The sequence below is a fragment of the Bradyrhizobium japonicum USDA 6 genome (assembly GCF_000284375.1).
Lineage (GTDB): Bacteria > Pseudomonadota > Alphaproteobacteria > Rhizobiales > Xanthobacteraceae > Bradyrhizobium > Bradyrhizobium japonicum.
The window spans coordinates 4,175,043-4,393,737 of the sequence record NC_017249.1; the positions used below are offsets into that span (position 1 = coordinate 4,175,043).

The window sequence follows — 218,695 nt, forward strand, 5'->3', positions numbered from 1 at the left end:
CAAGATTCGCGAGAACGGCCTGCCGCCCTGGCTCGCCGACCGGCTGTCGCAGGGACGCTAGAGGCCGATGCCGCAACCCCTGGTCAAATCAGGCGCCGAGATCGACGGCTACACCATCGGCGACTGCGTCCATGCCGGCGGCATGGCGACGCTATGGACCGTCACCCATCCCGGCATCGACGTGCCGCTGCTGATGAAGATTCCGCGGGTGTCGGAGGGCGAGGACCCCGCCGCGATCGTCTCGTTCGAGATGGAGATGATGATCCTGCCGCGGTTCGCCGGGCCGCACGTGCCCTCGTGTTTCGGCACCGGCGACTTCGCGCACCAGGCCTACGCCGTGATCGAACGCATTCCCGGGACCACGCTCTACAAGCGGCTGCCCGACCTGCCGCTCCCATATGAGGAGGCGCGGCAGCTCGTCGCGAAGATCGCCGCCGCACTGGCCGATCTGCACCGGCAGAACGTGATCCATCACGACATCAAGCCGAGCAGCATCATGTTCCGCGATAGCGGCGAGGCGGTCCTGATCGACTACGGCCTGTCGCACCACAACCATCTGCCGGACCTGTTGCAGGAAGAATTCCGCCTGCCATACGGCACCGCGCCCTACATGGCGCCCGAGCGGCTGTTGGGGGTACGCGACGATCCGCGCAGCGATCTGTTTTCGCTAGGCGTGCTGCTCTATTTCTTCACCACCGGCGAGCGTCCCTTCGGCGAGGGCGAGACGCTGCGCGCGATGCGTCGCAGGCTGTGGCGCGATCCGCATCCGCCGCGCGAATTGCGCGCGGACTATCCGCCCTGGCTTCAGGAGGTGGTATTGCGGTGTCTCGAGATCGAGCCGGTGTGGCGCTATCCGACCGCGTCCCAGCTCGCCTTCGATCTCGCTCATCCGGAGCAGGTGAAGCTCACCGCGCGTTCGGAACGGCTGAAGCGCGACCCGTTAAGCGTGGCCTGGCGGCGGCGCTTCAACCTGGGCGTCATGGCGCCGCGCGCGAAATCGGACGTCGCCGCACAAATCGCCTCCAGCCCGATCCTCGCGGTCGCGCTCGATACGGTGGAAGGCGCGGGCGAGCTGAACGAGGCACTGCGCGTGACGACCGAGCGCATTCTCGCGACGCTGCCGTCGGCGCGGCTTGCCTGCGTCAACGTTCTCAAGCTCAACCGCATCGCGATCGACCGGACGCTCGACGAGCAGGGCTCCAACAAGCATATCGACCGGCTGGTCGCGCTCCGGCATTGGGCGACGCCGCTCAAGCTGGATGAGAGCCGGCTGTCGGTTCACGTGCTGGAGGCCGTCGACCCCGCCGCGGCGCTGTTGGAATTCGCCGAGGCCAATCAGGTCGACCACGTCATCATCGGCGCGCGGCAGAGCTCGTTCCGCCGCACGCTGCTCGGCAGCGTCTCGGCCAAGGTGGCCTCGGAGGCGGCCTGCACCGTCACTGTGGTACGGCCGCCGCGGATGGCTGCGGCGAAACCAGGCGCCGGCGTCGTGTGGGGCTAGGAAAGATCACGCCGCGTGGGCGGCGTGGACGGAGCGCTTGCGGCGGATCGGCCAGCAGAATTGCGGGCCGGGCTCGCCGTGATCCGCGCCGCCGCCGAAATACTGGATGATCTCGCGGCAGGGCTCGCAATTGAAGAGGTTACGCGACGCGGATGCCTTGGTCATTTCCTTCAGGCAGTTCGGGCAGTGCGGCTTCATCAGGCGTGGTCCAGAAAAGAATTCAATGCCGGCGCGGTGACCGGAGCGGGTGATCCGGGTCCGCCATCTCGGGCCCGGTGTCGTCGCGCCTCTCGCCTTCGGTGCGTTCGAGCCGACCGAAGAAATAGTCGAGGTCAGGATGCGGGCGCCGCGGGATGCGGCACCTGCGCTTCGCTTGACGCTTCACGAGCGCGATCTGCATGGGCTCAGGCCCGGTACCAGTCGCGGCGGACGATGCGGGCCGAACGTGCCGGGACCTTCACCGGTCCGGCCGACGGGCCAAACACAACAAACGCACTGAAACCAAGCCACAACGCCACGCCAGTCCAAACCAGGGTCGTCGTCATGATGTGCTCCCGCGAAAACAGGCAAGAATCACTAGCGGTGATTTGCACGAATCAGGGAAGTCCGGAGGAGTACGGATCAAGGTTGCAATTTTAGGCATTGCGCGCCGCAACACCCGCAAGATCCGCAGCCTTTCAGCGAATGTCTTGCTTGCGCTTCAGATCGCTTCGCCGCGTGCGCTTGCGGCGGCGTTGCGGATCGCGGCGATGTTTGTCTTGTACGCTTCCTGCGTGCCGCCCTTGAACACGGAGGTGCCGGCGACGAAGGCGTTGGCGCCCGCCGCGGCCAGGGGACCCGCGACATCGGGACCGACGCCGCCATCGACCTCGATGTCGATCGGACGGCCCGCCGTCATCGCGCGGATGTCGCGGATCTTGCCGATCGCGGAGGGGATGAAGGCCTGGCCGCCGAAGCCGGGATTGACCGACATCACCAGCACGAGGTCGACGAGGTCGATGACGTATTCGAGCACGCTGATCGGCGTGCCCGGGTTCAGCGAGACGCCGGCTTTCTTGCCGAGCGCGCGGATCGCCTGGAGCGAGCGGTGCAGATGGGGACCTGCTTCCGCATGCACGGTGATGTGGTCGCAGCCGGCTTTTGCGAAGGCCTCCAGATAGGGGTCGCAGGGCGAGATCATCAGATGCGCGTCGAAGATCTTCTTGGTGTGCGGGCGCATCGCCTTGATGACGTCGGGGCCGTAGGAGATGTTGGGAACGAAATGACCGTCCATCACGTCGAGATGGATCCAGTCGGCGCCGGCCGCGTCCACCGCGCGCACCTCTTCGCCGAGCTTGGAGAAGTCCGAGGCCAGGATCGAGGGCGCGATGGCCAGGGGGCGGGGAGTGAAGGCTTGGGTCATGGCGCGGTGTCCCGTGGCGGCCGTGAAAGATGATGCTCGCCTAACATGGGCCTCTCAGCCGGGCAATGCAGGGGTGGCTTGCTTCCTGTGGGCGGAAATTTCTGCCGCGACCGGCATGAATTGCCGGTGTTCCCGAGCCGCGCCCGGCGTCGCGAAGCCGGATTTCATTGAGCTTTTTGCGCTGGCACGACGCTTGCTGACATCACCGGCAGAACATTGGCTGCGGCGTGCCGCATCGGTCGGAGTTGTGCAATGTTGTTTGCCCTTGGTGCCGTATCGAGCGCGCTCGACGCAATCCAGTCGCTGACGAACTCGAAATCGTCCTCGTCGACCCAGAAGACGGGGTCTTCGCAGAACGCGCCGATCAATCCGTTCGCGATCGACAGCGGCAGCAGCACGACCAGCGGCGCGACCTCGCCGGTCAACGCGGGCAAAACTCCGCAGATCGCGCCTGAGACGATGAATGCGCTGTTCGCCGCGCAGAGCCAGTCGTCCAGCAGCACCGGCAGCACGGCCAGCTCGACCTCGTCGAGCTCGGCGTCTTCGACCCCGACGAGCCGCGACGCCGCGCTGAAGGACTTGTTCTCGCAGATCGACGGGGACGGCGACGGCAAAATCACCAAGTCCGAATTCGAGAACGCGCTGGGGGCCGGCGGCACCAACCTCGCGCAGGCCGATGATGTGTTCTCGAAGATGGATACGAATTCCGACGGCAGCGTCAGCCTGGATGAGATGTCGAAGGCGCTGAAGAGCGGCCATCACGGCCAGCATGCCCACGGTGCCGGCGGCTCCGGCGACGGATCGGATTCCTCCGCGAAGCCGAGCGGCGGATCGACCTCGACCACGACGACCGCCGCCGATGGCTCGACCACCACCACCGTCACCTATGCCGACGGCTTCAAGATGTCGACGACGGTCCCTGGCGCCTCCAGCTCCTCTCGCAATTCGGCCTACGATCTGTTCGCGCAGTTGATGCAGCGGCAAGGCGGGCAGGGCCAAGGCGCCTCAGCGACGGCCGGTTCGTCGATGTCGATGAGCGTCTGACGCCCACTCGCTGTCATGCCCCGGCTTGCCGCCTTCGCTAAAGCTTCGGCGGCCGAGCACCCTAGCGGCCCCGGCGTAGCCTTGGCGGAGCCGGGACCGACGCGCGATATGTGGTGAGAGGCGCGTGCCCCTTACGCGCCGAAGCGGTCCTTCCACGCCGGTAATGCTCCCGCAAACGGCAGCGCCGTCGCGCTGTACACGCCGCGCGCGATCGCGCGCGCGACCACGTTGGCGGCGACCGTGCCGAGCTCGGTGAGGCCGACCAGCGGCTCGATCGGCTTCTCGCAGGTCGCGGCCGCAAACAGCACGTCGCCGTCGGTCGGTGCATGCACCGGATAGATGGCGCGGGCAAATCCGGTGTGCGCGATCATCGCAAGGCGCTTGGCCTGGGCCTTGGTCAGCGTGGCGTCGGTGACGACGAGGCCGATCGTGGTGTTCTCGCGCGCGCTCGCGGCGGGGCCGCCCTTGATGCGCATCGCCAGCATGTCAGGCGTAAATTTGGGCGGCAGGCCGCGCCCGCCGAACTCGCCGTTCTCCTCGAACGGCGCCGCCCAGAACCACGGTCCGTCGCCGACGGTCGCGCTGCCGACTGCGTTGACGACCATGATGGCGGCGACCTTGATGCCGTTGGCGAGGACCGCCGAGGCCGAGCCGAGCCCGCCCTTGAAGGTCGCGGTGGTGGCCCCGAGGCCGGCGCCGACGCTGCCCAGCGCGAAGTCGTGGCCTGCGGCCACGGCTGCGGCGTAACCGAGATCGCGATAGGGGGCGAAGCGCCCCCAGGCCTTGTCGCCGCCGTTGAGCAGGTCGAACATGATCGCACCCGGCACCAGCGGGATCACCGCGCCGCGGATATTGAGACCGCGGCCGTGTTCCGCGAGCCAGGCTTGCACGCCGCCGCCGGCCTCGATCCCGAAGGCGGAGCCGCCGGACAGCGCGATCGCATCGACCCGTTCTTGTGTGCTGGCAAGATCGAGCAACGCATCCTCGCGCGTGCCGGGGCCGCCGCCGCGGACGTCGATCGCTGCGACCGCCGGGGCGTCGAAGATGATCGCTGTCGTGCCCGAGGCGACTTTCGCATCCTCGGCGTGGCCGACGCGGACGCCGGCGATATCGGTAAGCAGATTTTTCAAGGCCGGCACTCCATGCGCTTCAGGCATCAGCGATAGCGCACCGATGCGGCGCGCTCAACTCGCCAGCGCGGTCCTGAGCATCTTGGCGAGCTCGGATTTGCGGTAGGGCTTGGCCAGCAGCAGCACGCCGGAATCGAGCCGGCCGTGATGGACGATGGCGTTCTCGGTGTAGCCCGAGGTGAACAGCGTCTTCAGGTCGGGACGCCGCCGCGCCGCCTCGTCCGCGAGCTGGCGGCCGTTCATATGGCCGGGCATGATGATGTCGGTGAAGAGCAGGTCGATGCCCTTGTCGGCATCGATGATGGTGAGGGCTTCGGCCGCGTTGGCGGCTTCGAGCGCGGCATAGCCGAGGCTCTTGATCTGGGTCACGACATATTGGCGCACCAGCGCGTCGTCCTCGACGATCAGGATCTTCTCGTCGCCGCCGGCGATGGGCACGTTCTGGAGCGACTCGTACTCGGTCTCCTGCACGCCGCTCGAGCGCGGCAGGTAGATCTTCACGCTCGTGCCGTGGCCTTCCTCGCTGTAGATCTTGATGTGGCCGCCGGACTGCTTGACGAAGCCGAACACCATGCTGAGCCCGAGCCCGGTGCCCTTGCCGACCTCCTTTGTCGTGAAGAACGGGTCGAACACCCGCTCCATCAGGTCCGGTGGAATGCCGGTGCCGGTATCGCTGACCGCGATCATCACATAGCTGCCGGCGACGACGTCGGGATTCATGCTCGCATAGCCGTCGTCGAGGAAGATGTTGCGGGTCTCCAGCACCAGCGTGCCGCCGTCCGGCATGGCGTCGCGCGCGTTCAGCGCGAGATTGAGGATCGCGGTCGAAAGCTGGCCCGGGTCGACCAGCGTCGGCCAGGCATCCTCGGTGAGCTGCGGCATGATGGTGATCTGCTCGCCGAGGGTCGGGTGCAGCAGCTTGGCGGCCTCGAGCGCCAGCGCATTGACGTCGATCTCGCGCGGCTGGAGCGGCTGCTTGCGGGCAAAGGCGAGCAGGTGCTTGGTCAGTTGCGCGCCACGCTCGGCGGCGTCGTCGATCAGCTTGGTGATGGCGGCGAGCTCGGGGCGGTCGGCCACCGCGTCCGCGAGGATGCCGATCGTGCCGGTGATGACGGTCAGCACATTGTTGAAATCGTGGGCGACGCCGCCGGTCAGCTGGCCGATGGAGTCCATTTTCTGGACCTGCCTGAGCTGGGCTTCCGCGGCCTGCTTCTCGGTGAGGTCGCGGCCGATGAAGAAATGGCGCTTCACCGGTTCCGACCAGGTGCCCATCCAGTTCAGCGTCACCTCGTGACCGTCGTAGTGGTAGTAGCGCGCCTCGAAGCTGCGCTTGACCGCGCCACGCCGCGCCGCGCGCATCTCGCTTCGGGTGTTGTCGAGGTCATCGGGGTGAATGAACTCGATGGCGCTGTGCCCGATCATGTCCTCCGGCTTGTACCCGAGGATGTCCCTCACGCTCGGGCTGATCTGGATGAAGTTGCCGTAACCGTCCGTCACGAGGATCAGGTCCTGCGAGGTCTCGAAGATGCGCTGGCGCTCCTCGATCTCGCGGTTGAGGGCGGATTCCGCCCGCTTCCGCTCGGTGATGTCGCGGGCGACCTTGGAGGCGCCGATGATCTTGCCGTCGGTCGATCGCAGCGGGACCTGGCTCAGCAGGACGTCGATCGGCTGGCCGCTCTTGTGCAGCCGCACGGTCTCGTGCTGGTCGATGACCTCGCCGTTGCGGGTGCGGGCCAGCATTTCGGCGACTTCCTCGCGCTGCCCCTCGGGCATGATGATATCGACCTGTCGGCCGATCGCTTCGCTCGCGGAGTAGCCGAAGACGCGCTCGGCCGCCTTGTTCCAGGACGTGATGGTGCCGTCGAGCGACTTCGTGATGATGGCGTCGTTGGAGGACTCGACGACGGCGCTGAACAGCCGCTCGCGCTCGGCATAATAGTTCCGCTCCGAGCTCGACTGCCGCTGCAGCGCGCCGACCATGCCTGCCGTGTTCGCCTGGAGGCGCACGTTCTCGATGAGCAGCACCGCGAGCACGAAACTCGACGCACCGAGGCCATAGAGCCGGCCGGCATAGAAGCCCAGATCGAAGCGCGCGACGTTGACGATCGCCGACAGCGCGATGTCGAACAGCCAGGCGCACATCGTGACCATGAGCCAGATGTCGATCACCGTGTGCGGCTTGCGAAACCACAGCGTGACCAGCGCGGCGAAGCTCAGGGACCACACGAACGACACCACGCCGATCATGGTGGGGGTGTAGTGGCCGTCCTTGAGCAGGACCGGCAGCAGGCCGTGCTGCGCGGTCACCAGCCAGGCGAACACGGTCAGCGCGACGAACACGCCGGCGACGGAGAGTGCGATCGCGGGAGCCGTCGCGCCCGCAATCCTGTTGCCGCCGTTGCCGTCCTTGAGCCAGGCGTAGGCCAGCACGAACAGCGGGAAACCGGCGTGCCAGATCATGTACAGCCAGACGGTGGTCTGCGAGCCTGCACCGAACAATCCGGCCGGGGCGAACAGCCCGGGGAAGGTGAGGGCGTGGGTCACCGCGGCGCCCGCCGTGAACAGGTAGCCGGTCGACAGCAGCAGCAGCGCGCGGCTGCGCAGCACGGCGAACTGCGACAGCAGCAAAACGGCGGTGATGATGTCGATGACCGCGAGCGCCGACTGGTAGCTCGCCACGAAGGCCGGCACCTGTACGAGCGGCACGCCCGCAAACGGTACGGCCAGTGCGAACAGAATCGCGGAGATGCCGACGATCGCCAACGCAGCCCTGCGATCGCTTCGCGTAGCCGGCAAGGTCGACAGGAATGTGCTTCGGTCGTTAGGCGCTAGCACGTCGATCTCTCGTAAGCCGGCATGATGACCTCCTACGTCAATCTCTTCCGGCCGGGAAGCCGCTACCCGCATGGTAGCCCGCTCCGGGCGCGCATCCTGACAGAAAGCGCATGCGACTCAACCGAAGGTTACAGCTTACTTAACTTGGGGTGGGACTTGGAACGGGTAACTGGTAAGAGGTGCTTTACCGGAACGGACTCATACTGCCTTGCCGGGTACTTGCGGTGAATTGAACCAAATAATGATACGTATCCGGGAGTTGTTCCCATGCGCCGTGTCCTCGTTGTCGACGACCAGAAGGAGGTCCGCGCCATGGTCGCGATCGTGCTTCGGGTCAATCGTTTTGACGTCGTCGAGGCCGAGAGCGGCGCAGCTGGCCTGAAAGCCTTCGGCGAGGGCGCTTTCGATGCCGCGATCATCGATATTTTCCTGGCCGACACCAGCGGCGTCGACGTCATGGTGGCCATTCGCGAGCGAGTTCCCGGGTTTCCGATCGTCGCGGTCTCCGGCATGACCGCACTGGACTTCATGGGCGAGGCGCCTGGTCTGGCCGACGTGGTATGCCTGCAAAAGCCATTTCGGCCGAACGATCTCCTGCAAGCGCTCCACAAGGCCCAGGCTGCGGCGGGCGGCGAGCTCTCCGCAGCCGTGTGACCGCACGGCGAAAGAAAACGCCCCGGCGAGCCGGGGCGTTGGATTGATCTGGCTAAAAGGTCAGGCATCCTGTCTCAGGTGCCGCTGCCCTTGATCTCGGCGTAGCCGCCCTTGGCATCCCATTTGTAGACGACGTAGTCGAGCTGCTTGATGTCGCCCTTGGCGTCATACTCGATCGGCCCGATCACGGTGTCCCACTTGCCGGCCTTCATCGCCTCCATGACCTTCTTGGCGTCGGTGGTGCCGGCCTTCTTGGCCGCCTGCGACCAGACCTGCATCGCCGCATAGGTGTAGAGCGTATAGCCTTCGGGGTCGATGTTCTTGGCCTTGAAGGCGTCGACGATCTTCTTCGCGGTCGGCTTGTTGCGCGGATCGGGGCCGAAGGTGAACAGCGTGCCTTCGCCGGCGGGGCCGGTGATAGAGGCGTACTCCTTGTCGGCGAGCGCGTCGCCGGCCATCAGGATCGTCTTGAGGCCCTGGTCGCGCATCTGGCGCAGGATGAGGCCGCTCTCCTGGTGATAGCCGCCGACATAGACGAGGTCGATGTTGTCGCGCTTCAGGCGCGAGACGATCGCGTTGAAGTCCTTGTCGCCCTTGTTATAGGACTCGTACATCTTCTCGGTGACGCCGGCCTTGTTGAGCGCCTTCTTGGTCTCGTCGGCAAGACCCTTGCCGTAGGTGGTCTTGTCGTTGAGGATCGCGATGTTCTTGCCCTTGAAGTTCTTGGCGATGTATTGCGCCGCGATCAGGCCCTGCTGATCGTCGCGGCCGCAGACGCGCGCCACGTTCCAGAGCTTGCGCTCGGTGAAGAGAGGGTTGGTCGAGGCCGGGGTGATCTGGAGCACGTTGCCGTCGGCATAGGCCTCGGAGGCGGGGATCGACGACGACGAGCAATAGTGCCCGGCCACGAACGGGATTTTCGCGCCGGCGATCTTCTCGGCGATCGAGCGCGCCTGCTTCGGGTCGCAAGCGTCGTCCTCGACGGATAGCGCGAGCTTCTTGCCGTTAACGCCGCCGGCGGCGTTGATGTCAGCCACGGCCATCTCGGCGCCGTTCTTCATCTGGCGGCCGAAGGCGGACTCTCCGCCGGTCATCGGGCCTGCGACTGCGATGGTGACATCCTGCGCGAGTGCTGCGCTCGATAGCGCGATCGACGCGCCGAATGCCAGACCGATGAGCTTCAGTGATTTCATGAGATACCTCGCGGGTGGTCGCCTGTGGAAGTTGCCGGGTACGCCCGGTCTAAACCGGCGCCATTCTTGAATGAATCTCGGGAGAAGTCACCGGCAAAATACGGGCATTGGCGGAGATATCTCGCCACATTCGGCCGCACGGGCTCCGCCGTCGGGCGACCTCAGCCGTGCCGGCCGCCTTCCAGGTAGGCGGCGCGAATCTCGGGGCGCTGCAACAACTCGGCGCCGGTGCCGGCCAGCGTGATCAGGCCGTTGACCATGACGTAACCGCGATGGGCGAGCTTCAGCGCATGGTTGGCGTTCTGCTCGACGATCAGGACCGTCAGGCCGTCCTGGCGGTTCAGGGTGCGGATCGCATCGAAAATCTGGCGCGCGATCAGCGGCGCCAGCCCGAGCGAGGGCTCGTCGAGCAGAAGCAGGCGGGGGCGGCTCATCAGGGCGCGGCCGATTGCCAGCATCTGCTGCTCGCCGCCGGACAGCGTTCCACCGCGCTGGGCGTAGCGCTCCTTCAGCCGTGGGAACAGCGTGAACACGCGTTGCAGCGTGGCCTCGCGTTCGGCGTCGGTGCATCCGGTGGCATCCGCCCCCATCTGGAGGTTTTCCGCCACGCTCATGCGCGGGAAGATGCGGCGGCCTTCCGGCGATTGCGCGATGCGCAAATGGGCGATCTCATGGGTGGGAACGTCGGTGATGTCGCGGCCTTCGTACAGGATCTGGCCGGCGCGGGCGCGCGGCTTGCCGAAGATCGTCATCATCAGCGTCGACTTGCCGGCGCCGTTGGCGCCGATCAGCGCGACGATCTCGCCGGCGCTGATCTCGACATCGACGCCCTTCAGCGCCTCGATCTTGCCGTAGGCGGCGCGCAGGCCCCGGATCGACAGCAGGGGAGCGGACGACGTCACGACCCGCTCTCCATCACCGCCACGGCCTCTTCCTCGTCGGTGCCGAGATAGGCGGCGATCACCTTGGGATCGTCGCGGATCTCGCGCGGAGAGCCTTCCGCGATCTTGACGCCATGGTCCATCACGACGATGTGGTCGGAGATCTCCATCACCACCGACATGTCGTGCTCGATCAGCAGGATCGAGGTGCCGAGCTCGTCGCGGATCGAGAGCAGGAGCTCGCTCAAGGCCGCGCTCTCGCGCGCGTTGAGACCCGCGGCGGGCTCGTCCAGGCACAAAAGCGCGGGCTCGGTGCACATCGCGCGCGCAATCTCGAGCCTGCGCTGGTCGCCATAGGCGAAATTGCCGGCGGCATCGTCGGCGCGGTCGAGCAGATTGACCCGCCTCAGCCAGTCGGTGGCGAGGTCGATCGCGCGCTTTTCGGCGTCGCGGTAGCCGGGCGCGCCGATGAGGCCGAGCAAGGTGAAGCCGGAGGCGCGCATCAACGCGTTGTGCTGCGCCACCATCAGGTTTTCCAGCGCGGTCATGCCGGGAAACAGGCGGATGTTCTGGAAGGTGCGCGCCACCTTGGCCTGCTTGGCGATGCGGAAATCGTTCAGCCGCTCCAGCGCAATCACCTTGCCGTCGTCATGGGTGAGGCGAATGGCGCCGCCGCTCGGCTTGTAGAAGCCGGTGATGCAGTTGAACACGGTGGTCTTGCCGGCGCCGTTCGGTCCGATCAGCGCGGTGATCTTCTTCCGCTCGGCCGCAAACGACAGGTCCTGCACGGCGACGATGCCACCGAAGCGCATGGTCAGCCGGTCGACACCGAGAATTTTGTCGCCGCTCATCCGTGACCTTCCTTGACGAGGTCGGAGGAGATCGCCTGCGCCTTGGTCAGATACACGGTCGGCGCGCGATGGCCGATCAGGCCGCGCGGCCGCCAGATCATGATCAGCACCATGGCCATGCCGAACACCAGCATGCGGTAGGTCTCGAGGCCGCGGAACAGCTCGAAGCCGCCGATCATGGCGAGCGCGGCGAGCGCGACGCCGAGCTGCGAGCCCATGCCGCCGAGCACGACGATGGCGAGCACCAGCGCCGATTCCTGGAAGGTGAAGGATTCCGGACTGATGAAGCCCTGGCGCGTCGCGAAGAACGCACCGGCAAAGCCGCCGAACATGGCGCCGGTCGCGAACGCCGTGAGCTTGGTGGTCGTGGTGTTGATGCCGAGCGCGCGGCAGGCGACCTCGTCCTCGCGCAAGGCCTCCCAGGCGCGGCCGATGGGCAGGCGGCGCAGCCGGATCGTCACCCAGTTGGTGAGCAGCGCAAGCGCCAGGATCAGATAGAACAGAAAGACGATGCGGTGGGTCGGCGAATATTCGATGCCGAGCCTGGCGGCGAGCCCGTTGTCGCTGTTGTCGAGCGGGATGCCGAAGAAGGAGGGGCGGGGAATGCTGGAGACGCCGTTGGGGCCGCCGGTGAGGCTCTGCCAGTTGATGATGACGAGGCGGATGATTTCGCCGAAGGCGAGCGTCACGATGGCGAGATAGTCGCCGCGCAGGCGCAGCACGGGGAAGCCGAGCAGCACGCCCCAGAACGCGGCGAGGATGCCGGCGAGCGGCAGGCAGACCCAGAACGACCAGCCGAAATTGGTGGCAAGCAGCGCGTAGGAATAGGCGCCCACTGCGTAGAAAGCGACGTAGCCGAGATCGAGCAGGCCGGCGAGCCCGACCACGACGTTCAGCCCCCAGCCCAGCATCACATAGGTGAGCACGAGGATCGCGAGATCGAGGATATAGCGCTGGTCGTAGAAGATCACCGGCACAAGCACCGTGAAGATCAGAAGAACGGGCGCCAGGTAGCGGCCCAGAAACGACATGCCGCTGCGTACAGCCGGTGGCACCAGCTTGTCGGTGCCGTTGGGACCGATCCACTGTCGCAAAAGCCCTAGCACGATCGAGCCGCCGAACACGGCGGCAACGAGGGAGGCGAGCTCGCCGAAGCGGGTCCAATAGGTGAGCTGGCCGTCGGAACCCGCTTCGGTGCGGACGCCGACCATCAGCGAGAACAGCACCAGCGCGATCAGGGCGTTGACGAAGGCCGTCTTCAGCAGAGCGGGGATGTCCGTTGCAGGTTTGGCGGTATTGCTCGAGAGAACTGTCACGCGGCGACCGTCAGACTTTTTCGACTTCGGGACGGCCGAGCAGGCCGGTCGGCATGAAGATCAGCACGACGATCAGGATCGAGAACGCCGCGACGTCCTTGTACTCGACCGAGAAATAGGCCGACCAGAACGTCTCGATCAGGCCGATCGCGAGACCGCCCAGCATGGCGCCAGGCAGCGAGCCGATGCCGCCGAGCACGGCCGCGGTGAACGCCTTGATGCCGGCGACGAAGCCCATGAAGAAATCCACCAGGCCGTAATAGAGCAGGTACATCAGGCCCGCGACCGCGGCGAGTGCCGCCCCGATCACGAAGGTCATGGAGATGGTGCGGTCGACGTTGACGCCGAGCAGCGCCGCCATGGTCTGGTCCTGCTCGCAGGCGCGCATGTCGCGGCCGAGCCGGGTGCGCGACACCAGCCAGGTGAAGATCCCAAGCAGCACGATGGTGGTGAGAACCACCATGATCTGGATGTTGGAGAGCTGGATCACAAAACCGTCCGCGCTTTCGTGCAGCGTATAGCCGCCGGTGATGAAGGGCGGGATCGGCTTGACGCGGGCGCCCTGCGCGACCTGCGAGTAATTGGTCAGCACGAAGGACATGCCGATCGCCGACAGCATCGGGGCGAGGCGGAAGGAGTGACGCAGGGGCCGGTAGGCGATGCGCTCGATGGTCCAGCCGTAGAGCGCGGTGATCGCCATCGACACCAGCAGCACCACCAGCAGGATCACCGGAATCGCAGTCAGGCCGAGCGAGACCAGGATCAGGAAGGTGATCAGGGCGATGAAGCCGCCGATCATGAAGACATCGCCATGGGCGAAATTGATCATGCCGACGATGCCGTAGACCATCGTATAGCCGATGGCGATCAGGCCGTAGATCGAGCCCAGAACGAGACCGTTGATGAGCTGCTGGGCGAAATAATCCATGGGCTGCCGTTACCAAACCTGACGCGGCTCAAAGGGAGCTCTTCGAGAGAGTGTGTGATTGAGTTTCTTCTCGGGCCCCGGCAGCCCCTAAGCATTCTTCTCGTTTTGTAACAGGAGGGAACTGGCGGCTGCAACTGGCCATGCCTTGGCACAAAGGCTTGTACAGAGGTCATTTCGCTACAGATGTCATCTTCTTTGGTTCCGCAGGTGCGAGGAACCGGGTTCCGCAGAGCAACCAAATCGGATGCCGGCCGTTGCCTCCGTTCTGACGTCCAACAAGGGAGCTTTCCCCAATGACGAAGCAGCAGAACCAGAATCCGGGCCAGCAGACTCAGAACCCCGGCCAGCAGCGCCCAGGTCAACAGCCAGGTCAGCAGCAGGGCGGCGGCCAGAAACCCGGACAGCAGCAGCAGGATCCGCAGCGCCAGGGCGAGAAACCCGGCCAGCAACAGGGCGGCCAGCACGGTCAGGACAAGTAGTTTCGGAGCCAGGAGTGAAGAGGGCCCCGCCGGGAGGCGGGGCCTTTTCGTTGGGCGCGCCGCCCAGCGGGCCAGTTAAGGTAAACAAAGGGTTTAAATTGCCGCCATGGTCCGATGCGAGTTAGCTCCCCGGCAAAGCCTTCCCATGGAAGGCGCGCGGCGAGCGAAGCGGGAAGCGGCATGTTCAGGAATTGGCGGATCGGTTCGGTCAACGGCGCCCTGCTGGCGGCCTATTTCATCCCGGCCTGGACGCTGGTGGCCTTCAACATCATGGTGGCACCGGTGCACGGCCTCTACGAGCGGCCGAGTGTCGCGGTGGCGCTGTTCCTCAGCGACCATCTTCAGATGGCGGGGATGAGCACGGTGCGTGCCGCCTGGCTGCTGGCGCTGGGCCGGCTGACGGTGGTGGCGTTCTTTGCCATCTATCTCGCGCTTCTTTGCATTCCCCGCGTCCGCAAGAACGGCGGCAGCGACGAGGCGCTCGGCATTGCGCTTGCGATTGGCAGCCTCATCTCGTTTACGAGCATGTTGATGGCCTCGAAGGTCGGCGAGATGGCCGCACTCCGGCTGCATGCCACCGAGCTCCTGCTGCTGCTCGGCGCTGCCATCGTGGTGGTGATCGAACGGCCCGCGCCGGCGCCCAAGATCGTTCAGAAAACCGTCGAGACCGCCGCGCCGCTAGCTCTTGAGCAGGCCGAGCTCCTGCACAATCGCTGAGGCTTCCTTGACGGCGTGGTTCGCCGCCGGCACGCCGCAATAGATTGCCTGCTGAAGCAGGATTTCCTTGATGTCGTCGGGGGTGAAGCCGCCCTCGGCGAGCGCCGCGCGCACATGCAGGCGGAATTCGTCCCATTGCCCCAATGCGACCATGGTGCCGATCACGAGCACGCGCCGCGTGCGCTCGTCGAAATGCGGTCGCGTCCAGATCTCGCCCCAGGCATAGCGCGTGATCATGTCCTGGAAGTCGGTGTTGAAGGCATTGCGGTTCGCGATCGACTTGTCGACCCAGGCATTGCCCAGCACTTTTCGGCGCACATTCATGCCGGCATCGCGGCGCTTCTGGTCGTCCATTTGTATTTCCTCCTTCGTCATTGCGAGCGCAGCGAAGCAATCCAGAATCTTTCAGCGGAGGCAGTCTGGATTGCTTCGTCGCTACGCTCCTCGCAATGACGGCCGTGGTTAACGCTGGGTCAAAAAGCCGACCACCGCGTCGGTGAACGCGTGCGGCTGCTCGACATTGGAAATGTGGGCGGCGTCGATGATGGTCATGCTGGCGCCGGGAATGTTGGAGCGGATCAATTCACCCGCCGAGATCGGCGTAGCCATGTCGTGGCGGCCGGCGATCACCAGCGTCGGGCTCTTGATCTTGGCGAGCATCTCGCGCTGGTCGAGCGTCGACAGCGCCTCGCAGCAGGCGAGATAGCCCTCGACGGGGGAGGCGAGCAGCATCGACTTCATCTTCGCCGTGATCTGCGGCTCGCGCTCGCGGAAATCCTGGGTCAGCCAGCCCGCGATCACGGCATCGGCCACCGCGGCGATGCCGCCCTTCTTCACCACGTCGATGCGCTCCAGCCATTTGGTCGGCTCGGCGTAGTAGCAGGAGGTGTTGGCGAGGATGAGCTTGCCGAAGCGCTCCGGCGCATTGGCCCCTAACCACTGCCCGACCATGCCGCCCATCGACAGGCCGCACCAATGCACCTTCTCGATGTTGAGGTCGTCGAGGATCGCCAGCACGTCGCGGCCGAAGCGCTCCATCGTGTAGGGGCCGGGCGGAACGTTCGACTTGCCGTGGCCGCGGCGGTCGTAGCGGATGACGCGGAACACCTGCGTCAACGCCTTCATCTGCGGCTCCCACATCTGAAGCGTGCAGCCGAGCGAATTGGACAACATCAGCGTCGGCCCGCCGTCGCGGCCCTCGACGGAGACGTTGATCAGGCAACCGTCGGCATCGATCATGGGCATGCTGGGCGTCTCCGTTCTGGAGCATGATCCGGAAAAGTGTGGAGCGGCTTTCCGAAAGAGATCATGCTCAAACAATCAATCCCGCTCGAGGCTGTCGAGCAGCCGGTCGATCAGGGCTTGGGAAGCCCCTTGATAGGCCATCGGCTCGAACAATGCCGCAATTTTTTCCGGCGAAAGATGCGCCGTGACCTGCGAATCGGCCGCGAGAACCTCGCGCAGATGCTTCTTCTCGGCAACCGCGCGCTTGCTCGCGGCCTCGATCAGATGATGCGCATCGCTCTTGCCGATCTTGTCGGCCAGCGCAAACGTAACGGCTTCCGCCATGATGAGGCCGTGGGTCATATCGAGATTGCTGCGCATGCGCGCGGCATCGACGTCGAGACCCTCGGCGATGTCGAGGATGGCGGCGAGCGCGCCCGAGGCGACCAGCATCAATTGTGGCAGCGTCGGCCATTCCGCGTGCCAGGGGCCGGCGCTGCGCTCGTGGTCCTGCACCTGGGCCGCAAAAATCGTCGCGGCGAGCTGCGGCGCCATGGTCGCACATCCCAGCGCGCTCGCGGCCGCGACCGGGTTGCGTTTGTGCGGCATGGTCGAGGAGCCGCCGCGGCCTTCGCCGGCGGGCTCGAACGCTTCGCCAACATCGGTCTGCATCATCAGCGAGACGTCGCGCGCGATCTTGCCGCAGCTTCCGGCGAGAATCGCAAGGCATGATGCGGCTTCGGCGATCCGGTCGCGATGGGTGTGCCAGGGCGCCTCCGGCAGCGGCAGGTTGAGCTCCTGCGCCAATCGCTCTGCAACGACGAGCCCCTTGTCGCCGAGAGCCGCGAGCGTGCCGGCCGCGCCGCCGAATTGCAGCGCGAGGCCCTCGCGGGAGAGCCGCCGCAGGCGGCAGCGGGCGCGGGCAAGGCTTGATGCGTATTCCGCGGCCTTCAGCCCGAACGGCATCGGCAACGCGTGCTGGAGCCAGGTCCGCGCCACCATGGCGGTGTTGCGATGGCTCCGCGCCAGGGCGGCAAAGCCCTTGATGGCGCGGCTGAGATCGGCATCGAGTGCATCGATGCCGGCGCGAAGCGTGAGCATGGTCGCGGTGTCGATGACATCCTGGCTCGTTGCGCCCCAATGGACATAGCGCGCGGCCTCCGCATCGGCCTTGCCGACGTTGGCCGTGAGCGCCTTGACCAGGGGAATCGCGAGATTGCCGGATCGCGTCGCGGCCTCGCCGAGAGCGGCCATGTCAAAGCTATCAGCCTTGCACGCGGCTTCGATCGGGCCCACCGCGGATGCGGGAATCACATCCGTGGCGGCCTCGGCGCGTGCCAGGGCTGCCTCAAAATCGAGCATGTTCTGGAGGGTCGACCGGTCGTCGCAGACCACGCGCATGGATGGGCTCGACAGCATCGGCGCGAGCAGGGGGGAGAGGGCTGTGCTCATGTTGCGCGGGACCTAATCACCATGCCCCGGCTCTGCCAATCCCAAACCATCAGCGCAAAGCTTTTTGCAGTTGCGAATATGCATTGCACGTGGCCGGGGGCTGCCCTTTCCTTTGCGGCCTCCGTGCGTTACTTGAGCAGCATTATAGCGAAGCAACCGGGAGGTACCCCATGGCCATGACGATGAACGGCGAAGTCCAGCTTGCGGCGCCGCGCGAGGCCGTGTGGGAGAAGCTCAACAATCCCGAGGTGCTGAAGGCCTGCATCCCCGGCTGCGAGGAGCTGGAGAAGACCGACGACGGCGGCTTTCGCGCGACGGCGAAAATGAAGGTCGGGCCGGTGTCCGCGCGCTTCAAGGGCAAGGTCACGCTCTCCGATCTCGACCCGCCGAACGGCTACAAGATCTCCGGCGAAGGCGAGGGCGGGGTGGCCGGCTTCGCCAAGGGCGGCGCCGCGGTCAAGCTCGCGGAGAAGGACGGCGGTACGCTGCTCTCCTACGAGGTCGAGGCGCAGATCGGCGGCAAGTTGGCGCAGCTCGGCCAGCGCCTCATCAACGGCACCGCCAAGAAACTGGCCGACGAATTTTTCGCGAACTTCGCCAAGGCGGTACAGGGCTGAAGGCTATCGCCTTTCGGCATGGCGCCTTGCGTCCGGGGCGATGTTGCCCCCGGGCATAATGGCCCATATGATGGGTTGGAATAATTATAAGAACCGCTTCGACGGGACCCGTCGGGGCGCTGATAGAGAGTGCTTATGGCAAAAATCTCCCTCATCGTGAACGGCAATCCTGTCACGGCCAACGTCGATCCCCGCACCCTTCTGGTGCAGTTCCTGCGCGAGAATCTGCGCCTGACCGGCACCCATGTCGGCTGCGACACCTCGCAGTGCGGCGCCTGTGTCGTGCATCTCGACGGCAAGGCCGTGAAGTCCTGCACCACGCTGGCCGTGATGGCCGACGGTCACGAGGTCAAGACGATCGAGGGACTGGCCGCCGACGGCGCTCCGCTGCATCCGATGCAGGAGGCTTTCCGCGAGCACCATGGCCTGCAGTGCGGCTTCTGCACGCCGGGCATGATCATGACGGCGATCGACATCGTCCATCGCAAGGGCCACGAGCTCGACGACCATACGATCCGGGAAGAACTTGAGGGCAATCTCTGCCGTTGCACCGGCTACCAGAACATTGTCGCTTCGATCTCCGCCGGCGCCAAGGCGATGGCGAAATCCGATCTCGCCTAACCGCGCGCGCATTCTGCGATCAGGACATTCAGATGTACGAATTCAAATACCATCGCCCTGGGACCGTTCGCCAGGCGGCCAACCTCCTGGTGAAGAACGAAGACGCCAAGGTGATCGCCGGCGGCCACACGCTGATTCCCGTCATGAAGCAGCGTCTCGCGAGCCCGCCGCATCTGGTCGACCTCTCCCATATCGAGGGGCTCAACACGATCGAGATGAAGGGCCGCGCGCTCGTGATCGGCGCCACTGCCAGGCATGCCGAGGTCGCAAGCTCCGCGATCGTCGGTGAGGCGATCCCGGCGCTGGCCAATCTTGCCAGCCAGATTGGGGATCCCGCAGTGCGCCACAAGGGCACGATCGGCGGCTCGCTCGCCAACAACGATCCGACCGCGGACTATCCGGCCGCGGTGCTCGCGCTCGGCGCCACCATCGTCACCAACAAGCGCCGCCTCAAGGCGGAAGAGTATTTCCAGGGCCTGTTCACGACGGCGCTCGAAGCCGACGAGATCATCACCAAGGTGATGTTCCCGCTGCCGAAGAAGGCGGCCTACATCAAGTTCCGCAACCAGGCCTCGCGCTATGCGCTGGTCGGCGTGTTCGTGGCGCGGCGTCCTTCGGACGTGCGCGTCGCCGTCACCGGCGCCGGCTCCGAAGGCGTGTTCCGCGTCACCGCGTTCGAGGAAGCCCTGAAGAAGCGCTTCGCCGCGAAGGCGCTTGACGGCATCGAGGTGCCGGCGGAAGGGCTCAACAGCGACATCCACGGCAGCGCCGAATACCGTGCGCATCTCATCGGGGTGCTGACGCGGCGCGCCCTCGACGCCGCCAACGCCAAGGAGTGAGTGAACCTCACGCCTCGGCCCAAACTTGTCCCCGGTGAGGGCGTAGCGAGACTGGCTTTTTCATGACTCTCACGGCCCTGCCGGCATCGGTCGATGCGATGCTCGAACTTTTGACTTCGCGCGGTTATCTCGCGGAGCGATCGCTGGCGACGGTGACCTATCTGTCGCTGCGCATGGGCCGGCCGCTGTTCCTGGAGGGCGAGGCCGGCGTCGGCAAGACCGAGATCGCCAAGGTGCTGTCGGCGGCGCTGGGGCGGAAGCTGATCCGCCTGCAGTGCTACGAGGGCCTCGACGTCTCCTCCGCCGTCTACGAGTGGAACAGCGCCGCGCAGATGATCGCGATCCGAATGGCGGAAGCCGCCGGCGACACCGACCGCGATCAGCTCTCGTCCGATATCTTCGCCGACCGCTACATGATCAAGCGGCCGCTGCTCCAGGCGCTGGAGCCCGACGTCGCGGGACCGCCGGTGCTGCTGATCGACGAGCTCGACCGCGCCGACGAGGCGTTCGAGGCGTACCTGCTCGAAATCCTCAGCGACTTCCAGGTGACCATTCCCGAATTCGGCACCGTGAAGGCGCCGCATCCGCCGATCGTCATCATCACCTCCAACCGCACGCGCGAGATCCACGACGCGCTGAAGCGGCGCTGTCTCTATCACTGGGTCGACTATCCCGAAGCCGAGCGGGAGCTCGCGATCGTCAAGACGCGCGTGCCCGGCATCTCCGCCAAGCTGTCGCAGCAGGTCGTGCGTTTCGTCCAGGCGCTGCGCAACCAGGATTTCTACAAGTCGCCTGGCGTCGCCGAGACCATCGACTGGGCCACCGCGCTGTCGGAGCTCGACGCCCGCTCGCTGACCCCGCAAGTGGTCGGCGACACGCTGGGGGCGCTGCTCAAGTATCAGGACGACATCACCCGGATGCAGGGCGATACCTTGCAGAAGGTGTTGAAGGAAGCGACGAGCGAGAATTGATCTCGCGTCACTAGTACTCCCGTCATTCCGGGGCGACGCGCAGCGTCGAGCCCGGAATCCATAACCACGATCGGGAGTATGGATTCCGGGCTCGCGCCAAGTGGCGCGCCCCGGAATGACGAGGGGATGGATACGAGACCATGGCCATCAACCACCTGGCGCCCGAGCAAACCGAGCAGTTCGCCGACAACATCGTCGGTTTCGCCCGCGCGTTGCGTGCAGCCAGCATGCCGGTCGGGCCGGGCGCCGTCATCGATGCCATGAGCGCGCTCCAGGTGATCGACATCGGCAACCGCGCCGACGTCTTCACCACGCTGGAGGCGATCTTCGTCAAGCGCCACGAGCATGCGCTGATCTTCAGGCAGGCCTTCAACCTGTTCTTCCGCGCCTCGGAAGAGTGGAAGCACATGCTGGATTCGGTGCCGTTGCCGGAGCAGGCCAAGAAGAAGCCGCAGGCCGGCTCCCGCCGCGTGCAGGAGGCGATGTCGCAGCCGCGGATGACGGAGACGCCGCAGCACCAGGAGCAGGATTTGCGCCTGTCGGTCTCCGACAAGGAGATCCTTCAGAAGAAGGATTTTGCGCAGATGAGCGCGGCTGAGATCACCGAAGCGCTCCACGCCGTCGAGCGGATGCGCCTGCCGCAGGCCGAGCTTCTGACGCGCCGGCAGCGGCCCGATCCCCGCGGGCTTCGTCTCGATTTGCGCCGCACGCTGCGTGCGTCCTTGCGCACCGGCGGCGACATCATCGACATCCATCGCCTCGGGCGCATCGAGAAGCCGGCGCCGATCGTCGCGCTGCTCGATATCTCGGGCTCGATGAGCGAGTACACCCGCCTGTTCCTGCATTTCCTGCATGCCATCGGGGATGCGCGAAAGCGCGTCTCAGTGTTCCTGTTCGGCACCCGGCTGACCAACGTCACCCGGGCGCTGCGCCAGCGCGACCCCGATGAGGCGCTGGCGAACTGCTCGGCCTCGGTCGAGGATTGGGCCGGCGGCACCCGGATTTCGGCCTCGCTGCACAACTTCAACAAATTGTGGGCGCGGCGCGTGCTGAGCCAGGGCGCCATCGTGCTGCTGATCTCCGACGGGCTGGAGCGGGAGGCCGATTCCAGGCTCGCCTTCGAGATGGACCGGCTGCACCGGTCCTGCCGCCGGCTGATCTGGCTCAACCCGCTGCTGCGGTTCGGCGGCTTCGAGGCCAAGGCGCAGGGCATCAAAATGATGCTCCCGCACGTTGACGAATTCCGCCCGGTACATAATTTGAGTTCGATCCAGGAGCTGATCACGACGCTCTCCCGGCCGCTGCCGCCGCACCACCGCAGCCTGATCCGTTCCGCAGCTTGAGAGGTTAAGCCATGCTCGATCGCGACGAGGATATTCTGAAGGCGGCGGAGGATTGGCAGAAGGCCGGCCGGGGCGTCGCGCTGGCCACCGTTGTCGAGACCTGGGGCTCGGCGCCGCGCCCGGCGGGCTCGAGCCTCGTCATCAACGATGAGGGCACGTTCCTGGGGTCGGTCTCCGGCGGCTGCGTCGAGGGCGCCGTGGTCACCGAGGCCATGGACGTGATCCAGAGCGGCAAGCCCAGGATGCTGGAGTTCGGCGTTGCCGACGAGACAGCCTGGAATGTCGGGCTGTCCTGCGGCGGCACCATCCGCGTCTTCGTCGAGAAGGTCGGCTAGCCGTGAAGCTCGCAACCCTGCACGAACTCAACGCCGAGCGCGCCGCGCGCCGGCCGGCAATTTTGGTGACCGACACCGAGACCGGCGAGCAGCGTCTGGTGAAGGCTGCCGATTTTGCAAAAGACCCGCTGCGGGCCGAACTGGACAAGCAGCTTCGCATGGGCAAGAGCGCCAGTGTCGAAGCCGGCGGCAAGAAACTGTTCCTCAACGTCTACGCCCCGACCGCAAAGCTCGTCATCGTCGGCGCGGTCCATATCAGCCAGGCCCTGGCGCCGCTGGCGCGCTCGCTCGGTTACGACGTCACGGTGGTCGATCCCCGCACGGCATTTGCGAGCGCGGAGCGCTTCCCTGACATTCCCCTGGTCGCCGAATGGCCCGACACGGCACTGCCGCCGCTGGATGTCGATGCCTACACGGCTTTCGTCGCGGTGACGCACGATCCGAAGATCGACGATCCCGCGCTGCTGCACGCCTTCGAGCGCAACTGCTTCTATATCGGCGCGCTCGGCTCGCGAAAGACGCATGCCAAGCGCGGCGACCGGCTGCGCGCGCAGGGCGCGAAGGACAGCGATATCGCGCGCATCCACGCGCCCATTGGGCTGGCGATCGGCGCGGTCTCGCCGTCCGAGATCGCGGTGTCGATTATGGCCGAGATCACGGCGGTGCTGCGCCTGCCTCCCAAAGAAAAAGAAGAAGCGGCATGAAATTCGGACCGGCGAGCCCCAAGGATGCGATCGGCGGGGTGACCGTCCACACCCTGCGCCAGGGTCCGCTGGTGCTGAAGAAAGGCACGACGATCGGCCCGGCCGAGGTCGAGGCGTTGACGCGCGCCGGCATCAAGGACGTCGTGGTGGTGCGCATGGAGGAGGGCGACGTCTCCGAGGATGTCGCCGCCGCCAGCATCGCGCTGGCCGTCGGCGGCGAGGGCATTCATGTCGAGCGCGCCTTCACCGGCCGCGCCAATCTGTTCGCCGCACGCCCGGGCGTGCTGGTGATCGACCGCGCCGCGGTCGACCGCATCAACAACATCGACGAGGCCATCACCTTCGCGACGCTCTCCGCCTACAAGCCGGTGGTCGAGGGCGAGATGGTCGGCACCGTTAAGATCATCCCGTTCGGCGTCGAAGGCAATTTGCGCGATGCCGCGGTGAAGGCGGCGGGCAGGGACGTGCTGAAGATCGCGCCCTACGTCATCAAGCGCGTCGGCGTGGTCTCGACGCTGCTGCCGGGCCTCTCGTCGAAGGTGATCGACAAGACGCTGCGCGTCACCGCCGAGCGGCTCGCGCCGGCCGGCGCCAGCATCATCGCCGAGCGGCGGGTCCAGCACGAGGAACGGGCGCTGTCGGCCGCGATCAAGGAATTGCTCGGGCTTGGTGCGGAGCTCGTCATCGTGTTCGGGGCATCCGCGATCGCCGACCGCCGCGACGTCATTCCGGCGGCCGTCACCGGGATCGGCGGCGAGATCGAACATTTCGGCATGCCGGTCGATCCCGGCAATTTGCTGCTGATCGCGCGGGCCGGCGGGGTGCCGGTGCTGGGCGCGCCCGGCTGCGCGCGATCGCCGGTCGAGAACGGTTTTGACTGGGTGCTGATGCGGCTGCTCGCCGGCATCAAGGTAACGCGTTCCGAGTTGATGGGCATGGGCGTCGGCGGCCTCCTGATGGAGATCGTCACGCGGCCGCAGCCGCGCGCAGAACCCGCGATCGAGGGCAACAGCCAGGTCGCGGCCATCGTGCTCGCGGCGGGCCGCTCGACCCGGATGGGCGGCCCGAACAAGCTGCTCGCCGAGCTCGACGGCAAGAAGCTGGTGCGGATCGCGACCGAGCAGGCGCTGGCCTCCAAGGCCTCCGAGGTGATCGTCGTCACCGGCCACCAGACCGAGCTGGTCGAGCAGGCGCTGCAAGGCTTGAAGGTGAAATTCGTCCGCAACCCGGATTTCGCCGGCGGCATAGCGAGCTCGGTCAAGGCCGGCATCGCGGCCGTGCCTGAGGCTTGCGACGGCGCCGTGGTGTGTTTGGGCGACATGCCGCTGATCGATGCCGGCCTGATCGACCGTCTCATCGACGGCTTTGCGCCGGACCGCGGCAACCTCATCGTCGTGCCCGTCAGCGACGGGCGCCGCGGCAACCCCGTGCTGTGGTCGCGCCGCTTCTTCAAGGAATTGATGACGCTCGACGGCGACGTCGGCGCGCGCCATCTGATCGCCAAGCACACCGAAGCGGTGGCCGAAGTCCCCGTGGATGGCGAGAGCGCCTTCCTCGACATCGACACGCCGCAGGCGCTGGAAGCGGCAAGAGGGGGATGAAGGCGCCGTAGCTGCGTAGGGTGGATTAGCCCTGCGGCTGGGCGAAGCGCAGTCCGCAAGGCGTAATCCACCACTGTGTCTGTACGGAAGCAAAAGAGATGGATTACGCTTCGCTAGTCCACCCTACGGCACCTCCCAAGGCGCCGTTTTCACCCCTCGTTCACCATCTGGAAACGTCCACCGCCTAGAGTCCTCTCCACCTGCCTTGGGGGAGGGGTTTTTCCATGGCTTCGAATGTCGTCGCGCGCCGTTGCGCGATGTTTTTCTTTGCGCTGTCGGTTTGTGTCGCCGGCGCTCGCTACATCACGGATGCGCATGCTGCCGGCGCGTTTGCGGTCGGCAAGTGCGGGGCCTATGGCCAGGCTTTCGATTACGGCGCCGAGCACGAGGCCCGTGCCGCGGCACAGAAGCAGTGCAAGGGCGATTGCACGACGGTGACCATGAAGCGCGCTTGCGCCGCGATGTCGGTCGATATGGCCAACCCGTGCGGCGCCTATGGCTATGCCGTGAAGCCGAAGATCTCGGCCTCGCTCAACGCCGCCACGCGCGAGTGCTACAAATACGGCGGCAAGGAATGCGTGATCCGCGCCTGGGCCTGCGACGCTAAGGGCTGATTCCTCTTGCTGTCATTCCGGGGCGATGCGTAGCATCGTGGCACGCTCCGGAATGATAGTTGAGGAAGCTGATGCAGTTCGACACCAAGATCGCCGTCGTGATCCGCACCGATCTTCAGGCTTGGCAGAAGCTCAACGTTGCGGCCTTTCTCACCAGTGGCATCGCGGCAGCGTTTCCCGACTGTATCGGTGAGCCCTACGAGGACGCCTCAGGCACGACATATCACGCGCTGATCGGCCAGCCGATCCTGATCTACGGCGCTGACGGCCCGGCGCTGTCGCGCGCTGTCGACCGCGCGCTCACGCGCAACGTGAAGCCTGCCGTCTATACCGAGGGCATGTTCAGGACCACGCATGATGCCGCTAACCGCGAGGCGGTGAGGGCGGTCGCGCGCGCCGAGCTCAATCTGGTCGGCATCGCGATGCGCGCCGAGCGCAAGGTGATCGACAAGATCGTCGATGGCTTGAAGTTCCATAGCTGACGCGCCCGTTATCGTTGCGTCATGATGGCTTCCGCCATCGATAGACTTGCATTCCTTGACGCTGATCAAGGGGGCGCCTCCCGGCATCGCTAGTCTGCTCCAAATATTGCAACGGAGCAGACCCATGCCAACCATGAAGGCCGCAGTCGTCAAGCAATTCGGCAAGCCGCTGGTGATCGAGGACGTGGCGGTGCCGCAGCCCGGTCCCGGCGAGGTTTTGGTCGAGGTGAAAGCGTGCGGCGTCTGCCACACCGATCTGCACGCCGCTTCCGGCGACTGGCCGGTGAAGCCGACGCCGCCTTTCATTCCCGGCCATGAAGCCGCAGGTATCGTCGCCGCGCTCGGCCCTGGCGTGAAAAACCTGAAGGTTGGCGATGCTGTCGGCGTCGCCTGGCTGCATGACGCCTGTATGGCCTGCGAATATTGCGAGACCGGCTGGGAGACGCTGTGCGAGCACCAGCACAACACCGGCTACAGCGTGAACGGCGGCTTTGCAGAATATGTCATCGCCTCGGCTGTCTTTGCCGCAAAGCTGCCGCCCACCGTCGATTTCGCGGCAATCGCGCCGATCCTGTGCGCCGGCGTCACCACCTACAAGGGATTGAAGGAAACCGACGCGCGGCCCGGCGAATGGGTGGCGATCTCAGGCGTCGGCGGGCTCGGCCATGTCGCGATCCAATACGCCAAGGCGATGGGCTTCAAGGTCGCGGCGATCGATATCGCCGAGGACAAGCTTGCGCTCGCGCGCGAGACCGGCGCCGATCTCGCGGTCAACGCGCTCGCCGCTGATGCCGTAAATGAGGTCCTTACGGCGACCGGAGGCGGGGCGCACGGCGTACTGGTGACGGCGGTCTCGACCGCGGCATTTGCGCAGGCTCTAGAGATAGTGCGCCGGAAGGGCACGGTCAGCCTCGTCGGCCTGCCGCCGGGTGAATTCCCGACGCCGATCTTCGACGTCGTGCTCAAGCGTATCACCGTGCGCGGCTCCATCGTAGGCACCCGCCGGGATCTCGCCGAAGCTGTCGCATTCGCCACCGAGGGCAAGGTCAAGGCCGAGGTGACGAAGGTGCCGCTGGCGCAAATCAACGACGTCTTCGAGCGGATGAAGGCCGGCAAGATCGATGGCCGCATGGTGCTGGACTTTGGCTAGCATCTCACCCCGGCGGCATCCCCGCAAACTTCGGCAGGTCCGGGTCGAGACGATCCCAATCATGCCCGCGCGCCGCGTAAGTGACCACCTGCGGCTTGTAGCGGGCGGGCTCGTCGAGGCTTGCGGCGCGGATGGTGAAGATGTCGGGCATTGCGGCGAAGGTCATGTAGACCGGCAAGCCGCACCGCGTGCAGAAGCCGCGCGTCTTCACGTTGCCGCTGTCGCCGACCATGTCCCAGTGCTTCGCCTCGCCCGTCACCGTGACGCCGGCGCGTGCGAAGGTCATGTACGAGCCGTGGCCGCTACCGCTTTCGCGCTGGCAATCCCGGCACTGGCAGTGATTGCTGAACAGCGGCTCACCGAGAATCGAATAGCGGATCGCGCCGCAGGCGCAGCCGCCGGTAAAAGGACTGGTCATCGAAATATCTCCCACTCACTTCTCGCCACTGATCTCGTCGAGCTGGCGGACAACCTTCTTCCAGCCGCCGCTCATGACCGTGTAGGCCGATTCGTTTCTGGGCATGATGAAGCCCGCATGCACCAGGCGGATCCGCGTGCCGGCTTCGACCGGGGTGAGGGACCACGTCACGACGGTGTCGAGCGGCGCGCCGTAGCCGGTGTTGCGTTCGTCGCCGCCTTTCCAGGCATAGACGAGGCGCCGGTTAGGTACGACTTCCAGAACCCGGCAATGGATCACGCCGTCCCAATTGCCGCCCGGCGTTGTCTGGAAGGTGAAGGCCTTGCCTTCGACGGCTTCGAAGCCGGTCGGCTGCATCAGCCAGCGCGCGATCAACCGGGCGCTGGTCAGCGTCTTCCAGATCGTCTCGGGCGCGTGAGGGAAGACGTCCTCCAAAACAATGTCTTGGACGATGTCTTTTGTCTCGGCTTTGAACTCGGCTGCACTCACGGATCGATCTCCTTCAAGAGGTCACGCAGATTCTGGAAGCGCTCGCGCCAGAACACGCCGTAATGGTCCATCCAGGTGACCAGCGGCTCGAGTCCTTGCGGCGCGGCGCGGTAATAGACATTGCGGCCCTCGGCGCGCTCGGCGACGAGGCCGGCCTGCTTCAGCGACTTCAAATGCTGCGAGATCGCGCCCTGCGTCACGCCGCTGCCGCGGGTGAGCTCGGCGACGCTGATCTCCTTGCTCTCGAACACGCGCTCGAACACGGCGCGGCGGGTCGGATCGGCGAGGGCACGCATCACGGTCGTGACGGGATTTGGGGTGGCTTCGATCATGGGTGTTAGATTAGTAAGCGCTAATGCATTAGTCAATGCTAATTTATTGGCTTGAAGCAGGCTGGATCGCCGTCTTGACTGTGACTGACCAGTCAGTCATAAATTTGGAATGACAAAGAAGCCAACCAAAGCAGTCACGCCAACCGCAGCTCGCGCCGATGCGAAGGGCCGTTCGCCCGCCGACGCTGCGCCCGCTTCGAACCGTGCCACGCGTGCGGCCGAGCGCCGGTCGGCCATCGTGGAAGCGGCGATGGAGGAGTTCATCGCGCGTGGCTTTGCCGCGACGCGGCTCGACGACATCGCCAAGCGGGCGGGCGTGGCCAAGGGCACGATCTACCTGCACTTCAAGGACAAGGAATCGATGTTCGAGGAGCTGGTGCGCACGGTGATCGTGCCCGTCGTGGCCAAGCTGAATGCGCTGCCGCCGCCGACGGGCTCGGTGCGCGATCTCGTCGAGGCCTTTGCCGGTAACTTCCTCAAGGAGGTCATCGGCACGAGGCGCGGCGATCTCGTGCGATTGATCGTGGCGGAAGGGCCGCGCTTTCCGTCCGTCGCCGATTTCTATTATCGCGAGGTCGTCTCGCGCGGGATCGCCGGCATGCGCGCGCTGATCGAGCTCGGCATTGCCCGCGGCGAGATCCGCGAGAAGAACCTCGCGCGCTATCCGCAGATCCTGGTCGCACCCGCGATGATCGCGGTGATCTGGCAGAGCCTGTTTGCACGGCACGCGCCGCTCGACGCCCAGGACATGCTGCGCGTCCATCTCGATGTGATTTTTGGTGAACGGAGGACGACATGAGGTCGTCGCGGGCAATTTCTGTGTTTGCGTTGGCCGCCGTCCTTGCAACCGGCCTTGCCGGTTGCAAGGACAAGCGCGATCCCGGATTTCAGGGCTGGGTCGAGGCCGACATGATCTTCGTCAGCCCGGACGAAGCGGGCCGGGTGACGAAGCTCAATGTCCGCGAGGGCGACGAGGTGAAGGTCGGCGATGCCCTCTATTCCGTCGACGACGATCTCCAGCTTGCCGACCTCAACCAGAACAAGGCGACACTGGCCAACGCGCAGCAGACCTATGATCGCGCGGCCTCGCTGAACAAGACCGGGTCCGGCACGCAGGCCAATCTCGATTCCGCGGTGTCGTCCTTGCGTGTCGCCGAAGCGCGGGTCGCGACGTCGGAGACGCGAATGGCGCGGCGGAGGGGCTTTGCGCCCGTTGCCGGCACCATCCAGCAGATCTATTTCCGCGAGGGCGAGATGGTGGCGGCGCAGCGGCCGGTGCTCTCGATCATGCCGCCTGGCAACATGAAGCTGCGCTTCTTCGTGCCCGAAACGGAGTTGCCGAAGCTTGCGATCGGCGACACGGTGCGCATCTCTTGCGACAATTGCGCGGCGGATCTCACCGCAAAGATCTATTTCATCGCGACCTCGGCCGAATACACTCCGCCTGTCATCTACAGCCTCGATGAGCGCAACAAGCTGGTCTATTTGATCCAGGCGCGGCCCTCGCGGCCCGATGCCCTGCGGGTCGGACAGCCGATCGACGTCTATCTCAATCCAAAAACGCCGGTGGCGGACAAGCGATGAGCGGCGGCAACGGCAACGGCATCGCGATCGACGTCAAGGGCCTGACCAAGTCGTTTGGCGGCCGCGAGGTCGTGCACGATCTGTCGATGCAGGTGAAGCGCGGCTCGATCTACGGCTTCCTCGGGCCGAACGGCTCGGGCAAGACCACCACCATCCGCATCCTCTGCGGCCTGCTCACGCCCGACAGTGGCGAGGGCACCTGCCTCGGCTACGACATCCGGCGCGATGCCGAAAAGATCAAGCGCCAGGTCGGCTACATGACCCAGCGCTTCAGCCTGTACCAGGACCTCTCGGTTCGGGAGAACCTCGAATTCGTCGCGCGGCTCTATGGCCTCACTGACGCACGCGGCGCTGCGCGCGACATGATCAAGCGGCTCGGGCTGTCGGGGCGCGAGGAGCAGCTCGCGGGCGAGCTCTCCGGTGGCTGGAAGCAGCGGCTCGCGCTCGGGGCCTGCACGCTGCCCAGTCCGAAACTGCTTCTGCTGGACGAGCCGACCGCCGGCGTCGATCCCAAGGCGCGGCGCGATTTCTGGAACGAGATCCATGCGCTCGCGGCCGACGGCCTCACCGTCCTGGTCTCGACCCACTACATGGACGAGGCCGAGCGCTGCCACGAGATCGCCTACATCGCCTACGGCCATCTCCTGGCGCACGGCACGGTGGAGGAGGTGATCGCGAAGTCCGCCCTGACGACCTACACCGTGACGGGCGAGGAGCTCAACGGGCTCACGGCCGCGCTCACCGGCAAGCCCGGCGTGGACATGGTGGCACCGTTCGGCACTTCGCTGCACGTGTCCGGGCGCGACGTGGCCGCGCTCGAGGCCAGCATCGCGCCGTGGCGCGAGAAGGGCGGCCTGCACTGGCACAAATCATCGCCCTCGCTCGAAGACGTGTTCATCGAATTGATGAGCCGTTCGAAGGACAATTTCCAATGAGCGCCGCCGATCATCCCGCACCCGCGCACGAATTCCGCGAGCGCTTCGGCTTCTGGAAGCGCTCCTATGCGATGCTGGTCAAGGAGTTCATCCAGCTCAAGCGCGACCGCGTGTCGTTCGCGATGATCGTGATGCTGCCGGTGATGCAACTTCTGCTGTTCGGCTATGCCATCAACACCACGCCGCACAATCTGCCGAGCGCGGTGCTGCTCCAGGAGGATTCGGATCTTGCCCGCTCGGTGTTGAAGGCGCTGGAGAACACCGCCTATTTCCGCTTCATCTACGAGGTGCACGACGTCGACGATTTCGACAACCTGCTGAAATCGGGCAAGGTGCTGTTCGGCGTCGAGATTCCGCGCGGCTTCGAGCGCGCGGTGCGGCGCGGCGACCGGCCGGCGCTGCTGGTTGCGGCCGACGCCACCGATCCCGTTGCGGCGAGCGCCGCGCTCGGCTCGCTCGGCATGGTCGTGCAGACCGCGCTTGCGCACGATCTCTATATCGGCAATCCGCCCGAGATGCCGTTCGAGATCCGCGCGCATGCGCGCTACAATCCGGCCGCGTCGTCCAGCCTCAATATCGTGCCGGGCCTCGTCGGCACCATCCTCACCATGACCATGCTGATCTTCACCGCGCTCTCGGTCACCCGCGAGGTCGAGCGGGGCACCATGGAGAGCCTGCTGTCGATGCCGATCAAGCCGGTCGAGGTGATGTTCGGCAAGATCATTCCTTATGTGCTGGTCGGCTTCGTTCAGGCCTTCCTCATCATCGGCATCGGCGTCGGCTTGTTCGGTGTGCCCTTGCTCGGCAATCTGTTCCTGCTCGCGCTGCTGTCGACCTTGTTCATCGCTACAAATCTATCGATTGGCTACACCATCTCGACGGTGGTGCAGAACCAGCTCCAGGCCATGCAGATGGCCATGATGTTCTTCCTGCCGAGCATTCTGCTCTCCGGATTCATGTTCCCGTTCGCCGGCATGCCGGTCTGGGCGCAATATCTCGGTGAGTGCCTGCCGCTGACCCACTACTTGCGGATCGTCCGCGCCATCATGCTGAAGGGCGCGACCATGCAGAATTTGCGCTTCGACGCGTTGGCGCTGGCGATCCTGATGCTGGTCGCCATGACCATCGCGGTCACGCGCTTCCGCCGCACCCTGGATTGAGGCAGAATGCCCCGGAATCGAGGGGTGGAATGGTCAGGTTAGCCAGCAGGAAGACCCGGCAACACGCCGTGCTATCGGAGGATTTCGAGCGCGAGCTGACGCGGGAAGTGCTGCGCACCGAGCTGTTGCGCGTGCGGACACTGATCATCACCGGCTGCGTCATGATCTTGTTCCTCACCGCAACCTACCTGATCGACCCTGCTCTCGTGAACCGGGTCTGGCGCGGGACGGAGGGCCTCGTCCACGAATACATTCTCTTGGCGGGGTTCATCCTCTTCGAGGTTTGGATTCACCGTCAGATCAGGCGAAACCTCAAGCTCGATCGCGACCTGCCGGTGATCAGGCGCTATATCGGCGCTCTCATCGAAACGTCGCTGCCGACGATCATTCTGATCCTGCAGATTCGCAGCATGGGGGCGAGCCAGGCGCTCGGTTTCGTGCTGCCACTGGTTTATTTCATTTTCGTCATTCTTTCGACGCTGCGGCTCGATTTCTGGCTGTCCACCTTCACTGGATTTGTGGCCGCAGCCGAACTCTTGGCCGTCGCGCTGTATTATAATTCGGCCAACGACGCCGGCGAGCCCCTGATCTACTTTCACGTGGTGCGCAGCACCATCATCCTGATTTGCGGCGTGCTCGCGGGCGCCGTCGGCGCGCGGTTGCGGCGGCAATTTGCCGCGAGCATTGTGGCGGCCACCGCGCGCGACCGGGTGACGAACCTGTTCGGCCAGCATGTCTCGCCGCAGGTGGTGGAGCGGCTGATGGCGGCGGGACCCAGCGCGGGCGGCGACCTTCGTCGCGTCGCGGTGATGTTCGTCGATTTCCGCGGCTTCACCGCCAGCGCGCGGTTGCGCACCCCGCAGGAGGTGGTTGACCGGCTCGACGGCGCGTTCGCCGTGCTGGTCGACATCCTCGATCGTCAGGGCGGCATCGTGAACAAGTTTTTGGGCGATGGCTTCCTCGCCCTGTTCGGCGCGCCGCTGGAGGCCTCCGACGCCGCGCACCGCGCGGTTGCCGCAGGCCGCGAGATGCTGGCCGCGATGGACCGCATCAACGCACAAACGAGCTGGCCCCTGCGGATCGGCATCGGCATCCATTTCGGCGAGGTCGTTGCCGGCAATATCGGCTCGCCCCGACGCAAGGAGTACACGGTGATCGGCGATACCGTGAACTTCGCCTCGCGGCTGGAGGCACTCAACAAGGAGCTCGGCTCGCAGCTCCTGATCTCCGAGTCTGTCCGCGAGGCGCTCGGCGACGACGGTGAGGACGCCGTCGCGCTCGGCGAGGTCGCGGTCCGCGGCTACGAGCACAAGGTAGCGGTGTTTCAACTGGGGTGAGGGTGCTCGCGTTTCGTTGACGGCGCGTGATGAAATATCTCACGGCGATTTCCGCTCATGTTGTCAGGACGCCGAAACCTCTCGGCTTCCGTTTGCCACGCGGAGAGAACCCATGACCCGATTGACCCTTGTCTCGGCCGCCCTGATCGCCGCCGCCGTCTATCAAACCCAGGCCGCAGCCGCCCGCGACGTCGCCCCGCGGCGCGCTCCGCCTCAGGCGGCTGCGGATTGCGTGAGGGCTCCGGCGCAGGGCGCGTTTGCCTCTGCGCCCTACAAGCAACCGCCCTGCACGCCGAAGGCAGCGAACTAACACGCAAGGCGAGGTCGGGTTGGCAACGTCCGCCCGCCCGACCTCGCGTCGCCGGTCTCGCAATTGCGGTACCCTGGTAGCTCTTGACTCCCATCTCATCTAGTCATCTATATGACTATATGAATGCAGCTCCGCACGACGATCGCCTGCCACGCTACCAGCGCCTGCGCGACGACCTCGCCGCGCGGATCAACCGCAATGAATGGCGGCCGGGCGAGCCGATCCCGTCGGAGGCCGAGCTTGCGGCGCATTACGGCGTTGCGATCGGCACCGTGCGCAAAGCGATCGATCAGCTCGTTGCGGATGCCGTGCTGGAGCGCCAGCAGGGCCGCGGCACCTTCGTGCGCCGGGCGCGCTTCAACTCCTCGCTATTCCGCTTCTTCCGCTTCCAGTCCGAGAGCGGCGAGCGGCGCGTGCCGAAGAGCCGCATCATCCGGCGCAAGAGCGTTGCCGCGAATTCGGCCGTTGCCTCGGCGCTGCGCATCCCTGTCGGCGAGCCCGTGATCAGCCTGTCGCGTCTGCGCCTGATCGACGATGTGCCGCTGCTCGCCGAAGAAATCTGGCTCCAGCAATCGCGCTTCGCGCCGATCTTGGAGATCGACACCGCCGAATTCGGCGACCTGCTTTATCCGCTCTACGAGGAGCGCTGCGGGGAGGTGGTGGTGTCGGCCGAGGAAATTCTGACGGTCGAAACCGCCAACGAGATGCAGGCGCGCCTGCTGCGCCTCGAAGCGCACGCGCCATTGATCGTGATCGAGCGCCTCGCGCTCGATCTGGAGCGGCGGCCGATCGAATGGCGCAGGTCGCGCGGGCCGGCCGACCGGTTCCGCTACCACGCCGAGATCAGGTGAGCGCGACTTTTCAAGACATCAAGCAATAACGAGTACAAGGGTAGGAAAAATGTCAAACTGGTACAGCGAAAGCTCTCCGCTGGAGCGGCGCACGTTCTGGGCAAGCTTTGGCGGCTGGGCGCTCGATGCGCTCGACGTCCAGATGTTCGGCCTTGCCATCCCCGCGCTGATCGCCGCCTTCGGCATCAGCAAGGCCGATGCGGGTCTGCTCGGCTCGATCACGCTGTTCTTCGGCGCGTTCGGCGGCTGGATCGGTGGCGCGCTCGGCGACCGTTTCGGCCGCGTCAAGGCGCTTCAGATTACTGTTGCGACCTTTGCGCTCGCGACCTTCGCTTGCGCGTTCGCGATGACTTTCACCCAGCTCCTGATCCTGAAGGCGATCCAGGGCCTCGGCTTCGGCGCCGAATGGGCCTGCGGCGCGGTGCTGATGGCCGAGATCATCCGCCCCGAGCATCGCGGCAAGGCGCTGGGCTCGGTGCAGAGCGCCTGGGCCGTGGGGTGGGGCGCAGCCGTGCTGCTCTCGGCCCTCGTGTTCACTTATGCACCCGCCGACATCGCCTGGCGGCTGCTGTTTGCACTGGGGCTGTTGCCCGCGCTCCTCATCATCTTCATCCGCCGCGGCTTGAAGGAGCCGCCACGCGCCGTCGCAGCCGGGAAGACGCCGTTCTTCGCCACGCTCTCGGGCATCTTCCATCGCGACGTGCTGCGCTCGACGCTGATCGGAGGCCTGTTTGGCATCGGCGCCCACGGCGGCTACGCGGCCCTGACCACGTTCCTGCCGACCTTCCTGCGCGAAGTGCGGCAGTTGTCGGTGCTGGGCTCCAGCGGCTACCTCGCCGTGATCATCGTCGCCTTCTTCTGCGGCTGCGTCGCCAGCGGCATCATCAGCGACCGTATCGGCCGCAGGGCCAACGTCGCCTTCTTCGCCAGCGCCTGCATCGTCACCGTGCTGATCTACATCTTTGCGCCGCTGACCAATGGCGAGATGCTGGTGCTCGGCTTTCCGCTCGGCTTCTTCTCCGCCGGCATTCCCGCCAGCATGGCGGCGCTGTTCAGCGAACTCTATCCGGCCGGCGTGCGCGGCACCGGCGTCGGCTTCTGCTACAATTTCGGCCGCATCGTCTCCGCCGCGTTCCCGTTCCTCGTGGGCTATCTCAGCGACCATATCGGGCTCGGACCGGCGATCGGCATCGATGCGGCCTTCGCCTATTCGCTGGTGCTGATCGCGGTGGTGCTGCTGCCCGAGACCCGCGGCAAGGTTTTTGAACAAGCCGCCGCGACGCGCGCCTGACGCCGGATGGGGAGCAATCACCATGATGTCCCGCGAGCGCGGCCTGACGCGCCGCCAATTCGGCACAGGCCTTGTATCCCTCGTGGCGGCCGCGGCCGTCGCGAGCCGAGCGAAGAGTGAGGCGAGCTTGCCGACGATCGATACCCATGCCCATGTCTTCCACCGCGGCCTCAAGCTCGCGCCCGGCCGGCGCTATGCCCCCGATTATGACGCGCCGCTGGCGCTGTATCTGGAGCAGCTCGACCGCAATGGCATGAGCAATGGCGTGCTGGTGCAGCCGAGCTTTCTTGGCACCGACAATTCCTATCTGGTCGAGAGCCTGAGGACGGCCGGCGGACGCCTGCGTGGCATCGCGGTGGTCGATCCTTCCGTGACCGCGGACGAACTGCGCGCGCTCGATCGTGCCGGCGTCGTCGGCATTCGTCTCAATCTCGTCGGCCAGCCGTTGCCTGATCTCTTGGCCAGCGAATGGAAGGCGCTGCTGGCGAATCTAAAGGCCCTCGGCTGGCAGGTGGAGATCCAGCGCAATGCGGCCGATCTCGCTGTGCTCGCGCCACGGCTGCTCGATCACGGCGTCACTGTCGTGCTCGATCACTACGCGCTGCCGGATCCAAAGCTCGGCGTCGCCGATCCCGGCTTTCAGTCGGTACTGAAGTTAGAGGCGACGAAGAACGTCTGGGTGAAGATCTCGGCGCCGTATCGCAACGGCGCGGCTGGCGAGAGCTTTGCGAAGGAAACCTATCCGTTGCTGCGTAGTGCTTACGGTCTTGATCGTCTGCTGTGGGGGAGCGACTGGCCGCACACGCAGTTCGAGGCGTCGCAGGGCTATGAGAGGAACCGCCAGTTTCTCGACACGCTGATCACCGATCCCGCCGCGCGTGCGCAAGTGCTCGCATCGCCACGTTCACTCTTCCGCTTCTGAATCGTTTTCCGCGATTGCTCCGATTGCACTCAATTTTGGGGCATGACGAGCGATGTCGCCGGCTTGTAGAGTGCCGGCGATGCAGCCGAGCGCGGCTGCGATTTGCGTGAAGAGGAAATGAGCGATGCAGCGCCGCTACATCACCGTCGACGTGTTCACCGACCGCGCCTTCGGCGGCAACCAGCTCGCCGTGGTGCTCGACGCCGGCGGGCTCACGACGCAGCAGATGCAGGCGATCGCGACCGAGTTCAACTATTCCGAGACAACCTTCGTGCTGCCGCCGCGCAACCCCGGCCACGACGCGGAGGTCCGCATCTTCACGCCGGTGAGGGAGCTTCCCTTCGCGGGTCATCCCAATGTCGGCACCGCTTTCGTGCTGGCCCGGCGCAGCAATGAGCCCTGGCCGCGATTGTTGTTCGAAGAGAAAGCCGGAATCGTGCCGGTCGAGATCTGGCGGGAGCAGGGCAAGGTCGTCGGTGCCGAGCTGACTGCGCCGCAGCCGCTGGCGCGTCTTGCAAAGCTGTCCGCCGCCGATGTCGCCGCGTGCCTGTCATTGAGCGCGGACGACGTCAGGACCGATCGCCATGTGCCGGAAGTCGTCGGCGTCGGTACGCCGTTCGTGGTCGCGGAATTGCATTCGCGCGACGCGCTGCGGCGGGCGACGCCCGACGCTGCGGCGTTCGGCCGGACACTGCCACGCGATGGCGCGTTCTCGATTTATTTCTACACGCGCGATATCCCCGCGGCGCAGGCGCCTTGCGACCTCCAGGCGCGGATGTTCATGCGCGGTGCCAGCGGTTTCGCCGAGGATCCCGCCACCGGCAGCGCAACGGTCGCCGCGGCCGCGCTGCTCGCCACCCTCGATTCGCTCCGCGACGGCGAGCTGAAGCTCACCATCGGCCAGGGTTTTGACATGGGCCGGCCGAGCATCCTGCGGACGACAGTGGAAAAGGAGGGCGGGGCCCTTCTCGATGCCTATGTCGGCGGCCATTGCGTGCAGATGATGGAGGGGACGTTCGAGCTGGCGGGTGAGGGGTAGGCTCTCTCCGTCATGCCCGGGACGATCACACCTGCCGTCCCGCCAAATTCCTCACCGCCACGCCATCGCGCTCCTCGATGATTTCCGCGATCATCTGGCGGTGGCAGTGGGTGTGATCGCGTTCGTAGCAGAGCAGGCAGACCGGGCCGGCCTTCATCACCAGCGCCGAGAGCTCGTCCATCTCTTCCCTGGCCTGCGGCGTCTTCAGGTGCTTTGAATAGATATTCTCCAGCACATCGTATTGGCCGCTGCGTGCAGCGAGCCGGCCTTCCTTCGGCGTGCCTAGCGCGGCGAGATGGACATAGGCGATGCCGCGCTCATCCAGGCCCGCGGACAACTGCTTCTTCGAAAAGCCGGGCCGGCGCGATGACGTCACGGCGCGCACGTCGACCACGAGCTTGACGCCGGCCTCTTCCAGCGCGTCGAGCACCGCCTTGGGCGGCGTCTGTTCATAACCGATGGTGAAGAGCTTTTTCGCCTTTGCCATGAACCATCCTCAGCTCACCCGCGCGATCAGTTCCATGGCGCCGGCCGGTGCGCGCACCTTGCCCTCGTGGATGACATAGGCGAACACGTCGCGCGGCTCCTTCTTCGGCTTGGCCTTGTCGACCTTCGGCAGATCGTCGGGTTCACTCCCCTCGGCCCAGTCCTGAAAGCGCTTGGCCCAGGCGTCGAGCTGCTTCGGCGGATAGCAGGTCTTGATCTCGTCATTGCCCTTCTGGAGCCGTGCATAGACGAAATCGCCGGCGACGTCGGCGATCGCCGGATATTTGCCGTGCTCGGCGAACACGACAGGCGTCTCGAACTCGCGGATCAGCGCGACGAAGTCCGGCGCGCAAAAGCTGTCGTGGCGGACCTCGACGACATGGCGCAGCGCGCGCCCCTCGAGCTTGCGCGGCAGCAGCTCCAGGAACTTGCCGAAATCGGCGCCGTCGAATTTTTTCGTCGGCGCGAACTGCCACAGCACCGGTCCGAGATGGTCGCCGAGTTCCAGCACGCCGGAATCATAGAAGCGCTTGATGGAATCGCCGGCCTCGGCGAGTACGCGGCGGTTGGTGGCGAAGCGCGGTCCCTTCACCGAGAACACGAAACCATCGGGCACTTCGCTGGCCCATTTGCGAAAGCTCTCCGGCTTCTGTGAGCCGTAATAGGTGCCGTTGATCTCGATCGAGGTCAGCTTCGAGGCGGCGTAGGACAACTCCTTTGCCTGCGTGAGCTTCTCCGGGTAGAACACGCCGCGCCAGGGCTCGAAGGTCCAGCCGCCGACGCCGATGAAGATGTTGCCGGATTTTTTGGACGCGGTTTTTGCTTTGGCCACGGGAGGGTCTCGCATCGACGGGGAGGGACCTCATCCTAATCAAACCAGATGTGATTGGCCAGTTGCGCCGTCCCGTCTAAGCTCGCAGCTGGACCCGCGCAAAAAGGAGAACAAGAATGCGGATGCTGATGGTGGGAGCGGCGCTCGTCATGATGACATCTGCTGCCATGACTTGTTCTGCCATGGCCGACGATGACGACGACGCCAAGGGCGCCCAGAAGCTCGCCATGCAGGGCCGCGACGATTACTGGCATTGCCTGGCGCGGGAATACTCGCGCGACTCCAATCAGGGAATGTCGGAACAGGATTTCGGCCGCTCGGTCGCGGGCGCCTGTCCGTCGGAGCGGCAATATTACCGGGTGGCGTTGCTCGACTATCTCACCACGCAATATCCGAACATCGATGCCGGCGCCCATCTCGCCACCGCGAACAGGGCGGTCGAGTCGGCGCAGAAGGACATCGTGACGGCGTTCGTCAAGCACAGGCCGCCCGTAAAGTAGGGCCGTGGCGAATGGCCCATCGCGAAGAGGGCACGTAGGCCGGCGCTCCCCGTTCGCGATGAGCCACTCGCTATTCGTCCCTCCGCGGGGGCTCTTCCAGCTCCGCGCGCATCCATGGTATCACTGGCGGCATCTGGAACAGGGATGGGCTTCCATGTCGTCTGAGTCGCTGGGTGGCATTCTGGGCGCGATCGTCGCGGCGGTCGTGCTTGCGGTCGCCGTCGTATTGGGGCCGATCGGCCAGTACGGCAAGCCGCCCAGGCCGGCAAAGGCCGAGCCGGCTCCGGCGGCAGCGCCCGCTGTCCCGGCCGCCCCCGCACCGCGTGGGCCGGTGATCAAGGAAGTCCCGAACTAGCAAGGATCCGAAAAAGGGCTGCTATGCCCCCTTGCGAAGCGGTTTTACCGTTCTTATCTAGCGTCTAACGGCGACGTTGAGCGAAACCTCCGGCGCTGGAACGACCTTGGAATAGCTTGGGCTTGCGCCGGATGTACGCGCAGTCCGCCGTTCCGGGGTCGTTGGCATTTTTGGGCCCTTTTTGGGCCTTTCCCCACAGACCCCCGGCTCGGTAGATCTTGGCTGCGCAACGTCTTGGCAGCGCAGGACGCGGCAGATATACGCTGCCGTCATGAATGAAGCGATCAGACCGGGCTCCGGCACTCCCCCGCAGGCTCAAGAGGCGCCGGAACTGTCGGTCATCGTCCCGACGTTCAACGAGCGCGACAACGTCACGGTGCTGTACCGGCGGCTGGAGGCGACGCTCGCCAACGTCGCCTGGGAAGTCGTGTTCGTCGACGACAATTCGCCCGACGGCACCTGGGACGTCGTGCGCGCGCTGGCGCAGCGCGACAACCGCGTGCGCTGTGTCCGCCGCATCGGCCGCCGCGGCCTGTCGGGCGCCTGCATCGAGGGCATCCTGGCCTCCAGCGCGCCCTATGTGGCCGTGATCGATGCCGACCTCCAGCACGACGAGACGCAACTGCCGAAGATGCTGCTGCTGCTCGCAAGCGACCAGGCCGATCTCGTCGTCGGCAGCCGCTACATCGAGGGCTACAAGAGCGAAGGCTTCAACAAGCAGCGCGCCGGCGCAAGCGCGCTGGCGACCGAGGTCGCAAAGAAGGTGCTGCGGGTCGAGATCGCCGATCCCATGAGCGGCTTCTTCATGGTTCGCCGCGACCGTTTCGAGGAGCTCGCGCCGAAGCTCTCGGTGCACGGCTTCAAGATCCTGCTCGACCTCGTCGCGAGCGCGAACGGTGGCTTGCGAGCCGTCGAAATTCCCTACACGTTCGGTCAGCGCCAGCACGGCGAGAGCAAGCTCGATTCCATGGTCGCGCTGGACTTTCTCGGCCTGGTGCTGGCCAAGTTCACCAACGATGCGGTCTCGCTTCGCTTCATCCTGTTCGCGATGGTCGGCGGCATCGGCCTCGTGGTGCATCTGACGACGCTGTTCATCGCCCTTCAGCTGTTCAAGGCGCCGTTCGCGGAGGCGCAGGCCGCAGGCGCCGTCGTCGCCATGACCAGCAACTTCGTCCTCAACAACTTCCTCACCTATCGCGACCAGCGGCTGAAGGGCTTTGCGCTGCTGCGCGGCCTGATCGCCTTCTACATCGTGTGCAGCGTCGGCCTGCTCGCCAATGTCGGCGTCGCCTTCTCGGTCTACGACCAGGAGCCGATCTGGTGGCTGGCCGGCATGGCCGGCGCGCTGATGGGCGTGGTGTGGAACTACGCGATGTCCGGACTGTTCGTCTGGCGCAAGAAATAGCTCGACATGGGCGGGGCTGACGCGCGGATTGTCCGCAATACCGCGCTGGTGATCGTCGCGCTGGTCGGCTTGCGGCTGGTCGCGGCCGCGTTCACGCCGATCACCTTCGACGAGGCCTATTACTGGATGTGGTCGAAGAACCTCGCCGGGGGGTATTACGACCACCCACCGATGGTCGCCTACGTGATCCGCGCCGGCACCATGATCGCCGGCGACACCGAGCTCGGCGTCCGCGTGTTCTCGATCCTGCTGGCGCTGCCGATGAGCTACGCGATCTACCGCTCCGCCGCCATCCTGTTCGGCGGCGCGCGGGTGGCTGCGACCAGCGCCATCCTGCTCAACGTGACCATGATGGCCTCGGTCGGCACGCTGATCGTCACGCCCGATGCGCCGCTGCTGGTTGCCTCCAGCTTCGTGTTGTTCTTCCTCGCCAAGGTGCTGGAGACCGGCCGCGGCGTCTGGTGGCTCGCCGTCGGCGCGGCGGTCGGCGCGGCGCTGCTGTCGAAATACACCGCGATGTTCTTTGGCGCCGCGATCCTGATCTGGCTCGCGGCCGTGCCGAAACTGCGGCACTGGTTCCTCTCGCCCTGGCCCTATCTCGGCGGCCTCGTTGCGTTCGCGCTGTTCTCACCGGTGATCCTGTGGAATGCGGATCATCAATGGGTCTCGTTCGTGAAGCAGCTCGGGCGGGCGAAGATCGAGGACTTCCGTCCGGTCTTCATCGCTGAGCTGATCCCGACCCAGATCGCCTTCGCAACGCCGCTCGTCTTTATCCTCGGCGCGATGGGCCTGCACGCGCTGACCTGGCGCCGGGCCGGCGCGCTGGCCTCGCGTGTGCTGATCGAGACGCTGTTCTGGACCATCGTCGTCTATTTCGTCTGGCATTCGCTGCATGCCCGCGTCGAAGCCAACTGGTTCGCGCCGGTCTATCCGCCCTTCATCGTTGCCGCGGCTGCCGCCGCCAGTCTCGTGCCATGGCAACCGCGCGCGCGGCGTCTCGCGGATTTCTGCCTGCGCTGGGCCGCGCCCGTGGGCATCGTGATGTTTGCGGCGCTGATCGTGCAAGCCAACACCGGCTGGCTGTCGGGCTATCGCCGCGACGCGACGGTGCGCAGCGTCGGCGTCGGCTGGCACGAGCTCGCCGCCGAGATCGAAGCGGTGCGCGCGCGCAGTGGCGCGACCTGCGTGCTCGCGCAGGACTACGGCACCACGGGCTGGCTCGCCTTTTACCTGCCGCGCGGCACCTGCGTGCTGCAGCAGAACCAGCGCATCCGCTGGGTCAACATGCCCGAGCCCGATCCGAAGCTGCTTGCCGGCAAGCTGATCTCTGTCGACGAGCTGCGCCCGGACGGCCATCCCGCCCTCGACGAGCTGTTCGCGAAGGTGACGCAAATTGCGCAATTGCAGCGCAAGCGCGGGCCGCTCGTGGTCGAGACCTACGGCATTGATCTGCTCGAAGGCGCCAAGGGCGATGTGCTCGACCGCTCGCCGCCGCCGGAAGTGCGGTAGCCGGCCCCAAAATCAGTCGATCATCTCGGCCTTGGTCGCGGGCTGACCCGGCCCGTTCTGGTCGCGCCAGAACCAGACGGTCACGACGCCGGAGCGGCCGCGGACCTGGGTGAGCAGGGGACCTGACAGAATGCCGTCGGGAGCGCCGTGGAAGTCGGCCGCATCCAGCAGCGTATCGCTGAGCGCAAGCCGCGCACAGTTCTGGGCGGCAACCTCCATCAAGCGGTTTGCGACGTTGACCGTGTCGCCCGTCGCCGTGATGTGCTGGTGGCTTCCGCCGAGGCGGGAGGCGACGATCGGGCCGAAATGCGCACCGATCTTGAATCCGAGCTGGCCGCGGGTGGCGGGCGGCAGCGAAGCGATCCAGCGATCGACGCTGCGATACAGGTCGATCGAGCATTGCAGCGCGCGCGCGCCGTCGTCGGGCATTGCGCCCGGCAGGCCGAACAGGATCATGGCGCCGTCGCCGAGGAAGCCGGTGATCATGCCGCCGCTGTCGACCGCGGCCTTGTCGATCAGCGCGTGAAATGCCCTCAGCAGATGCTGCAGCTCGTCCGGATCGATCCGTTCGCTGAGCGTCGTGAAACCGGAGAGATCGATGAAGACGACCGCTGCATCCTGCCGGACCGGCTTGGACAGGAAATTGGGATCGCGCGCCAGCCATTCCTGCACCGCCGGTGCCTGGAATTGCGCGAGCGACCGGCTCTTGGCGGCGAGATATTGCGTGCGGCGGCCTCCCGCCCACAATTGCACGCCGGCAAAGACCATCACCGGCGGCACTGCCGCGGCGAGCGTGGTCGCAGCGTTGAGCCAGACGCCGTGCGTGAATGCGAACAGGTTGAGACCGGCCCAGGCGATCATCACCACGGCTGCCGCGATGATGCCGGGCGCGCTGCGCCGCCAGGCGAGCAGGCCCACCAGCAGCATCGGCAGCAGGATCGCGGTGAGCGCGTCGACGATGTGGACCTTGCGGTCGCGCACGATGCCGTCGCCGGCGACGAGGTGGGTGATCGCGGTCGAGATCACCTCGACACCGGGCATCAGGGAATCGAACGGCGTCGGATAGAAGTCGCCGCCGCCGGAGACCGACGCGCCGATCACGACGATGCGGTTCTCGATCGCCGCGCGATTGAGCGTGCCGTCGAAAATGCTCTGGGCGCTGACGGTGCGGATGGTCCGGCGCGGGCCGTAATAGGTGATCGGCAGCGCGAAGTCGGAGTCGGTCGGCACCGCGCGGTCGCCGAGCATGAGATGATCGGGCGCGATCGTCAGCGGCTTGTCGAGCGCGCGCGTCGCGACGCGCAAGGGAAACGACAGCTCGACCTTGTCGCTGGTCCGGAACAGCATCGGCACCGAAAGCGGCGAGCCCGACTGCCCCGTCGCGACGTTGACGACTCCGACCTCGGCGTGATCGGCGAAGGCGGGCAGAGGCAGCAGGAAGCGCTCGGCCTGTGGCAGCGCGGCGAGGGGACCTTGGGCGCCCGGCTCCACGGTCTCGCTGGCGGCGGGGAAGATCGCCGCGGCGGCGAGCACCATGGGACCGGTTGCGAGCGTGTTGGCCAGCGTCGCATCGCCGATCGCCGCGCTGCGGTCGACCAGCAGCAGGTCGATCCCGACGACCTTCGGCTTGAACTGCACGATGGTGTCGACGACGCGCGCGAGATCGGCGCGCGGCAGCGGATAGCTGCCGCCGCGCTTCACGACGGTGTCGTCGATCGCGACGATGGTGACGAGATCGGGCGGAGCCTGCACGCCGCGGACCTGCGTGCGCCAATCCGTCAGCGTCGCCTCGAGCCGATCGAGAAAGCGCAGATGACCGTTGGCGTGGCCGGCATAGATGCCGGCACCCCACAGCGCGGTGAGGACGAGTGCCACCAGGATCTGAACGCGTCTAGTCATTACGTACTGCAATCTTCTTTGTCGCCCGGGCGTTGTTGCGCGGGCCTTGATTGTCCAGGCCTTATTGACCCAGTCTTGCCATCAGCGCGTCGACGCGCGGCTGGCCCCAGGTCTTGACGGTCAACGGGCCGGTTGCCTCGACATCGACGCCTTGGCCCGGTCCGAGCACGACGCCGCGTCCACGAGCCCTGCGGCTCACACCGACACGGCCGTCGGCAACGAAGACCGCGGTCTTGGCCTCAGCGACATCGACGGCCCATTTGGTCCCGCGCACTGCGGCGATCGCCTGCGGCGTCAGCACCTTGAAGGGATTGCCGCCAGGCTTCTTGGGCACCTCGATCAGCAGCGCCTTGCTGCTCAACTCCACGGAGTCAATATGTCCGTCGCGGTTGGCGTCCTTAAGTTCAAATCTGGCGCCGTTTTCCGCAACGATGGTGATGCCGTTGTCGCAGCGCCAGACTTGCGTGCCCGCGGCCGATGCCGATGCCCTGCAGCCGACACTGACAGCCGGCTGTGCACTCGCTGACCCGTTCAACTGAAACAACCACGCCAGAGCGAAAATACCGGCGCCCGCGATCCCTCTCATGCCAGCCTCCGTTTGCGTGCTTGGCACAGTTCAAAGCGATGTTGATACGGTACCGTATCACACGCAGAGGCTGCTGAAAAGTGCCGCTCTCGCAGCTATTTCCTCGGTGCGGTCTTTTCCAGTCCGACGCGATCAACTTTCGGTCAGGGCGCCGTGCCGCGTGAGCACTCTGTGCGCGATGTGTGATGTGGGACGGGCTGTGCCGCCACCCTGCTGACACCCGCTCGAGAGGGCGCAGCGCGCACCAGCCTCGCGCAACGCTTCCCCGCTATTGTCCGGGTATTGAAGACCACGAAAACGACTTGGTTGGATGGCCTTAGAGAGGCCGCCTGTGACGTCCGTCGAACGCGCCGAACCGGCGGAGAATTATGGTTAACAGACGCTCCTAAGTCAGTAGTTCTGCGGGCTTTTTTCTCGAAATGGGACAGCGTTAGCGCGGTGCCTCACATCTGCCCGAACTTAATCTGCATTTAACTAAAAGTCGCCTTAATGACGCTCCGACCTCCTGCGAGATGCTGTTCCCGGATCGTGACCAGCGGCACTTCGAAGGGGGACTGAGTGACACCGTCCTGGACGCAAGGCGAATGAGTACGAGTATCGCTGCGCAGAGTAACGCGGCACGGAAGTCCAAGAATTCACTTCGGAAGCCTTCCCGGAAAATGACCACCACCAACTGGCTGGGCGCCGCGGCGATCGGCTGCGTCGTGATGGGCGCCGGCTGGACCATCTACAGCAACGTCTTCGGCGCTAGCGTCTATCCGACCGTCGGCAGCATTGGCTACGACGAGCCCGTGATCAAGCGCGCGCCCAGGGTGGCGCTGCGTGAGGCCGACGAGGCCATCAGGGACACCTTTGCGCTGCTGCCTGACCGGCTCCAGGTCGCAGCTCCGATCTCGCGCGAGATGTTCAACGAGCGCTTTGGCGCGGCCGCGACCCAGGGCGTTGCGTCGAATGCGGCGAGCGCCGCGCCCGCAACCCAGGTGGCCGTCGTCAAGGACGCCCCCAAGCAGAGCGTGATCGCGAAGGTCGCGGAAGCGCTGAAGCCGGCGGCGCCGGCCAAGATTGCTGACAAGACTGCGGACAAGACCAAGCGCGCGCCGGATGCGCAGATGCAGCTGGCTTCGGCCGATCCGGCCGAGATCGTGCCGGCGCCCGAGGCGAAGCCGAAATCGTTTGCCGATCGCGCCAAGGCCGCGGTGATGTCGATCACCGGTCCGCGCCAGTCGATGGTCGAGAAGCTTTGGGGCAAGCGCGAGCCGTCCGGCGGGCTGCTGGCCTATGCCTCGGCCGATGCCAGCGTGACCGCGTCCATCGCGCCGCGAGAGCAGAACCCCATGCTCGGCGGTTCGGCGCCCTACGAGCGCGACACCGCGGTCTACGATATCACCGCCAAGATGGTCTACCTGCCCGACGGCACCAAGCTCGAGGCGCATTCCGGCCTCGGCTCCAATCTCGACGATCCGCGCTCCTCGCGCGTCCGCATGCGCGGCGTGACGCCGCCGCACATCTACACGCTGAAGCCGCGCGAAGCGCTGTTCCATGGCGTGCCGGCGCTGCGCCTGACTCCGATCGGTGGCGAGAGTGCGATCTACGGCCGCGACGGCTTGCTCGCCCACACCTTCATGCTCGGGCCGAACGGCGATTCCAACGGCTGCGTGTCGTTCAAGGATTATTACGCGTTCCTCGACGCCTACCGCAACAAGGGCATCCGCAAGCTCGCGGTGCTGGCGCGGGTCGAGTGATCTCAGTCAATTCGCGATGGTCTCAAAGGGCCGCTCTTGCAGCGGCCCTTTTCTTTTCTTTTCTGCTTCAGCCCGGCCAGCACTGTCCGCCGCCGTCGATCCTCAGCACCTGGCCCGAGACGAAGGCGCCCATGGGACCGGCGAAGAACTCGACGACGCGCGCGACCTCGTCGACGGTCGCGATGCGGTCGAGCGTGCCGGTCTCGACCATCCTGTCGGGGTCCACCGCGCGCGTGCCTAGGAAACGGCCGGTGCGGGTATCGCCGGGTGCGATGCAGTTGACGGCGATGTCGTAAGCGCGGAGCTGGTCGGCCAGGCATCGCGTGTAGTGGGTCACGCCGGCCTTCGACACCGCATAGATCGAGCCCTGGGTGCGGCCCTTGAACGCGGCGACCGAACCGAGCGTGACGATGCGGCCGCACCGCCGCTCCATCATTCCCTTCGCGACCGCCTGGCAGGTCAGGATGGTCGAGAGCAGATTGCGCTCCAGCACCGCGCGCACATCGGCCTCCTTGATGTTCACCGCGTCGTTCGGGTCGGGCTTGCCGCCGGCGGCTGCGATATCGCCGCCGGCATTGTGCACGAGGATGTCGATCGGGCCGAGAGCTGCTTCCGTCTCGGCGATCACGCGCGCGATGTCGTCGCCCCTGGTGAGATCGCCGAGCACGCGCTGGCTGCGGACGCCGAATTGCTGGCCGATCTCTGCCGCCACCGCGGTGAGGGTGGTGCCCTCGCCATACTCCGCCGGCCCGTTCTCGCGCATGCCGTGGATGGCGACGTCGGCGCCGAGCGCGGCGAGCTTCTCCGCAAAGGCGCGGCCAAGCCCGCGTCCCGCGCCGGTCACCAGCGCGACCTTGCCTGTCAAAATCTTCGCCGTGTCATGCGATGTCATGATCTTTTTCCTGTTGTGAATGTCAGTCTGCCGCGAGATCGAGCCCGATCGCCATCGCCTGCACGAGGCACATCGGTGCGACCAGCGTGCGCAGCGCCGGCTCGGGCATGTCCTGGATCTCGAACACGACGCTTGCGCCTTCGACGATCGGGCTCAGGAGGCTGTCGGTAATGGAGATCGTGGGCACGCCTCGCGCAACGAGTTCGGGAAACAGCCGCGCCGTATCCGGATAGTAGTTCCGGAAGCTGATCGCGACCAGCGCGTCCTCCGCGGTCGCGGCATACGACTGCTCGTGGATGCTGCCGCCGGTGCCGTCGAGCAGGACGACGCGCCGTCCGAGCTTGCGCAGTACATAGGCGAGGTGGGTCGCTACCGGAAACGAGCCGCCGAGGCCGAGCAGATAGATGTCGCGCGCTTTCGCGAGGATCGCGGTCGCGGCGTCGAGCTCTCGCGCATGCACGGACTGGCTCAGCGTCACCAACGCCGATTGCGCTTCCGAGACGAAGCGCGACAGCACCGCGGCCGGCTGGCGGCCGAGCACCGACTTCTCCTCGCTCTTCATGCGGGCGAGCCGCGCCTTGTAGCTCGGCGCGACGCCGGCAACGAGCCGTGAGCGGAACACCTGCTGCATCTCGGTGAAGCCGCCGAATCCGAGCGCATGGGCGAAGCGAACGATCGCCGAGGGCGGCACGCCCGAGCGCTGCGCCACCTCCGCCACGGTGCCGAGCGCGACATCGGTCGGGTGATCGAGCACGAACTCCGCGATCTGCTGCAGCCGGCCGGACAGCGCCCGGTGCCGCTGCGCAATGGCGCCGCGCAGGTCGTCGTAGCTCATCGCGCCTTGTGCCTTGTTCATCGTCTCGGGTCTCCAGATCGGTCGCCTGTTTAACGGCATTTCACCGTTTGGATCAAATATTCCACTTTACATAATAAATGGAATGAATATTCTAATCGCAGAAAAAAGCAAAAGACTTCGAAAACGGGAGGAAACGATGAGAGGGCGTCAGATTTCACGGCGAAGCGTTCTGAAGGGCAGCTTGATGGCCAGCGTCATCGGCGGCACCGGCAGCTTCTTTGGACCGTGGAAAGAGAATCACGCGTGGGCGCAGGGCGCCAAGCCAATCAAGCTCGGCCTGACCTGCGATGCCAGCGGCCAATACGGCAACAGCGGCCAGGATGATTTCCGCGGCATCAAGATGGCGATCGACGAGTTCAACGCCAAAGGCGGCGTGCTCGGGCGTCAGATTTCGTTCATCACCGCGGATACCGAAACGACACCGGCCACAGGCAGCCGCGTCGCCGAGCGGTTCATCACCCGCGAGGACTGCACCATCCTGATCGGCGCGCTGCATTCCGGCGTCGCCAACGCGATCACCCAGGTCGCCGGCAAATACGGCGTGATCTACATGAACACCAATTCCTCCGCGCCGAGCGAGGCCGGGGAGAATTGCTCACGCGTGAAATTCGTCTGGGACGGCAACGGCACCAATTTCTCCAAGGCATCGGTCAAGAACGCGGTCGATTCCATCGGCAAGAACTGGATGCTGCTGACCAACGATTACGTCTGGGGGCACACCACGTCCGCCGCGACCAAGGCGCAGGTCGAGGCTGCCGGCGGCAAGATCATCGACAATCTCCTGGTGCCGCAAAACACCCGCGACTTCACCGCCTACCTCCTGAAGATCCAGCAGGCAAAACCCGACGTGGTCGCGACTGCGATCGGCGGCGACGACATCAAGGCGCTGCGCGAGCAGGTGGCGCAGCTCAAGCTCGACGGCAAGCCGGCCTGGATCAACAACCAGCAGGACTGGCCCGATGTCTGGGGCGCGCCCGACAGCCTGTTCGGCGTGTTCGGCACGACCTGGTATCACAAGCTGCAACTGCCCGGCGTCGCCGAGTTCGTTCGGAAATGGCAAGCCGCCAACAAGGACGGTCCGATCCCGGTGCCCGGCAACGTCTCCTACAACGGCTATATGAGCACGCGCGAATTGCTGCGTGCGATCGAGCGGGCAGGGTCGACCAACAACGTCAAAATCATCAGGGAACTCGAGAACCTCAAGGTCTCGGCGACCGATCGCATGCAGCATTTCGACGCCTACATGGATCCCATGACGCATCAGATGCAGCAGACGATCTATCTGGCGCGGCGCAACGCCAAGCCGGCTGACAGCACCGATCTGTTCGAGATCATCAGCTGGACCGAACCGAAATCAGCCGCCGATGACGCTGCGCCCGGCAAGTGCAAGCTCACGCCCTACGAGCAGGTGCCGACCGTCGACTCCTAGACGGTTCGTCACATCGCAGAACGGCGGCGCGCATGTCGCGCGCCGCGCGCCCAGGCCTTCGGGGCTCGGGTGAGCATTGCCAGTAGCGAGAGCCAAGACCTTGTTCGATCTTCTTCCGCATCTCCTTAACGGCCTGACGCTCGGCCTGTTGTTCGCGCTGATCGCGCTCGGCTTCATGCTCATTGTCGGGCTGATGGAGCAGATCAACCTCGCGCACGGCTCCCTGTTCGCGCTCGGCGCCTATGTCGCCATGCAACTGACAGGACCGCGCCCGCCATTGCCGGCCGATCTTGCGAAAGCGTGGCTCGCGCTTCCGCTGGGCTGGCGTTATGCCGCGACGCTCGTCATCGCGCCGGTGATCGTTAGTCTCGTCGGCATGCTGATCGAGCTCTGCATGCGGCGGACCTACGGCAAGGATCCGCTGTACGGACTGCTCCTGACCTTTGGCGCGGCGATGGTGATCGAGGAGTTGATCCGACTGGTTTGGGGCACGCGCGACTACGTGTTGCAGGTGCCGTCCGCCATCAACGGCGGCTTCCTGTTCGGCGATCTGATCTGGTCGACCTATCGTTTCTACGCGGCGGGGATCGCGGCCGGGATCATCGGCCTGGTCTGGCTGTTGATCGAAAAGACTTCGTTCGGCGCAACCGTCAAGGCCGGTGCCCATGACAGCGAGATCGTCCGCGCGCTCGGCATCAACCTGTCGCGCTTGCGGCTGCTGGTGTTCGTGTTCGGCACGATGCTGGCCGCGATCGCGGGCATCATCGTTGCGCCGATCTGGGGCATTCGTCCGCATATGGGCGTCGATGCCGTCATCCCCGCGTTCCTGGTGATCGTGCTCGGCGGCGTCGGCAGCTTTTGGGGCGCCGTCGTGGCGGGGCTGCTGGTTGGATTATGTGTCGGTCTTGCCGGCGCCTACGCGTCCGAATGGTCGCTGTTGTCGATGTACATCCTGCTCGTTGCCGTCGTGACGTTCCGTGCACGCGGCCTGTGGGGCAAGAAGAGCGTGCTCGAGGCCTAGGGAATGATTGTGGGATCAAATTCTTCATCCGACGCCGCGCGCCTCGTCACGCCGACGATGCTGGTGGTCGGGCTCGTGCTTGCAACGGTGCCGCTCTGGATCACGCGGATCGGGCTCTATCCCTATCTCGGGATCGAGATCCTGATCTGGTCGTTCTACGCGCTCGCTTTCAATCTGGTGCTGGGCACGGCCGGACTTCCGTCGTTCGGACATGGTGCCTATTTCGGCATCGGCGCCTATGCGTTCGGGCTCTGCCAGTTCGACATCGTCGCCAATCTCTGGATCTGTCTCGCTGCCGCGGCCGTGGTCGCGGGACTTGCCGGCGTGCTGGTGGCGCTGTTCATCTCGCACCGGCGCGGCATCTATTATGCCTTCATGACCATCGCCTTCGGCCAGATATTCTGGACGCTGGCGATCAAGTCGCACCGGATCACCGGCGGCGAGGATGGGCTGCTCAAGATCAAGCGGCTGCCGGCCGATTTCGGACTGGTGTCGTTCGATCTCACCGACAATGTCGCGTTCTACTATTTCGTGCTCGCGGTCTGCGCGGTCGGTACCGCCGTCTTGTGGCGGCTGGTGCACTCGCCCTATGGCCGCGTGGTCGCTGCGATCAGGCAGAGCGAGGTTCGCGCCGCCCATCTCGGCTATAACGTGTGGCTCTACAAGGCGTCGGTGTTCGCGCTGTCGGCGGCCGTGTCCGGCTTTGCCGGCGGACTGTTCGCGATGGCGCAGCTCGCCGCATTCCCCGACGTCATGAGCCTGCATCAATCCGGCTACGTCGTGATGATGACGCTGGTCGGTGGCGGGCTCGTCAGCTTCTGGGGGCCGGTGATCGGCGTGTTTCTCTTCCTCACCGCGCGCGATGTGATCGGTGCGCTGACCAATGCCTGGATGCTCTATTTTGGTCTGCTGTTCATTGCGATCGTGTTATTCCGCCCCGAGGGCATTGCGGGCGCGCTCTCGGCCGCCGTGCAGCAACATTCACTCAACGCGCTGCGGCGACACGGTACGTCCGCGATGCGTCTACTGGTCGGGGGCGGGCGATGAGCATGATCGAGGCCGCAGGTGTGCACGTCCGCTTCGGCGATCGCGTCGTGCTGGAAAGCGTCGATCTCGCGGTTGCCAAGGGCGAGTTTCACGGCGTGATGGGTCCCAACGGCGCGGGCAAGACCACCTTCTTCAACGTCCTCACCGGCAGGGTGAAACCGAGCCGCGGCCGAGTCCTGCTCGGCGGCGAGGATGTCACGGGATTGAGCCCGCACCGCATCGCCGCCAAGGGCATCGCCCGCTCGTTCCAGATCATGACCCTGTTCGACGAATTCTCCGCCCGCGACAACGTCATGATGGGCTTGCCCGCGTTTCGCGCCCGAGGCCTCGATATCGCCCGTGCCGCGGCCGGTGACCACAGGTTTGCCGAGCAGGCATCCGAAGCGCTCGCCGCGGTCGGGCTTGCCGACAAGGGCGATGTCCGCGCCAAGGACCTGTCCTATGGCGACCGCCGTGCGCTGGAGATCGCGGTCGCGCTGGCGCAGGCCCCGCGCGTGCTGTGCCTGGACGAGCCGACCTCCGGCCTCGGCTCCGACGGCGTGCAGCGGCTGGCAGCGCTGGTGGCGCGCCTGAAGGGCCGGCTGACCATCGTCGCCATCGAGCACGACATGGAATTCCTGTTCTCGCTCGCCGATCGCATCTCGGTCATTCATTGGGGCCAGGTGGTGGCGCGCGGCACGCCGCACGAGCTGCAGCAGAACGAATGGGTGCGTCGCTCCAATCTCGGGAAGTTCGCATGATCCTCGAAGTGGATGGGGTCGATACCTTCTACGGCGAGACCCAGGCGCTGTTCGGCGCCTCGCTCGCCATCGAGCACGCCAAGGTCTTCGCGCTGCTCGGTCCCAATGGCGCCGGCAAGACCACCATGCTCCGTTCGATTCTCGGGCTGACGCGGCCGCGCCGCGGCGTCGTTCGTTTCGATGGGCATGACGTGACGCGCGATGCGACCCACGAGATCGCGCGCGCCGGCATCGGCTGGGTGCCCGACGACCGGCGGCTGTGCCCGACCTTGTCGGTGGCGCGTAACCTCACCATCGCGCAGAAGCGCACGCGCTTCCGCAACTGGAGCGTCAAGGAGGCCGCCGCGATCTTCTCGCCGCTCGAATATCTCATGGAGCGCGACTGCGAGAACCTGTCGGGCGGCGAGATGCAGATGGTCGCGATTGCGCGCGCGCTGGTCGGCTCGCCGGGACTGGTCCTGTTCGACGAGCCGAGCCAGGGTCTTGCGCCAAAGATCGTCGGCGATGTGCTCGCGACCATATTGCGCATGAAAGAGGAGGGGATCGCCTCGCTGGTCGTGGAACAGAATGCGGAGATTGCGCTGTCGGTCGCAGACCACGCAGCGGTGATCGATCGCGGCCGGATCGTCTGGACCGGCGAGGCCAAGACCTTGCGCGATGATCGCGCCCTTCGGCAGCGCTTGCTGGGAGTACAATAAGTGGCCGCACCGCTGCTCGTTCTCGATGATGTCCGCAAGGTCTACACCAGGGGCCGCGTCATCCGCCGTCCGACGTTCACCCTTCAGGCGAACCTGTCGCTGGAGGAGCCGGGCATCGTCGGCGTGGTCGGGCCGAACGGCGCCGGCAAGACGACGCTGTTCGAGATGATGACCGGTTCCAACGCGCCGACTTCGGGGCGCGTGCTGGTCGCGGGCACCGATATCCATGGGGTCAAATATCGCGAGCGCGACCGGCTCGCGATCCACTATCACCAGTCCTATCAGGTCAGGCGGTTCCGCAAGCGCATTCCGTCCGCCCTGCTGGCGCCGTCGCCGACCCGGACGCCGCTGGTTCATTTGTTCGACGAACCGCAGTTCAACCTGCAGGACGGCTATATCGGCTTCATGCTCGATTTCTTCCGCAAGCTGCGCGACGAGGGCAGGCTGGTCATCCTTTGCATGCATCCGACAGCCAGCTGGCACCTCGACATCCTCGCCGAGATCGCCGGGCAATTCCTGTTCGTCGCCGGCGGCGGGGTGACGCGGATGGCCGACTTCCGCACGCTCGTCGCCGAGCCCCGCTTCCGCCTCTATCTCGGACCGGAGATGATGCGCGCCGCCGACGCCATTTGTCACAGCTCGACGTAAAAGGAGACTCCGTTGGCCTATTCGAACACCCAGCTTTTCATTGGCGGCAAATGGCGCCCGGCCCATTCGGGCAAAGTTATCGAGGTGCGCAATCCCGCGATCGAGGAGGTGATCGGCACCGTCGCGCATGCCGGCCAGTCCGATCTCGACGAGGCGCTCGCCGCCGCTTCCGCCGGCTTCAAGGTCTGGCGTAACGTTGCCCCCTTCGAGCGCTGCCGGATCATGCGCAAGGCCGCCGCGCTCATGCGCGAGCGCAATGACGAGATCGCGCCGCTGCTGACGATGGAGCAGGGCAAGACGCTGGGCGAGGCCAGGATGGAGGCAATGGCTGCCGCTGACGTGATCGAGTGGTTCGCGGAGGAGGCCAAGCGCGCCTATGGCCGTCTAATCCCGGCGCGTGGCCCCGGCATCTACCAGATCGCGATGAAGGAGCCGGTCGGTCCGGTCGCCGCGTTCACGCCCTGGAATTTCCCGATCAACCAGGTCGTGCGCAAGCTTTCCGCAGCGCTCGCCGCCGGCTGCTCGATCATCGTCAAGGCGCCGGAGGAGACACCAGCTTCGCCCGCGCAGCTCATCCGGGCGTTTGCGGATGCGGGCGTGCCAGATGGCGTCATCAACCTCGTCTACGGCGTGCCGTCGGAGATCTCCGAATATCTGATCCCGCATCCGGTGATCCGAAAAATCTCCTTCACCGGCTCGACCCATGTCGGCAAGCAGCTCAATGCGCTTGCCGGCCTGCACATGAAGCGCGCCACCATGGAGCTCGGCGGCCATGCGCCGGCGATCGTCTTTGGGGATGCCGACGTCGCGTCGGCCGCGAAGATCCTGGCGGCGGCGAAATATCGCAACGCCGGTCAGGTCTGTATCTCGCCGACGCGGATGCTGGTGCAGGACGATGTGTTCCGCGAATTCGTCGACAAATTCGTCGACAGCGCCAAGACGTTCAAGGTCGGCAACGGCCTCGATCCCGAGTCCAAGATGGGCTCGCTCGCCAATCCGCGCCGCGTCACCGCCATCGAGGGCATGGTGCAGGATGCCGTCGGCAAGGGCGCCAGGCTCGAGACCGGGGGTAAACGCGTCGGCAACAAGGGCCATTTCTTCGAGCCGACCGTGGTGAGCGATGTGCCGAAGGATGCGCGCGCGATGAACGAGGAGCCGTTCGGCCCGCTCGCGCTGATCTCCCGCTTCTCGTCATTCGACGACGTGGTCGAGGAGGCCAACCGGCTGCCCTTTGGCCTTGCCTCCTACGCCTTCACCCGCTCGGCCAAGACGGCGGCCGCAATCGGCTCGGCAGTCGAGGCCGGCATGATGTCGATCAACAGCTTTGGTTTGGCGCTGCCCGAAGTGCCGTTCGGCGGGATCAAGGATTCCGGTTATGGCTCGGAAGGCGGCACCGAGGCGATGGAAGGTTACTTCAACACCAAGTTCATCAGCCAGACGGGCGTGTGAGAGGGCGTCGTGCGCGAGGCCGCGCGATCGTCGCGCGGCCTAGCGCTTGACGAAAACCAGGTTGCAGGCCCGCGCCTCGTTGCGCTTGCCGCTGCCGCGGGTGCGATCGAACTGCGCATCGACCGTAAAGGCGTAAGGCGAGCCGGGCGCGAGGTTGTTGAGCGTGTAGGTGCTCGCCCCCGTCGTGCCACGTGCGCTCAAGGTCGTCTTGCCGTCCGCGGGGATCTGGCCGTCGATCTCCAGCCGGTTGACACCGCCCGGACCCTGCACCTCGGCGTGAAACACGCCATTGGTCACGGTGGCGACCAGGGGCCTGGTGAAGCCCTGCGCCTTGCCGGAAGCCGGGCAGTTCAACGTCACGTCCCAGCTGCCGTCGAAATCCTTGCTTCCCGTGGTTCTGGCATTGCCGGAAGGCGCCAGCGCCACTTTCTGCTTCAGGCCTTCAATGCGTGCCTTGGCCAGGGTGGCGAAGATGCAGTTCGGGAATCTCGCGAGATGATCCTCAAAGGCACCCAGCGTGCCGATGCCCTCAGCGGCCTTCCAGTGCGCCTCGGCGGCCGCGCAGGGATCGGCCTTCGGTGCAGCTTGGGCGGCCGCCGGCGCGACCGTGACCGGTACAGGCCCGTTCAGGTAGAACTTGCCGATGATCGACAGCGAGAGCTCCGGCAGCTGGGTCTTGCCGCTGGAGTCATAGACGTCGCTGCTGATGTCGCGAAAGACGTCGCCGATCTCCTGCGGCTCCTCGATGTGCTTGAGGAACGCGGTCGTGTAGGGGCTGTTGCGGCCGGTGCCGTCGGCGGCGACCTGTCCCGATTGCGTCGAGAACGACACGATCGTGCCGCGCGGCGCCTCGACTTTCGACAGGCCACGTCCGATCGAGGCCGCGCGGGTCGAGCCGGCAGAGCGCTTCAAGGTTTCGGCCAGCGGATTGTCGCGGCAGGAATCGAGCACGAGGATGCGGAGGTTCTTGGCCTGCTGCAGATCGTTCACGATGTCGTCGACCCGCACGAAGCGCTTGAGGTCTGCTTCATCGGTCAGCACGGCATCGACAGGCATGAGATAGTTCACGCCGTTGTACTGCATCGCATGGCCGCTGTAGTAGAACATCGCGACGTCGGCGCGGCTGGCGGCGCGCGCGAAGCGGATGGTCAGGTCCTGCATGTCGGCTTGACGCAGGTCGATACCCTGGAACACCTCGAACCCGCTGCGCTTGAGCGAGGCTGCGACGTCTTCGGCATCGTGCGACGGGTTGGGAAGCTGCGCCGTAGAGACATAAGCGCCGTTGCCGATCACCAGCGCAACCCGCGTGTCGGCCGATGCGGGGGCAGGGCTCAGCCCAAGGCTCAGCCAGAGGGCGAGGAGGGTCAGGAAAAAATGACGCAAAATTCCAGAAGGAGCACGCATGAATGCCTTCCAGGGAAATATCGAAAAATATTCCCCCAGATTAGCGCATGCCGCGTCGGCATCAATGCCCTCGCTGTGGGCCCGTCAGATTTGGCGGCCGTGACATCCTGTCACGCCGGGTTTGCCGGCACCGTCTTGCGCAGCTCCATCTCGGTCGCAATCGCGTCCCGCACGCTGGGCCGCGCCTGCATGCGCGCGAGATAGGCCGACAGGCTTGGCCATTGCGCGATGTCGACGCCCGCGGGACGGAGCAGCAGCAAGGCCCAGGTGAGGTGGGCATCCGCGACGGTGAAACGGTCGCCGACGAGGAATTCGCGGTCCGCGAGATGTGCTGATGGCACCGCCAATGTCTGCGTGATCCTTGCACGCGGCTTGGCGAGCGAGCCGTCGTCCTTGTACCAGAAGGTCGGAAACAGGAATGCCTTGTGGATCTCGGCGCCGATGAAGCTCAGCCATTCCTGCAGGCGGTAGCGGTCGGGATCGCCGAACCGGGGCGCGAGACCCGCCTCCGGCTTCGCATCGGCGATGTATTGCAGCACCGCCGCGCTTTCGGTCAGCCGGTCGCCGTTCTCCAGCACCAGGACCGGCACGGCGCCCTTCGGCGACACGCCGCGGAAATCGCTGTCGTCGTCCGCGACCGTCTTGGTCCGGAGATGCACCAGATGATAGCGCGCATCGAGGCCGGCTTCCGTCAGCGCGATGCGGCTCGCGAGCGAGCAGGCCATCGGCGAGAAATAGAGCTGCAGCATCGCGTTGCTCCGTTATTTCAGCACGTCGCCGCGCGCGATGATCGCGAAGCGGTCGGACAGCTCGGCGAGCGCAACCTCGTGGATGGTCCGGGCGTCCAGCGTGCCGCCGCGGCCGTCGGGCAGGTCGCGCGTGGCGCAGGCATCGGCGTCAACAGTCGTGCGAAAGCCGAGGTCGAGCGCGGCACGGGCGGTGGAGCTGACGCACATATGCGTCATGAAGCCGGCCAGCACGAGGTTCTTCCTGTCGGTTGCGGCAAGGCGCGCCTGCAGATCAGTGCCGGCAAATGCATTCGGCAACTCCTTCTCGATCACCAGCTCGCCGGCACGGGGGCTCAGCTCGGCGACGATGGCGCCGCGGTCGGCGCCGCGATCGAACAGGCCGCCGGCCTTGCCGCGATGGGCGATATGGATGATCGCGGCTCCGCTCTCGCGTGCCCGTGCCAGGAGCGCGGCCGCCCGCGCGATCGCAGGTCCCGCGTCGGGCAAAGCGAGGGGACCCGCGAGATATTCGTTCTGGATATCGATCAGCACCAGCGCGGCGTCGCCAAGACGCGGCGGCTTGAGATCGGCACCGGCGAGCTGCAGCAGGGTCTTTGCGGTCGTCATGGTCTGGAAATCTCCGGGGCAAAAGGCTGCACAAACATAGCTCCGGGAATGCCTGCCGATATGCAGGGATATTGCAGCGGGTGGCTGCGATATTGCAGGCTGCTCCCGGCCGGTATAACCTGACGCAATGAACTGGGACGATCTGCGCATCATCGCCGCCGTCAGGGACGAGGGCACCTACGCGGGCGCCAGCGCGCGGCTGCGCATCGACGAAACCACGGTCGGGCGCAGGCTGTCGCGCATCGAGCGTGCGCTCGGTTTGCGTCTGTTCGAGGCCGCCGACGGCGTCCGCAGGCCGACGCGGAGTTGCGAGGCGGTGCTGGCGCATGTCGAGGCGATGGCCGCACATGCCGCCGAGATCGGTCGCGTCGGCGCGAGCCTGGCAGGTCCGGTCGGCCGCCTGCGCATCGCCTCCACCAACACGTTCGCCGAGGAGGTGCTGTCGCCGCGCGCGAGTGACTTCCTGCGCGCCAATCCCGGCCTGACGCTGCAATTCCTCACCTCGAGCGAGAACGTCAAGTTCTCGCGCTGGGAGGCCGATCTCGCCATCCGGCTGCGCAAACCCGACAAGGGTGACTTCGCGATCTCCAGGCTCGGCGAGATCCGCATTTATTATTTCGAGCCTGTTGCGACCGAGGGCGAGCCGGTGCTGTGCGCCTATCCGGACGAACTCGGTGCCATTCCCGAGATGCAATTCCTGCGCATGAAGCCAGCCCGTGCGCGCTGCGTCACCGACAACGTTCGCGTCATCCGCAATCTGATCCGCGCGCATCGGGCCGCCGGCGTGTTGCCGGAGTATGTTTGCGCGGACTTGCTCGGCGATCGCCGCCTGCGTGCCACGCTGCTGCCGAAGCGGCGCGACGCCTGGCTGCTGGTGCAGAACCATCTCAAGCGCGATCCCGCGACGCGTGTCACGATCGACTGGGTGAGGGCGTGTTTTCAGGAAACGTCGCGCGGTTGACGTCACCCCGCATTGTGATCATCGCGTCACAGTGCGGAGTGCGTGACGAAAAATCTTGGCTTTCCCCCTTGTAACCCGAACGTGCTTCGTCTATTAGCGCCGTCCTTCGCTAGGCTATGGGTTCGGGCTCTCTGAGATCCCGACTGGCGCGAGCCGCTCTGCGGTTTCGTGTTCCGCCGAATGAAGGGCAAACGCAGGATGTGGCTCATGGAGAGCGTCGGGCTGAACACCCGAAGGCATCGGTTCGATTCCGATCTCTTGCCCCACGAAGGATAGCTCAGTTGGGTAGAGCAGGTGACGTTGAAATCATCGGGTCGCGGGTTCGAATCCCGCTCCAAGCGCTCCGTTTCAGCCTGAAAAGCTGATACCTCTGACGAGGACCGGACGCGCGCTTCAGTCGCAGTCCGGCCGTTTTGCCGAAAGGCTTTCCGTCCGAACTAAGACACTGTGAGACCGGCTTCGCGCCGCGGTGGATACCGCTTGCGCTGATGCCGGGTGGCTCCGCACGAACGCTCGACACGCGTCGAGCGATCGCGCGCGTGCGCCCGTCATCGCGCAAGCTCAAGCCCCGGCCCGCCGATTTCCCGGGAAGCGTCGTCCGCGTCCTCACGTCCTTTGCACACGAAACCTGTCGTCCGGCATCCGGCCGGGCGCAAACGAAGGAGGCGTGCCATGACGTCACATAAGACCTGGCATTTGCTGACGACCAATGTCACCGTGAAGGACGGTGAGCGCGCGCTACTCACGCGAAACGGCCAGCTCGAGCGTGTGCTCGCGCCTGGTCGGCATCGGCTGTTCGATCTGCGCAACGAGCTGACGGCGACCGTGTACAACGTCGTGGGGACCGAATTCCCCACGGATCGCTACGCGGTGCTGAAGGCCGCGCGGCCTGATCTCGCCGCCGAGCTGTTCGAGGCGATCGAGACCACGGCGGACGAGATCGCCATCGTCAGCCTCGACGGCCGGCCCGTGCATCTGATGACGCCCTGGCAGGTGCGCGTCTACTGGAAGGTCGCGACCCGCATCGATGTCGAGCGCATCGATGTGTCCGCCGATCCCCGGGTTGGCGCGCGGCACCTGACCATGATCGAGCGCAACCGCTCGACCGTCGTGATGGAAGCGGTGGTCGAGAACCACGAGGCGGGCCTGCTCTATGTCGAGGGCCGGCTCGTGGAGCGGCTTGCGCCCGGCCGGCACGCCTTCTGGACCGTCGGCCGCAAGATCGAGGTGAAGCGCCTCGACCTGCGGCCCCAGGCGGTCGAGATCACCGCGCAGGAGATGCTGACCAAGGATCGCATCGCGCTGCGGCTGACGCTGACGGCGTTCCGCAGGATCGTCGATCCCGAGCGCACGGTTGCGGCCGTGCCCGACGTGGATGCGTGGCTGTACCGCCTGGTGCAGTTCGCGATCCGCGAGGCGGTGGCGGGCCGGACGCTGGACGAGGTGCTGTCTGCGAAGGCGGCGCTGGATGCGGAGCTGCGCGACTATGTGCGTGTACGCGTCGCAGAGTCCGGCGTGGAGGTGACCGAGCTCGGCGTCAAGGACGTGATCCTGCCCGGCGAGATCCGGGAGCTGGTGAACAAGGTGGTGGAGGCGGAGCGGGTCGCGAAGGCGAACCTGATCCGCCGGCAGGAGGAGACCGCGGCGACGCGTTCGCTCCTGAACACCGCCCGCCTGATGGAGGAGAACCCCCTGCTGCTGCGGCTCAAGGAGCTGGAGTCGCTGGAGCGGCTGGTCGAGAAGGTCGGCCGCATCGATCTCCATGCCGGCAACGGCGAGGGCCTCGATGCCCTCCTGACCCGGCTCGTGCGCCTGAAGGCGCCCGAGAGCGCATGAAGCAGAAGGGCCGCCCACGGGCGGCCCTTCACATCTGCATTGTCGACGCTCGCGATGAACGCGTGAGCGCGCCCGTGCGACCAAGACCATGAGTAGGTATTGCACGCGCGCGAAGGTTGCGTAATTTCACGGTGACGAGCACAATCTCGATCATGGCAAGCGCATGACCACTCTTCAGCAGACGATCCGCCCCACGGCCCGGCCACGGGAATGGAAAGCGATCGTCGTCTTGATCCTGTTGATCCCGGTGCTGTGGTCGCCGCCGTTCCTGTTTCGCTTCTTCCTGTATCAGCCGTTCAACATCCCGTCGGGTTCGATGGCACCGACGCTGATGGTCGGCGACTACGTCTTTGCCGCCAAATACGCCTATGGCTACGGCCGTTATTCCTTCCCTTTCGCGCCGTCGTTGATCTCGGGCCGTGTCTTTGCCGCCGAGCCCGAGCACGGCGACGTCGTCGTATTTCGCACGCCAAGGGACACCTCGGTCGACTACGTCAAGCGCGTGGTCGGGCTGCCCGGCGACCGCATCCAGATGCGGCAGGGACAGCTTTTCCTCAATGACAGACCGGTGACGCGCGTCGCGCTCGCAAACGGGCTAGCCGGCACCGCCTGCGGTCTGGATGGCAGCGTCAAGGTCAAGCGCTGGCGCGAGACGCTGCCCAATGGCAATTCCTACATCACCTACGACTGCGTCGAGAACGGCTACTACGACAACACCAATGTCTACACCGTGCCGCCGGGCCATTTCTTCGTGCTGGGCGACAACCGCGACAACTCGAGCGACAGCCGCGTGATGGCGAATATCGGTTTCGTACCGATGGACAACCTCGTCGGGCGGGTGACGCGGATCTTCTGGTCGCTGGACGAAGACGGCGAGCCGCACATGGAGCGGCTGGGGAAGGTATGGTGAGGGCCCCCGTCATTCCGGGGCGCGCCCTCTTGGGCGCGAGCTACGGTGCGCAATTGCGCACCGTAGCTCACGCTTCGCGCGCCCCGGAATGACGTCTCAAAAACAAAAACCCCGGCATCGCTGCCGGGGTTTCGTAGTGCTTGAGGTGGTTGGACCTTAGAAGTCCATGCCGCCCATGCCGCCGCCCGGGGGCATCGCCGGACCGGCGCCGCCCTTCTTGGGCAGCTCGGCGACCATGGCTTCCGTGGTGATCAGCAGGGCCGCAACCGAAGCTGCGTTCTGGATCGCGGTACGGACCACCTTGGTCGGGTCGATGATGCCCTTCTTGACGAGGTCGGCATAGTCGCCGGTCTGGGAGTCGAAGCCGTAGGCGTACGCCTTGTTCTCCAGGATCTTGCCGACGATCACGGAGCCGTCTTCACCGGCATTGATCGCGATCTGGCGAGCGGGAGCCGACAGCGCCTTGCGCACGATCTCGACGCCGGTCTTCTGGTCGTCGTTCTTGGTGCGCAGGCCCTTGAGCTGCTCGGAGGCACGGAGCAGGGCGACGCCGCCGCCCGGGACGATACCTTCTTCGACCGCGGCGCGGGTCGCATGCATCGCGTCATCAACGCGATCCTTGCGCTCCTTCACCTCGACCTCGGTCGCGCCGCCGACGCGGATCACCGCGACGCCGCCTGCGAGCTTGGCGAGACGCTCCTGGAGCTTCTCACGGTCGTAGTCCGAGGTGGTCTCCTCGATCTGCGCTTTGATCTGGGCCACGCGCGCCTCGATGTCGGCCTTCTTGCCGGCGCCGTTGACGATCGTGGTGTTCTCCTTGTCGATCATCACCTTCTTGGCGCGACCGAGCATGTTGAGCGTGACGTTCTCGAGCTTGATGCCGAGATCTTCCGAGATCGCCTGGCCGCCGGTCAGGATCGCGATGTCCTGCAGCATGGCCTTGCGGCGATCGCCGAAGCCCGGAGCCTTGACGGCCGCGACCTTCAGGCCGCCACGGAGGCGGTTCACGACCAGGGTCGCGAGCGCTTCACCTTCGACGTCCTCGGCGACGATGACCAGCGGCTTGCCGGTCTGCACCACGGCCTCGAGCAGCGGCAGCAGCTCGTTCAGCGAGGAGAGCTTCTTCTCGTTGATGAGGATGTAGGCGTCGTCCATCTCAACGCGCATCTTGTCGGCGTTGGTGACGAAGTAGGGCGAGATGTAGCCGCGGTCGAACTGCATGCCCTCGACGACGTCGAGCTCGGTCTCCAGCGACTTGGCTTCCTCGACGGTGATGACACCCTCGTTGCCGACCTTCTTCATGGCGTCGGCGAGGAACTTGCCGATCTCCGCGTCGCCGTTGGCCGAGATGGTGCCGACCTGGGCGATCTCGTCGTTCGAGGTGACTTTCTTGGAGTTCTTGACGAGGTCCGCAACGACGGCTTCGACCGCGAGGTCGATACCGCGCTTGAGGTCCATCGGGTTCATGCCGGCGGCAACCGACTTGGCGCCTTCGCGCACGATCGCCTGGGCCAGCACGGTGGCGGTGGTGGTGCCGTCGCCGGCCGCGTCAGCGGACTTCGAAGCGACTTCGCGCACCATCTGTGCGCCCATGTTCTCGAACTTGTCCTCGAGCTCGATCTCCTTGGCGACGGTGACGCCGTCCTTGGTGATGCGGGGAGCGCCGAACGACTTGTCGAGCACGACGTTGCGGCCCTTCGGACCGAGCGTGACCTTCACCGCGTTGGCGAGGATGTCGACGCCGCGAAGCATCTTGTCGCGCGCATCGACGGAGAATTTGACTTCTTTAGCTGCCATCTGGATTTTTCCTTGAGGGGTGTGGCTGGGTGAGAGAGGGGGCTCTTAGGCCGCCTTCTTCTTGGAAGCGGGGACGTCGAGGACGCCCATGATGTCGCTTTCCTTCATGATCAGCAGATCGACGCCGTCGATCTTGACTTCAGTGCCGGACCACTTGCCGAACAGCACGCGGTCGCCGACCTTCAGGTCGATCGGGATCAGCTTGCCGGCTTCGTCGCGGCCACCGGGACCAACGGCGACGACTTCGCCCTGGGAGGGCTTTTCCTTGGCAGTGTCGGGAATGATGATGCCGCCAGCGGTCTTCTCTTCTGCGTCGATGCGCTTGACCACGACGCGGTCGTGAAGCGGACGGAATTTCATGCAGTCCTCCTAAGTATTTGCACGAGTTGGGAATTTTTGGTCGTTAGCAGTCTGTGCCCGCGAGTGCTAGCACAGGCGAGGCTGAAATAGGACAGGAATTTTGCGGGGGCAAGGGCTTCTAGCAGAAAAATCGGCACTCTGAAGGCCCGGGTGCCAAAATCTCTTTACCATCGTTAACCGGCCTTGGAGGCCCCTTCGAAGCCCCTCGGATGACCGTATTAGCACGGAGCCGCCTCTGCTGCTAAAGCATTGAATTTCAACAACTTGTTAAACTTTTAGGCTTGAGATGAATTGTCAGTTTGCGTCACATATCTCTCATGTGAGCGCATCAGTTCCGGGTGGCTCGTAAGGCGCACACCGACCAAGCCGCCCCTTGAATGCGCTCCTGCAAAGGAGGTTGGCATGGGCTTGCGGAGTGGGGGCGTTTCCGAGGATTTCCGGAAACAGCTTTTGGGTTACGGGCTGACGACGGCGCAAATTCTCTATCGGATGCCCGATCATCCCTCGCTTCTCCAGACCTACGTCTGGCAGAACTACGACATGTTTCCGAAATTTCCGGCGCTGAAGGATTTCCTGGCGTTCTGGCAGGAGAAGCTCGACGGTCCGCTCCATTCGGTCACCGTCGCGCATTCCAAGCTGATCAAGCCGGCCGAGCTGCGCGCCGTGGATGGCGTGTTCCGGCTGCATTGAACGGCACGCTGGCATCGTAGGGCGGGCAAAGGCGCGCTTGCGCGCCGTGCCCACCGTCTCTCCGCGATTGCGTCTGGCAATGGTGGGCACGCTTTCGCTTTGCCCACCCTACGATATCTCGTTCTGTGCTAGCTTCCTCCCATAACAACAGGGAGGCGGCCCATGGCCAAGAAAGCAAAATCGCGCAGCGCGACCCAGGCCGCGGTGAAGAAGCGGAGCGGAGCCAAGGCCGCGGCACGATCCTCGGCGCGCAAGGCGGTGAAGGCGAAGGCGCGCACGACACCGGCAAAGGCCGCTCCGAAAAAATCCGCGCGTCCCAAGCAGCGCATCGCCATCAGCCATCACCGCGAGGAAGACTTCAAGGCCGACGGCCTGCGCGCCTACGCCAAGTACCGCGACCTCGGCATTGCCGAAGCCAGCCACGGTCTCGCGCAAGCCCACGTGATCCGCCTGCAAGGCCCCTGCGATCCGAACGAAGTGTCGAAGCTGCACTTCCACGACGTCGAATTCCAGATGGTCTACGTGCTCAAGGGCTGGGTGAAGACCTACATGGACGGGCAGGGCGAGACCCTGATGAAGGAAGGCAGCGCCTGGACCCAGCCGCCGAAGATCAAGCACATGATCCTGGACTACTCGGATGACGTGGAGCTGCTGGAGGTGATCCTGCCGGCGGAGTTCAAGACGGTGGAGTTGAAGGCCTGATGTCATTCCGGGGGCGCGCGCAGCGCGAACTACGGTGCGCAATTGCGCACCTGAGAATCCATTTCTCCGCATGTGCTGACGCCCGATGGATTCTTAGGTGCGCAATTGCGCACCGTAGCTCGCCGCTTCGCAGCGCCCCGGAATGATGGTGGAGAGAGCCTAACTCAACACCCCCACCACCGCGCCCATCAAACACGTCGTCAGCGTCCCCGACACGATCGACTTCAATCCCAGCGCGTTGATCTCCTCGCGCCGCTCCGGCGCCATCACTCCTAAGCCGCCGATCATGATGCCGAGACTGGCGAAATTGGCGAAGCCGCACATCGCGTAGAGCATGATCAGGCGCGAGCGCGGATCGAGCGTATCGGGCGGCAGCTTCGAGAAGTCGACATAGGCGATCAGCTCGTTGAGCACGGTCTTGGTGCCCATCAGGCTGCCGGCGGTCACCGCCTGGTCCCAGGGCAATCCCATCAGCCAGCACACCGGCGCCATCACGAGGCCGAGCAGCCGTTGCAGCGAGATCGCGGCGCCGCCGATATTGGGCAGCAGGCCGAGGACGGCATTGACGAGATAGACCAGCGCTACCAGCACCAGCAGCATGGCGACGATGTTGATCAGCAGTTCGATCCCCGCGCTCGTCCCCTTCACGATCGCATCCATCGGGCCGGAGACGTCCATCTCAGGATCCTCCAGCGCGCCGCCGGTGCGCTTGTCTGAAGTCTCCGGCACCATGATCAGGCTGACGAGGATCGCGGCCGGCGCACCCAGCACGGAGGCGATGACGAAATGGGCGGCGGCATCGGGAATGAGCGGCGCCAGCAGCGTCGCGTAGAGCACCAGCACCGTGCCGGCGATGCCGGCCATGCCGCCGGTCATCACCAGGAACAATTCGCTACGCGTCATCTGCGCCAGATACGGCCGCACGAACAGCGGTGCCTCGACCATGCCGAGGAAGATGTTGGCCGCGGTCGAGAGCCCGACCGCGCCGCCGACGCCCAGCGTCCGCTCCAGCAGCCAGGCCATGCCGCGCACGACCGGTGGCAGCACGCGCCAATAGAACAAGAGCGTCGTCAGCACGCTCATGACCAGCACGATCGGCAGCGCCTGGAACGCCAGGATGAAATCGGCGCCCGGCACTTTTACGTCGAAGGGCAGGGTGCCCCCGCCGATATAGCCGAACACGAAGGAGGAGCCGGCGCGCGAGGCCGCCGAGATCGCGCCGACCGCGTCGTTGATGGCGCCGAAGGCGCGCGCGACGACGGGCACCTTTAGGAGCACGAACGCGGTGACGAAGGTTACGACAAGCCCGATCGCTGCTTGGCGAGCCGAAGCCGCGCGGCGATTCTCGCTCAGCACCCAGGCGATCAATAGCAATGCGAAAACGCCGAGTGCCGATTGCAGCCGAAGCATGATGTCCCCAAACCTTCAATGATTATGGCCGCGCGTGCGTTGCAAACGCAATGCCGGAAGGCCGCTGGAGCCGCCCGCTGTTGACAAGCAGGCCTGCGTCAGCCACGCGGGGCAGGTCGAAATCAGGGGGCGGACGGTCCAAGCGTGACCCAAGAGGCGATGACAGAGCAGCCGATATCCTCGAATCCGCCGGTCACCGCCCGCGCACTTCTCTCCCACCGCGCCTTCCTGTTCTTCCTGCTCTCGCGCAGCCTGTCGCGCTTTTCCAGCCAGATCGCGGCGGTCGCGATCGGCTGGCAGATCTACGATATCACCGGCTCGGCCTTCGATCTCGGCATGGTCGGCCTCGTGCAATTCCTGCCCACCGCGCTTCTGGTGTTCGTCGCCGGCCACGCCGCCGACCGTTTCGAGCGCAAGCGCGTGGTCCAGCTCTGCCAGCTCGTGGAAGCGGCGACCGCACTCTATCTCGGCATCATCACCTATCTCGGCGCGGTCAGCGAGGTGCAGATCTTCATCGCGACCTTCGTGCTCGGCATTGCCGGCGCCTTCGAGAGCCCGACCACCGCGGCTCTCTTGCCGCTGATCGCGCCGCAGGGATCGCTCCAGCGCGCAACCGCAGTCGCGAGCGGCGCGGGGCAGGTCGCGACCATCACCGGGCCGGCGCTCGGCGGCTTTGCCTACGCAGTCGCGCCGCACCTCGCCTATGCCGTGATGCTGCTGTTCTGGATTCTCGGGATGATTTTGACCGGCTTCATCCGGCCGCGCCCGCAGGCGGTCTCCAAGGAGGGGACGGACGCCGACAACATCTTCGCCGGCGTTCGCTTCATCCGCAGCAACCCCGCGATCCTCGGCACCATCTCGCTCGATCTGTTCGCGGTGCTGTTCGGCGGCGTGACCGCGCTGTTGCCGATCTATGCCCGCGACATCCTCCAGACCGGTCCGATGGGGCTCGGGATCTTGCGCGCCGCGCCCGCGGTCGGTGCGCTGCTGATGACCATGGTGCTGGCGCGTCACGCTATCTCGCGGCATGTGGGCCTGCGCATGTTTCAGGCCGTGATCGTGTTCGGCGTCGCCACGGTCGTGTTCGCGCTGTCGTCCTGGATGTGGCTGTCGGTGTTGTCGCTTGCCATTCTCGGCGCGGCCGACACGATCAGCGTCGTGATCCGCTTCTCGCTGGTGCAGCTCTCAACCCCCGACGAGATGCGCGGCCGCGTCGGCGCGGTGAACTTCCTCTTCATCAACGCCTCCAACCAGCTCGGCCAGTTCGAGAGCGGCGTCGCAGCCGCGCTGCTCGGCGCCATGCCTGCGGCCGTGCTCGGCGGCGTCTGCACGGTCGGGGTGGCGCTGCTGTGGATGAAGCTGTTTCCGAGCCTGCGGCAAGTGGAGAGTTTGGAGTAGGGCTCCGCTCTCTCATCCGTCGTTGCGAGCGCAGCGAAGCAATCCAGAATCTTGCCGCAGAGACAGTCTGGATTGCTTCGCTGCGCTCGCAATGACGATTGTGGAAGCAGCAGAGGGATTTGGCCGGCCTCACCCCGTTAGCGGGGCGAGACCGGTGTCTACTGTGCATGGGGTTGTTTTCGCGTTTTTAGTTCAGCCCCGCCCCACGAACGGCATCTTGGTCGCCATGACCGTCATGGTCAGCACGTTGGCATCGAGCGGCAGGCCGGCCATGTAGGCGACGGCGTCGCCGACCGCCTTGGCGTCCATGCGCGGCTCATGCTTGGTCGTGCCATCGGGCTGCAGCACGCCGGGGCCGTTGACCATGCGGTCGGTCATGGGCGTCGCGGCGTTGCCGATGTCGACCTGGCCGACCGCGATGTCGTACATGCGGCCGTCGAGGTTGGAGGCCTTGGTGAGACCCGTGATGGCGTGCTTGGTCGAGGTGTAGGCCGCCGAGAACGGCCGCGGCGCGTGCGCCGAGATCGAGCCGTTGTTGATGATGCGGCCGCCGCGCGGGTTCTGGTCCTTCATGATGCGGAAGGCGTGCTGGGTGCACAGGAACGGGCCGGTGAGGTTGGTGTTCACCACCGCCTGCCACTGCTCGAGGCTGAGATCCTCGAAGTTCACCGCCGGCGCGCCCATGCCGGCATTGTTGAACAGCACGTCGAGCCGGCCGTAGGTCGCCTTCACCTTGTCGAACAGCGCGGCAATGGAGTCCGGCTTGGTCATGTCGGCGGTGACGCACAGGCTCTTGCCCGCGGGGCCGAGCTTCGCGGTCTCCTCGAGCATGTCGAGCCGGCGCCCGACCAGCACCACGGTGAAGCCGATGTTCATCAACGCCAGCGACGCCGCGCGCCCGACACCGGTGCCCGCGCCCGTCACCACTGCGATCTTGTTTGCTTCACTCATCGTTTCCTGCCTTTTCTCTCTTCAAGTTGGCTGTCAGGTTTTTGGTTCTTTTTCGTTCTTGTAGGGCGGCCGCGGAATGTTCTGATGCGCCGCGCGCAAGGCTGCCGACCAGCGCGAGCGCAGGTCGTGGAAATAGGGCTCGCCCGCCTCGATGCGGTGGTTGAGATCGGCATCACAGGCGTCGCTGCGCACCACCAGCACGTCGATCGGCAGGCCGACGCCGAGATTGGAGCGCATGGTCGAGTCCATCGAGATCAGGCCGGTCTTCAGCGCCTCGTAGAGCTCGACATCGTAATGCATGGCGCGGTCAAGCACCGGCTTGCCGTATTTGTGCTCGCCGATCTGCAGGTAGGGCGTATCCGTGGTGCACTCGATGAAATTGCCGGCGGTGTAGACCATGAACAGGCGCATGCGCGCGCCCTTGATCTGGCCGCCGAACAGGAAGGAGACGTCGAAGGAGACGTCTTCGGATCTCAGCGCGGGTCCTTCGGTCGCGTGCACCGCCCGGATCGCCCGGCCGATGCGCTGGGCGGCCTGGAACATGGTCGGCGCGTTCATCAGCGTCTCGACCTCGCCCGTGGTGGGGTCCTCCAGGCCTTCGGTCAGCGTCGACAGCACCGACTGGCTGATGGCGAGGTTGCCGGCGCTGGCGATCGCCATGATGCGGTCGCCGGGTTTCGAGAAGATGTGGAGCTTGCGGAAAGTCGAGACATTGTCGAGCCCGGCATTGGTGCGGGTGTCGGCGATCATCACCAGACCGTCCCGAACCAGGATTCCGCAACAATAGGTCATTTCCAGTCCCCGAACGCGTTTGCGCGGAATTACTAACCAATTTCGGGGAGGCATGAAACCCCCGATTCCCCGGGGGAGGTCGTCATTCGCCGGCGAAACGGCTACCCCTGCCGCTCAGTCAGCGGCATCGACGAGAAACGCCGCGTCGACCGGGACGCCGAGCGCCGTGACCAGCCGGTTGGTCTCCGCGGCCATGCCGACGATGGCGAGCATCTCGCCATATTCGGCCTCGGTCATGCCCTTGGCCCGTGCGCCCGCGGTGTGCGAATGGATGCAGTAGCTGCAACCGTGCGCGATCGAAACCGCGACATAGAGCATTTCCTTGATCTTGGGATCGAGCGCGCCGGGGGCCATCACCTCCTTGATGCTCTCCCAGGTCCGCCGCAGCGTCTTCGGATCATGCGCCAGCGCGCGCCAGAAATTGTTGACGAAGTCCGACTTCCGCACCTTGCGGATATCGTCGAAGACGGCGCGCGCCTCGGCGGAGAGCTCATCGTCCGAAAGCAGCTTTACGGTCGCCATGGGATACCTCGCGGGGTCGGGTCTGATCCCGCGAGTGTAGCACGGCTGATGCGGTCAGATGGCATCTTCAGCCGAGCGGCGCAAGGCCAGCTTGCCGACGTCGACATATTGCCGCTGCTGCGCGTGAGCGTGCTGCGCCCCGACGTGCAGGTCGCGCAGGCGCCGCTGCAGCGGCGAGCTGTCGTAGACCGCGCTGCTTCCGGCCAGCGCAAAACAGGCATCCGCGATGCCGACGCAGGTCGTGGCGAGCCAGACCGCGGATCGCGCCCCCTCGATCATGAGGTCTTCGTCTCTCAGCGTGCCGGCCAATGCGCGGCGCCAGTGGCTGGCAATCTGCACCTCGTGAAAGGCCTGCGCAGCCCGGAGGTTGGCGGAAATCCGGCCGAGCTCGTACTGGAAGGTCTCGGACTCCCGCATCGGGACGGCCGCATACAATTGCTGCCTCCCGGTATGGGCCAGCGCAAGCAAGTCCTCGACAGTGCCCTCGGCGAGACCCACCGAAAATGTGCCGTGAACCAACGGCAGCCATTCCCGCAATGCCTGATAGAGCGGACCCGACATGCGAGGGGGAGCTTCGACATCGAAGACATGGGTCTCGGGAACCAGCGTCTCCCGCAGCGTGATGTGATGGCTGCCGGTGCCCTTCAGCCCTGCCGCGTGCCAGGTGTCCTCGATGTCCCAGTCACGTGCCGGCAGCACAACGACGCGAACCTGCGGCTTGCCCTGCGGGCCGGGGACCGGCTTGCCATTTTCGGTGACGATGCAGAACCCGCCGATCCAGTCGGCGTGGGTGCAACTGCTGGCGAATGGCCAGCGGCCCTTGACGCGATAGCCGTCGGCCACGCGCTCTGCCGTGCCACCCGGCTGGGATGAGCCGCAGATCGCCACGTCCGGTCCGTCCTGATAAATTCGCCGGTACAGTTCAGGGTGTGCCGCGGCGGCGAAAAGGCTGCCGACTCCGCCGACAATCGAGATCCAGCCGATCGAGCCGTCGAGTTGGGTCAGTGCCTTGATGACCTCCAGTCCGGCCGGAAAATCCAGCTCAAGTCCGCCATGGCTCCGCGGAACGAACATCCGAAAGAGTCCGATCGATCTCAACCGCTCCACCAGGTCGGGCGGGATGCGGCGCGCAGCTTCCATCTCGGCGGCGCGTGCCTTGATCTCGGGAGCCAACTCCCGGATCCCCACAAGCATGTCCTGGTGGGGATCGCGCAGGGGCACGGAATGCTTCTTGTTCTTTTCGTGAAGCCGCATCTGTCTCAACCTCTGTTGCGGAAACGGATCACAACGGAGGTTGAAGAGATGGCGCTACGGGACGGTTTCAGCGCGGCGGTCGTCGATTACAGCTGTAACGCTGCGACGCGATTGCACCGCGGATGTCTCGTGACGAGATACCGCCGCGCCTAGCTCTGCCGCTGTGACTGCGACTGCGATTGCCCGCCGCGGCCGGCCTGCTCGACCTTCACGGCCACCGTCAGCGTCTCCGCGCCGCCGCCATAGCGGGTGCCTCGCACGGGGGCTGCGCCGAGATAGTCGAGCCCGATCGCAACGCGGACATGGGCGTCGGTGGTGCAGATGCAGTTGGCGGGATCGAAGCCGACCCAGCCGAGACCGTCGACGTAGGCTTCCGCCCAGGCATGGCCTGCATCCTGGTGCACCGTGCCGTCCGAGCGCAGGAAATGGCCGGAGACGAAGCGCGCCGGCACGCCACCGCTGCGGGCGCAGGCGATGAAGATGTGCGCGTAGTCCTGGCAGACGCCGCGCTTGAGCGTGAACGCTTCCGCCGCCGAGGTGCCGCTGTTGGTCGGATCCTCGTCGAAGGTCATGTGATCGCTGATTTGCGTCATCAGCGTGTGCAGGAAGCCGAGCGTGTCGCTCTCGGCCTCGCTGCGCAACTGCCGCGCGACCGCCGTCATCGCCGGATTGACGGTGGTGAGGTCGGTGGCGCGCAGGAACATGCCGGCCGGAAAACGCTCGTCGGCGCCGCGCAGCACGCCGCCGGTGTCGTGGGTCTCGATCAGGCCCTCGGCGGTGATCTTGATGTCACCGACGGGTCCGCAGGACAGCACGTGGGTGACGTTGCCGAAAGCGTCCTCATGGGTGTCGAGCTTGGTGTCGGTCGAGACGTCGATCTGCCACTCCGCCACATATTGCCCGTCATGGCTGCCGGGCGTCATGCGCAGGATCTGGATCACGCTGGTGGCCGGCGGCTCATAGCGATAGGTCGTGGTGTGCTGGATTCGCAGGCGCATGGTGTTTCTAGATCGGTCATTCCGGGATGGTCCGAAGGACCTGACCCGGAATCTCGAGATTCCGGGTTCGATGCTTTGCATCGCCCCGGAATGACGAAGGGTGAAGGTTTCAGTCTCGACTAGATCAAATACTGCTTCGTGATGATTTCGCCCAGCCTGGAATTGTCCGCGATGAATTCCTGAATGAATTCATGCACGCCATGCTGGAAAATGTCGTTCATATTGCTGTGTTCCAGCCGGTTGCGGATGCCGCGGGCATGGCGCTGGGCGGGGCCCTGGCGGCCATAGGCGACGCCGATCTGGTCGAGGTTGCGCACGAGATTGCCGTAACAGCTTGCCAGCGAGCGTGGCAGCGTGTCGTTGAGGATGAGCAGGTCCGCAATCAACCACGGCTTCAGCGTCTCGCGATAGACCCAGTGATAGGCCGTCAGCGCCGAGACCGAGCGCAGGATCGAGCTCCACTGATAGAAGTCGAGCGGACCGCCGACATGCTCCTCCTCGGGCAGCAGCACATGGTACTTCACGTCGAGGATGCGCGCGGTGTTGTCGGCGCGCTCCAGATGCACGCCCATCCGCGAGAACCAGTAGGCGTCGTTGCGCAGCATGGTCCGGTAGGCCGAGCCGTCGAAGCGCAGCGAAGTCTCCTGCACGAAGCGCAGGAATTTTGCGAGATCCTCGCGCGTGGAGGTGCCCTTGCTCCAGACCTCCTGGAGTTCGATCCAGGCCGAGTTGATGGTGTCCCACATCTCGCTGGTGAGCGCGGTGCGCACCGAGCGCGAGTTCAGCCGCGCCGCCTCGATGCAGTTCCTGATCGATGATGGATTGTTTGCCGAGAACGAGAGGTAGTCGACGACGTTGTGCTCGTTGGCGACTTCGTATTGCTGATAGAAGCTCGCGGCGACGCCGGCGGTGAGAAGCGCCGAGTCCCATTCATTGGTCTTGCCGATATAGGCGGCGGGAAGCGCAGTGACGCGCAGCGTCGCATCGATGGTGCGCGCGAGATATTCGGCCCGTTCGACATAGCGGGCGAGCCAGTAGAGGTTTTCGGCGGTACGCGACAGCATCTGACTACTCGTCCAGGATCCAGGTGTCTTTGGTGCCGCCGCCCTGGCTCGAATTCACAACCAGGGAGCCTTCCTTGAGCGCGACCCGTGTCAGCCCGCCGGGCACGATCGTGGTGCTCTTGCTGCCGGTGAGCACGAAGGGCCGCAGGTCGACGTGGCGTGGCGCGAGGCCGCTTGCCGTACAGGTCGGACAGGTCGAGAGCGCCAGCGTCGGCTGCGCGATAAAACCTTCCGGCTCGCGCTTGAGCTTTTCGCGGAAGGCCTCGATCGTCGCTTTCGTCGCGGCGGGGCCGATCAGCATGCCGTAGCCGCCGGAGCCGTGGACTTCCTTGACGACGAGCTCGCCGAGATTGTCGAGCACGTAAGCAAGGTCCTTCGGCTCGCGGCAGCGCCACGTCGGTACGTTCTTCAGGATCGGCTCTTCGCCGAGATAGAATTTCACGATGTCCGGCATGTAGGAGTAGATCGCCTTGTCGTCGGCGATGCCGGTGCCGACCGCGTTGGCGAGCGTGATGTTGCCGGCCGCATAGGCCGACATCAGCCCGGGCACGCCGAGCACGGAGTCGGGGCGGAAGGTGAGGGGGTCGATGAAATCGTCGTCGACGCGGCGATAGATCACGTCGATCCGTTTCACCCCCTCGGTCGTCCGCATGAACACTTCGTTGTTCTTGACGATGAGGTCGCGGCCTTCGACCAGTTCGATGCCGAGCTTGTCGGCAAGGAAGGAGTGCTCGTAGTAGGCCGAGTTGTAGACGCCGGGCGTGAGCAGGGCGACCGTCGGCTCGCCGGAGGCGCCTTGCGGCGCCACCGAGCGCAGGGCGGAGAGCAGCTCGTCCGGATAGCGTTCGACCGGCGCCACCCTGTGGCGGGCAAACAGATCCGGAAACAACCGCATCATGATCTCGCGGTTTTCCAGCATGTAGGACACACCCGACGGCGTACGGGCATTGTCCTCCAGCACGATGAAGTCCTCGGCATCGACCCGGACGATGTCGATGCCGGCAATGTGCACGTAGACGTCGTGCGGCACCTGCTGGCCGTTCATCTCTGGGCGGAACACCGGGTTCTGGAAGATCAGGTCGTCGGGCACGACCTCGGCGCGCAGGATGTCGCGGCCATGATAGATGTCGCGCAGGAACATGTTGAGCGCGCGCACGCGCTGCTTCAGGCCCTTCTCCAGCAGCGCCCATTCCTTGCCGGACATGATTCGCGGGATCACGTCGAAGGGGATCAGGCGCTCGGTGGATTCGGAATCGCCATAGACGGCAAAGGTGATGCCGATGCGGCGGAACAGGAGCTCGGCCTCCTGGCGGCGATATTCGAGCGCCTCGGGAGGCGTCTCCTTGAGCCAGCGTGCCAGCTCCTGATAGGCGGGGCGAAGGTCCCCACCGGGAATGTTCATTTCATCAAACGCGACTGCCATAGATCCCGACTTGTCTCCGTGGCCATGCGGCAAGAGTGCATGACTCTGAGGAGGTAGCAAGGGCTGGGCCAGCGCGATAAGCATGGAGTTGTGGCATTTGCCGGCGACAGCCGGGAGGGTGCCTCAAAAAATGGCTGAGGACTGCTTATTTCGGCAGCAAAACCGCGTGACTTCAACGCGTTACCTCGGCAAAGTCGGGCCGACAGGTGAGGGACTTAAGGTATGAGCGACATCGTCACGGCGGGCATTCTGGTCATCGGGGATGAAATCCTGTCCGGCCGCACCAAGGACAAGAATATCGGCTTCATCGCCGAATACCTGACCAATATCGGCATCGACCTGAAGGAAGTCCGGGTCGTCTCCGACGACGAGGACGACATCATCGCCGCCCTGAATGCGCTGCGGCAACGCTACACCTATGTCTTCACCACCGGCGGCATCGGGCCGACCCATGACGACATCACCGCCGACAGCGTCGCCAAGGCGTTCGGCGTCGGCATCGACCATCATCCCGAGGTCGTTGCCCGCTTCCGCGAGCGCTGGAGCGAGCAGGACCTCAACGAGGCCCGCCTGCGCATGGCCCGCATCCCCGACGGCGCCGAGTTGATCCAGAGCGCCACCATCCTCGCCCCCGGCTTCAAGATCGGCAACGTCATCGTCATGGCCGGCGTGCCCTCGATCATGCAGGCGATGATGGACATCGTCTCGCCCAAGCTGAAATCGGGCGTGCGCATGCTGTCCGAATCGGTCCGCGCCAATGCGCGGGAGGGTGACATCGGCAGCCCGCTGCGCGCGATCGCCAACGCCCATCCCGACACCATCATCGGCAGCTATCCGTTCATGGACGAAGAACAGAAGCCCAACACCAATCTGGTGGTGCGCTCGCGCGACGCAGACAAGCTGGCAGCGGCGATGGCGGCGGTGAAGGAAATGCTGGCGGGATTGAACATCACCCGGTAGCAGAATGGCTGCCGGATGAAGATTGGCAGGAGACAACAATGGCTGGTGAAGCACCGGAGCTGAGCGCGCAGGAGCGGGCCGGCAAGGCCTTTCCCGTGTCGTGGGACCAGTTCCACCGCGACTGCCGGGCGCTGACCTGGCGGCTCAACGAGGTCGGCCCGTTCCACGCCGTCATCGCGATCACCCGCGGCGGGCTGGTGCCGGCCGCGATCGTGGCGCGCGAGCTCGGCGTCCGCATCATCGATACGGTCTGCATCGCCAGCTACGACCACGACAAGCAGGGCGAGCTCCAGGTCCTCAAGGGCATGTCCGAGGCGGCGATCAAGCTCGGCGGCGGCACCGGCAAGGGGCTTCTGATCGTCGACGACCTCGTCGACACCGGCAAGACCGGCAGGCTGGTGCGCGACATGCTGCCCGATGCGCATTTCGCCACCGTCTACGCCAAGCCGAAGGGACGCCCGCTGGTCGACACCTTCATCACGGAAGTGTCGCAAGACACCTGGATCTTCTTCCCCTGGGACACCGCGCTGTCCTACCACCCGCCGCTGCGCGACGGCGCGGCGTGATCTTTCTCTACCTCGCCCCGCTTGCGGGGAGAGGTCGCGCCGAAGGCGCGGGTGAGGGGGACTCTCCGCGAGTCTAATTCTCACCGACCTTGCGGAGGCTCCCCCTCATCCCGACCTTCTCCCCGCAAGCGGGGAGAAGGAGAAGAGAGCAGCCATGCCCCTGCAAAACCGTGTGACGCCGACCGGCGACATCATCGCCACGCCGCACCGGGGCCTGTTCACCGGCAATCGCGGCATCATCCATGATCCCGCGACCAGGACGCTGCTCAAGAAGCGGTGGTCGTCGCCGGCCTGGCTCACCTGTGTTTGCGAATTCCGCGGCCGCCGTCGCGAGGTGATGGCGACGCATAGCTGGACCGAGCTGTTCTTCCTCGACGAGGCCACTGCGCTTGCCGCCGGCCATCGCCCCTGTTTCTACTGCCGCCGTGACGATGCCAATCGCTTCCGAGCCGCGTGGGAGCAGGGCAACCGCGTCCGTGATGTCCGCATGCACGATATCGACACGGTGCTGCACCACGAACGGCTCGATCACGGCAAGAAACGGCTTCACGCGCTGCTGGTGCCGCTCGAGCAGCTTCCAGACGGCGCGATGCTGCAGCAGGGCGAGCAAAGCTTTCTGCTGATGCAGGGCGGGACGCTGTTGTGGTCGGCGGCGGGTTATGTTGAAGGTGCGCGCGAGCTCGACGATGCGCAGTTGCTGACCCCGCCATCGACGTTGCGCGCGATGAGCGCCGGCTATGAGGTCACGCTGCACCCGAGCGCACACCGCGCCTGACCGTCCCCGCAAGGGGGAACGCAGCGGGCGTGTGGCTATTTCAGCGGCCGCCCTTGCTCATCCACTGTCGTCCGCGCATCGCGCAGCGCCCATTCGCGGATGACCTGGCGGCAACGGGTGAGCTCAGCCTCGGTTGCAGTACCCGTATCCTTCGACACGCGCTCGACCATGGCCTTGCAATTCAGCAAGACGGAGCGATCCTCCGCGCGCGCAGCCAACGTGATCGCCGCAAGAGCCGTGACGACGAGTGCCGTTCGGAGCACCATTATCCCAGCTTCTCGCGCGCCAGCGCGGCACCGGCGCCGAGCGCCATCAGCTTGGCCTCGGCGATCTCGCGCCGCATCGGCGCCATGCCGCAATTGGTGGTGGCGATGATGTTGCTCTTGGGAACGAACCTCGACACCGCGTCGATCACCTGCACGACGTCCTCGGCTGTCTCCACCGTGTCGCTGGCGACGTCGATCACGCCGGCCTGCACGATCTTGGTCTTGAGCAGCGCGAGCAAATCGAGCGGCACCTTCGAATTGCGGCACTCGATCGCGACCTGCTGGATCGGGCTCGCGTCGATCGCCGGAAAGATCTGCTCGTATTGCCGCCACTGGCTGCCGAGCGTTTCCTTCCAGTCGGTGTTGGCCTTGATGCCATAGCCGTAGCAGATGTGCACGGCGGTGGCGCAGGTCAGCCCCTGCGCGGCACGCTCCAGCGCCTTGATGCCCCAGTCGTTGACCTCGTCCATGTAGACGTTGAAGGCGGGCTCGTCGAACTGCACGAGATCGACGCCGTCGGCCTGCAATGCCTTGGCTTCCTCGTTGAGGAGATCGGCGAAGGCAAAGGCCATCTTGACGCGATCACCGTAGTAACGGTCCGCAATCGTGTCGATGATGGTCATCGGGCCGGGCAGGGTGAACTTCAGCTTCTTCTTCGTGTGCGTGCGCGCCACGCGCGCCTCGTCGGCATGAACACGCCCCTTGAGCTGAAGCGGCGCGACCACCTGTGGCACCATCGCCTTGTAGCGGTCCTTGCGGATGCCCATCTCGACCTTGTGGGCGAAATCGATGCCGTCGATCTTCTCCAGGAAGCCGTGCACGAAATGCTGGCGGGCCTGCTCGCCCTCCGTGACGATGTCGATGCCGGCATCCTCCTGGACCTTGACGGCAAGCATCGTCGCGTCGCGCTTGGCGCGGAGAAGCTCGTCGCCTTGCGACTTCCAGGGTGCCCAGAGCATGTTCGGCTCGGCGAGCCATTCCGGCTTCGGCAAGGAGCCGGCGATCGTGGTTGGAAACAGCATGGCGGCTCTCCCGGCAGGTTGTGTTGCGCCCCTTCCTGCCATGTCTTAACGTCAAGGTACAGAACAACAAAAGTCGCTCTCTATTCCATTGGCGACGACAGGGAAGGGCGATGATCGACCTCTATTATGCGCCGACGCCGAACGGCTGGAAAATCTCGATCATGCTGGAGGAACTCGGGCTCCCCTATGACGTGAAGCCCGTCAATATCCGCGCAGGCGAGCAGTTCAGCCCCGAATTTCTGGCGGTCTCCCCCAATAATCGCATTCCCGCGATCGTCGACCACGCGCCCGCCGACGGCGGTGCACCGTTCTCGGCGTTCGAGACCGGCGCGACCCTGATTTACCTCGCGGAAAAGACCGGCCGCTTCCTGGCCAGCGATCTGCGCGGCCGCTCGACGACCATCCAGTGGGTGATGTGGCAGATGGCGGGCCTCGGGCCGATGCTCGGCCAGCACGGCCATTTCGCGCTGTATGCTGCTGAAAAGATCCCTTATGCGATTGAGCGTTACCGCGACGAGGCCGCGCGGCTCTATGGCGTGCTCGACCGGCAATTGGCCAAGACCGGCGCCTATGTCGCCGGCGACTATTCCATCGCGGACATCGCCTGCTTTCCCTGGACCATGACTCACAAGGCGCAGGGCTTTACACTCGACGACTATCCGAACGTGAAACGCTGGTACGCCGAGGTGCGCGCGAGGCCGCAGGTGCAGGCGGGGCTTGCGATCGGAAAATTCGTGAAAGAGCCGTTCGACGAGGAATCACGCAAGATCATGTTCGGCCAGCGTGCCAAGGAAGTGCTGGGAAAGAAGTAGGCTGCTCGCCCTATCGTCATTGCGAGGAGCGACTTGTCCGCCGTAGCTCGAAGAGCGAAGGCGGAAGCGACGAAGCGATCCAGACTGGTTCCGCGGAAAGATTCTGGATTGCTTCGCTGCGCTCGCAATGACGGGGATAGAGCACGACAAACAAGACGCAAAGGAAACGCCATGATGGAATTCTTCTTCGACTGTTCCAGCCCCTGGACCTACCTCGCCTTCCACAACATCCAGCCGCTGGCAAAGGAGCTGGGGGCCGAGATCGTCTGGCGGCCGATCCTGGTCGGCGGCATCTTCAACACGGTCAATCCGAGCGTCTACGCGCAGCGCGAGACGCCGGTGCCGCTGAAGGCGCGCTACATGAAAAAAGACCTCGCCGACTGGTCGCGCTCGGCCGGCCTCGCGATCAAGATGCCGCCGACGGTGTTTCCGGTGAACAGCGTGAAGGCCATGCGTGGCTGCATCTGGCTGGGGAAAGACATGGTGCCGTTCGCCACTGCCGTGTTCGAGACCTATTGGGGCGGCGACAAGGACATCTCGCAGGACGCCGTGCTCGCCGAGATCTGCAGGAAGGTCGGTGTCGACGAGCAGAAGTTCTTTGCCGGCATCTCCGAGCAGGCAATCAAGGACCAGCTCAAGGCCAACACGGAAGAGGTCGTGGCACGCGGTGGCTTCGGCTCACCGACGATCTTCGTGGGCAAGACCGACATGTACTTTGGCAACGACCGCCTGCCGCTGATCCGCGAGGCGCTCGAACGCAGCAGGGCGAGTGCGGCCTGATGGTGCGGGCTGTCGTCTGCCGCGAACTCGGCGCGCCCGAGACGTTGCGGCTGGAAGAGTTTCCGTCGCGCGCCGTCAAACCAGGTGAGGTGCGCGTTGCGATCCGCGCCGCGGGATTGAACTTTCCGGACGTGCTGATGGCGGCCGGCGAATATCAACTCAAGCCGGAGCTGCCGTTTACGCCCGGCATGGAGGCCGCCGGCGACGTCACCGAGGTGGGCGCGGAGGCAAGCGGCGTGTCCGTCGGCGACAAGGTCATCGTGAAGATGCGTCATGGCGCCTTCACCGATGAAGCGGTGGTGACGCCCTCGCAGCTCACGCTGATGCCGTCGACGTTCGACTATGCGGAAGCCGCGACCTATCTCGCCGGCCACGGCACCGCCTATCACGCGCTGATCGATCGCGGCCGGGTCATGCCGGGCGAGGTGTTGCTGGTGCATGGTGCCGGCGGCGGCGTGGGCCTTGCCGCGGTCGAGATCGGCAAGATGCTGGGCGCGACCGTGATCGCGACCGCCTCCAGCGACGAGAAGCTCACGATTGCGAAATCGCGCGGCGCCGACCATCTCGTGCGCTACGATCGCGAACCGTTTCGCGATGCCGTGAAGCGCATCACCGACGGCCGTGGCGCCGACGTCGTGTTCGATCCCGTCGGCGGCGAGGTGTTCGAGAACTCGATGCGCTGCATCGCCTGGGGCGCGCGGCTACTGGTGATCGGCTTTACCGGTGGCATCGGCTCGGCGAAGACAAACCTCTTGCTGATCAAGGGCGCCAGCGTGCTCGGCGTGCGTGCGGGGGAGGCGGTACGGAAGAATCCCACGCTCGGCGAGGTGCGGCTCAAGGCGCTGCTGCAATGGGCGGAGGAGGGGAAGCTGCGCCCGAATATCTCGCACCGCCTGCCGCTGCAGGATTACGCGAAGGCGATGCGGCTGTTGATCGACCGCAAGGCGATCGGGCGCGTGGCGCTTGTGATGGATTGACGGTGTCATGCCCCGCGACCCGGCTAGGCCAAGGCTTCGCCGGGGCTGAGGTCCAGGGCCGCCGAAGCTTTAGCGTAGGCGGCAGGCGGGGCATCCAGTAATCACCAGCGATCGTGATAATGCCCGCTGGTGGAATACTGGATCACCCGCCTTCGCGGGTGATGACAGCGGGGAAGGAGGCGACGCGCCGCCTCACTTGTACTCCCGCTCGCTCCACCACGGAAAATAATCCGGCATATCGCTCGACACCTTGTTCTTGAACTGCGCCGGACGCTTCTCCAGGAACGACACCACGCCTTCCTTGACGTCGTCCGAGCGGCCGCGCGTATAGATGCCGCGGCTGTCGACCTTGTGGGCTTCCATGGGATCGTCGGCGCCCATCATGCGCCACATCATCTGGCGGATCAGCGCCACCGACACCGGCGCGGTCTTGGCGGCGAATTCCTTGGCCAGCGCTCGGGCGGTCGGCAAAAGATCATCGGGAGCTACGACCTTGCTGACGAGGCGGCCGGCGAGCGCTTCCTGGGCCGGGAAGACGCGGCCGGAATAGCACCATTCCAGCGCCTGCGAGATGCCGACGATGCGCGGCAGGAACCAGCTCGAGGCGGCCTCCGGCACGATGCCACGCTGGGAGAACACGAAGCCGAAGCGCGCGGCATCGGAGGCGATGCGGATGTCCATCGCGAGCTGCATGGTGACGCCGATGCCGACCGCAGGGCCGTTCACGGCGGCGATGACGGGCTTCAGGCACTTGAAGATGCGCAGCGTCACCTGACCGCCGCCGTCGCGCACCTGCGGGTCGCTGTAATCGACCTTGCCGTCCGCGAAACGCTTCACCGGCCCGCGCCGCGCATCGCGATCGAACGTGTCGGCACCCGACGACAGATCGGCGCCTGCGCAAAAACCGCGGCCGGCGCCGGTGACGATGATGGCGCGGACGTCGTCGTCCTTGTCGGCGGCGTCGAACGCGTCGATCAGCTCGGCCTGCATCTGCGCGTTGAAGGCATTGAGCTTGTCGGGCCGGTTCAGCGTGATGGTGAGGATCTGCTCGGCGACCTCGTATTTGATGGTCTCATACGCCATGGTGGTTTCCTTCCTTTAGTTTTTCGCTGCGCAGATGGCAGAGGGCTTTGAGTTTTCGTTTACCCTCCCCTGGAGGAGGGTCGATCGCGCGAAGCGCGAGCGGGGTGGGGTGATCTCTTCACATGGGCACTATTGGACGCGGAGGGACCGCCACCCCACCCCGTCTCACATTTCGCCGCGCTCAATGTGAGCCGACCCTCCCCCTCCAGGGGAAGGTAAGCAAGAGTCTCTGCATGCTGCCTGTCTCAACTCATTCGGGCTTGCGCCTAAAGGGCGCGCTTCCCGGGATGACGAGAGCGACTTAAGTCGCCGGCGGGCTCGGCCAGGGCTTCTGCGCGCCGCGCAGGCCCTCGAAAGCCTTGGCCATGCCGAGCACGCCGATATCGTCGAAGCGGCGGCCGACGATCTGCACGCCGATGGGAAAGCCGTTGGCGTCGAAGCCGCCATTGACGGAAACCGCGGGGTTTTCCGACATATTCCACGGCACGGTATAGCAGATGTGTTCGAACGGCCTCATGGGATCGTTGGTGGGTGAAGCCCAGTCCGCCGGGTAGTTCACGTTCGGCGCGGTCGGCGAGATCACATAGTCGAGCTCGCAGAACAGCTTTGACGCAGCCGCGCGGATCGCCATGGTCTGGTTGAATCCGCGGATAACATCCACGCCCGAGAGCTTTGCGCCGGATGCGCCCCATTTGAAGATGTAGGGCAGCACCTTTGCCTGTTCGGCCGGCGTCAGCTTGGCCAGATCATCCCACATCCGCGCGCGCCAGAAATTGTCGAGGCCGTCGAGCATCTCGCGGGTGAGGATGCCGTCAACTTCCGTGACGACAGCACCGGCGGATTCGAACGCCTTTGCGGTTTTCACCGCGACCTCGCGAACCGGCTTTTCCGCCGGCAGGCCAACGCCGGCATCGAGCATCAGGCCGATCCGCAACTTGCGCGGAGATTTTTCCAGCCCCTTCCAGTTCAGAGGCTCCGCCGGCAGGCTCATGCCGTCGCGCCGGTCGGGCTTCGCGATCACGCTCATCATCAGCGCGCAATCGTCGACCGTGCGTGTCATGGGACCGGCGACACGGCCGACATAGGCGGGATCGATCGGCACCCGGCCGAAGCTGGGCTTCAATCCGACGAGGCCGCACCAGCCCGCGGGCAGGCGCACCGAGCCGCCGATATCGGTGCCGAGATGCAGCGGGCCATATCCGGCCGCAGCGGCAGCGCCAGCACCGGCGCTGGAACCGCCGGGATTCTTGGAGAGGTCCCAGGGATTGCGCGCCAGCGCGTGGAAGCTGGAGAGCCCCGAGGACAGCATGCCGTAATCGGGCATGGTGGTTTTTGCGAAGATGATCGCGCCGGCCTCGCGCAAACGCGCGGCGGGCGGGGCGTCTTTCTCGGCCGGCACGAGCTTCACGCTCGCAGCGCCGAGCGGCACGGGCACGCCCTTGGTCGCGATGTTGTCCTTTACAGTGACTGGCACGCCGTCGAGCGCGCCTGATGGCTCGCCCCCGTTCCAGCGCGCGGTTGAGGCCTTCGCGGCCTCGCGCGCGCTGTCGGGATCGAACGCGTAGAGCGCCTTGAGATGCGGTTCCCACGCAGCGACGTGCGCAAGCACGTCCTCCAGCACCTCGCTCGGCGAGAACTGCTTGGCCCGATAGCCCGCGATCAGATCGACCGCGGAGAGATCGTGCAACGAGGTGACGGCCTCTTCGACGCTCTTTTTGTGCATTGCTAACCTACCGGCATGCGCGTTTCGATGATCCGGGCGAACATGCTGGCGCCGATCGGCAGGATCTTGTCGTCGAGCACGAAGCCGGGATTGTGCACGGGCACCGAGCCGTCGTGGCCGATCCAGAAATAGGCGCCGGGAATGGTTTGCAGCATGTCGGCGAAATCCTCGCTGCCCATCTTCGGCTGGGCGCGGGTGATCACCTTGGCGGGGTTGACGACGGTGCGCGCGACCTCCTCGACGACCTTGGACTGCTCGACCTGGTTGATCAGCACGCCGAAAGTGTCGCGGATGTCGGCTTCGATCACGCATTGATAGGCGCTCGCGATGCCGGCGCAGATCGTGCGGATGCGTTCGGCGATCAGGGCGCGAACTTCATCCGAGAAGGTGCGGATGGTGCCGCAGAGATGGGCCTCGCCGGGAATGACGTTGTAGGCGGAACCGGCGTGAATCTGCGTGATCGAGATGACGGCGGCCTGCAGCGGCTCGACGTTGCGGCTGACGATGGTCTGGATCGCCTGTGCCAGCGTGGTCGCGATGATCACCGCGTCCTTGGAGCGTTCGGGCATCGCGCCATGCGCGCCGTAGCCGGTGATGCGCAGGTCGAAGAAGTCGGCGCTGGCCATCGCCGGGCCAGGCAGGATCGCGATCTCGCCGAGGTTTAGGTCGGGCGCGTTGTGCAGGCCGTAGAGCTCGTCGCAGGGAAACTTCTCGAACAGCCCGTCCTTAATCATCGCGCGGGCGCCGCCGAGGCCTTCCTCGGCCGGCTGGAAGATCAGGTGCACGGTGCCGTCGAAATTTTTGGTCTCGGCGAGGTAGCGCGCGGTGCCGAGCAGCATCGTAGTGTGGCCGTCATGGCCGCAGCCGTGGAAGCGGCCGGGGATTTTCGAACTCCATTTCAGATTGGTGTTCTCTTCCATCGGCAGGGCGTCCATGTCGGCGCGCAGGCCGATGCGCTTGCTGCCCGAACCCTTGCCCTTGATGACGCCGATCACGCCGGTGCCGCCGAGACCGCGGTGCACCTCGATGCCCCAGCTCTTCAGCTTGTCGGCAACGATGCCGGAGGTGCGCACTTCCTCGAAGCCGATCTCGGGATGGGCGTGGAGGTCGCGCCTGATAGCAGTGAGTTCGTCGGCAAAGCCGTCGATGCGGTCGATCGTGGGCATGTGTCCTGTCCGGTTAGCGTGATGGGGGAATGAAAACGGGGCCGTTCGGCTTGATGCGGACGCCCGGCCGCAGGCGCGTCCAGGGCAGGGTGGCAGTGTCGGCCGGCATCGCGCCGGGTGCGGCGCAGATCATCAGCTTTTCCGCGATCGGCTCGAAATCGGCGCGGAAGTGCACCGAGCTCTTGTTGACCAGAATCTTCTGCGCGGTCGGCTCGATGCCGACATAGCGGTACATCGCCTGATCGGCGAGCTGCGCCTTGTGCGAGGAGACGACGACGCGGACGTCGCCGACGCGCAGGCATGCTGAGGGACCCATCTCCATCTCGCGGCCACCGTAGTAGGGGCCGGGCGCGATGAAGCGGCCGTCGGAGAGCTTTTCGACGATGAAGGTCTCGCGATAGGGCTCGTCGCCGGGAATGCCGGACTTGCCGCCGAGCGACAGCGTCACGGTGGCGCCGACGCCGGCCGCATGCGCGGCCTTGGCCGAGGCCGGATCGTAGATCACGCCGGTCGCGGCGCTCGCCTTGTTGCGTACCAGCGCGCGCAGCATGCCGGTGGTGTCGGAATCACCGCCGGCGCCGGGATTGTCCTGGGTGTCGGCGATGATGATTGGCTTGCTCGCGCCCTTGGCGAGTTCCATCGCATGGCGCACGCCGTCGTCGGGCGACCAGATCTTGCCGTCGAAATCGTCCTCGTGGCTTTCGATCAGTTTGACGATCGCATCGGCCGCGCGGTCGGCATCGGCCTGCGTCTTGCCATAGGCGAACACGCTCGGGCCGCAGTCGCGGAAATCGGCGGCGGGGAAGCCGGGCGCGAAGGACAGCGTCGGAACGGCCTCGCTCTCCAGCGCGGCAAGTTTTTCGTAGATGCCCTTGGTGGGAAAGTCATTGGTGCATTGCCAGCTGATCGCGATCAGGAACGGCAATTGGCGAAACGACTTTGCAAAGCGTTGTTTGGTCTGCAGCAGCAGGGCGAGGTGCCTTGCGGAGGCGCGGCCGGTCTCGGCCATGTCGACATGCGGATAGGTGCGGTAGGCGATCAGCGCATCCGCGTGTTCCATCATCTCGGGCGTGACGTTGGCGTGCAGGTCGAGGCTGGCAACCAGCGGAACGTCCTTGCCTATGACGCGGCGCACGCGCGCCAAGATCTCGCCTTCGCCGTCGTCGAGATGCTCGGTCACCATCGCGCCATGCAGATCAAGATAGACCGCATCGAGCGGGCCGGCGGCGGCGATACCGTCGACCATCACCTTCACGATACGCTCGAAGGCGTCCCTGGTGACATGCGCCGACGGACTTGCGCCGCAGGCGATCGTCGGAATGAGGTTCCAGCCATTCGCTTCGGCGCTGTCGACGAAGCCGGCGAGGCCGACATTGATGCGGCGCATCACCTTCAGCACGTCGGCGCCTTCCGTCATGGCCGGCCAGCCGCCGCCATGCTGGAAGTCCGCGAAAGTCGCCTTCGTCGGGGCGAACGTGTTGGTCTCGTGCAGGAAGCCGCCGACGGCGATACGTGTCATCAATTCTGGTCCAGCGTTTGAAAGTGCGCGACGTTAGCCTTGGCCTTGCGGAGAGGGCAAGGTGAGAAGCAATCGCGCCACGCATAGGGTCAGATCGTTTTGGGAATGCTGCTCCGCCGTCATTCCGGGGCGCGCCACTTGGCGCGAGCCCGGAATCCATGGTGCTGCAGAGTTTGCCGTTCGATGGATTCCGGGCTCATCGCTTCGCGATGCCCCGGAATGACGACTGGGAGAGTTAAGCCGTGGCAGCCACGCCTTCCGACACCGGGCGGAAGTTCGCAAAATCCCAGCCGCGGCCCGGTGCGGCCTCCAGCAGCGCCCTGGTGTAGGCTTCCTTCGGATGCGTCAACACCTCGGCGGCCAGGCCCTGTTCGACGACACGGCCGTGCTGCATCACCACGACCTCGTCGCAGATCTGGGCTGCGACGCGCAGATCGTGGGTGATGAACAGGATGGCGATGCCGAGCCGGTTCTGGATCTCGTCGAGCAGTTCCAGCACCTGCGCCTGAACCGAGACGTCGAGTGCCGACACCGCTTCGTCCGCGACCAGCACGTCGGGGTCGAGCGCGAGCGCACGCGCAATGGCGATACGCTGGCGCTGGCCGCCGGAGAACTGGTGCGGATAGCGCGTCACTGCGTCCGCGGGCAGGCCGACGAGCTCGAGCAGTTCGCGCGCCCGCTTCATCGCATCGGCATGCGAGGTGCCGTAATTGATCGGGCCTTCCGCGATGCTCTCGCCGACGGTAATGCGCGGGTTGAGCGAGCGATAGGGATCCTGGAACACGATCTGGATCTTCTGACGGTGCGGCTGGAGCAGGCGGCGCGAAATGTCGGCGATCTCGCGGCCGGCAAGGCGCACGCCGCCGGAGGTCGGATCGATCAGGCGCACGATGCACCGCGCGACCGTCGACTTGCCCGAGCCGCTCTCACCGACGATGCCGAGCGTGCGGCCCTTGCGCAGCGTCAGCGTGACCTTGTCGGCGGCGACGACCTCGCGGCCCTTGCCGAAGAAGGCGCGCTCCTTATAGACCTTGCCGAGCTCGTTGGCCTCCAGCACCACCGGCTCCTTGGTCTCGGGTCGCGCCGCGCGCGGCACCAGGCTCGGCACCGCAGAAAGCAAATTGCGGGTGTACTCCATGGTCGGGTTGCGCAGCACGGTCTCGAGCGGACCGGTCTCGACCAGCCGGCCCTGCCGCATCACAGCGACGCGGTCGGCGATCTCGGCCACCACGCCCATGTCGTGGGTGATGAACAGGACGGCCGTGCCGTGATCGCGCTGGAGGTCGCGGATCAGCGTCAGGATCTGCTTTTGCGTGGTGACGTCGAGCGCGGTGGTCGGCTCGTCGGCGATCAGCAGCTTCGGCTCCAGCACCAGCGCCATCGCAATCATGATGCGCTGGCGCTGGCCGCCGGACAGGCGATGCGGATAGGAGGCGAAGATGCGCTCGACCTGCGGCAGGCGGACCTGCTCCATCATGTCGAGAATGCGCTTCTTCCGCGCCTTGGCGTCGAGATCGGTGTGGGCGCGCAGGACCTCGTCGATCTGGCGGCCGACCGGCACCACCGGATTGAGCGCGGTCATCGGCTCCTGGAAGATCATCGCCATCTGCGTCGCGCGGAGCTGGCGCAGGCGGCGATCGGTCGCGGTGAGAATCTCTTCGCCGACCAGCTTGACGCTGCCGCCGGTCGGAACCAGCGTGCCCTTCGGCAGCAGGCCCATCGTGGTGAGCGAGGTCACCGACTTGCCCGAGCCGCTTTCGCCGACGAGACACAGTGTCTCGCCCTTGTGCACCTGGATCGAGATGCCGTCGATGATGTTGGCCCCCTTCGGTTTCTTGCCGACGGAGACGACGAGGTTGTTGATGTCGAGGACTGGGTTGGTCATCACTTGATCCGTCATCACTTGCCCTCCCGCTGCTTCATGCGGGGATCGAGGGCGTCGCGGGCGGCGTCGCCGATCAAATTGATGCTGAGGATGGCGATCGAAAGCAGCAGGCCCGGCCAGAAGATCAGCGTCGGCTTGAGCTGAAAATACTGGCGGCCCTCGGCCATGATGTTGCCCCAGGTCGGCGTCTCCGGCGAGATGCCGGCGCCGAGGAAGGAGAGGATGGCCTCGGTCAGGATCGCGGAGGCGCAGACATAGGTGCCCTGGACGATCAGCGGCGCGATCGTGTTCGGCATCAGATGGCGCCACATGATCTTCGGCAGGCTGGAGCCGACCGAGATCGCGGCTTCCACATAGGGCTCCTCGCGCGCGGACAGCACGACCGAGCGCACCAGGCGCGCCACGCGCGGTATTTCGGGGATGGTGATCGCGACCAGCACGGTCCAGATGCTGGCGCCGGACAGCGACACCACGGCGATCGCGAGCAGGATGCTCGGCATCGCCATGAGGCCGTCCATGACGCGCATCAGGACGGCATCGACCAGCTTGAAGAAGCCGGAGACGAGGCCGATCGCAAGGCCGATGGCGATCGCCAGGATCGCCGAGCCGATGCCGATCAGGAGCGAGATGCGGCCGCCATAGATCACGCGCGACAAGAGGTCACGGCCATAGGCGTCGGTGCCGAGCAGGAACTGCGCCGAGGCCGGCTTCAGCCGCTGCGAAGGCGCAAGCTGGACCGGATCGTGCGGCGCGATCAGCGGCGCCAGGATCGAGACCAGCACGATCAGCGCGAGCAAGATCGTGGCCGCCGCGATGATCGGCGTCGAGGTGAGGAATCCGAAACGCGGCCGCAACGGCGACGTGATCGGAATGGATGACTGGGGAAGGCTATCGACGGACATTTTTGTTGGTATCCTTAGCCCTAGTACCGGATCCGGGGATCGAGCAGCGTGTAGGCGACGTCGATCAGGAGATTGACGACGACATAGATCAGCGACGTCAGCAGGATCATCGCCTGGATGACCGGATAGTCGCGCGCCAGCACCGCGTCCACCGTGAGGCGGCCGATGCCGGGGATGTTGAACACGCTCTCGGTGACGACGACGCCGGAGATCAGCAGCGCAAAGCCGGTGCCGATCACGGTAATGACGGGCACGGCCGCGTTGCGCAGCGCATGGCGCATCATCACGGCGACCTCGTTGATGCCCTTGGCGCGGGCGGTGCGGACGTAGTCCTCGCCGAGCACGTCGAGCATCGCCGCGCGCGTCATGCGCGCGATCAGCGCGATGTAGATGAAGGAGAGCGCGCAGGTCGGCAGGATGATGCGCTCGAAGAACGGTCCAAAGCCGTTGAAGATGCTGCGGAAGCCCTGCACCGGCACCCAGCGCAGGTCGATCGCGAAGACCTCGATCAGGAGATAGCCGACCACGAACACGGGCACGGAGAAGCCGAGCACGGAGAGGCCCATCACGAAACGGTCGATCCAGGTGCCGTGCTTCCATGCCGCGATGACGCCCAGGGGCACGGCGACGATCACGGCGAGAATGATCGTCGAGAGCGCGATCGAGATCGACGGCTCGACGCGCTGGCTGATCATCTTCATGACCGGCAGGTTGGAGATCAGCGACGTCCCGAGATCGCCGTGCAGCAGCTTGTTCACCCAGGTGATGAATTGCACGATCAGCGGCTCGTTGAGGCCGAGCGAGTCGCGGATGCGTTCAAGCCGTTCCGGTGTAGCGTTATCGCCGGCGAGAATTGCGGCGGGATCGCCCGGCGTCAGCCGCAGCAGCAGGAAGACGAACAGCGCGACGACGCCCATCACGGGCACCGCGGCCAGAACGCGGCGAATGAGATAACCTAGCATGCACCTATCTCCGGCTGCGGAACTTGTGGGGCCGGGAGGCCCCCGTGGAATCGGTTCTGTCTATCATGCACGCCTGTCACTCGGGCTGGAAAGCCGGCCGGAGAAGCCGACGTTTCGGGGCAAATTGTGTGCCAAGGGCAGGGCGGTCGCAAGAGGCCGCCGAGCCTCCGATATCGACCACTCAGGATGCATGGCGGAACTCGCGCTCAACCCTGAGTGACGGTGCGGTCGGCGGTGCGTTGAGCCCGCGCCAGCCGTCGATGGTTCCGGCAATCATCTGCGCGGTCGCGGCCGACAAGGTCCAGCCGAGATGGCCGTGGCCGGTGTTGAAGAACACGCCCGGCATCCGTCCTGCGCGCACCACGGGCATCATGTTCGGCATCATCGGCCGCAGCCCGGCCCAGGGCACGACCTTGGACGTTTCGACGCCGGGGAAGTTGTTGCGCACCCAGTCGACCAGCGGCTGCACGCGGTCCGCGCGGATGTCGCGGTTGAAGTCGTTGAATTCGGCGGTGCCTGCGACGCGGAAGCGATCGGCGCCGAGCCGGCTGGTGACGATCTTGGCCGCTTCGTCGAGCAAACTCACGGTCGGCGTCGCATTGCGGCTTGTGGCAGTGTCGAGTTGCACGGTGATCGAGTAGCCCTTCACCGGATAGACGTTGACGCGCTCGTCGAGGAGGGCGGCGAAGTGACGGCTGGCCACGCCGGCGCAGATCACGACGCCATCCGCCTTCAGCATGCCGCGCGCGGATGCGACAGTGTCACTGGCCGAAAGATCAGCCCAGCCGATGACGAAGCCGCCACCTGCCTGGGCAATGGAATCGATGTTGGCTTCGTGGATAAAGGTCGCGCCGCGCCGCTTGCAGGATTCCGCAAGTCCGCGCGTGAACTTGTGGATATCGCCGGTCGCATCCGAAGGCGTGTAGAAGCCGCCAAAATAGTCCTTACGCAGCGTCGGCTCGATGGCGCGGATCTCCTCCGGCGTCACCGGGCGGCGATCGAGCCCGCCTTCCTTCAATAGCGCATTGACCTGCAGGCCGGATTCAAAACCCTTCCTGTCGTGATAGATGTGGAGAATGCCGCGGCGTTCGAGATCGAAGTCGATCCCTTCGCGCTCCGCGATCTCGAACAGATGCTTGCGGGCTTCGATCGCGAGCCGCGTGGTCTGAACCGTGTTGGCGCGGTAGTTGCCGAGATTGGCGACGAACTCGCTCATCCACGAATATTTGTGCCAGTTCGGCCGCGGGTTCATCAGCAGCGGCGCATCGCGCCGGAACATCCAGCGCAGGCCTTTCAGGATCGTTGCGGTGCTGTTCCACACCTCGGCATTGCTGGCGGAGAGCTGTCCGCCATTGGCGAAGGACGTCTCCATTGCGGCGTAGCGGTGCTTGTCGAGCACCGTCACCTTGTATCCGCGTTCGAGCAAGGCATAGGCGGTCGTTACGCCGGTGATGCCGGCGCCGATGATGGCGATATGGGTCATGGCAGGTGTGGGGCTCCCGTGAGTTAGGATAGGCTAACCGCCGGCCAAAGGCCGTTGGCGGCGCCCCATCTGTCACGGTTACCTGAGAGCTTGATCCGTTGCGGGCCTCGACGAGGTCAGCTCCGGACTATCCCCTTCGGTGGACGTCACGACGTTGAGATCGTGTCGTCTCTCTCCAGATCGTCCTGACGATACGGTCCTTTTGCCTGAGAGTTTCCGGGGCGGTTGCTCCGTCGGCGCCGCAACGAAAGCCTGAACTCTCGTCGCGATCTCTCCCGCATCGTCGCGTGGACAATCGAGCAGTACGATGCGCCTCATTTTTAGACAAGGCTAAATTTCAACCGCGACTGCCAATGCATTGTGCAGTGCGAAGTTGGTTCAATTTACTCCAGCGTCGCGAGCAAACCGGCCATCAGGCGGCCGCGCTCGACCAGGCTGTCGACCTCGATGAACTCCTCCAGCGTGTGGCCATTGCCGCCGCGCACGCCGAGGCCGTCGAGTGTCGGGATACCCATCGCACCGGTGAAATTGCCGTCGGAGCCGCCGCCGGAGCTCGCATGCGGCAGCTCAGTGCCGAGCGATTTGGCGATGCCGCGCGCCTTTTCATACAGCGCCATGGTACCGGCATCGGGCTCCCATACGGGGCGCGTGACGCCGCGCGTCACCTTGAACGTGACATCATTGGTCGTGCCCGACAGCGCCAGCATCCGCTCGACGCCGCGATCGAGATCGGCCTGGCGCTTGGCCATGGACAGCGCCTCGCCGGTGGCAGTCGTGGCAACGCAATTGACCCATTGTCCGCCATGCACGACGCCAACCGAGAAAGTGCAGTCCTCCGTCGTCATCGCGTCGATGGCGAGGATCTGCCGCGCCATCTCGCGGATCGCCGAGCGTCCGGCCGACAATGTCGCGCCGGCATGGCTCGGTCGGCCCGTCGCTTCCAGATTGAAGCGCGCGATGGCGTAACGTCCGGTGGTCACACCGTTGTCGGCGCGGCCCGGTTCGGGCACCAGCACATATTTGTTCCGCGCGGCTTCCGCCTCGATGATGTCCCGCGTCGAGGGCGTGCCGACTTCCTCGTCGGGCGTAAACAGCACGGTGATCGGCAGCGGCGTGGTGAAGGAGGCGCGCGCCAGCTGCCGGATCGCTTCCAGCGAGAGATAATTGCCGCCCTTCATGTCGTAGATGCCGGGGCCGTAGCACTTGTTGCCCTCGTGCCGCCATTTCAGCTTCTCGATGGTGCCGACCGGGTGGACGGTATCCATGTGGCCGGCGATCAGGATGCCCGGCTCGCCCTGTTTCGGATGCGGGAAGCGCGCGCGGATCACTCCGCCGAAGCCCTGTCGGCCGCCGATGCGTTCGATCGTCGCACCCATGATCGCCATATCCCGCGCTGCGATATCGAGCATGCGGTCGACGGCGCCCGCGTCCCAGGTCGGGCTCTCGCATTCCACCCAGGTGCGCAGGCCCTGGAGCATCGCCTCGGAATCGAAGGGAAGATTGGCTGGATTCATCTTAATGTCTCTCAGGCTTGAAAGATGGAACGCGCATTGCATTGGCGTGGACAGGACTGGCGGAAAGCGTTGTAGAGCCAAACCGATCTTTGTGGAGCCCGTGAGCGCGCCGCTTGGGGCTGCAGCGAAACCGGATTGACGCGCTCAGCACTGTCTGCAAGTCTCGAAAGACAAAGGCATCGCATGAGGTTAGTTCGCCTAAAGAACGAACCGAATGCTCAACCAATAACCTGCCTTTGAACAGTTTCACGTCAGGAGAAACTTTTATGTTGAGCTTGATGCGCCGGGGCGTCGCGCGTTCGCCTCCACACTTGCGCTATCGGTCGTTGCGCTTTCGACGGCGATGGCCTCGCCGGTACTTGCCGCCGCCAGCAAGACCATCACCGCGGTGATGCATTCGGATCTGCGCATCATCGATCCGATTTTCACCACCGCCTACATCACGCGTGACCATGGCTACATGGTCTACGACACCCTGATCGCGACGGACTCGAACTTCAAGATCCAGCCGCAGATGGCGGACTGGAAGATCTCCGACGACAAGCTCACCTACACCTTCACGCTGCGCGACGGCCTGAAGTGGCACGACGGTACGCCGGTGACGGCGGAAGACTGCGCCGCTTCGCTGAAGCGCTGGGCCGCGGTCGACGGCATGGGCCAGCAGATGATGCAGTTTACTGCGAGCATCGAGGCGACCGACCCCAAGACGATCACGCTGAAGCTGAAGGAGCCCTACGGCCTCGTGCTCGAATCCATCGGCAAGCCGTCCTCGCGCGTCGCCTTCATGATGCCCAAGCGTCTTGCCGAAACGCCGCCGGACAAGCAGATCCCCGAGCAGATCGGCTCCGGCCCGTTCAAGTTCGTGCAGGGCGAATTCCAGCCCGGCGTGAAGGCGGTCTACGTCAAGAACACTGACTACGTTCCGCGCAAGGAGGCGTCGAGCTGGACTGCCGGAGGCAAGTTGGTCAAGGTCGATCGCGTCGAATGGATCACCATGCCGGATGCGCAGACCGCGGTGAACGCGCTGCAATCGGGCGACATCGACTTCATGGAAGTGCCGCCGTGGGATCTGCTGCCCGTGCTTGAAGGCAATGCCGACCTCAAGGTCGAGACGCTGAACAAGTTCGGCTACCAGACCCTTGGGCGCATGAACTTCCTCTATCCGCCCTTCGACAATCCGAAGATCCGCCGTGCCGCACTTCTGGCGATGAACCAGAAGGACGTGCTCGACGCGCTCGTCGGCAATCCCAAATACTACAAGATCTGCGGTGCGTTCTTCATCTGCGATACGCCGTTCGCGACCGACGTCGGCTCGGAATCGCTGGTCAAGGGCAACGGCATGGTGGAAGCCAAGAAGGCGCTCGCCGAGTCCGGCTATGACGGTACGCCCGTCGTGGTCATGGTGCCCGGCGACGTCGTGACGCTGAAGGCGCAGCCGACGGTCGCGGTGCAGTTGCTCCGCGAGGCCGGCTTCAAGGTCGATGCGCAGGCGACCGACTGGCAGACGGTGGTCAGCCGGCGCGCCAGCCAGAAGCCTCCGAAGGAGGGCGGCTGGAACATGTTCTTCACCAACTGGGTCAGCGCCGATGTGTCCAACCCGATCGCCAATCTGTCGATCGGCGGCCAGGGCAAGAAGGGCTGGTTCGGCTGGGCGGAAAACGCCAAGATCGAGAAGCTCAAGGACGACTTCGTCCGCGCCGCCTCGCTCGACGATCAGAAGAAGATCGCGGCCGAGATCCAGAAGGAAGCCTATGACCAGGTGATCTACGTGCCGCTCGGCCAGTATCTGGCGCCGAGCGCATGGCGGAAGTCGCTCACCGGCGTGCTCGATGGCCCGGCGACACCGTTGTTCTGGAATATCGACAAGACCGAGTAAGGCGAGGGCGCCCCAGCGCGCCTTCCCCGATCGTTACGCGGCGTCGCTGTCATCAGCGGCGCCGTTTTCGTTTGTCAGCCTCGCGTCAGCTTTTAACTCTTCTAGTGTCCAATCATTGCTATTTGTTTCTGACTTGAAATAGATGTGCGCAGCTCGCACATCACTTTCCTTCCCGTATTGTTTCCGTGCCGATTGATTTTGCACTCCAGGCGATGGCCGAACGGTCCGATCGCGCGCCGGCCCGATGGCGCCGGCCGTTCCTGCGTTGGCTCGACGGCGTCGAGACGGGCTGGGCCGTTCCGCTCCTCATTGTGTGCTTCGTCGCGCTCTGGACGGTCTATCTGGCCGTCGCCTATGCCGGCAGCGGCCTGCACCCTGATACCCTAGAGGCCTGGACGCTCGGGCGCCGTTTCGCGTGGGGCTATCACAAGCATCCGCCGCTGGTGGGCTGGGTTACGGCGGTGTGGACCGCCGTCTTCCCGCTCAGCGACTGGTCGCTGCAATTGATGGCGATGGCCAATGCCGGGCTCGCCCTGTTTTTCGTCGACCGGATCGCACGGCAGTTCGTGACCGAGCACAAACGCATCCTGGTGCTGCTGCTCCTGATGCTGACGCCGGCCTATCAATTCCACGCCCAGCGCTTCAACGCCAATGCGGTGCTGCTCGCGCTCTGGCCGCTCGCGACCTGGTGTTTTCTGCGCGCGTTCGAGACCCGCAGCGCGGCCTGGGCGGTCGCGGTAGGATGCACGACGGCGCTGGCGATGGTCGGCAAATATTATTCGGTATTCCTCGTGGCGAGCTTTGCATTTGCCGCGCTGGCTCATCCCGCGCGCCGCGCCTATTTCACGTCCGCTTCGCCGTGGATATCGGTTGTGGTCGGGTTCGCGGTGTTGTCGCCGCATATCTACTGGCTCGCGACGACCGGCGCGTCGGCCTTCACCTACGCGATGGCGCACGCCAACGGCAACTTCGCGAGTTCACTTGGTGAAGTGCAGAACTTCCTGCTCGGACTGGCGGCGGCCGTCAGCGCATCAGCCGTCATCTGGGTGTTCATCGCGGGCACGCGGCTGAAGCAATTCCCGGCCGATTTCGCCGCGATGAGCTCTGGTCTGCGGCTCCTTTTCTACGTAGCGATCGGCACGATCGTGCTGCCGGTCCTGACGTCGCTGGCGATGGGCACCGATCTACCGTCGCTATGGGCGTTGCAGGGGCTGTTCCTGTTCGTCGTGCTGATCGTTTGCGGCACGCGCTACCCGATCGAAAGATTCTACACCGTCAATGTCACGATCATCACCGCAATCGTTGGGCTCGCCGCTGTCTTCGTCGCGGCCCCGATTCACGCCGTCTATCGCAACAATCACGGCTACGAAGAGGGCCGGAATTTCTACGCGCAGGTAGCTAACGAGATTACTCGCGAATGGCACGAACTGACCGGGGAGCCGCTCGGCGCCGTCAGTGGCGACGATTCGCTGGCCTTTGCGACCGCGTTCTACAGTCCGGACCATCCGTTTTACGCGCGGCCGTTCGAATTTCAGTACACGTGGGGCATGCCGCGAAAGACGACATTGGATCGCGGTTGGGCCGCGCTCTGTTTCAGCGGCCAGGACTATTGCGGCAGGTGGATGGAGTTCGTATCTGCGCGCGCCGAGCATTTCGTCAGGCGCCAGTTCACCGTGCAGGCAACGCTATGGGGCAAGCCCGGCCTGACACGAGACGTGGTCGTGCTGATCGTGCCGCCGCGAACGAGTAGCGCGACGCCCGAGAGCGCCGCGCAGGACTTCAGCGCCAGCAGGCGCCCGACGGACTAGGCTTCGCGCTCAGCAGTGGCTGTCGCGGATCCGCTCAAGGCCTTCGCTCGCGAAGGGGGAGTGAACGCAGTTCGCTCGGCGGCCGACGTCGAGTGTTCCGTTTCCGCCCGATCCGGGGTGGTGTTGTCTTCGCGATGTTCCGGTTCCATGAGGCGGCCTTTCGAATTGCTGCAGTACAACATCGATGCGGCCGGGAAGTTCCTCATGCGATGGGACGATGATGCGGCTTGAACAGCCGTCCCTTTTCCACCACCAGCACGATCGCAAGCGCCGCCAGTGTCGACAGGAAGAAGCCGACCGAGAACGGCAGCAGCGTGCCGTCGAAGCTCTGCCCGATCGCCATGCCGACGACGATGCCGATCAGCGTCGTGATCGAGCCGTAGAGCGAGGAGGCGGTGCCGGCGATGTGGCCCTGCGGCTCCATGGCCAGTGCGGTGAAGTTCGCGACCATCATGCCGAACGAGAACATCATCAGGGCGGACAGCACCATGAACAGGGAGAGCGGCAGCATGCCGAGGCTTTCCGTCAGCAGCATCACGCCCGCAACCGCGGTGTAGAGCGTCAGCGCGCCGTGCGAGATCACGCGCATGCCGAGCCGCCCGACCAGCTTCGCATTGAGGAAGCCGGCGATCGCGGTGCCGGCTGCGATCGCGGCGAAGGCGATCGGGAAATAGTGGCCGAGATGATAGATGCCGGTGAAGACCTGCTGCGCCGAGAAGACATAGGCAAAGAGCGCCCCTATCACGCTGCCGGCGGCCGTCGCATAGCCGATGGTCTGGCGGTTGGTCACGGTCTGCCGGAACGCCGAGAGCACGTCTGTGGGCGCCAGCGACCTGCGCTCGGACTCGGGGAGGGTTTCAGGCAGCCGCAGCACGCTCCATGCGAGCGCGAGCAGTCCGTAGAGCATCAGTACGACGAAGATGCCGCGCCATTGCGTGACCAGCAGCACCGCCTGCCCGAACGAGGGCGCGATCACCGGCACCGCGATGAACACCATCATGGCGAGCGACATCACGCTCGCCATCCGGCGGCCGACATAACAGTCGCGCACGATCGAGGTCGCGATCACGCGCGTTGCCGACGTGCCGAGCCCTTGCAGCGCGCGCGCCAGCAGCAGCGTCTCGAACGAGGGCGCGGCGACCGCCAGCACGCTCGCCACCGCATAGACCGCCATGCCGCCGAGCAGCACCGGACGGCGCCCGAAGCGGTCCGACAACGGGCCCATGACGAACTGGCCGGCGCCGAAGCCGATCAGGAAGGTCGAGAGCACCAGCTGAAGATGGTTGGCATTGGGAATGGCGAAGGCTGCCCCGATGTTGGGCAGCGCCGGCAGCATCATGTCCATCGCAAGCGGATTCAGCGCCATGATGGACGCGATCACGATGACGAATTCTGGAAAACCCATGGGCCGGTGTCCCGAGGACACCCAATCGTCGGCATTGACGTCGGACAAAGCTCACCTCTGAAAATCAGAGGCTTTTCTATCGGTTATGTTGCGTCGCACAACCCATGTTTCGGGATGGCTGACAGGCGGGTGCTCAAGAACTGGTGATGTCGCCGGGCTCGGGAAGGGCTGCATCGTCCATCATCGTGCGCTACCGGCCTGCTCGACCAGGCCGAGCGCCAAGCGTCCCGCGGTGTCGACATAGTCGAGATCGCGATGGATCAGCATCACGGTCGTGGCGCCGTCGAGCAGGATCACGAGCTGGCGCGCGACCGCCGCTGCACCGGCAACGCCATGCTCGCGCAATTCGGTTTCGAGCCACGCTTCAAAACGCTTCTTGTGCGCCGCGCCGGCCTTGACTGCGGGATGTGCCGGCGTGTTTGCGAGCTCGGCGATGGTGCGCAGGAATCCGCAGCCGCGCCATCGCGGCGTATCCATGGAGCGTCCGAGCCTTGTGAAGAGACCGCGGACCTTGTCGGCCACCGTGCCCTCGGTCTCGGCGAACCAGCGCATATAGAGCTCCAGCGTCGGCTGGTCCCTGGCCGCGATGGTCTCGGCGACGAGCTCGTCCTTGCTGGTGAAGTGATAATAGAGCGTCTTCTTGGTGACGCCGGCCTTCTCGGCGACTGCGTCCATGCTCACCGCCCTGATGCCTTCGCCATAGAACAGGCGCGTCGCCGCGATGACGATCTGCTCGCGTGTGGTGTCGCCTTTGCCTGACATCGCCAATGTATACTGCCTAGTGAGTATACACGACAAGACCGCTGTGGCTGACTTCCGCACCTGTTCGACCTCGAATTCGACCTGGAAGGAGCCTGCACTTGTCTGATCTCGTACTCTCCGAAACGCGAGGCGCTGTCGCGCTGCTGACGTTCAATCGTCCGAACAAGCTCAATGCGCTGAGCTACGCCCTCGTCGACCGCCTGATGGCGATCCTCGATCGTATCGAGGACGATGCCGATATCCGCGCCGTGATCCTAACCGGGGCAGGCGACCGCGCCTTCTCGGCCGGCGCCGACATCGCCGAGTTCTCGGAGAGCGTGAGATGCGGGCCGGATGCGGCGGTAAAGGCCTTCGTACGGCGCGGGCAGGCGATGACGGCGCGCATGGAGGCGTTTCCGAAGCCGATCATCGCCGCCGTGAACGGCATCGCCTTCGGCGGCGGCTGCGAGATCACGGAAGCGGTGCATCTCGCCGTCGCGAGTGAGCGGGCGAGCTTTGCCAAGCCCGAGATCGCGATCGGAATCACGCCGACTTTCGGCGGCACGCAGCGCCTGCCACGGCTCGCAGGCCGGAAGCGGGCGCTCGAATATCTCCTGACAGGAGATTCCTTTTCACCACAGCGGGCTCATGAAATCGGTTTGGTCAACCAGGTCGTGCCGCACGGGCAGCTCCTGGACGCAGCCTTCGCGCTGGCAGGCCGCATCACGCGGCATTCGCACCTGGCGGTCGCCCGGGTCATCACCGCGGCCACGCGGGGCCTCAACGTCTCGATCTCGGAAGGCCTCGCCTTCGAGAGCGAGCAGTTCGCACGCATGGCGGCGACACGGGACACGCGCGAAGCACTCGATACCTGGCTTGCCGCCCGCTCGTCGCGGTAGGTGGTGCGGCGGATCTGGCGGTCGTGGCGACAGGGAACCGGTTCCCCGCCGTCCAGGCGGACGGCTGGCAACCAGGGATTCACCATAAGCACGAGCGCAACGCACAGGGGAGATGAATCCGCAACCCATCCTGTCCATGGTGGCACGGCCTGGCGCCGCGTTGGCGCCGGGAGAAACCCGGCCAAACAAGGTATCCGATTGTGTCCGACGTCACCGGTGCAGCACGATGGTTGGAACCCTCGGCCGACATGGCTTCGCGGCGGAACTTCTGGCTCGCCTGCCTGATCGCACTGACCGCACTGCTGGTGCTCGGCAATCTCGCCAACGACGCCGTGCTCGATATGAAATATGGCTGGGACACCCGCGTCAATTGCGCGGCGGTCGATGCGTATGCCGGCGGGCTCGATCCCTATTTCGTCAAGAACCTGAAGGGCACCAAGCTCTCTTATCCCTATCTGCCGGTGACGCTGGATGTCTTCCGCCCCTTGTGCGCGGGTGGACTTCTGGTCGATCATTACAAGGGCATCTTTCCTGTCCTCGCCGTGCTTTGCGGGCTCCTCTTGCCCGGTCTTGGCCGAACGCGCCCGAGCGCGCGCGATGTTGCGCTGAGGGTGCTCTGCGCGATCGGCGCGTTCGTCGGTTTCGAATGGGTGCAGGCGTCCGGCAACTTCGCGATCCTGAGCGGCGTGCTGACCGCGATTGCGCTGAGGTTTCTGCTCTCTCTGTCCGCGTCCGATGCGCCTGAGGACAGCAACTTTCCGCTGCGGCTCGCCGGCGCCGCGCTGCTCGGCCTCGTGACGTCGTTCAAGCTGGTGTTCTTTCCCGTGCTGGCCGCGCTCTATTTCCTGCCGCTGCCGCGCGGCCGCAAGCTCGCGCTGATCGCGGTCGCGGCGTTCAGCTTCGCATTGCCGATCCTGATATCGCGGCTGATGTACCCCGAGCTGTTTGCAAGCTGGCAACTGGCGATGGGCGGAAAGATCCCCGACCAGCATCTCGTCGATCTCTTCGAGATCAATCCGTCGCTGCTGCTGGCGGCACGCGACCTCATGGACTTTGCCGGCTTCGGTGGCCGCAAGGCGGCGACGTTCGCGACCTATGCATTCGCAGCACTCGCGCTCGTGCTGGTGCCGTTCGCCGTGTCCATCCTGCGCGTGGTCAAGAGCCGGCCGGCGCCGGAAGGCGGATCACTTCTTGCGCAACTGGATCGCTGGCTGATGGATCATCCGCGCGTCGCCATGCGCATCACGGTGTTCGCGATGTTTGCGCTCTATCTCAGCTCGCCGCGCCTCAAGGAATATGCCTTCTTCGAGCTCGCGCTTTATGCCGCGATCCTCGTCGTCGATCTTCCGGCCCTGTCACTTGCCGCGTTCCTCGCCGTCGGTCTGGCCTTTCCGGCACTGATCTCGATTCTGGGGACGGCATTCGAGGGCAGCTTCATCCTCCTCATCATTGCGCTGACAAGTTTCTGGATCCTGCTGCTCGACTTTCGCGCCGAGCCGAAGCGGCTGGAGACGAAAGATAGCCGGTCGACGTGAAGCGCCGTCGGCACGCTCGTTACGTGCCCGCTACAGGCAACGAAGTCCTAGCTTTCGGGAGAACCGACAGCGGGCGTTTCACGATGGATGACAAGGCGATTGCAAGGCCCGCGGCAGCTATTCCGGCAAAGACGTCCACGAAGTAATGGCCTCCGAGCAAGGGCGTTACAACCATCGTCGAGGTGCACAACATGAGTGCCCCCGGGCGCATCCACCATACGCCCCACCACGCCCACAATGCGAGGACTGCCGCGGCAGCATGGAAGCTGGGAAATGTGACAATGCCGCCAATATGGGAAAGGTTGAGAATGTGCAGATCGCCGTTCCTGATCGCCGGCAACCGCTCGAGCTGAATCAGATAGCCGGTGGCGGAGTAGGTCGAGAACTCCGGCGACAGATCATGCTGGAGATACGTGCCGATCGCCGGGATCAGCGCGGATATGAAGGCCACGATGAGAAGCGTGAGCAGCGTTGCCAACGTATAGCGCTGTAGCCGCGCATAGTTCTTCGTCAGCCCAAGGACGATCGGAACTCCGAACGGAGGCAGCGCGATTGCCGCATACGCTGTGTAGGCATAGGGGAGAATTTCGGGACGCGCGGTCATGAACCTGTAGTAGGAAGCCCAGTCCAGCCCGAGTATCCTGTCCCAACGATCCAGCGCAGCATCCTGGAGCGCCAGGTTCGCCGACGCCGCCACGTATGTGAGGAGAGCCCCGACAATTGAAAGACAACCCAGTTGCGCGATGGAGACGAGAACATAGCCCAATCGCAGGCCGTAGGGCCGCGACATGAGGAGGTGTCCGAGCGCGATGAAGGTGCCGCAGGATAGCAGGCCGATCCACGCCTCCCTGTCGAGCCCCCAGGAGAAGCCAGCTATCGGAAGCGATATGCCAACGAACAGCGCCAGCGCAGCCAGCGCGATCCAGTTGCGCACGTAAAGTTCGTAGGCCTCAGTCTGACAGTCGGGCGCGACGAGCATTTCATTCCCAAGGGTGGACGCGGCGGAGAGTCGCGCAACCTAAGGAGGAATTAGAACAACTCAACACTCCTTGAATGAATCTAGTTAAAGATGTCTGACTGGAAGAGCTCGCCTAAGCCGCGCAAGAGCGAAGAACGGTGGTTGGCGGCGACGACGGTGGCTCCGCAGTGTCGTCAATGCATGCGGCTACGAACTTGTCGATCGACGGTTACGGTTGCGCGCCTCGCGGTCAACTCCGATGGTGCGGGCAGCCGGGGTCGAACCGGCACAGCGCTTGCGCGCCGAGGGATTTTAAGTCCCTTGCGTCTACCAATTCCGCCATGCCCGCTTGATCCAACGAGATCAACTAGTTAAGTCCACCTCCGGCCGTCTGGAATTGGCGCGTGTCGCGGGCCGGATGGGCGGTTCTTCCTTAAGCGAGCCGGCTGCGCAAGGCAAAGCCTCAATCCGGACATCTGTTGTTGCTTTAGGCATTCTCAATCCACGGGGACTATTCATCCGGCATGGCTGCTTCGTTTTCCTCTCGGCTGCGCGACTCGGGCGCATTTCTGGCGCTGCTCGCCGCGGGCGCCGCGCTGTCCGGCTGCGCTGGCATGACCGAGACGGTCGCGCCGGCCTTTGCCGATCCCGGCAAGTACGAATTGTACGACTGCAAGCAACTCGAGGCTGAGCGTAAGGCGCTCGCCACCCGCACCGCCGATTTGCAGAGGCTGATGGACAAGGCGCAGACCGGGGCGGGAGGCGCGGTCGTGTCCGAGCTCGCCTATCGCAACGACTACATCGCGGTGCGCGGGCAGTCGCAACTTGTCGAAGAGGCCTGGCGCCGCAACAAGTGCCGGGAAACGCCGCCCGGTGCGGCGCCGGCGGCCTCTGCTCCGCAGCGGCCGGACATCAAGCCCGCCCCGCGATCCGGCAGCGCCGTTCGCTGAGCCGGCACGACTGCGCCCCCATCAGGGCCGCCAGCCGTAGATCCAGTCCTGCCGCGCCAGCATGCGCTCCGGGCCGAGCGCGCGGATCGCAACATCGCGCGCGATCGCGAGCGGCCCACCGAGATGATAGATCCGGCCCTGCTGCCGCGCCGTCCGCTGCACCCGCCGCACCCGCGCCTGTCGCGCGCGGCCATATTGCTTCAGCGCCGCCGTAACGTCGGCCGTGCTCTCGGCAGCCTCGAGGCTCAGATGCCGAGCGAGCACGGCGGCGTCCTCGATCGCCATGCCGGCCCCCTGGGCCGCGAACGGCAGCATCGCATGTACGGCGTCACCGAGCAGGCCGACCGGTCCTTGGCTCCACGGGCAGCCGTCGGGCACGCCGAACAGCGCCCATTTGCGCCAATTGTCGACGGCCGTGAGCATCATCCTGGCCTGCGATGGCCAGCGCGGCGCCGCGAAGGCGTCCATCACCTCGAACGGGTCGCCCGGCGTGCTCCAGCCGGGCCTGTTCCAGGTCCCCGGCAGCACCGCGACCACGTTGATCTGGCGGCCGCCGGCGATCGGATAAGCGACGAGATGGGCGTTCGGCCCCATCCAGAGCTGCACCCTCCGCGCGGTAAAATCCTTCGGCAGTTGCGTGGCATCGAGCGTGCCGCGCCAGGCGATCAGGCCGGAGAAGCGCGGCTGCACCTCGGGAAACAGATGCTGGCGTACCGTCGACCAGATGCCGTCGGCGCCGATCAGCGCGCTGGCCAGATCGCTGCGGCGTATCGTGCCGCTGCGATGGACGACCGTCAGCCCCTTGGCGTGGGGCGCCACGTCCTCGAAGGTCGCACCTAACTTCAGGTCGATATCGGGATGGTCGGAGACGGCGCCGGCCAGCGCGGATTGCAGGTCGGCGCGGTGCACCACCCAATAGGGTGCGCCGGCCCGCGCGGAAGCGGCTTCGCCGAGCGGCATGCGCAGCAGTTCGCCGCCGGCCCGCGCGCTCATGACGCAGAGCGCATCAGGCGTGACGGCGCTTCGCTTGAGCCGCTCGGTGAGGCCGAGCTCGACCAGCACGCGGCTGGCATTGGGGGAGAGTTGCAGGCCGGCGCCGACTTCCTCGAGCCGTTCGGCCTTTTCCAGCACGACGATGCGGAAGCCGCGGGCGGCGAGCGCAAGCGCGGCCGTCAGTCCACCTATGCCGGCACCGGCGATGACAATCGTTCGGGAGAGCGCCACCCCTGACCGATGGGGACGGTCAGGCCACCTTGTCCTTCAGCACGCATTCCGGCGGACGGGCTTCGCCCGGCTTCAGGTCGGCGGCGAAACGGTACAGCGTCGAGCAATAGGGGCAGATGATCTCGTTGTCGTTGCCGAGGTCCAGGAAGACGTGGGGATGATCGAACGGAGGATTGGCGCCGACGCACATGAACTCTTGCGAGCCGATCTCGATGACGGGGACACCGGCATCGTTGTGGAAGTGCGGGACGACATGGTCGGACATCGTAGTTCATCCTGGAGTGGCAATGGCGGCAGACACAATCAAACACTGACGCGGCATCTTTGAGGCGCCGCGGACCATACTGTTGGGTGCAGATGATTGCTAGTCCAGCGGAACCGAAAGGTTCGCAATTGCCCCATGCTCATTTGCTCATGCAAATTCGACACAATCTTGCGGCCTGAGAGAAGCCCTTCTTTCGTCGGGGACGTTGTGTCGCAATTTTGGCATACTATGTCTTTGGACAAGCGGAATTGCGACGAAAGACCAACCATCAGGCGCAATGATCTCGGGATCGTCCAGGCTCTTGGCACAACTCTTGGTATCACTCTTGGCATGAAGTGGCTGCGAATCAGCACGGCGTTGACCGGTATTGCAGCATGCAGCTTCATGCTCGCGCAGGTAGCGCCGCATGCCCGCGAGGCCGGCGCGCTCCTCTCCGCCCAGGACGATCCGGCGGCGCTCTCCGAGCTCAAGCTCGATGCGCTGCTGCGGCAGAACGACCGCCTGGTTCAGGACAATATCGAGGCCGCGCTCGCCGCCGGCGACGCTGATCTCGCCGACAGTTTTGTCGCGCTGGCGCGTGAACGCAACATCGCGCTGCCCGACGACCTCCTCAACCGCGTGAGCGATGCGGTCAAGGAAGAGAATTCCACGCGGCATTTCGCCAAACGGTTCGCCACCGGCCTCGTCACCGGCAACGCCGACGATGTCGCGAGCCTGTCCGGAACCGTCGCCGGCGATCTCTTCGTGATCGGCGACATCAGGGACGTCGTGCGCGAGGGCAAGCACCTTGCCATGGGCGAGGACACCGATCGCCTGGTGCTGGGGCTTGCGACCGCGGGCCTCGCCGTGACGGCCGTGACCTACGTCTCCGTTGGCAGCGCTGCGCCTGTTCGCGCTGGACTGACGCTGGTGAAGGATGCCCGCAAGGTCGGACGGCTCGGCGAGGGACTCGCCGCATGGGCCGGCCGGTCGGCGCGTGAGGTGGTCGATACGCCGATGCTCCAGAACGCCGTCGCCAAGGGTTCGGTGTTCCGCCCCGGCGAGACCGCGAGCGCGATCAAGGCCGCGTTCCGTGCCGAGAAGGCCGGTGCGCTGGTCCGGCTCGGCAAGGACGTCACCCGCGTTGCCGAAAGGACCGGCACGCGCGGCGCCATGGATACGCTGCGCATCGCCGAAGGCCCGAAGGACGTCGCGCGCGCGGCCCGGCTTGCGGAAGCGCAGGGCGGCAAGACCCGCGCGATCATGAAACTGCTCGGCCGCGGCGCGCTCCTGCTCGTCGGCGGCATGTTCGATCTGGCGCTCTGGCTGTTCGGCGCTGCACTGACGCTGTTCGGCCTGCTGTCCTCGATCAAGGCGGCGACGGAGCGCCTGACCCAGGCCTGGTGCGATCGCAGACGGGCGCGGCGCCTTCGCCGTGCCAAGATCGCCGCCGAAGCTGCGCTGGCGAATGCGGCCGTCACGGCCTAAGATCAAGGCTCTCCCCCTCAAGACCACGGAACTGCTGATGCCGAGCTTTCACAACGGCGCCGTTGAAATTGCCTTTCTCGACGAAGGCGAGGGCGATCCGATCATCCTGGTGCACGGCTTTGCCTCGAGCAAGAACGTGAACTGGGTCTATCCGACGTGGGTCTCGGAACTGCGCAAGAACGGTCGCCGTGTCATTGCGCTCGACAATCGCGGCCATGGCGAAAGCGCAAAGCTCTACGAGCCCACGCAATACTCGATCCCGACCATGGCCGGCGACGTGCTCGCACTGATGGATCACCTCGCGATTCCGCAGGCCGACATGATGGGCTATTCGATGGGCGGACGGATGACGGCCTGGCTCTCCCTCAACGAGCCGCAGCGCCTGCGCTCGGCGATCCTCGGCGGCATCGGCATCGGCGGCCTGATCGAGGGCACCGGGCCCGGCGAGAACGTCGCGAAGGCGCTGGAGGCGCCCTCGCTCGACGACGTCACCGATCCGGTGGGCCGCACGTTTCGCGCCTTCGCCGATCAGACCCGTTCCGACCGTCGTGCGCTCGCCGCCTGCTTGCGCGGCACCCGCGACCTCATGACAAAGGAAGAGGCCGCGCGCATCGACGTGCCCGTGCTGATCGCGGTCGGCAGCACCGACGACGTCGCAGGATCCGCCAGCGCGCTCGGCGCCATCATCCCGGGATCGGAAGTGCTCGATATCCCCAACCGCGACCACATGCGTGCGGTCGGCGACAAGGTCTACAAGACCGGCGTGCTCGACTTCCTGTCACGCCGCGGCTGAGGTCTCGTCGTCAGGCTGGTCGTCACCGATACGACGCGCCAGCGCCATCAGCACCACGAAGGTCGCGACCCACACCATCCGTGCGCCGTAGCGGTCGTGCGGGCCCGAGATCACGCCGCAGATGAAGGCGTTGCCGAGCAGCGCCAGCGTGACGGTTGCTGCCAGCAGCGTCAGATCGTCGAGCCGACGGCTTGCGAGCGCATGCGCGAGCAACCCGACCAGCGCCAGCATCGAGGCCAGCGCGACGGGAACGTGCAGCCAGTTGACGTGATCGAAATCGAGGCCGTGATTCTGTTGCCGCGCCGCGCGCATCGGCGCGACTTGCGCCGGGATGTAGCGCTCGATGATGCCGTAGGTGTGCCCGATCCAGACACTGGTGCCTTCGCCGGTGGCCACATGCAGCAATTGCTGGCCCATCGCCCGCAACGCCGCGCCGGCCTGCCACGCCGGATAGTCGGCAAGCGAATGCACGACGATGTAACCCATCTCGTCGTTCATGCCTTCGAAGCGGCCGAGCGTGTTGAACATGCTCTTGCCCCACAGGAACTCGTCGGCGGTCGCCGGCAATTGGTTGCGATAGGGGCAGAGCTTGTAGTGCTCGCGCGGGCAATGATCGTTCAGGAAGCGCGCGACGATACCGTCCTGCATCATGCGTCCGAAAGCGACGCCATAGCCGCCGGGCGTCCAGGCCCATTTGCCCGACAGCGCATGGTTTGCCGACACGAGCATCAGGCCGCCCGCGACGATGGTGAGGCTTGCCTGCGCCAATCCGGCGAGCGGCAGGCGCGCTCCGAGGAACGGCCGCACCATCCAGCCGGCAGCGCAGAGACCGAACAGCACGCCGAGTGTGGCGCTGTGGGTCGCGGCGGCAAAGGCGGTGAAGACGAACAGCGAAATCTTTTCGAGGCCCGACGTCCGGCTCGCGCCGACGACCAGCAAGAACAGGGACAGGATCGAGAGCCCCGCAAAGATGTCCGTGAGCAGCATGCTCGCGAGCCAGGGCAGCGCGGTCGACAGGATCAGGCTGAGGCTGATCGCGACGAAGCGAGACGTCTGCATCAGCCCGAGCACGCGCAGCGTCAGTTGCAACAGCCACAGCGTCGCCAGCGACTGGCCCGCGAGATTGATCCAGAAGCCGAAATTCTCGCCGTAGTGCAGATAGAGGCCGAACACGGTGGAGCGGCTCGGGACCAGATAGCCTTCGTACCAGCGCGCCAGATAGCCGCCGGTATCCCATTGCAACAGCGGATAGCCGTTCCAGAACGCCGGTGCGATCAAGAGGAGGGGTAGCCCCACCGCCGCCAGCCGCAGCCAAAGCGAGCCCCTGGCGCCCGCGCGCAATTGGTCGGTGGTGATGCTCAAATCCGCTCCGTCGTGTTCCCCGACCATGCCCGCAATAGCCGTCGAGGCGGAATTCACCAATAGTTTGACGCCGCCCGGCTTGAATTTGGCAAAATCCTGACCATTTTGAGCCGACCTCGCCGCCTGGGGGCGTCAGAAGAAATTGTTGCGTTTCAAGGCGTTGGCGTGCTTTCGCGGAGCAACTCACTGTTCACTCTCAGGCAAGCCCGTCGGGACTTCGTCGGCTAGACTGTGGTATAGAGCCAGCAAAATGAGCCAATTCGAAAGAGCAGATCCTATGGCAGTGCATCAGGTCAGTCCGGGAGGAAAGCTCGCAACGCTCGATCCGATCTGGGATCGGATCCGCGGCGAAGCGGAGGATATCGTCCATCGCGAGCCGGAGCTTGCGACCTTCATCTACTCGACGGTGCTGCATCACAGTCGCCTGGAAGATTCGGTAATCCATCGTCTCGCCGACCGGCTCGATCATTCCGCGCTGTCGGGTGATCTCGTTCGCCAGACCTATGACGAGGCGCTGCGCGAGGCTCCCGATCTCGGCAACGCCTTCCGCGCCGATCTCGTCGCCGTCTACGACCGCGATCCCGCGACGTCGCGCTTCATCGACCCATTGCTCTACTTCAAGGGCTTTCACGCCATCCAGACCCATCGCCTCGCGCACTGGCTCTATCTGAAGGGCCGCAAGGACTTTGCGTATTATCTCCAGAGCCGCGCGTCTGCGGTGTTCCAGACCGACATCAATCCCGCCGCGCGCATCGGCCGCGGCATCTTCCTCGACCACGCCACCGGCTTCGTCTGCGGTGAGACCGCGGTGATCGAGGATGACGTCTCGATCCTGCACGGCGTCACGCTCGGCGGTACCGGCAAGGAGAACGAGGACCGTCATCCGAAGATCCGTCACGGCGTCCTGATCGGCGCCGGCGCAAAGATCCTCGGCAACATCGAGATCGGCCATTGCGCGCGCATCGCCGCCGGCTCGGTCGTGGTCAAGCCGGTGCCGCACAACGTCACGGTTGCCGGCGTGCCCGCCAAGATCGTTGGTGAAGCCGGCTGCGCCGAGCCGTCGCGCACCATGGATCAGATGATCAACGCGATGGGACTTTGAGCGAGAGAAAAGGGCCGGATTCTCCGGCCCAGCTCGTCCCCAAATTCTTTGGCAATTCAAGCTGGCGGTTCGTCGCGTCTCGTCCTAAAACCCGCCGACCAATTTCGATCGGAGACTTGCCGTGGACGTCAAAGAAGTCAGAAAGCTGGACGCGTATCTGAAGCGCGTATTCGGCAATCCCAAGATCCGCGTCGTGCCGCGGCCGAAGAAGGATGATTCCGCCGAGGTCTATATCGGCGAGGAGTTCATCGGCGTGCTCTTCGTCGATGACGAGGATGATGATCGCTCGTTCCAATTCCAGATGGCGATCCTCGAGGACGATCTCGTCGATCAGGAATAGTCTCGCGCCCGACGGCGTCGCGCGCGTCGCGACGCCGTACCTATTGCTTTGACAGAATGCGCAGCCGCGCCGTGGCATCAGCGACAATGATGCTGTCCGCATCGACAAGCTCGGCTTGCACGACCATGTCGCGATCCGTCCGTTCGATGACCCGTGCCCTTGCCGTGATCGATCCAACTGCTGCGGGCTTCAGGAAGCGCGTGTCCAAGCTCCTTGTGACCACGGTCAAGTCAGGAGAAAGCGCGGCCAGCGCGCAAATCCCGGTGGCGGAGTCCAGCATTGCCGCCAGGAAGCCGCCCTGGATCGTGCCATGCCTGTTGGTGAACGCGGGCTGAGCGTGGAAGCGGATCAGGGCCTGCCCGCCCTCGTCAAAGCCGAGCCATTCGCGCCCCAACAATTGGGCGCCCGGAGGCAGGTTTGCTGCTGCATCGATCACGTCGATCACCGCGCTTGATGTTGTTGGCGACGAGCCTATCAGCCGGTCAATGCGGCGCAAACCGATCCGCGCTCATCCCTTTGGTCCGCGCAACTGCGCTGACAGCCGGTCCAGCGCTTCCGCGACATCGTGCCATTGCGACAGCCAGCTGCGCGGAAAGCGGAAGGTGAGGTCGGCGCCGCCGACGCGGCGCTCGGAGAGACACATGCCGGGTGTGGCGGCATCGCGCGTGCAGCGTGCGGTCAGCGCGGGGCTTGCGGCGGAATAGAAGTCCTCGCTGCCGTAGGGCGTGTCGGCGCGGAACATCCGCATCGTCAGCCCGTCCGCCGCATTGGTCGCGGCCTGGTCGAGATAGCGCGGATAGATCGTGGCTGTTCGCTGCTCCGGCGCCAGCGCATCGTGATGCGCCGAGATCGACAGGAAGACGCGGTCGATCGGTTGCATCGCTTCTTCCACGGTGTCGGCGGTGACATGTTTCGGTGCGCCCGGCGGCTCAAGCGAAGGGTAGAGGAAGTCGAGATCGATGCGCTCCTGCGGCCCGGAGTGCCGCTGGATCTTCATCCGGATCGCGGTCGTGGGAACGTTGAACAGCGTGCCGCCGACACTCACCGGCAGCCGGTCGGGAGCATTCGCGCCGCCCGAGCCCCAGGTCGGCCACAGCAAATAGGCGACGAGCGCCACCGCGCCCAGCGCCGCAGTGCCGCCGAGCACGATCGGGACGACATGCGCCCGAGGGTGCGTCCTGGAGGACCTGAGGGGAGCTGCCGAAAACATCGTCATGAGCTTGCGCGAGTCGAACCGGGAAGTCGGCCGGTGGCCGACGAATCAGCGGCGAATATGCCATGCGGCGGCGAATTCGCGGAGCATTCCCGGCCGCCGGGACGGGGGAGGGCCCTGCGCGGATCGGCCCCCGACGTTAACCTTCCCTTAAGGATAATGTAGCGTTAACCAGCACTCTTTGTCACAGGAAGGCTCCGGCGTTGCGTAAGGGCGGACCGTTCCGATGACACCTGAAGCCTTCAATTCTCTGTTCTCGATCTGCATCGGTTTCGCGCTCGCGGGCGCGCTCGTGAACGGTTACCAAGCGTTTGCGCAGCGGCCCGCCGGCTTCGGCCTGTTGCAGGACGGCGTGGCGCCGAAGACGTTTGCCGCGGTTCCGTTCCTGGTCTTCGCGGCGCCCTTCATCATCATGCGCAACACGTTGCGCGGCATGCGGGTGGAAAGCCGCCGTGTCGAATTCGTGATGATGGCGACCGTCATCGCCGGCTTCTGGAGCATGATGAGCGGCACCTTCTTCCTGATGACGCTGCGCGCCGCCGGCGTTCTGGTCTGACGCTTCCATTGCACGGGACGCTCTGCGTCCCCTGCGTGGCGCGGCGGCCCTTTGCCTCAGCGTCGCCGTTTCGCTATGGCTGGGTTGACGCGACAGGAGAACCCCATGGCGATCTACGAGCTCGACGGACAGGCACCCGATCTTCCCGCCGACGGGAATTACTTCATCGCCGAGACCGCGACCGTGATCGGCCGCGTGCGCCTGAAGCCGGGCGCGAGCGTGTGGTTCGGCGCCGTGCTGCGCGGCGACAATGAGTGGATCGAGATCGGCGAGGGCGCCAATGTGCAGGATGGCTCGACCTGCCACACCGACCTCGGCTTTCCCTTGGTTATCGGCAAGAACTGCACCGTCGGCCACAACGTCATCCTGCACGGCTGCACGATCGAGGAGAGCGCGCTCGTCGGGATGGGCTCGATCGTGATGAACGGCGCGAAGATCGGCCGCAACAGCATCGTCGGTGCGGGCTCGGTCATCACCGAGGGCAAGGAATTTCCCGAACGCTCGCTGATCATCGGCTCGCCCGCGCGTGTGATCCGCACGCTCGATGACGCCCAGGTGCAGAAGATGGGGAGTGCCGCGAGGTTCTACGTGGCCAACGGCCCGCGCTTCAAGAAAGGCCTGAAGCGGATCGGCTAGCTGCCTTCGGACTCGCGGGCTTCCATGGCGCCCGCAATCTTCTCGTGGCCCGCCGACCACAGCGCATGCTCATCGCTGCCGTCCGAGTAGGGATTGGCTTCGGCCGGGATGTTTTCGCGTGCGGCGCGTTCGCCCTCTGCAAAAGGATCGCGATCGGTCATCGTGATTTGGCCTTTCTGGCTTTGGAACGCGCAGCCGGCTTGGCAGGGTCCTTGTTTGCGCTGATCGCGCCTCCATCCTCGCTTTCAAGCTGATGTGACGGAATTTGTTCCGGAACGCGTCCTGGGCGGGACCGTTGACAGCCAAAGGAGCATTCCCGATGGCCCCGTCGCCTGCAAACACTTCAATCAAGACCTTGATCGTGATCCTCAGTCTCGCCGCGATGCCGGCGGTGTCGTTCGCGCAAACGACCGGTGCCGCGACCGGATCGACGGGAGGCGTCGCCAACTCCCCGGCGCCGCCGCCTGGCACCAACAGCCTCGGTACGGCGCAATCGTCAGGAGCGTCCCGCGGGGACACCACCGGCGCGGCCACAGGCGGGTCTCCAGATGCCGCGGTCAATGCCGAGAACAAGCTGCTCGACAAGAAGATGAAGGGCATCTGCCGCGGCTGCTGATGCTCGCGCGGAAGTGAGACAGTGAGGCTGTCAGGAAGGCGCGGGTAACGTTAGCTTGGTCCTGCTTTGAAGCGTGGAACGTCTCCACGCGGAGGATCGAGTGATGTTACGCAAGATGATGATGGCGGCCTTGGCCGTTGCGGCAGTCGGCTTGTCGGCGCCGCAGGCGGCCGAGGCGCGGGGCGGTTTCGGTCATGGTGGCGGCGGCTGGGGCCACGGCGGCGGCGGCTGGGGCCATGGTGGCGGCTGGGGCCATGGCGGTCACTGGCGTGGCGGCGGCTTCTGGCCCGGAGTGGCCATCGGGGCGGGGCTCGCCGGTGCCGGCTACTACGGCGGCTATTACGGCTACGGCTATGGTTACGGCGATCCCTATTACTATGGTACCGGCTACGACGATGGCGGTTACGGCGGCTGTTACGTGGTGCGGAAGCGCGTCATGACGCCGTCCGGCTGGCGTGTCCGCAACGTGGATGTCTGCGAATAGCGGCCACGAGGCACAGTCAGAAGCCAGATCTGCCAAAAGACTGGCCCCACTAAAGAACAAGGCCGTTGACGCAGTATACCGTCAACGACCTTGCCAGCCCCGGACATTGAAATCGGCTCACGCCATCCGGTAACCGCCAGCATGGCGCGGAATCATACGGGGGAATGTGATCCAGTTCACATGTGGAAAAATTTAAGTCGCGGACCCTGACCCGGCTAGCCGCGCGAGCGCTTGCGGGTGCTGGCGTGGACACGGCGCGACGGTTTCCTGCGGGTAACCGAGGGGGTCTCCGCCTCCGTGGCCCGGGCGCTGGCAAAGGACTGCCGAAGGCTGTCGATGGACTCGTTCAGCGTCGTGACCTGCTCGGACAGCCGCTTGGTGTCGGCCTGCTGCGCCGCCATCAGGCGCTTCATGGTCTGGAGCTGGTCCTGAACGACCTGGAGCTGGTCGATCGATTCCTGCTGGGTCGCCTCCAGACCCTTGGTCTTCTCGACGAGTTGCTCGGATGCCTGGGCCGTGCGGGCCTGGAGCTGCCGCGACGCCACCACCCGGTCGGTCTCTGGAGTTGCACCGGTATAGGCGCGCCAGATCGCGATTGAGGTCGCGCCGGCGATGAGGAGCAGGAGGGCTGCGGCGGTCAGCGCAATCGGCTGGGCGCCAAGGCGAAGGAAGGGGTTGGACGGCTTGTCCTGGGCGAGATCGATCATCGCTGACAAAACCCAAATTGAAACTTGGTGAGTGGCGAAGTGCGGCAACCAGTGGTCGCCGGGACGTCCCGAAAGTGTTACCATTCAGCAACAAATGGGACCAAAAAGAGGCTAACGGCAAAAACCAGCAATCAGTTGGTCTTGAGGCCCCCGAAGGTCCCCAAATGAGCCGGGATCAAGGCTGGAACGGCGAAAACGGCCCCAAATAGGTCTTCGAGCGCGGCGCCGCATAGGGCCCGAGCCGTGAGGTCTTCAGTCCCAGCCGCACCAGTGATTCTGCCAGCGTGACCGCCGCGGCGACGCCGTCGACCACGGGCAGGCCATGTGTGGCGGCGAGCTCGGCGGCGAGGTCAGCCATGCCGGCGCAGCCGAGTACGATGGCTTCCGCGCGATCGTCGCGGACCGCGGCGGTGATCTCCGCGGAGATCTTGCCGAGAGCATCAGTATTGCGCTCCTCGAGCGCGAGCACCGGGACCTCGGCGGCGCGGACGTGAGCGCAGCGCTCAGCGAGACCATATTTTCGCAAATTATGCTCGATCGGCACGATCGAGACACCGAGCGTCGTCACCACGGCAAAGCGCGCCGCGATCAGGCTCGCCATATGGAAGCCGGCTTCCCCGATGCCGATCACCGGCGCTTTCGCGGCGGCACGCGCGGCGTCGAGGCCGGTGTCGTCGAAGCAGGCGATGATGTGGGCGTCGGTGCCGTCGCGGTCGGCGTCGCGGATGCAGCCGAGCATGCCGGGCACGGCGAAGGCCTCGTCGTAAAAGCCCTCGATCGAGACCGGGCCCATCGCGGGCTGGCGCGCGTCGATCAATGTGTCGGGCAGGGCGACGCGGCGTGCTGCAGCGGCGATCTTCGCCGTCATCGACGCGGTGGTATTGGGATTGACGACGTGCAGTCGCATCAGTTCAGACAAGCCCCTTGTCAGACAAGCCCTTGGCCGGCATCCGAGCCCTTGGCCGCCTGCCGTTTGTTGAGCATGTGGATGGTGCCGAGTGCAAGGGCGATCACGGTGAACGACACCGCCGAGATCACGGTGCCGAGCGCATAGATGTCGGGGTTCGTCACGGTGGTGGTGAGGCCCTGGAGATCGAGCGGTAGCGTGTTCACCGCCCCGATCGCCTGGCTGGAGCGGGCAAGCTCGTCCCAGGACAGCGTGAAGCCGAACAAGCCGATGCCGATCACGGAGGGCAGGATGATCGGCAGCACGACATGACGGAAGGCCTGCCACGGCGTCGCACCGAGATCGCGCGCGGCTTCCTCCAGCCTGGGATCGAAGCGGTTGAAGATCGCGAACATGATCAGCAGGCCGAACGGCAGCGTCCAGGTCAGGTGCGCACCTAAGCCCGAGGTCAGCAGGCCCATCGATGTCTCGAAGTTTTCGTTCCAGTGCGCCTTGATCAAATCGTCGATGATGCGGAATTCGAGCGAGATGCCGAGCGAGGTGATGATCGAGGGCACGATCAGGCTCGCGATCGCCGAGTAAAATAGAATGCCCTGCGCCTTGAACTTGCGGCGGAAGGCCATGCCGGCGGCGACCGACAGCACGACGGTCACAACCATCACGATCAGGCCAAGCAGCAGCGAGCGGCGGAAGGCCGCGCCGAGATCGACGATGCCGGTGCCCTGGAACAGTTTTGCGATCCAGAAGGTCGACACGCCGTTCATCGGGAAGGTGAGGCCGCCCTGCGGGCCCTGGAACGACAGGACGTAGATCGCGATCATCGGGCCGTAGAGAAACAGCACATAGGCCGCGAAGAAGATCGCGAGCACGTAGAACGAGCGCGGGCGTCCCTCCTTCATGCTCTAGAGCTCCTTCTTGATGTCGACGATGCGCGACATCATGGTGATGATCAGGAAGGTGATGATGAGCAGGATCACGGCATTCGCGGCCGCAGCCGGGAATTGCAGCGCGTTCACCCGCGTTTCGATGATCTTGCCGGCCGCCGCGATCTGCTGGCCGCCCATCACGCCGATGGTGATGAAATCGCCCATCACGATGGTGATGACGAAGATCGAGCCGATCACGATGCCGGGCTTGGAGAGCGGGATGATGACGTTGACCAGCGTCTGGAAACCGGTGGCGCCGGCATCATAGGCCGCCTCGATCAGCGACTTGTCGATGCGCACCATCGAATTGAAGATCGGCACCACCATGAAGAAGGTGAAGAGGTGGACCAGCGCCAGCACCACGGAGAATTCGGAGAACAGCAGCCATTCCAGCGGATGGTTGATCAATCCGCTCTTGACCAGTCCGGAGTTCACGAGGCCGTTGCGTCCGAGCAGCGGGATCCAGGCGATCATGCGGATCACGTTGGAGGTCCAGAACGGGATCGTGCAGAGCAGCGACAATCCCATCTGCCAGGTCTTGGACTTGACGTGGAAGGCGAGGAAGTAGGCGACCCAGAAGCCGATGAAGAGCGTGATGATCCAGACCAGGAAGCACAGCTTCAGCGTCTTCAGATAGGTCTTGGCGATGGTGCAGAGATCGGGGAGCTGCGCGATGCAGCCCTCGAACGTGTCGGTGTAGCCACGGCCGGAGAAGGCCGGCAGCAACTGGTATTCGTTGTAGTCCCAGAACGAGACGATGACGACGAAGACCAGAGGGATCAGGAAGAAGGCGAGAAACACCAGCATCATCGGCCCGGCCTGGAGCCAGGAGATGAACGAGGGCGACAGGCGCGTCGCTTTTGCGGCGCGCGCCGTGCCCGACCCCGGGATCAATCCCGGGGACGCCTGTTGCAGGATGTCCTCCGACGTGTCCATCACGTTAGGCCGCGATGAACTCGTTCCATTTGCGGACCATGTAGTCGTTCTCGTCCATCACGGCGTTCCAGCAGGCGACGCCACCCATGCGGTCCTCGTAGGAGCCGCCGTCGCGCACCGCGCCGGCCTTCTCGAGCAGCGAGCCGTCGGGCGCCTTGATGTCCTTCTCGGCCGGCTTGCCTTCCATCCAGTACGCCCACTCGTAGGGCTCCATATGCGCCTTCGCGGTGGAGAGCACGGCGGAGTAGTAGCCCTGGCGGTTGAGATAGGCACCGGCATAGCCGGACAGGAACCAGTTCACGAACTCATAGGCCCATTCGAGCTTCGCACCGGACACGCCCTTGGAGACGCAGAAGCCCGAGGCCCAGGAGCGATAGCCTTCCTTGAGCGGCTGGAAGGTGCAGGCGATGCCCATTGAGCGGACCTTGGTCACCGCCGGCGACCACATCGACTGGATCACGGTCTCGCCTGACGCCATCAGGTTGACGCTCTCGTTGAAGTCCTTCCAGAACGCGCGGAACTGGCCGGCCTTCTTGGCTTCGGTCATCACCTTCATGGTGAGATCGATTTCTTCCTTGGTCATGTTGCCCTTGTCGGCATATTTGTACTTGCCGGTGGCTTCCACGACCATCGCGGCATCCATGATGCCGATCGAGGGGATGTTGAGAATCGAGGCCTTGCCCTTGAATTCGGGATTGAGCAGCTCGGACCATGAGCTGATCGGCCGCTTGATCAGGTCGGGACGAATGCCGAGCGTGTCGGCGTTGTAGACGGTCGGGATCAGCGTGACGAACTCGGTCGCCGACGTCGCGAACTTCTTGGAGTCCTTGCCTTCGAGATAGAGCACCTTCCAGGGCGCCGTGCCCTGGCCGCCGATCTTTTTGCCGCCGGGCGTCTCGCCCTTGGTGAAGACCGGCGTGATGTTGTCGAATTCCTTGATCTTCTTGGCATCGAGGGCAAGGATGTTGCCCGACGGCACGATCTTCTTCAGCGAGAAATATTCGGTGTCGAGCACGTCGAACGAGTTGGGCTGGGTCATCACGCGCTTGGTGACGTCATCGGTGGTCGCGGTGATGTATTCGATCTTGATGCCGGTGTCCTTGAGGCACTGCTTGGAGATGTCGTCGCCTTCGTTCACGGCGGTGCCGAGATAGCGCAGCACCTTCGCATCGGCCGATTTCACATAGGGGAAGCCGGTGATGGCGCCGGAGCCGGCGGCGAGGCCCGCGAGACCCGCGGTGCCCTTGAGCAGCGTGCGGCGGCTGACGCCCTTCGTCCTGGTGGTCTCGGTCATATCAGTCACTCCTCTGTTGCGCATTCCAGTGATCGATCGGCGCTATTGCAGGCGTTGCGCCTTGGCGGGATCCCAGGTGGCCAGCACGCGATCGCCCGGACGGAACGGGTGGACGTCGAAGGCGGCCTCGGGGAGGTGGGAGAACAGGGCGGTGCCGTCGTCGAGCGTGAGCGAGACGGCGATGTAGGAGCCCTGGTACTCGGTCTGGGTCAGCAGCGCCGGCGCGCCGAACGCGCCGTCAGTGAACGGCGCGATGCCGAGCTGATCGGCGCGCACGGCGATGAGGCTTCCGGCATCGCTGAGGACGTTGTGGCCACCGATGAAGCGCGCCACGAATTCGGTGCGGGGGTGGTGGAAGATGTCGCGCGCGGCGCCCTGCTGCTCGATCCGGCCCTGGTTCATCACCACGATGTGGTCGGCGAGCGCCATCGCTTCTTCCTGGCCGTGGGTGACCTGGATGAAGCTGATGCCAAGCTCGCGCTGAAGGCGCTTCAGCTCGCCGCGCATCTTCACCCGCAGGAACGGATCGAGTGCGGAGAGCGGCTCGTCGAGCAGCAAGATCTGCGGCTCGGTGATCAGTGCGCGAGCCAGCGCCACGCGCTGCTGCTGGCCGCCGGAGAGTTGGGCCGGAAGCCGGCCCGCATAGGGTGTCATCGCCACCAGCTCCAGCAATTCGCCGGCGCGCTTGTGCCTGGTCGTGCGGTCGACGCCGCGCATTTTGAGGGCAAACGCCACGTTGTCCAGCACGGTCAGATGCGGAAACAGCGCGTAGGACTGGAACATCATCGCCGTGCCGCGCTTGGCCGGCTCGAGGTCGGTCACGTTCTGCGCGCCGAGGATGATGTCGCCTTCGCTGACCGCCTCATGGCCCGCGATCATGCGCAAGGTCGAGGTCTTGCCGCAGCCGGAGGGGCCGAGCAGGCAGCAATAGGTCCCGGCCGGGATCTTCAAATTGACGGTGTCGACGGCCAGCGTCGTGTCGTAGCGCTTGGTGACGGCGACCAGTTCGAGAGCGGCGGGAGTGGCCATGGCGTGTCCAAGGGAGGGGCGATGCTCCCGTCTCTCCGCAAGGTCCGTGCCAACCGCCCTTGGCCGGCTGAATTCCAGAACTGTGCAGCAGAGTCAGGTCGTTAGATCGAATCCGCCGCCTTCGGCCGTCCGAGCATCCGTCTGCCTCGCTGCACACAAAACGGGCGCAGATTGTATAAACTTTTGCCTGTGATTGGATACAGCTCGTCGACTAACATTCAAGGCCGAACGTCGCCGATCGAGCCCTCACACCCAACCCTTCGAACTGATGGCCGCCAAGACTCGCCCGAAATCCGACGCGCCAGATGCGAGCGATCGCGTCAGCCGCATCAGGGAGGGGGTGACCGCCGCGATCCTCGAGCATCGCCTGCTGCCCGGTACGAAGCTCGGCGAGGACGAGATCGGCGAGATCTACGGCGCGAGCCGCACGCTGGTCCGCACCGCGCTCCAGCAGCTTGCGCATGAAGGCATCGTCAACATCGAGAAGAACCGCGGCGCCTTCGTCGCGCGGCCGACGCCGGGCGATGCCCGCGAAGTGTTCGAGGCGCGCCGCCTGATCGAGCCCACCATCGTCGATCACGCGATCGATGCGGTGTCGCCGGCCTGGATCGATCGCCTCCAGCAGCATCTCGCCGAGGAGCGCGAGGCGGAGCTGCGCGGCGACGCGCGCGCCTCGGTCCGGCTTTCCGGCGAGTTTCATCGCCTCGTCGCCGAGATGAGTGGCCACAGCATCTATCTCGGCTTCCTGAAAGAGCTGATCGCGCGCTCCTCGCTCATCATCTTGCTCTACCGCCGCCACGACACGCCGGCCTGCGGCACCGATCATCACGCCGGCATCGTCGCCGCGATCCGCAAGCGCGACAAGCAGGCTGCGCGCGTGCAGATGCTGTCGCATCTGGACGAGATCGAGGCCGAGCTGTTCCTGAAGGATCCCGCCGCCGACGAGCTGCGGCTCGCCGACGTGCTCGGTGCCTAACGAACCGCATCGTTTGGTTATGGCAGCGAAGATCCTTCGTTACGCCTGATGATCTTCAGCACGAGCAAGATCGCACCAAGGATCAGGAAGAGTACGCCGACGAAAGTCGTGCCGCCGGATTCGAAGGTCACGCCAACCGCGGTAAGCAGGCATCCGACGATGATTGCCAAGAGTCCGCCGAGCTTCTTGACCAGCAGGACGGGTCCGTCACTCGTTTGTGCCACCATGTTACGCCTCGTCATGTCGCGCCTGCGTTCGCCGCCCCTGTTGCTTACGTCCCCAGTCGAACAGGCCGGCATGATCGTACTCCCGAATGCGCAAGTTGCAATCTGGCGTTGATCGTAGAATCTCACAGCGTCTACATTTGATTTGAATTCGGTGTATGTGAGACAGCCTCACTTACTCAATTGCCTATTATTCCTTGGGGCGGTTTTTGCGGCGGTGCACCTTCTCCGGAGGCGGATAGCTGAATTGCGGAATCCCCCAGTGGTTGCAAATTGACTCTGTTGGGCAGGAAGCATCAACTACCGTCGCGCGGTTGAGTTCTAGAGCGGGATTGGCACGAGCCAAATCCGTTCCGTGGAGTATTGCAATGGCGTTACGTTCGGTCGTCGAGGAGCGGGAGCCGGCGTATGTCTCGACCGGCCATCCGCCTGATGCGGACACCGTTCAATCGCTGGTGACCGAGGCGCAGCGACGGTTTCAATCAAATCGCGACGGAATCAACTCGCAGGTCTATCCCGCGCTGGCGCGCGTTCCGAGCGAGCTGTTCGGGGTCTGTGTCGTCGGAACCAGCGGGCGCAGGCGCGGGCGTCAGGCTGTCGCCGCAGGACGCCGCGGCCTTGCCCGAGATATCGCCAGCCGATCATGCCGTTCCAGGCAGGCGTGAACCCGTTGCCGGCACCTTTGCGCAGCAGACTGGACGTCCGCTACCGGCACCGGGCCATCGGCCGCCGCCGTGGCCACCGTCGTGGCACCGGCGGCGTCGGCGCCGGGAGTGCTGGTGGCATCGTGGCCGCCGTCATTGCGGATGGCGCTGGAGATAAACGGAGGAGGATGTCATGACGACTTACGACCATGGTGCGCCGATGGGCGCGACCGGCCTGCCGCAACCGCCCCGCTGGGTCTGCGTGCTGCTGGGTCTCTTCATGGTGTTCGCCGGACTGATGGTGCTCGGCGACATCGCGTTCTTCACCGTGGTCAGCGCGCTGTTCATCGGCTGGATGGCCATCGCCGCGGGCGCCTTCGAGATCTTCCACGCATTCTGGACCAAGGGATGGGGCGGCCTCGTCTGGCAGATCATCCTCGGCGTTCTCTACATCGCCTTTGGCATCGTCCTCGTCAGCCAGCCGCTGACCGGCGCCCTCCTGCTCACCTATGTACTCGGCGTTGCGCTGCTGGCCTCCGGTGTGGTGCGCATGCTGATCGGCATCGGTCGCTGGCAGCAGGGCGGCGGGATCATGGTCGCATCCGGCCTGTTTGGCGTTCTGGCGGGGCTCGTCATCCTCACGGGCTTTCCGACGACCGGGCTCTGGGTCCTGGGACTGCTGCTCGGCATCGACTTGTTGTCCCATGGTATCGGGTGGCTAACGTTCGCCTGGACGCCGGCCGCTCGTGCGGCGTAGTTTTGCGCGGAGATTGAGCATGGGGGGTACGACGATGTCGGCCGGCTTGTTGAGGGCCGCGGCACTGCTTGCGGCGATCGGAACGACCCTCGGCGCGCCGCCGGCATCGGCGCAGCAGGACTCCGCCGTTCTGTTCCGCAATGTCAGGATCTTCGACGGCAAGGCTGGTGCACTCTCCCCGCCGTCGAGTGTCCTTGTCCGGAACAAGACGATCGAGAAGATTTCGGCCAGCGACATCACGGCCACCGCTCAAGTGATCGATGGCGGCGGCCGCGTGCTGATGCCGGGGCTGATCGACGCGCATTGGCACGCGATGCTGGTGCGCCCGACGCCGATGGCCGCGCTCGCAGGCGATGTCGGCTACAACAATCTGCTCGCCGCCAGCGAAGCAACGGCTACATTGATGCGCGGCTTCACCACCATACGCGACATGGGCGGCCCGAGTTTCGGCCTCAAGCAGGCCATCGACGAGGACCTCGTCGCTGGCCCGCGGATCTATCCGTCCGGCGCAATCATCACCATCACCGGTGGCCATGGCGACTTCCGGCAGCTCTCCGATCTGCCGCGAACCATCGGCGGCATGCTCAGCCGCATGGAACGGATCGGTGGCAGCATGGTCGCCGACAGTCCGGACGAGGTGCGCGTGCGGGCGCGCGAGCAGCTGATGCAGGGTGCCTCGCAGGTCAAGCTCACGGCGGGCGGCGGCGTCGCGTCGCCCTTCAGTCCGCTCGACGTCTCCACCTTCACCGAGCCCGAATTGCGCGCGGCCGTCGAGGCCGCCGACAATTGGGGCACCTACGTCGCCACGCACGCCTATACGCCGGTCGCGATCCAGCGCTCGATCGCGGCCGGTGTCAGATGCATCGAGCACGGTCATCTCATGGACGAGGCGAGCGCGAAGCTGATCGCGGAGAAGGGAATCTGGCTCAGCACCCAGCCGTTCCTGGATATGTCCATGGCTGCCGCGCTCGGGCCTTCGGAACAGGACAAGATGCGGCAGGTCGTTGCCGGCACCGACCGCGTCTACGCGCTGGCGAAGAAGTACAAGATCAAGACCGCGTTCGGCACTGACGTCCTGTTCTCGAAGGCATTGGCGGACAGGCAGGGCGCGATGCTGGCAGCGCTGACGCGCTGGTATACGCCGGCCGAAGCGCTGACGATGGCGACGTCAACCAACGCCGAACTCTTGAGCCTGTCGGGCCCGCGCAATCCCTATCCCGGCAAGCTCGGCGTGGTGGCGGAAGGCGCGCTCGCCGATCTCCTGCTGGTCGACGGCAATCCGCTCGACGACATCAAGCTGGTCGAAGATCCCGCGAAGAACTTTGTGGTGATCATGAAGGACGGCAGGATCTACAAGAACAGGCTCGCGCACTGACGAGCGCATGGCAGGCGTGAGCCCGCGAGATTCAATCGCTTCTAGTCTCGCTCGTCGGGAACCGGCTTTCCTGGCCGGGAGCCTTTTGCGATCGCCGGGGGCGCAGGAGGCCGCACGGGGCTTGTCACAGTCTCCGGCCTGTCATCATCGGAGGCGTGACTTCTGAGCGTCTCCAAAACCAGAAAGAATTTTTCTGCTAGCATGAGTCAAGCTCGCTGACGCGTTCATCTCGGTTTCGAGAACGACGAGATTCGCTATCAATTCGATCACTTACTGTACGCGGCGGCAATTTAATTCGTCACGCACGACGAATTATGACAGTCCTGCCCGATCTTTAGCGTCGAGCGTGTCGCAGGTGGACCATGATGCGTCGCGACGTAACGTTGCTATTCCTTGCGGGCCTGACGAGCTATATGCTGCGCTCTGTCATCAAACCGTCATGTCACCGGAAATGTTGAAATCAGACGCTACGCCGGCTCGCAAAACCATGAGCGCGCCGGATGGGAATCCTTTCCCCAAGGACAGGAACAAGAGAGCGCAAGTCGTCACCGGCTTCCTCAGGCAACGTGACGCAGCCGAGCCCGACCCGGAACATGCGATCGTCGAGGGCGCTGTGATTGATCAGACGCCATCGCAAGACACGACGCCTGCACCGGAGCCATCCCAGTCCGGCACTGCTGCGCGTCCCGCCGGTGAGATCGAGCTCAAGCTTCTCGTCGATGCCGATCACATGGCGCATTTAAACGCCGCGCCGGTCATCACTGCCAACGCGCGCAACAAGGGCACGCGCAAGCATCTCAAGTCGATCTATTACGACACGGCCGAGCGCCTGCTTCGGCGCAATGGCCTGAGCCTGCGTGTCCGCCAGAGCGGCGCGCGCTTCGTGCAGACGGTGAAGACGGACGCCGCGGACGATCCGTTGCGCCGTGGCGAGTGGGAGGCGAGCGTGTCATCGCTTGCGCCCGATCTCGCCCTGGCGATGCCCTTTATTCCGGAGAAGCTTCGTAGCCACCTCGTGACGCAGCCGCTCGAAGTCGTCTTCACCGCTGACATCCGTCGTCATGCGAGGATGATCGACTTGCCGTCCGGCACGGTCGAAATCGCCTTCGATCAAGGCGAGCTGACGGCTGGCGATCGCTCGATGCCGGTGAGCGAGATCGAGCTTGAGCTGAAGAGCGGCAGCGCCAGCACGATCTACGAGGTCGCGCTGCGGCTCGCGGAGCAGGGTGCGGTGAAGCCGTCCATCCGGACCAAGTCGGCGCGCGGCTTTGATCTTGCCGCCGACAAGCCGCCCCCGGCACGTCGCCCGCGAAAATTTCGCCTCGATGCGTCGGTCACGCTCGACGAGGCCTTCGCGACGATCCTGCGCTCCTGCTTCCTCCATCTGCTTCAGTCGCTGCCGGCCGCCGAGGACGGGCGCAACCCGGAAGGCGTGCATCAACTCCGCGTCTCGCTGCGCCGGCTGCGATCGGCGCTCGACCTGATGCGATCGGTCGGTGCGCTCAGCAATCTCGACGCGCTGCGGACGGAAGCCAAATGGCTGGCGCAAGACCTGTCCGCCGCCCGTGATTGGGACGTGTTCCAGCTCGACACCTTGCCGACGATCGCAAAGGCCTGTCCGTCGGTCGCCGGCTTCGATTCGCTGGGCCGGGCTGCGGCCGAGCGCCAGTCGGACGCCTATCGCAAGGCGCATGATGCGCTCGACGATCGCCGCTGTGCCGTGTTCCTGATCGGCCTCGGAAACTGGATCGAGACGCGAGGCTGGCGCAACGACGTTGCCGCCGAAGATCTCGGCCAGCTCGCCGAACCCGCCGTCGACTTCGCGCAGCGCATCTTGTCGGAGCAATACGCCAAGGTGCTCAAGCGCGGCCGCCACTTCAAGTCGCTCCCCGCCGAGGAGCTGCACCGGGTGCGGCTCGCGACCAAGCGGTTGCGCTATCTCAGCGAGTTCCTGCTGCCGCTGTACGAGGATCGCAAGTCGGCGCGACGTTTCTCGCGCAGGCTCGCCGCCTTGCAGGAGGAGCTCGGCGCCTTCAACGACATGGCGGTCACGGCATCGCTGCTCGATGGGCTCGGTACTGAACCCGACAGCGCCATCGCGGCCGCGGCGATCGCCGGCTGGCAGGCACGTGCATCGATCGGCGTGCAGCCCGCTTTGCAACGCACGTGGCGCGATTTCACCGCCGCGCGCGTGCCCTGGTCGTCGCAGGGCTGATTGCTCTCCCCAAAAAAGTTGCGGCCAGCCATTGGGGGATGGCTGGCCGCGCGCGAACCGGTCTGGGACGGGGAGGGGTGGGGATGTGACCGGGCCGCGTAACTCGTTTCCTGACTGCTAGTTCTTGGCGCTGGCGGTGGAGACCGCCGGCTTGGTGTCGCCGAGCGAGACCCAGACATTGGGATCGCTCTGTGACTGGCGCTTGACGAAGCGGTAGCCGGTCTCGGTCCAGGCAACGACGTTCTCGTTCTGATTGTCGAGAACGAACTCGCCCTTGTCGGTCTTCACCGTCAGCACCGCGTGTCCTTCGCCCTTCTTGTCCCGCACGACGGTGATGAGCAGGGCCTCGCGCGGCCATCCGGCATCGATCAGCATCTTGCGCTTCAGCAGCACGTAGTCTTCACAATCGCCGTAACCGTCGGTCGGCAGCGACCACTTCTCGATCACGCCCCAGTGCTCCTGGTCGGTCAAAGGCTTGACGGTCTCGTTGACCCAGCGATTGACCTTGACGAGGTCGCGCCATGCGGCCTGCGACATCACGATGTCGCGCGGTTGCGTCGGCGCGCCCTGGCACTGAGCGGCATTATCCGCACAGAACTCGACCCAGCCGATCGGCGCACGCGTGGTGTCGCCGAGGCTCGCGTAGAGCAGACGGCCTTCGCCGGCCTGCGCTGCCGCGCTGATCCCGAAGAGCATGACAGCCAGTGCCAGCCCTTTCCCCTGTCCCCTGAAGTCCAACATTGCGGCCCCCGTTTCTTGTTGGGACCACATTTCGCATGGAGCTTTTGAGTTGGCGCTAAACCGGCAAAGTCAAGTCGAGACGAATGCAAGTAAAAAGCGCGATGAATTCGATCTATACTTGAATCGAATTCGACTAAGATTTGAAATGACTTCAATTGATTCAAATTTTATCTATTAACGCGGAAACGCTGGCGGAACTGTTGTTTGCGCGCGCGCGCAGCCCTCGCGTTAACCCGCGCGAGGCGGTCACCGGACACGAAAAAGGCGGCGTCCGCATCGCGGAGGCCGCCTTCAGGGCTGGAAATACAGGCGTTTTCGCGTCGTCGCGCTTTACCGCGCGGTAACGCTCTCTTCGAGAGTCTCGATCGGCTGCTCGTGCATGAACTCCAGCGCGAAGCCGTCCTCGAGGTTTCGCACCACGCGGCCCTGGACCCGGCCAAGCAGCACGATCGATTTCAGCGGCGGGCGGTTCTCCGCGGCAATGGCGGCACCGGACAGCGAGAGGTCGATGATGCGGCAGGTCATCTTGGTGCCGTCCTCGAGCGTCAGCACCGCGATCGGGTTGCGCGGCACGATACGGTCGTGGCGGCGATCTTCCGGCAGATTGAGGATGTCGCGGTTGGCAAGCCAGGTCAGCTGTGCCGCCAGCTTGTCGCGCTTGCGCGGCGTCGCCCCGACGGTCATGGCGAACCCGTTGTCGATGATGCGGGTGATCTTGCCCTCGACCCGGCCGATATGGTCGAGATAGGCGACCACGCGGTCGCCGACATTGCCGATGCCGGGGGCCAGAAGCGCCAGTCCGCCCGGCGACATGTTGATGACCTGGCAGGGGAATTCCCGGCGGTCAGGCAGCATGTAACGGCCGAGCAGGTGGACCTTCACCCGCTGGAAACGCCGTCGTTCCTCGGCGGCCGGAAGAAATTTTTTGTTCGCCAACGCCATTTTCACAACCCGACCCCCCGCCTGGCGGAGTCCGGCACGACCCTAAGGTGCACAGGGTTAACGCCGCGTTAGGATTGGGTGCGTCGATTACGGACAGCCACAATGCGCTCGAAAAGCCACATCAGCGGCGGGCAGGCCAGCACCGTCAGCGCGCCGAGGTCGAGTGCAACCGCGGCCGTTCCGGCCGATTTGGCCAGCCGGCCGGCCACCGCCGGCCCCAGCATCATCGCGGCATAGAAGAGAGTGTAGAACACGCCCATGCCGATCGCCCTTGTTTCCGGCGCGAGCACGCGGGCGGCCAGGCTCATGATCGGGCCGGCCGGATGGCCGCCGATCAGGCCGATCAGGACGAGGATCGTGATCACCGCATCCGATCGCGGCAACCAGGCCAGCAGGGCGGCCACGATGAGGCTGGCCGCGGTCGCGAGCGTGAGCGGCCGCTTGAAGCGGTCGGCGAGATAGCCGCCTGCTGGCACCGAGATCACCGACAGCCACATCACGAGGCTGATCGCGGAGCCCGCCGCCGCAATGCTCCAGCCGCGCTCGGCGAGCAGGGAGGGCCCGAACGAGAAGATCATGGCGAAGCCGACATTAAAGAGTCCCCAGATCAGGCCAGCGACGATCACCGCCAGCAGCGCGAGCGGATCGAGCCGGCCCGGGCCGGCTGCGGTGACCGTGGCTCCCGGCGGCGACTGATAGAGCGAGATCAGCACAATACCGATTGCCGTGAGGGCGCCCGCCGTCAGGAACACCGCGCTTGCGCCATAGGCCGTGCCGATCGCAGGCAGCACCAGCAGCGAGATCGCGACGCCGGCCGGCCAGGAGTTGACGAAGATCGCCATCGCGGTCGCAATCTCCTTCCCGGCGAACCAGTCGGTGCCCATCTTGGTGAGCTGCACCGTCAGCAGCACGCCGCCGGCGCCGGAGACGAGCCGGCCCGCCATCTGCCAGCCCCAGACCTCGGTGGTGGCCATGACGAGGCTGCCCGCGGTCATCAGCAGCAGCGCTGCGATCGTCGTCGGCTTGTCGCCAAGGGTCCGGCCGATCGCGCCGCCCGGCAGCGCCAGCACGATGCCGGGGGTGAAATAGAGTCCGATCAGGATGCCGATATCGGCGAGCCCGACGGCAAAGGTCTGCTGCAGCAACGGCGCAACCGCGGCCACGCTCTGGAACTGGAACGCGATGGTGAGGCGCACGACGAACAGGATCGCAAGAATGCCCCAGCGATTGCGCAACGCCTCATCTCCTCAGGCCCATCTCGAGGGTGCGGTGCGGAGGGACGAGAGTCAACCGGCTGTCCTCCTCGTCGCGCGCCCATAGAGAAGGCACAGCAGCGCCAGCAGCACCGCGGCCGAGAGCCCGAGCGACCAGTGAATGCCGATCGCCGCACCGAACAGGCCGACGGTGATGCCGCTGAAGGCCCGCATCCCGAGCCCGGCCATGTTGTAGAGCCCGACGACGCGGCCGCGGATGTCGTGCGGTGCGTTCAACTGCACCAGCGCCTGCGCCATGGTGTTGAAGGACAGCTCGAAGAAGCCTGCGAAGAACAGCAGCACGATCGCGACCGGATAGATCCGCACCGCGGCAAAGCCGAGCAGCGCCACGCTCCACAGCATCGCGAGCGTGATCGCGGTGCGCGGCGTGCCCTTCAACCGTCCCCAAGATTCCAGCGCGATGCCGGCGAGCAGTGCGCCGGCTGCGTCGGCCGCGAGCAGAACGCTGTAGGAGACGCCGGGATCGCCGTGGCCGAGATCGCCGGCAAAGCCCGGCATCTGCGCGTGATAGGCGTTGCCGATCATGAAGGAGGTGAGGCCGGCGAGCCACGTCATCGCTGTCAGCACCGGCTGGGTGCCGATGGCACGCATCGTCAGCACGATGTCGGCAAGGCCGCGCACGGCGAAGCGCCGCACCGCGACGCTCTTGTCGCGCACCGGCGCCCAGAACAGCCACAGCAGCATCGGCAGGTAGAACAGCGTGTTGAAGATGATGCCGTGCGAGGTGCCCAGCGTGAGCATGATGACGCCGCCGACGGCAGGTCCGACCAGGATGCCGAGATAGCGCGCCATCGCATTCAGCCGCACCGCGCTCGGTAGATCCGCAGGGCCGACGAGGTCGTAGAGCAGCAGCTGGTTCGGAGTCTGCCACAACACGCCGGCGCAGCCATGGATCACCAGCAGCAGCATCGCGTGCCACATCTGGATGGTATCGGTGATGAAGAAGAAGCCCCATCCGGCCGAGGCCACGATGAACAGCAGCATGCCGCATTGGATGATGCGCCGGGGATCGAACCGGTCGGCGAGCCCGCCGACCGCGACCGAGAACAGCAGGAACGGCAGCCAGTGCGACAGCACGGCAAAGCCCCCCAACGTCGGCGAATGGAATTTCTGGAACACCACCCAATAGCTGATCACATGCTCGATATTGTCCGCCATCATCGCCAGCACGTAGGCGATGAACTGGAGCCGGTACGGCACCGACTTCATCGCCGCGAACGATCCGGACGCGACAACAGGATTTTGGGGCAGGGGTTCAAGCGATCACCAGGGTGAGACCCTTGGGGCCATACACGTTCGCCGCCGGCCGCTCAAGACACCTGGGTGTGTGTCCGTAGCCCGCAATTCGGGACCGCCGGCCCCGTATTCCGCAGAGCTCCATGCGGGCTACGAAGCAGCGCGTCACGCGATCTCCGTCGCCAGAAACGACCTGACCGCCGCAGCAAACTCATCCGGCTTGTCATATGGCAACCCATGGCCCGCATTCGCGATCACCTCATAGCGGAGGTGCTGATTGAGCCCCTGCAGCTCCCGCGCCGTCTCGACCGAGACAACGCCATTGTCTCCGAAGACAAGCAGGCTCGGCACGGCAATGGCTTCGACAAGCTCGCGATAATCCGGGTTCGGCGGCGTGAGCACCTCGAAGGCGCTGATCTCCGTCCGCAGCCGCGCATCGATGATCAGGTCAAGCAGTTCGGATGAGCGGTGCGGATGCCGCCGCCGGGCCTCGGCCAGCGCCTCGTCCTTGTCCCGAGCGAGAAGCCGGCGATGCTGCTCGGCGACGTCGCTCCGGTAAACCTCGCGCTGGCGCTCCGGTGCCAAGAAAGTCGGATCGGCGAGGATAACGCTGCGAATGGCCGTACCCATCTCGCTCGCAACCACGGCCGCGGTCATGCCGCCCATGGAATGGCCGAGCAGGATCGGGGCAGTCAGCCCGAGCGCGTCAATGAAGCCGATGACGTCGTCTGCGAGATCGCAGTACAGATACCCGCCGGACGGTGCGCTCGACGCGCCATGTCCTCTCGCAGAGGGCATGATGACGTCGTAGCCGTCCTCGAGAGCGCGCGCGAACGGTGTCCAGCAGGCGCCGCTTCCGGTCAGCCCATGCAGCGCAATCAGCGCAGGCTTGTCGTCCCCGGTCCGTAAATAATGGATGTCGATGCCATTTGCCGCGCAGGTTCGGCTTGTCCAGTTTGTCATTCGCAACGACTGTCAAAGAATCAACCCCGACACCATCCTACCCCAGCGCCTTGACGTACACCGCATACGGCACGCCCAAAATATCCGGCGCCTCGCGAACCCTGGTAAATCCCATCCGCTGATACATCGGCAGCGCGACCGTCATGATCGGCGTCGTATGCAGGGCAATGGCCGGCGACTGGTCGCGCTCGGCGCGGCGCAGGCATTCCTCCGTCAATTGCCGGCCGATGCCCTTGCCGCGCGCGGCCGGATCGACCACCAGCATGCGGATGATCGGCCAGGCCGGATCGAAGAAGGCCGGCTTCGGGGCTCGCGGCCCGACATAGGCGACGGCGCCGACGATCTGGCCGCCATCCTCGGCGACGATGATCTCGCCGGTCTTGGCAAGCTCAGGCATCTTCGCGACATGGGTAGTGAACAACGGCCAATCGGAATAGTCCTGCTCGAATTGCGCGAATGCCGCGAGAGCGACGCGCACGATCGCTTCCGCATCCGCTGGCTGATAGTCACGTAGCATCGAAGTCGTCCTTGTAGCCCGGATGGAGCGAAGCGCAATCCGGGGCCGCCGGTCGCGCATTTCGCTTCGCTCCATGCGGGTTTCGAGACTCACGCTTGGCACGACCGCGCATCTCACATACGCTTCGCGTCAGCCCGCACCATCAATCATAACAGACGGGCAGCGAGGAAACAGCCATGGACCAGATCCGCGTCTGCACTCACGCAGGACCGGGCTCGGAGCCCGTCATCAAGACCGTGCCATGGCCAAAGGTCGGCCGGAAGGCCGCGCTGATCAAGGTCGGTGCCTGCGGCGTCTGCGGCACCGATCTGCACATTCTCAAAGGGCATTGGCCGAAGCCGCTGCCCTGGCCGTTCACGCTCGGACACGAGCTCGGCGGAATCATCGTCGAATGCGGCGACGAATTCACCGAGGACTTCATGAGCAAGCCGCTGAAGGTCGGCTCGAAAGTGATGATCCCGCCGTTGATGCCCTGCGGCCGTTGCTATTACTGCATCCATTATCCGCAGACCGCCAACAAATGCCTGACGCCGGTCTATTACGGCCGCTATCTCGGCTTCGACAAGGCGCCTCATATGTGGGGCGGCTGGGCCGAATATGTCTATGTCGATCTCGACATGCTGCCGGGCACGAAGATCTACAAGCTGCCCGACGACATGTCGCTGCGGCTGGGCGCGCTGTCGGAGCCGCTGACCTCCTGCATCCGCGCCTTCAACCGCGCCAGTCGCGCCGGCGGTTTTTCCTGGAGCGACACCGTGGTGATCCAGGGCTCGGGTCCGATCGGCATTCTCGCGGTCGCGGCCGCCAAGGAGATGGGGGCGGGGCGCGTGATCTGCGTCGGCGCGCCGGAAGAGCCGCGGCTCAAGCTCGCGCGCGAGTTCGGCGCGGAGGCGACGGTGAACATCGAGGAGATCAAATCGCCGCAGGAGCGCATCGCGCGCGTCCGCGAGATCGTAGGCCATTTCGGCGCCGATCTCGTGATGGATTGTTCGGGCCATCCGACCGCCGGCCCCGAGGGCATCGAGATGCTGCGCGACGGCGGCACCTATGTCGAGATGGGTCAGTTCACCGACGCCGGCTCGATCGAGACCTCCTGGCACCGCATCTGCACCAAGGATCTCAACGTGCTGGGATCCTGGGGCTTCACCGGAAATGATCTCCCGCTCGGCGTCGACATGCTCTACCGCACGCGCGACAAGTATCCCTGGCTGAAGATGCAGACGATCTATCCCTTTACGGAGGAAGGCGTCGCGCAGGCGGTGAGGGATGCGATGGCGATGAAGACGGTGAAATCGACCATCGTGCCGTGGCCGGAATTGGTGGACTAGACCATGCCGTCCGTTCCACCCGATCTCGCAGCATTCCTGGTCGAAGCCAAGCGGCGCACCTATGCGGGGCTCGACGACGACGCGACCGTGGCCGCGCCGCTGCTCGCCGGCTCCAAGCAGCTCGAGCATCGCGCGCCACCTTATGCCTATCGCGATATCTATTTCGGGATGGGGTTTTTCGTCGGGCAGGAGACCGTGTCACGGGATGATCGTGTCATCTGGTCGATGAGCTACAGTGGTGGCGCCCGCGCGGACATCACGGATCGGCCCACGCTGCTCGAGATCTACAAATTCCTGCGCCAGGCGCTGTTGGGCGTAAGCGTCGAGGAGCCTTATCGGGGACCGCACCTGTACGAGCAGGCAGGCATGACTTACCGCAACGAGGTCGAAGGTACGCTCGATCGCTTCCGCGGCATCGAGACGATCGCGCGGCATGATGGCGTGCCGCTGTACGAGCTGCGCTATAGCGGTGGTCTGCTGCGGTAATTCTTGAACCTTGTAGCCCGGATGGAGCGCAGCGCAATCCGGGGCCGGCGGTCCCGCATTCCGTTTCACTCCATGCGGGCTACGAGCCTGAGTTTGGAATGAGGGCCACGATGACAGACGAACCTAACCCGCGCACCCGCTCCCCCTTCAACGCCATTCGCGCGATCGACTACACCGTCATCTTCGTGCGCGACATGGCGGCGATGCGCCGGTTCTACGAGGACGTTCTCGCCTTTCCGCTGTTGCGCGAGCTCTCGCCGAACTGGATCGAGTACGGCCTGGGCGGCAACACGCTGGCGCTGGCGAGACCGAGCCGGACCGCGGCCGACGCGCCGACACCGGCGGGCAGCGCCTCGCTGCAACTGGCCTTCAAGGTGTCCGCGACCGAGGTCGATCAATGTGCCGATGAACTGGTGCGGCAGGGCGTGGCGCTGCTGTCACCGCCGACGAACCAGTCGTTCGGACATCGGACGCTGTTCTTTCGCGATCCCGACGGCAATTTGCTGGAGGTCTATGCCGAGATCTAATGCGCCCAAGAAGTTCCATCGGGAATCCCCGATCTATCCATGTTAAGGTGAAACTTAGGCCCAGGTTCCGACTTTCACTTCACGGGAGAGGTATCGTGAAGCGAATCCTGAAACCCGTTACTTATGTTTTGGCGGCCATCTACTTCCTGGTGGATGCCGTCTTCATGGCCGTGGCGCGGCCAATGGCGCGCTGGATTGGGCGGCATTTCGAATTCAAGTGGTTGCGTGCCTGGATCAGGTCGCTGTCCCCTTATCCCTCGCTTGCCCTGTTTTCCGTGCCTGTGATCATTCTGGAGCCGATCAAGCCGGTGGCGGCCTACCTCGCCGCAACGGGGCAGGTCGTGAGCGCCGCCGTGACTTTCATCGTCGGCGAACTGCTCAAGCTTGTGCTGGTCGAGCGCCTGTTCCATCTCACCCGCGACAAGCTGATGCGGATTCCGGCGTTCGCCTGGGCGTACGGCAAGTTCTCCGAGGTGAAGGCGTGGCTGCAGGCAACCGAAGCCTGGCGCGCCGTCCGCGCCTTGAGCCGCGCGGCGAGGGACACTGTTGCACGGGCAAGGGCGAGGCTGGTCGGCCGCTTCAGCAGGCTGGTGACCTCCAGGGATTAGGGGCAGGCGCGTTGTCGCTACGCGAGTTTGCGTGCTGCGGCGGTGGCCTTGTCGCCCGTGTTCGGGGTGCCGGTGGGCTCGATGAGCAGGAGGTGAGCCTCCTCGCGTGCCACCGGGCGATGCTCGACCCCTTTGGGCACGACATAGAGTTCGCCCGGGCCGAGCGTCACCGTGCGATCCCGCAATTCGATGTCCAGACTGCCTTTCAGGACGAGAAAGAAATCGTCGGTGTCGTCATGCTTGTGCCAGGTGAACTCGCCCTTCACCTTCACCACCATCACGTCGCAATCGTTGAAGGTCGTAACCGTGCGCGGCGACCAGAAATCCTCAAAGGTCGCGAGTTTGTCGGCAAGTGATATCTTGTCGGCCATGTTTCACCCGTATGCGTTCTCGTGAGGCAGGATTTGGGGTCGAATGGCGGACGCGGCAAGGTCGTATCCGTTCACCGGTCGATCTTGCTCGCGTATGCCGGGGTGCCAATACAGCCGGCGGCTATTTGACGTATCCAGACAACATGGCCTGCGCCCATTTAGGGTGGTTGTTGGCAAGTGCACGCGCCGATGCGGACTCCCAGTCGTACTCCAGGGCCAAGAGTTCGACCTGCCAGCCTCTTTTTCGTTTCGTGAGTATCGCATACCGAGCGTGAGGCGAGCGGTATTCCAAGTTTGCGGCAACAGGAATGTCCGCGAACACCAGGCAACCAACACTCCCGGGATTGAGAACCAGACACTCCCTCGGCCCATGAACGATCGCCTGGCGGTGGCTATGACCGCACAGGACCACCCGCGCCGTTGGCTCACTCTCCAGGCGCGTTGCGAGCACGTCGCGGCGCGCTGGCACAAAGCGGCCGTCGTCGAGCGATTCTTCCAGCAGGCATGTCGTGTCGTCGTCGGGCGTGCCATGGCAGGCCAAAATCCCGTCTTCGAGCCGAAGCTGGGGAGGTAAACTGTGGAGTGCGCGACGTTGCTCCGCAGTCAATGCGTGACGCGCAAACCGACCTGCCGACGAGAGCTTGTCTTCTGGAAACTCCTCAATCCACCGGTCATGGTTTCCACGTACGGTCGGTAAGGAGAGCGATTGTAGTGCTTCGAAAGTTTCTCTCGGCCGCAGCGGGCTGGTGACGCAATCGCCAAGGTTAACCGTGCGATCGACGCCCCGTACCTTGATGTCGGCCAGCACCGCCTCCAAAGCAGCTAGGTTGCCGTGGATATCGGAAATGACTGCCAATCGCATCGTCGTCCTCCCCGTGCTGGTCGGCCTGAACTTGGCCCATTCATGCTGAGGTTAATCGAGGTGGTTGCAAAAATCCGCTGCAACCTTCAGGCGCGGTTCTTTCCGCGAAGCCATGCATCATAGGCATGGTGATTTCAGAGCACTTGGCGTAAAGAGCGCCCTGATCACATCCAGCGTGCGGCCGGGCCGTTTGCCGCGCACGCAACTCAGGTCCGCCGGTTCACCGTTCCGCGCCTGACATTAACCAAGGTTCTCCATCCCGTGTCTTTTCCGGCCCTGACCCCGCCGCTCGCCCACGCTTTGGCCGAGCGGAACTATGATTCACCCACCCCCGTCCAGCTCGCCGTGCTCGCGGACGAAGCCGCCGACCGCGACCTCCTGGTTTCGGCCCAGACCGGCTCCGGCAAGACCCTCGCTTATGGCCTCGCCATGGCCAGGGATCTGTTTGGCGATGCCGAGCGGTTCGAGCAGGCGGGGGCGCCGCTCGCCCTGATCGTGGCGCCGACCCGCGAGCTCGCCTTGCAGGTTCAGCGCGAATTGGCGTGGCTGTATGAACATGCGGGCGGGCGGGTCGTCTCCTGCGTCGGCGGCATGGATCCGCGGCGCGAGCAGCGCGAGCTTGCGGCGGGCGCTCACATCGTCGTCGGCACGCCCGGCCGGCTGTGCGATCATTTGCGGCGCGGCCGTCTCGACATCTCGGAATTGAAGGTGGTCGTCCTCGACGAGGCCGACGAGATGCTCAATCTCGGCTTTCGCGAGGACATGGAATTCATCCTCGAGACCACGCCGGAGACGCGCCGCACCCTGATGTTCTCGGCGACGTTTCCGCGCGGAATCGTGGCGCTGACCAAGCAGTATCAGCAGCAGGCCTTCCGGATCGAGGTCGCGGGCGACGAGGGCGGTCATGCCGATATCGAGTATCGCGTGATCCGGATCGCGCCCGCGGATGCCGAGCACGCGGTCGTCAATGTGCTGCGGTTCTACGAGGCGCCGAGCGCGCTGGTGTTTTGCAGCACGCGCGATCACGTCAGGCATTTGCAGGCGGCGCTGCTGGAGCGCGGCTTTTCCGTTGTCGCGCTGTCGGGCGAATTGACGCAGAACGAGCGGACCATGGCGCTGCAGTCGCTGCGCGACGGACGGGCCCGAGTCTGCGTCGCGACCGACGTTGCCGCCCGCGGCATCGATCTGCCGAGCCTCGACCTCGTCATTCACGCCGACCTCCCGAACGACGCTGAAGTGATGCAGCATCGCTCGGGCCGCACCGGGCGTGCGGGACGCAAGGGGACGAGCGTCCTGCTGGTGCCGCCCGCACGGCGGCGGCGCGCGGAACTGCTGCTCAATCTCGCAGGCGTCGACGCGGTCTGGGGTACGGCGCCGCAAGCGGAGGAAATCCGCAAGCTCGATCACGACCGCATGAAAGACGTGCTGTTCACGGAGGAAACGACCCCCGACGATCTCGCGCTGGCGCATGCGCTGCTGGCCGAGCGATCGGCCGAGGATATCGCAGCCGCACTCGCGCGGCTCTATCGCGCGCGGCTGCCGTCGCCCGAAGACATCATCGATCCCGGCGAGCGAGCCGGCCGGTCGCGCGACGATCGCGGGCGCGACAATGTTCGCGCACCGCGCGACGATGCCCGCACTTCGCGCGGCGATGATCGTCTCGAAAGGCCTCGACCCAAATCAGGAAAATCGTCGACGAAACACGGCATGGCGGACGGCAGCGTCTGGTTCCGGGCCAACATCGGACGAAGAAAGAATGCGGAAGCACGCTGGCTCTTGCCGATGATTTGCCGCCGCGGCGGCATCGACAAGGGCGACATCGGCGCCATCAAGATCATGGACACGACGACCGAGTTCGAAATTTCCGAGCGGGTCGCGGAATCCTTCGCTGCCAAGATCAAGCGTCCGGACAAGGAAGACAATATCCGCCTCGAACCGATGACGGATGCGCCGCAGCGGCAGGCACCTTCGGAAGAGCGGTCAAAGCCGCCGCGGCGCGAGAGCGGCGACAGCGATCATCGCGAACGTCGCGACGATCGCCCGCGCGGTGCAGCTGGATTCAAGCCACGCGACAAGGCTCACGGCGAGCGCAGGCCGAAATTCGACGATGCTCCTTCGTTCGGAAAGAAAAAGAAGCACAAGAACAAGCCTGGCCATGCCGAGCCGGCGGTCACGCCGTGGCCGTCGAAGGGCGCGCCTGGAAAAAGAGAGCGAAGAAAAAGCACCGGGGCTGAACTGCGCGTGACCGTGCAGACAGCAATGATGCCGCCGGATTGCGCCGGCGACATCATCTGACAAGTCAGCTGCGAACTCAGCGGCCACCACCGCCGCCGCCGCCACCACCTCCGCCGCCGCCGCCGGCATCGCGCATCGACGAGCTGTAGCGGGGGTCGGTCTGCTTCATGTAGATGGGCGAGGTGTCGTGTGTGAGGTTGACGCGGCTTCTGCCGCCCGGGGTCGGCGTCTCGACCGGGATACCGCAGCCCTCGAAGAAGGCGGAATCGCAGCCGTAGGTCCGGACCTGCGCCGCGTTGGCACTGGTTGCGCTGAACGCGGCCGCGGCGGCGAATGCAATCAAGGCAACTTTCGACAATGTGAGTTTCATGGAAATTCTCCAGTCTCGGTTCGGCGAGACCAGAACGGCCCGCGCACACCTTCGACGGGGGTGATCGAAGGCGGTTCGAGGGACGGCTTCACGCGGGCGTGAGCCGGGCGGGGACGTTATGTCGCAGCGAGGTCGCGGAGCATGTAGGTCGCGCCTTCTCCATAGGAGGCGAGCTTTGCGCGCGCCTCCGTATCCGCCGCGACGGGCCGGAAGCCGAGACGCTCCCATAACGGCCGCGTGGCGTAGACCGAGACCAGCGCGAGCGTTGTGATGTGTGATGCGCGCGCCAGCTTCTCGATATCGGCAATATAGTCGCGCGCGATGCCACCGCGGAAATCGGGCAGCACGGCGACGTCGTGCACGTAGAGACAATCCGCATCATCGGGCAGTTGTTGCAGGAAGCCGTTGAGCGGCGGAATCCGGTGCTGCTTCCACGGATGCGCGAGTCCGTAGCCGGCGACCTCTTCGTCGGCGATGAGCAGACGGCAGCCATCGGGATAGAGCCGCATCTTCTCCGCGAACACGTCGGGACTCTCAGGGAGATCGGGATGGATCCGCGCTGCGATCGCGCTGATCGCAACCAGGTCGGAGGCGCGCGCGGGACGCCAATGCGGCTTGCTCATGTCGGTCCGTTGGTCGGTCTCACTTATTCAGTTTATTCCGTCGCGACGATGCGCGCAGCGAAAAATATCTTTGCCGCCGTCTCAGGAATACGACGCGTTGCGCGGCGTCCTACCCCATGCAAGCCAATTGCATGACAGGAGAACCCATGACGTCCTCGATCCGCCTCGCGCTCACGCTCACCGTATCGCTCGCCATCATCCCTGCTGCCTTCGCCGCGCCGCCGACCAAGACCGGCAAGACCGACAAGGGCAACGTGCTCACCGACGCCAAGGGCATGACGCTCTACACCTTCGACAAGGATGCGGACGGCAAGTCGGCCTGCAACGGACCTTGTGCGACAAACTGGCCGGTGCTGAAGGCCGAGGCGAGCGATGCCGCTGCCGACGGCTACACCGTCATCACGCGCGACGACGGTTCCAGGCAGTGGGCTTACAAGGGCAAGCCGCTCTACACCTTCGCCAAGGACCAGAAGCCCGGCGACATCACCGGCGACGGCTTTCTGAACGGCGCCTGGCATCTGGCGATGCCGTGAGCGGACAATCCGCCGCGGCAATGCGAGGTGGTGTCTGACACTGACGAGATGCCACCGGTCTCGTGCCTCGGACGCAGCGCAGCGCCTATTGGCGATGCGACGTATCGTTCAATGCGGTGCGCTGCGGTGCGGCTCCATCAACTGGCAATCAATCAATGACAGGGCGCCATCTGGAAACGGCCGAATCCTCGTCGCGCCCCCCAGAGGAAGGCCATCGGCGCCGGCGTCTCCGGACCGCCTGCCGGACTCATCTCAAGTTGGCGGAAGTCATCGCGACAACTTCAAAGAAGTAAAAGCGCGGGCCTTTGGCGCGGCGTCGCTTGAATCGAATTTATTCAAGTCGAGAGTCCGAAAGCGAACCGAAGGTTCGACTTTGGTTGGTCATAGTTGGCTCCGGCAGGGGGCGAGAGCGGCAAATCGGCAGCAGCATCCCTCCATTTTGAGAGTAGGGGCACTGGTTTCCTGGTGCAGTCCGCACTTGGGAGCTTCCGGGAGTCTTCAATCCATTATCTGGTTTCGCGTGAGGGAATGAATGACCATGAATGATGCCAATCTGAAAGCCGAGACGAACGCCACTGCGCTCAATGGGGCGGCGAATGGCGGTGCAATGCCCAGGTTCGACATACCATTCTTCAACTTCCAGGCGATCTTCGGCGATCTCGCCGAGCAAGGCGCCGCGCGGGCCAAGGCAAATCTAGAGCGGATGAAGGCGGCTTCCGAGGACGTCACCGAAGCTCTCCGCGAAGCCTGTTCGACCAATGCCACCCGTGCCGCTGATTACGGCACCAAGGTCATCGAAATATCAAACCTCAATACCAGCTCCGCGCTGGAATTCCTGTCCCAGCTCGCGGATGCGAGGTCGTTTGCGGATGTCGTGAACCTCTCCACCACCCACAGCCGCAGGACATTTGAAGCGGCTTCTCGCCAAAACCGGGAGCTTTGGGACCTCGCCCAGAAGGTCGCAACCGAGACGGCCGAGCCGATCAAGAAGAGCTTCAACCGGGTTCTGCATAGGGCTGCTTAAATCGAGGCGACCGGCCGCGTGGATCGGCTGGACGAGCGTCTTCGCCAGAAGAGACGCCGTCCGGCCGAGGCGGCGAAGCCTTGCCGTGAGAAGCCTTGCCGTGAGGTGATGCCAAGCTGGAGGAAGTCAGGATGGGTATGGTGATGATCAAGTGCCCGGAAACGGGCCTCGCCATTTCGACGGGCATCGAGATGGATCGCGAAAGATTTCGGTGCAGTGCGGTGTTCTTCTCGCGCACATATTGCGGGATGTGCGCGGCGACGCATGAGTGGTTCGCCAGGGAGGCCTGGGTCTATGAATCGGTCTTGGCGAATGGGAAGTCCGGGGGCGGGCAGCCGTTGCGCGCGGGCGCGGTGTGAAGCAGCCTGACGGCATCCTGCGAAATGATCCGGTCGATCCTGCGGCTCATCACCTTGTAGCACTCGCAGGCCACGATCTCGAGTCGCGGCCTGTCGATCTCGAGTTGGCCGCGCCGACTGGATTTCACGGCCCTTGAGGCTCGAAGTGCGCTCACGACGTGCGTGACGGTGGTTCGCCGGACGCCGAGCAATTCCGACAACGTCTCTTGCGTCAGGTGCAGGACGTCACCACGGCGCTCCGTCCGATCGTGAATGTGAAGCAGCCAGCGGGCGAGGCGGGCCTCGACGGAGTGCAGTGCATTGCAGGCCGCGACGTGCAGGAATTGCGTCATCATCGCCCTGGTCACAATCTGAACCGCGTTTGCGAGGGCGGGACTGCGTTCGAGCGCCGCTTGAAATCGCGCGGGCGAGATCTGCAGTGCGGTCCCGGCCACGCGGACGACCGCCGTCAGGGGAGATCGAACGGGGCCGAGCGCCGTCATGAGGCCGACGACGCCGTCGTTGCCGATCACGGCGGTTGCGGCCGTCTGTCCGTTCGGCAATTCCATGATGAGGGCGATCGCGCCGCTGCACGGGAAGCAAAGGTGCTCGACCCGGTCGCCCGATCGAACCAGGACTGCATCGTGCTGGAGCGGTACTTTCCGGAGATATGGTGCAAGCAACGCGAAGTCGGCCGGCGGTAATGCAGCTAGCAGGCGATTACCAACTCTGGTCGCGTGCTCCATCACGGGGAATTATCCCTCGACGGAGGCCCGGCGGCGAACAAACGCACCGTCTCCGGCCGAGCCGCGTTGCCGCGCAGACACTTGCCCGGCAAACAGCTAAACGCCCTGCGGCAGGCAAGGTTCCAATGATGGGATCGCGGGCCTGGCTCACGCTGCCGGCGCGGGCACCAGTCCGTAGCGCAGCATCGTCTCTTTCATCTTCGCGGGATCGGGCGGCGCGCCGGCCGACAGGAGTACGGCCATCTCCATGAAATATTGCGGGCCCAGCACCCCCGGGCTCAGGATGCACAGGCATGTTGCCGGTCCCGTCGAACGGTTGGTGAAGCCGTGCACGATGCCGCGCTTGATGAAGACCGATTCTCCGGGGCCGAGATCGCTCTGCTTGCCGTCGATCGTCCAGGTCGATACGCCGGACAGCCCGTAGATGGTTTCGTCCCAGCGGTCGTGATAATGTGGGATCGGCATCCGCGCATTCGGCTGGAGCGTCATTTCGAAGATGTCGACGCTGCCGCCGGTGTCGTCCTTGCTGTGCAGGAAGCGGAGCTGAAGCGTACCGAAACTGATGATGTCGGACATGGCTGTGTCATCCCGGTGAGGGGCCGCATCGAAGTCGCGTCGTTCGCCCACATCGGAGCGAAAACTACCTCAGCCCCTCATACACCATCAGCCCGCGTGCGATCTGCAATTTGCGGATTGCGCGCGGCAGCAGCTTCTCTGGCTGGTGCAGATAGCGCCAGGAGGTGAGGGCGAATGCGGACAACGTGCCGCATTCGTCGTTGAACGGTGCGAGCACGCCGGTGACACTCACCGGCGTATGCGGGCGGGCGTTGAAGGGCAGCAGCAGCAGCTCGAGATGCGCCTTGCTGCCGTCCTCGCGCGCGGCGGTAACACCGGCGATCGCACCTAACGTCTCGTCGGCGACGATCGTGGTGATCTCCTCGATCTCGCTGCGGCTGGCCTCGGTGAACAGCGCCGCAAAGCTCTGGTCCTTGAGGTCGAGCCCCGCGAGCGCGCAGACGCGCGTGCCGGCGACGCGGAACGGGAAGCCGAGGTTTTGTTCGCAGGACAGCACGAAGATGTCGCCGAGCAGGCCGCGGACCGCGGCAGGATCGATATCGGCCCGATCAGGGGCCCGCGCAGTGCCGCGCTTCTTGTCCCAATACGCGAAGAACGCGCGGCTCGACGGATGTTTCATGACTGAACGCTTACCCCGGGGCGCTAGCTCGCGGGACAGACCTGTCCCGCTTCAGTGCACCCGCGATCCCTCTCGTTGTTGTGCAGGAGGGGATTTGCAGCGTCCATGCCGTGGAGGCGTTTTCGGGCCCCCGGAGGCCGTCTTTGCGTCGTTAACGTTAAATTAACTACGCGCTTTCCGTCCGGCGCCCCGCTGCTATGGTGATCGCGGTCGCAAGCCTCGCCGCTTTCATCCAGGTTTTCGGCGGGGCCTGTACACGGGCGTCAAACAGTTTGGCCACGGGCCGCGGGGAGGGGTGGGGATACACCTTATTCCTCTGGGTACCGGAAGACCGACACGGACAGGCAGGGCTTTCCCAGGGCCCTGCCTTTTCCTTTTGTGCACTTGCGCAAGGCCGGCAAAGGCGACTATCTCCAAGGCCTGTCGTCAAGCCTGTCGCTCCGATCGCGCCTGAAAGCGAAGCTGCCTTGGATTCCCCGCAAGATTCTCCGCCGGAGATACCGGCCGTTGTCGAGGAGGCTCCGCGCGAGCCGATCCTGACGCTGCCGGTCGCGCTGACCGCCTATATCCTCCTTTTGGCGGTGATCCATCTGCGGGTGCTGCTGCCGCCGGAGCTCGAGAACTGGACTATCGACGTCTTCGGCTTCATCCCGAAACGCTACGATTCCTCGCTGCTCAATCTGCAGATCCCCGGCGGGGCCGGCGCCAAGGTCTGGACCTTCGTCACCTATTCGCTGCTGCACGCCAATCTGACCCATCTCGGCTTCAACGTGCTGTGGCTGCTGCCGTTCGGCAGCGCGCTGGCGCGGCGCTTTGGCGCGATCAGGTTCTTCCTGTTTCTCGCGGTGACGGCAGCGGCCGGCGCGCTCGCCCATCTCGTCACCCATGAGCACGCGGTGGCGCCGATGATCGGCGCCTCGGCCTCGGTGTCCGGCGCGATGGCGGCGGCGATCCGCTTTGCCTTTGTCCGCGGCAGCTTCCTGTCGTTCAGCCGATCCGACGCCGATACCGCCGCAAGGGTTCCGGCACTGCCGCTGTCGCGCGCACTGCGCGACGGGCGGGTGGTCGGCTTCCTCGCCGTCTGGTTCGGCGTCAACATCATCTTCGGCGTCGGCGCGATCGGCGTCGATTCCGAAACCACGAGTGTCGCCTGGCAGGCACATATCGGCGGCTTCTTCGCCGGCCTTCTGCTGTTCGCGCTGTTCGATCCCGTGCCGCGCGTGCGAAACGATGCTGCGGATGCGTCATCACAGGACATTTCAAACCGCATTTGAAGCGGCGCTTGCGGCGTCGCCCGAATTCATCCATCATTCCCGAGAAGAATGTTCCGAAGCGACAAGCCGCTAGCGGCGATGCTTCGCAAAGCGCCTCAGCGTGCAACTGGCGCCTAAACTGTTAGTTGAAGACTCGACGAACAAGTCCGGCCGCGAAATGCGGACGGATCCGATTCAGGGAGGCCGACAATGACGGTACGTTCCATTCTCAACACCAAGGGCCACCAGATCATGAGCGTCGAGCCCGACGCCAAGCTGGCTGCCGCGGTCAAACTGCTCGGCGAGAAGAAGATCGGCGCGGTGCTGGTGATGAACCAGAGCCGGCTCGAAGGCATCCTGTCCGAGCGCGACATCGTGCGCGTGATCGGCGAGCGCGGCGCCGGCGCGCTGGAGGAGCCGGTCACTCAGGTCATGACGCGTAAGGTCGTGACCTGCAAGGAGACCGACACGGTCGCCGAACTCATGGAGACGATGACCACCGGCAAGTTCCGCCATCTGCCCGTCGTCGACGGCGGCAAGGTGGTGGGCCTGATCTCGATCGGCGACATCGTCAAGCGCCGCGTCCAGGAATACGAGGCCGAACAGGAAGCCCTGCGCGACTATATCAAGACGGCCTGAGCGACCTCACTGGTCGGCCTCACTCGTCTGCCTTGGACTCGCCCGCTTTAGGCGCGTGGCCCGCGGGCGCCGGCGCGAGCACCTCGATCGCCTCCTGGATCGACTCCAGCGCGCGCTCGGCGGCGCGGGTGCCATGCGCGATCAGATCCTCGCCGCGGTGGAAGTCGAACCATCCGAAATGACCGACCCGCGGCGTGATCAGGAGATCAGGCGGATCGCCGGCGAGGCGCGCGCGGGTAATGCGGTCCTGCATGATGTTGAAGGCGTCGACCATCACCGAGGAGATGCCCGGTCGTCCAGCGCCGCCGAAGAACTCGCGCTTCATGGTTTTCTCGGGCGAGAACAATCGCGGAAAGCGCCGCTTCGCCGTGGTCGCTTCGGCCGCCGGCGGGACCGTCTCGGGCACCGCGCCGTGCGAATAGATCGTTGTGGAATGGGTGAAGATGTCGCTGGAAAGATTTGCGGCGATGACGATTTCGGCGCCGAGCGCGCGGGCGGCCGAGACCGGCACCGGATTCACCAGCGCGCCGTCGACCAGCCAGCGGTCACCAATCAGGACGGGCGAGAAGATGCCGGGCAGGGCGTAGGAGGCGCGCATGGCGTCGACCACGCGGCCGCGCGTCAGCCAGATCTCGTGGCCGGTACGGACTTCGGTTGCGACGGCGGCGAACTTGATCGGAAGATCCTCGATCAGGGTCTGGCCGACCGCATCCTCGAGCCGGGTCGCCAGCTTCTCACCGCCGATCAGGCCGGAACCGCTCAGTCGGATGTCGAGATAGCCGAGGATGTTGCGCATGCCCTGCAGGCTGCGTCCCCACTCCTGCAGCGTATCGAGCCGGCCGGCCGCATAAAGACCGCCGACCACGGCGCCGATCGAGGTGCCGACCACAACGTCAGGCACGATGCCATTGGCGGCCAGGGTTCTCAGGATCCCGATATGGGCAAAGCCGCGCGCCGCGCCGCCGCCGAGCGCCAGGCCGATGACCGGCCGTCGCACGCTGCCAAGACCGACCTTCTCTCCATTGGAGCCGTTCGCGCCCCGACCCTTCAAGATATCAAGCACCGCAACCCTCCTACCCCGGGCCAGCCCTCACAGCAGAGTAGGCGCCGTACCTCCGCTCCGCCAGAACGAGGGCAAAGCATGGTTTATACCGTTCGGGAAGCAGGGGGCAGGAGTGTGGCGAAGGCCGGCTGCCTCCCGTTTAATCACGCAGGCGTCAACCGGGTTCCAAAGAACCGTATCGGGCGGTATTCCTTGGGGATTCGGAGGCTTGAATTTGCCGCGTTTTCGGTGAAAAGCAGGTGGCATGACTCTCGGGGGTGACGGCATCATCGGATGGCGGCGCAGCACATCGCTGCTGCCGACGCTGATCCTTGCTGCTTGCCTCTATACCCTTGGTCAAAATGCTGCGCAGGCGCAGCTTTTCTCTGATCGGCCACCCCCGGTGCCGCCCGCCTCGGTGCCCGATCCCGGCGGCGCCGTCAGCCTCGCGCCCCCCTCCGGCCCGGGCGCTGCGCCGCCGAGCCTGCCGCCGACCCTGCTGCAGCCGAATACGCCCAGCATGCCGCCGCCCGCGGTCAGCACCGTGCCGGCGGCCCCGCCGCTCAACGCGGCCGTGCCCGGCCAGGGCGTTCTGTCGCTGACCGCGAAATACGGCAAGGACACACCCGCGATCACCAGCGGCCTGGTCTGGCGCGTGTTTGCCGACCGTCCTGACGAGAACGGCACCTTCAAGCTGATCCGCGAGGATCGCAACGCCACGCCGAATATCGTGCTGCCGCCGGGCAATTACGTCGTGCACGTCGCCTTCGGCCTCGTCAGCGCGGTGCGCACCGTCAGCCTGAAGGCCGAGACCGACCGCGAATCCTTCGTGCTGCCGGCCGGCGGCCTGCGCATCGAGGGGCGCGTCGGCACCAGCCGCATTCCGCAGAACCAGATCTCGTTCGCGATCTACAAGGGCAGCCAGTTCGAGTCCGGCGAGCGCGCCTCGCTGGTGCCGAACGTCGCCGCCGGCGACGTTGTGCTGATCCCGGAGGGCACCTACTACATCATCTCTAACTATGGCGACGCCAATTCGGTGGTGCGCTCGGACATCCGCGTCCAGGCCGGCAAGCTCACCGACGTCACCATCACCCACCGCGCCGCCGTGATCACGCTCAAGCTCGTCAGCGACAGGGGCGGCGAGGCGCTCGCCAACACCGCCTGGTCGGTGCTGACCCCCGGCGGCGACGTCATCAAGGAATCGATCGGCGCCTTCCCGCGCGTCGTGCTCTCCGAAGGCGAATACCGCGCCATCGCCAAGAACGAGGGCAAGGTCTACGAGCGCGGCTTTAACGTCGTCAACGGCGTCGACGGCGAAGTGGAAGTGGTCGCCCGCTAGTCTCGTGTGCCAGATGCGGTGCGGCGTGTAACGCCGCTCCGCAGAGCCGGGACCCAGAGGGCCGCAAGCGAATATCTCGGCCCCGGCTCTGCAGCGCACCGTCGAAGGGACGCTGCGCTGCGTCCGGGGCACGAGGGTACGGTTTCGACGCACAGCTGTTTCCACATCGTGATTGCGAGCGCAGCGAAGCAATCCAGAGTCCCTCCGCGGCAAGATTCTGGATTGCTTCGCGGCGCTCGCGAATGACGAGGAGGAGGGCCGCGGCCCTCACTTCCGATAGCGCAGCGCCTCCACCAGCACGGCGAACGCCGGCGTCGGCTGCCGACGGCTCGGATAATAGAGGTGATAGCCCGCAAACGGTGCGCACCAGTCGGCGAGCACGCGGATCAGCCGGCCGTCGGCGATCTCGCGCTTGACGAGATCGTCGGGGATGTAGGCAAGGCCAAGCCCCGCCAGCACGGCATTCATCCTGAGCAGGCCGGTGTTGAACACGAGCTGGCCGTCGACCCGCACCTTCATCGCGCGGCCGCGTTTCTCGAACTCCCAGGCATAGATCCCGCCATAGGTCGGCAGGCGGAGGTTGATGCAATTGTGCTCGGTGAGATCCTGCGGCAGCTTCGGCTTGCCCCGCGCGGCGAAATAGGCGGGCGCACCGACCACGGCCATGCGCATCTCCGGCCCGATCCGCACCGCGATCATGTCCCTGGCGACCTGCTCGCCGAGCCGCACGCCGGCATCGTAGCGCTCGGCGACGATGTCGGTCAGGCCATAGTCGACGACGAGCTCGACCTTGATATCGGGGTAGCGCGGCAGCAGCTTTGCGAGCGCCGGCCACAGCACCGTCTGTGCGGCGTGCTCGCCGGTGGTGATGCGGACGGTGCCCGCCGGCGTCTCGCGGAGCGCGGTCAGCGCCGACAGCTCTGCGTCGATCTCAGCAAAGCGCGGCCCGACATTGCGGAGCAGACGTTCGCCCGCTTCCGTTGGCGCGACGCTGCGGGTGGTGCGGGTGAGCAGCCGCAGGCCGAGCCGTTCCTCCAGGCCGCGCACGGTATGGCTGAGCGCCGACTGCGACACGCCGAGCTGGGCTGCCGCGCGGGTAAAGCTGCGCTCGCGCGCGACCGCAAGGAAGGCCAGGAGGTCATTGACGTTGGTGCGGGTCATTCATGAATCCATCTCATCAGTACATACCGCTTTTATCATCTAATCGCAGGCCGGCGCGTGGCCTAAATTCGCCGCCGAACATGAACTCTAGGGAGAGCTGACGATGCAGATGCGAAAACTGGGCAAGAGCGGCCTCGAGGTCTCGGCCCTCGGCCTCGGCTGCATGGGCCTGAGCTACGGCTATGGCCCGGCGACCGAGACGTCGCAGGCGATCGCGCTGATCAGGACCGCCGTCGCGCGCGATGTGACCTTCTTCGACACCGCCGAGGCCTATGGGCCCTTTGCCAACGAGGAGCTGCTCGGCGAGGCGCTTCAGCCATTCCGCGACAAGGTCGTGATCGCCACCAAGTTCGGCTTCAAGGGCGGCAAGGTCGAGGCCGGGCTCGACAGCCGGCCCGCCAACGTCAAGGCGGTGGCGGAAGCTGCGCTGAAGCGGCTCAAGACCGATCGCATCGATCTGTTCTACCAGCACCGCGTCGATCCCGACGTGCCGGTCGAGGAGACCGCGGGCGCGGTCAAGGACCTAATCCAGGCCGGCAAGGTGCTGCATTTCGGCATGTCGGAGGCGGGCGCGCAGACCATTCGCCGCGCCCATGCGGTGCAGCCCGTGACCGCATTGCAAAGCGAGTATTCGCTATGGTGGCGCGAGCCGGAGCAGGAGATCCTGCCGACGCTGGAAGAGCTCGGCATCGGCTTCGTTCCGTTCAGCCCGCTCGGCAAGGGCTTTCTGACCGGCGCGATCACCGAGAGCACGACGTTCGATGCGAGCGACTTCCGCAACATCGTGCCGCGCTTCTCATCCAGCGCACGCAAATCCAATCAGACTCTCGTCGATCTGCTTGGCGAGATCGCCGCAATGAAGAATGCGACGCCGGCGCAGATCGCGTTGGCCTGGCTGCTCGCGCAGAAGCCGTGGATCGTGCCGATCCCCGGCACCACCAAGCTGCATCGGCTCGAGGAAAATCTCGGCGCGGCGGCGGTGACGCTGTCGGACGCGGATCTCACTGCAATTGCAGGGGGGCTGTCCGAGGTAGCCGTGCAGGGCGACCGTTATCCTGCGCATCTCCAGGCGCGAGTCGGCCGCTGAGCTGCGGCGTGAATGGCCCGGTGAGCGTTCGCTTACCGGGCATACGCGTCTTGTGTTCCGACTTGAATACTTTTGCCAGCGCTACCAAGCAGCGTTGAAGGAAGCGATTAACACCGCCAGCACAGGCTTATTCCGCAAGCGTCGCGACTTCTTCATAGCCGGTGGAAGATACGGATTTCCGATAATCAATTTTATTCTCTTTCCGTCCTGCTGCGCTATATGTCGGGCATCCGTCTAACGGGGGAGGCCGGAGCAGGCGCGTGCCTTGCGAGACCGGCAGAAGCAGGGGACCAAGCCCGTCGGCATGTTTGAAGTGATCATCACCAGGCGTAAGCGGTTTGGCTGGCGATGGCAGGTGTGTCAGTCCGGCAAGATATTTGCCGATGGCTTCGAGCGCACCCGGCCGTCCGCCAAGTATCATGGCGAGCGCGCACTGTTCTTCCTGTTATCGCAAGCTTACCTGCGCAATCGCTCTGCGGCGGCCAGCGAGGACTAGCGGCGGGAGCAGCAGACAGCTCCATCCGGGCTACGAGCCCCACCTCAGATGTCGACGACCAGCTTGCCCTCGGCGGCGTGATCCCGGATCAGAGCGTAGGCATCGCCAACACTCTCCAGCGTGAAGCGCCTTGCATCGACCAGCGGCGCGAGCTTGCCGGCTTCAACCAGGCGCGTCGCTTCCGCCATGATCTCACCGTGATGCGCGCGGCCTTCGCCTGATAGCAGCGGCAGCAGTGTGAACACACCGGAATAGCTGGCGGCGCGGAACGACAGCGGCGCAAGCGCATGCGTGCCCCAGCCAAGCGCGCTCACCACATGGCCAAAACGGCGCACGGCTTCGAAGGAGGCATCGAGCACCTTGCCGCCGACGGTGTCGTAGACGATGTCGAAGCCGCGGCCGCCGGTATGCTCTGCAACGTAAGCTTCAATCGCAGTGCCGCGGTCGATGAATACAGCGCCAAAGCCTTCGATGGTGGCGCGCTGCGCAGCCGAGCCGGTCGCGAACACGTCTGCTCCGAAGGCGCGCGCGATCTGGATCGCGACATGGCCGACGCCGCCGGCACCGCCATGAATCAAAACCTTCTGGCCGGCCTTCAGCGCCGCGCGATCGATCAGGCCTTCCCAGGCCGTGATGAAGATCAGCGGCAGGGCGGCCGCTTCGCGCATGCTGAGATTGGCGGGCTTGGGCGCCAGCAGGTCGGCATCGACCGCGGCGAATTCAGCGAGCGATCCCGGCACGCCGCCGACGCCGCCGGTCATGCCATAGGCCTCGTCGCCCGGCTTGAAGCGTGTCACGTCGTGTCCGGTCTGCTCGACCACGCCGGCGAGATCGATTCCGAGAATGGCGGGCAGCGGATGATGCGCATGTGCTGCCGTGCCGGCATGGATCTTGGTGTCGAGCGGATTGACCCCGCTCGCACGCACCCGCACCAGCACCTCGCGCGGGCCGACCTCGGGCGTGGAGACGGTTGAGAGGCGCAGCGGCGCGTTGTTGGTCTCCAGGATCGCCGCCCGCATCGTCGATTGTCTCGTCATGATCGTCTTGCTCCGTTGTCGGCCTCCAATATGCCCATGAATTTTTGCATGAGAAGGAACAAGGATGTACGATGGTCGTGCATTTGTGCATGAGGTCATTTCGATGGACTGGAGCGATCTGCGCATCTTCCTGGCGATTGCGCGCGAAGGCACGCTCGGGGCTGCCGCGCGCAAGATCGGCCAGACCCAGCCGACGATGGGGCGGCGGCTTCGCGCGCTCGAAACCGCGCTGGGACAAACGCTGTTCCAGCGCACCGCCGATGGTTTTGTGCTGACCGACGAGGGCACCGCCGTGCTGCGCCATGCCGAGCGGATCGAGGAGGAGGCGCTCGCGCTTCAGCGCCACGCCTCCGGCGCGGAGACGCAGCTCGACGGCATGCTGCGCCTGTCGTCGTCGGACTGGTTCGGCACGGTGATGCTGTCGCCGGTGATCGCGGCCTTCGGCAAGCGTCATCCCAAGGTGACCGTCGAGCTCCTGACCGATGCGCGCCTCTACAGCCTGCCGCGGCGCGAGGCCGATCTCGTCTTCCGCATCAGGCCGTTCAGCGAACCCGAGGTGATATCGAGAAAACTGCTCCACATTCCCTACGCACTGTATGGCAGAAAGGGCAGCAAGCCGCCGCGCGCCGGCGACGGCAGCGGCGCCCGCGTCGTCACCATGAATGCCGAATTCGCCGACATGCCAGATGCGATCTGGTTGAAGCGCACGCTGCCGAATGCGGAGATCGCCTCGCGCAGCAACAACCGGCAGGCGCAGGCAGAGCTGTGTGCCGGCGGCGGCGGGTTTGCCGTGCTGCCACGCCCCCTCGGCGACCGCGACCGCCGTCTCGTCGCGCTCGACATCGGCGCGACGCCCCCCGGCCGCGACACGTTTGTCGGCTATCACCGCGATCTCAGGCGCCTCGCGCGCTTGCGCGCGCTGCTCGATCTGGTGATTGAAAGGTTGGCGGGCACCGCTTCGTAGGGTGGATTAGCCGGCGGCTGCGCGTCGCGCAGTCGCTGGCGTAATCCACCTCTTCTGTTTCTGCGGAGGCGCAAGCGGTGGATTACGCCTTCGCCTAATCCACCCTACGCATCCACAATCCCTTGCGATGGCCGACGGGCAAAATACCCCAACCGTCGGTCAATGTGAGTGCGCAAAAATATTCCCCTTTACCGAAATTCGGAAACGGCGTATCTGTCGCCGCAACCCGGCCCAAGGAAGAGGGGCGTATCGCGATCGTCACGAACGCGGGCCGGGCGGCGGTGGACGTGGGCCACACTGGTGCGAAGGTGATCGCAGGGCGGGCAGCCGTGAGCGAAGCACGTCGCACGCACGACCGGTGTGATCCACGTACGGCCAAATCGTGTCGTCCTGGCGCCCGGGGTCTGTGCGCCAAGTCTTGTGGTGGTGCGTATTGCCCAACCGGGCGCGCGCATCAGCCATCTGCAAGGCGACGGGGGCAATAGTGCAACGCTCCCCGGGGAGAGCACGACATAAGCCGTTCCAACCATCCGCGCAGGGAAGGCCGGGATGTCCTGGCTACACCTGTATGCCGCTGTGCAAACTTCTCACTGCAACACCGCACAGTGGACCTCGGGTGCCAGCGGGCTCCCGGTCTTCCCTGCGCCCTCTTTCAATGAGGGTGAGGCGATCAGGCAAAGCTCGGGCGAAATGCGCTGCGAGGATGCGAGCCCATGTCAGTCACGCAACGACGCTCTCGTGCCCCGGACGCTGCGCAGCACGAAGTGATGCGCTGCGGAGCCGGGGTCCATGCTTCAGCGTTTTGTGTCACCCGCTGGGTCCCGGCTCTGCGGCGCACCGCTACGCGCTGTGTGGCGTCCGGGAGATGAGAGAGGCGGGCGCAGCTCCTGTACACTCCGTCATTGCGAGCGCAGCGAAGCAATCCAGAATCTTTCCGCGGCGGCAGTCTGGATGGCTTCGCTGCGCTCGCAATGACGAGGATGAAGCAGCTGTGCTGCCATAACTTCACTCTCGCGCGCACGCATCGCATTTTAGCCAACCGTCATAGTCTCTAACGCGCACTAACCAACACCTGACTTAAAACTGTCATAATCGCCGAATGAAACCCGCGGCTGCGTCCTTTTTACACGGCATTAAGCGCGGCTGCATTGGATGCCCCGGGAAAGTGCGTTGGGGACTGCAATGACTGCCGCGAAGAAGATGCCGGGAAAACCGGCCGCCGAAATGTTTGACGACATCCCGGTGCTTCAACGCAAATGGCGTGCCGCGTTGAAGCCGGGCGAACGGCTGCCGCGCTATGAGGACGTGATGCTCGGGAGCCTCGGACGGCTCGCCGACCACATCGCGCTGCTGAAGAACGATGGCGTGCTCGAATTGTCGCGCAGCGGGCGTTACGTGCAGAAATGGCTCGGCGAGGAGCGCTGGGATATCCCGGTCGCCGAGCTCTCGCCCGATTGCGCCACGGCGCTGTCGGAAGCTGTGGCGAGCGCGCTCGAGAACGGACGTCCGTACCAGGCCAGCGCGCATTGCGTGCGCGACGGCATGGTCCGGACCTACGATGTGCTGGCGCTGCCGACCGCCTCGCGCTGGGGCGCCACGCTGGTCGGCGCCTACATCAACGAGCGCGGTGCGCAGTACAATCTTTTGGACGCGATCTTCTCGTCGACCGATGACGCCGTGGTTTCACTGGCGACGCTGCGCGATGCTGCAGGCAAGCCGTTTGATCTCCAGATCGTGCATCACAACAAGAGCGCCGGTGCGCTGCTGAAGGTCGCGAGCGCAGGCCTGTTGTGGCGGCGGATCGGCGAGGGGAATACGCTATTGGCCGCGCCCGAAATCATGGACTTCCTGCTCAAGGTCGTCTCCGGCGGCCGCGGCGAGCAGCTCGAGATCGAAGACGACGGACGTTACCTTCGGCTCAGTGCCACCGCCTTCGCCGATCTGGTCTCGTTGACGATCTCCGACGTCACCGCGTTGAAGCGGCGCGACGCCTCGTTTCGTCTGCTGTTCGACAACAACCCCATGCCGATGTGGGTGTTCGAGGCACAGACCAAGGAATTCCTCAGCGTCAACGATGCCGCGGTCCAGCACTACGGCTACAGCCGCGCCACCTTCCTGCGGATGAAGCTGCACGAGATCTGGCCCGAGGACGAGTGGGACAGCCACGCCGAGGCGCTAGAACGCATCGGCGACACTTATCACTCCTCGCGCAACTGGCGCCATTTGTGCGCGGACGGCAGCGAGATCGAGGTGCTCACTTTCGGTCGCCGCGTCGCCTTCGACGATCGCGACGGCTATCTGGTCGCGGTGGTCGACATCACGGAGCGGCGCAAGGCCGAGGCGCGGATCGCCCACATGGCGCACCATGACGGGCTGACCGATCTGCCGAACCGCGAACATTTCCAGCAGTGCTTGAAGCAGGCGCTCGACCAGGCCGGCGGAAAACGGGTCGGCGTGCTCTATATCGATCTCGACCTGTTCAAGAACATCAATGATTCCTTCGGGCATCCAATGGGGGATCGCCTGCTGAAGCAAGTTGCCGAACGCCTCACCACCGCGGTCCGCGGCGGCAATCTCGCGGCCCGGCTTGGCGGCGACGAGTTCGCAGTGATCCTGGCAGCCGACGTCTCGCCGAACGAAGCCAGCGCCTGCGCGACCTTGCTGATCGACATGCTGAAGGCGCCCTACGACCTCGACGGCCAGGAGATGGTGATCGGCGCCAGTATCGGCATCGCGCTGTCGCCCGGCGACGGCACGACGTCGGAGGAGCTGATGCGCAATGCCGACATGGCGCTGTACCGGGCGAAGTCCGACGGTGGCGGCGTGCATCATTTCTTCGAGCGCGAGATGGACCTCCAGGCGCAGAAGCGCCGCGACATGGAGCTCGATCTGCGCCGCGCCTTCGCCAATGGCGAGTTCGAGCTGCACTACCAGCCGCTGGTGTCGATCGCGTCCGACCGCATCTCCGGCTTCGAATCGCTGTTGCGCTGGCGTCATCCCGACAAGGGCATGATCTCGCCGGCGGAATTCATTCCGGTCGCCGAGGACATCGGTCTCATCACCCAGCTCGGCGAGTGGGTGCTGCGCGAGGCCTGCGCGGAGGCGGTGAAATGGCCTGTCGACGTCAAGGTCGCGGTCAATCTGTCGCCGGCGCAATTCCGCAGCCGCAACCTGGTACAGGTCGTGATTTCCGCGCTTGCGCAGTCCGGCCTGTCGCCGAAGCGGCTCGAGCTCGAGATCACCGAGTCGATCTTCCTGGCGGAGACCGATGCCAATCTTGCGATTCTGCATCAATTGCGCGAGCTCGGCGTCAGCATCTCCATGGATGATTTCGGCACCGGCTATTCGAGCCTCAGCTATCTCCGTAGCTTCCCGTTCGACAAGATCAAGATCGACCGTTCGTTTGTGAAGGATCTGGCGCAGCGGCCCGATTGCGGCGCGATCGTGCGCGCGATCTCAGGCCTTGGCCGCAGCCTCAACATCACCACGACGGCCGAAGGCGTCGAGACCGAGGATCAGCTCGATTGGCTGCGCGCCGAAGGCTGCAACGAGGTGCAGGGTTTTCTGTTCAGTGCGGCGCGGCCCGCCGCAGAGATCGCAAAGTTGCTGGCCGATTTCGGCCAGCGCGCCTCACGGGCGGCGTAGCCCTTCGGGATAGCAGCCGTAGACCAGTTCCTTGAAGGCGGGCGTGATGCGGCTGCGCTCGTTCTGGGTCTGCTGCATCAAGAGGTAGACCATGTCGAGCTTGGGATCGACGCCGAAATAGGTGCCGCTCCCTGAGTCCCATTTCAATTCGCCGATCGATCCGGCGGGCGGCGGCTTCGCATTGCCGGGATCGGTGCGCACACCGATGCCGTAGCCATAGCCAAAACCGTCGCCCGGGAAATAGAAATAGTCGCGCCCCACACCGGAGCCGGGCCCGACGTGATCGGTGGTCATCGCCTTGAACACGGCGGGGCTGAGGTAACGCTTGCCCTCGAACTCGCCGCCATTGAGCAGCATCTGGGAGAAGCGTTGATAGTCGGTGATAGTCGAGAGCAGGCCGCCGCCGCCGGATTCCCATTCGGGATGGGCGAGGCGGTCGCGCTCGCCTTCGAGCAGGACCGGGTCGTTCGGCAGCGGCCGCGCCATCCGGGCGCGCTCCTCCGGCGTTTTCAGTACGAATTTGGTGCTGCTCATTCCGAGCGGATCTAGAATGCGCTGCTTGAGGAATTCATACAGCGTCTGGCCCGAGATGATCTCGATGACGGCGCCGAGCACGTCGGTGGAATGGCCATAGCGCCACAGCGTCCCGGGCTGGCGCGTGAGCGGCAGCTTGGCGATGCGGTCGGCGAATTGCCTGTTGTTGAAGGGGCCCTCGAAAATATTGGCGGCCTGGTAAACCTGCATCACCCATGGGGCGCCGATATAGTCGTAGCTGATGCCCGAGGTCTGCCGCAGCAGATCCTCGATGTTGACTGGGCGGATCGGCGGCTCGAGTTCGACCTTCGAGGTGCCCTCCGGCTCCACGCCCACCTTGGTGTCGGCGAAGAGCGGGACGTATTTCGACACGGGATCGGTGAGCGCGAGCTTGCCCTCGTCGATCAGCATCATCGCGCCCAGGCACGTGATCGGCTTGGTCATCGAGTGGATGGCGAAGATCGTGTCCGGCGTCATCGCAAGGCCGGTCCTGGTATCGCGCACGCCGAAGGTCTTCTGATAGATCGGCTTGCCGTGCTGCTGCACCAGGACCACCGCGCCCGGCAGGCGGCCAAGCGTCACCTCGTTGTCAAAATAGGCGGTGATGCGATCGAGGCCATCGGCCGACGGAGCGGGGATGTCGGCGGCGCGGCTGCGCCCCATCGTGCCGGCCAGCAGCGCGGCCCCGACCAGAAATTCACGACGCTTCATCCGGGCTTCCTCCCTCGCCGGGATCAAAGCCGCAAGACGTTGGAGGCGTCAACAAGACATCGATTAAAAACGCGTCACGATTTCCGAAAGGAACGGTCGCGGACGGTCTTCGCTGGGCTTGGTCGGCGTGCCGATATGGACGAGGCCGGCGAGCTTTTCGTCCGGCTTGAGGCCGAGGCCGTCCAGCACGTCGCGGTCGAAGGCGAACCAGCCGGTCAGCCAGCAGGCGCCGTAGCCGAGCGCGGTCGCGGCCGTGACAATGTTCATGACACTGGCGCCGGCCGACAATTCCTGCTCGAACGCCGGCACCTTCGGATGCGGCCTGGTGAAGCTGACGATACCGATCACCAGCGGCGCGTCGGTGAGGCGTTTGCGCTCGGTCTCGACGTTCTCCGCCGGCGCGTCCGGATTCTTGCGGGCAAAGACCTTTGCAATGACGTCGCCGGCCCGCTGGCGGGCGTCACCCTCGAAAATGATGAAGCGCCAGGGCGCGAGCTTGCCATGGTCGGGCACGCGCGCCCCGATGGTGAGGATGGTTTCGAGCTCGGCGGGCGAGGGGCCGGGCCCGGTCATCTCGCGCGGCTTGACCGAGCGACGGGTCTTCAGGAGTTCGATGGCGTCGGGCACTGCGATATCCTCTTCGGCTGGTCGTCGGGCGTGCCATGCTGAAATAAGCATGCACGCCCGCAACCGGAAGCGAATTTAGATCGATTTCAGGACTCAGGCCGCCTCGCGCGCCCGCCGGACGTCCGGTGGGGTCGCCTCGTCGACGAGGGCGGCGATAGCCTCCGCGATCGTCATCACCTTCTGGCCGTCACTGCCGAGCCGGCGGACCGAGACCGACTGCGTCTCGGCCTCCTTCTTCCCGCACACGAGCAGCGCCGGAATCTTGGCCAGCGAGTGCTCGCGGACCTTGTAGTTGATCTTCTCGTTGCGCAGGTCGATCTCGGCCCGAAGCCCCGCGCGCCGGACCTGTTCCAGCACCTGCTTGGCGTATTCGTCCGCTTCCGAGGTGATGGTGGTGACTATCACCTGCACCGGGGACAGCCAGAGCGGGAAATTGCCGGCATAGTGCTCGATCAGGATGCCGATGAAGCGCTCCATCGAGCCGCAGATCGCGCGGTGCACCATCACCGGCGCCTTCTTGCCGCTGTCATGGTCGATGTAGAACGCACCGAACCGCTCCGGCAGGTTGAAGTCGACCTGCGTGGTGCCGCACTGCCAGTCGCGGCCGATGGCGTCGCGCAGCACATATTCGAACTTCGGCCCGTAGAAGGCGCCTTCGCCCGGATTGATCTCGGTCTTGATGTGATTGTTCTGCGACTGGATCTCGCGCAGCACCGTCGCCATCACGCGCTCGGCGTGATCCCACATCGCATCGGTGCCGACGCGCTTCTCGGGCCGGGTCGAGAGCTTCACCGTGAGATCGCCAGTGAAGCCGAAGTCGGCATAGGTCGACAGGATGAGATCGTTGATCTTGAGGCACTCGTCGGCGAGCTGGTCTTCCATGCAGAAGACGTGCGCGTCGTCCTGGGTGAAGCCGCGCACGCGCATCAGGCCGTGCATGGCGCCCGAGGGCTCATAGCGATGCACCACGCCGAACTCGGCGAGGCGCAGCGGCAGGTCGCGGTAGCTCTTCAGGCCGTGCTTGAAGATCTGCACGTGGCCGGGGCAGTTCATCGGCTTCAGCGCAAACCAGCGCTTGTCCTCGGCCTCGTCGCCGGCCGACTGTGCCGCGAACATGTTCTCGCGATACCAGCCCCAATGGCCCGAGGTCTCCCACAGCACCTTGTCGAGGATCTGCGGCGCGTTGACCTCGTTGTAGTCGCCGGCGAGGCGCCGGCGCATATAGGCGATCAGCTGCTGGAAGATGGTCCAGCCCTTCGGGTGCCAGAACACGACGCCCGGGCCTTCCTCCTGGAAGTGGAAGAGGTCGAGCTCGCGCCCGAGCTTGCGATGGTCGCGCTTCTCGGCTTCCTCGATCTGCTTCAGATAAGCGTCGAGGTCCTCCTGCTTGGCGAACGCCGTGCCGTAGATGCGGGTCAGCATCGGGTTGTTGCTGTCGCCGCGCCAATAGGCGCCGGCAACCTTCATCAATTTGAAGGCGTTGCCGACCTTGCCGGTCGAGGTCATGTGCGGGCCGCGGCAGAGATCGAACCAGTCGCCCTGGTAGTAGATCTTGATCGGCTCGTTGCCGGGAATGGCGTCGACCAGCTCGACCTTGAACGCCTCGCCCTTGTCGCGGAAAACCTGCTTGGTCTTCTCGCGGTCCCAGACTTCCTTGGTGAAGGGTTTGTCGCGCGCGATGATCTCGCGCATCTTCTTCTCGATCGCGGCAAAATCTTCCGGCGTGAACGGCTCGTTGCGGAAGAAGTCGTAGTAGAAGCCGTTCTCGATCACGGGACCGATGGTGACCTGGGTGCCCGGCCACAGCGTCTGCACGGCTTCGGCGAGCACGTGGGCGCAGTCGTGGCGGATCAGCTCGAGCGCGCGCGGATCGTCGCGGTTGATCAGCTCGATCTTGGCATCGGCTTCGATTGCGTCGTCGAGGTCAGCGACTACGCCGTCGAGCGCCATCGCGACCGTGCGCTTGGCCAGCGACGGCGAAATGCCCTTGGCGATCTCGAGGCCGGTGATGCTCTTGGCGTATTCGCGCCGGGCGCCGTCGGGGAAGGTGAGGGTGATCTTTTCCGGCGGGGTCACGGGTCTCAGATTGCTGAGGCTGTATTGAAAGCCGGATTCGGATTTGGGCTGGTCCGTCATTGCTTTTCTCCTGAGGCTCACTCCTGCGAACGAGCGCAGGTAAGCGGGAACGAGCGATATATCAGGCGATTCGGCCTGTGCAATCCGGCATTTCCAAGAAAGTCGCGCGCAAAAGCTCGGGCGATGCTCCAACTATTTCGCAACGCGCCCTTTAACTGGCCGCAGGCCTGCTCTACATGCACCTGCATGGAAAATCCGCCCGCCGCCGGCCGTTTCACGCCAACCGCCCTGATGCTCGGCAATCTCGTCACCGGCTGCTCGGTGCTGGCGCCGGCGGGCATGCTGCCGGAATTGTCGACCGGGCTCGGCATCACCATCCATGCCGCGGGGCTCCTGATCACCTTCGGCGCGATTACGCTGTGCATCGGCTCGCCGCTGACGGCGTGGCTGACCAGCCGCATCGAGCGGCGGACGCTGCTTGCGACGACGCTTGCGGTGCTGGCCTTGGGCAATCTCGCCTCGGCCTTTGCGCCCGACTACACGAGCCTCCTCATCATCCGCCTCGTGATGCTCGCGGTGGGCGCACTCTATACGCCGCAGGCGGCCGGGACGGCGGCGTTGATCGTGCCGGTGGAGCGGCGCGGCAGCACGATCGCCTATATCTTTCTCGGCTGGTCGCTCGCCGCCGCCGTCGGCCTGCCGCTGATCACTTTCATGGCCAGCCGTTATGGCTGGCGCGCGGCCTATGGTGCGATCGGCGCGCTCGGCTGCGTCAGCTTCCTGTTGTTGCTGCTGCGCCTGCCTGCGGGCCTGAAGGGCACGCCGGTGGACCTGAAGACCTGGAGCGCGGTCGGCCGCAGCAGGACGATTTTGCTGCTGCTTGCGATCACGATGTTGCAAATGTCCGGGCAGTTCGTGGTGTTCACCTTCATGGGCCCGCTGCTCAAGAAGCTCACCGACGCCGGCCCCGATGCAATCGGCATGGTGTTTGGCATCTACGGTGTTTGCGGCTTCCTCGGCGTCGTCATCGCGACCCGCATCGTCGATACCTGGGGACCCTTCCGAACCTCGTTGCTGTTCACCTGCCTGCTGCTTGCAGGCATCACCGGCTGGGCGCTCGGTGCGGGGAGCCTTGTGTTGATGGCGCTCGCGGTCGCGATCTGGGGCCTCGGCTTTGCCTCCACCAATTCGATGCAGCAGGTACGGCTGGTCGCGGCTGCGCCGCCGCTTGCATCGGCGACCGTCGCGCTCAACACCTCCGTCCTTTATATCGGCCAGGCTGTCGGCTCCGCGATCGGCGGGCTGCTGTTCGCCCGCGAGCTGTTGCATCCGCTCGGCTTCGTCGCGGTCGGCTTCGTCGTCCTGGCGCTGATTCTGGTGGTCCTGACCCGGCCCCGGCCGGTTGCTACCGCCTGACTCCGTGTTTTCGTGTGCGCAAGGTGCTTGGCAAACCGCGCGCGGGAGCGCTAGAAGGCGAGGCATGGGGACCAAAGAGAGTTGACTGAAATGAGGATGATTCTGGCGGTTGCCGCGGTGCTCTATTCAGCCTCCGCGTTTGCACAAACCGACAAGCCACCGATGGTGGGGGACAAGCCGCTGGTGCAGGTCCAGGCGAAAGGGGCCAAGGAGGCCGCGGCCAAGCCGGCTGCGGCGCCGAAGGGCAAGCCGCAGTCGATCGCGGCGCGGCTCCAGGCCTGCCTCGACCTCGATGACGGCACCAAGGACCGCCTCAACTGCTACGACGCCATTATCCCGCCGACGCCGAAGCCGAAGCCGGCGAAGGCCAAGGGCTATGCCGATTGCCGCTTCTTCAAGGAAGAGGACGAGCGGCTGGCCTGCTTCAACGGCTTTGCCGAGAGCATTCCGAAGCTGCCCAAGACCTGAAGATCAAGACCTCTGAAAGCCGGACGGCTAGTCGCTGATCCGGCTCAGCACGGCCCTGAAGGCAACGCCCGGCACTTGCAGCGCGGTGCCTTCGAATTCCGCTGTGTCGCCGTCCTCCCGCACCGTCTGTCCCCGCAGAATTCAAGCTAGAACTTGGCCTGCAAATTATGAGCGTTGCCAGCGGAAGCAATCCGGTGGCTCCCGGGGGTGTCGGCCATCAACATCACATTTTGATCAAAGCCTGCGGCAATTGCGGGCAGCGCGGCCAAATGCCGACGCGCACAATATCGGTTAGCGGCTCGACGCGGCCGGATTGGTGGACGCAACGCGCGTCAGTGCCAACGACGGCGTCGCCGACATCTTCACCAGTACGTCCTTGAGCGGGTCCCGGGTCCAGGCGCGCGTCACATAATCACGATGCGTGATGCCGTCGCCGGTTTCGACGAACACCACGCTGCCGGGACGGAGCGGCCCGTCCATGTCCTCGGAGACGCTGATGCCCTTTTGCCGCAGCGTGCTCATCAGCTCGCGGTCGCGCCGCGCGGTGTAGCGGGTGTAGGAGCTGACGAAGAAGCCGGAGCGGTGGCTCTCGATCCAGGAGGCGAACTTGTCCATTTCGCCGTAGACGGCATCGAGCAGGACGACGCCGCGGACGCGGTCGCTGATGCCGCCGACCTCGAGGCTCCAGGCCGTCGGCAGGAAGCCGCCGCTGTAGCCGACGATCACGATCGGCATGTTGGCGAAGGCGCGGGCGTTGTTGGGATCGCCGGTGAGCCGGGCCAGATGGGTCGCCGACTCCTCCATGAAGCGCTTGAGGCCGCCCGCCTGCCAGAACTTGCCGGCGCTGGAATCGGCGGCATCGACCGCCATCTGCGGCGCCAGCAGGATGGCGTTGGCGCCGGAATCGGTGACCTGCCGCGGTACGAGTTGGCGGTCGCGCACGTCGCGCTCCAGCGTTGCGCCGTTGCCGTGGAAGAACACCACGATCACGCCCGGCTTGCGCACGTCGAAATGCTCGGGCACGTGCATCAGCACGCGGCTGTCGCTGTAAGTCTCGTCCTGCCAGTAGACGCGCCCGGAATAACTGCGGTGGCCGCGGCGATCGCCCTTGGAGATGTTGAGGAACGGTGCGTCGGACGCGGGGTTGTTGCCGTAATAGGGGAAGGCCGACGATTTCATGCTGACGAGCGTCGTCAGGTCTTCGCGGGCCGGACGCTGGTAGGGGACCTGCGGTGCGAGCGAGGCCACCTTGTACGGCGCCTGCTCCGGCTGAGGCTGCTGCTGGACGGCGCGTTTGGGCGAGAAGTCCGACATCTGCCGTTGCAGAAGACTCTCGCTCGCCGACGGAAAGCGCTCCTTGAATTGCGGAGCGGGGAAGCGATCCTCGAACGTGTCGCTGCTTGCGACCTGAGGATTGGTCTTCGCGACGATTTGGACGTTGGCCTGCGAGTTCGCCGCGAGCGCCGCCGGATTGGAGGCCTTGCCGCATTGAACAAGCGTGAACGACAGCGACACCAAGGCTGCGACCAGCGCGATCCGGAGCGCACCACTGCGCGCGCCGGACTGCGTCCGATCAGCACAAATGTCAGCTCTCAGTTTCGGAGCGGCCCCGACCATCCACCCATGACCCCAAGTCATGTCCACAAGCCCAGCGGCAATATTCAAGCTAATTGAGCCGACTGGCGTTTAGGCGACGTTAAGTGTCCGGAGAAACTTCCCCACATCCGGAATGCTCAAAGGGACCACGCAATCGTGTCCTGATTGTGGGAGTGCGAAACGGGATTCTCCGGTGTTTGCGGGGCTTTATTGCCCAGGATCGTGCACAAAAGGTGCCAAAATACCGATTGCATGCGCCTCATTTAACCCTTGTTAACCCTGCTTGAATTGACTGGACGAGACTGCACGATGCTCCCCACGACGTGACGCCTGAGGTTGAGGACCCCGATGACGGCATCAGATGCGGGACCCGCGCCCTGGACTGGCCGGCTGACGAGGAACGGGCCGGGGGTCTCCGTTGTGGTCGCAACCGCCATCGTCGTTGCCGACATGATCGGGGTGGGCGTCTTCACCAGCCTCGGCTTCCAGGTCAAGGACATCCCGTCCGGCTTCTCGATCCTGTTGCTCTGGACCGTCGGCGGCATCGTCGCGCTGTGCGGGGTGTTCTCCTACAGCGAGCTCGGCGCCATGTTTCCGCGCTCGAGCGGCGAGTACAATTTCCTCGGCCGCGCCTATCATCCCGCCTTCGGCTTTCTCGCCGGCTGGGTCTCGGCGACGGTTGGCTTCGCAGCGCCCGTCGCGCTTGCGGCGATGGCGTTCGGCGAATACGCGAAATCGGTCGTCCCCGACCTGCCGCCGATCCCGCTTGCCATCGGCGTGGTGTGGCTGGTCTCGATCGTGCAATTGACCGGCGTCAGGCACTCATCGACCTTCCAGCTGATCTCGACCATCCTCAAGGTCGTGCTGATCGTCGCCTTCCTGCTCGCCGGCTTCGTCATCGGCACGCCGCAGCCGATCGCCTTCACGCCGCAGCCCGGTGATCTCGCGCATATCGTCAGCGCGCCCTTCGCGATCGGGCTCGTCTTCGTGATGTACTCGTTCTCGGGCTGGAATGCCGCGACCTACATCATCGGCGAGATGAACATGCCGCAGCGCGATCTGCCGCGTGCGCTGCTCGCGGGCACGATGATCGTGCTCGTCCTGTACGTCGCGTTGAACGCGGTGTTTCTCCATTCCACGCCGGTCGGTGCGCTCGCCGGCCAGCTCGATGTCGCCAGCGTCGCCGGCAGCGCGATCTTCGGCAGCCTCGGCGGCCGGATAGTCGGTGCGATGATCTGCGTCGGCCTGATCTCCTCGATCAGCGCGATGATGTGGATCGGCCCGCGCGTGATGATGACGATGGGCGAGGACATTCCGGCCCTGCGCGTGTTCTCGAAGCGATCGGTGAGCGGCGCGCCGGCCTATGCGATCCTGTTTCAGCTTGCCGTCGCCAATCTGCTGCTGTTCACGCGCAGCTTCGAGGCAGTGCTCGACTTCATCCAGTTCGCGCTGCTGTTCTGCTCGTTCTTCACGGTCGCCGGCGTCGTCAAGCTGCGCATCACCGATCCCGACCTGCCGCGGCCCTATCGCGCCTGGGGATACCCGTTCACGCCGCTCGTTTTCCTGCTCGTGACCGCGTTCATGATGTACTACCTGTTGACCGAGCGGCCGGTGCAGTCGTTGGCGGGGATGCTCCTCATGCTCTCGGGCCTGTTGATCTATGCTGTTTTCCGCAGGCGGCCGGCCGCCGCTGGCACGTCATCACACCGCGAATAGACATGTTTCGACCCCTGAGAATTGCCGCCATCGCTCTCGTCCTGCTGGCCGCGGCCGTCTCGTCTGCACGTGCCGCCGACGTCACCTTCGATGATGCCGCGCGCTTTCTCGCGGGCATGCAGCCTTCGCCGGACTCGCCGCTGGTGCCACTCACCAAGGACCCGGGCTGGCAGCGCCACGCAAAGTTCTTCGACGGCGCCTTCGCCCAGCTCGAGCAGCGGCAGCTCTCGAAGATCCGCAATTGGGCCGACGTCAATCTGGCCGCGCCCCGGCCGACCATGTTCTACTTGTTCAGCGGCCCCGACTTCCTCTATGCCGACGTGTTCTATTCCAAGGCCAGCACCTACGTGCTCGGTGCGCTGGAGCCGGTCGGCGCGGTGCCTGACCTGACGCGGCTGCCGCGCGGCTCGGTCGGTGCCGCGCTCTACAACGTCGAGCGGTCGCTCGGCTCGATCCTGAGCTTCTCCTTCTTCATCACCAAGCACATGAAGGTCGACCTGCACGCCAACCAGGTCAACGGCACGTTGCCGATCCTCTATGTCTTCCTCGCGCGCTCCGGCAAGACGATTCGAAATGTCGAAATGATTGCGCTGGACGACCAGGGTGGGGTGCATACGGGAGGCGACAATCCGGGACGGAACGCGACGCGCGGTGTCCGGATCACCTTTGCCGGAAGCGACGGCGAGGCGCGCACGCTGTACTATTTCTCGACCGATCTCTCCAATGCCGGCGCGCGGGCCGCAGGCTTCCTGAAGTTCTGCGGGACGCTCGGCCCCGGCAACAGCCTGCTCAAGAGCGCGTCCTATCTCCTCCACAAGGGCGACTTCACCGTCGCTCGCAACTGGCTGCTTGCCAACAGCGCGACCATCATCCAGGACGATTCCGGCATTCCGCTTGCGAACTACAATGCGCAACAATGGCGGTTCTTCCCGTTCGGCCGCTATCTCGGACCGATCGACGAATTCCCCGGCCGCTACCAGGAGCGCTACGCCGAACTGTTCACGCGCGCCCAGCCGATCGATTTCGGCGTCGGCTATCGCTGGCGGACGCATGAATCGAACTTGCTGCTGTCGGTGAGGGTGCCGGGAAGCGAGACCGCGCCGGCTGGGGAGAACACCTCGTCCGCCGAGCCGTCGCCAAAGCCGCCGCGTCCGAAGCGGCTGCGGCCGCCGGAATCCGTCCCGCCGTCCGGACGTTTCTTCTGGTTCCGCTAGCCTGTTTGCTGAACTCCGGCGTCACACCGGGCCCTGGGCCACGACCACCAGCACTTCCGCCTTCTGCCGGCCGAGGCTCCGGACCTCGTGCGGGGTCTCGCCTGAAAAATACAGGCAATCGCCCTTGCCAAGTGTCAGCTCCTCGCCGTCGAGCTTGATCGCGATCTTGCCGTTGATGACGAACAGCAGCTCCTCGCCCGCGTGCGAGGCGCGGGTCGCCGCCTTGTGCGGTGGGCTGAGGAGGAACGGCTCCATCATCTTGCGCGTGCGGCCGGTTGCCAACGGCACCACGCCAAACGTGTTTTGAAACAGCGGCACGTTGCCGTCCTCGCGGCGGAACAGGGTATAGCGCGGCGCAGGTTCGGCATTGGGGTCGAAGAAGTTCGCGACATTGACCTCGAGGGCGGCGGCCATCCGCAGCAGCGCGGCGAGCGAGGGGATCTTGAGGTTGCGCTCGACCAGCGAGATGTAGCCGCGCGTGAGATCGCTCTGCCTGGCAAGCTGGTCCAGCGTCAGGCCCTTGGCGATCCGCGCCTGGCGGATATTGGCCCCGACCGCTGTCGCTTTGCTGACGTCAAGCACGCATGAATCTCCCGAACTGCTGAGGCCTGTTTTGCAACAGATGCCGCCGAACTGCCAGCCCGGCGCGCCTTGCGCTGCTCGTTCCGACCGCGCGTTTGTATTCCAAAGGAAAACTAACGCGCGGAAATTTCGAGCAGGGTCGCGGATATTGTGAGCAGATGAGCTGGTATATCGCAGCGATTAGCTGAAAAACAGTGCATTTTTTCGATTCTGCTGCGATCGGCGGCATTTGCCCCGTTCCGTGGCGTTGATTTCTATTAGTAAACATGATCGATTTTTACCGTCATGGCTGCCGACGGGCTCAACGACAGACCCAACTGCTTTTCCCAGGCGCCGGTACCTTTTGGAGAGATCGATGACCGTAGCAGACGACGTAACCCTGAACGTAGCGCCGGACGAGGCGGCGAGCTTGCGACGGATCGTGTGGTCGAGCGTGATCGGCACCGCGGTCGAATGGTACGACTTCCTCATCTACGGCACCGCGACCGCGCTGGTGTTCAACAAGGTCTTCTTCGCCGCCGGCAATCCCACGCTCGCCACCATCGCGGCCTTCGGCACCTATGCGGTCGGATTTCTGGCGCGGCCACTCGGTGCCGCGATCTTCGGTCATTACGGCGACCGGGTTGGCCGCAAGGCGATGCTCGCGATCACGATCATGGTGATGGGCATCGGCACCTTCTTGATTGGCCTGCTTCCGACCTATCAGCAGATCGGCATCGCCGCGCCGCTGCTTCTGATCGGCTTGCGTTTCCTCCAGGGCATCGGCCTTGGCGGCGAATGGGGCGGGGCCGTGCTGATGGTGGTGGAGAACTGCCCGACGCACCGCCGCGGCCTGCTCGGCAGCATGGTGCAGGTCGGCAATCCCATCGGCAATCTCGCCGCAATCGGCATGTTCGCGCTGGTGGCAAGCCTGCCGGAGAGCGACTTCATGACCTATGGCTGGCGCATTCCCTTCCTGATCTCGATCGCTCTCGTCGGTGTCGGCCTCTACATCCGCCTCAACATGGAGGAGACCGCGGCCTTCCGTCAGGTCCAGGCCAAGAAGGAGGTTGCAAGCCTTCCGATCGTCGAGATCTTCAAGCGCCACCGCCGGCCCTTCTTCACCGCGGTCGGGCTCAAGATCTCGGAGATCGCCTATGCCAGCATCGGCGGTGTGTTCGTGATGTCCTACGCCACGGCCAATCTCGGCCTGTCGCGCACGGTGGTGCTGAACGGCGCCTTCGCCGCGTCGCTGGTGGCGTTGTTCGCGATTCCACTGTTCGGCTGGCTGTCGGATCTCCTCGGCCGCAAGACGATGTTCTACGCGAGCTGTCTGTTCTCGGCGCTGTTTGCCTTCCCGCTGTTCTGGCTGCTCGACACCCGCGATCCCGCCATCGTTATCTGCACCATCGTAGTCGCGATCACCTTCGGCCAGATGGTGATGTTCGGTATTGGCGCGCCCTGGTATTCCGAGTTGTTCTCCGCGCGGCTGCGCTACAGCGGCGCCTCGCTCGGGTTTCAGGTCGGTGCGGCCTTGAGCGGCGGGTTGACGCCGCTGATCGCGGCGTCTCTGATGGCCTGGAGTGGTGGGGCCACCTGGCCGGTCTCGCTGTTGCTCATTGCCTGCGCCGCCGTCACCGCGACCGCGACGACGTTGGCGCCGGAAATGGCGAACAAGGAACTGACCTGATCCCGCGGCGCGCCGCTGCCGGCGGCGCGCCCTCGCTCCTCATGAGGACTTTGTCATGCTCGATGTTATCAGTGCCGGTTCGGCGCACAGCGCAGCACAGCTCGGCTGGACCGGCGTGGTGCGCTTCCTTCATCTTACCCCGCGCGCGTTCCTGCCGATGCGCGCCGTGGAGCAACTTGCTCTCGTCGCCGGCCGGGGAATCGAAGGCGATCGCTACATGATCGGCAACGAAGAGGGCTTTTACTCGCACAAGCCGGAAGAAGGCCGTCAGGTCACCTTGTTCGAACTCGAGACCCTGGTTGCGCTCAAGCGCGATGCCGGCATCAAGCTCGGCCCGGAGGAGCATCGGCGCAACGTCACCGTCGAGGGCGTGCCGCTGAACCACCTGGTCGGCCGCCGCTTCTGGCTGGGCGAGACCTTGCTTGAAGCGACCCGGCTGTCGGTACCGTGCCGACACATCGAGGAGATCACCGGCAAGGCAATCTTCGATCCCTTGATCAACCGCTCGGGCCTCAACTGCAGGATTCTGCAAGGCGGCGTCGTGAAGGTTGGCGACACCGTGCGGAATGCGGCATGAAGGCGCGCCCGATTACGACGGTCAAGACGGTTGTCGCCGGCATCGAGGAGGCAGGTCCAGGGGTCAAGCTGTTCACCCTGGTCGATCCCGATCGTTGGGAGCTGCCGCCGTTCAAGCCCGGTGCGCATATCGATCTGCATCTGCCGAACGGTCTCGTGCGGACTTATTCGCTTTGCAACGAGCCTGCCGACAACGCGCGCTATGTCATTGCGGTGAAGCGCGAGTCCGAGGGACGCGGCGGCTCGCGCGTGCTTCACGATGAGATCAGCATTGACGACGTGATCGGCGTCTCGTTGCCGCGTGGCGGGCGCGAGCCGGGAGCGGACATCGCGCGCCATGTGTTCGTGGCGGGGGGCATCGGCGTGACGCCGTTCCTGTCGATGGCGCGGCACCTCGTGCAGACGGGCGATGGCGACTTTGTGCTGCATCTGATCGTGCGCGAAGAGGTGCCGCTTGCGGCGCACCTCGCGCCGCTGATCGACGCAGGCCGTGTCGTCGTGCATCGCACGTCTCGCACGGGGCGTCCGGAACTGGCGTCGCTGGTCGGGGAGGCGGGAGCACAGACGCTGGTTGCCTGCTGCGGACCGGAAAGCATGATCGACGATTTCGAGCGGGTAACCGCGGCGTGGCCCGCGGCGAATGTGCATGTCGAGCGCTTCGTCGCGCCGCGACCGGTCATCGATCCCGAGGCAAAACCTTTCACACTGTCGTTGGCGCGTACAGGAATCGAAATCCAGGTTCGCGCCGGCCAGACCATGCTGGCCGCCTTGCAGGAAGGGGGCGTCGATATCGCGACCTCGTGCTGCGGTGGCATCTGTGGTGCCTGCAAGGTCGGCTGGATCGAGGGCAAGCCGGTGCACCGCGACCGAATCCTGTCACCGTATGAGCGCGAGCGTTATCTCATGGTGTGTGTCGCAGGATCAGATGCGGATCGACTGGTGCTCGACCTCTAACGTCCCAGCCTACCAGTGCACGCTCTGACTCGGCACGATGAAGGCCGTGGTGCTCGGCGGCGTGGCAAGGCTCGTTGCCAGATACCAGCCGGAGCCGACCACGAGCGCCAGCAGCGCGATGATGGCAATCATGTCGAGGGTTCTGGGATCGTGATGCCCTCTGGAACCAGGATCTGGACCAAGCCCGAAGTGAAAATGACGGCTGATTTTCCAGCGCATTCTTGTTTCCTCCCGTGGGAGCATCACAACAACGCGAGGGGGAAGTTCCGGTTCCATTCAAGGCAGCGATGCGCAAAGCACCGCGGCGTTCCTGGTGAATTCAGGACGCGTTGACGCCGCGCCAGCGGCCGTAGCGCCAGGGCAGATACCAGCGCGCGCCTTGCGGTGCGGCGAGGGGCACGTTGTCGATCCCCGATGTGCCGAAAGGATTGCAGCGAAGCAGTCTCGCGAGCGTCATCCAGCCGCCGGCCCACAGCCCGAACCGTTCGATCGCCTCGTCGCCATAGACCGAGCAGGTCGGCAGGTGCCGGCAATTGTAGCCGACCAGCGGCGAGAGCGTGTGGCGGTAGAGCCAGATCAGTGCGCGGCCGAATCGGCGCGGGAGCCGGAGCGCGCCCTCGATGGGAGTAGAACAGTGTTCGCAGGCTGAATGCTTCATGGGCGCTGTGCTGCGATCGTGAGCGAGGTATTGCGCGGTTCCGGCGCATGGAACCGCAAGTTGTTGTTTCTGCGCCATATTTCCCGTGCTTTTTGGGAGCAGTGCAGCAAGTACCTGTGGACGATCTGTATTCCCCCGGATACCATTTTTATGACGACCGTGTGTAGAAACATACGCCCGTATGATGGACTCAGAGGGCGCTACCGAGGACTGTTGGGGGACCTTTGGGGCTTGGGGAAGGAACCAGATTGAGACTTCTGAACTCCCTTGACCGTCGCGGCTGGTTGTTGCTTGGGGCCGCCGCACTTGGCGTGGCACTCTTCGGAGCTGTCGCCACGACCGGTGGTACAACGGCTCATGCCGGCGCCGCCCTCGAAGAGCGCAAGTTGCCGATGAAGTTCAACTGGGTCGCCTGTGACCCGAACTGCCGCGGCTGGGTCAGCGCGGTCGGCATCATCACCGCCGATACGCCGAGGGATTTCGAGGAATTTTCGCGCGGACGCCAGCTTGGCGGCGCGACCGTGGTGCTCGACTCCAGCGGCGGTTCCGTCAACGACGCGATCACGCTCGGCCGGCGCTTCCGCAATCTTGGACTTTCGACCACCGTCGGCATCAGCGTTCAGAACCGAAGCGGGCAGTCGGCCCGTCCGGCGGTTGCGTCCGAAGCCTATTGCGAGTCGATGTGCGTGTTCCTGCTGCTGGCCGGCAAGAAGCGCTACGTGCCGGAAGCCGCTCATGTCCGGGTCCACCAGATCTGGATGGGCGACCGTGCCGACGATGCCAAGGCGGCGAGCTACAGCGCGCAGGACCTGATGATCGTGGAACGCGACATCGGCCGGCTTGCCAAATACACGTTCGATATGGGCGGCGCCGGCGACCTGCTCTCGCTCGCGCTCAGCGTGCCGCCGTGGGAAGACCTGCACGAGCTGGATGCTGGCGAGCTGAAGCTCACCAATCTCGTGACCACCAATCTGGTGGCCGACGTGCTGCCGCATGTGGACGTCACGGCGCCCGCGGTGGCGGAACTTGCGCCGAAGACGCAGGCGAGGTTCGGAGCGGAAGCGGAACCGCAGCCCGTCAAGTCGACCAAGACGGCGGAAGCCGTGGTGCCGACCGGCGCGGCGCAAAGCGCAGGCTCGCAGAAGTGAGATTTCCCTAATCGTCATCCCGGGGCGTCGCAAAGCGACGACGCCGGAATCCAGGTTCGCCCCGGCGCGCGCCGGAACGAGCTCGACCAAATCAGCCCTGCGCCGCGGCCGGCTGCTTGGCTTTCGCCTCGATCTGGCCGATAGCATCGACCACGGCATCGAAGGTCAGGAGGGTCGAGGCGTGGCGCGCCTTGTAGTCGCGGACCGGCTCGAGGAATTTGATCTCTTCCCATTTGCCCTCAGGAGGCGCGCCGTTCTCCTTGAGCATCTTGCGAACGGTTTCGCGTAACTCGCGGAGTTCGCTCGCGGTCGAGCCAACGACGCGGCTTGCCATGATGGATGAAGAGGCTTGTCCGAGGGCACAGGCCTTCACGTCATGGGCGAAGTCGGTGACCTTGTCGCCCTCCATCTTGAGGTCGATCTTCACGGTCGAGCCGCACAATTTGGAGTGGGCGGTGGCGGTGGCGTCGGGGTCCGGCAGCCGTCCGAGGCGTGGAATATTCCCGGCCAGTTCGATAATCCGCTTGTTATAGATGTCGTTCAGCATGTGATGGAGTCCAACACTTCCGCACCGGATCGGCCTTGGCGGGCGCCGTCCACGGTCCTATATAGGGGCGGAACTGGCGGAAAAACAGTCCAGCGGTGCGGCCGCAGCGGTCCAGATCTGCGCTGCCTGCGTGATGACCCAAGGGCCTTTTTCGTCAAAACTGTTTCTCTTCAGGCGTCCGGCGGTTTGCCGCCCCGTCTGCCGGTGACACTCCGGCCGTGAGGCCGTCGAACGGAGTAGACATGGACGCTGCGATCAAATCCATCCGCCCGGGCAAGCCCTCCGACCGCCAGCCCGAGAGCCGCCTGGCTGAGCTCGACCCTGCCGAATTCCTCGCGGCCGCCGTCCGCGCCGACCAGCCGCGCCCCGCGCGCGCAGAGGCGGAAGCGGCGGTGAAGACGCTGCTCGCCTATATCGGCGAGAACACCGCGCGCGAAGGCTTGCTCGACACGCCGCGCCGTGTGGTCGAGGCCTTCGACGAGCTCTATCAGGGCTACCACCAGTGCCCGGCCGAGGTGCTCGACCGCACGTTCGGCGAGACGGCCGGCTATGACGACTTCGTGCTGGTGCGCGACATCGAGTTCACCTCGCAGTGCGAGCATCACATGATGCCGTTCTACGGCAAGGCGCACATCGCCTATACGCCGGTGGAACGCGTCGTCGGCCTGTCGAAGCTTGCGCGCCTGACCGACATCTTCGCCCGCAGGCTCCAGACCCAGGAGCACATGACGGCGCAGATCGCGGCGGCCATCGACGAGATCCTCAAGCCCCGCGGCGTGGCCGTGCTGATCGAGGCCGAGCATACCTGCATGTCGGTGCGCGGCGTTGCCAAGCATGGTGCCTCGACCTTCACCAGCCGCTTCACTGGCATGTTCCGCGACAATCCGGCGGAGCAAGCCCGCTTCCTGTCCCTGGTGCGAGGCACGCCGCGCTGACCTCGCGAAGGTCTATGTCCGCGTCATGCTCCAAGCGAGGACGCCCGTGTCCGCTCACTCCCATGAGATCGAGGAAGGCCTCGTCTTCCTGCCCAAGTACGACTCCGCCGGCCTCGTGACCTGCGTGGCGACTGACGTCGCCACCGGTGACGTGCTCATGGTCGCGCACATGAATGACGAGGCGCTGCGCAAGACGATTGCGACCGGCGAGGCCTGGTACTTCAGCCGATCGCGCAATGCCTTGTGGCGAAAAGGTGAGACGTCGGGTCAGACCCAGCGCGTGGTCGAGATCCGCACCGATTGCGACCAGGACGCGGTCTGGATCCGTGTCGAGCAGATCGGCGCGGCCTGCCACACCGGACGCCGGTCGTGCTTCTACCGCAAGGTCGAGGCCGAGGGCGGCGGCGCCAAGCTGGTCTTCGTCGATGCGGACCGGTTGTTCGATCCGGGCGCCGTCTACAAGAAATAGCCGTCCGTCGCGCCGGCTTCGGGCCGGAATGACGGCGAGGGGCAGATTAACCCCGCATTAACCATACCTGTCCCACGGTGAGACGACAGGCGCCGAATTGCCGGCGTCGCTCAACGCCGCACGGGGCGGGCACTCCATCATGTCGGTCGACAATTTCAGTGCCTCTCAGACGACGGGTCTCGATCCGTCGCGGGCACGCGTCGCCGGCGCGATCAAGCAGGTCTCCAACCGGACGGGCGTCAGCTTCCAGTACATGCTGACCACCGCCAAGATGGAATCGGATTTCGATCCGACAGCGGGAGCCACCACGTCGTCCGCGCACGGGCTCTACCAGTTCATCGACCAGACCTGGCTTGGTACGGTGAAGGAGGCGGGCACCCAACTCGGCTATGGCAACTATTCCGACGCCATCACCAGGACGTCGTCGGGCGGCTACGCGGTCGATGATCCCGCCATGAAGCGGTCGATCATGAAGCTGCGCGACGATCCGGAAGCCGCCTCCACCATGGCCGCAGCGCTGACGCAGTCGAACAGTTTCAAGCTGACCGGACTGCTCGGCCGCAGGCCGTCTGACAGCGAACTCTACATGGCGCATTTCATGGGTGTTGGCGGCGCCGCAAAGCTGATCGCCAATGCCGAGGACAATCCGCAGGCGGTCGGCGCACGGCTGTTTCCGAATGCGGCCTCCGCCAACCGATCGATCTTCTACGCCAGAGACGGCCGCGCGCGCAGCATCTCCGAGGTCTATTCGGTGCTCGACGCGCGCTACGCCAGCGCGGCGAATTCGAAGACGACCCGTAGCGCAATGGCGATGTATGGCGACTCGCCATCCACGACGCAGGTCGCAAGTGCCAACGGCGTGCAGCCCACCGCGCCTGTCATCGACAACGCGGCCTATCTGCAGACCTTTCCCGAGGCGCGCGGCGTGACGCCGGTGAGTGCGACGTCGTCGTCGACGGTTGCAGACAACACGCCGATCGCACCCGCATTCCGCTCGATCTATCAGCCCGGCGATACCACGCAGCCGGTTTCGACCACGGTGCAGAAATTGTGGGGCAACAACGCCTCGCTGGCGTCGATCGCATCGGCGACGCCCGACGTGCGCCCGCCGCAACCGCTCGATCTCTTCAGCGATCGCAGCGGTACGTTCTCGAGCTGATCTCCGCTCTCGTGTCCCGGACGCGCTGCGGCGCGCAAGCGCCGCGTCCAGGGCACGTGCGGCAGGCGGCTTTGTTCCCTTAACAAAACGTCAATAAAACCAGCCGGTTATGGTGAACGCTTTGTTAAGCGTCGTGGTTTATTTTGTGTTGCAGGTGACAAGCCGTCACCGCTTCGTCTTCGTTGCGTAAGCCGGAAGCACCATGATCGTTCGGCAGTTTATCAATTGGATCAGGACGGCGCCCGCCGGCGAGCGGGCCGAGGCGACGCGGGCATTGGCCCGGGCCTGGCTGATCTCAGACCTTTCCCATGATGACCGTATCGCGGCCGAAGGCGCGCTCCTGATGCTGCTCGACGATCCCTCGCCGCTGGTGCGGCAGGCGATGGCCGAGGCCTTTGCGCGCAGCACGGATGCGCCCGCATCGATCGTGCGGGCGCTGTCGGCGGACCAGCCGACCGTCGCGCTGCCCGTGCTCGAACATTCTCCGCTGCTGATCGACGCCGATCTCGTCGACATCGTCGCAACCGGCAATGACGAGGTGCAATGCGCGGTCGCCCGCCGCATCGCGCTTCCGGTCTCGGTCTGCGCCGCCGTCGCCGAAGTCGGCTGCGCCGCGGCAGCCCTCGAGCTGATCGAAAATCCGCACGCGGAGCTTGCTCCGTTCTCCTGGAATCGCATCGTCGAACGTCACGGCCATCTCGCCGCGATCCGCGAGGCGATGCTGGTGCTGGAGGATCTGCCGTCGGCCACACGTGCCGCGCTGGTGGCCAAACTTTCCGAAACCCTGGCGCAATTCGTTGTCGCGCGGAACTGGCTGAGCGCCGACCGTGCCGAGCGTGTGACGATCGAGGCGCGCGACCGCTCCACCATCAATATCGCGGCGCGCACGCGCGGCGAAGACATGCAGGGCCTGGTGCATCATTTGCGCGTCACCGGCCAGCTCACCGCGGGCCTGATCCTGCGCGCGCTGCTGTCGAGCAATCTCGGTCTGTTCGACGCGGCGCTCGCCGAACTCGCCGACCTGCCGCTGGCACGCGTCTGCGCGCTGCTGCACGACCGTGGCGGCAACAGCCTGCACGCGCTGCTCCGCCGCGCCGGACTTCCCGAGGCGACCTTTGCGGCGTTCCAGGTCGCGCTCGATGCCTGCCACGAGCAAGGTTTTGTCGATACCGACGACGGCGCGGCGCGGCTGCGCCGGCGCATGGTCGAGCGCGTGCTCACCCATTGCGAGACCGACCGCGGCGCCACCGAGCCGCTGATGGTCCTGCTCCGCCGCTTCGCCACGGAATCCGCGCGCGAAGAGGCAAGGCTGTTCTGCGACGAGCTCGCCGCGGATGACGCGCTCGATCCGGTGTATGACGATCTGATTGCGGCGTAGCGAGACGCCGTAGGGTGGGCAAAGGCGCGCAGCGCCGTGCCCACCATTGATCCGCACAGCTTGTATTAGTTGGTGGGCACGCTTCCGCCTTCGCTCTTCGAGCTACGGCGGACGAGTCGCTTTGCCCACCCTAAGGCACTTGCGCTCGCAATAACGGGAGGAGAGCGGGAGCCGCTACTCCGCCGGCACGATGCTCGGTGCCAAGATCACCTCAAGATGCTCGGGGCGGTCGCGGTTGACGTGGGCGAGATAGTCGTCGGCGACCTTGCGCAGGCGGCGGCTGAGCTCGGCGGAGACGCTGATGCTGTCGAGCTTGGTGTTCTCATGCACGATGGCGAGGATGGCGTTGATGTGGTGCGTGAACAGCTCGGCCGGCACCTTGTCGAGATCGGGCGCGTGCTCGATGACGCGGCACAGGCTCTCCGCAACTCCCGCCGCCGCCGGATAGCCGAACGTCGCAGCGTCGCCCTTGATGTCGTGCGCGGCGCGGAACAGCTCGTCACGCCGCTCCTTGGTGAAGCCATCATGGCGGACAGCGACGTAAGCGGCCGACAGACGATTGACCTCGGTCGTCATCCAGTCCTTGAACTCGCTGGAGAGGCCCGCGAGCGCCTGCTCGGCGCGGGCGACCGGATCGTCCAGGTCCTTTTCCTCGACCCGGCGCAGAACCTTGCGCAGCGGATTGGGCTGCGTGATCACTTGGTGCGTGGCGAAGGCCGTGACCTCGATGTCCTTTGCGCCGTTCTTCGCCATGATGATGTCTGCCCCGATCGTGTGAGACGTTGCGCTAGATGGAGGAGCGGGCCTTGTCGAGCAGCGAGGGTTGCTGGAGCACCTCGTGCTTTTCGCCGACGCGGCGCTCGGGGCCCATATAGGCGGAGTTGGTGTTGCGACGCCGGTCCGGACCGAAATAGGTCTTGGTCTTGATGAAGGGCCGGGGATTGGCGACGACGTTGAGGATGCGCTGGTAGAGGCCCTTGGCGGAGATCGGCTTGGCCAGGAATTCGGTGACGCCGGCATCGCGCGCGACCGTGACGCGGCGCTTCTCGGAATGACCGGTCAGCATGATGATCGGCGCGTAAGGATTGCCCTTGGATTCCGGCTGCCGGATCATCTGCGCAAGCTCGAGCCCGTCGAAGATCGGCATCGCCCAGTCGGTGATGACGATGTCGGGCACGTAATGGCTGTACATTTCCAGTGCTGTGGCGCCGTCCTCGGCCTCGTAAACCTCGCGCGCGCCGAAGGAGTGCAGCAGCGTCCGCAGGATGCGGCGCATGTGCGGATTGTCGTCGCAGACGAGGAAGCGCAGCTTGTTGAAATCGATGCGGAACATGACGCCTGGGCCGGAACGGTCAACTTTCGTTAACCATATCGCGGCTTGGGTTAAGGAAGGGTTGCTGTCGGCATTTCGCGAAGTACGTAGCTAGGGAAGGGGTTTGATATCGTAATTCTAACATTTTTTATTGTAATACAATAAAACATACAATTGAATGGGAGCTAATCCGATGAGCGTCGTCGCGTTTCCTTTTCCTGCGCCGGTCGAGCCGCGGTTGCGGCGCATCGGACGGATCGTGGCCGTCGGCGCGCTCCTGTGCGTCGCCGGCGCTGTGCTTGCGGTGCCGCTGCTCTGGTCGAGCGACGAGATGCTCCGGCACTGGATCGCGACCCAGTCCCCGCTGGGGGCGCGGCCCTTCACGCTCAACCTCAGTACGCGCCTCGCCGGCGCCCTGATCAGCCTGATCGGACTTGTGCCTGTCCTCTACGCCTTGTTGCAGCTCTCGATGCTGTTCTCCCGTTTCGCGCGCGGCGAGGTCTTCGTGACCGACAACGCCTGGCGCATCCGCCGGATGGGCCTCGCGCTGATCGCCAACGCGCTGATATCGCCGCTGGTGCAGATGCTCACCACGATCAACCTGACGCGGGCCAACCAGCCGGGCGAGTTCGTGGTCATGTTCGGCATCGAGCAGTCGCATGTGCTGTCGGAGCTGAGCGGCCTCGCGCTCGTCGCCTTCGCAACCGTGATGGCCGATGCCGTTCGCATGTGGCACGAGAACAGCGAGATCATCTGACCATGCCGATCATCGTCAACCTCGACGTCATGCTCGCCAGGCGCAAGATCAGGTCGCGTGAGCTTGCCGCGCGGATCGAGCTCACGGAGGCGAACGTTTCCCTGCTGAAGTCGGGCAAGGTGCGCGGCATCCGCTTCGACACGCTGGAGCGGATCTGCGCCGTGCTCGACTGCCAGCCCGGCGATATCCTGGAATATGTCCCCGAGAACGCGGACAACGCGCTGGAGCCGCGCGGGGCCGGCCGGAAATCGGCCTAGCCAATCCTTCAAGTCCAGATTGGAGATGCCTGCGATGAACCGCCTGGCGCGTGGTCTTGCGAGCGCGGCTGCGCTCATGCTTGCCGGTTGCAGCTCGGTGCCGCTGACATCGATCCCGCCGCTTGCCCGCATCGATGCCAGGACGACGGATCTGTCGATGCTGCGCGTCGCCGTGCAATTGCCTGACGTGCTGCGGCCACGTTCGGGCGGCGTCAAGCTCGACGTCGTCACCAAAGTGGCCGGCGAGGCCGAGACCAGGACGAGCTTCGCCATGATGGAGATGAGCGACCCGCGAGATCGCGCCGGCCTGCCTGCGCCGCCGCAGGGCTCCTCAACCTACGCCTATCGCTTGTCGCTGGGCGATGCTGCGCGTTTCGAAGCGCTGCGTGCGTCGATGGTCGAGCAGGGGAAGCAAGGCAAACGCGGGTCGATGGGGCTCGGCGTGGCAGCCAGGGAATTCTGTCGCGCCAACGCGGCGCCGCAGGGATCGCTGCCTGTCACGATCTATCTGTTGACGTCGGAGACGAAGAGCTTCGTTCCGGTCGTCAGGGATTTCGATCTGCTCGGTGATCCCGCCATGGCGGGCGGCCTGGAATCGATTCAGCCTTGCGGCCAGTGATCCGCGCCGGCGCTCAGTAGCCGAACTGCTCGCGCAGGATGCGCTCTTCCAGGCTATGGCCGGGGTCGAACAGCATGCGCATCGAGATGGTCTTGTCGGACAGCACCTCGACGCGGCGGACGTCGCGCACCTCGTCGTGGTCGGCTACCGCCGCCACCGGCCGCTTGTCGCCCTCCAGCACCTCGATCACGACGTAAGCCGTATTGGGCAGGAGCGCGCCGCGCCAGCGGCGCGGGCGGAAGGCGCTGATCGGCGTCAGCGCCAGCAGCGCGGCGTTGATCGGCAGGATCGGTCCCTGCGCGGACAGATTGTAGGCGGTGGAGCCGGCGGGCGTCGCCACCATGATGCCGTCGGCGATCAGCTCGGGCATGCGCTCGCGCTCGTCGATCAGAATGCGCAGGCGCGCGGCCTGATAGGTCTGCCGGAACAGCGCGACCTCGTTGATGGCGTGATGCAGGTGGACGCGGTCGTTGACGTCGGTCGCGCGCATCAGGAGCGGGTTGATCTCGGATTCCTGCGCCGCCTCGAGACGGGCGCGAAGGTCGACCGTCGAGTACTCGTTCATCAGGAAGCCGACGGTGCCGCGGTGCATGCCGTAGATCGGCTTTCCCGAGTGCATGTTCTGGTGCAGCGTCTGGAGCATCAGTCCGTCGCCGCCAAGCGCGACCACGACATCGGCGTCTTTCGGGTCGCAATTGCCATAGTCCCGGGTGAGCTGGCCGAAGGCGGTTTGCGCCTCGCTGCTTGGGCTCGCGACAAAGGCGATCCGGTTGTATCGCGCTGGCTTGGTCATGGCTTCCGGGCAGGGCCGCTGGCTGGAGAAAGTTCCGCCGGGCTCGTCTATACGACCTGGGCCTCCATTGTCGAGAAGGACCGCTGTTCAAGGCAAACAGCGTCCATCCCGATTCAGGGCAAATCCGGGTCGATTTGCGCCCGCGCGGCTTCTTCAGGCGCCACCGGGCCGGCTATCCCCCAAACCGTCGCAATTTCTCGCTAGCCTTGCGATGCTCGCCGGCTCTCGCAGCCGGACAAGGAGAACGATCATGGTCATGCGTTTGCCGGCGCTCCGCCGCGCGGCCCTGGTACTGGCGGTGTCGACTTTCGCGCTCGCGGGATTTGCCCGCGCGGACGATCCGCCGCAGCCACGCGCCGAGACGACGGCCCCAGCGGGACAGAAGGTTGGGCGCGGCGGCAACGCGCCAGGCGCGTCACAGGGCTCATCGTCCGCCGCCGAGCCGCATCGGCTTCCGTCGGATTCGACCACGAAACAGACGCTCGATCTGCCGGGCCGTGCACTCGGCTTCACCGCGACTGCCGGCTCGATCCGCGTGTTCGACGGCAAGGGTGAGCCGCTCGCCGACATCGCCTATACGTCCTATGAGCTCGATGGTGCCGACCGCGCGACGCGCCCCGTGACGTTCCTGTTCAACGGTGGTCCCGGCGCGTCCTCGGCATGGCTCCAGTTCGGCGCTGCGGGGCCGTGGCGGCTGCCGCTCGATGGCGAAGCCTTGTCGCCGTCCGCCTCACCCGAGGTGAAGCCGAACACGGAGACGTGGCTCGACTTCACCGATCTCGTCTTCATCGATCCCGTCAGCACCGGTTACAGTCGCTTCGTTGCCAGCGGCGAGGACGCGCGCAAGTCGTTCTACTCCGTCGACGGCGACGCCAATTCGATCGCGCTCGTGATCCGCCGCTGGCTGGAGAAGCACGACCGGCTGACGTCGCCGAAATATGTCGGCGGCGAAAGCTACGGCGGCATTCGCGGGCCGAAGGTCGTGCGCCAGTTGCAGCTCCAGCATGGCGTCGGCGTCAGGGGATTGATCCTGGTGTCGCCGCTCCTGGACTTCCGCGAATTCACCGGCACCAGCCTCCTGCAATATGTCGCGACGCTGCCGAGCTATGTCGCGGTGGCGCGCGAAGCCAAGGGGCCGGTCAAGCGCACCGATCTCGCCGACGTCGAGGCTTACGCGCGGGGCGAGTTCCTGGCCGACCTCGTCAAGGGCGAGGCGGACAAGGAGGCCACCAATCGCCTTGCCGACAAGGTCGCCGAGCTCACCGGGATCGACCAGGCCGTGAGCCGCCGGCTCGCCGGCCGTTTCGACGTCGGTGAATTCCGCCGCGAGTTCGACCGCAAGAACGGCAAGGTGACGGGGCGCTACGACGCCTCGGTGCGAGGCTATGATCCCTATCCGGATTCGAGCAGCTCCCGGTTCGGCGATCCGTCGGGCGATGCGCTCCAGGCGCCGCTGACGAGTGCGGCGGTCGACGTTCTCACGCGCAAGCTCAACTGGCGGCCGGATGGCTCCTATGAAGTCCTCAACGGCGCCGTCGAGGGCAATTGGGATTTCGGCCGCGGCATCAACCCGCCGCAATCGGTGTCGGAGCTGCGCCAGATCCTCGCCACCGACGGAAAGCTGAACGTGCTGGTCGCGCACGGCCTGTTCGATCTCGCCACGCCCTATTTCGGATCGAAGCGGGTGCTCGACCAGATCCCGGCGTTCGCGACGCGGCGGGTCAAGTTCGTCGTCTATCCCGGCGGCCACATGTTCTATTCGCGCGACGGCTCGCGGCAGGCGTTTCGGAGCGAGGTCGAGGCCCTTATCCGAGAGTAGGCCGCCGCTTGCGCGGCGGATATCTCCGCGCGATCTCCCGCGCCACGACACGCTCCGGCTTGATGTTGGCGCCGGCGATCCAGATGTCGCTGACCTTGCCGCGCTTGTCGCGGACGCGGCGCACCGGCTCGCCGTGGCTGGAGTAGCCGGCAGCCCAGGCGAGCTTGCCGGTGTCGCGGCCGGTGACCTCGATCTCGGCGGCATCCATGAACGGATTGATGAACTGCGGATTGGCGACCAGTACGCGGTTGCCCGCGGGGACGAGATCGGTTGCGCCCCAGATCGTCCACCAGCGGCCGTTCCAGTCGCGCACGCGGCGGTCGGGTGCGCCGCGAGTCCTGAACACGCGCAGGATCTGCATCGCGCCGTCCATCCAGAACGGCGCCGCGCCGTCGATCGAATTGCTGAGGATGCTGATCGCGAGCTCGCAAGCGGGGATGGAGCAGGTCCGGGAGATGTAGCCCTGAAAATGGCCGCCATGGCCGAACCAGTCCCAGCCGTCGGTTTTTCCGGCGTTGATGCCAAGGCCGTAATAGGCCTCGAAACTCTGCGGGATGCGCCAGTGATGCCGGGTCATTTCGCGGCGGCTTGCGACTGAGAGCACGCTATTCCTGGCGTTGGGCGCAAGCTGCGCGAAGAAGCGGGCCGTATCGCCGGCGGTGGCGGCGAAGCCCGTGGCGGACGCCATCGCGTGCGTCGGATTGTCGCCGGGGATCACGCAACGCTCGCCCAAGGGCACTTTTCGCGTGTGGCCGCGCGCGAACGATGCGCCCTTCGGAAGCGGCGCATCCGGCTCAGTCTCGCGCAGGCCCGCGGGCTCGATGATCTCGCGTTTGATCCAGGCGGAGTAGGGCTCCTTCGACACGGCTTCGATGATGAGGCCGAGCAGGCCAAAGCCGTGATTGGAGTATTTGAAGCGCGTCCCAGGCTCGATCGCGGTCGGAAGCTTCAATTCCGCGAGCAACTCCCTGGCGTTGAGATAGGGGCGGTTGTCGATGAACTGCCCGGAATCGGCGCCATCGCGCGTCAGCCCCGCGCTGTGCGAGAGCACCTGCGCAATCGTCGTCTCGGCGACGCGCGGATGCAGGCCGCCGACATGTTGGCCGACCGTGTCGTCGAGCCGCAGCTTGCGCTGGTCGCGCAGCTTCATGATGCCGGCGGCGGTAAAGCTCTTCGAGTGCGAGGCGATACGGCAGCGGTGGCGAGGGGTGAGCTTCTCGCCGGTGTCGAGATTGGCAAGACCAAAGGCGTGCTCGGCGACGATTTCGCCGCGATGGGCAAATGCGACGATGACGCCGGGCTGATGGAATGTCGTCTGTTGGAATTCGATCCAGGAACCGATGTAGTCGATCGCGGATCGCAGCCACGTGTCCATTGCGCACCAAATCTGTGAGGGGAGGACTTGATGCGAGAGGCTAACCGAGAAAGCAGAACGGGCACAACCCCGAGGTTGTGCCCGTTCGCTCGGTTCAAAGACGCGATGTCTCAGTAGACGAGCGTCGCGCCGGTCGGCTTGTCGAGCGCCGCGGCGAGCGAGCGATACTCGGAGCTGTCGGTGCCGGCGAGCGAGGCGATCTTGTTCAGGTGGTACTGCGCCTGTTCGCGGTTGCCCTGCTCGAGCTGCCAGAGGCCGTAATACTGCCAGGTCCGGACGTGGTTCGGATCGTCCTTCAGCGCGATCTCGTAATAGACCTTGGACGACTGGTAGTCGCCGAGCTTGCGATAGGAGTAGCCGATCAAATTGGCCACGTCGGCGACGTCGTCGCGCTTGAGCGACTTCAGCTGGCCGATCGCGCTCGTGTAGTCGTGACCGTCGTAGATCGTGGTGTAGGCAGTGCGATAGGCCGCGAGGAATTTGGGATCGCTGATGGAGGAGCTCTTCTTCTTCCCCTTCTTGGCCGAGCTGTCCGACTTCGGCGGCGGCGAGGGCTCGTCGCTGCCCGCGGCGTAGGCGCTGGTCAGCATCGGTCCGGCGGCCAACGCTAACGAGACAAGCCCCGGTACCAGAAGCATGGAAAGTTTCCGCATCTATCTTCTCCCGTATGGAACGTGGCGATCCTACACGATTGCCCAAAGACCGGAACACCCATCGGGCAAAAACATTCCCGCTTCGCACGATCTATTCGCCCCTCCGCAGATGACAAACTTGTCATCGAGATGAACAGAAGCCTGCGACGGGCTTCAGATTGGGTTCAGTGCACGGCACCTAGGCTCCCACCCACGATCGAAGAGTAGGCGAGAGGGCGCCGCCTCAAGATCCTTCCAAGAGGAGACCAACCATGTTGAAGACCATTTCCGCAGCCTTGCTCGCCGCTTCCGTAATCGCAGCCCCGGCCTTCGCCGCTGAAGCCGGCAAGACCACCGCGACCGCGCCGGTGATCAAGGCGGACCAGAGCCAGACCAAGGTGTCGACCACCGCCGCGAAACCCGAAGCCGGCGTCAAGGCCGACACGAAGGCCGCCGACGTCAAGGCGGACGCCAAGGTGGATACCAAGTCGAAGGCGATGAATGCCAATGCCGCGGTCACGCCCGACGAGCACAAGGCCGTGCGCACGCATCGCCACCACAACAAGCATCTGTCGGCCAAGAAGTCGCTGAAGGCGCAGCCTGACGTGACCAAGCCGGCGGCCATCGACAAGCGCAGCTAACGACTGATCCGGCGCGGCGGCATCCCTGGCATTGCCCGCCGCCGCGTGCGGAATTCAGGCCCGGCCCGTCGTCTCGGCGTCAGCGCGAAAGCGCAGGCGCCGGCGGCGGGCCGGTGCGTCATTTGCGCAGCCTGCGAGCAGGAGCGAATTCCCTTCGTGCAACCTTGGAGCTAGAACATCCTCCGAGTCTGATCGAGCGGAGAGCGTGGCCTGTGGGGCGATTGGCGAAGCGTGCGGGGATCCTGGCGTTGGTTCTGGTCTTGCCGCTGGCGCTCGCGGCATGTTTCGGCAGCGACGGTGATCGTCCATCCCTGATGGGGGGGACCCAGGCGGGAGGGCCGCAGCCGTTCCCCGACAATTTTCGCAGTGACACGCTGGCCTTGATGCGCACTTACCTCAACAATCCCGTCGGCGTGCGCGAGGCCACCATGGCCGATCCGGTGCTGCGCGAGATCGGCGGACGGCAGTTCTACGTCGCCTGCCTGCACTTTACGCCACGCGAGACCGACGGCAGCTACAAGGGCATGCGCGAACGGGCCGCCGTCTTCGTCAACGGGCGGGGCGACCGCATCGTCGATCGCGCTGGCGAGCTCTGCGCCGGTGCGGTTTACGCACCCTTTCCGGAACTGGAAAAGATGGCGCGATAGCGCAAAGCCGGCCTTCATCGGCAGGTGCTAGGACAGGGGCCGCCGGAGCCGCTCGATCACAATTTGGCGAGCTTTGAACGGGGCTGGTTTGCCTTGCGACAGATCGTTACAGCCCGACTTGCGCAGACGACGAAAACAGTCGGTGCAAGCAGGTGTGACGGAACAAAATCGCGTTGTTGCCACCCCGTCACAGTTACAGACGATCAACGTTCCGGCATCGCCGCGAAGCAACCTAATTCACGCCACGTTGTTTCCTGAGTGTCGAATTTGAAAGAACGGGGATGATCATGAAGACGATTTTGCTGGGCGCCGTTGCTCTGCTGGCGCTGGCTGCACCGGCCGCCGCGGCCGACATGCAGCCGCGCACCTATACCAAGGCGCCCGTCTATACGCCGCCGCAGGTGATCTACAACTGGACCGGTTTCTACATCGGCGGCCATGTCGGCGGCGCGTTCGCCGGTGACAGCAGCTTCCAGTCGAGCGACGCCCGTTTCCTGGGCGGCGTGCAGGGCGGCTTCGATTACCAGTTCGCGCCCAATTGGGTGGTGGGCATCGAGGCCCAGTACTCCTGGCTGCCGACCAACAACAACGGTGTGACGTTCCCGCTGGGGACGCAGGTGACGTCGAACACCGACCAGCTGGGGTCGGTGACCGGCCGCATCGGCTACACTTGGGGACCGGCGCTGGTCTATGCCAAGGGCGGTTACGCTTGGCGTAATGGTGGCCTCGGCGTCAATGTCGCCGGCGTGGCGCAGCCCTTCACCGCCACTGGCAACAACAAGGACGGCTATACCGTCGGTGCCGGCCTCGAATACATGTTCGCACCGAGCTGGTCGGCCAAGGCCGAGTACCAGTACTACAACTTTGGCAGCACGACCTTCACCTCCGGTCCGGCCGACGTCGTCGGCGTCCGGGGCCGGGAGGACGAGCATACGGTCAAGGTCGGTGTGAACTACCGCTTCGGCTGGGGCGGACCGGCAGCCTCGCGCTACTGACGCCCAACAGCGACCACGACCCGACAAGGGCCGGCTCACGCCGGCCTTTCGTTTGCCAGGCCCTTGTTTGCCGGCCTGTTGTTTGCTTTGCGTGAACCATCTGGCGCGTCATTTGCAAGCAAACGGTCTGACGCGCGGGTTCTCACGCGCGTCATGGGACTGGCGTAAAGCAAAAATAATTTTTGCCGCCTACGGAACTCGCGCTCCGGAAGGCGTTATATGAGAATTACCGGGCTGGTGGGACGACGGACATGCGTATCTTTGTGTCGGCAGTAGTGCTCTCGTGCTTCATCTCCCTGCCGTGTGCTGCACAGACAATCCTCAAGTCCGAGCCTCTGATGCTGGCACCCTATGAGGTGGCCTTCGTCAAGGACGCTTCCTGCCCATCCGGCAAGGTGCTGAAGGTAACAGGCGCGATCCGGGGGCTGCACCGTCGCAAGGCCTGCGTGGCGCTGGCGGGCGAGCAGGCCTCGCTGGCGACCGCGACCCCCTGAGAGATCCCTTCCTGAGATACCCTGGGTCGAACCTCAGGAATTCAGCGCAAGCTCCATCCTCGACTGCTGTTCGGCCTCGGCCTTGTTTCTGGCGGGGTCCTCACCTTGGGCTGCCCGGCAGGGCTTGATCTCGTAATCATTGTCTAGGACCCGACGCGGTCCGTGGCGCTGGTCGTCGGTGCTGACATCCACGACGAGGCCGCTTTGCTGAGCGAGCTGCCAGACGTCGGCCTCGCTGGGATAGGCCTTGCTGATTTGGGCGTCGTTGCAGAACAGGGCGTAGGGCATTCTTCCCGCTCCCGGAAAGCGCGTTAACGGCGTCACGGGGCAAGGGGTTCCGGGGCGATCACCGGGGCGTGATCGGAGCCGCGGGCCCTGAGTCTTTAACGAGTCCTGAATCCCAAAAAAAGAATCCCTGGGACTCATTTGCCGGAATCAGCGGATGTTTTCGGCCATGACGACCGACCTCAAGACCTGCTGCGGGCACATGCTGCTGCCACTGACGCTGGGATTGCTCAGCGCCTGTGCGGCCAATCTCTGGTTGGTTTGGTCCTGGCTGTAGGTGTCGGATCGACCGCCAGCCTTAGTCTTCGGCTGGCGGACGGAGGGAGGGGTCACGAATGGCCGCGCGGAGCCTGGTCAGGGTCGCCGCGCAATACTCCTCCCGCTCACGCTCGAATCGCTCCTGATGCTTGCGGAAACTGGCGATGCGGGCCTGCATCTCGGAGCGGAAATCGCCGCTTGTCCGAGCTGGCGGGATCATGACTGGCGGGGCGTGCGGGACTTCCGGCGGCTTGATCTCGACCGCCAATGTCTCGACCGCCACGGTCTCGACGGTGACGGTCCCCACCGGCACGTCCGGTGCAGCCGTCGGTCTCTCCGGCGGATGGAAGTGGCCCTTCTTGCCGGTTACCGATTGGACGAAGGCCATCGTCTGCGCGATCAGTGCGTCGCGCTCGCTGATCCACTTCATGGTCCACCTCTGTTGGAGCTATTCCAGCAAAGCTGGCCGCCCGAATCAAGAAGGTGTCCGGCTGGGGATTGCATATTTTTCCCGCCCGCCTGACAGTGGGGAATGGACGTCAAGTCAGATCAGTCGGACGAAGCGCAGGGCCTGAGGCTGGTCCGTGCGTTCTTGTCGCTGCCGCCCGACAAGCGGGCGGAGGTGATTGCGTTCGTGGAGGAATTGGCGCGGGCCCAAGGCCGGCCCGAGGCGGGCACAGAGGCATCGCCGACGTGAGCGCTATCGCTCGCGCGGGTTAATGTTGGGCTCGAACGGCGCCCCCACCACCCGGACCGGTATCGGAGCCGTAACGTCGGTCGCCGAGCGTTCGGCGACCTGCGTTGCCGGAGCCGGCCCTGGTGCCAGCTCGAACAGCGCAACGGTGCCAGCCACGGCGACACAGCACAGCGTCACCGTCGCCAGCAGAAACATGTTTCGGTTTTCTTCCTTGATCCGCATGGGCCGACAACGACTGACGCCGGCGACCGGTTCCGGCCGGCAATGTCCCGATCGCGCCCCCCAAACGGGCAGAAGCTTACGCGAAACTTACGTCGGCATCCCGAATGGTTATTTTTCCGTAAGACTACTCGGGCGATTTGGCATCAAATCTTAACGTCCGCCGGTTCCAATGCCCGTTGCCGGGATTATGCGTCGGCAGTTGGGGCGGCTGTGATGAGCTTTTTGAACAATCTGAAAATCGTGTGGAAGGTCGCACTGATTGTGGCGGTGATGGGATGCGCCATGCTTGCCGTCGCCGGGTTCGCGGCGCGCGAACTTTCCGCGACCGTCGACGGATTTGCCGAACTCTCCGCCTCGCAATCCTCCGCGCTCAACCTGACGCGCGCCCAGCGCCGCGCCGAGACCTACCATGCGGCGCTCTATGCGGTCTTCACCGAAGCGACGGAAGCAGGCAACGCTGGCCGTCTCAAGATCGCGAACCAGAACCGCAGCGAAATCGGCCAGTATCTCGATGCGGCCGTGCAGGACGACCCGTCGCGCGCCAGCCAGGTCAAGAGCATCGGGGACCAGCTGAAGGCCGCGTTCGCCAGCTGCGATCCGGTACTCCAGGCCGGCGCGCAGGCAAGCGGCGTGGAGGAGAACGCCAAGGCCGCCGAACGTGCGCACAAGGAGTGCGATCCGGTGCTGGACGCGGCCCTCGCACGCATCGTCCAGTTCGTGACCGAGTCCGCACAGGTGGTCAGCAACCGCAAGGAAGCCATCAACCGCGACGCGAGGTCCGCGACCTGGACCGTGATCGGCGTCAGCGCCGGCGGCCTGATCGTCGGCATCGCGATCGCGCTGTTCATCGGCCTCAATGCGATGTCCCGGCCGATCGCCCGGCTCAAGCTCGCCATGGAGGGTCTCGCCCGCAACGATCTCAAGACCGAGGTGCCCGAGAAGGACCGGAGCGACGAGATCGGCGACATGGCCAGGACCGTCGAAGTGTTCAAGACCAATGCGCTCGAGGTCGAACGCCTCAAGGCTGCGCAGCTCGATATCGAGAAGCAGGCTGCCGAGCAACGCCGCCGTGACATGGTCAACCTGGCCGACGGCTTCGAACGTGCGGTCGGCGAGATCATCGAGACGGTGGGCTCGGCGTCCACCGAGCTCGAAGCGTCGTCCTCGACGCTGGCCACCACCGCGCAGCGCGCGCAGGAACTGACCTCGGTGGTCGCGGTCGCCTCGGGTGAAGCCACCGGCAACGTGCAGTCGGTTGCGACCGCGACGGAGGAGCTGTCGTCCTCGGTCAACGAGATCAGCCGGCAGGTGCAGGAATCCGCGCGGATGGCGGGCGAGGCCGTCACCCAGGCGCGCACCACGACCGAGCGGGTCAGCGAGCTCTCGATCGCGGCGACGCGGATCGGCGATGTCGTCGAGCTGATCAACACCATTGCCGGCCAGACCAACTTGCTGGCGCTGAACGCCACGATCGAGGCGGCTCGTGCCGGCGAGGCCGGCCGCGGCTTCGCGGTCGTCGCCTCCGAGGTGAAGACGCTGGCCGAGCAGACCGCGAAAGCGACCGGCGAGATCAGCCAGCAGATTTCCGGCATCCAGACCGCGACCCAGGAATCCGTCAACGCGATCCGCGACATTTCCGCGACGATCGAGCGGCTATCGGAGGTGTCGTCGACCATTGCCGCGGCGGTCGAGGAGCAGGGCGCCGCGACCCAGGAGATCTCGCGCAACGTGCAGCAGGCCGCTCACGGCACCCAGCAGGTCTCCACCAACATCACCGACGTGCAGCGCGGCGCGGCCGAGACCGGCTCGGCGTCCTCGCAGGTGCTTTCGACCGCAAAGATGCTGGCGACCGACAGCAACCGGCTGAAGGACGAAGTCGGAAAATTCTTGCGGACCGTGCGCGCGGCGTAGGTGTGTGCGGCGGCACTCGTCCGACGCGCTCACCCCGCCTAATGCGGAAGCAAGAGGCCGAGCGCGAACACCAACAGCATGGCCGTCATGACGACGGCCGTCACCGCGCCGGCAACGATTTTGGCCTTCTCTTTGCTGGTGGTGGGGCGCATCGGATGCGCAGGCTACCTGATGTTGAACTTCGGTCCAATCTGCGGTCAGGAGCCATCTTCGTGACCCGCCTCGGTCAGGCGGCGAGCCTTGGCTGGAAGAACCGTGTGACACGATCGATCGCATCGGATGTCATCGGGTCGGTGTCGGAGAAATCAAAGCCGTGGGCTTTGCCTGGATAGGGCACGAATTCGGCCTCGGCGCCGACCGACTTGCCGAGCGCGACCAGTTGCCGTCCCTTCGCGACCGGCACATTCCTGTCCGCCTCGCCATGCAATGCGATCAGGGGCGGCAGATGCTTGACCTTGGCGGCCATGGCGTCGGGCATGCCGCCATAGAGCACCGCGAGCGCGACGATGCGCGTGTCCCGCGCGGCGGTGTCGGCGGCGACGTAGCCGCCCAGCGAGAAGCCGAGCAGGCCGATGCGCCCGGAACTGTCGGACCGGCCCAGGATAGCCGTCGCGGTGGCGGAGACCGTGTCGGCCCAATCGTCGAACCGCGCCGTGTCATAGGCATTGCGGCTCTCATGCGTGCTGGACTTCGGCGTCAGCGCGGCCGTATCAGCCGGTGTCATATAGCGGAGAAAATAGACGTCGATGCCCTTGGCGGACAGCGCATCGGCATATCGCTCGTAGGCGCGGAGCCTAAGCTCGATGCCGCGGGACCCGTGCAGCACGATCACGGCAGGGCGCTTCCCGGCCACCGTCGCCGCGTAACGTGATACAGGCAGGCTGTCATTGCCGGAGGTGACGCTGAACTGTTCGCCTGGTGCACCGTGTGCAGACATAGACGTCAGCAGCGCGGCGATGCCGGTCATGGCCGTTCGTCGGGTAATCATCAGCGAACTCGCGCGAGGGAGATTTCGGAGGCGACGCTGCGGCTGTATAGTGTGCTTGCGACGGAATCTTGACGCGAGTCCCGCCCGATGATCGCCAATCGTCCACCCGTCCTCGCCCATGAGCGCTTCGTTGCGGACCGCGAGAACTTTGCCGGCCTCGATCTCGCCGCCCGGTTCGAGCGGATCGAGCGGACCAACCTGTGGGGCGCGGCCACATCCGTCTCGGGCCTCGGCTCGGAGGACCCGGCGACCGCCGCGATCCGGGAGGAGCTTCCTCCCCTGCTGCAACGGCTCGGCGCGCGCTCGCTGCTCGATGCGCCGTGCGGCGATGCCGGCTGGATCGGCCGCATCAAGCTCGACCTCGACTATACCGGCATCGACATCGTGCCGTCGCTGATCGAGACCAATCGCCGGCGTGTGGCCGGCGGCGGGTTGTCCGGCCGGTTTCTCGTTGCCGACGTCACGTGCGATGCGCTGCCGCGTGCGGATGTCATCCTGTGCCGGGACTGCCTGGTTCATTTGAGCTTCGACAACATCGCCCGCGCCGTTGCGCGCTTTGCTGAGAGCGGCGCGGGCTTCGTGCTGGTCACGACATTTCCCGAATGGGATGAAAATCGCGATTGCGCGGATGGCGATTGGCGCGCGCTGAACATGGAGAAGGCACCATTCAACTGGCCGTCGCCGCGCGCGCTGATCAACGAGCGTTGCGAGGAGGGCGGCGGCGGCTGGCGCGACAAGAGCCTCGGGCTTTGGCCGCTGGATGAATTGCCCGATCGTATCCGCATGGCCACGGCGATGTGACAGACGCAGGCGGAACTCCATTGCGTCCGCGGTCGCACTGGCGATACACTTCAGGTTGTGTGATGCGATCTTTGCCTGACGATACCCGGAGAACGCCATGAGGCCGAGTTTTGTCGTAGCGGCTCTGTTGATCTGGTGCTCCGCGCCGGCACTGGCGCAGCAGGACGGCGCCGCGCTCTACGCAACCCACTGCGCGCAATGTCACGATGCCGGCGATGCCCAGAACCGCGCGCCCGCGCGCGGCGCCATGCAGGCGATGTCGTTCGATCACGTGCTGGGGACGCTGACCTCCGGCAGCATGGCCGCGATGGCGAAGGAGCGCAGCGACGACGAGCGTCGCGCGATTGCTGCTTTCGTCACCGGCAAGACCGCAATCAACAGCGCATCTGACGGGCAGGGCCGCTGCACGCAGCAGATCAGCGGCTTTCCGCAACCGCTCGACGGTCCACGCTGGAACGGGTGGGGCGTCGACCTCAACAACAGCCGCTTCCAGCCGGCCGATATGGCGGGACTGACCGCGGCACAGGTGCCGCGCCTGCGGCTGAAATGGGCCTACGCGTTTCCCGGGGCCTCGGTGTCCTTTGCGCCGCCGACGATCGTGGGCGGCCTGCTGTTCATCGGCGGCACCGACCGCAAGGTGCACGCGCTCGACGCGCGAACCGGCTGCACGCTGTGGACGTTCGCGATCGATGCGGCGGTGCGCGCCGCCATCACGGTCGCGCCGCTTCCCGGCTCCGATCAGTTCGCGATCTTCTTCGGTGATTTGCGTGCCAACGCCTATGCCGTGAACGCGCTGACGGGTGCGCTGATCTGGAAGACGAAGGTCGAGGAGCATCCGGCCGCGCGGATCACCGGCGCGCCGGTGCTGCATTCCGGCGTTCTCTACGTGCCGGTGTCCTCGCTCGAGGAAGCTGCCGGCTCGCAGGCCTCTTACGAATGCTGCACCTTCCGCGGCAGCGTGGTGGCGCTGGAGGCCGCGACCGGCAAGCCGGTCTGGCAAGCCTATACGATCCCCGAAGTGCCGCATCCGACCGACAAGAACGCGAAGGGCGTGCAGCTCTTCGGCCCGTCCGGTGCCGCGATCTGGTCGGCGCCGACGATCGATGTGAAGCGCGGCGCGATCTATGTCGCGACCAGCAATTCCTATTCGAATCCGCCATCCGCGACGAGTGACGCCATTCTCGCCTTCGACCTCGCGACGGGAAAGCTGCTCTGGAGCCAGCAGGCCACGCCGAAGGACGCTTATGTCGTGGCATGCTACGGCGTGGACAAGACCAATTGTCCCGAGGATCACGGACCCGACCACGATTTCGGCCAGTCACCGATCCTGGTGACCCTGCGCGACGGCAGGCGCGTTCTTGCCATCGCACAGAAATCCGGCGTCGTGCACGGGCTCGATCCCGACGACGGTGGCAAGATCCTGTGGCAGACGCGGATCGGGAAGGGCGGTGCGCTTGGCGGCAGCGAATGGGGCTCGGCGGCCGATCAGGACCGCATCTATGTCGCGAACTCCGACGTGCGTTTCCTGCGTGACGGCACCAGACGTCTCGACTCCACGCAGGGCGGCGGCCTGTTCAGCCTCGATCTCGCCAGCGGGACAGTCGTGATGGAGGTGCCGCCGGTCGCCTGCGGCGACCGTCTCCAATGCAGCCCCGCGCTTTCGGCGGCGGTGAGCCTGATCCCCGGCGTCGTGTTCTCCGGCGGCGTCAGCGGCTTCCTGCGGGCCTATGCCAGCGACGGCAAGCTGCTCTGGGAGTTCGACACCGCGCAGGATTACAAGGCCGTCAACGGCGTCCCGGCCCATGGCGGCGCGATCGACGGTCCCGGACCGGTCATCGCCGGCGGCATGCTCTACACCAATTCCGGCTACGGCCAATGGAGCGGCGTCGCCGGCAACGTGCTGCTGGCGTTCGAGGTGGGGACGGAGTGAGCGCGTCACGGAGTCCCCTGCGCTGCGTCCGCGACCCGGCTTGTGGTTGCCCTCATCGGCGACGGAGGTGAGTGGCGCTGCACTTTCAATTTGCATTCGGCAATGGGAGGCAAATTCGATGATCGAGGCCAGATGCAGTTGCGGCGCTGTTTCACTCTCGCTGCCGGGACCGACCAAGCTGGTGGCAGCCTGTCATTGCATCGACTGCCAGCGGCGAACCGGGGCACCGTTCGGTGTCGGTGCGTTCTACCCGGTCGAAGCCGTCACGATCTCCGGCGCGCCGAAGGGGTACGTTCGCGCCGCCGCAAGCGGGGGCGAGGTCCGCTTCTATTTTTGCTCCGATTGCGGCTCGACGGTCTATTGGAAGGCCGACAATCTGCCGGCGATGATCGGCGTTGCCGTCGGCGCCATTGCGGACCCGGATTTTCCGGCTCCCGTCAGATCGGTCTTCGAGCAGTCGAAACATGCCTGGGTCGAGATCGGCGGCTCGGGTGTCGAGCACTTCGAACAGAGCAGCGCGCGGAAGAGTTCAGGCTGACGAAGATTTTATGCGAACCATCGCTCGCACCGCAGCCGGTGTTCGGTCAGGGACGCTGCCGGATACTTGCGCTGGACGGCGCTCCTATCGTTGGTATCGGTTCACCGGGAGCAAGGTCGAGCGGCGGGTGAGGCCTGGCCAGTCCTACCGTTCCGGGAGGTGCGTCGTTGCTGGCCGTGCGGGTATTGACGCGCTCTAACGTGACCGTCGAGGCGACCACAATGGCGATGGCCAAGGCGACCGCGGATAGGGCTAAGGCTGCTCGATCATTCGGGTCCATCGCTAGACCTCCGCGAGACGGCTCTATAGTGCGAGGATAACGCCGAACCGATGATTTGGTTCGGTGGTCGCCGCTGGGTGGCGAGCCGTGGCAATTGACAGGCGCTTTGATCTGCGCTCGGGGAGGGCGGTGGAAGCACTGCCGCCCGGTGGAGGCCGAGCGCGTCGCTGCCACCGAATCTACAATTTATCGATTTCATACCCCTAGGGCGGGCGGCGTGGGGTCTAAGGCTCGCCGCCAGCGTACCTCGTCGCTGCCCTGGGAAGGTTCGCACCGAAAAAGGATTAAGTGTTTTCCTATTGTGCGTGATGACGTCGGATCGCCGACGGCCGCTGGAATAGCCGGCAATAGGAGACCTTCCAAAACGCTGGTGCTGCCAGCTATTGCGGCGAGCGGGCTTGCGATCGGCTACCTCGGCGGGCGTCTCGACCGGCGCGCCGGCGTCGAGGACTCGAGCTGCATCAGCGGCAAGCCGTCGATCGCGCTCGTGCATCGTTTCTGCGAATAGGGAGGGACTCATGCGGAGCTATGTCATCGGCGCCGTGCTCGCGGTCGTGGGGCTGTGGTTCGTGGCTATCCGCGCGCTGATCTTGAGCTGTGGGGACGCTAGGTTCTTAGTTCCGGTTCCGCAATGAAGCTCAGTTTAGGCTTGCAAGATAAGTCACCTTGCCGCGCGGTGAAAAACCGCGCGACGATGAGTAGCATTGCTTTTTTGATCGCCGAGTTCGTTCTTCTTGGAGAGCAGATCTTGTCGATCGTGGATGCGCTCTCGCGAGAGGCCAGCACATGATTGAGCTTTGGAACAACTGGTACGGGACCTTGGCCTCTGTCGAGGCGCTGGCAGCGGTCGTCGTTATTGCCGTGGTGACCGCTGGCATTCTTACGCTAGTTGAGAGTCAGCGGCATAGGACAAAACATTGATGGGGAGACGTAAACGATCAGCTAGACCAGAGTAGTTCAGCAGGTGATTGGCGCTAAAAAATGCTCCTATGCAGGAGGATCAAATGATCCTTTCTCGTGCAAGTTGGACAAACGGGAATGCTTCTTGGCGGCAAGCATTTTGCACATGCGCGGTGTTGAGCATACTGGTCGTAGCTCCTGCATTCTTGTTGATATTCCTGCTGGATTCCCAGCTCGTCTTACCAGCGCTCAGTATTCTGTTTTTCTCAGACGCGATGATCACTGCGGTCTTGGCTTGGGCAAAGTCGGGAAATGCGACATTAGAAAATGTAACGCTATGGGATGTTGCCGGGGCATTGACCATGCTGGGTTGTGCCGCAGCGATTCTAGGCGAACCAGATCAAGTGGCACTTCTTTTCGAGCAACCGGTCAGACTACATTCGGACGCGGCTCTAGGCGATAGCGCTAGCCCCTGATAACCGGCGGCGTTAGGACCCCCGTTTCTTGGTGGCGGGTATCGGTCAACCGATCCAATAGACGTATGCGATCCCGCTTGCAGCTGCCCATTCCCCTGCGGCGGGGACATGTCCTGTGCCTGATTATTTCGATACAGATGTCCTTAGCGTATTCTTGCAGATCGTTCTGATCGACCTGGTGCTCGCTGGCGATAACGCCATCGTCATCGGTCTTGCTTCAGCCGGACTTCCTGAGGCGCAACGAAGCAAGGCGATTTTTATCGGTATTGTTGCCGCGACGATACTGCGCGTCCTACTCGCCGGGTTGGCGACGCAAATCCTCCAGATCGTCGGCCTCTTGCTCGCTGGCGGGATCCTGTTGTTGTGGGTGTGCTGGAAAATGTGGCGAGAGTTGCGCACATCCTCCACAGGACCAGCAGATGCGATGGACGCCGCTGGAGCAATTGCAGGCAGCAAAGCTCGCAAAACACTCGCTCAAGCGAGTTGGCAGATTGTCGTGGCCGACGTTTCCATGTCTCTCGACAACGTTCTGGCCGTGGCAGGGGCAGCACGCGAGCATCCGATGATCTTGATTTTCGGCCTGGGGCTTTCGATCGCGATGATGGGCGTGGCCGCTTCTTTCATTGCGCGCCTTCTGCAAACTTATCGATGGATTGCTTACGTCGGTCTAGCCGTCATCCTTTATGTGGCGGGTGACATGGTCTTTCGCGGGACGTTGGATGTCATCAACGTTGCGTCGATATGAGACCGATCGCGCCGATGCGGACGTCGGTGAAGTAGATATGCCAGTTCTCCTCGTGCGGATTGTCGAAGCTAAGCGCTGGTGCCGGCTGAGGGGATTGAACCCCCGACCTTCGGTTTACAAAACTGGTCCGACAGTTTTCGCGGGCTTGCCTATTGTTTCTAGAGATGAACAAAATCCCTTGTAAATAGGCCGTATTCCCTTATCTTGCTTTCACCGTGTTGCCGCGGGATGGCCCTGGTTTTCCGTTCTGGTGGCTTCTCGGTGGCTACTTTTGAGGGAAAGACCGAATGCCGATGGTTCGATTGGGCGCGTCATCACTAGGGATCAAGCCGGAGTTTCCACCGACCAATCGAGGCGCCAACCGGTACGTCATTTACTGGGACACAGAGCTTAAGGGCTTTGGCCTGAAGATCACCGAGAATGGGCACAGGGCGTGGATTGTTGAGTATCGGCCCGGCGCGGGAGGTAGGGGCGTTTCTAAGAAAAGAATAGTACTGGGCTCGGCCTCCACATTAACCGCCGAGAAGGCGCGCAGGGCCGCTAAGGATGCGCTGGCAAACGCCAGAGTCGGCGATGACCCTGCGACAGCGCGAGCCGACGGGCGTGCAGCGATAAGCGTATCAGACTTGGCCGATGCATTCATTACTGACCACGTGGAACCAAAGCGGAAGGATCGAACGGCGTCGACATATCGCCGGTTGATCGATGATTTTATCAAACCGAAGCTGGGAACCGCGCGTGCTGTTGACCTTACCCGCGCTGAGGTCGCCAAGCTCCACCTATCACTGCGCAAGACAGCGGTCACGGCTAATCGTGCCATTGCCGTGCTGAGCGCTATTTATTCGTTTGGCGACGCGCGCGGACTTGTGCCGGAAGGGACGAACCCGACCAGGAAAATTGAAAAGTACAAAGAACAGAGCCGCGAACGCTTCCTGTCGGTTGAAGAATTCCAGCGGCTCGGGGCCGCACTGCGGGACGCCGAGACCCGCGGCATTCGATGGGAGCCGGACCCTGTCAAGAAAGCTAAGCATGCTCCTAAACCTGAAAACCGCGCCGTCGTGGTCGACCAGCACGCCGTTGCTGCCATTCGTCTATTGTTACTGACCGGTGCGCGCCTGCGGGAAATCTTGCACCTCCGGTGGCTGGATTGGGACAAGCAGCGCGGTTTACTCAATCTGCCCGACTCCAAGACTGGCAAAAAGTCCCTCGTTTTAAATGATGCTGCCACGGCTGTGTTGAAGAACCTGCCGAAGCTGGGGCGCTATGTCATTGCGGGCGAAAGCGCCGGCCAAAAGGACGAGCGGCCGCGCGCAGATCTGAATAGGCCTTGGCGCGCAATTCGCCGTCGCGCTGGACTTGAGGATGTCCGCCTGCACGACCTGCGGCACTCCTACGCTGCAGTCGGTGCGGGTCAGGGATTGGGTTTGGTGCAGATCGGCGGCCTGCTGGGGCATTCCCAGCCGAAGACCACAGCCCGATATGCCCACCTTGCCAACGCGCCGCTGCGCGCGGCAACCAATATAATCGGCGACACGATCGCCAGTGCGCTTGGGGGTAAGTAATGGCGGCCCTTCCGAAGTCGTTTGATCTGGAAGCGATGAGACTCCGTGTGCGCCTTCATCAGGGAGAACGGGATTCGGTGAAGCAGCGCTGCGCAGAAATCCTAGCTGGGAGCAAAACCCGCCCCGAGATTCAGAAGCTCGCCGACGAACTTGCCAAGGCTTGCCGCGGCAGACCGAGAACTGGCGCGAAATACTTGTGGTTTGAAATCGGCGAACGGGACGGGATTCTTCGCGACGAGGGCCATAAGTATGAGGTTCGGCTCAGGCTACTGGGTGAGGAGTTCGACCTGCGCGACGAATCGAAGATCAAGACCGCCTTGGCTCTCTATAAGAAGGCCATGGACGAATACGACGCGATCGCGCGCAAGGGCTAGTTTCTTATTTTAAGCAACCATCTTTCCTATTATAGGCAACTAAGATCATAGGCCGATACGGCGCATATTCCTTCCAACGTCGCGACTCTCGCGGCAAATGTGGAGGAAATGATGCACAATCTTCGGGTCGCGGAGGCGGCCGAACTACTTAGACTTTCGAAGTCGACACTCGATAAGCTCCGCTGTCATGGCGGGGGGCCGACCTATTTCAAACTAGGGCGAGCGATTGTCTATGCGCGGGCCGACCTGGACAAATGGATGCTGTCTCGGCGACGGAATTCTACCGCTGTTGCAGCCCAAAACAACGCGTCCAAGACGGTGGCTGCGTGATGGACACTTGGGAGAACATCGCCATCACCGCCGCAGCCATGCCAGAGCTAATTCAAACAGGTTTGAAAAAAGGTCGGGGCATGGCGCGGGCCTCGCTCGACATGATTGCTGCCATGCGCGACATCGCCGAGGAGGTTCGGCCCGTCACCGGTCGCGGCATCGGCTACAAGTTGTTCACCCGTGGCCTTATCACGTCAATGTCGACCAACAACATGCAGAAGGTATATCGCCTTCTGCGTGTCGCTCGGGAACAAGGCACGATTCCTTGGGACTGGATTGTCGACGAAACCCGCGAGCTTGAGCGGGTTTCAGCATGGAGCAACCCGGCCGAGTATGCCCGTACAGTCGCATGCTCCTACAGGCGTGACTTCTGGGACCAGCAGCCCTGCAGGGTCGAAGTGTGGTCCGAGAAAGGTACCGTTCGCGGTGTCTTGAAGCCTGTCTTGGACCAGTATGCTGTGGGATTCCGAGTCCAACATGGTTTCAGTAGCGCGACTGCCGTGCATAACGTTGCCGACGACACTGATGGAAGGCCGCTTGTTGTTCTCTACGTCGGCGACTTCGACCCTTCGGGCATGTACATGTCGGAGCACGACCTGCCGCAGCGGTTGCGAGAGTATGGCGGCAACCATGTGAGGTTCAGGCGCATTGCCCTGACCGAGGAACATTTGCGCGGATTGCCTTCATTCCCTGCCGCCGACAAGCACAAGGACCCGCGTCACCGTTGGTTCACTCAGCACCATGGCTCTGAGTGTTGGGAGCTGGATGCCATGGACCCCCGCGTGACTGCGTCGAGAGCGCCATCGTTGAGTTGATTGAACCCGTAGCTTGGGAGCGCTGCGAAGTCATCAACGCCGCAGAACTAGAATCCTCTGCGCGACATCCTCGTCATGTGGAAGAGTCCGAACTGAGGGCGGCTGGCTTTTTCAAACCTGTTTGAGAATAAGCGTCGCCTGAGGGGCGCCGCTTAGCTCGATCGGCCTCTAGCCGAGAGCATCGTTCCGAAGGAGCAATCCCACACATATTTTGTTCGTCGCGCTTTTAGTGTCCCGTCCCAAAACTCGCACTAGTACTCACAGACATGGAGGTGAGGATGACGCCGCAACTAAACTTCCACCGCGACACCAAGCCGATCAAGATCCCTGGTTCTTACAACCTTTACTACGACCCCGTCCAGACCGACCGCGAACTGACGAAAATGTTTCAGATGGGAGATGACTATTTTGATGAGGATAGTCGCTACACACGCGCGACTAGGCGCTGATCTTGCCCGAGCCGACGTTGAGGTTCTGCCCGGCCTCGCACTCTTCGGTGTTCGCATCCTTCGCGCAAACGATGGCGACTATCGGGCCTTCGCCCAGGGTGCATCGTTCAACCGCGACATGGTGAAGTCAATTGCAACTCTGATCATGGGCGAATGCCAACGTGTCAACGCAAGCTAACTCAGTCTATAGGGGCGACTGCACGATGCACAGCACTGCCATATCTAACGACAATGTTATTAACGCCGGGTTCGGTGCAAACGACAATCGGCGTGAGCCAGATGCAGGTGTACAGCCGACCGAGGACGCGGTCGCTAAGGTGTTCGCCAACAGTTACCGGAACCAACTACGCTATTGCCACACGGCTGGCGCATGGTTTGAATGGACCGGATCGCATTGGTGCAAGGACGAAACGGGGATCGCCTCCCATTACGCGCGGGTGATGGCGCGCGAGATGTCTAAGACCTGCACGAGTGCGAAGGTGCTTGCAAGTATCAGGAAGAGGTCGTTCGCAAGTGGCGTAGAGAACTTTGCGAAGAACGAACCTATGCTAGCCAGATCCTACCGTGCTTGGGACATCGACCCGTTCCTTCTGGGAACGCCGGACGGTACAGTTGACCTGCGCACTGGCAAGCTGCGCGCAGCGGATCCTGCCGACTGCATCACCAAGGTGACTTCCATTGCTCCGTCCGATAGGGCCGACTGTCCGCGGTGGCTCGCGTTCCTTGACCAGGCGACGGGCGGCGACCGGGAGATGATCCGCTTTCTGCAACAATGGTGCGGCTATTCGCTGACCGGCGACACGCGCGAGCACGCGCTTGTTTTTGCTTACGGTCCCGGCGGAAACGGCAAGTCGGTTTTCCTCAACACCGTGTCGCACATCATGCTGGATTACGCGACTACGTCATCAATGGATACGTTCGTTGAGTCCCGCGGCGATCGTCATCCGACCGATCTTGCCATGCTTCGCGGCGCGCGCCTGGTGACCGCCAGCGAAACTGAGGCTGGTAAGAACTGGGCGGAAAGCCGCATCAAGTCGTTGACCGGCGGCGATCCGATCACGGCGCGGTTCATGCGCCAAAACTTTTTCACCTTCATGCCACTGTTCAAGCTGTGTATCGTCGGCAATCACCAGCCGCGGCTCCAGAATGTCGACGACGCAGCCCGTCGACGGTTCAACATCATTCCGTTCATTCAGAAGCCCGAAAAACCTGATCGCCAGCTCGAGTCCAAGCTTCGCGATGAGGCGTCCGGAATTTTGCGATGGATGATTGATGGTTGTCTTGATTGGCAGCAAAACGGACTGGTGCGGCCGACGTCAATCGTGGAAGCGACCGAAGCGTATTTCGCAGAGCAAGATGTCTTTGGGCAGTGGCTGCGCGATATGTGTCGCGTCGACGATGGCAGTCGGAGTCTGTCGGAGTTTCAGGCAGATTTGTTCGAGTCGTGGACGAAATACGCCGAGGCAGCAGGCGAGAAGCCCGGCAGCCGCATTGCCCTGGGAAAGGCGCTGGAAAATCGTGGCTTCGCTAAAAAATCAACGAAGCGTGGAGTAATGCATTTCGGCGTTCAGCTTACGAAAGCCGAGCGCGAAAATCACCACGACAGCCAGGGTAATGAGTGATGAAAAGTGATCACTTTTTCCATAATCGGCCCTACGCGAGCGCGTAGCAACGTAAAATGGTAAAAGTCGTCACCAGTCGTCACCTCATCACCACGTTTTTTTCGATTGGACAACTATGCTCAATCTAGCCCTATCCCTAGCCGCGGCACGCCTCCCGGTATTCCCCTGTCGGCCTGAGAACAAGCGGCCCTATACGTCGAACGGCTTTAAGTCCGCGACCGTCTTCCCACACATCATCAATCGCTGGTTTACCGATTGGCCCGATGCCCTTGTCGGCATGCCAACCGGCGAGCGCACGGGTTTGTGGGTGCTGGACATGGACGCGCACAAGGGCGCCACCGAATCCGACCTGCCGCACGACGTGCCGCCGACCACGACCGTGCGCACGCGCTCCGGCGGCAGGCACTTCTATTTCCGTCATGTCGGGCTGGGTAATTCACCGGGCAGGTTGCCGCACGGCTGGGATGTACGTGGAACTGGTGGCTATTGTTTGGTTGCTGGCAATCCGGGCTATACGCTGGATGTCGACATGCCGCCTGCCGACGCGCCTGAATGGCTGGTGACGCTTATCCGACCCCGCCCATATGTGCCGCGCCCGAGCCAGCCTTATCAGCCGCAAAGCCATGACCGCTACGTTGACGCCGCTGTGCGCGCAGAGCTTGCCGCGCTAGCCGGCGCCGCACCCGGTACGCGCGGCACGCTGCTGAATCGCACGGCCTTCACGCTAGGCACATTCGTCGGCGCCGGTGCTCTAGACCGTGGCGAGGCTGAACATGGACTATTTGATGCCGCGCACGGCTGCGGGTTGATTGCGCTGGACGGCGAGCGTGCGGTGCGGGCAACCATCCGGCGTGGTCTGGATGCAGGCACCAGACAGCCGCGCGCACTGCCGGAGCGGGACAACACGCCGATAGTAGATGTGAGCAAGTTGCTGCGGAAGCGGAGGGCATGACAAGGCGGGGGTAGGGGCCATCTCGATCTCTCCCACCGTGGGCCTCAACTTCCGGCCGCACAATTAGACGCGTTATCCCGCAGATTTCGAGATAATTTTTTGGCCGGTGACACAAATAGAAAACCTGCGGCGTCGCGTCCCCAAGTGCCCATACCGGTATGGTGACGAACCGCCCGAGGGTTTGAAGCCACCCCACCCAACACTCGATCGGCGCGCAGACGTCGACGAAACGAAGAGCCGCACAAACGGCCAGATCAGCAAGTCACGTTACGTTGAGGTTTTTATGAAACATACTCCAATCCAACCCGTCTTGCCCGCGCAGGCAGGAGCTCAGATTTGCGCCTGCTGCAAGACTACGCCGCGCCTCCAACACCGGAATATCACAACGACAACCCGCCTTGCGGCTTTGGCGCGGACTGCTTCTGGAGGTGCGCCCATCGCCTGCTGAACTGCTAGGGCTAGCTTAGGACGCAATCGCCGCGGGCCCACACGGTCCCGTTAGCCCGACTGATATTGACCGGGCAACCCGGCAACGTATCCGTTTCAAGGATGGCCGTATTGATCAATGGCTCGGCGGCGACGGGCGTTGGCATTCTGCGGAGCGCACTAGCGGCACGAGCGTGGCAAACGTCGCCATTCGGAAGCCGAACAGCAGGAGGACGCGGCCCGCCATCTGGCGCTGCCCGCCACAGGCCAATACTTCCGAGTACCATCTACAAAGCTACTGGAAGGCCATGCTTTGCGCTCTTGCACCGGCTTGGCGTTAGCGGGGTCTACAGCTTCGACGAGTCCTGGGTTAACGCCGGCCTATACCCGGCGTGTCGGGTGCCGCGCTACATGGTTGGCATTGCGCGTGGCGCGCCGTTTATGGCCGGTAGGACTCGTCGGAATGCCTGCGCTTCGGAGAGCAGCTTCGCCGGCCCTGAATACGCCATTCTCGCCGGCCTCGATGCCCCGTGTTGCTGCTGCGCTTGGCGATCACTGCGATGTGTTGGAGCGCTCGCTGGACGGCGACACCGCACGTGAGATCGCCGTGGCGAATGGTTGGGGCAATGGCAAGGCGGGCGAGCGACGGGCGGTCACGGCACAGGACAACGCGCTAGCGGCGTTGGCCGCAATGGAGAAAAAGCTCGCGGCCTAGCAATGAAACCATGGTCTAGCCTCATTTGAGACTGGAATCGCCAACCAATATCTCCCGCGCGCTAGAGCGGGGAGGCGGCGAGACGTGGCGGACGGGCGAAAAATCAGTGCCTGTATAGGCCAGATCGTGATTGATGGCTCTCCTTTGCGCTGCAAGGTACGCCATCTCACAGCTTCGTCCGCAATCGTTCAGACGCTTGACGCGCCTTTAATGCCAGCGACCTTCGGTTTGCGTATTCCAAGCGTTGGACTCGACTTGAGTTGTTCGGTTGTGTGGCGCGATAAGCGCCGTCTCGCTGTGAAGTTTCTGAACTAGCAGCCACTGTTTCTCGTAAACGGCGTCCCTCAGCTCAATCCCGGAACGTAGGATGGCGGCCACCATGGCCAGCTTGAATGACGCACTTCCTGCAATCGACCGGCACGTTGAATTTCCACGCTCAAGAAGCGTGGGCGTCGCACGCCGATTGCACGACGCCGGCAACTGCCGACCCGGCATTTTGCAGGCCAGTTATGAGCCCATAGCAACGTTTTGAGGGTGAGCGCGGGGTAGACGCGTGGACGGGGGTGAGTCAGATCCTTCCGACCTTCGCCGTCAACGACCGGCCGTCCCCGAAAATTCGCGCATCTGCATTTCAGAATATGGGGTATCTTAGGTTGCATTGTATACTAAGTCGCGCCGACGAGAAGAATCGGAGCTGCGCGTAAGTGTGCCGAGATCAGCGCTCCGTATTCGAATAATAGTTCCTTCATGAGGCCGCTAGCAATCGATCCGATCGGCTCGGAGCGGTCTCCGATCGATCTCCGCGGAGGACATCGGCGCGTTGCTTGGCGGTGTCGCGAGGAGACGATAGCGGCCGCTGGCGGCCCGATCCGCAGCCGCCTGAATCCGCTTATTTTCGTAGAGACGGAGGACGCTCTCGTCGCCCATCAGGGCCGAGGGGAATGGGCCGCTGCGGATCGCGCGAACGTTCGCCCTCGGACCAGAACGTCGGGTTGCGGGTATCGAGCGGACTCGGGGGCTGGCTGCATGAGACACGTGGCCGCGGACGAGACTGCTGGCGACAGCGACGCAGATCCGCAAATTCCCCGAGGGACAAGGCGTAAGGCCGCCTCAGTTGGCGACCTCTATCATCATTGCCACCACGTCAGTGAATAGGTTTGCTCGGTGTGTTTGCGTCGCTGTTGTCGCTGGTCGAGAAGGTGATGCCTGAGCCCCGCCAATGTCGCGCACCAATATGCTCAAATTCGCAGCCAGCTATCCGGCGTTCGTCAAACTCGCACCAATCCGCCTTTGGTTGCGAGCTAATGAGCCACGCCTTACACGCCGTGTGACCGTGGACAAAGGCCAGAAGTCAGCTGCATGACCGAAGGCCAGATGGAACTCAACCGTCTTAGTATTGTTTTACCTCAACCCTCCAGCAGTCGGCGGGCTGGATAGGACCCGAATGGAAAAATCAGACCGCTTCGATGCTGCACAATCCAGCGAGGGGCGTTATCGGCTACTTGTTGAGGCGATCACCGACTACGCGATCTATATGCTGGATCGCGACGGGCATGTCACCAGCTGGAACCCGGGGGCGAAGCGCTTTAAGGGCTATGAGGCCGAGGAGATCATAGGGCACCACTTCTCGACATTCTATACGGAGACCGAGCGGGAGCAGAAAGTGCCTGCGTTGGCGCTGGAGGAGGCGGAGCGAACCGGACGCTTCGAGCGAGAGGGTTGGCGGGTGCGCAAGGACGGCACGCAGTTCTGGGCCCATGTCATCATTGACGCGATCCGCTCGCCTAAGGGCGAGCTTGTAGGTTTCGCCAAGATCACTCGGGATCTGACCGAGCGAAGGGCTGCCGAGGCCAAATTACGCGAAAGCGAGCAGCAGTTCCGGCTAATGGTCCAAAGTGTGACGGACTACGCCATCTACATGCTGGACGTGGAAGGCAACGTGGCGAGTTGGAACGCTGGAGCCCAGCGCATCAAGGGGTACGCTCCCGAAGAGATCATCGGTCGCCACTTCTCCAATTTCTATACGGAAGAGGATCGCGCCGCGGGCCTCCCGCGAACAGGCCTGCAGACCGCATCCCGTGACGGACGGTGGGAGCATGAAGGTCAAAGGGTACGAAAGGACGGCACTCGCTTTTGGGCGCATGTCGTGATCGACGCGATTCGAGACGACGACGGGAAGCTCGTAGGATTCGCCAAAGTGACCCGGGACATTACAGAACGGCGTGAGGCGGAAGCCGCGCTCCAGGCGGCGCAAGCAACGATGATCCGATCCCAGAAGCTGGAAGCGATCGGCCAACTTACTGGCGGCGTTGCCCACGACTTCAACAACTTGCTGCAGGTCATCAGCGGAAATCTGCAACTGCTTAGGAAAGATATCGCTGGTAATGCCCGGGCCGAGATGCGGGTCCAAAACGCCCTCGGAGGTGTGGCCCGAGGTTCTAAACTTGCCTCTCAACTGCTTGCCTTTGCAAGGCGACAGCCGCTGGAGCCAAGGGTAGTGAACGCGGGCCGTCTCATCAAGAACATGGATGAGATGCTTCGTCGCGCCCTCGGTGGGGAGATCGAAGTCGAGACGGTCGTCGCAGGTGGGCTGTGGAATAGCCTCATCGACCCGGATCAACTGGAAAATGCGGTCCTGAATCTTGCGATCAACGCCCGCGACGCGATGAACGGCGAAGGCCGGCTGACGATTGAAGCAAGTAATGCCTTCCTCGACGACGAATATGTCCGCCAGCATGACGAGTTGTCTGCGGGACAATACGTGATGATCGCGGTGACCGATACAGGCACCGGAATTCCGCCGGATATCCTGGAACGGGTCTATGAGCCATTCTTCACAACCAAGGCGGAGGACAAGGGTACGGGCTTGGGCCTCGCCATGGTTTACGGCTTTCTCAAGCAGTCCGGCGGACACGTGAAAATCTACAGCGAGGTAGGGGCCGGGACCACGGTGAAGCTGTACTTCCCGCGAGAGATGGCATCCGAAGATACTCTGGTGGGGGCTCCGACCGGAGAGGTTCAAGGCGGAGAGGAAACTGTCCTCGTGGTTGAGGATGACGATGAGGTTCGCGAGGTCGCGGTCTCGATGCTTACCGAGCTCGGCTACCGCGTGGTCAAGGCGCGAGATGCAGCGAGCGCACTCGTCGTTGTCGACAGCGGCATTCCAATAGACCTTATCTTCACCGACGTCATGATGCCTGGCAGCCTGCGTAGCCCGGACTTCGCAAGAAAAGCCAAGGAGCGTTTGCCAAACGTCGCCGTACTTTTCACATCCGGCTATACTCAGAACGCCATCGTGCACGGCGGGCGGCTCGATCCCGGGGTGGAACTCCTGGCCAAACCTTACACGCGCGAGGCGCTCGCGCGGAAAATCAGACACTTGCTGGCTAATCAAGCTCAAAGGCGCGTCGCTCAGGGATCGCAACACTCGGCCAACGAAAAGTCTTTCAAGGACGCGACCGTGTTGCTCGTCGAAGACGACGACCTCATCCGCCTGACGACAACAGAGATGCTAAACGATCTTGGATGCAACGTAAAAGAGGCCAGCACGGCTCAAGAGGCCTTGAAGATCCTGGATGAGCACCCCGTGGACATCTTACTTACCGATGTCGGACTCCCAGGAGTTTCCGGTCTAGAGCTCGCAAGGAATGTCTATGCGCGCCGGCCCGATCTTTGCCTAGTTCTCGCGACAGGTGACAGCGGATTGAAATCTGAAGCCGCGCGATTGGGCGCAATACTCGTCGTGAAGCCTTACACTCCGAAGTCTCTTCGTCAGGGTTTGGAACAGGCGATGAACAAGCGTCGCTGAATAGATAGGTCTCACTGGGTGAAGCAACTTAACCCCATGCGCTTTCAACATTGACGCTATACGATATTCAAAGTCCACGCTGATGCTGGCTGGGTAACGCCGAATGTGAGGTTAACGCTGCGCCGAATTACAGAAAGGCCGGCGCAACGTCCGATTTGGCACACAGCCGACCTTTTTGGGAAAGCCCGCGACGATTAGTTTTGACCCCAGGCGGACTACATCTCATCTGAAGACCAAGAACGTGGCACTGGTCAGCGCACTAACTGTGGCGTGAGATTTTGACGCAACTAGCGATGTAAGAATCACCAGTCCTTGAATGAAGGCTCACAAACCCAGAGAAATGTCCAATCGGCGGTGCGTCTCGCGCTCTCCGGAAGATATCGGCTCCGCACGGATGCCTTGATCGGGCTGGCGGACTGCCAAACGACCTCGAAGGTACCCGTCGCCGCCGGCTTCGAGAGATGATGATTGGTATTCATCACCAGCTCAAAACCACTTGGCGCCCCTTACGCGTTGTCCGTACATGGCTTGCCGGACCGCCTCGACATCGACCGTGCCGGCTTGGCTGACCGCCTGAGCCCGCATCCTGAAGCCGATGTAAGTCGCCTCCTTTTGATCGTTGGTGGTCGTGTCCCGTTGTTCGTTGAACTCCGTCCACATTCTGATGAACGCGTCGTTTCGATCGAGGTCGACACTGCGCAACTCATGTTCGCTGACGTGAGGGCCATGAACTGGATCTGACGGGCATCTACCTGTTGCTTTATCAATACGGCTTACATATGAGCGTTGGAATCCCCAGCGACCGTCGATATCATTGCGGTCTTTGGTCCAGCTGTGCCTAAAGCCTACCTCGCGCATTGGCTTCCCCGCGGCCGTTAGCGAATTACGGACATCGCGGGCTATGATTATACGCCCTAGCGCCACTCCGGCCCAAGTTCCTAAATCTTACGTTTGACTGGTCGACACGCCGATTGCTAACGAGCGGCTCTTTTCTCCGGGTCATCCCGGCGCTGCGCCATCTCTGTGTTTCGGTCGAGCTGCGCACGCTCGCTGCGGCGCAACCTTCCCGTCTTCATAACGCCATACAGAATTGTGCCACCCAAGATGAAGGCGCCAATAAACATCATCCAGAGCGCCGTCACTGAGGTATCGCCGAGTAGCATTCCGACGCCACTGTTTCCCATTTTCGCTCTCGCTGTTTGTCTCAAGAACCAAACCCGCATCGGAGCGGAGGTTCCTGTGGAGCTCGCAGCAAGCCTTCCGACTCGAAATCCCATCTCTTTTTGCAGCCCCCAAAGGTACGTTGGCGATCGGCAAGCCGTTTTCGGTCGACCAGTTGAGGGCTAAATTGCGGATCGCGGCTCCTTTAGCGACCAAGCCAGCTTGTACGGTCTCGGCGCTTAGGCACAATTCATGAGGCCCGACGTTAGAAACGAATGGAGGACCACCCGACCGAACACACTGAGGGCGATGTGCTGGACAAACTCCGGCGCCACATCCGCATTTTGGTCGATATCGGTCGTCTTTCGGTTGAAGACCCCGGAGCAGAACGCTTCTTGGACCAAGCCGTGCTGCAAATTGCCCGCGCCGTGGAAATCCACCATGTTAAGGTGCTTCAATATCGTCCAGACACGTCCGATCTTCTGTTGATTGCGGGAGTCGGCTGGAAGGATGGTGCCGTCCGCACCGCCACGCTGTCGGCCGACCTCCGCTCGCCGCCTGGCCGCGCCTTCCAAACGGCCGAGCCTGTCAGCATCAGAGATTTCGCCGATCAGAACGAATTTGTTCGTTCCGAGTTCTTGGCGGAGCATGGCATTGTGGCTGTCAGCAACGTCCCGATCCTCATCGGCGGCGCCGCATGGGGCGTGCTGGAGGTGGACAGTACAAAGCCGAGAGACTTCTCGCAGGATACGACCGAGTTTCTGACCGCCGCCGCCGCGCTGATAGGTGCTGTGCTCCGTCGCGGTGCGCATCCGGACGAACATGCAAGCCTTATGGCTGCGGTCGCGGAAGCTAAAAAGGGGCAGATCTTGCTTCGAGAGATGCAACATCGGGTCAAGAACAATTTTCAGCTCGTCCTGTCCTCGATTTCCATCCAGAAGCGCCGCTATCTTGATCCAGAATCACACCGCGCTCTGGACCACGTGGCCAGCCGCATCAACGCCATCTCGCTCGCACATGATCAGCTTGCCCCTCGCCAAGAAGGGCAGATCGTCAGACTTTCCCATTACATCCGGGCTCTTTGCAGCGCGATCCGGAATCAGGTGGATGAGGTTGAAGTAGACGTCGAGTGTGACGAACTCGAGTTGGCGATCGACCGCGCCCTCCCGGTTGGCCTCATTTTAAATGAGACTGCGATGAACAGCATCAAACATGCGTTCGGTGCAGAGGGAGGCAGGATCAGCGTAAGTTTAGTGGGAGGCGTCGGCTACGGCGAGGCCCGATTGACAGTGACAGACAACGGTCGCGGCATTCAACATCCTAACGAAAACGGGTCGGGCCTTAAGCTGATTACCTCTCTGGCGAGACAAATTGGCGGTACCGTCGACCAGACCAGCAGCGACGCGGGTACAACAACAACGCTTACATTCCCTTTGATATCGTAAAGTGGGACCTGCTGAGGCAGGCACGGGATAGGCGGCGCCTCGGCTAGTCGGCCGAGGGTACACCTGCGGACCACAAGCCCACATCGTCGCTGAGGTGGGGTAGTCGGGTTGTGACCCGTCAGCGAAGTAGCGTCGCACCTCGTTGAGGTCCGCTCAGTGAGGCACGGCGGACTAGATTTGCTCAGGTTGAGTTCTTCGCATCTTGAACCGAAGCGGACCACAGTGCCGACGCGGGTGAAGCGGTAAAAGCAAGGCCCGGCCTGAAATCACAGGCCCCGTGCCTGCGTGTTTTCGCTGGGCAATGGACGTCTGTGACAACACCTCAGCACGAACCTGGGCGACGCCACGGTTGGTAAACCCCAAGCTACGCGCGGCGGCGAGCGAGAGGTCGATGACGCGACTGCGAATCCATGGTCCGCGATCAGTGATACGAACGACCACCGATTTGCTGCTCTTAGGGTCAGTAACGCGAACATGCGTGCCGAGCGGCAGATTGCGATGAGCTGCAGTTAGCGAATCCCGATCGAACGTTGTGCCGCTCGCTGCAGCTTTCATCGACGACGCCGCAATCGCGAGGTCGAAAAGCCCTGTGACGTCTGAAAAACCTTAAGTTTGCGAGGCATTCAGGTCCAATAATCCGCGATGCAGCTTGGTTCCCGATCTTGGAAGGTCAGTTCCGAAATTGGAACGTCCGGCTCTGGAGTTCGTTTAGCCGGAATAGGAGAAGCGCCATGATCCTCGAAAGCTTCGATCGCCGCACACTGGCAAGCATGGAAGCCGTTCTCGAACGGCTCTGTCAAGGCAGGCCGGACGGCGTCAATCATGAACTAAGATCTTTCATCGCGGACAGCCTTGTCCAGTGTGCAAGGAAGGGGCAGACAACGCTCGGCGCCTTGACCGAAGCAGGAGAAGCCGCGCTGGCACGCTGGGCAATCTCGGATAGGAAACAGGCCTGAGCCAAAAGCGGATCGCTTCCTCGGTCTGGGACGCGGCTGCTTCCTTACCGGCGCGCGGTAGCCAGCGCCATACGCCCAGCACGTTGATCAGAAGAAGGACGGCGTTCTGGATGATGAGCGAGCTCTTTGGCTCAATTATTCCATCGGCGTACTCGCCCGGCGCCGGCATCGGCTGGCACAAGGATCGCCCCGTCTTTGGCGATGTTGCAGGCATTTCAGTGCTCTCTTCCTGCACCCTCAGGCTGCGCAGACGAACTGAAAAGGGCTTCGAGAGGAACACTCTCGTTGCCGAGCCGCGCTCCATATACCTTCTCGGCGGTCCATCGCGCACCGAATGGCAGCACAGCAGTCCCGGCGTCGAAAGCCTGCGCTACTCGGTCACGTTTCGTAACGTGCTCGAAGAAGGTGAATCCTAGTGGCGCGCGTATCCACATTGCCGAAGCGGCTCCAGCCCATGCTCGCGACACTGACCGACGCGCCGTTCGACGATAAGGGCTGGATATTCGAGGACAAGTATGACGGCTTCCGGATGGTCGCAAACATCGACAGCGGCAAGGTTACTCTCTACAGCCGCAACGGCAAGATCATCAGCCATAGCTATATCGAAGTCGCCCAGGCCCTCGAAGGTGTCAAAGGCGATGCCGTCATCGACGGAGAACTCGTAGCGATCGGCAAAGACGGCGTATCGCATTTTCAGCTCCTGCAGAATGCGCTGCGCCATGAAGCAAAGCTGCAGTACTTTGCCTTCGACCTGATGTTTCAGGATGGCGAAGACCTTCGTGGCCTGCCGCTCACGGAGCGGAAGAAGCGCCTTAAGGGTATCCTGCCGAAGCACAGGCTCATCGGGTTCAGTCGCGACCGAAAGACTTCGGGCGTGAAAGTTTTCGAGGAGGCCGAGCGCAAGGGTCTTGAAGGCATCATGGCAAAACGCGCCGACAGCAAGTACCTATCAGGCGCGCGAACCGACGACTGGCTGAAGATCAAAACCTCGAAACGCCAGGAAGTGGTGATCGCGGGATTTACGGCGCCGCGGAGGACGAGACCGTTTTTCGGCGCACTTACACTTGCGCTGCGGGAAGGAGATGGCTGGCGTTATATCGGCCATGTCGGGACCGGCTTCAGCCACGAAACACTCGGAGAGCTGCACAAAAGGCTCATCAAGCTCAAAGCCGCCAAATCTCCTTTCGGCAAAAAGGTGAAGGACGAAGCGGTCACCACCTGGGTGAAGCCGCAACTCGTTGCCGAGGTAAAATTTACCGAGTGGACGAGCTCCGGCGAGATGCGGCACCCCGTTTATCTCGGCCTGAGAAAAGACAAGCAGGCAAAAGACGTCGTCATGGAGCGCGAGAAGCCGCGAGGATGACGCGGCATGTCAGCCCGGCTGAGCGGTGAGCATCCTTGTCTCGTTAATCCCATGAATAGGAACGAGCACCTTCGCGCATGATTGTCATCATCCACGAAGTGAAAGGACGTTCACATGGCAGACGAGCAGAATCCCAACAAGCAGCAGACCCCTGGACAGCAGAACCAGCAGGGCAATCAGGGCGGCCAGCAAGGTCAGAACCCGAATCAGAAGCCGGGCCAGCAAAACCAGGACCCGGGCCAAAACAAGCAAGGCGGCGAAAAGGGCGGCCAGCAGGGCGGCCAGAAGCCGTAAAGTAACAAAAGCCCGGCTTCGGCCGGGCTTTCCGTTTGTGTCGTGATTGCCTGACCTATTTACGGTTCTTGTCGAGCGTCTGCGCCATTTCGAGATGGTGCTTCAGTGCCGCCAGGGTTTTACCAGCCCAGTCCTTCAGCTTGGCATCGTCGCCGCCATTCGAGTAACGCTCGAACAGCGAGACCGCATCCTTATGAGCGCTCACCTGCATGGCGTCGTATTCCGACGCAAAATCCTCGGGTTTGGCCTCGCGCAGCTTTGTGATCTTCTTCTGCGACGCGTCATTGAGCGAAGCCGGGATCGCGGCTTTCAGGGTGTCGGGGACCATCGATTTGAGTTCGCTGCTCGTCTTGGTGTGGTCTTTCACCATCATTTCCGCAAACTGTTTCTCGTCCGCATTGCCCTTCTGCTGCGCGATCTTGGCCGCTTCGATCTCCGTCATGTCGCTCATGGCGGCTTCCTTGATGAAGTCTTCGGTCTTCGGCGCAATTCCAAGAGTGGAATTCACGCCGGTCTTCTCGCCGACCGACTGCGCAAAGGAGGGTGAGGCAAAGACTGCGAGCACGGCAAATGCAAGGGCTGCTTTTTTCATGAAAGTCGTCCTCTGGAGGATAATCGCGCGATCAACCTTCGTTCAGGATCAAAGTTCCTGGGTACAAAGGGACGAGCACGACGCCGGCCCGAGAGGAGGGAGACCGGGGCCGCTTGCCCGGGCAATGAGCATGCCGGACGTTCCGGCATACACTGGCAATGCCAAGGCAAGCTCTGCCGTTCCTAAACGTGGTTCGGCCCAACGTTCAAACAGGGGTATGCGCTGTGTGCACTTTTGGACCGAGACGTGCGGGCGATCATCATGGGGCCCGAGCGAGCACCGCCCGGCTGCCATGCGAAGCGTCCGCGCGCATGCGGGCTACCAGTGCCTGTCACGCCGACCAGCGAACCTGCTCTTCCCGGTGAGCCTGCTCGTTCAATCTCTCAGCGAGCTGATCCGCAAGTTCGTCCGTGTCGGCGGTCGCTATGGGCTCGCCTTTTGCGTAGCTTTTGCTTGTCTGCTTCGATCGGAAAATCATCGGGAGTTAATGCGGGTTCTTTGCTCATGTCACCCTCATGCGGCTGGCACCTGCAGACGTGGAACGCTTGGTCTCAAGGCCAGTTGCAAGCGAACTTCAATATGTTGGAAAGCCAACGTTAAAGTGCGAAGGAGATTGCGTTTATCGCGGTCGCCTCGCCCCGAGGTGGGGGACGATGAATGAAAAATGGTTTATGTGGCAGGAGGTCTGACTATGCGGCGGCTTTTGGCGCGACCCTAGACCGAAGATGTAGAGAAGCGGTTGAGGCAAATGGCGGAAGCCGGGCGACCGGAATTGGAACGACTCAAAGGCAGCCCCGTTAGCCGCCGAGCTTCACAGCGGTGATGCGATTAACTCAAAACATTGGAGAAGCGCAAATGGCGAAAGAGCCGAAGACTCTCGACGACCTGTTCCACGATACTCTCAAGGATATCTACTTCGCTGAGAAGAAAATCCTGGCCACCCTGCCGAAGATGGCAAAGGCAGCTCAGAACGAAGAACTGAAAGCAGCATTCGAAAAACACCGCACCGAGACGGAGGGCCAGATCGAGCGACTGGAGAAGGTGTTCGCGGTGATCGAGAAGAAACCGCAGGGTAAAACCTGTGCCGCGATCGTCGGTATCACAGAAGAGGGCGCCGAGATCATGGAAGAATATAAGGGCTCGCCCGCTCTCGACGCCGGCCTCCTTGCCGCCGCTCAGGCCGTCGAGCACTATGAGATTTCTCGCTACGGCACGATGATTGCTTGGGCCGAAGAGCTTGGCCTCGACGATGCCGTCTCACTCCTTGAGGAAACCCTCGAAGAGGAAGAGGCGACCGACGAGGCTCTGACTGAAATCGCAAAGACAGCGATCAATCAGGAGGCTGAAGCAGCCTAACACTTACGATGAACTAGAAACTGCCCCGCAATACGGGGCGTTTTTTTATTCCGTCCCCTCCAGGCCGCGGGCGCCTGGTTCCATTCCCTTGACAGTGAATTTCAGACATTCGCCACAAAGCTTGGCGACACCTCCGACAGTCCCCGCATCGAGGCTGCCGTGACCCGCCATTCACTCTGAGATCTACGTCAGCGCTATGTTATCAAGGGCAGCCGCTCGAAGGGCGGGGGAATCAAGTTTGCGGCGACCTACATAGGTGAAACGCTGGGCAATCCGTCGGGCGGTCTGAAACGAGGCTCCGTCTATGAAGGCCGGTTGAATCTCGCTGTCGACGTCGAGTTTGGAAAGCTCGCGGGCGTGCGCGATCCATGCCAACATGTTCCAGATCCACGGCGGCGGCTTATCGCGTGGCGCGCTGCTAAACTTCATGGATGTCAGCGGCATCGAGGCGTTGCCGTCGACCCGCCTTTACGAAGCCTGGTTCGAACGCAAATGGGGGACCATGCTTGCCCTTCGTGCGGGGCAGCTCGCGGCCGATACAGAATTCATGACCGCGCAATACACGGAAGTGTTCACGAATGCGTCGCTCGGCTGGCCGGCAGGACTTTTGCTACCTTCCGAGCGGCGGTCCTTCGCCGCCGCTGGCTGCTCTCGGTGCCCGGCTGCGCGCCGACATCACAGATAATCTGACGGTGCTGGGCGCGATCTTCAACGGCGACTCGGCAGGGCCGGGCGCGGACGACCCGCAGCTCCGCAACCGCTATGGTGTCAACTTTCGCATCAACGACCCGCCGCTCGCGCTCGGCGAAATGCAATTTCTTTGGAACGGAAAAAGGCGACCCGGGACTGGACGGAAAGTTGAAGCTAGGCGCATGGCGCCATTTCAGGATGTTTAGCGATCAGCGCTTCGACTGGATGGGGGTCTCGCTTGCGGACCCCGCGTCGAGCGGAATGCCGGGACTCATGCGCGGAGACTTCGGGGTATATTCGGTGTTTGAGCAGAAACTGTATCGTGTCGGTGCGGACGACGATCGCGCCATCGGCGTTTTCGCGCGCGCTTCATACAGGCCGCCTGACCGGAACGTCATCGATTATTACGCGGACACGGGCCTAGAATTCGTCGGCCTATCGGACGGGCGGCCGAAGGACAAGTTCGGTTTAGCAATGGCGTACGCTCACGTCTCGCCCCGCGCCCGCGCCCTCGATTTCGACTTCCGAAGATTACTGACGCCTGATTGGCCCCCGCGCAGTTTCGAAGGCCTTGTCACCGCCGTGTACCAGTACGAGCTGCGTGCCGGATGGACGCTGCAGCCGAACTTTCAGTTCATCGTGCGACCGGGCGGCGGCGCGACGGGCCCGCTCTCCGCTTTTCCCGGCAAGGCTCTTAAAAACGCGGAAGTCTTCGGTCTTCGAACCGTGCTTAAGTTCTGACGCGAGCGTCAGCGGCGCCTCGGTCGCGCGCCACTGACGCAATGGCCCCTTACCGCAATAGAAGAATCAAGATGATCAGCGGGATCGGAATTCCAAGGAGCCAGAGTAAAATCGGCATGATGTTTCCTTTCGTTTATCGGCGGCGTTTCCAGGTGCCGTCGCGAAGGCCGCCGCCTTCGGTGGCTGCAAGGCTGGCGCAGAAGGCGCCGAGAAGAAGCGAAGCCGTGATCCAGAATGCGAGCGAAGCGGTTGCTTTGCGTGCGGCATCGATGTCGGCCTTAATCTGCGTGACGACGTCATTGACGCGCTTTTCCGCGTCCTGCTGGCTCAGGCCCGTTCGGGCGGCCACGACCTTGACGGTGTAATCGCGGTCAGGTGCCTTGAGTTCGCCGCCGTTGCGAAAACTTCGCGTGAAAAGGCGGACTACCTCGCCGCGGGCATCGGCGGGGTTAGCGTTTTGTGCTGCGGGATCGCCCCGCAGGATAGTGTCGACATAACCGTCCATCGGACTGCTAGATTGAGCGGCGCTCGTGACGGCCCCCTGGCTTACCCCGGCTGCGGTGCCGCCAATTAGGCTTGTCGCCGGGCTGGCGAGCACGGCGGCGCCGAGTACCGAAGCTAAAGCCCACGCGATAAACCCGTGCGCCGTATCTCGGAAGTAAACTTCATCCGCATGCACGCCCTCCCATGCCGTGCGCAGACGCCCGGCGAGATACCCGCCGATCGACGACGAGATCATGGCGATGACGATCAGATAAAGCCCGGTCGTAATTTTGAAAGTGGTGGCCGAAACGCCTGAGCCTGCCCACGGCGAGATTGCGCTAAGGCCAAGTCCTGTGCCGAAGGCGAGCAGTACGAGGGTCATCGCGCACGCGACGACCGCGCCCGCGATGATGGAAGGCCAGGACACGCCCGTTCCCGGCGAACCCGCGGGCCCTCCCGGTGCAACCACGACAGTATCGATCATCATATTCGCTCCGCAAATGACCGCGCCGCGCGCCGTCTGCCGCAATAATGAGCATGCGAGGGGTTAGTTCCTGGCGAATGGAACTTTAGGGCGCAGTACCGATTAATCCCGGCGGCTGACACAGGGGCGACATTCATGAAGGGCAAAGCAAAAGCTAAAGAGCCGTCCGCGGTTTCGAAGTTTTTCGGCGACCTCGCCAACAAAACTTCGCTGGCGGCAGGCCGGGCTTCAACGTTCATTATCGCGGCCGGCATCGTCATCGTATGGGCGGTAAGCGGACCGCTCTTCGGTTTCTCCGATACGTGGCAGCTGGTGATCAACACAGGAACGACCATCGTCACGTTCCTGATGGTGTTTCTCATCCAGAATTCTCAAAACCGCGATAGCGCCGCGATCCAGGTCAAGCTCGACGAATTGATCCGGGTCGGCGCGGCCCGGAATTCATTGGTCGGTATCGAACATCTGACGGACGACGAGATCGAGGATCTGCGCGGCAAATGCGAGGCGAGGGCGCGCGCTGAAAAATCGGCCGACAAGAGTGTCGACAAAACGCGGAAGTCGGCGCGACGGGCCGCAGAAAAGGTCGCAACTTGATGCGGGCGGGCACTCAGTCAGCGAGGCCCGCCGCCCAAAGCATCGACGCAATCCTTCGCCTTGAAAAGCAGGATGAAGAAACTCTGGCGGTTCATCACCGTCTGTTTCACTGGATCGGCTGGTTCGTCGGCACCATTCAGTTTATCGTTCTTCAATGCGCGTTCGTGATCGGCTGGATCATCCTCAGCCACTTTTTCCCGCATCACGCTTTCGACGAATATCCGTTCCCGCTGCTCGCGACGATCCTCGCGCTCGAAGCCGTTCTCCTCACCTCCTGCGTGCTGATCCGCCAAAGCCTGATCGACCGAACTCTGGAACGGCGCGATCACCTGGAGCTGCAGATCAATCTCCTTGCAGAGAGGGAGGCGACCCAGTCGTTGCGCATATTGCAGCGCATCGCGAAGAAATTGGATGTCGAGGACATCGAGAATGGTAGGCCGGATGAGCTTGCAAGCGAGACGTCGGTTGATCAGATAGCGCAAGACTTGAAAGACCGCCAGGACGAAGACGCGAAGCAGTAGACGGTTACGAGAGGCCACGCTTTCGACCGTTCCCACCCTTCGATCGCGTATCGATGCGCCCTTCTCGGTTTTGGACCACGTCTAAACCGCCTTACGTGATGTCAGCTCGATACCGCTCGTTTGTCTTGCGCCTTGGACTGCCGCCTTGGCCTCCGGCATGGAAACGGGTCAGGTGATCTGCTCCATGGTGCACTGTTTCGGTGCCAACGAACCAGCCGGGTTCATCCTAACGACCATCCTCGGGATCGTTGGTGCCTTCGTTGCGACTTACCTTGGGCAAGCCCCTGGCTGGTATCGTCCTGGCGAAGGCACAGGATTGATCGGCGCCGTGGTCGACGCGGTCATCGTGCTGCTTGTCTATGGCTTTGTGGTCGGCAGACAACGGCGCACAATCTGAGAAGACACCTCAGGGGTGCACTCCGCACCTCGCTGCAGATCCACGTGATCACGACCACCGCAACCTTAGCCCGGCTGGGGGGACCCTACT

233 protein-coding genes, 3 tRNA genes, 1 pseudogene and 2 riboswitches (2 of these 239 only partly in view) are annotated in these 218,695 nt (G+C 64.3%); of the genes and pseudogenes, 133 read left to right on the forward strand and 104 right to left on the reverse strand.

The window, feature by feature from the left end:
* Nucleotides 1-61: the final stretch of a metallophosphoesterase family protein gene (locus BJ6T_RS19445; RefSeq protein ID WP_014494173.1), read on the forward strand. Its footprint begins 680 nt before the window's first position; the window shows 61 of its 741 coding nt (coding positions 681-741); the start codon falls outside the window, past its left edge; its stop codon occupies nt 59-61.
* Between the two features lie 6 nt (nt 62-67).
* A complete protein-coding gene (locus BJ6T_RS19450; protein ID WP_014494174.1) occupies nt 68-1,501 on the forward strand; it encodes a serine/threonine protein kinase in 1,434 nt (477 codons plus the stop codon).
* Between the two features lie 6 nt (nt 1,502-1,507).
* On the opposite strand, the gene BJ6T_RS19455 is transcribed toward BJ6T_RS19450, so the two are convergent.
* From BJ6T_RS19455 to rpe, 4 genes are all read right to left on the reverse strand, one after another.
* Entirely contained in the window at nt 1,508-1,699 is a 192-nt protein-coding gene (locus tag BJ6T_RS19455) for a hypothetical protein (RefSeq protein WP_014494175.1), read from the reverse strand.
* Nucleotides 1,700-1,721: 22 nt separating this feature from the next.
* A complete protein-coding gene (locus BJ6T_RS19460; protein WP_028147458.1) occupies nt 1,722-1,901 on the reverse strand; it encodes a hypothetical protein in 180 nt (59 codons plus the stop codon).
* A 4-nt stretch (nt 1,902-1,905) separates the two neighbouring features.
* Nucleotides 1,906-2,046, reverse strand: a complete 141-nt coding sequence (locus tag BJ6T_RS47290; protein WP_167541699.1) for a hypothetical protein — start codon at nt 2,044-2,046, stop codon at nt 1,906-1,908.
* 155 nt (nt 2,047-2,201) lie between these two features.
* The gene (gene rpe / locus BJ6T_RS19465) at nt 2,202-2,903 is read right to left on the reverse strand and encodes a ribulose-phosphate 3-epimerase (protein ID WP_014494177.1); all 702 of its coding nucleotides are present in this window, start codon (nt 2,901-2,903) and stop codon (nt 2,202-2,204) included.
* A gap of 252 nt (nt 2,904-3,155) precedes the next feature.
* Here rpe and BJ6T_RS19470 point away from each other — a divergent pair, with 252 nt between their 5' ends.
* On the forward strand, nt 3,156-3,947 hold the full coding sequence (locus BJ6T_RS19470) for an EF-hand domain-containing protein (protein WP_028170598.1): 792 nt from the start codon (nt 3,156-3,158) through the stop codon (nt 3,945-3,947).
* 131 nt (nt 3,948-4,078) lie between these two features.
* Here the strand turns inward: BJ6T_RS19470 and BJ6T_RS19475 are convergent, their stop codons facing one another.
* Nucleotides 4,079-5,077, reverse strand: a complete 999-nt coding sequence (locus BJ6T_RS19475; RefSeq protein WP_014494180.1) for a P1 family peptidase — start codon at nt 5,075-5,077, stop codon at nt 4,079-4,081.
* A gap of 54 nt (nt 5,078-5,131) precedes the next feature.
* The gene (locus tag BJ6T_RS19480) at nt 5,132-7,984 is read right to left on the reverse strand and encodes a PAS domain S-box protein (protein ID WP_043900220.1); all 2,853 of its coding nucleotides are present in this window, start codon (nt 7,982-7,984) and stop codon (nt 5,132-5,134) included.
* A 195-nt stretch (nt 7,985-8,179) separates the two neighbouring features.
* Between BJ6T_RS19480 and BJ6T_RS19485 the strand changes: the two genes are divergently transcribed.
* Nucleotides 8,180-8,566 (forward strand): response regulator, encoded by a 387-nt coding sequence (locus tag BJ6T_RS19485; RefSeq protein ID WP_014494182.1) that lies wholly within the window; start codon nt 8,180-8,182, stop codon nt 8,564-8,566.
* A 74-nt stretch (nt 8,567-8,640) separates the two neighbouring features.
* Here BJ6T_RS19485 and BJ6T_RS19490 read toward each other — a convergent pair whose 3' ends face one another.
* From BJ6T_RS19490 to BJ6T_RS19510, 5 genes are all read right to left on the reverse strand, one after another.
* Complete coding sequence (locus BJ6T_RS19490) at nt 8,641-9,759, reverse strand: branched-chain amino acid ABC transporter substrate-binding protein (protein WP_014494183.1); 1,119 nt, start codon at nt 9,757-9,759, stop codon at nt 8,641-8,643.
* A 161-nt stretch (nt 9,760-9,920) separates the two neighbouring features.
* Nucleotides 9,921-10,661 (reverse strand): ABC transporter ATP-binding protein, encoded by a 741-nt coding sequence (locus tag BJ6T_RS19495; protein WP_014494184.1) that lies wholly within the window; start codon nt 10,659-10,661, stop codon nt 9,921-9,923.
* Nucleotides 10,658-11,491 carry an ABC transporter ATP-binding protein gene (locus tag BJ6T_RS19500; RefSeq protein WP_014494185.1) on the reverse strand — a complete coding sequence of 278 codons (834 nt, stop codon included), beginning with the start codon at nt 11,489-11,491 and terminating at the stop codon, nt 10,658-10,660. The genes BJ6T_RS19495 and BJ6T_RS19500 overlap by 4 nt, the downstream gene beginning before the upstream one ends.
* Nucleotides 11,488-12,807 (reverse strand): high-affinity branched-chain amino acid ABC transporter permease LivM, encoded by a 1,320-nt coding sequence (livM, locus tag BJ6T_RS19505; RefSeq protein WP_014494186.1) that lies wholly within the window; start codon nt 12,805-12,807, stop codon nt 11,488-11,490. The genes BJ6T_RS19500 and livM overlap by 4 nt, the downstream gene beginning before the upstream one ends.
* A 10-nt stretch (nt 12,808-12,817) precedes the next feature.
* Entirely contained in the window at nt 12,818-13,735 is a 918-nt protein-coding gene (locus BJ6T_RS19510) for an ABC transporter permease subunit (RefSeq protein WP_014494187.1), read from the reverse strand.
* Between the two features lie 293 nt (nt 13,736-14,028).
* Here BJ6T_RS19510 and BJ6T_RS47295 point away from each other — a divergent pair, with 293 nt between their 5' ends.
* Both BJ6T_RS47295 and BJ6T_RS19520 read left to right on the forward strand, forming a co-directional pair.
* Entirely contained in the window at nt 14,029-14,214 is a 186-nt protein-coding gene (locus tag BJ6T_RS47295) for a hypothetical protein (RefSeq protein WP_014494188.1), read from the forward strand.
* A gap of 180 nt (nt 14,215-14,394) precedes the next feature.
* On the forward strand, nt 14,395-14,931 hold the full coding sequence (locus tag BJ6T_RS19520) for a hypothetical protein (RefSeq protein WP_014494189.1): 537 nt from the start codon (nt 14,395-14,397) through the stop codon (nt 14,929-14,931).
* Here the strand turns inward: BJ6T_RS19520 and BJ6T_RS19525 are convergent.
* The 3 genes from BJ6T_RS19525 to BJ6T_RS19535 form a co-directional block, all read right to left on the reverse strand.
* Nucleotides 14,893-15,285, reverse strand: a complete 393-nt coding sequence (locus BJ6T_RS19525; RefSeq protein ID WP_014494190.1) for a carboxymuconolactone decarboxylase family protein — start codon at nt 15,283-15,285, stop codon at nt 14,893-14,895. The genes BJ6T_RS19520 and BJ6T_RS19525 overlap by 39 nt on opposite strands.
* A gap of 108 nt (nt 15,286-15,393) precedes the next feature.
* Entirely contained in the window at nt 15,394-16,176 is a 783-nt protein-coding gene (gene pcaD, locus BJ6T_RS19530; protein WP_014494191.1) for a 3-oxoadipate enol-lactonase, read from the reverse strand.
* 75 nt (nt 16,177-16,251) lie between these two features.
* On the reverse strand, nt 16,252-17,607 hold the full coding sequence (locus BJ6T_RS19535) for a 3-carboxy-cis,cis-muconate cycloisomerase (RefSeq protein ID WP_014494192.1): 1,356 nt from the start codon (nt 17,605-17,607) through the stop codon (nt 16,252-16,254).
* Between the two features lie 170 nt (nt 17,608-17,777).
* Here BJ6T_RS19535 and BJ6T_RS19540 point away from each other — a divergent pair, with 170 nt between their 5' ends.
* The 11 genes from BJ6T_RS19540 (at nt 17,778) to adhP (ending at nt 26,884) form a co-directional block, all read left to right on the forward strand.
* The gene (locus tag BJ6T_RS19540; protein WP_014494193.1) at nt 17,778-18,224 is read left to right on the forward strand and encodes an SRPBCC family protein; all 447 of its coding nucleotides are present in this window, start codon (nt 17,778-17,780) and stop codon (nt 18,222-18,224) included.
* A gap of 135 nt (nt 18,225-18,359) precedes the next feature.
* On the forward strand, nt 18,360-18,845 hold the full coding sequence (locus BJ6T_RS19545; protein WP_014494194.1) for a (2Fe-2S)-binding protein: 486 nt from the start codon (nt 18,360-18,362) through the stop codon (nt 18,843-18,845).
* A 32-nt stretch (nt 18,846-18,877) separates the two neighbouring features.
* Entirely contained in the window at nt 18,878-19,684 is an 807-nt protein-coding gene (locus BJ6T_RS19550; RefSeq protein WP_014494195.1) for an FAD binding domain-containing protein, read from the forward strand.
* Between the two features lie 62 nt (nt 19,685-19,746).
* A complete protein-coding gene (locus BJ6T_RS19555) occupies nt 19,747-20,655 on the forward strand; it encodes an AAA family ATPase (protein WP_014494196.1) in 909 nt (302 codons plus the stop codon).
* A 140-nt stretch (nt 20,656-20,795) separates the two neighbouring features.
* On the forward strand, nt 20,796-21,998 hold the full coding sequence (locus BJ6T_RS19560) for a vWA domain-containing protein (RefSeq protein WP_014494197.1): 1,203 nt from the start codon (nt 20,796-20,798) through the stop codon (nt 21,996-21,998).
* An 11-nt stretch (nt 21,999-22,009) separates the two neighbouring features.
* Nucleotides 22,010-22,333: an XdhC family protein gene (locus BJ6T_RS19565; RefSeq protein ID WP_007602422.1), complete on the forward strand. Its 324-nt coding sequence runs from the start codon at nt 22,010-22,012 to the stop codon at nt 22,331-22,333.
* A 2-nt stretch (nt 22,334-22,335) separates the two neighbouring features.
* Nucleotides 22,336-23,037 (forward strand): XdhC family protein, encoded by a 702-nt coding sequence (locus BJ6T_RS19570; RefSeq protein WP_014494198.1) that lies wholly within the window; start codon nt 22,336-22,338, stop codon nt 23,035-23,037.
* Nucleotides 23,034-24,638 carry an NTP transferase domain-containing protein gene (locus BJ6T_RS19575; protein ID WP_014494199.1) on the forward strand — a complete coding sequence of 535 codons (1,605 nt, stop codon included), beginning with the start codon at nt 23,034-23,036 and terminating at the stop codon, nt 24,636-24,638. Before BJ6T_RS19570 ends, BJ6T_RS19575 begins: the two co-directional genes overlap by 4 nt.
* A 224-nt stretch (nt 24,639-24,862) precedes the next feature.
* Nucleotides 24,863-25,252 carry a DUF4189 domain-containing protein gene (locus tag BJ6T_RS19580; protein WP_014494200.1) on the forward strand — a complete coding sequence of 130 codons (390 nt, stop codon included), beginning with the start codon at nt 24,863-24,865 and terminating at the stop codon, nt 25,250-25,252.
* A 71-nt stretch (nt 25,253-25,323) separates the two neighbouring features.
* Nucleotides 25,324-25,734: a DUF2000 family protein gene (locus tag BJ6T_RS19585; RefSeq protein WP_014494201.1), complete on the forward strand. Its 411-nt coding sequence runs from the start codon at nt 25,324-25,326 to the stop codon at nt 25,732-25,734.
* A 124-nt stretch (nt 25,735-25,858) separates the two neighbouring features.
* The gene (adhP, locus tag BJ6T_RS19590) at nt 25,859-26,884 is read left to right on the forward strand and encodes an alcohol dehydrogenase AdhP (RefSeq protein ID WP_014494202.1); all 1,026 of its coding nucleotides are present in this window, start codon (nt 25,859-25,861) and stop codon (nt 26,882-26,884) included.
* A 4-nt stretch (nt 26,885-26,888) separates the two neighbouring features.
* On the opposite strand, the gene BJ6T_RS19595 is transcribed toward adhP, so the two are convergent.
* The 3 genes from BJ6T_RS19595 to BJ6T_RS19605 are packed head-to-tail and all read right to left on the reverse strand — an operon-like array spanning nt 26,889 to nt 28,123.
* Nucleotides 26,889-27,302, reverse strand: a complete 414-nt coding sequence (locus BJ6T_RS19595) for a GFA family protein (protein ID WP_014494203.1) — start codon at nt 27,300-27,302, stop codon at nt 26,889-26,891.
* 15 nt (nt 27,303-27,317) lie between these two features.
* Nucleotides 27,318-27,791 (reverse strand): SRPBCC family protein, encoded by a 474-nt coding sequence (locus BJ6T_RS19600; RefSeq protein ID WP_014494204.1) that lies wholly within the window; start codon nt 27,789-27,791, stop codon nt 27,318-27,320.
* Nucleotides 27,788-28,123 (reverse strand): ArsR/SmtB family transcription factor, encoded by a 336-nt coding sequence (locus BJ6T_RS19605; protein ID WP_014494205.1) that lies wholly within the window; start codon nt 28,121-28,123, stop codon nt 27,788-27,790. Before BJ6T_RS19605 ends, BJ6T_RS19600 begins: the two co-directional genes overlap by 4 nt.
* Nucleotides 28,124-28,232: 109 nt before the next feature.
* Here BJ6T_RS19605 and BJ6T_RS19610 point away from each other — a divergent pair, with 109 nt between their 5' ends.
* The 10 genes from BJ6T_RS19610 to BJ6T_RS19655 all read left to right on the forward strand — a co-directional run bounded on the left by BJ6T_RS19610 (nt 28,233) and on the right by BJ6T_RS19655 (nt 37,552).
* Entirely contained in the window at nt 28,233-28,922 is a 690-nt protein-coding gene (locus BJ6T_RS19610) for a TetR/AcrR family transcriptional regulator (protein WP_028170600.1), read from the forward strand.
* Nucleotides 28,919-29,707: an HlyD family secretion protein gene (locus BJ6T_RS19615; protein ID WP_014494207.1), complete on the forward strand. Its 789-nt coding sequence runs from the start codon at nt 28,919-28,921 to the stop codon at nt 29,705-29,707. The genes BJ6T_RS19610 and BJ6T_RS19615 overlap by 4 nt, the downstream gene beginning before the upstream one ends.
* The gene (locus BJ6T_RS19620; protein ID WP_014494208.1) at nt 29,704-30,642 is read left to right on the forward strand and encodes an ABC transporter ATP-binding protein; all 939 of its coding nucleotides are present in this window, start codon (nt 29,704-29,706) and stop codon (nt 30,640-30,642) included. Before BJ6T_RS19615 ends, BJ6T_RS19620 begins: the two co-directional genes overlap by 4 nt.
* Nucleotides 30,639-31,802 carry an ABC transporter permease gene (locus BJ6T_RS19625; RefSeq protein ID WP_014494209.1) on the forward strand — a complete coding sequence of 388 codons (1,164 nt, stop codon included), beginning with the start codon at nt 30,639-30,641 and terminating at the stop codon, nt 31,800-31,802. The genes BJ6T_RS19620 and BJ6T_RS19625 overlap by 4 nt, the downstream gene beginning before the upstream one ends.
* A 29-nt stretch (nt 31,803-31,831) precedes the next feature.
* A complete protein-coding gene (locus BJ6T_RS19630) occupies nt 31,832-33,139 on the forward strand; it encodes an adenylate/guanylate cyclase domain-containing protein (protein ID WP_014494210.1) in 1,308 nt (435 codons plus the stop codon).
* Between the two features lie 112 nt (nt 33,140-33,251).
* On the forward strand, nt 33,252-33,449 hold the full coding sequence (locus BJ6T_RS19635) for a hypothetical protein (RefSeq protein WP_014494211.1): 198 nt from the start codon (nt 33,252-33,254) through the stop codon (nt 33,447-33,449).
* Between the two features lie 119 nt (nt 33,450-33,568).
* Nucleotides 33,569-34,300, forward strand: coding sequence for a GntR family transcriptional regulator (locus tag BJ6T_RS19640; protein ID WP_014494212.1), 732 nt, complete (start codon nt 33,569-33,571; stop codon nt 34,298-34,300).
* A gap of 49 nt (nt 34,301-34,349) precedes the next feature.
* Nucleotides 34,350-35,591 (forward strand): MFS transporter, encoded by a 1,242-nt coding sequence (locus BJ6T_RS19645; protein WP_014494213.1) that lies wholly within the window; start codon nt 34,350-34,352, stop codon nt 35,589-35,591.
* A 22-nt stretch (nt 35,592-35,613) separates the two neighbouring features.
* On the forward strand, nt 35,614-36,513 hold the full coding sequence (locus BJ6T_RS19650) for an amidohydrolase family protein (RefSeq protein WP_014494214.1): 900 nt from the start codon (nt 35,614-35,616) through the stop codon (nt 36,511-36,513).
* A 124-nt stretch (nt 36,514-36,637) separates the two neighbouring features.
* Nucleotides 36,638-37,552: a PhzF family phenazine biosynthesis protein gene (locus tag BJ6T_RS19655; RefSeq protein ID WP_014494215.1), complete on the forward strand. Its 915-nt coding sequence runs from the start codon at nt 36,638-36,640 to the stop codon at nt 37,550-37,552.
* A gap of 25 nt (nt 37,553-37,577) precedes the next feature.
* Here BJ6T_RS19655 and BJ6T_RS19660 read toward each other — a convergent pair whose 3' ends face one another.
* Together BJ6T_RS19660 and BJ6T_RS19665 are read right to left on the reverse strand one after the other, a co-directional pair.
* Entirely contained in the window at nt 37,578-38,039 is a 462-nt protein-coding gene (locus tag BJ6T_RS19660) for a DUF488 domain-containing protein (RefSeq protein ID WP_014494216.1), read from the reverse strand.
* Between the two features lie 9 nt (nt 38,040-38,048).
* Nucleotides 38,049-38,885, reverse strand: a complete 837-nt coding sequence (locus BJ6T_RS19665; RefSeq protein WP_014494217.1) for a DUF72 domain-containing protein — start codon at nt 38,883-38,885, stop codon at nt 38,049-38,051.
* 101 nt (nt 38,886-38,986) lie between these two features.
* Between BJ6T_RS19665 and BJ6T_RS19670 the strand changes: the two genes are divergently transcribed.
* The 4 genes from BJ6T_RS19670 to BJ6T_RS19685 all read left to right on the forward strand — a co-directional run bounded on the left by BJ6T_RS19670 (nt 38,987) and on the right by BJ6T_RS19685 (nt 42,639).
* A complete protein-coding gene (locus BJ6T_RS19670) occupies nt 38,987-39,370 on the forward strand; it encodes a hypothetical protein (protein ID WP_014494218.1) in 384 nt (127 codons plus the stop codon).
* Between the two features lie 154 nt (nt 39,371-39,524).
* Nucleotides 39,525-39,725 carry a hypothetical protein gene (locus tag BJ6T_RS19675; protein WP_014494219.1) on the forward strand — a complete coding sequence of 67 codons (201 nt, stop codon included), beginning with the start codon at nt 39,525-39,527 and terminating at the stop codon, nt 39,723-39,725.
* A 271-nt stretch (nt 39,726-39,996) separates the two neighbouring features.
* Nucleotides 39,997-41,130 carry a glycosyltransferase family 2 protein gene (locus tag BJ6T_RS19680; protein WP_014494220.1) on the forward strand — a complete coding sequence of 378 codons (1,134 nt, stop codon included), beginning with the start codon at nt 39,997-39,999 and terminating at the stop codon, nt 41,128-41,130.
* A gap of 6 nt (nt 41,131-41,136) precedes the next feature.
* Nucleotides 41,137-42,639 carry a glycosyltransferase family 39 protein gene (locus tag BJ6T_RS19685; RefSeq protein WP_014494221.1) on the forward strand — a complete coding sequence of 501 codons (1,503 nt, stop codon included), beginning with the start codon at nt 41,137-41,139 and terminating at the stop codon, nt 42,637-42,639.
* A 12-nt stretch (nt 42,640-42,651) separates the two neighbouring features.
* On the opposite strand, the gene BJ6T_RS19690 is transcribed toward BJ6T_RS19685, so the two are convergent.
* Both BJ6T_RS19690 and BJ6T_RS19695 read right to left on the reverse strand, forming a co-directional pair.
* Nucleotides 42,652-44,538, reverse strand: coding sequence for a CHASE2 domain-containing protein (locus tag BJ6T_RS19690; protein WP_014494222.1), 1,887 nt, complete (start codon nt 44,536-44,538; stop codon nt 42,652-42,654).
* Nucleotides 44,539-44,599: 61 nt separating this feature from the next.
* The gene (locus BJ6T_RS19695; RefSeq protein ID WP_014494223.1) at nt 44,600-45,124 is read right to left on the reverse strand and encodes a FecR domain-containing protein; all 525 of its coding nucleotides are present in this window, start codon (nt 45,122-45,124) and stop codon (nt 44,600-44,602) included.
* Nucleotides 45,125-45,783: 659 nt separating this feature from the next.
* Between BJ6T_RS19695 and BJ6T_RS19700 the strand changes: the two genes are divergently transcribed.
* Nucleotides 45,784-46,866 carry a DUF2778 domain-containing protein gene (locus tag BJ6T_RS19700; RefSeq protein WP_014494224.1) on the forward strand — a complete coding sequence of 361 codons (1,083 nt, stop codon included), beginning with the start codon at nt 45,784-45,786 and terminating at the stop codon, nt 46,864-46,866.
* 67 nt (nt 46,867-46,933) lie between these two features.
* Here BJ6T_RS19700 and BJ6T_RS19705 read toward each other — a convergent pair whose 3' ends face one another.
* Complete coding sequence (locus tag BJ6T_RS19705) at nt 46,934-47,758, reverse strand: SDR family NAD(P)-dependent oxidoreductase (protein WP_014494225.1); 825 nt, start codon at nt 47,756-47,758, stop codon at nt 46,934-46,936.
* Nucleotides 47,759-47,780: 22 nt separating this feature from the next.
* On the reverse strand, nt 47,781-48,614 hold the full coding sequence (locus tag BJ6T_RS19710; protein WP_014494226.1) for a MurR/RpiR family transcriptional regulator: 834 nt from the start codon (nt 48,612-48,614) through the stop codon (nt 47,781-47,783).
* A 184-nt stretch (nt 48,615-48,798) separates the two neighbouring features.
* Here BJ6T_RS19710 and BJ6T_RS19715 point away from each other — a divergent pair, with 184 nt between their 5' ends.
* The 7 genes from BJ6T_RS19715 (at nt 48,799) to BJ6T_RS19745 (ending at nt 55,646) form a co-directional block, all read left to right on the forward strand.
* On the forward strand, nt 48,799-50,043 hold the full coding sequence (locus tag BJ6T_RS19715) for an ABC transporter substrate-binding protein (RefSeq protein ID WP_014494227.1): 1,245 nt from the start codon (nt 48,799-48,801) through the stop codon (nt 50,041-50,043).
* A gap of 100 nt (nt 50,044-50,143) precedes the next feature.
* Entirely contained in the window at nt 50,144-51,064 is a 921-nt protein-coding gene (locus BJ6T_RS19720) for a branched-chain amino acid ABC transporter permease (RefSeq protein WP_014494228.1), read from the forward strand.
* Between the two features lie 3 nt (nt 51,065-51,067).
* The gene (locus BJ6T_RS19725) at nt 51,068-52,111 is read left to right on the forward strand and encodes a branched-chain amino acid ABC transporter permease (protein WP_014494229.1); all 1,044 of its coding nucleotides are present in this window, start codon (nt 51,068-51,070) and stop codon (nt 52,109-52,111) included.
* Nucleotides 52,108-52,851, forward strand: a complete 744-nt coding sequence (locus BJ6T_RS19730) for an ABC transporter ATP-binding protein (protein ID WP_014494230.1) — start codon at nt 52,108-52,110, stop codon at nt 52,849-52,851. Before BJ6T_RS19725 ends, BJ6T_RS19730 begins: the two co-directional genes overlap by 4 nt.
* Nucleotides 52,848-53,549, forward strand: coding sequence for an ABC transporter ATP-binding protein (locus BJ6T_RS19735; RefSeq protein WP_014494231.1), 702 nt, complete (start codon nt 52,848-52,850; stop codon nt 53,547-53,549). Before BJ6T_RS19730 ends, BJ6T_RS19735 begins: the two co-directional genes overlap by 4 nt.
* Nucleotides 53,550-54,197: an ATP-binding cassette domain-containing protein gene (locus BJ6T_RS19740; RefSeq protein ID WP_014494232.1), complete on the forward strand. Its 648-nt coding sequence runs from the start codon at nt 53,550-53,552 to the stop codon at nt 54,195-54,197. It abuts the gene before it with no gap.
* A gap of 12 nt (nt 54,198-54,209) precedes the next feature.
* Nucleotides 54,210-55,646, forward strand: a complete 1,437-nt coding sequence (locus tag BJ6T_RS19745; protein ID WP_014494233.1) for an NAD-dependent succinate-semialdehyde dehydrogenase — start codon at nt 54,210-54,212, stop codon at nt 55,644-55,646.
* A 39-nt stretch (nt 55,647-55,685) separates the two neighbouring features.
* Here BJ6T_RS19745 and BJ6T_RS19750 read toward each other — a convergent pair whose 3' ends face one another.
* The 3 genes from BJ6T_RS19750 to BJ6T_RS19760 all read right to left on the reverse strand — a co-directional run bounded on the left by BJ6T_RS19750 (nt 55,686) and on the right by BJ6T_RS19760 (nt 58,405).
* The gene (locus BJ6T_RS19750; RefSeq protein WP_014494234.1) at nt 55,686-57,050 is read right to left on the reverse strand and encodes a caspase family protein; all 1,365 of its coding nucleotides are present in this window, start codon (nt 57,048-57,050) and stop codon (nt 55,686-55,688) included.
* 110 nt (nt 57,051-57,160) lie between these two features.
* Nucleotides 57,161-57,799, reverse strand: a complete 639-nt coding sequence (locus BJ6T_RS19755) for a glutathione S-transferase N-terminal domain-containing protein (protein WP_014494235.1) — start codon at nt 57,797-57,799, stop codon at nt 57,161-57,163.
* Between the two features lie 12 nt (nt 57,800-57,811).
* Nucleotides 57,812-58,405 (reverse strand): cysteine hydrolase family protein, encoded by a 594-nt coding sequence (locus tag BJ6T_RS19760; protein ID WP_014494236.1) that lies wholly within the window; start codon nt 58,403-58,405, stop codon nt 57,812-57,814.
* A gap of 127 nt (nt 58,406-58,532) precedes the next feature.
* Between BJ6T_RS19760 and BJ6T_RS19765 the strand changes: the two genes are divergently transcribed.
* The 5 genes from BJ6T_RS19765 to lepB all read left to right on the forward strand — a co-directional run bounded on the left by BJ6T_RS19765 (nt 58,533) and on the right by lepB (nt 62,112).
* Nucleotides 58,533-59,366, forward strand: coding sequence for a LysR family transcriptional regulator (locus tag BJ6T_RS19765; protein ID WP_014494237.1), 834 nt, complete (start codon nt 58,533-58,535; stop codon nt 59,364-59,366).
* A gap of 193 nt (nt 59,367-59,559) precedes the next feature.
* Nucleotides 59,560-59,632 (forward strand) — tRNA-Phe (locus BJ6T_RS19770).
* A gap of 4 nt (nt 59,633-59,636) precedes the next feature.
* Nucleotides 59,637-59,704: transfer RNA gene (locus BJ6T_RS19775), tRNA-Gln, on the forward strand.
* A gap of 334 nt (nt 59,705-60,038) precedes the next feature.
* Complete coding sequence (locus BJ6T_RS19780) at nt 60,039-61,202, forward strand: slipin family protein (RefSeq protein ID WP_014494238.1); 1,164 nt, start codon at nt 60,039-60,041, stop codon at nt 61,200-61,202.
* Between the two features lie 163 nt (nt 61,203-61,365).
* The gene (gene lepB / locus BJ6T_RS19785; RefSeq protein ID WP_014494239.1) at nt 61,366-62,112 is read left to right on the forward strand and encodes a signal peptidase I; all 747 of its coding nucleotides are present in this window, start codon (nt 61,366-61,368) and stop codon (nt 62,110-62,112) included.
* A gap of 156 nt (nt 62,113-62,268) precedes the next feature.
* On the opposite strand, the gene groL is transcribed toward lepB, so the two are convergent.
* Both groL and BJ6T_RS19795 read right to left on the reverse strand, forming a co-directional pair.
* Nucleotides 62,269-63,909, reverse strand: coding sequence for a chaperonin GroEL (gene groL, locus BJ6T_RS19790; RefSeq protein WP_014494240.1), 1,641 nt, complete (start codon nt 63,907-63,909; stop codon nt 62,269-62,271).
* Between the two features lie 45 nt (nt 63,910-63,954).
* The gene (locus BJ6T_RS19795) at nt 63,955-64,269 is read right to left on the reverse strand and encodes a co-chaperone GroES (RefSeq protein ID WP_014494241.1); all 315 of its coding nucleotides are present in this window, start codon (nt 64,267-64,269) and stop codon (nt 63,955-63,957) included.
* Between the two features lie 402 nt (nt 64,270-64,671).
* On the opposite strand from BJ6T_RS19795, the gene BJ6T_RS19800 reads away from it, so the two are divergent.
* Both BJ6T_RS19800 and BJ6T_RS19805 read left to right on the forward strand, forming a co-directional pair.
* Nucleotides 64,672-64,959 (forward strand): usg protein, encoded by a 288-nt coding sequence (locus BJ6T_RS19800; RefSeq protein WP_014494242.1) that lies wholly within the window; start codon nt 64,672-64,674, stop codon nt 64,957-64,959.
* A 162-nt stretch (nt 64,960-65,121) separates the two neighbouring features.
* Nucleotides 65,122-65,661, forward strand: coding sequence for a cupin domain-containing protein (locus BJ6T_RS19805; RefSeq protein ID WP_014494243.1), 540 nt, complete (start codon nt 65,122-65,124; stop codon nt 65,659-65,661).
* A 159-nt stretch (nt 65,662-65,820) separates the two neighbouring features.
* On the opposite strand, the gene BJ6T_RS19810 is transcribed toward BJ6T_RS19805, so the two are convergent.
* Nucleotides 65,821-67,071: a NupC/NupG family nucleoside CNT transporter gene (locus BJ6T_RS19810; RefSeq protein WP_014494244.1), complete on the reverse strand. Its 1,251-nt coding sequence runs from the start codon at nt 67,069-67,071 to the stop codon at nt 65,821-65,823.
* A 159-nt stretch (nt 67,072-67,230) separates the two neighbouring features.
* On the opposite strand from BJ6T_RS19810, the gene BJ6T_RS19815 reads away from it, so the two are divergent.
* On the forward strand, nt 67,231-68,469 hold the full coding sequence (locus tag BJ6T_RS19815; protein ID WP_014494245.1) for an MFS transporter: 1,239 nt from the start codon (nt 67,231-67,233) through the stop codon (nt 68,467-68,469).
* A 192-nt stretch (nt 68,470-68,661) separates the two neighbouring features.
* Here BJ6T_RS19815 and BJ6T_RS19820 read toward each other — a convergent pair whose 3' ends face one another.
* The 7 genes from BJ6T_RS19820 to BJ6T_RS19850 form a co-directional block, all read right to left on the reverse strand.
* Nucleotides 68,662-69,420 carry an SDR family oxidoreductase gene (locus tag BJ6T_RS19820; RefSeq protein ID WP_014494246.1) on the reverse strand — a complete coding sequence of 253 codons (759 nt, stop codon included), beginning with the start codon at nt 69,418-69,420 and terminating at the stop codon, nt 68,662-68,664.
* A 33-nt stretch (nt 69,421-69,453) separates the two neighbouring features.
* Entirely contained in the window at nt 69,454-70,212 is a 759-nt protein-coding gene (locus tag BJ6T_RS19825) for a proteasome-type protease (protein ID WP_028154691.1), read from the reverse strand.
* A gap of 114 nt (nt 70,213-70,326) precedes the next feature.
* Entirely contained in the window at nt 70,327-70,734 is a 408-nt protein-coding gene (locus tag BJ6T_RS19830) for a carboxymuconolactone decarboxylase family protein (RefSeq protein WP_014494248.1), read from the reverse strand.
* Between the two features lie 54 nt (nt 70,735-70,788).
* On the reverse strand, nt 70,789-71,955 hold the full coding sequence (locus BJ6T_RS19835; RefSeq protein ID WP_240537984.1) for an acyl-CoA dehydrogenase family protein: 1,167 nt from the start codon (nt 71,953-71,955) through the stop codon (nt 70,789-70,791).
* 182 nt (nt 71,956-72,137) lie between these two features.
* Nucleotides 72,138-72,986, reverse strand: a complete 849-nt coding sequence (locus BJ6T_RS19840; RefSeq protein WP_014494250.1) for a transglutaminase family protein — start codon at nt 72,984-72,986, stop codon at nt 72,138-72,140.
* Nucleotides 72,987-73,105: 119 nt separating this feature from the next.
* Nucleotides 73,106-74,050, reverse strand: a complete 945-nt coding sequence (locus tag BJ6T_RS19845; RefSeq protein ID WP_014494251.1) for an alpha-E domain-containing protein — start codon at nt 74,048-74,050, stop codon at nt 73,106-73,108.
* A gap of 4 nt (nt 74,051-74,054) precedes the next feature.
* Nucleotides 74,055-75,473: a circularly permuted type 2 ATP-grasp protein gene (locus BJ6T_RS19850; protein ID WP_014494252.1), complete on the reverse strand. Its 1,419-nt coding sequence runs from the start codon at nt 75,471-75,473 to the stop codon at nt 74,055-74,057.
* 222 nt (nt 75,474-75,695) lie between these two features.
* On the opposite strand from BJ6T_RS19850, the gene BJ6T_RS19855 reads away from it, so the two are divergent.
* The 3 genes from BJ6T_RS19855 (at nt 75,696) to BJ6T_RS19865 (ending at nt 77,774) form a co-directional block, all read left to right on the forward strand.
* Nucleotides 75,696-76,433 (forward strand): competence/damage-inducible protein A, encoded by a 738-nt coding sequence (locus BJ6T_RS19855; RefSeq protein WP_014494253.1) that lies wholly within the window; start codon nt 75,696-75,698, stop codon nt 76,431-76,433.
* A 38-nt stretch (nt 76,434-76,471) separates the two neighbouring features.
* Nucleotides 76,472-76,999: a xanthine phosphoribosyltransferase gene (gene gpt, locus BJ6T_RS19860; protein WP_014494254.1), complete on the forward strand. Its 528-nt coding sequence runs from the start codon at nt 76,472-76,474 to the stop codon at nt 76,997-76,999.
* A 154-nt stretch (nt 77,000-77,153) separates the two neighbouring features.
* A complete protein-coding gene (locus BJ6T_RS19865; RefSeq protein WP_014494255.1) occupies nt 77,154-77,774 on the forward strand; it encodes a hypothetical protein in 621 nt (206 codons plus the stop codon).
* A 35-nt stretch (nt 77,775-77,809) separates the two neighbouring features.
* Here the strand turns inward: BJ6T_RS19865 and BJ6T_RS19870 are convergent, their stop codons facing one another.
* Complete coding sequence (locus BJ6T_RS19870) at nt 77,810-78,040, reverse strand: hypothetical protein (RefSeq protein WP_014494256.1); 231 nt, start codon at nt 78,038-78,040, stop codon at nt 77,810-77,812.
* On the reverse strand, nt 78,040-79,062 hold the full coding sequence (locus BJ6T_RS19875; RefSeq protein ID WP_014494257.1) for a methionine synthase: 1,023 nt from the start codon (nt 79,060-79,062) through the stop codon (nt 78,040-78,042). Before BJ6T_RS19875 ends, BJ6T_RS19870 begins: the two co-directional genes overlap by 1 nt.
* A gap of 110 nt (nt 79,063-79,172) precedes the next feature.
* Between BJ6T_RS19875 and BJ6T_RS19880 the strand changes: the two genes are divergently transcribed.
* The 3 genes from BJ6T_RS19880 (at nt 79,173) to BJ6T_RS19890 (ending at nt 81,631) form a co-directional block, all read left to right on the forward strand.
* Nucleotides 79,173-79,874, forward strand: coding sequence for a glutathione binding-like protein (locus BJ6T_RS19880; protein ID WP_014494258.1), 702 nt, complete (start codon nt 79,173-79,175; stop codon nt 79,872-79,874).
* Nucleotides 79,875-80,045: 171 nt separating this feature from the next.
* Entirely contained in the window at nt 80,046-80,654 is a 609-nt protein-coding gene (locus BJ6T_RS19885) for a 2-hydroxychromene-2-carboxylate isomerase (RefSeq protein ID WP_028170191.1), read from the forward strand.
* Nucleotides 80,654-81,631: an NADPH:quinone oxidoreductase family protein gene (locus BJ6T_RS19890; RefSeq protein ID WP_014494260.1), complete on the forward strand. Its 978-nt coding sequence runs from the start codon at nt 80,654-80,656 to the stop codon at nt 81,629-81,631. The genes BJ6T_RS19885 and BJ6T_RS19890 overlap by 1 nt, the downstream gene beginning before the upstream one ends.
* 192 nt (nt 81,632-81,823) lie before the next feature.
* Here BJ6T_RS19890 and BJ6T_RS19895 read toward each other — a convergent pair whose 3' ends face one another.
* The 9 genes from BJ6T_RS19895 to BJ6T_RS19935 all read right to left on the reverse strand — a co-directional run bounded on the left by BJ6T_RS19895 (nt 81,824) and on the right by BJ6T_RS19935 (nt 93,868).
* Nucleotides 81,824-82,714, reverse strand: a complete 891-nt coding sequence (locus BJ6T_RS19895; RefSeq protein ID WP_014494261.1) for a crotonase/enoyl-CoA hydratase family protein — start codon at nt 82,712-82,714, stop codon at nt 81,824-81,826.
* A gap of 301 nt (nt 82,715-83,015) precedes the next feature.
* Nucleotides 83,016-84,437, reverse strand: a complete 1,422-nt coding sequence (locus BJ6T_RS19900) for an amidase (RefSeq protein ID WP_014494262.1) — start codon at nt 84,435-84,437, stop codon at nt 83,016-83,018.
* A 2-nt stretch (nt 84,438-84,439) separates the two neighbouring features.
* A complete protein-coding gene (locus BJ6T_RS19905; protein WP_014494263.1) occupies nt 84,440-85,603 on the reverse strand; it encodes a M20 aminoacylase family protein in 1,164 nt (387 codons plus the stop codon).
* Nucleotides 85,604-85,616: 13 nt separating this feature from the next.
* Nucleotides 85,617-87,122 carry a M81 family metallopeptidase gene (locus BJ6T_RS19910; RefSeq protein WP_014494264.1) on the reverse strand — a complete coding sequence of 502 codons (1,506 nt, stop codon included), beginning with the start codon at nt 87,120-87,122 and terminating at the stop codon, nt 85,617-85,619.
* Between the two features lie 235 nt (nt 87,123-87,357).
* Nucleotides 87,358-89,007 carry an ABC transporter ATP-binding protein gene (locus BJ6T_RS19915; RefSeq protein ID WP_028170190.1) on the reverse strand — a complete coding sequence of 550 codons (1,650 nt, stop codon included), beginning with the start codon at nt 89,005-89,007 and terminating at the stop codon, nt 87,358-87,360.
* Nucleotides 89,008-89,021: 14 nt separating this feature from the next.
* Nucleotides 89,022-89,909 carry an ABC transporter permease gene (locus BJ6T_RS19920; RefSeq protein ID WP_014494266.1) on the reverse strand — a complete coding sequence of 296 codons (888 nt, stop codon included), beginning with the start codon at nt 89,907-89,909 and terminating at the stop codon, nt 89,022-89,024.
* 20 nt (nt 89,910-89,929) lie between these two features.
* Nucleotides 89,930-90,871 (reverse strand): ABC transporter permease, encoded by a 942-nt coding sequence (locus tag BJ6T_RS19925; protein WP_014494267.1) that lies wholly within the window; start codon nt 90,869-90,871, stop codon nt 89,930-89,932.
* A gap of 181 nt (nt 90,872-91,052) precedes the next feature.
* Complete coding sequence (locus tag BJ6T_RS19930) at nt 91,053-92,354, reverse strand: D-amino acid dehydrogenase (protein ID WP_014494269.1); 1,302 nt, start codon at nt 92,352-92,354, stop codon at nt 91,053-91,055.
* 67 nt (nt 92,355-92,421) lie between these two features.
* A riboswitch (glycine riboswitch) is annotated at nt 92,422-92,535 on the reverse strand.
* A 3-nt stretch (nt 92,536-92,538) separates the two neighbouring features.
* Nucleotides 92,539-92,642: riboswitch (glycine riboswitch) on the reverse strand.
* Between the two features lie 95 nt (nt 92,643-92,737).
* On the reverse strand, nt 92,738-93,868 hold the full coding sequence (locus BJ6T_RS19935) for a M20/M25/M40 family metallo-hydrolase (RefSeq protein ID WP_014494270.1): 1,131 nt from the start codon (nt 93,866-93,868) through the stop codon (nt 92,738-92,740).
* A gap of 343 nt (nt 93,869-94,211) precedes the next feature.
* Between BJ6T_RS19935 and BJ6T_RS19940 the strand changes: the two genes are divergently transcribed.
* The gene (locus BJ6T_RS19940; protein ID WP_014494271.1) at nt 94,212-95,744 is read left to right on the forward strand and encodes an ABC transporter substrate-binding protein; all 1,533 of its coding nucleotides are present in this window, start codon (nt 94,212-94,214) and stop codon (nt 95,742-95,744) included.
* A gap of 212 nt (nt 95,745-95,956) precedes the next feature.
* Nucleotides 95,957-97,552, forward strand: a complete 1,596-nt coding sequence (locus BJ6T_RS19945) for a glycosyltransferase family 39 protein (RefSeq protein WP_080588761.1) — start codon at nt 95,957-95,959, stop codon at nt 97,550-97,552.
* Between the two features lie 202 nt (nt 97,553-97,754).
* Here the strand turns inward: BJ6T_RS19945 and BJ6T_RS19950 are convergent, their stop codons facing one another.
* Nucleotides 97,755-98,957, reverse strand: a complete 1,203-nt coding sequence (locus tag BJ6T_RS19950) for a multidrug effflux MFS transporter (protein ID WP_225894829.1) — start codon at nt 98,955-98,957, stop codon at nt 97,755-97,757.
* Between the two features lie 180 nt (nt 98,958-99,137).
* Nucleotides 99,138-99,719 (reverse strand): TetR/AcrR family transcriptional regulator, encoded by a 582-nt coding sequence (locus tag BJ6T_RS19955; protein ID WP_014494274.1) that lies wholly within the window; start codon nt 99,717-99,719, stop codon nt 99,138-99,140.
* A gap of 98 nt (nt 99,720-99,817) precedes the next feature.
* On the opposite strand from BJ6T_RS19955, the gene BJ6T_RS19960 reads away from it, so the two are divergent.
* On the forward strand, nt 99,818-100,597 hold the full coding sequence (locus tag BJ6T_RS19960; RefSeq protein WP_014494275.1) for a crotonase/enoyl-CoA hydratase family protein: 780 nt from the start codon (nt 99,818-99,820) through the stop codon (nt 100,595-100,597).
* A 248-nt stretch (nt 100,598-100,845) separates the two neighbouring features.
* Nucleotides 100,846-102,132: a hypothetical protein gene (locus BJ6T_RS19965; RefSeq protein ID WP_043900391.1), complete on the forward strand. Its 1,287-nt coding sequence runs from the start codon at nt 100,846-100,848 to the stop codon at nt 102,130-102,132.
* Nucleotides 102,133-102,151: 19 nt separating this feature from the next.
* Here BJ6T_RS19965 and BJ6T_RS19970 read toward each other — a convergent pair whose 3' ends face one another.
* Both BJ6T_RS19970 and BJ6T_RS19975 read right to left on the reverse strand, forming a co-directional pair.
* On the reverse strand, nt 102,152-103,111 hold the full coding sequence (locus BJ6T_RS19970) for a phosphatase PAP2 family protein (protein WP_014494277.1): 960 nt from the start codon (nt 103,109-103,111) through the stop codon (nt 102,152-102,154).
* Nucleotides 103,112-103,350: 239 nt separating this feature from the next.
* Nucleotides 103,351-103,439, reverse strand: a tRNA-Leu gene (locus BJ6T_RS19975).
* 175 nt (nt 103,440-103,614) lie between these two features.
* Between BJ6T_RS19975 and BJ6T_RS19980 the strand changes: the two genes are divergently transcribed.
* Nucleotides 103,615-104,040 carry a hypothetical protein gene (locus BJ6T_RS19980; RefSeq protein ID WP_014494278.1) on the forward strand — a complete coding sequence of 142 codons (426 nt, stop codon included), beginning with the start codon at nt 103,615-103,617 and terminating at the stop codon, nt 104,038-104,040.
* A 21-nt stretch (nt 104,041-104,061) separates the two neighbouring features.
* On the opposite strand, the gene BJ6T_RS19985 is transcribed toward BJ6T_RS19980, so the two are convergent.
* Nucleotides 104,062-105,264: an FAD-dependent monooxygenase gene (locus BJ6T_RS19985; protein ID WP_014494279.1), complete on the reverse strand. Its 1,203-nt coding sequence runs from the start codon at nt 105,262-105,264 to the stop codon at nt 104,062-104,064.
* 19 nt (nt 105,265-105,283) lie between these two features.
* Entirely contained in the window at nt 105,284-105,529 is a 246-nt protein-coding gene (locus BJ6T_RS19990; RefSeq protein ID WP_008562814.1) for a zinc-finger domain-containing protein, read from the reverse strand.
* A gap of 330 nt (nt 105,530-105,859) precedes the next feature.
* Here BJ6T_RS19990 and BJ6T_RS19995 point away from each other — a divergent pair, with 330 nt between their 5' ends.
* Nucleotides 105,860-106,996, forward strand: coding sequence for a hypothetical protein (locus BJ6T_RS19995; RefSeq protein ID WP_028170186.1), 1,137 nt, complete (start codon nt 105,860-105,862; stop codon nt 106,994-106,996).
* Between the two features lie 37 nt (nt 106,997-107,033).
* Nucleotides 107,034-107,789: an alpha/beta fold hydrolase gene (locus BJ6T_RS20000; protein WP_028170185.1), complete on the forward strand. Its 756-nt coding sequence runs from the start codon at nt 107,034-107,036 to the stop codon at nt 107,787-107,789.
* Here the strand turns inward: BJ6T_RS20000 and BJ6T_RS20005 are convergent.
* Nucleotides 107,775-109,151 (reverse strand): hypothetical protein, encoded by a 1,377-nt coding sequence (locus BJ6T_RS20005; protein ID WP_014494282.1) that lies wholly within the window; start codon nt 109,149-109,151, stop codon nt 107,775-107,777. The two genes, BJ6T_RS20000 and BJ6T_RS20005, sit on opposite strands and share 15 nt — an antisense overlap.
* 277 nt (nt 109,152-109,428) lie before the next feature.
* Here BJ6T_RS20005 and cysE point away from each other — a divergent pair, with 277 nt between their 5' ends.
* Together cysE and BJ6T_RS20015 are read left to right on the forward strand one after the other, a co-directional pair.
* The gene (gene cysE / locus BJ6T_RS20010) at nt 109,429-110,253 is read left to right on the forward strand and encodes a serine O-acetyltransferase (protein WP_014494283.1); all 825 of its coding nucleotides are present in this window, start codon (nt 109,429-109,431) and stop codon (nt 110,251-110,253) included.
* A gap of 121 nt (nt 110,254-110,374) precedes the next feature.
* Nucleotides 110,375-110,593, forward strand: coding sequence for a DUF3126 family protein (locus BJ6T_RS20015; RefSeq protein ID WP_007602550.1), 219 nt, complete (start codon nt 110,375-110,377; stop codon nt 110,591-110,593).
* Between the two features lie 40 nt (nt 110,594-110,633).
* Here BJ6T_RS20015 and BJ6T_RS20020 read toward each other — a convergent pair whose 3' ends face one another.
* Both BJ6T_RS20020 and BJ6T_RS20025 read right to left on the reverse strand, forming a co-directional pair.
* Complete coding sequence (locus tag BJ6T_RS20020; protein WP_225894828.1) at nt 110,634-111,089, reverse strand: PaaI family thioesterase; 456 nt, start codon at nt 111,087-111,089, stop codon at nt 110,634-110,636.
* Between the two features lie 12 nt (nt 111,090-111,101).
* A complete protein-coding gene (locus BJ6T_RS20025; RefSeq protein ID WP_028170184.1) occupies nt 111,102-111,809 on the reverse strand; it encodes a hypothetical protein in 708 nt (235 codons plus the stop codon).
* A gap of 223 nt (nt 111,810-112,032) precedes the next feature.
* Between BJ6T_RS20025 and BJ6T_RS20030 the strand changes: the two genes are divergently transcribed.
* Both BJ6T_RS20030 and BJ6T_RS20035 read left to right on the forward strand, forming a co-directional pair.
* The gene (locus tag BJ6T_RS20030; RefSeq protein ID WP_014494286.1) at nt 112,033-112,362 is read left to right on the forward strand and encodes a DUF6949 family protein; all 330 of its coding nucleotides are present in this window, start codon (nt 112,033-112,035) and stop codon (nt 112,360-112,362) included.
* 105 nt (nt 112,363-112,467) lie between these two features.
* Nucleotides 112,468-112,998, forward strand: coding sequence for a gamma carbonic anhydrase family protein (locus BJ6T_RS20035; RefSeq protein WP_014494287.1), 531 nt, complete (start codon nt 112,468-112,470; stop codon nt 112,996-112,998).
* On the opposite strand, the gene BJ6T_RS47300 is transcribed toward BJ6T_RS20035, so the two are convergent.
* Nucleotides 112,995-113,159, reverse strand: coding sequence for a hypothetical protein (locus tag BJ6T_RS47300; protein WP_014494288.1), 165 nt, complete (start codon nt 113,157-113,159; stop codon nt 112,995-112,997). The two genes, BJ6T_RS20035 and BJ6T_RS47300, sit on opposite strands and share 4 nt — an antisense overlap.
* A gap of 158 nt (nt 113,160-113,317) precedes the next feature.
* Between BJ6T_RS47300 and BJ6T_RS20040 the strand changes: the two genes are divergently transcribed.
* Both BJ6T_RS20040 and BJ6T_RS20045 read left to right on the forward strand, forming a co-directional pair.
* Nucleotides 113,318-113,614 (forward strand): hypothetical protein, encoded by a 297-nt coding sequence (locus BJ6T_RS20040; protein ID WP_014494289.1) that lies wholly within the window; start codon nt 113,318-113,320, stop codon nt 113,612-113,614.
* Between the two features lie 103 nt (nt 113,615-113,717).
* A complete protein-coding gene (locus tag BJ6T_RS20045) occupies nt 113,718-114,098 on the forward strand; it encodes a hypothetical protein (RefSeq protein ID WP_014494290.1) in 381 nt (126 codons plus the stop codon).
* Between the two features lie 215 nt (nt 114,099-114,313).
* Here BJ6T_RS20045 and BJ6T_RS20050 read toward each other — a convergent pair whose 3' ends face one another.
* From BJ6T_RS20050 to BJ6T_RS20075, 6 genes are all read right to left on the reverse strand, one after another.
* On the reverse strand, nt 114,314-114,805 hold the full coding sequence (locus BJ6T_RS20050) for a hypothetical protein (protein WP_014494291.1): 492 nt from the start codon (nt 114,803-114,805) through the stop codon (nt 114,314-114,316).
* Between the two features lie 175 nt (nt 114,806-114,980).
* Complete coding sequence (locus BJ6T_RS20055) at nt 114,981-115,712, reverse strand: aspartate/glutamate racemase family protein (RefSeq protein ID WP_014494292.1); 732 nt, start codon at nt 115,710-115,712, stop codon at nt 114,981-114,983.
* Between the two features lie 20 nt (nt 115,713-115,732).
* Nucleotides 115,733-116,611 (reverse strand): ABC transporter permease, encoded by an 879-nt coding sequence (locus BJ6T_RS20060; RefSeq protein WP_014494293.1) that lies wholly within the window; start codon nt 116,609-116,611, stop codon nt 115,733-115,735.
* Between the two features lie 3 nt (nt 116,612-116,614).
* A complete protein-coding gene (locus tag BJ6T_RS20065) occupies nt 116,615-117,574 on the reverse strand; it encodes an ABC transporter permease (protein ID WP_028170183.1) in 960 nt (319 codons plus the stop codon).
* Nucleotides 117,575-117,578: 4 nt separating this feature from the next.
* The gene (locus tag BJ6T_RS20070; protein WP_014494295.1) at nt 117,579-118,868 is read right to left on the reverse strand and encodes an ABC transporter substrate-binding protein; all 1,290 of its coding nucleotides are present in this window, start codon (nt 118,866-118,868) and stop codon (nt 117,579-117,581) included.
* A gap of 42 nt (nt 118,869-118,910) precedes the next feature.
* A complete protein-coding gene (locus BJ6T_RS20075) occupies nt 118,911-119,897 on the reverse strand; it encodes an ABC transporter ATP-binding protein (RefSeq protein ID WP_014494296.1) in 987 nt (328 codons plus the stop codon).
* A 268-nt stretch (nt 119,898-120,165) separates the two neighbouring features.
* Here BJ6T_RS20075 and BJ6T_RS20080 point away from each other — a divergent pair, with 268 nt between their 5' ends.
* A complete protein-coding gene (locus BJ6T_RS20080) occupies nt 120,166-120,873 on the forward strand; it encodes a GntR family transcriptional regulator (RefSeq protein WP_014494297.1) in 708 nt (235 codons plus the stop codon).
* 17 nt (nt 120,874-120,890) lie between these two features.
* Here BJ6T_RS20080 and BJ6T_RS20085 read toward each other — a convergent pair whose 3' ends face one another.
* Entirely contained in the window at nt 120,891-121,100 is a 210-nt protein-coding gene (locus BJ6T_RS20085; RefSeq protein WP_014494298.1) for a hypothetical protein, read from the reverse strand.
* A 365-nt stretch (nt 121,101-121,465) separates the two neighbouring features.
* Between BJ6T_RS20085 and BJ6T_RS20090 the strand changes: the two genes are divergently transcribed.
* The 4 genes from BJ6T_RS20090 (at nt 121,466) to BJ6T_RS20105 (ending at nt 126,088) form a co-directional block, all read left to right on the forward strand.
* On the forward strand, nt 121,466-121,762 hold the full coding sequence (locus tag BJ6T_RS20090) for a hypothetical protein (RefSeq protein ID WP_028170182.1): 297 nt from the start codon (nt 121,466-121,468) through the stop codon (nt 121,760-121,762).
* Nucleotides 121,763-121,934: 172 nt separating this feature from the next.
* Nucleotides 121,935-122,498, forward strand: a complete 564-nt coding sequence (locus tag BJ6T_RS20095) for an HdeD family acid-resistance protein (RefSeq protein ID WP_014494299.1) — start codon at nt 121,935-121,937, stop codon at nt 122,496-122,498.
* Nucleotides 122,499-122,517: 19 nt separating this feature from the next.
* The gene (locus BJ6T_RS20100; protein WP_014494300.1) at nt 122,518-123,873 is read left to right on the forward strand and encodes a metal-dependent hydrolase family protein; all 1,356 of its coding nucleotides are present in this window, start codon (nt 122,518-122,520) and stop codon (nt 123,871-123,873) included.
* Between the two features lie 451 nt (nt 123,874-124,324).
* Nucleotides 124,325-126,088 carry a CYTH and CHAD domain-containing protein gene (locus tag BJ6T_RS20105; RefSeq protein ID WP_028170181.1) on the forward strand — a complete coding sequence of 588 codons (1,764 nt, stop codon included), beginning with the start codon at nt 124,325-124,327 and terminating at the stop codon, nt 126,086-126,088.
* A gap of 117 nt (nt 126,089-126,205) precedes the next feature.
* On the opposite strand, the gene BJ6T_RS20110 is transcribed toward BJ6T_RS20105, so the two are convergent.
* The 6 genes from BJ6T_RS20110 to BJ6T_RS20135 all read right to left on the reverse strand — a co-directional run bounded on the left by BJ6T_RS20110 (nt 126,206) and on the right by BJ6T_RS20135 (nt 131,761).
* Nucleotides 126,206-126,829: a transglutaminase-like cysteine peptidase gene (locus tag BJ6T_RS20110; RefSeq protein WP_014494302.1), complete on the reverse strand. Its 624-nt coding sequence runs from the start codon at nt 126,827-126,829 to the stop codon at nt 126,206-126,208.
* 330 nt (nt 126,830-127,159) lie between these two features.
* Nucleotides 127,160-127,771, reverse strand: a complete 612-nt coding sequence (locus BJ6T_RS20115; RefSeq protein WP_028154094.1) for a PilZ domain-containing protein — start codon at nt 127,769-127,771, stop codon at nt 127,160-127,162.
* A gap of 68 nt (nt 127,772-127,839) precedes the next feature.
* Complete coding sequence (locus BJ6T_RS20120; RefSeq protein WP_014494304.1) at nt 127,840-129,006, reverse strand: MFS transporter; 1,167 nt, start codon at nt 129,004-129,006, stop codon at nt 127,840-127,842.
* A gap of 51 nt (nt 129,007-129,057) precedes the next feature.
* Nucleotides 129,058-130,296 (reverse strand): MFS transporter, encoded by a 1,239-nt coding sequence (locus tag BJ6T_RS20125; RefSeq protein WP_283808200.1) that lies wholly within the window; start codon nt 130,294-130,296, stop codon nt 129,058-129,060.
* A gap of 150 nt (nt 130,297-130,446) precedes the next feature.
* Nucleotides 130,447-131,244: an alpha/beta fold hydrolase gene (locus BJ6T_RS20130; RefSeq protein WP_014494306.1), complete on the reverse strand. Its 798-nt coding sequence runs from the start codon at nt 131,242-131,244 to the stop codon at nt 130,447-130,449.
* Between the two features lie 37 nt (nt 131,245-131,281).
* Nucleotides 131,282-131,761, reverse strand: coding sequence for a GNAT family N-acetyltransferase (locus BJ6T_RS20135; RefSeq protein ID WP_014494307.1), 480 nt, complete (start codon nt 131,759-131,761; stop codon nt 131,282-131,284).
* 176 nt (nt 131,762-131,937) lie between these two features.
* Between BJ6T_RS20135 and BJ6T_RS20140 the strand changes: the two genes are divergently transcribed.
* From BJ6T_RS20140 to BJ6T_RS20155, 4 genes are all read left to right on the forward strand, one after another.
* Nucleotides 131,938-133,089, forward strand: a complete 1,152-nt coding sequence (locus tag BJ6T_RS20140) for a zinc-binding dehydrogenase (protein WP_014494308.1) — start codon at nt 131,938-131,940, stop codon at nt 133,087-133,089.
* 3 nt (nt 133,090-133,092) lie between these two features.
* A complete protein-coding gene (locus BJ6T_RS20145) occupies nt 133,093-133,575 on the forward strand; it encodes a DUF5680 domain-containing protein (RefSeq protein ID WP_014494309.1) in 483 nt (160 codons plus the stop codon).
* Nucleotides 133,576-133,685: 110 nt separating this feature from the next.
* Nucleotides 133,686-134,102 (forward strand): VOC family protein, encoded by a 417-nt coding sequence (locus tag BJ6T_RS20150; protein ID WP_014494310.1) that lies wholly within the window; start codon nt 133,686-133,688, stop codon nt 134,100-134,102.
* A 95-nt stretch (nt 134,103-134,197) separates the two neighbouring features.
* Complete coding sequence (locus tag BJ6T_RS20155; protein ID WP_014494311.1) at nt 134,198-134,710, forward strand: hypothetical protein; 513 nt, start codon at nt 134,198-134,200, stop codon at nt 134,708-134,710.
* Between the two features lie 17 nt (nt 134,711-134,727).
* Here the strand turns inward: BJ6T_RS20155 and BJ6T_RS20160 are convergent, their stop codons facing one another.
* Together BJ6T_RS20160 and BJ6T_RS43690 are read right to left on the reverse strand one after the other, a co-directional pair.
* The gene (locus tag BJ6T_RS20160; protein WP_014494312.1) at nt 134,728-135,081 is read right to left on the reverse strand and encodes a cupin domain-containing protein; all 354 of its coding nucleotides are present in this window, start codon (nt 135,079-135,081) and stop codon (nt 134,728-134,730) included.
* A gap of 121 nt (nt 135,082-135,202) precedes the next feature.
* The gene (locus tag BJ6T_RS43690; RefSeq protein WP_014494313.1) at nt 135,203-135,943 is read right to left on the reverse strand and encodes a metallophosphoesterase family protein; all 741 of its coding nucleotides are present in this window, start codon (nt 135,941-135,943) and stop codon (nt 135,203-135,205) included.
* 261 nt (nt 135,944-136,204) lie between these two features.
* Here BJ6T_RS43690 and BJ6T_RS20170 point away from each other — a divergent pair, with 261 nt between their 5' ends.
* On the forward strand, nt 136,205-138,238 hold the full coding sequence (locus BJ6T_RS20170) for a DEAD/DEAH box helicase (RefSeq protein ID WP_014494314.1): 2,034 nt from the start codon (nt 136,205-136,207) through the stop codon (nt 138,236-138,238).
* Nucleotides 138,239-138,254: 16 nt separating this feature from the next.
* Here BJ6T_RS20170 and BJ6T_RS20175 read toward each other — a convergent pair whose 3' ends face one another.
* Together BJ6T_RS20175 and BJ6T_RS20180 are read right to left on the reverse strand one after the other, a co-directional pair.
* Nucleotides 138,255-138,548, reverse strand: coding sequence for a hypothetical protein (locus BJ6T_RS20175; RefSeq protein ID WP_014494315.1), 294 nt, complete (start codon nt 138,546-138,548; stop codon nt 138,255-138,257).
* Between the two features lie 116 nt (nt 138,549-138,664).
* On the reverse strand, nt 138,665-139,171 hold the full coding sequence (locus tag BJ6T_RS20180) for a GNAT family N-acetyltransferase (protein WP_014494316.1): 507 nt from the start codon (nt 139,169-139,171) through the stop codon (nt 138,665-138,667).
* Nucleotides 139,172-139,317: 146 nt separating this feature from the next.
* Between BJ6T_RS20180 and BJ6T_RS20185 the strand changes: the two genes are divergently transcribed.
* Both BJ6T_RS20185 and BJ6T_RS20190 read left to right on the forward strand, forming a co-directional pair.
* Nucleotides 139,318-139,704: a COG4315 family predicted lipoprotein gene (locus BJ6T_RS20185; protein ID WP_014494317.1), complete on the forward strand. Its 387-nt coding sequence runs from the start codon at nt 139,318-139,320 to the stop codon at nt 139,702-139,704.
* 532 nt (nt 139,705-140,236) lie between these two features.
* Nucleotides 140,237-140,728: a phasin gene (locus tag BJ6T_RS20190; RefSeq protein ID WP_014494318.1), complete on the forward strand. Its 492-nt coding sequence runs from the start codon at nt 140,237-140,239 to the stop codon at nt 140,726-140,728.
* A gap of 292 nt (nt 140,729-141,020) precedes the next feature.
* Here the strand turns inward: BJ6T_RS20190 and BJ6T_RS20195 are convergent, their stop codons facing one another.
* The 3 genes from BJ6T_RS20195 to BJ6T_RS20205 form a co-directional block, all read right to left on the reverse strand.
* Nucleotides 141,021-141,812, reverse strand: a complete 792-nt coding sequence (locus BJ6T_RS20195; protein ID WP_039227877.1) for a Crp/Fnr family transcriptional regulator — start codon at nt 141,810-141,812, stop codon at nt 141,021-141,023.
* A gap of 147 nt (nt 141,813-141,959) precedes the next feature.
* Nucleotides 141,960-142,388 carry a cupin domain-containing protein gene (locus tag BJ6T_RS20200; RefSeq protein WP_014494320.1) on the reverse strand — a complete coding sequence of 143 codons (429 nt, stop codon included), beginning with the start codon at nt 142,386-142,388 and terminating at the stop codon, nt 141,960-141,962.
* A gap of 64 nt (nt 142,389-142,452) precedes the next feature.
* Entirely contained in the window at nt 142,453-143,007 is a 555-nt protein-coding gene (locus tag BJ6T_RS20205; RefSeq protein WP_014494321.1) for a PAS domain-containing protein, read from the reverse strand.
* Between the two features lie 467 nt (nt 143,008-143,474).
* Between BJ6T_RS20205 and BJ6T_RS20210 the strand changes: the two genes are divergently transcribed.
* Complete coding sequence (locus BJ6T_RS20210) at nt 143,475-144,281, forward strand: rhomboid family intramembrane serine protease (protein WP_014494322.1); 807 nt, start codon at nt 143,475-143,477, stop codon at nt 144,279-144,281.
* A gap of 189 nt (nt 144,282-144,470) precedes the next feature.
* Nucleotides 144,471-144,899: a CBS domain-containing protein gene (locus tag BJ6T_RS20215; RefSeq protein WP_014494323.1), complete on the forward strand. Its 429-nt coding sequence runs from the start codon at nt 144,471-144,473 to the stop codon at nt 144,897-144,899.
* 19 nt (nt 144,900-144,918) lie between these two features.
* Here the strand turns inward: BJ6T_RS20215 and BJ6T_RS20220 are convergent, their stop codons facing one another.
* Nucleotides 144,919-145,962, reverse strand: a complete 1,044-nt coding sequence (locus BJ6T_RS20220) for a patatin-like phospholipase family protein (protein WP_014494324.1) — start codon at nt 145,960-145,962, stop codon at nt 144,919-144,921.
* A gap of 244 nt (nt 145,963-146,206) precedes the next feature.
* On the opposite strand from BJ6T_RS20220, the gene BJ6T_RS20225 reads away from it, so the two are divergent.
* Entirely contained in the window at nt 146,207-147,280 is a 1,074-nt protein-coding gene (locus tag BJ6T_RS20225; RefSeq protein ID WP_014494325.1) for an RgsD C-terminal domain-containing protein, read from the forward strand.
* A gap of 267 nt (nt 147,281-147,547) precedes the next feature.
* Here BJ6T_RS20225 and BJ6T_RS20230 read toward each other — a convergent pair whose 3' ends face one another.
* Entirely contained in the window at nt 147,548-148,441 is an 894-nt protein-coding gene (locus tag BJ6T_RS20230) for a LysR family transcriptional regulator (protein ID WP_014494326.1), read from the reverse strand.
* A gap of 103 nt (nt 148,442-148,544) precedes the next feature.
* Here BJ6T_RS20230 and BJ6T_RS20235 point away from each other — a divergent pair, with 103 nt between their 5' ends.
* Entirely contained in the window at nt 148,545-149,528 is a 984-nt protein-coding gene (locus tag BJ6T_RS20235) for an aldo/keto reductase (protein ID WP_014494327.1), read from the forward strand.
* Between the two features lie 304 nt (nt 149,529-149,832).
* Nucleotides 149,833-150,024 carry a hypothetical protein gene (locus tag BJ6T_RS47305; protein WP_028150253.1) on the forward strand — a complete coding sequence of 64 codons (192 nt, stop codon included), beginning with the start codon at nt 149,833-149,835 and terminating at the stop codon, nt 150,022-150,024.
* Nucleotides 150,025-150,068: 44 nt separating this feature from the next.
* On the opposite strand, the gene BJ6T_RS20245 is transcribed toward BJ6T_RS47305, so the two are convergent.
* The gene (locus BJ6T_RS20245; RefSeq protein ID WP_048228137.1) at nt 150,069-151,061 is read right to left on the reverse strand and encodes a zinc-dependent alcohol dehydrogenase family protein; all 993 of its coding nucleotides are present in this window, start codon (nt 151,059-151,061) and stop codon (nt 150,069-150,071) included.
* A 103-nt stretch (nt 151,062-151,164) separates the two neighbouring features.
* Between BJ6T_RS20245 and BJ6T_RS20250 the strand changes: the two genes are divergently transcribed.
* Entirely contained in the window at nt 151,165-152,025 is an 861-nt protein-coding gene (locus tag BJ6T_RS20250; protein WP_014494330.1) for a LysR family transcriptional regulator, read from the forward strand.
* A gap of 1,182 nt (nt 152,026-153,207) precedes the next feature.
* Nucleotides 153,208-155,670 carry a putative bifunctional diguanylate cyclase/phosphodiesterase gene (locus BJ6T_RS20255; RefSeq protein WP_014494332.1) on the forward strand — a complete coding sequence of 821 codons (2,463 nt, stop codon included), beginning with the start codon at nt 153,208-153,210 and terminating at the stop codon, nt 155,668-155,670.
* Here the strand turns inward: BJ6T_RS20255 and BJ6T_RS20260 are convergent.
* The 3 genes from BJ6T_RS20260 to thrS form a co-directional block, all read right to left on the reverse strand.
* On the reverse strand, nt 155,656-156,915 hold the full coding sequence (locus BJ6T_RS20260) for a serine hydrolase domain-containing protein (protein WP_014494333.1): 1,260 nt from the start codon (nt 156,913-156,915) through the stop codon (nt 155,656-155,658). The two genes, BJ6T_RS20255 and BJ6T_RS20260, sit on opposite strands and share 15 nt — an antisense overlap.
* A gap of 63 nt (nt 156,916-156,978) precedes the next feature.
* Nucleotides 156,979-157,542: a nitroreductase family protein gene (locus BJ6T_RS20265; RefSeq protein ID WP_014494334.1), complete on the reverse strand. Its 564-nt coding sequence runs from the start codon at nt 157,540-157,542 to the stop codon at nt 156,979-156,981.
* 93 nt (nt 157,543-157,635) lie between these two features.
* Nucleotides 157,636-159,678 (reverse strand): threonine--tRNA ligase, encoded by a 2,043-nt coding sequence (gene thrS, locus BJ6T_RS20270; protein ID WP_014494335.1) that lies wholly within the window; start codon nt 159,676-159,678, stop codon nt 157,636-157,638.
* 186 nt (nt 159,679-159,864) lie between these two features.
* Here thrS and BJ6T_RS20275 point away from each other — a divergent pair, with 186 nt between their 5' ends.
* Both BJ6T_RS20275 and BJ6T_RS20280 read left to right on the forward strand, forming a co-directional pair.
* Nucleotides 159,865-161,034 carry an MFS transporter gene (locus BJ6T_RS20275; protein ID WP_014494336.1) on the forward strand — a complete coding sequence of 390 codons (1,170 nt, stop codon included), beginning with the start codon at nt 159,865-159,867 and terminating at the stop codon, nt 161,032-161,034.
* 90 nt (nt 161,035-161,124) lie between these two features.
* A complete protein-coding gene (locus BJ6T_RS20280; RefSeq protein ID WP_014494337.1) occupies nt 161,125-161,502 on the forward strand; it encodes a hypothetical protein in 378 nt (125 codons plus the stop codon).
* Nucleotides 161,503-161,793: 291 nt separating this feature from the next.
* On the opposite strand, the gene BJ6T_RS20285 is transcribed toward BJ6T_RS20280, so the two are convergent.
* Nucleotides 161,794-163,119: a hypothetical protein gene (locus BJ6T_RS20285; RefSeq protein WP_028170177.1), complete on the reverse strand. Its 1,326-nt coding sequence runs from the start codon at nt 163,117-163,119 to the stop codon at nt 161,794-161,796.
* Between the two features lie 327 nt (nt 163,120-163,446).
* Here BJ6T_RS20285 and BJ6T_RS20290 point away from each other — a divergent pair, with 327 nt between their 5' ends.
* Nucleotides 163,447-164,814: an APC family permease gene (locus BJ6T_RS20290; protein ID WP_014494339.1), complete on the forward strand. Its 1,368-nt coding sequence runs from the start codon at nt 163,447-163,449 to the stop codon at nt 164,812-164,814.
* Nucleotides 164,815-164,816: 2 nt separating this feature from the next.
* Complete coding sequence (locus BJ6T_RS20295) at nt 164,817-166,028, forward strand: hypothetical protein (protein WP_014494340.1); 1,212 nt, start codon at nt 164,817-164,819, stop codon at nt 166,026-166,028.
* A 21-nt stretch (nt 166,029-166,049) separates the two neighbouring features.
* Here BJ6T_RS20295 and BJ6T_RS20300 read toward each other — a convergent pair whose 3' ends face one another.
* Nucleotides 166,050-166,610: a helix-turn-helix domain-containing protein gene (locus BJ6T_RS20300; RefSeq protein WP_014494341.1), complete on the reverse strand. Its 561-nt coding sequence runs from the start codon at nt 166,608-166,610 to the stop codon at nt 166,050-166,052.
* 355 nt (nt 166,611-166,965) lie between these two features.
* Here BJ6T_RS20300 and BJ6T_RS20305 point away from each other — a divergent pair, with 355 nt between their 5' ends.
* From BJ6T_RS20305 to BJ6T_RS20315, 3 genes are read left to right on the forward strand one after another with little or no spacing between them, the layout of a single operon-like run.
* Nucleotides 166,966-168,279, forward strand: coding sequence for an MFS transporter (locus BJ6T_RS20305; protein WP_014494342.1), 1,314 nt, complete (start codon nt 166,966-166,968; stop codon nt 168,277-168,279).
* 55 nt (nt 168,280-168,334) lie between these two features.
* Entirely contained in the window at nt 168,335-168,856 is a 522-nt protein-coding gene (locus BJ6T_RS20310) for an MOSC domain-containing protein (RefSeq protein ID WP_014494343.1), read from the forward strand.
* Entirely contained in the window at nt 168,853-169,809 is a 957-nt protein-coding gene (locus BJ6T_RS20315; protein ID WP_014494344.1) for a PDR/VanB family oxidoreductase, read from the forward strand. Before BJ6T_RS20310 ends, BJ6T_RS20315 begins: the two co-directional genes overlap by 4 nt.
* 9 nt (nt 169,810-169,818) lie before the next feature.
* Here BJ6T_RS20315 and BJ6T_RS20320 read toward each other — a convergent pair whose 3' ends face one another.
* Both BJ6T_RS20320 and yidD read right to left on the reverse strand, forming a co-directional pair.
* On the reverse strand, nt 169,819-170,028 hold the full coding sequence (locus BJ6T_RS20320; protein WP_014494345.1) for a hypothetical protein: 210 nt from the start codon (nt 170,026-170,028) through the stop codon (nt 169,819-169,821).
* A gap of 100 nt (nt 170,029-170,128) precedes the next feature.
* Nucleotides 170,129-170,467, reverse strand: a complete 339-nt coding sequence (gene yidD, locus BJ6T_RS20325) for a membrane protein insertion efficiency factor YidD (protein WP_028170176.1) — start codon at nt 170,465-170,467, stop codon at nt 170,129-170,131.
* 248 nt (nt 170,468-170,715) lie between these two features.
* Between yidD and BJ6T_RS20330 the strand changes: the two genes are divergently transcribed.
* Complete coding sequence (locus BJ6T_RS20330; RefSeq protein ID WP_014494347.1) at nt 170,716-171,615, forward strand: COG3904 family protein; 900 nt, start codon at nt 170,716-170,718, stop codon at nt 171,613-171,615.
* Nucleotides 171,616-171,706: 91 nt separating this feature from the next.
* Here BJ6T_RS20330 and BJ6T_RS20335 read toward each other — a convergent pair whose 3' ends face one another.
* Nucleotides 171,707-172,162, reverse strand: a complete 456-nt coding sequence (locus BJ6T_RS20335; protein ID WP_014494348.1) for an iron-sulfur cluster assembly scaffold protein — start codon at nt 172,160-172,162, stop codon at nt 171,707-171,709.
* Nucleotides 172,163-172,404: 242 nt separating this feature from the next.
* Between BJ6T_RS20335 and folE the strand changes: the two genes are divergently transcribed.
* The 4 genes from folE to BJ6T_RS20355 all read left to right on the forward strand — a co-directional run bounded on the left by folE (nt 172,405) and on the right by BJ6T_RS20355 (nt 176,103).
* A complete protein-coding gene (gene folE, locus BJ6T_RS20340; RefSeq protein ID WP_014494349.1) occupies nt 172,405-173,097 on the forward strand; it encodes a GTP cyclohydrolase I FolE in 693 nt (230 codons plus the stop codon).
* Between the two features lie 46 nt (nt 173,098-173,143).
* Nucleotides 173,144-173,566, forward strand: coding sequence for a phosphoribosyl-AMP cyclohydrolase (gene hisI / locus BJ6T_RS20345; RefSeq protein ID WP_014494350.1), 423 nt, complete (start codon nt 173,144-173,146; stop codon nt 173,564-173,566).
* Between the two features lie 139 nt (nt 173,567-173,705).
* Nucleotides 173,706-174,725, forward strand: a complete 1,020-nt coding sequence (locus BJ6T_RS20350) for a lytic transglycosylase domain-containing protein (protein ID WP_225894827.1) — start codon at nt 173,706-173,708, stop codon at nt 174,723-174,725.
* Between the two features lie 202 nt (nt 174,726-174,927).
* On the forward strand, nt 174,928-176,103 hold the full coding sequence (locus BJ6T_RS20355; RefSeq protein WP_014494352.1) for a DUF2336 domain-containing protein: 1,176 nt from the start codon (nt 174,928-174,930) through the stop codon (nt 176,101-176,103).
* Between the two features lie 174 nt (nt 176,104-176,277).
* Here the strand turns inward: BJ6T_RS20355 and BJ6T_RS20360 are convergent, their stop codons facing one another.
* Both BJ6T_RS20360 and BJ6T_RS20365 read right to left on the reverse strand, forming a co-directional pair.
* Complete coding sequence (locus tag BJ6T_RS20360; RefSeq protein WP_014494353.1) at nt 176,278-176,856, reverse strand: Hpt domain-containing protein; 579 nt, start codon at nt 176,854-176,856, stop codon at nt 176,278-176,280.
* A 34-nt stretch (nt 176,857-176,890) separates the two neighbouring features.
* Nucleotides 176,891-177,436 carry a response regulator gene (locus tag BJ6T_RS20365; RefSeq protein ID WP_008549760.1) on the reverse strand — a complete coding sequence of 182 codons (546 nt, stop codon included), beginning with the start codon at nt 177,434-177,436 and terminating at the stop codon, nt 176,891-176,893.
* Between the two features lie 172 nt (nt 177,437-177,608).
* Between BJ6T_RS20365 and BJ6T_RS20370 the strand changes: the two genes are divergently transcribed.
* From BJ6T_RS20370 to BJ6T_RS20380, 3 genes are read left to right on the forward strand one after another with little or no spacing between them, the layout of a single operon-like run.
* On the forward strand, nt 177,609-178,172 hold the full coding sequence (locus BJ6T_RS20370) for a DUF2975 domain-containing protein (protein WP_014494354.1): 564 nt from the start codon (nt 177,609-177,611) through the stop codon (nt 178,170-178,172).
* Nucleotides 178,173-178,174: 2 nt separating this feature from the next.
* Nucleotides 178,175-178,429: a helix-turn-helix domain-containing protein gene (locus tag BJ6T_RS20375; protein WP_014494355.1), complete on the forward strand. Its 255-nt coding sequence runs from the start codon at nt 178,175-178,177 to the stop codon at nt 178,427-178,429.
* Nucleotides 178,430-178,463: 34 nt separating this feature from the next.
* Nucleotides 178,464-179,048 (forward strand): hypothetical protein, encoded by a 585-nt coding sequence (locus tag BJ6T_RS20380; RefSeq protein ID WP_014494356.1) that lies wholly within the window; start codon nt 178,464-178,466, stop codon nt 179,046-179,048.
* 13 nt (nt 179,049-179,061) lie between these two features.
* On the opposite strand, the gene BJ6T_RS20385 is transcribed toward BJ6T_RS20380, so the two are convergent.
* Entirely contained in the window at nt 179,062-179,841 is a 780-nt protein-coding gene (locus tag BJ6T_RS20385) for an NAD kinase (protein WP_014494357.1), read from the reverse strand.
* A gap of 250 nt (nt 179,842-180,091) precedes the next feature.
* On the opposite strand from BJ6T_RS20385, the gene BJ6T_RS20390 reads away from it, so the two are divergent.
* On the forward strand, nt 180,092-181,660 hold the full coding sequence (locus BJ6T_RS20390) for a S10 family peptidase (RefSeq protein WP_028170175.1): 1,569 nt from the start codon (nt 180,092-180,094) through the stop codon (nt 181,658-181,660).
* Here the strand turns inward: BJ6T_RS20390 and BJ6T_RS20395 are convergent.
* Both BJ6T_RS20395 and BJ6T_RS20400 read right to left on the reverse strand, forming a co-directional pair.
* Nucleotides 181,647-183,035: a serine hydrolase domain-containing protein gene (locus BJ6T_RS20395; RefSeq protein ID WP_014494359.1), complete on the reverse strand. Its 1,389-nt coding sequence runs from the start codon at nt 183,033-183,035 to the stop codon at nt 181,647-181,649. The two genes, BJ6T_RS20390 and BJ6T_RS20395, sit on opposite strands and share 14 nt — an antisense overlap.
* A 110-nt stretch (nt 183,036-183,145) precedes the next feature.
* Nucleotides 183,146-183,688, reverse strand: coding sequence for a tetratricopeptide repeat protein (locus tag BJ6T_RS20400; RefSeq protein ID WP_014494360.1), 543 nt, complete (start codon nt 183,686-183,688; stop codon nt 183,146-183,148).
* Between the two features lie 251 nt (nt 183,689-183,939).
* On the opposite strand from BJ6T_RS20400, the gene BJ6T_RS20405 reads away from it, so the two are divergent.
* The 4 genes from BJ6T_RS20405 (at nt 183,940) to BJ6T_RS49395 (ending at nt 186,444) form a co-directional block, all read left to right on the forward strand.
* A complete protein-coding gene (locus BJ6T_RS20405; RefSeq protein ID WP_014494361.1) occupies nt 183,940-184,308 on the forward strand; it encodes a His-rich protein BRANT in 369 nt (122 codons plus the stop codon).
* A gap of 212 nt (nt 184,309-184,520) precedes the next feature.
* The gene (locus BJ6T_RS20410) at nt 184,521-184,955 is read left to right on the forward strand and encodes a hypothetical protein (protein WP_014494362.1); all 435 of its coding nucleotides are present in this window, start codon (nt 184,521-184,523) and stop codon (nt 184,953-184,955) included.
* 287 nt (nt 184,956-185,242) lie between these two features.
* The gene (locus tag BJ6T_RS20415; RefSeq protein WP_028170174.1) at nt 185,243-185,950 is read left to right on the forward strand and encodes an outer membrane protein; all 708 of its coding nucleotides are present in this window, start codon (nt 185,243-185,245) and stop codon (nt 185,948-185,950) included.
* A 251-nt stretch (nt 185,951-186,201) separates the two neighbouring features.
* Complete coding sequence (locus BJ6T_RS49395) at nt 186,202-186,444, forward strand: DUF6719 family protein (RefSeq protein ID WP_014494364.1); 243 nt, start codon at nt 186,202-186,204, stop codon at nt 186,442-186,444.
* A 33-nt stretch (nt 186,445-186,477) separates the two neighbouring features.
* On the opposite strand, the gene BJ6T_RS20425 is transcribed toward BJ6T_RS49395, so the two are convergent.
* Together BJ6T_RS20425 and BJ6T_RS20430 are read right to left on the reverse strand one after the other, a co-directional pair.
* The gene (locus BJ6T_RS20425; RefSeq protein ID WP_014494365.1) at nt 186,478-186,732 is read right to left on the reverse strand and encodes a hypothetical protein; all 255 of its coding nucleotides are present in this window, start codon (nt 186,730-186,732) and stop codon (nt 186,478-186,480) included.
* Between the two features lie 295 nt (nt 186,733-187,027).
* On the reverse strand, nt 187,028-187,417 hold the full coding sequence (locus BJ6T_RS20430; RefSeq protein WP_014494367.1) for a hypothetical protein: 390 nt from the start codon (nt 187,415-187,417) through the stop codon (nt 187,028-187,030).
* A gap of 102 nt (nt 187,418-187,519) precedes the next feature.
* Here BJ6T_RS20430 and BJ6T_RS47310 point away from each other — a divergent pair, with 102 nt between their 5' ends.
* Nucleotides 187,520-187,684, forward strand: a complete 165-nt coding sequence (locus BJ6T_RS47310; RefSeq protein WP_014494368.1) for a hypothetical protein — start codon at nt 187,520-187,522, stop codon at nt 187,682-187,684.
* Between the two features lie 3 nt (nt 187,685-187,687).
* On the opposite strand, the gene BJ6T_RS20435 is transcribed toward BJ6T_RS47310, so the two are convergent.
* Nucleotides 187,688-187,906, reverse strand: coding sequence for a hypothetical protein (locus BJ6T_RS20435; protein ID WP_039227884.1), 219 nt, complete (start codon nt 187,904-187,906; stop codon nt 187,688-187,690).
* 213 nt (nt 187,907-188,119) lie between these two features.
* Here BJ6T_RS20435 and BJ6T_RS20440 point away from each other — a divergent pair, with 213 nt between their 5' ends.
* Nucleotides 188,120-189,817 (forward strand): methyl-accepting chemotaxis protein, encoded by a 1,698-nt coding sequence (locus tag BJ6T_RS20440; RefSeq protein WP_014494370.1) that lies wholly within the window; start codon nt 188,120-188,122, stop codon nt 189,815-189,817.
* Nucleotides 189,818-190,043: 226 nt separating this feature from the next.
* On the opposite strand, the gene BJ6T_RS20445 is transcribed toward BJ6T_RS20440, so the two are convergent.
* Nucleotides 190,044-190,805, reverse strand: coding sequence for a dienelactone hydrolase family protein (locus BJ6T_RS20445; protein WP_028170173.1), 762 nt, complete (start codon nt 190,803-190,805; stop codon nt 190,044-190,046).
* Nucleotides 190,806-190,892: 87 nt separating this feature from the next.
* Between BJ6T_RS20445 and BJ6T_RS20450 the strand changes: the two genes are divergently transcribed.
* The 15 genes from BJ6T_RS20450 (at nt 190,893) to BJ6T_RS20505 (ending at nt 207,528) form a co-directional block, all read left to right on the forward strand.
* Entirely contained in the window at nt 190,893-191,606 is a 714-nt protein-coding gene (locus BJ6T_RS20450) for a class I SAM-dependent methyltransferase (RefSeq protein ID WP_014494372.1), read from the forward strand.
* Nucleotides 191,607-191,703: 97 nt separating this feature from the next.
* A complete protein-coding gene (locus BJ6T_RS20455; protein WP_014494373.1) occupies nt 191,704-193,536 on the forward strand; it encodes an outer membrane protein assembly factor BamB family protein in 1,833 nt (610 codons plus the stop codon).
* A gap of 118 nt (nt 193,537-193,654) precedes the next feature.
* Nucleotides 193,655-194,074 (forward strand): GFA family protein, encoded by a 420-nt coding sequence (locus BJ6T_RS20460; RefSeq protein WP_014494374.1) that lies wholly within the window; start codon nt 193,655-193,657, stop codon nt 194,072-194,074.
* Between the two features lie 650 nt (nt 194,075-194,724).
* On the forward strand, nt 194,725-194,862 hold the full coding sequence (locus BJ6T_RS47315; protein WP_155256737.1) for a hypothetical protein: 138 nt from the start codon (nt 194,725-194,727) through the stop codon (nt 194,860-194,862).
* Nucleotides 194,863-195,358: 496 nt separating this feature from the next.
* Nucleotides 195,359-195,730, forward strand: coding sequence for a hypothetical protein (locus BJ6T_RS45770; RefSeq protein ID WP_141378544.1), 372 nt, complete (start codon nt 195,359-195,361; stop codon nt 195,728-195,730).
* A 115-nt stretch (nt 195,731-195,845) separates the two neighbouring features.
* Nucleotides 195,846-196,475 carry a TerC family protein gene (locus BJ6T_RS20465; protein ID WP_014494376.1) on the forward strand — a complete coding sequence of 210 codons (630 nt, stop codon included), beginning with the start codon at nt 195,846-195,848 and terminating at the stop codon, nt 196,473-196,475.
* A gap of 287 nt (nt 196,476-196,762) precedes the next feature.
* A complete protein-coding gene (locus BJ6T_RS20470; RefSeq protein ID WP_014494377.1) occupies nt 196,763-198,037 on the forward strand; it encodes a site-specific integrase in 1,275 nt (424 codons plus the stop codon).
* Nucleotides 198,037-198,411, forward strand: a complete 375-nt coding sequence (locus BJ6T_RS20475; protein WP_014494378.1) for a hypothetical protein — start codon at nt 198,037-198,039, stop codon at nt 198,409-198,411. Before BJ6T_RS20470 ends, BJ6T_RS20475 begins: the two co-directional genes overlap by 1 nt.
* Before the next feature lie 111 nt (nt 198,412-198,522).
* Nucleotides 198,523-198,741 (forward strand): helix-turn-helix transcriptional regulator, encoded by a 219-nt coding sequence (locus BJ6T_RS43705; protein ID WP_014494379.1) that lies wholly within the window; start codon nt 198,523-198,525, stop codon nt 198,739-198,741.
* Nucleotides 198,741-199,556 carry a hypothetical protein gene (locus BJ6T_RS20480; protein ID WP_014494380.1) on the forward strand — a complete coding sequence of 272 codons (816 nt, stop codon included), beginning with the start codon at nt 198,741-198,743 and terminating at the stop codon, nt 199,554-199,556. Before BJ6T_RS43705 ends, BJ6T_RS20480 begins: the two co-directional genes overlap by 1 nt.
* A 278-nt stretch (nt 199,557-199,834) precedes the next feature.
* The gene (locus BJ6T_RS47320) at nt 199,835-200,005 is read left to right on the forward strand and encodes a hypothetical protein (protein ID WP_014494381.1); all 171 of its coding nucleotides are present in this window, start codon (nt 199,835-199,837) and stop codon (nt 200,003-200,005) included.
* A 203-nt stretch (nt 200,006-200,208) separates the two neighbouring features.
* Nucleotides 200,209-201,627: a phage/plasmid primase, P4 family gene (locus tag BJ6T_RS20490; protein ID WP_014494383.1), complete on the forward strand. Its 1,419-nt coding sequence runs from the start codon at nt 200,209-200,211 to the stop codon at nt 201,625-201,627.
* 115 nt (nt 201,628-201,742) lie between these two features.
* Nucleotides 201,743-202,579: a bifunctional DNA primase/polymerase gene (locus tag BJ6T_RS20495; protein WP_014494384.1), complete on the forward strand. Its 837-nt coding sequence runs from the start codon at nt 201,743-201,745 to the stop codon at nt 202,577-202,579.
* 889 nt (nt 202,580-203,468) lie between these two features.
* Complete coding sequence (locus BJ6T_RS42615; RefSeq protein ID WP_141378547.1) at nt 203,469-203,720, forward strand: hypothetical protein; 252 nt, start codon at nt 203,469-203,471, stop codon at nt 203,718-203,720.
* Nucleotides 203,721-205,164: 1,444 nt separating this feature from the next.
* Nucleotides 205,165-207,528 (forward strand): hybrid sensor histidine kinase/response regulator, encoded by a 2,364-nt coding sequence (locus tag BJ6T_RS20505; protein ID WP_014494386.1) that lies wholly within the window; start codon nt 205,165-205,167, stop codon nt 207,526-207,528.
* A gap of 486 nt (nt 207,529-208,014) precedes the next feature.
* Here BJ6T_RS20505 and BJ6T_RS47325 read toward each other — a convergent pair whose 3' ends face one another.
* Nucleotides 208,015-208,386 carry a transporter substrate-binding protein gene (locus BJ6T_RS47325; protein ID WP_014494387.1) on the reverse strand — a complete coding sequence of 124 codons (372 nt, stop codon included), beginning with the start codon at nt 208,384-208,386 and terminating at the stop codon, nt 208,015-208,017.
* 116 nt (nt 208,387-208,502) lie between these two features.
* A complete protein-coding gene (locus BJ6T_RS20515; protein ID WP_014494388.1) occupies nt 208,503-208,712 on the reverse strand; it encodes a hypothetical protein in 210 nt (69 codons plus the stop codon).
* 288 nt (nt 208,713-209,000) lie between these two features.
* On the opposite strand from BJ6T_RS20515, the gene BJ6T_RS20520 reads away from it, so the two are divergent.
* On the forward strand, nt 209,001-210,134 hold the full coding sequence (locus BJ6T_RS20520; protein WP_240537985.1) for a sensor histidine kinase: 1,134 nt from the start codon (nt 209,001-209,003) through the stop codon (nt 210,132-210,134).
* Between the two features lie 171 nt (nt 210,135-210,305).
* Here BJ6T_RS20520 and BJ6T_RS43715 read toward each other — a convergent pair whose 3' ends face one another.
* Nucleotides 210,306-210,689, reverse strand: a complete 384-nt coding sequence (locus BJ6T_RS43715; RefSeq protein WP_080593881.1) for a septal ring lytic transglycosylase RlpA family protein — start codon at nt 210,687-210,689, stop codon at nt 210,306-210,308.
* Nucleotides 210,690-210,865: 176 nt separating this feature from the next.
* On the opposite strand from BJ6T_RS43715, the gene BJ6T_RS20525 reads away from it, so the two are divergent.
* The 4 genes from BJ6T_RS20525 to BJ6T_RS20540 all read left to right on the forward strand — a co-directional run bounded on the left by BJ6T_RS20525 (nt 210,866) and on the right by BJ6T_RS20540 (nt 212,747).
* Nucleotides 210,866-211,090: a hypothetical protein gene (locus BJ6T_RS20525; protein ID WP_014494390.1), complete on the forward strand. Its 225-nt coding sequence runs from the start codon at nt 210,866-210,868 to the stop codon at nt 211,088-211,090.
* 110 nt (nt 211,091-211,200) lie between these two features.
* Nucleotides 211,201-211,506, forward strand: a complete 306-nt coding sequence (locus BJ6T_RS20530) for an alpha-ketoglutarate-dependent dioxygenase AlkB (RefSeq protein ID WP_014494391.1) — start codon at nt 211,201-211,203, stop codon at nt 211,504-211,506.
* The gene (ligD, locus tag BJ6T_RS20535) at nt 211,506-212,453 is read left to right on the forward strand and encodes a non-homologous end-joining DNA ligase (RefSeq protein WP_014494392.1); all 948 of its coding nucleotides are present in this window, start codon (nt 211,506-211,508) and stop codon (nt 212,451-212,453) included. Before BJ6T_RS20530 ends, ligD begins: the two co-directional genes overlap by 1 nt.
* A 114-nt stretch (nt 212,454-212,567) precedes the next feature.
* Complete coding sequence (locus BJ6T_RS20540; protein ID WP_014494393.1) at nt 212,568-212,747, forward strand: hypothetical protein; 180 nt, start codon at nt 212,568-212,570, stop codon at nt 212,745-212,747.
* A gap of 55 nt (nt 212,748-212,802) precedes the next feature.
* On the opposite strand, the gene BJ6T_RS20545 is transcribed toward BJ6T_RS20540, so the two are convergent.
* Complete coding sequence (locus tag BJ6T_RS20545; protein WP_014494394.1) at nt 212,803-213,339, reverse strand: DUF4142 domain-containing protein; 537 nt, start codon at nt 213,337-213,339, stop codon at nt 212,803-212,805.
* Nucleotides 213,340-214,194: 855 nt separating this feature from the next.
* Here BJ6T_RS20545 and BJ6T_RS20550 point away from each other — a divergent pair.
* Nucleotides 214,195-214,695: a YciE/YciF ferroxidase family protein gene (locus tag BJ6T_RS20550; RefSeq protein ID WP_014494395.1), complete on the forward strand. Its 501-nt coding sequence runs from the start codon at nt 214,195-214,197 to the stop codon at nt 214,693-214,695.
* A gap of 183 nt (nt 214,696-214,878) precedes the next feature.
* On the opposite strand, the gene BJ6T_RS48470 is transcribed toward BJ6T_RS20550, so the two are convergent.
* Nucleotides 214,879-215,139, reverse strand: coding sequence for a hypothetical protein (locus BJ6T_RS48470; RefSeq protein WP_014494396.1), 261 nt, complete (start codon nt 215,137-215,139; stop codon nt 214,879-214,881).
* Between BJ6T_RS48470 and BJ6T_RS49160 the strand changes: the two genes are divergently transcribed.
* Both BJ6T_RS49160 and BJ6T_RS49400 read left to right on the forward strand, forming a co-directional pair.
* Nucleotides 215,072-215,380 carry a carbohydrate porin gene (locus BJ6T_RS49160; protein WP_052334724.1) on the forward strand — a complete coding sequence of 103 codons (309 nt, stop codon included), beginning with the start codon at nt 215,072-215,074 and terminating at the stop codon, nt 215,378-215,380. The genes BJ6T_RS48470 and BJ6T_RS49160 overlap by 68 nt on opposite strands.
* A pseudogene (locus BJ6T_RS49400) lies at nt 215,274-216,126 on the forward strand (carbohydrate porin). Before BJ6T_RS49160 ends, BJ6T_RS49400 begins: the two are co-directional and overlap by 107 nt.
* A gap of 133 nt (nt 216,127-216,259) precedes the next feature.
* Here BJ6T_RS49400 and BJ6T_RS20560 read toward each other — a convergent pair.
* Nucleotides 216,260-217,093 (reverse strand): hypothetical protein, encoded by an 834-nt coding sequence (locus tag BJ6T_RS20560; RefSeq protein ID WP_014494399.1) that lies wholly within the window; start codon nt 217,091-217,093, stop codon nt 216,260-216,262.
* A 135-nt stretch (nt 217,094-217,228) separates the two neighbouring features.
* Here BJ6T_RS20560 and BJ6T_RS20565 point away from each other — a divergent pair, with 135 nt between their 5' ends.
* From BJ6T_RS20565 to BJ6T_RS20575, 3 genes are all read left to right on the forward strand, one after another.
* Nucleotides 217,229-217,687, forward strand: coding sequence for a low affinity iron permease family protein (locus tag BJ6T_RS20565; protein WP_014494400.1), 459 nt, complete (start codon nt 217,229-217,231; stop codon nt 217,685-217,687).
* Nucleotides 217,687-218,208, forward strand: a complete 522-nt coding sequence (locus tag BJ6T_RS20570; RefSeq protein WP_014494401.1) for a DUF1003 domain-containing protein — start codon at nt 217,687-217,689, stop codon at nt 218,206-218,208. Before BJ6T_RS20565 ends, BJ6T_RS20570 begins: the two co-directional genes overlap by 1 nt.
* A 157-nt stretch (nt 218,209-218,365) precedes the next feature.
* On the forward strand, nt 218,366-218,605 hold the full coding sequence (locus BJ6T_RS20575; protein WP_028170171.1) for a GlsB/YeaQ/YmgE family stress response membrane protein: 240 nt from the start codon (nt 218,366-218,368) through the stop codon (nt 218,603-218,605).
* 65 nt (nt 218,606-218,670) lie between these two features.
* On the opposite strand, the gene BJ6T_RS20580 is transcribed toward BJ6T_RS20575, so the two are convergent.
* Nucleotides 218,671-218,695, reverse strand: the end of a protein-coding gene (locus BJ6T_RS20580; protein ID WP_014494403.1) for a hypothetical protein. It continues 719 nt past the right edge of the window; the window shows 25 of its 744 coding nt (coding positions 720-744); its start codon lies beyond the right edge, outside the window; it ends in the stop codon at nt 218,671-218,673.

Bases quoted from the DNA above. Each gene is read 5' to 3' on its own strand.
- BJ6T_RS19655 (WP_014494215.1), top strand. From the start codon at position 36,638: ATGCAGCGCCGCTACATCACCGTCGACGTGTTCACCGACCGCGCCTTC.
- BJ6T_RS20435 (WP_039227884.1), bottom strand. From the start codon at position 187,906: ATGCGGATCAAGGAAGAAAACCGAAACATGTTTCTGCTGGCGACGGTG.
- BJ6T_RS20530 (WP_014494391.1), top strand. From the start codon at position 211,201: ATGATGAGCGAGCTCTTTGGCTCAATTATTCCATCGGCGTACTCGCCC.
- BJ6T_RS19845 (WP_014494251.1), bottom strand. From the start codon at position 74,050: ATGCTGTCGCGTACCGCCGAAAACCTCTACTGGCTCGCCCGCTATGTC.
- BJ6T_RS19800 (WP_014494242.1), top strand. From the start codon at position 64,672: ATGGGCTTGCGGAGTGGGGGCGTTTCCGAGGATTTCCGGAAACAGCTT.
- BJ6T_RS20180 (WP_014494316.1), bottom strand. From the start codon at position 139,171: ATGAGCAAGCCGCATTGGCGTCCCGCGCGCGCCTCCGACCTGGTTGCG.
- BJ6T_RS47290 (WP_167541699.1), bottom strand. From the start codon at position 2,046: ATGACGACGACCCTGGTTTGGACTGGCGTGGCGTTGTGGCTTGGTTTC.
- BJ6T_RS19455 (WP_014494175.1), bottom strand. From the start codon at position 1,699: ATGAAGCCGCACTGCCCGAACTGCCTGAAGGAAATGACCAAGGCATCC.
- BJ6T_RS20075 (WP_014494296.1), bottom strand. From the start codon at position 119,897: ATGGCCACTCCCGCCGCTCTCGAACTGGTCGCCGTCACCAAGCGCTAC.
- BJ6T_RS19875 (WP_014494257.1), bottom strand. From the start codon at position 79,062: ATGCTGTTTCCAACCACGATCGCCGGCTCCTTGCCGAAGCCGGAATGG.
- BJ6T_RS20115 (WP_028154094.1), bottom strand. From the start codon at position 127,771: ATGGCGTTGGCGAACAAAAAATTTCTTCCGGCCGCCGAGGAACGACGG.
- BJ6T_RS20545 (WP_014494394.1), bottom strand. From the start codon at position 213,339: ATGAAAAAAGCAGCCCTTGCATTTGCCGTGCTCGCAGTCTTTGCCTCA.
- BJ6T_RS19555 (WP_014494196.1), top strand. From the start codon at position 19,747: ATGACTCTCACGGCCCTGCCGGCATCGGTCGATGCGATGCTCGAACTT.
- BJ6T_RS20460 (WP_014494374.1), top strand. From the start codon at position 193,655: ATGATCGAGGCCAGATGCAGTTGCGGCGCTGTTTCACTCTCGCTGCCG.
- BJ6T_RS19550 (WP_014494195.1), top strand. From the start codon at position 18,878: ATGTACGAATTCAAATACCATCGCCCTGGGACCGTTCGCCAGGCGGCC.
- BJ6T_RS20030 (WP_014494286.1), top strand. From the start codon at position 112,033: ATGACACCTGAAGCCTTCAATTCTCTGTTCTCGATCTGCATCGGTTTC.
- BJ6T_RS19780 (WP_014494238.1), top strand. From the start codon at position 60,039: ATGACGTCACATAAGACCTGGCATTTGCTGACGACCAATGTCACCGTG.
- gpt (WP_014494254.1), top strand. From the start codon at position 76,472: ATGGCTGGTGAAGCACCGGAGCTGAGCGCGCAGGAGCGGGCCGGCAAG.
- BJ6T_RS19640 (WP_014494212.1), top strand. From the start codon at position 33,569: ATGAATGCAGCTCCGCACGACGATCGCCTGCCACGCTACCAGCGCCTG.
- BJ6T_RS19690 (WP_014494222.1), bottom strand. From the start codon at position 44,538: ATGACTAGACGCGTTCAGATCCTGGTGGCACTCGTCCTCACCGCGCTG.
- BJ6T_RS20085 (WP_014494298.1), bottom strand. From the start codon at position 121,100: ATGGTGGCACAAACGAGTGACGGACCCGTCCTGCTGGTCAAGAAGCTC.
- BJ6T_RS20215 (WP_014494323.1), top strand. From the start codon at position 144,471: ATGACGGTACGTTCCATTCTCAACACCAAGGGCCACCAGATCATGAGC.
- BJ6T_RS20550 (WP_014494395.1), top strand. From the start codon at position 214,195: ATGGCGAAAGAGCCGAAGACTCTCGACGACCTGTTCCACGATACTCTC.
- BJ6T_RS49160 (WP_052334724.1), top strand. From the start codon at position 215,072: ATGTTCCAGATCCACGGCGGCGGCTTATCGCGTGGCGCGCTGCTAAAC.
- BJ6T_RS20445 (WP_028170173.1), bottom strand. From the start codon at position 190,805: ATGATTACCCGACGAACGGCCATGACCGGCATCGCCGCGCTGCTGACG.
- BJ6T_RS20100 (WP_014494300.1), top strand. From the start codon at position 122,518: ATGGGGGGTACGACGATGTCGGCCGGCTTGTTGAGGGCCGCGGCACTG.
- BJ6T_RS19730 (WP_014494230.1), top strand. From the start codon at position 52,108: ATGAGCATGATCGAGGCCGCAGGTGTGCACGTCCGCTTCGGCGATCGC.
- BJ6T_RS19610 (WP_028170600.1), top strand. From the start codon at position 28,233: ATGACAAAGAAGCCAACCAAAGCAGTCACGCCAACCGCAGCTCGCGCC.
- BJ6T_RS43715 (WP_080593881.1), bottom strand. From the start codon at position 210,689: ATGAAAGCTGCAGCGAGCGGCACAACGTTCGATCGGGATTCGCTAACT.
- BJ6T_RS19755 (WP_014494235.1), bottom strand. From the start codon at position 57,799: ATGCTGCAGCTCTATTTCTCGCCGATGGCCTGCTCGCTCGCGAGCCGC.
- BJ6T_RS20320 (WP_014494345.1), bottom strand. From the start codon at position 170,028: ATGCGCTGGAAAATCAGCCGTCATTTTCACTTCGGGCTTGGTCCAGAT.
- BJ6T_RS19795 (WP_014494241.1), bottom strand. From the start codon at position 64,269: ATGAAATTCCGTCCGCTTCACGACCGCGTCGTGGTCAAGCGCATCGAC.
- BJ6T_RS19825 (WP_028154691.1), bottom strand. From the start codon at position 70,212: ATGACCTATTGTTGCGGAATCCTGGTTCGGGACGGTCTGGTGATGATC.
- BJ6T_RS20525 (WP_014494390.1), top strand. From the start codon at position 210,866: ATGATCCTCGAAAGCTTCGATCGCCGCACACTGGCAAGCATGGAAGCC.
- BJ6T_RS19910 (WP_014494264.1), bottom strand. From the start codon at position 87,122: ATGACACGTATCGCCGTCGGCGGCTTCCTGCACGAGACCAACACGTTC.
- BJ6T_RS20570 (WP_014494401.1), top strand. From the start codon at position 217,687: ATGCGGGCGGGCACTCAGTCAGCGAGGCCCGCCGCCCAAAGCATCGAC.
- BJ6T_RS19880 (WP_014494258.1), top strand. From the start codon at position 79,173: ATGATCGACCTCTATTATGCGCCGACGCCGAACGGCTGGAAAATCTCG.
- BJ6T_RS20560 (WP_014494399.1), bottom strand. From the start codon at position 217,093: ATGATCGATACTGTCGTGGTTGCACCGGGAGGGCCCGCGGGTTCGCCG.
- BJ6T_RS19970 (WP_014494277.1), bottom strand. From the start codon at position 103,111: ATGCTCGTCGCGCCCGACTGTCAGACTGAGGCCTACGAACTTTACGTG.
- BJ6T_RS20275 (WP_014494336.1), top strand. From the start codon at position 159,865: ATGGAAAATCCGCCCGCCGCCGGCCGTTTCACGCCAACCGCCCTGATG.
- BJ6T_RS20470 (WP_014494377.1), top strand. From the start codon at position 196,763: ATGCCGATGGTTCGATTGGGCGCGTCATCACTAGGGATCAAGCCGGAG.
- BJ6T_RS19940 (WP_014494271.1), top strand. From the start codon at position 94,212: ATGGCCTCGCCGGTACTTGCCGCCGCCAGCAAGACCATCACCGCGGTG.
- BJ6T_RS20080 (WP_014494297.1), top strand. From the start codon at position 120,166: ATGGCCGCCAAGACTCGCCCGAAATCCGACGCGCCAGATGCGAGCGAT.
- BJ6T_RS47295 (WP_014494188.1), top strand. From the start codon at position 14,029: ATGACGAAGCAGCAGAACCAGAATCCGGGCCAGCAGACTCAGAACCCC.
- BJ6T_RS43690 (WP_014494313.1), bottom strand. From the start codon at position 135,943: ATGCGATTGGCAGTCATTTCCGATATCCACGGCAACCTAGCTGCTTTG.
- BJ6T_RS19965 (WP_043900391.1), top strand. From the start codon at position 100,846: ATGGCTTCGCGGCGGAACTTCTGGCTCGCCTGCCTGATCGCACTGACC.
- BJ6T_RS42615 (WP_141378547.1), top strand. From the start codon at position 203,469: ATGCCTGCGCTTCGGAGAGCAGCTTCGCCGGCCCTGAATACGCCATTC.
- BJ6T_RS19675 (WP_014494219.1), top strand. From the start codon at position 39,525: ATGTCGTCTGAGTCGCTGGGTGGCATTCTGGGCGCGATCGTCGCGGCG.
- BJ6T_RS19615 (WP_014494207.1), top strand. From the start codon at position 28,919: ATGAGGTCGTCGCGGGCAATTTCTGTGTTTGCGTTGGCCGCCGTCCTT.
- BJ6T_RS20260 (WP_014494333.1), bottom strand. From the start codon at position 156,915: ATGAAGCGTCGTGAATTTCTGGTCGGGGCCGCGCTGCTGGCCGGCACG.
- BJ6T_RS20095 (WP_014494299.1), top strand. From the start codon at position 121,935: ATGACGACTTACGACCATGGTGCGCCGATGGGCGCGACCGGCCTGCCG.
- BJ6T_RS20295 (WP_014494340.1), top strand. From the start codon at position 164,817: ATGTTTCGACCCCTGAGAATTGCCGCCATCGCTCTCGTCCTGCTGGCC.
- BJ6T_RS19955 (WP_014494274.1), bottom strand. From the start codon at position 99,719: ATGTCAGGCAAAGGCGACACCACACGCGAGCAGATCGTCATCGCGGCG.
- BJ6T_RS47300 (WP_014494288.1), bottom strand. From the start codon at position 113,159: ATGACCGATCGCGATCCTTTTGCAGAGGGCGAACGCGCCGCACGCGAA.
- BJ6T_RS20390 (WP_028170175.1), top strand. From the start codon at position 180,092: ATGGTCATGCGTTTGCCGGCGCTCCGCCGCGCGGCCCTGGTACTGGCG.
- BJ6T_RS20575 (WP_028170171.1), top strand. From the start codon at position 218,366: ATGGAAACGGGTCAGGTGATCTGCTCCATGGTGCACTGTTTCGGTGCC.
- BJ6T_RS19635 (WP_014494211.1), top strand. From the start codon at position 33,252: ATGACCCGATTGACCCTTGTCTCGGCCGCCCTGATCGCCGCCGCCGTC.
- BJ6T_RS19660 (WP_014494216.1), bottom strand. From the start codon at position 38,039: ATGGCAAAGGCGAAAAAGCTCTTCACCATCGGTTATGAACAGACGCCG.
- BJ6T_RS20190 (WP_014494318.1), top strand. From the start codon at position 140,237: ATGACCATGAATGATGCCAATCTGAAAGCCGAGACGAACGCCACTGCG.
- BJ6T_RS20250 (WP_014494330.1), top strand. From the start codon at position 151,165: ATGGACTGGAGCGATCTGCGCATCTTCCTGGCGATTGCGCGCGAAGGC.
- folE (WP_014494349.1), top strand. From the start codon at position 172,405: ATGGACGCTGCGATCAAATCCATCCGCCCGGGCAAGCCCTCCGACCGC.
- BJ6T_RS19820 (WP_014494246.1), bottom strand. From the start codon at position 69,420: ATGAGTGAAGCAAACAAGATCGCAGTGGTGACGGGCGCGGGCACCGGT.
- BJ6T_RS20515 (WP_014494388.1), bottom strand. From the start codon at position 208,712: ATGGGAAACAGTGGCGTCGGAATGCTACTCGGCGATACCTCAGTGACG.
- BJ6T_RS19805 (WP_014494243.1), top strand. From the start codon at position 65,122: ATGGCCAAGAAAGCAAAATCGCGCAGCGCGACCCAGGCCGCGGTGAAG.
- BJ6T_RS19650 (WP_014494214.1), top strand. From the start codon at position 35,614: ATGATGTCCCGCGAGCGCGGCCTGACGCGCCGCCAATTCGGCACAGGC.
- BJ6T_RS20280 (WP_014494337.1), top strand. From the start codon at position 161,125: ATGAGGATGATTCTGGCGGTTGCCGCGGTGCTCTATTCAGCCTCCGCG.
- BJ6T_RS19735 (WP_014494231.1), top strand. From the start codon at position 52,848: ATGATCCTCGAAGTGGATGGGGTCGATACCTTCTACGGCGAGACCCAG.
- BJ6T_RS20490 (WP_014494383.1), top strand. From the start codon at position 200,209: ATGCACAGCACTGCCATATCTAACGACAATGTTATTAACGCCGGGTTC.
- BJ6T_RS19560 (WP_014494197.1), top strand. From the start codon at position 20,796: ATGGCCATCAACCACCTGGCGCCCGAGCAAACCGAGCAGTTCGCCGAC.
- BJ6T_RS19625 (WP_014494209.1), top strand. From the start codon at position 30,639: ATGAGCGCCGCCGATCATCCCGCACCCGCGCACGAATTCCGCGAGCGC.
- BJ6T_RS20185 (WP_014494317.1), top strand. From the start codon at position 139,318: ATGACGTCCTCGATCCGCCTCGCGCTCACGCTCACCGTATCGCTCGCC.
- BJ6T_RS19540 (WP_014494193.1), top strand. From the start codon at position 17,778: ATGGCCATGACGATGAACGGCGAAGTCCAGCTTGCGGCGCCGCGCGAG.
- BJ6T_RS20200 (WP_014494320.1), bottom strand. From the start codon at position 142,388: ATGTCCGACATCATCAGTTTCGGTACGCTTCAGCTCCGCTTCCTGCAC.
- BJ6T_RS20045 (WP_014494290.1), top strand. From the start codon at position 113,718: ATGTTACGCAAGATGATGATGGCGGCCTTGGCCGTTGCGGCAGTCGGC.
- BJ6T_RS19580 (WP_014494200.1), top strand. From the start codon at position 24,863: ATGGCTTCGAATGTCGTCGCGCGCCGTTGCGCGATGTTTTTCTTTGCG.
- BJ6T_RS19670 (WP_014494218.1), top strand. From the start codon at position 38,987: ATGCGGATGCTGATGGTGGGAGCGGCGCTCGTCATGATGACATCTGCT.
- BJ6T_RS19685 (WP_014494221.1), top strand. From the start codon at position 41,137: ATGGGCGGGGCTGACGCGCGGATTGTCCGCAATACCGCGCTGGTGATC.
- BJ6T_RS19525 (WP_014494190.1), bottom strand. From the start codon at position 15,285: ATGGACGACCAGAAGCGCCGCGATGCCGGCATGAATGTGCGCCGAAAA.
- BJ6T_RS19810 (WP_014494244.1), bottom strand. From the start codon at position 67,071: ATGCTTCGGCTGCAATCGGCACTCGGCGTTTTCGCATTGCTATTGATC.
- BJ6T_RS19695 (WP_014494223.1), bottom strand. From the start codon at position 45,124: ATGAGAGGGATCGCGGGCGCCGGTATTTTCGCTCTGGCGTGGTTGTTT.
- BJ6T_RS20495 (WP_014494384.1), top strand. From the start codon at position 201,743: ATGCTCAATCTAGCCCTATCCCTAGCCGCGGCACGCCTCCCGGTATTC.
- BJ6T_RS19700 (WP_014494224.1), top strand. From the start codon at position 45,784: ATGACCACCACCAACTGGCTGGGCGCCGCGGCGATCGGCTGCGTCGTG.
- BJ6T_RS20230 (WP_014494326.1), bottom strand. From the start codon at position 148,441: ATGACCCGCACCAACGTCAATGACCTCCTGGCCTTCCTTGCGGTCGCG.
- BJ6T_RS20415 (WP_028170174.1), top strand. From the start codon at position 185,243: ATGAAGACGATTTTGCTGGGCGCCGTTGCTCTGCTGGCGCTGGCTGCA.
- thrS (WP_014494335.1), bottom strand. From the start codon at position 159,678: ATGACGGACCAGCCCAAATCCGAATCCGGCTTTCAATACAGCCTCAGC.
- BJ6T_RS20305 (WP_014494342.1), top strand. From the start codon at position 166,966: ATGACCGTAGCAGACGACGTAACCCTGAACGTAGCGCCGGACGAGGCG.
- BJ6T_RS20360 (WP_014494353.1), bottom strand. From the start codon at position 176,856: ATGGCGAAGAACGGCGCAAAGGACATCGAGGTCACGGCCTTCGCCACG.
- BJ6T_RS20035 (WP_014494287.1), top strand. From the start codon at position 112,468: ATGGCGATCTACGAGCTCGACGGACAGGCACCCGATCTTCCCGCCGAC.
- BJ6T_RS20285 (WP_028170177.1), bottom strand. From the start codon at position 163,119: ATGGTCGGGGCCGCTCCGAAACTGAGAGCTGACATTTGTGCTGATCGG.
- BJ6T_RS19830 (WP_014494248.1), bottom strand. From the start codon at position 70,734: ATGGCGACCGTAAAGCTGCTTTCGGACGATGAGCTCTCCGCCGAGGCG.
- BJ6T_RS20350 (WP_225894827.1), top strand. From the start codon at position 173,706: ATGTCGGTCGACAATTTCAGTGCCTCTCAGACGACGGGTCTCGATCCG.
- BJ6T_RS19630 (WP_014494210.1), top strand. From the start codon at position 31,832: ATGGTCAGGTTAGCCAGCAGGAAGACCCGGCAACACGCCGTGCTATCG.
- BJ6T_RS19565 (WP_007602422.1), top strand. From the start codon at position 22,010: ATGCTCGATCGCGACGAGGATATTCTGAAGGCGGCGGAGGATTGGCAG.
- BJ6T_RS20455 (WP_014494373.1), top strand. From the start codon at position 191,704: ATGAGGCCGAGTTTTGTCGTAGCGGCTCTGTTGATCTGGTGCTCCGCG.
- BJ6T_RS19915 (WP_028170190.1), bottom strand. From the start codon at position 89,007: ATGACCAACCCAGTCCTCGACATCAACAACCTCGTCGTCTCCGTCGGC.
- BJ6T_RS20385 (WP_014494357.1), bottom strand. From the start codon at position 179,841: ATGACCAAGCCAGCGCGATACAACCGGATCGCCTTTGTCGCGAGCCCA.
- BJ6T_RS20040 (WP_014494289.1), top strand. From the start codon at position 113,318: ATGGCCCCGTCGCCTGCAAACACTTCAATCAAGACCTTGATCGTGATC.
- BJ6T_RS19520 (WP_014494189.1), top strand. From the start codon at position 14,395: ATGTTCAGGAATTGGCGGATCGGTTCGGTCAACGGCGCCCTGCTGGCG.
- BJ6T_RS20290 (WP_014494339.1), top strand. From the start codon at position 163,447: ATGACGGCATCAGATGCGGGACCCGCGCCCTGGACTGGCCGGCTGACG.
- BJ6T_RS19705 (WP_014494225.1), bottom strand. From the start codon at position 47,758: ATGACATCGCATGACACGGCGAAGATTTTGACAGGCAAGGTCGCGCTG.
- BJ6T_RS19620 (WP_014494208.1), top strand. From the start codon at position 29,704: ATGAGCGGCGGCAACGGCAACGGCATCGCGATCGACGTCAAGGGCCTG.
- BJ6T_RS19450 (WP_014494174.1), top strand. From the start codon at position 68: ATGCCGCAACCCCTGGTCAAATCAGGCGCCGAGATCGACGGCTACACC.
- BJ6T_RS49395 (WP_014494364.1), top strand. From the start codon at position 186,202: ATGCGTATCTTTGTGTCGGCAGTAGTGCTCTCGTGCTTCATCTCCCTG.
- BJ6T_RS20370 (WP_014494354.1), top strand. From the start codon at position 177,609: ATGAGCGTCGTCGCGTTTCCTTTTCCTGCGCCGGTCGAGCCGCGGTTG.
- BJ6T_RS19995 (WP_028170186.1), top strand. From the start codon at position 105,860: ATGAAGTGGCTGCGAATCAGCACGGCGTTGACCGGTATTGCAGCATGC.
- BJ6T_RS19855 (WP_014494253.1), top strand. From the start codon at position 75,696: ATGAGCGACATCGTCACGGCGGGCATTCTGGTCATCGGGGATGAAATC.
- BJ6T_RS19885 (WP_028170191.1), top strand. From the start codon at position 80,046: ATGATGGAATTCTTCTTCGACTGTTCCAGCCCCTGGACCTACCTCGCC.
- BJ6T_RS19925 (WP_014494267.1), bottom strand. From the start codon at position 90,871: ATGCTAGGTTATCTCATTCGCCGCGTTCTGGCCGCGGTGCCCGTGATG.
- BJ6T_RS20130 (WP_014494306.1), bottom strand. From the start codon at position 131,244: ATGACAAACTGGACAAGCCGAACCTGCGCGGCAAATGGCATCGACATC.
- BJ6T_RS43705 (WP_014494379.1), top strand. From the start codon at position 198,523: ATGCACAATCTTCGGGTCGCGGAGGCGGCCGAACTACTTAGACTTTCG.
- BJ6T_RS20160 (WP_014494312.1), bottom strand. From the start codon at position 135,081: ATGGCCGACAAGATATCACTTGCCGACAAACTCGCGACCTTTGAGGAT.
- BJ6T_RS19870 (WP_014494256.1), bottom strand. From the start codon at position 78,040: ATGGTGCTCCGAACGGCACTCGTCGTCACGGCTCTTGCGGCGATCACG.
- BJ6T_RS47325 (WP_014494387.1), bottom strand. From the start codon at position 208,386: ATGCGCGAGGTAGGCTTTAGGCACAGCTGGACCAAAGACCGCAATGAT.
- BJ6T_RS19725 (WP_014494229.1), top strand. From the start codon at position 51,068: ATGATTGTGGGATCAAATTCTTCATCCGACGCCGCGCGCCTCGTCACG.
- BJ6T_RS19920 (WP_014494266.1), bottom strand. From the start codon at position 89,909: ATGTCCGTCGATAGCCTTCCCCAGTCATCCATTCCGATCACGTCGCCG.
- BJ6T_RS20505 (WP_014494386.1), top strand. From the start codon at position 205,165: ATGGAAAAATCAGACCGCTTCGATGCTGCACAATCCAGCGAGGGGCGT.
- BJ6T_RS19895 (WP_014494261.1), bottom strand. From the start codon at position 82,714: ATGGCGTATGAGACCATCAAATACGAGGTCGCCGAGCAGATCCTCACC.
- BJ6T_RS20450 (WP_014494372.1), top strand. From the start codon at position 190,893: ATGATCGCCAATCGTCCACCCGTCCTCGCCCATGAGCGCTTCGTTGCG.
- BJ6T_RS19545 (WP_014494194.1), top strand. From the start codon at position 18,360: ATGGCAAAAATCTCCCTCATCGTGAACGGCAATCCTGTCACGGCCAAC.
- BJ6T_RS47320 (WP_014494381.1), top strand. From the start codon at position 199,835: ATGACGCCGCAACTAAACTTCCACCGCGACACCAAGCCGATCAAGATC.
- BJ6T_RS20400 (WP_014494360.1), bottom strand. From the start codon at position 183,688: ATGCGGAAACTTTCCATGCTTCTGGTACCGGGGCTTGTCTCGTTAGCG.
- BJ6T_RS19470 (WP_028170598.1), top strand. From the start codon at position 3,156: ATGTTGTTTGCCCTTGGTGCCGTATCGAGCGCGCTCGACGCAATCCAG.
- BJ6T_RS19605 (WP_014494205.1), bottom strand. From the start codon at position 28,123: ATGATCGAAGCCACCCCAAATCCCGTCACGACCGTGATGCGTGCCCTC.
- BJ6T_RS20205 (WP_014494321.1), bottom strand. From the start codon at position 143,007: ATGAAACATCCGTCGAGCCGCGCGTTCTTCGCGTATTGGGACAAGAAG.
- BJ6T_RS20425 (WP_014494365.1), bottom strand. From the start codon at position 186,732: ATGCCCTACGCCCTGTTCTGCAACGACGCCCAAATCAGCAAGGCCTAT.
- BJ6T_RS45770 (WP_141378544.1), top strand. From the start codon at position 195,359: ATGATCCTTTCTCGTGCAAGTTGGACAAACGGGAATGCTTCTTGGCGG.
- BJ6T_RS20195 (WP_039227877.1), bottom strand. From the start codon at position 141,812: ATGGAGCACGCGACCAGAGTTGGTAATCGCCTGCTAGCTGCATTACCG.
- BJ6T_RS47310 (WP_014494368.1), top strand. From the start codon at position 187,520: ATGGACGTCAAGTCAGATCAGTCGGACGAAGCGCAGGGCCTGAGGCTG.
- BJ6T_RS19645 (WP_014494213.1), top strand. From the start codon at position 34,350: ATGTCAAACTGGTACAGCGAAAGCTCTCCGCTGGAGCGGCGCACGTTC.
- BJ6T_RS20405 (WP_014494361.1), top strand. From the start codon at position 183,940: ATGTTGAAGACCATTTCCGCAGCCTTGCTCGCCGCTTCCGTAATCGCA.
- BJ6T_RS20430 (WP_014494367.1), bottom strand. From the start codon at position 187,417: ATGAAGTGGATCAGCGAGCGCGACGCACTGATCGCGCAGACGATGGCC.
- BJ6T_RS19710 (WP_014494226.1), bottom strand. From the start codon at position 48,614: ATGAACAAGGCACAAGGCGCGATGAGCTACGACGACCTGCGCGGCGCC.
- BJ6T_RS19535 (WP_014494192.1), bottom strand. From the start codon at position 17,607: ATGAGCACAGCCCTCTCCCCCCTGCTCGCGCCGATGCTGTCGAGCCCA.
- BJ6T_RS19815 (WP_014494245.1), top strand. From the start codon at position 67,231: ATGACAGAGCAGCCGATATCCTCGAATCCGCCGGTCACCGCCCGCGCA.
- BJ6T_RS19510 (WP_014494187.1), bottom strand. From the start codon at position 13,735: ATGGATTATTTCGCCCAGCAGCTCATCAACGGTCTCGTTCTGGGCTCG.
- BJ6T_RS19595 (WP_014494203.1), bottom strand. From the start codon at position 27,302: ATGACCAGTCCTTTTACCGGCGGCTGCGCCTGCGGCGCGATCCGCTAT.
- BJ6T_RS19480 (WP_043900220.1), bottom strand. From the start codon at position 7,984: ATGCGGGTAGCGGCTTCCCGGCCGGAAGAGATTGACGTAGGAGGTCAT.
- BJ6T_RS19750 (WP_014494234.1), bottom strand. From the start codon at position 57,050: ATGCGTGCTCCTTCTGGAATTTTGCGTCATTTTTTCCTGACCCTCCTC.
- BJ6T_RS19500 (WP_014494185.1), bottom strand. From the start codon at position 11,491: ATGAGCGGCGACAAAATTCTCGGTGTCGACCGGCTGACCATGCGCTTC.
- BJ6T_RS20480 (WP_014494380.1), top strand. From the start codon at position 198,741: ATGGACACTTGGGAGAACATCGCCATCACCGCCGCAGCCATGCCAGAG.
- lepB (WP_014494239.1), top strand. From the start codon at position 61,366: ATGACCACTCTTCAGCAGACGATCCGCCCCACGGCCCGGCCACGGGAA.
- BJ6T_RS20365 (WP_008549760.1), bottom strand. From the start codon at position 177,436: ATGTTCCGCATCGATTTCAACAAGCTGCGCTTCCTCGTCTGCGACGAC.
- BJ6T_RS19980 (WP_014494278.1), top strand. From the start codon at position 103,615: ATGGCTGCTTCGTTTTCCTCTCGGCTGCGCGACTCGGGCGCATTTCTG.
- BJ6T_RS19865 (WP_014494255.1), top strand. From the start codon at position 77,154: ATGCCCCTGCAAAACCGTGTGACGCCGACCGGCGACATCATCGCCACG.
- BJ6T_RS20540 (WP_014494393.1), top strand. From the start codon at position 212,568: ATGGCAGACGAGCAGAATCCCAACAAGCAGCAGACCCCTGGACAGCAG.
- BJ6T_RS20335 (WP_014494348.1), bottom strand. From the start codon at position 172,162: ATGCTGAACGACATCTATAACAAGCGGATTATCGAACTGGCCGGGAAT.
- BJ6T_RS20255 (WP_014494332.1), top strand. From the start codon at position 153,208: ATGACTGCCGCGAAGAAGATGCCGGGAAAACCGGCCGCCGAAATGTTT.
- BJ6T_RS20050 (WP_014494291.1), bottom strand. From the start codon at position 114,805: ATGATCGATCTCGCCCAGGACAAGCCGTCCAACCCCTTCCTTCGCCTT.
- BJ6T_RS20245 (WP_048228137.1), bottom strand. From the start codon at position 151,061: ATGACGAGACAATCGACGATGCGGGCGGCGATCCTGGAGACCAACAAC.
- BJ6T_RS19665 (WP_014494217.1), bottom strand. From the start codon at position 38,885: ATGCGAGACCCTCCCGTGGCCAAAGCAAAAACCGCGTCCAAAAAATCC.
- BJ6T_RS20175 (WP_014494315.1), bottom strand. From the start codon at position 138,548: ATGAAACTCACATTGTCGAAAGTTGCCTTGATTGCATTCGCCGCCGCG.
- BJ6T_RS19715 (WP_014494227.1), top strand. From the start codon at position 48,799: ATGGCCAGCGTCATCGGCGGCACCGGCAGCTTCTTTGGACCGTGGAAA.
- BJ6T_RS20000 (WP_028170185.1), top strand. From the start codon at position 107,034: ATGCCGAGCTTTCACAACGGCGCCGTTGAAATTGCCTTTCTCGACGAA.
- BJ6T_RS19680 (WP_014494220.1), top strand. From the start codon at position 39,997: ATGAATGAAGCGATCAGACCGGGCTCCGGCACTCCCCCGCAGGCTCAA.
- BJ6T_RS19485 (WP_014494182.1), top strand. From the start codon at position 8,180: ATGCGCCGTGTCCTCGTTGTCGACGACCAGAAGGAGGTCCGCGCCATG.
- BJ6T_RS19765 (WP_014494237.1), top strand. From the start codon at position 58,533: ATGAACTGGGACGATCTGCGCATCATCGCCGCCGTCAGGGACGAGGGC.
- adhP (WP_014494202.1), top strand. From the start codon at position 25,859: ATGCCAACCATGAAGGCCGCAGTCGTCAAGCAATTCGGCAAGCCGCTG.
- BJ6T_RS20355 (WP_014494352.1), top strand. From the start codon at position 174,928: ATGATCGTTCGGCAGTTTATCAATTGGATCAGGACGGCGCCCGCCGGC.
- BJ6T_RS47305 (WP_028150253.1), top strand. From the start codon at position 149,833: ATGTTTGAAGTGATCATCACCAGGCGTAAGCGGTTTGGCTGGCGATGG.
- BJ6T_RS20145 (WP_014494309.1), top strand. From the start codon at position 133,093: ATGCCGTCCGTTCCACCCGATCTCGCAGCATTCCTGGTCGAAGCCAAG.
- BJ6T_RS20135 (WP_014494307.1), bottom strand. From the start codon at position 131,761: ATGCTACGTGACTATCAGCCAGCGGATGCGGAAGCGATCGTGCGCGTC.
- BJ6T_RS20140 (WP_014494308.1), top strand. From the start codon at position 131,938: ATGGACCAGATCCGCGTCTGCACTCACGCAGGACCGGGCTCGGAGCCC.
- BJ6T_RS19575 (WP_014494199.1), top strand. From the start codon at position 23,034: ATGAAATTCGGACCGGCGAGCCCCAAGGATGCGATCGGCGGGGTGACC.
- BJ6T_RS19840 (WP_014494250.1), bottom strand. From the start codon at position 72,986: ATGCGCCTGCGAATCCAGCACACCACGACCTATCGCTATGAGCCGCCG.
- BJ6T_RS20375 (WP_014494355.1), top strand. From the start codon at position 178,175: ATGCCGATCATCGTCAACCTCGACGTCATGCTCGCCAGGCGCAAGATC.
- BJ6T_RS20150 (WP_014494310.1), top strand. From the start codon at position 133,686: ATGACAGACGAACCTAACCCGCGCACCCGCTCCCCCTTCAACGCCATT.
- BJ6T_RS19990 (WP_008562814.1), bottom strand. From the start codon at position 105,529: ATGTCCGACCATGTCGTCCCGCACTTCCACAACGATGCCGGTGTCCCC.
- yidD (WP_028170176.1), bottom strand. From the start codon at position 170,467: ATGAAGCATTCAGCCTGCGAACACTGTTCTACTCCCATCGAGGGCGCG.
- BJ6T_RS20475 (WP_014494378.1), top strand. From the start codon at position 198,037: ATGGCGGCCCTTCCGAAGTCGTTTGATCTGGAAGCGATGAGACTCCGT.
- BJ6T_RS20105 (WP_028170181.1), top strand. From the start codon at position 124,325: ATGTTGAAATCAGACGCTACGCCGGCTCGCAAAACCATGAGCGCGCCG.
- BJ6T_RS20380 (WP_014494356.1), top strand. From the start codon at position 178,464: ATGAACCGCCTGGCGCGTGGTCTTGCGAGCGCGGCTGCGCTCATGCTT.
- BJ6T_RS19890 (WP_014494260.1), top strand. From the start codon at position 80,654: ATGGTGCGGGCTGTCGTCTGCCGCGAACTCGGCGCGCCCGAGACGTTG.
- BJ6T_RS19950 (WP_225894829.1), bottom strand. From the start codon at position 98,957: ATGGGTTTTCCAGAATTCGTCATCGTGATCGCGTCCATCATGGCGCTG.
- BJ6T_RS20225 (WP_014494325.1), top strand. From the start codon at position 146,207: ATGACTCTCGGGGGTGACGGCATCATCGGATGGCGGCGCAGCACATCG.
- BJ6T_RS20565 (WP_014494400.1), top strand. From the start codon at position 217,229: ATGAAGGGCAAAGCAAAAGCTAAAGAGCCGTCCGCGGTTTCGAAGTTT.
- BJ6T_RS19490 (WP_014494183.1), bottom strand. From the start codon at position 9,759: ATGAAATCACTGAAGCTCATCGGTCTGGCATTCGGCGCGTCGATCGCG.
- BJ6T_RS20395 (WP_014494359.1), bottom strand. From the start codon at position 183,035: ATGGACACGTGGCTGCGATCCGCGATCGACTACATCGGTTCCTGGATC.
- BJ6T_RS19850 (WP_014494252.1), bottom strand. From the start codon at position 75,473: ATGGCAGTCGCGTTTGATGAAATGAACATTCCCGGTGGGGACCTTCGC.
- BJ6T_RS20055 (WP_014494292.1), bottom strand. From the start codon at position 115,712: ATGCGACTGCACGTCGTCAATCCCAATACCACCGCGTCGATGACGGCG.
- BJ6T_RS20315 (WP_014494344.1), top strand. From the start codon at position 168,853: ATGAAGGCGCGCCCGATTACGACGGTCAAGACGGTTGTCGCCGGCATC.
- BJ6T_RS19760 (WP_014494236.1), bottom strand. From the start codon at position 58,405: ATGACGACCGCAAAGACCCTGCTGCAGCTCGCCGGTGCCGATCTCAAG.
- BJ6T_RS19905 (WP_014494263.1), bottom strand. From the start codon at position 85,603: ATGCCCACGATCGACCGCATCGACGGCTTTGCCGACGAACTCACTGCT.
- BJ6T_RS19945 (WP_080588761.1), top strand. From the start codon at position 95,957: ATGGCCGAACGGTCCGATCGCGCGCCGGCCCGATGGCGCCGGCCGTTC.
- cysE (WP_014494283.1), top strand. From the start codon at position 109,429: ATGGCAGTGCATCAGGTCAGTCCGGGAGGAAAGCTCGCAACGCTCGAT.
- BJ6T_RS20065 (WP_028170183.1), bottom strand. From the start codon at position 117,574: ATGGACACGTCGGAGGACATCCTGCAACAGGCGTCCCCGGGATTGATC.
- BJ6T_RS19935 (WP_014494270.1), bottom strand. From the start codon at position 93,868: ATGAATCCAGCCAATCTTCCCTTCGATTCCGAGGCGATGCTCCAGGGC.
- BJ6T_RS20070 (WP_014494295.1), bottom strand. From the start codon at position 118,868: ATGACCGAGACCACCAGGACGAAGGGCGTCAGCCGCCGCACGCTGCTC.
- groL (WP_014494240.1), bottom strand. From the start codon at position 63,909: ATGGCAGCTAAAGAAGTCAAATTCTCCGTCGATGCGCGCGACAAGATG.
- BJ6T_RS20440 (WP_014494370.1), top strand. From the start codon at position 188,120: ATGAGCTTTTTGAACAATCTGAAAATCGTGTGGAAGGTCGCACTGATT.
- BJ6T_RS20110 (WP_014494302.1), bottom strand. From the start codon at position 126,829: ATGTTGGACTTCAGGGGACAGGGGAAAGGGCTGGCACTGGCTGTCATG.
- BJ6T_RS20060 (WP_014494293.1), bottom strand. From the start codon at position 116,611: ATGAAGGAGGGACGCCCGCGCTCGTTCTACGTGCTCGCGATCTTCTTC.
- BJ6T_RS19900 (WP_014494262.1), bottom strand. From the start codon at position 84,437: ATGCACAAAAAGAGCGTCGAAGAGGCCGTCACCTCGTTGCACGATCTC.
- pcaD (WP_014494191.1), bottom strand. From the start codon at position 16,176: ATGCCCATGATCGATGCCGACGGTTGCCTGATCAACGTCTCCGTCGAG.
- BJ6T_RS48470 (WP_014494396.1), bottom strand. From the start codon at position 215,139: ATGCCGCTGACATCCATGAAGTTTAGCAGCGCGCCACGCGATAAGCCG.
- rpe (WP_014494177.1), bottom strand. From the start codon at position 2,903: ATGACCCAAGCCTTCACTCCCCGCCCCCTGGCCATCGCGCCCTCGATC.
- BJ6T_RS20235 (WP_014494327.1), top strand. From the start codon at position 148,545: ATGCAGATGCGAAAACTGGGCAAGAGCGGCCTCGAGGTCTCGGCCCTC.
- BJ6T_RS20025 (WP_028170184.1), bottom strand. From the start codon at position 111,809: ATGACGATGTTTTCGGCAGCTCCCCTCAGGTCCTCCAGGACGCACCCT.
- BJ6T_RS19460 (WP_028147458.1), bottom strand. From the start codon at position 1,901: ATGCAGATCGCGCTCGTGAAGCGTCAAGCGAAGCGCAGGTGCCGCATC.
- BJ6T_RS20310 (WP_014494343.1), top strand. From the start codon at position 168,335: ATGCTCGATGTTATCAGTGCCGGTTCGGCGCACAGCGCAGCACAGCTC.
- BJ6T_RS19585 (WP_014494201.1), top strand. From the start codon at position 25,324: ATGCAGTTCGACACCAAGATCGCCGTCGTGATCCGCACCGATCTTCAG.
- BJ6T_RS19930 (WP_014494269.1), bottom strand. From the start codon at position 92,354: ATGACCCATATCGCCATCATCGGCGCCGGCATCACCGGCGTAACGACC.
- BJ6T_RS20090 (WP_028170182.1), top strand. From the start codon at position 121,466: ATGGCGTTACGTTCGGTCGTCGAGGAGCGGGAGCCGGCGTATGTCTCG.